Raw genomic sequence first — 228921 nt, 5'->3', positions numbered from 1 at the left:
GTTCAGGCCCTCGATGATGAGGATGTCCGGTTGCCGCACCACGTGGTACTGGCCCGGGATGATGTCGTAGGAGATGTGCGAGTACACCGGAGCGGCCACCTCTGCGGCGCCGGACTTGACCTCCGTGACGAACCGCAGCAGCTTGCGACGGTCGTAGCTCTCCGGAAAGCCCTTGCGGTGCATGATGTTCCGACGCATCAGCTCCCGGGAGGGGTACAGGAAGCCGTCGGTGGTCACCAGGTCCACCCGGGGATGGTGCTCCCACCGCGCCAACAGTGCCTGCAGCACGCGTGCCGTCGTCGACTTGCCGACCGCGACCGACCCGGCCACCCCGATCACGAACGGCACCTGCTGGTCCGGGTGCTTCTCGCCGAGGAACGTGGCGGTCGCGGCGAACAACCGCTGCCGCGCGGCGACCTGCAGGTGGATCAGACGGGCCAGCGGGAGGTACACCTCCGCCACCTCCGCCAGGTCGATCTGCTCGCCGAGGCCGCGCAGGCCGCGCAGTTCCTCCTCGGTCAGCACCAGCGGCGTCGACTTGCGCAGCGTCCGCCACTGCTTGCGATCGAACTCGACGTACGGACTCGGCTCGCTCAGACGCGCCACCGGCACACTCCCGACTCGACGACGGGCCCGGCGGCATACCCCGGGTATGGCTGGCGGCGAAGGATGTCCATATCGGCCGATTGTGCTCGCTGACACATCCGCTCGCCGCGCGGGGTCCGGTTTCCGGGTTCGCCGGCAGGCACGGGGCCGATCCGGGGGACTAGGGTGCCAGGGCATGGACCCGGACTCGTTGGTGCGCGAATATCTCCTGCTCGGCCTGGCATTCGACCGGCTCGAGGAGGGTTTCGTCGACGCCTTCACCGGCGACCCCGCCCTGCGTGGCCGGGTGGAGAACGCGCCGGCCCCCGATCCTCGTGATTTATCCCACACCGCGCGCACACTGCGGGCCGCGCTGCCCGTCTCCGGGCTCTCCGACGAGCGCACCCGCTTCCTCGACGTGCACCTGCGCGCCCTCGAATGCTCGGCCCGCAAGTTCGCCGGTGCGGACATCGCCTTCGTCGACGAGGTCGAGGCCTACTTCGACGTGCATATCGACATGGGCGACGAGGACGCGTACCGCGAGGCCCACCGCCGCATCGACGCGCTGCTGCCGGGCAGCGGCCCGCTCGCCGAGCGAGTGCAGGCCCACCGCAAGTCCGAGGTCGTCCCCGCCGAGCGCCTCGCCGAGTGTGTCGACGCCTTCTCGAGCGCCCTGCGCGACAGGGTCCGCGCGGTGTTCCCACTGCCCGAGACCGAAACCGTCGAATACGAGGTGGTCGGCGACAAACCGTGGTCCGGGTTCAACTACTACCTCGGCAACTACCGCTCCCGCGTCGCGATCAACTCCGACCTCGAACAGCACATGTCCCACCTGCCGCGGCTGATCGCGCACGAGTCCTACCCCGGCCACCACACCGAACACTGCCGCAAGGAGGCCGGACTCGTCGCCGGCGGGCACGACGAGCAGACCCTCTTCGTCGTCAACACCCCGCAGTGCCTCATGGCCGAGGGGCTCGCAGACCTCGCCCTCGAGACGATCGTCGGGCCCGGCTGGGGACAGTGGGCGCAGGACATCTACGCCGACCTGGGCCTGCGGTTCGACGGTGAACTCGCCGAGAAGCTGCACGAGGCGTCCGCCGGCCTGCTCGGCGTCCGCCAGGACGCCGCCCTGCTCCTGCACGACCGCGGCCGCACCGGCGACGACGTCGTCGCCTTCCTGCAGCGCTGGTCGCTGTCGAGCCCGGAGCGGGCCCGGCAGTCGCTGCGCTTCCTGTCGTCGCCGTTGTGGCGCGCCTACATCAGCACCTACGTCGAGGGTTACCGCCTGCTCGGTGGCTGGCTGGCGCAGGCCCCTGCGGGCGCGGAACGCATCGAACGGTTCCGTCGCCTGCTCGACGAACCGCTGGTGCCCAGCGCCCTGCGGTAACGAGCGGGCGTGACCTGGTCCATTGCCCGAGGGGACCGGGTTCCTCGACCGGGGGTGAGGTTCGTAGACTGGTAGGTGAATTCCTGCCGTCCCCAGCTTGGAGAATCCTCGATGACCGTTGTGCCCGGCACCGACGTCAACACCGCCTCGCTCTCAGACCTCGACCCCGAGCTGGCGCAGGCCATGGCCGGCGAGCTGTCGCGCCAGCGCGACACGCTCGAGATGATCGCGTCGGAGAACTTCGTGCCGCGCGCGGTGCTCCAGGCGCAGGGCAGCGTGCTCACCAACAAGTACGCCGAGGGCTACCCGGGGCGCCGCTACTACGGCGGCTGCGAGAACGTCGACATCGTCGAGGACCTCGCCCGCACCCGCGCCAAGGAACTGTTCGGTGCCGAGTTCGCGAACGTCCAGCCGCACTCGGGCGCGCAGGCCAACGCCGCCGTGCTGATGGCGCTGATGAACCCGGGCGAGAAGCTGCTGGGGCTCGACCTCGCCCACGGAGGGCACCTGACCCACGGCATGAAGCTGAACTTCTCCGGCAAGCTGTACGACGTCGCGTCCTACGGGGTCAGCAAGGACGACCACCGCGTCGACATGGACGAGGTCCGCTCCATCGCGGTGGCCGAGAAGCCGAAGGTCATCGTCGCCGGATGGTCCGCGTACCCGCGGCACGAGGACTTCGCCGCGTTCCGCTCCATCGCCGACGAGGTCGGCGCCTACCTGTGGGTCGACATGGCGCACTTCGCCGGGCTCGTCGCCGCGGGCCTGCACCCGTCGCCGGTGCCGTACGCCGACGTCGTGTCCACCACCGTCCACAAGACCCTCGGCGGCCCGCGCTCGGGTCTGATCCTCGCCAAGCAGGAGTGGGCCAAGAAGATCAACTCCGCGGTGTTCCCGGGCCAGCAGGGCGGCCCGCTCATGCACGTCATCGCCGCGAAGGCCGTCGCGCTGAAGATCGCCGCGAGCGAGGAGTTCAAGGACCGGCAGCGCCGCACCGTCTCCGGTGCGCAGATCCTCGCCGAGCGCCTGATGCAGTCCGATGTCACCGACAAGGGCATCACCGTGCTGACCGGCGGCACCGACGTGCACCTCGTCCTCGTCGATCTGCGCAACTCGCAGCTCGACGGCCAGCAGGGCGAGGACCTGCTGCACGAGATCGGCATCACCGTCAACCGCAACGCGGTTCCGTTCGACCCGCGTCCGCCGATGGTCACGTCCGGTCTGCGCATCGGCACCCCGGCACTGGCCACCCGCGGCTTCGGGGACGAGCAGTTCACCGAGGTCGCCGAGATCATCGCGGCCGCGTTGACGGGGTCGTCCGACACCGCGACGCTGCGCGGCCGGGTGAGCAAGCTTGCCGCCGACGCTCCGCTGTACCAGGGTCTCGAGGACTGGAACCTGGTCTAGGCGCGACGCCCGGCAATCTGTCCGGATCGTCTCGTTTACCCAATCTTCACCGACACGCCTCGTCGCTCATCGAGCGGACGGGGCGTGTCGGCGTTAGCGTCGGGGGTGTAGACGGCGCAGTTGCCGGCTACGCGGGAGGTCCTGATCGTGACTGTGACAGGCAGAGCGAGGGGCCGGCACCCGGCCCTCGTGTCCCTCGTGGACACCAGGTTCGACCGGCCCATCGAACGAAGTCTGTGTGGTGCTGCACAGATCTAGGAGCCTCACGTGACTGCAACACGCTCCGTCCCCGCCCGCCGCTCCGGCAGGACCCCGGCGAAGAAACCCGATGTACGCACCTTCGTACTGGACACCTCCGTGTTGCTCTCCGATCCGTGGGCGGTGACCCGCTTCGCTGAGCACGAAGTGGTGCTGCCCCTCGTCGTGATCGGCGAACTCGAAGGCAAACGGCACCATCACGAACTGGGTTGGTTCGCGAGGGAATCGTTGCGGCTGCTCGACGACCTGCGCCTGCAGTACGGCCGGCTCGATCAGCCCATCCCCATCGGGACCGCGGGAGGCACCCTGCACGTCGAGCTCAACCACACCGACCCGGAGGTGTTGCCGGCCGGATTCCGCACCGACACCAACGACTCCCGGATCCTCGCGTGCGCGTTGAACCTCGCCGGCGACGGCCGCGACGTGGTGCTGGTCAGCAAGGACATTCCGCTCCGGGTCAAGGCCGGTGCCGTCGGGCTGACCGCCGACGAGTACCACGCCCAGGACGTGGTGACGTCGGGCTGGACCGGCATGACCGAGCTCGAGGTGGACAGGGCGCTGATCGACGACCTGTTCGCCGAGGGGATCGTCGACCTCGACACCGCGAGGGATCTGCCGTGCCACACCGGGATCCGGCTGCTGGGCGGCTCGTCCAGCGCCCTGGGCCGGGTCACGCCGGACAAGCGGGTGCAGCTGGTGCGCGGAGATCGGGAGGCGTTCGGGTTGCACGGCCGTTCCGCGGAACAGCGGGTGGCGCTGGACCTGCTGCTCGACGAGTCCGTCGGCATCGTCTCGCTCGGCGGGAAAGCCGGGACGGGCAAGTCGGCGCTGGCGCTGACCGCGGGCCTCGAGGCCGTGCTGGAGCGTCGCACCCAGCGCAAGGTCGTGGTGTTCCGGCCGCTGTACGCCGTCGGCGGACAGGAACTGGGCTATCTGCCGGGCAGCGAGAGCGAGAAGATGGGGCCGTGGGCGCAGGCCGTGTTCGATACCCTCGACGGTCTCGCGAGCCCGGAGGTGATGGACGAGGTCATCAGCCGGGGCATGCTGGAAGTGCTTCCGCTGACCCATATCCGGGGCCGGTCGCTGCACGACTCGTTCGTCATCGTCGACGAGGCCCAGTCCCTCGAGCGCAACGTGCTGCTCACCGTGCTGTCCCGGCTCGGCGCCGGCTCGCGGGTGGTGCTCACCCACGACGTCGCCCAGCGCGACAACCTGCGGGTGGGCCGCTACGACGGCGTCGCGGCGGTGATCGAGAAGCTCAAGGGGCATCCGCTTTTCGCGCACGTCACCTTGACCCGCAGTGAGCGCTCGCCGATCGCGGCGCTGGTGACCGAGATGCTCGAGGAGTTCGCCCCGGGCGCCTGACGCCGTCGGCTGGTGGGCCGAATGTCACACCGGTGCGATGTGATCGACCCGATGTGACATTCGGCCACCGCCCCGCGCGAGCGGGTCAGTCCTGGGAGGGGCGCGGGCCGAGTTCGGCCTCGAGGACCTCCTGGACGACGCGCATCGCGGCCAGGCCGGCCGGGGCGCCGCAGTAGGCGCCCGCGTGGATGACCGCCTCGACGATCTCGGTGCGGGTCAGACCGTTTCGCAGGGCGCCGCGCACGTGCCCGCGCAGCTCGTTCTCCGCGCGCAGCGCGATCAGCATGCCCAGGTTGAGCAGGCTGCGGCTGCGACGGTCGAGTCCCGGCCGGGTCCACACCGAGCCCCACACGTGCTCGGTGACGAACTCCTGCATCTCCTCGGAGTCGGTGCCGCGGGCGCGGTCGAAGGCCCGCTCGACGAAGTCGGCGCCCATCACCTCGCTGCGGACCTGAACTCCGGCCTCGAACGCGGGCGTCCGGTCGGCGTCGGTCATCGTCGTGCTCCCTGCCTCGTCGCCGTCGAACGGTTCGGCGGCCGGGGAGATTCTACGACCGGCGCAGCACCGCCCGGAGCGCGCCGGCGCCCAGTGCGCCGACGATCGTGCCGACGTTGTAGTGGTCGTCCCACACCGCGATCTTCCCGTCGCGCAGTTCGAACGTGCCGCACACCCAGAACCGGGTGGAGACGGGGCCGAGGCGCAGGACGTCGGTGCGCTCGGTGAGCACCACGTTTCCGGTCGCGGCGATGTGATGGATGGTGACGTCGAAGCCCAGCGACGGCCGGCGCAGGCCCTCGAGGATGCGCCGCACGCGGGGCAGGCCCCGCACGGTCGGCAGCGACGTGTTGTGCCAGGCGATGTCCGGGTCGAGGAGGGCGACGGCGCGCTCGACGTCCTCGGCGACCATCGCGTCGAGGAACTCGCGGACGACGGCGACGGACTTCTCGTCCACGGAGGTGTGCGGCTCGGTCATGACGCTCCTGTTCGGGTGAAGGTTCCCAGGCCGTTCTCGTTCCAGTACTCGAACGTGACGCCGTCGGGGGTGAAGGTGGCCGTGGAGATCGTCCCGTCCGGGGCGTTCTCACCGCCGTCGATCGGGAAGGTGAACACGTCGCCGTCCCAATGGTCGAGCCGGTAGGTCTGCCCGGCGGGACCGATGGTGAGCACCAGTGTGCCGGCGCGATCGTCGATCCGCGCGGGACCGTAGTACTCGCTGGTGTAGACGCCGGTGTACTGCCCGAGGGGGCGGGCCGGGGCCGGATTCGTGGGAGCGGGGCGTCCGACGAGCGAGCCCTTCGGGTCGTCGAACGATGCGAACGCCTTCTCGTAGAGGGCGAACCAGTCCTCGCGGATCTCGCCGAACTGCACGAGATCGGCGAACTCGGCGGCGAGGGTCTCCGGCACGCCGATCGGGGCGGCATTGGTGAGCGCGACGATCGCGACGTCCGCCGACGGCAGGGCCGTGAACGCGGTCGCGGCACCCAGCGAGAACGCCCCGGAATGGCTCAGCGTCACCCGCCCGGCCGGGCTCGTGCCCACATTGAACCCGTACCCGTAGAACCCCGCCCGGCTGTCGACGGTGCCCGGCGGGCTCGACACGGCCTGCGGGGACACCGCCGGCAGCAGGGCGTCCGCGTCGACGATGCGCCGGCCCTGGTACTCACCGTCGCCGAGCAGCATGGTCAGCCACCGCGCGACGTCGGTGACCGAGGCGCTCACCCCGCCGGCCGGGGACTGGGCGTCGGGATCGCGGACGGCGCGCGCGACGTAGTCGCCGTCGACGAGCTGATGACCCACGGCCCGGTTGGGCCGGGCCTCGTAGTCCTCGAATCGTGAACTGGTGGAGGTCATTCCGAGGGGTTCGTACAGCACCCGTGCCGACAGGTCCGCCCAGTCGGCCCCGGACGCGTCGGCCACCGCCTGCGCCGCGGCCGTGAGCCCGAAGTTGGTGTACTCGTAGGAATCCCGGAACGGCCCGAGCGGCAGCAGGCGGAACCGGTCGAACACCTGCTCGCGGTCGAAACCGAGATCCTCGAGCTCGTCGCCGGCGTGGTCGGGAAGCCCGGAGCGATGGGCGTAGAGATCGCCGACGGTCACGCGGCTCGTCACGTACGGGTCCGCGAGGGCGAAGCCCGGCAGGCGTTCGATCACCGGGGTGTCCCAGCCGATCACGCCCTCGCCGACCTGGTGTGCGACGACGGTTGCGCCGAGCGGCTTCGACATCGACGCCAGCTGGAAGACGGTGTCGGCATCCACTGCGGCGTCGCGGCCGGCCTCGCGCACACCGAACCCCTTCGCGTACACGATCTCACCGCGGTGCACGACCGCGACGGCCATCCCGGGGATGGCGGTCCGATCCATCAGTTCGCGTGCGAGGTCGTCGAGGCGGGCGACGGCGTCGTCGACCTGCCCGTCCGGGATGTCGACGCCGGCAACCTGCGGGGGAGTGAGCGACCGGGACTCCGGCGAGGCCGGTGCCGAGGACGTCGGGGAATCGGTGTCGACCGAGACGCACCCGGCCGACAGGGTCGCCACGAGGGCGAGGGCGGCGCCGATCCGGCGACGACGGGGTGCGCGCATGTCACGGCCTTTCTCGTCCGTCGCATGGTAAGCCCTGCGTCCGTGGCGCGGAAGCGTTCTGTTCCGCGTCACGGGCGCCGGTGACGGCGACGGACGCCGGTCGCAGCCTCGTTCGCCGATCGTTGTCCGACTGTGACGAGGAGAGCGGGCCGGGACGGTCGAACCGCCGCACCGGGCGCGACCTGCGCCGATGCTGCGATCGCGGCGGGGCGCGGACGGGCACCGGCCGCGCGGTCCGGTCCGGCGCGAGGAAACCGCCGCACGGGACGGTACGGGATGGTTAGCGTCGAGGGGCCGGTGTTCGGATGCCAACGAGGAGTGATCCCATGAATCGAATCCCGCGTCGTTCTGCCACTGTCGCCGCGGCCGTCGCCGCTGCAGGGCTGGTATTGGCCGGCTGCAGCAGCGACGACGGCACCACCGCAGAGGATGTGGTCGGCAGCGCCACGAGTGCAGCGCAGTCCGCGGTCGAGGGGGCAACGTCCGCCGCCCGGTCCGCGGTCGAAGACGCCACCGGAACCGGAGGCCCCACGGAACCGGGCGCCTCCGTGGAGGAGACGACCACGCTGCCGGGTGCGGGCGGCGCCGAGTACACCATCAGCGGGCCGATTCTCGCGAAGTACAACGAGATCGGCGGGGCGAACAGCCCGCTCGGGGCGCCGACCGCGGATCAGCAGGACGTCGGCGACGGCTACATTGCGGAGTTCGAGGGCGGCATCATCGCCTGGAGTCCCGACACCGACTCGCACGTGGTGTGGGGCGAGATCCGCACCGCCTGGGAGGCCCAGGGCGGCGCGGAGGGTGAACTCGGCTTCCCGATCAGTGACGAGCGCCCGATCCCGAACGGCCTGGAGAGCGAGTTCGAGATGGGCACCATCACCTACGTCGCGGGTGCGACGCAGGTGATCCCGAAGTAACCCGTCCCGATGTAGCCCGCGCCGGCTACGGCTGGAACACGAGCCGGCCGACGGTGTGCCCGTCCCCGAGGCGGGCCACCCCGTCGGCGACGTCGTCGAGGGAGAGCCGCTCGCTGATCAGCGGCTTGATGGCGCCGTCGTCGGCGAGGCGGCACAGTTCCTCGTGGCACGCCTCGATCGCGGCACGGTTGTACTGCCGGTACAGGCCCCAGTGCAGGCCGATGATCGAGTAGTTCTTGATGAGCGCGTGGTTCAGCGCCGGTTGCGGGATGGTGCCCCCGGCGAACCCGATCACCAGGATGCGGCCCTCGAACGCGATGCACTTGGTGGAGCGGTTGTACGAGTCGCCGCCGACGGGGTCGTAGATCACGTCCGCGCCGCGGCCGGCGGTGACGTCCTTGACGACGTCGACGAAGTCCTCGCGGTGCCGGTCGACGACGACGTCGGCGCCGAGAGCCCGGCAGTAGTCGGCCTTCTCGGCGCCGCCGACGACACCGATCACGGTGGCCCCGGCGGCCTTGCCGAGTTGCACTGCGGCACTGCCGACCCCACCGGCGGCAGCGTGCACGAGCAGGGTCTCCCCGGCCCGCAACTGCGTACGGCGGTGCAGGGCGAACCACGACGTCTGGTACCCGATCGACAGCGCCGAGGCCTCGGCGTCGTCGAGGGACGCCGGAGCGCGGTAGGCGTCCTCCTCCGGAACCACGGCGAGCTCGGCGAATCCGCCGAAGGGGAACTCGGGATTGCCGATGATCCGGTCGCCGACGGCGAAGCGGGTGACGCCCTCGCCGGCCGCGACGACGGTCCCGGCGAGTTCGACGCCCGGTGTGAAGGGCAGTTCCGGCTTCAGCTGGTACTGCCCGCGGCACAGCAGCACGTCGGGGAAGTTGGCCGGCGCCGCGGCGACGCGCACGACGAGCCGTCCGGGCCCCGCCTCGGGGTCGGGGACGTCCATCAGCTGCAGCGCTTCCTTGGGCTCGCCCACTTCGTGAATTCGCCAGGCCTTCATAGGGTTACCTTTCGCTCGAGTTCGGTGTGCGGAGGTGCGCTCAGCGGGCGGCGACGCCGGCCTCGGCTGCGGCGGCGGTACCGAGCATCGCTCCACCGTCGACGACGAGGGTCTCGCCGGTGATCCAGCTCGCCGCGTCGGAGGCGAGGAAGGCCACCGCCGAGGCGATGTCGGCCGGTTCGCCGATCCTGCCGAGCGGCAGGGCCGCGTCGAGCCGGTCCTCGTGGTCCTTCCACAGGGCCTCGGCCAGGCGAGTGCGCACGACGCCCGGGGCGACGGCGTTGACCCGCACCCGCGGCGCCAGCTCGAGGGCGAGCTGGCGGGTGAGGTGGATCAGCGCCGCCTTCGAGGCGTTGTAGAGGCCGATGTTCGCTTCGGGTGCCATCCCGCCGACGGAGGCGGTGTTGACGACCGCGCCCCCGTGCTCGCCCATCCACTCCCGCACGGCCAGGGAGGTCCACAGCACCGGACCCCACAGGTTGACGTCGAAGGTCTTGGCGAACCGGGCGTGGTCCTGGGCGATCACCGGGCCGAACGCGGGGTTGGTGCCGGCGTTGTTGACGAGGATGTCCAGGCGCCCGAACCGCTCGACGGTGAGTTCGACGCACCGCCGGGCCGCGTCCTCGTCGACCGCGTGCGCGCCGACACCGAGTGCGGTGCCCCGCACCCCGGCCGCCGTGACCTGCGCGGCCGCGGCGTCGGCCGCGTCCTGCTTGCGGGAGGTGAGCACCACGTTCGCGCCGGCCGCCGCGAGGTCCCGGGCGACGGCCAGGCCGATACCGCGGGACGCCCCGGTGACGATCGCGGTGCGGCCGGTCAGATCGAGTCCGGTCATGGGTCAGCCCACCGTCACCTTGTGGCCGTTGACCGACGGGGCGCCGGCGGGAGCGGTGCGGTACTTGCGCAGCTCGGCGACGGCGATGGAGCGCTTGTGCACCTCGTCGGGGCCGTCGGCGAGGCGCAGCGTGCGCATGTGTGCGTACATCATCGCGAGCGGGAAGTCGTCGGTGACGCCGCCGCCGCCGTGCACCTGGATGGCACGGTCGATGATCTTCAGCGCCATCGTCGGGGCGGCGACCTTGATGGCCGCGATCTCCATGCGTGCCTGCTTGTTGCCGACGGTGTCCATCAGGTGCGCCGCCTTCAGGGTGAGCAGCCGGGTCATCTCGATCTCGATGCGGGCCTCGGCGATCCAGTCCTGGATGTTGGCGCGCTCGCTGAGGGGCTGACCGAACGTCACCCGGCTCGACGCGCGCCGGCACAGGAGCTCGAGGGCCCGCTCGGCCATGCCGATGGCGCGCATGCAGTGGTGGATGCGGCCGGGTCCGAGCCGGGCCTGGCTGATCGCGAAGCCCTCGCCCTCGCCCGCGAGGACGTCCTTGCTCGGCACCCGCACGTTCTCGAAGGTGATCTCGGCGTGGCCCTCGCGGTCGGCGTACCCGAAGACCGGCAGGTTGCGCACCACTGTCACGCCGGGGGCGTCGATCGGGACGACCATCATCGACTGCTGGCGGTGCGGGGCGGCGGTGGGATCGGTCTTGCCCATCACGATGAGTACCTTGCAGTTCTTGTGCATCGCGTTGGAGGCGAACCACTTACGCCCGTTGAGGACGTACTCGTCGCCGTCCCGGACCATGGACAGCTCGATGTTGGTGGCGTCGGAGCTGGCGACGGCGGGTTCGGTCATCGCGAACGCCGAGGCCATCGTGCCCTCGAGCAGCGGGCGCAGGTACTTCTCCTTGTGCTCGTCGGTCCCGAAGAGGGTGAGCACCTCCATGTTGCCGGTGTCGGGGGCGTTGCAGTTGCACGCCTCGGAGGCGATGTGGCTGCGGCCCATGATCTCGGCGAGGGGCGCGTACTCGAGGTTGGTCAGGCCCGGGCCCCAGTCGGGGTGGGGGTGGAAGAGGTTCCACAGGCCACGCCGGCGGGCCTCGGCCTTGAGCTCCTCGAGGATCGGGGGCTGGAAGTGCGGGTCCCCGGAGGCGCGCATCTGCTCCTCGTACACCGCCTCGGCGGGGTAGACGTGCTCGTCCATGAAGGCGAGCAGGGTGTCGCGGTACTGCACGGTGCGCTCGGACATTTCGTAGACCGACATGGTCACTCCTGGCGGAAGGGGGGCAGGGCTGGGATCGCCCGTCGTCGAAGGCGGTGCGTCGCGAAGAGGATGGTGACGGACGTCTCCCTCTCTGTATAGTTGAACGCGGTTTCAACTTCAAGTTTCGATTCGGCGCGAGTCGTTCCGGCCGCGCGGAGAGGAAGCATCCATGACCGACGACATCACCACCCTGCCCGTGCGTCCCACGGGCCTCGACGACCTCCAGGCCCTGGTGGGACGGGATATCGGGCCGACCGACTGGGTGCCGGTCACCCAGGAACTCGTGAACGCCTTCGCCGAGGTCACCGACGACCACCAGTGGATCCACGTCGACCCCGAGCGCGCCGCGACGAGTCCTCTGGGCACGACGATCGCGCACGGTCTGCTCGTGCTCTCGCTGGGGCCGGGACTGTCCTACAAGCTCATGAGCTTCGACGGGTTCGCCCACGGGCTCAACTACGGCTACGACAAGGTGCGCTTCGTCTCGCCGCTGCCGGTGGGCTCCCGCATCCGGATGCGCATGCAGGTTCTCGGGGCCGAGGCCGCCGGCGGCGGCATCCAGATCCGGACGCTGCAGACGTTCGAGCGCGAGGGGCAGGAGAAGCCGGTCGCGGTGGCCGAGTCGCTCGCCCGCGTCGTCGCCTGAGGGGTATACGGCAAAGATGCTGCCGGCCTCCACGAGTGATCGTGGAGGCCGGCAGCACCCGTTCCGGTTACCGTGCGTGGGCGATGCCCGGGACGGCCTTCGGGTCGCGGCGCACCGCCGCGGGGTTGGTCTCCTTCAGCACCCACGCCGAGAACAGCGTGAGGGCGCCCATCAGGGCCACGAACACCGAGACCCACGTCGTCGTGCCGGTGTTGGCGATCAGGGCGGTCATGATGAACGGCGTGCCACCGCTGACGGTGACGGCGGCGAGCTGGTAGGCGAGCGACGCGCCCGAGAGCCGGACGTTCGGTTCGAAGAGCTCGCCCAGGTACGCCGCCAGTGGGCCGTACGTCATGGACTGGAAGATCGAGCCGACCGTGACGGCCACCGCGAACAACACGAGATTCGCGGTGTTGACGAGCCAGAAGTAGGGGAAGGCCCACAGCACGAGCGCCGCGGCCCCGATCATGATCATCGGCCGGCGGCCGACGCGGTCGGAGATCCACCCCGACCACAGGATGAACCCGAGACCCACCAGCGAGCTGGCCAGCGACACGGCCAGGATCGAGTTGCGGTTCATGCCGAGTTCGGTGGTGCCGTAGCTCAGGACGCCGGCGATGCTGATGTAGAACAGCGAGTTCGTCGCGGCGAGCAGGCCGCAGCCCAGCAGGATCTTGCGCCAGTGGGTGCGGATCGCCTCGGCCAGCGGGGCCTGGACGACCTGCTGCTCGGGCCGGGTGGCTGCGACTTCGGCCTGCAGTTCCCGGAATTCGGGGGTGTCCTCCACCTTGGTCTGGATGTAGAGGACGACGGGGAACAGCGCCGCGCTGGCGAGGAACGGGATCCGCCAGCCCCAGTCGAGGAACACCTCGTTCGGCATCGCGGCCGTCGCCGTCAGGAAGGCGACGTTGCCCAGGATGACGCCGCACGGCACACCCATCTGCCCGAACGTGCCGGCGAAGCCGCGCCGCTTGGGATCCGCGGACTCGGTGAGCAGCAGGACGATTCCGCCCCACTGTCCGCCGCAGGCGATGCCCTGCAGGAAGCGCAGCGTCACCAGGAGGATGGGGGCGAGGACGCCGATGGAGGCGGCGGAGGGCAGGCAGCCGATGAGGAACGTCGCCAGGCCCATGAGCAGCAGGGAGACCACGACGACGGGTTTGCGGCCGTAGCGGTCACCGAAGTGGCCGGCTACGAGTCCGCCGATGGGACGGGCCACGAATCCGGCCCAGAAGGTGCTGAAGGACAACAGCGTTCCCATCAGGGGTGAGCTGTCGGGGAAGAACACGTGCGGGAAGACCAGCGCCGCGGCGGTGCCGTAGAGAAAGAAGTCGTACCACTCGATCGAGCTGCCGATGAGCCCGGCGGCGAGCAGCTTACGATGAGCGCGCGTGTGGTGCGACGTGCCGGCGGGCGCGATGCCGGTCGGACTCACGGATGACGATGTCACAGATCAATTCCTCCGGTCGGACGGGCCGAGAAACAGCACTCAAACATGAATTCGGGTTCAGGCTGTGGTGCTAGTCTGGGGCATCCGTCATGTGATGTCAATCACGAGCGGGCCTCCCCCCAAAATGTCACTCGACGAAGGGAAACCAGTCATGGCCAGTGTTCTCGACCCCGTCCTCGCCCATGCGGACGCGGCGCCGGAACGCATCGCCCTGCGCACGCAGGACGGGCAGCGAAGCTATCGCCGGCTTCGCGACGACGCGCTGCGCTACGGCGCACTGCTCCGCGGTCGCGGCGTCACCACCGGCGACCGGGTGCTCCTGCTCGCCCCGTCGGTACCCGAATTCGTCGTGGCCTACCTGGGCATCCAGGCGGTCGGCGCCGTGGTGGTTCCGGTGAACACCATGTCCACCGCGGCCGAGCTGAGCTATACGCTCGGGGACTCGCGGGCCGTGCTCGCGATCGCCTGGCACGGCGCCTCCGCCTCGGTGGCCGAGGCCGCGGAGGGTCTCGGCGTGCCGTGGCTGCCGCTGGAGCCGGGCGCCGCGGTCGAGGAGGACCCCATCGACCCCGTCGACCGTGCCGACGGCGACATCGCGGCGGTGCTGTACACGTCGGGCACCACCGGCCGCCCCAAGGGGGCCCAGCTCACCGTCTCGAATCTGCTGTCCGCGGGCCGTATTTCGTGCACATTGTCCGGATCGGGACCCGAGGACCGCGTGGGGACCGGATTGCCGCTGTTCCACATCTTCGGCCAGGCCTCGGTGATGATGTCGGCGTTCACCGCCGGATCCTCCCTGTCCCTGCTGTCCCCGTTCGACCCGGCGGCGATGCTCGATCTCGTGGTCCGGGATCGGCTGACGGTGGTGTGCGGGGTTCCGACCATGTGGAACGCGATGCTTCATGCCGAATCGCCCTACGGCCCGGCGGATTTCGAGGGGCTGCGGCTGGCGGTCTCGGGGGGAGCGTCGCTGCCGGGTGAGGTGGCCCGCGACTTCGGGCAGCGCTTCGGCTGCACCATCCGGGAGGGCTACGGCCTGACGGAAACCACGGCCATGGCGACCTTCTCATGGGGGGACGTCCCGGCGCGCATCGGGTACAGCGGAACCGCGGCCCCGGACATCGAGGTCGAGGTCTACGGGCCGGACGGTGCCCCGTGCGGGCCCGGCGAGGTGGGGGAGGTGTTCGTCCGCGGACCCGTCGTCATGACCGGCTACTGGCAGCGCCCGGCCGACACCGCGGCCGTGCTCGACGAGCAGGGCTGGTTCCGCACCGGCGACCTCGGAGAGTTCGACGAGCAGGGCCGGTTGCGCATCGTCGACCGGGTCAAGGACCTCGTCATCCGCGGCGGCTACAACGTGTACCCCAGCGAGGTGGAGGAGGTGCTCTACGAGCATCCCGACGTCGTCGAGGCCGCCGTCGTGGGCGTCCCGGACCGGCACTACGGCGAGGAGATCGCCGCGGTGGTCGTGCTGCGCGACGGCGGCCGCGCCGACGCCGAGGACGTCGTGCGATGGTGCCGGGAGCGGTTGTCCGCCTACAAGGCACCCCGCATCGTCCGCTTCGTCGACGCACTGCCGAAGGGGGCGTCCGGGAAGATCCTCAAGCGGGCCATCGACCGGGACGAGTTGTCCCGGTTCGTCGTACGCCGCTCCGAGTCGGCGGTGTGATCCGCGCCGTCCGCTGCCGGGTGCCACACCCGGCAGCGGACGGCACCCGACTCAGTACGTGTCGCGGCGTTCGAAGATCTCGCGCGGGTTGTCGATCAGCATCCGGTCGATGTCCGCCTCGCTCACCCCGGCCTCCCGCAGGGCGGGCAGCACGTCGTTGTGCAGGTGCATGTAGCTCCACCGCGGCGTCTCCACGGCGAGCATCTTCGGATCGAGCCAGTCGTTGAGGGTGGCGTAGTCCTGCGACAGCAGCATCCGGCCGGCATAGCCGCGCTCGACGAGGGTCGCGATGGTCTTCACCCGCTGCTCGAATCCGAGGTAGACGTCGACGCCGCAGCGGTCCATGCCGATGTACGACCCGGCGTCCATCAGCGACGTGAGGTAGCCGATGTCGTCGGAATCGCCGCTGTGGCCGACGATCACACGGGAGAGGTCGACACCCTCCTCGGTGAACAGGCGCTGCATCACCAGCCCCGACTCGGAGTGGGCGTGGGTGTGCACGGTGATCGGCACGCCGGTGCGGCGGTGGGCGACCGCCACGGCCCGGGCCGTGCGTTCGACGCCTGCGGTCAGGCCCGGGGCGTCGATGGCGCACTTGAGCATTCCGGCGCGCACTCCGGAATCGAGGATGCCCTCCTCGATGTCGCGGACGAAGAAGTCCACCAGGGGTTCCGGGCCACCGAACAGGGTGCCGGGGCCGCGGTAGTGGAAGTAGTGCGGCAGGTCCATGTAGGTGTAGAGACCGGTCGCCACGACGATGTTCATGTCGGTGGCCTCGGCGACCCGCCGGATCAGGTCGATGTTGCGGCCCGTGCCGACCACGGTGAGGTCGACGAACGTGTCGAAGCCGGCCGCGTGCACCTCCCGGACGCGGTCGATCGCCTCCGCGACCGCCGCGTCGAGGTCGACGCCGATGTCCCAGTTGCCGTGCAGTTCGGGGGAGAGGACGAACAGGTGCTCGTGCATCAACGTCCGGCCGAGGCTGCCGCTGTCGACGGTGCCGGTGACGGTGGGGACGGTGGTCATGGCGTCTCGCTTCCTGAAGACCTGAATTAGAATTCAGCTTCATATGAGACCACGATGAGACGCCTGTCACAAGACCCCACCCGGCGTCGGGCGCAGTCAGCCCTGCGGCTCGACCCGCGTCATCGCCAGCACGTCGAGCCGCCGATCCAGCTCCTCCTCGCTCAGGCCGTCGCCGATCAGGCCCCGGTCGATCACCGCCTGCCGGATCGTCTTCTTCTCCCGCAGCGCCTCCTTCGCGACCGCGGCGGCCTCCTCGTATCCGATCGCCGAGTTCAGCGGCGTCACGATCGACGGCGACGACTCCGCCAGGGTGCGCAGGTGCTCGGTGTTCGCCACGAGACCGTCGACGCACCGCTCGGCGAACAGGCGCGAGACGTTGGCCAGCAGGCGCAACGACTCGAGCAGGTTGCGAGCCATCATCGGGATGTACACGTTGAGCTCGAACGCGCCCGCGGCGCCGCCCCACGCCACGGCCGCGTCGTTGCCCACGACCTGCGCCGCCACCTGGGTCACCGCCTCCGGCAGCACGGGGTTCACCTTGCCCGGCATGATCGAGCTGCCCGGCTGCAGGTCCGGCAGCTGGATCTCGGCGAGACCCGTCAACGGACCCGACCCCATCCACCGGATGTCGTTCGCGATCTTCGTCAGCGAGACCGCGATGGTCCGCAGCGCCCCGGACGCCTCGACCAGACCGTCGCGCGCGGCCTGCGCTTCGAAACTGTTCTTCGCCGGCGTCAGCGCCTCCACCCCGGTCGCGCGCACCAGTTCGGCGACGACGCGGGGGCCGAACCCCTCGGGGGCATTCAGGCCCGTCCCGACGGCGGTGCCGCCGATGGCCAGCTCGCCGAGCCGCGGCAGCGTCGCCTGCACCCGCTCGATGCCGGCCTCGATCTGCCGGGCGTAGCCCCCGAACTCCTGCCCGAGCGTGACCGGCACGGCATCCATCAGATGGGTCCGGCCGGACTTGACGACCCGCTTCCACTCCTCCGCCTTCGCGGCGAGGGACGCCCGCAGCTGGTCGAGGGCCGGGATGAGATCCTTCACCGCCGCCTCGGTGGCGGCGACGTGCGTCGCGGTGGGGAAGGTGTCGTTCGACGACTGCGACATGTTGACGTGATCGTTGGGATGCACCGTCACCCCGCGCTGCGCGGCGAGGCTCGCGATGACCTCGTTGGCGTTCATGTTCGAGCTCGTGCCCGAACCGGTCTGGAACACGTCGATGGGGAACTGGTCGTCGTGCAGGCCCTCGGCGATCTCGGTAGCGGCGGCGACGATCGCGTCGGCCTTCTCCGCGTCGAGCAGGCCCAGGTCCTGGTTGACCCGGGCACACGCCGCCTTGAGCAGGCCCATCGCGCGGATCTGGGTGCGTTCGAGGCCGCGGCCGGAGATCGGGAAGTTCTCCACGGCCCGCTGGGTCTGAGCGCGCCACAGGGCGTCGGCCGGGACCCGGACCTCACCCATGGTGTCGTGTTCGATTCGGAACTGCTGCTCGGGATTTTCGGCCATGGCTTCACAGTAGGCGGCTCGCGCCGCAGGGGCGCCCCTTCGGACCGGCGGAGATCCGAAAGGACACCACGACCGCGAAGCGGGTCACGGCATGGGAGGAACGGCCCCCGCGACGCCGTGGAAATCGATCGACGTGAACTCGCTGAGCTTCTTCAGACGGTGGTACGCCTCGACCATCCGGACGGTGCCGGACTTGCTGCGCATCACGATCGACTGCGTCGTCGCGCCGCCGCCGTAGTAGCGGACACCCTTGACGAGTTCGCCGTCGGTGACGCCGGTCGCGCAGAAGAAGATGTTCTCGCCCTTGACCAGGTCCGTGGTGGTCAGCACGCGGCCCGGTTCGTGGCCCGCGTCGATCGCCTTCTGCCGCTCCGCGTCGTCCTTCGGCGCCAGCCGGCCCTGCAGCGCGCCACCCATGCAGCGCATCGCGGCCGCGGCGATGATGCCCTCCGGGGTGCCGCCGATGCCGAGCAGCATGTCGACACCCGAACCCGGGCGCGCCGCGGCGATCGCGCCGGCGACGTCACCGTCGGAGATCAGGCGGATGCGCGCGCCGGTCGCGCGCACATCGCTGATGAGCTGCGCGTGCCGGGGACGGTCGAGGATCGTGACGGTGATGTCGGAGATCTCCGAGTGCTTCGCCTTCGCGACCCGGCTGATGTTCTCGGCGACGGGCGCGGTGATGTCGATGACGTCCGCGGCCTCCGGGCCGACGGCGATCTTGTCCATGTAGAACACGGCGGACGGGTCGAACATGGCGCCGCGCTCGGCGACGGCGAGCACCGCGATGGAGCCGGGCGCACCCTTCGCCATCAGGGTGGTGCCGTCGATCGGGTCGACCGCCACGTCGCACAGCGGACCGTCGCCGTTGCCGACCTCCTCGCCGTTGTAGAGCATGGGCGCCTCGTCCTTCTCGCCCTCACCGATCACGACGACGCCGCGCATCGACACCGAGCTGACCATGTGACGCATGGCGTCGACGGCGGCGCCGTCGCCGCCTTCCTTGTCACCGCGGCCGACCCAGCGGCCCGCAGCCATCGCCGCGGCCTCGGTGACACGCACCAGCTCGAGGGCGAGATTGCGGTCCGGGGCCTGGCGGCGGGTCGGGGTGCTGGCCGTCATGGGCTACTGCCTCCTGATGCAGTCGGTCGGCGCGGACGCCGACGCGGGACGGCCGCCGAGGGGACAGCCGCCGGGTTCCGATGGTTTCGAGTGGTAATTCTCTCATCACCGCCCCGTCGGCGGGGCTCGGACCCGGCCACGTGCGGGTATCGGTGCGGACGGCTGTCAGACTGGAAGCGTGGCCTCCCAGAAACCCCGCATTCTCCACGACACGCGCGACATGGCGTGGTCGCTGATCCCGCTTCTGCTGATCATGGTCGCCGTGGCCGCGATCGCCAGCCAATGCTCCTTCAGCCCCGGCGGCCCCACGGCGGGACCCGTGCCCAGCTTCGACGTCGACGCCGGCCTGAAGTACGACGCCCGCGAGCTGGACTTCCCGATCCGGCAGCCGAAGGTGCCCGAGGACTGGCAGGCCAACTCCGGCAGCCGCAGCATCATCACCGGCGAGCAGGGTGGCGATTCGAGCACCGTCGGATTCATCACCCCTGACGGCCGGTACGTGCGGTTCACCCAGTCGAATGCGGGGGAGGACGAGCTGGTGCGGTTCGTCGCCGGGGAGCCGCGCACCGCGACCGGGGCGCAGAGCCTCGCCGGCCGCGACTGGGTGGTCTACGGCGGCGAGGGCGTCGAACCGCTGTGGGTGTCCGACTTCGGCGACGTCCGGATCCTCATCGGCGGCTCCGGCGACGAGGCCGAGTTCCGCGAGCTGGCGACCGCCGCGGGTGCGGCCGAACCGCTGCAGCCCTAGCAGCCGCTCCGCTCACTCCTCGTCGTCGGCGTGCGACAGCGCGGTCTCCACACGCTGCCGGGCACCGGCGAGATGCTCCTCGCAGCGCCGCGCGAGCGCCTCGCCCCGTTCCCACAGCGCCAGCGAATCGTCCAGGTCCAAGCCACCCTGTTCGAGCATCTTGACCACGTTGACCAGTTCGTCGCGCGCACGCTCGTAGCCGAACTCCGCCACGTCGTCGTTCGGGCCGCTCGCGGCCGTGGTCTTCGGGCCGCTCGCGGCCGTGGTCTTCGTCTCGCTCATCCGTTCCCCGTCACTTCTCTCGTCCGATGACGGCGGCGCGCAGCGCCCCGTCGGTGACCCGCACCCGCAGCTGGGTGCCGGGCGGTGCGTCGCCGGCCGACCGCAGCACCTCCGGATCCCCGTCGGGGACCACCCGCTGGACCACCGCGTAGCCGCGGGCGAGGGTGGCGGCGGGACCGAGGGTCGCGAGCCGCGCGCCGAGGTGCTCGATCCGGGCGGCCTCGGCGTCGATCGCGCGGGTCACGTCGCGACGGGCGCACTGCCGCAGCCGCTCGATCTCCTCGCTTCGCCGGTCGACGGTGCGCAGGGGGTCTGCGAGCACCGGCCGGCTGCGCAACTGCTCGATCACCTGCTCCTCCCGGCGCACCCAGTTCCGCAACGCCGCCGCCGACCGCCCTCGTAGCTCGTCCACCAGGTCCTGTTCGGCCACCGCGTCCGGCACGATCCGTTTGGCGGCGTCGGTGGGGGTCGCCGCCCGCAGGTCGGCGACGTGGTCGGACAGCGGGCTGTCCGGTTCGTGCCCGATGGCGCTGACCACCGGCGTCGTGCACCGGACGATCGCGCGGCACAGCGCCTCGTCCGAGAACGGCAGCAGGTCCTCCACGCTGCCGCCGCCGCGCGCGAGCACGATGACGTCGACGGACGGGTCGGCGTCGAGTTCCTCGAGCGCATCCAGGATCTGCGGGACCGCGGTGGGCCCCTGGACGGCGGTGTTGCGGATCTCGAAACGGACGGCCGGCCATCGGCGCTGCGCGACGCTGAGCACGTCCCGCTCGGCGGCGCTCGCGCGCCCGGTGATCAGACCGATCCGCTGCGGCAGGAACGGCAGGGGCCGCTTGAGCCGAGGGTCGAACAGTCCCTCGGCCGCGAGCAGCGCACGCAGCCGCTCGATGCGGGCGAGGAGTTCGCCGATACCGACGGCGCGGATCTCGGTGACCCGCAGGGCGAGGGTGCCGCGGCCGGTCCAGAACGACAGCTTGCCGAACATCACCACCCGGCTGCCCTCGGTGAGCGGAACGGGGGAGTTCTGCACCAGTTGCGGCGAGCACGTCACCGACAGCGACATGTCCGCCGACGGATCCCGCAACGTGAGGAACGCGGTGCGGGTGCCGGGACGCACGTTGAGCTGGGTGATCTGGCCCTCCACCCAGACCGAACCGAGCCGGTCGATCCAGCCGGCGACCTTCTGCGAGACGGTCCGGACCGGCCACGGATGCTCCGCGGAGTTGGACGGGGTGACCGTGGGCGCGGAGGTCACTTGGTGCTTGCGTTCGCGATCCGGTTGGACAGCATGGTCTCGAACGGGTCGCGTGCGCGCGTGGCGCTCTCGTACTCGAGTAGCGCCCGCAGGTCCTCGACCGACAGGGTGCGCATCCGGGCCCGCAGCTGTGCCAGGGTCAGCGACGGGTAGTCGAGCAGTTCGACGATCTCGGGCACCTCGGATCCTGCCGCGCTCCCGGCGGCCGTCTTCTTCGCCGCCTTCTTCGCGGATTTGCCTCCGGCCGCGTCGGCGCCGCCGACGGCGGTCTTGCCGGCGCTGATCTTCGCGGCGGTGGACTCGGCGGGCGACCCGGTCTCGGGGGCGCCGGAGCCGGCGGTCTCCGTCTCGGCGACGGGGGACTTGCCCGCCTTCGGGCCGGCGGCCACCGGCACCGCGGCCTCCGCGGCCGGCGGCATCGAGTAGAGCGCGAACCGCCCCGGCGCCGCGGCGGTCGACATCTCGGCAGTGCCCGCCGGCACCTCGGCGTCGTCGTCGAAGGTGGCCCACGACGGCTCCTCGGCGGGGGCCGCGCCGAGCAGCTCGAACAGCTGGTCGCCCTTGATGGCGAGCGACGTCATCGTCTGCTGGATCCGCATCGTTGTCTGAAGGATCTGGCTGACCGTGGTCATCGGCAGCGCGACCGCGGTGGACGGCAGCTTGAGGGTCTCTTCGTACGCGGTGACGGCCAGCCCGGCCGCCACCCGCGCCATGAACGGTGGACGGATCATGAGAAACAGACTGCCTCACGTGCCGCCCGATTGGTAGCCGACGAGGGCCGACCCCGCGAACGGCCCGTACCCTGGAGGCATGTCTGCGCCTGTTCCCCTCGAAGTCGGAATCACTCGGTCGGCCGGTTCACCTGCTGCCGGTAAGCGCGTCCTGCTCGCCGAGCCGCGCGGGTACTGCGCCGGCGTCGACCGGGCCGTCGAAACGGTGGAGAAGGCACTCGAGAAGCACGGTGCCCCGATCTATGTCCGCAAGGAGATCGTCCACAACCGTCACGTGGTCGAGACCCTCGCCGAGCGTGGCGTGGTCTTCGTCGACGAGACCGACCAGGTGCCGGCGGGCGCGGTGCTGGTGTTCTCGGCGCACGGTGTCTCGCCCGCGGTGCACGCCTCCGCCGCCGAACGCAACCTGCGCACCATCGATGCCACGTGCCCGCTGGTGACGAAGGTGCACCAGGAGGCCAAGCGCTTCGCCCGCGACGACTACGACATCCTGCTCATCGGTCACGAGGGTCACGAGGAGGTGGAAGGCACCGCCGGCGAGGCTCCCGACCACGTCCAGCTCGTCGACGGGCCCGACGCGGTCGACCACGTCACCGTGCGCGACGAGGCCAAGGTGATCTGGCTGTCGCAGACCACCCTCAGCGTCGACGAGACCATGGAGACGGTCCAGCGGCTGCGCACGAAGTTCCCCCTGCTGCAGGACCCCCCGAGCGACGACATCTGCTACGCCACCCAGAATCGGCAGGTGGCGGTCAAGGCGATGGCGCCCGAATGCGACCTCGTCATCGTCGTGGGCTCGCGCAACTCGTCGAACTCGGTGCGGCTCGTGGAGGTGGCGCTGGGTGCCGGTGCCCGGGCCGCGCATCTCGTCGACTACGCCCGCGAGGTCGACCCGGCCTGGCTCGAGGGCGTGCAGACCGTCGGGATCACCTCGGGCGCATCGGTGCCGGAGGTTCTGGTGCGCGGCGTGATCGACCTGCTCGCCGAGCACGGCTTCGCCGACGTGCAGTCGGTGACCACGGCCAACGAGACCCTGGTGTTCGCGCTGCCCCGGGAACTGCGCTCCGCGCGGCGCGCCTGATCGGGCAGGCTCAGTCCTCGTACCGGTCCCGGTAGCGCACCCGGGGCCGCCGGTATTCCGGGGTCTCCGGAACCGGGGACTGCCTGCGGGGCGGCGGGGGAACATCGCCCCGCTCGTAGGGCCGGTCGGTGCGGGTCCGGTGGTCGCCGCGCCGGTCGTATTCCCGGCGGGCCTCGGCGGTCCGCCGCGGTGCCGGTTCGCTGCGCCGCGGCCGGTCGGCGACGTCACGTGCCGCGGCCGGTTCGGTTGCGCCGCGACGGACCGCGTCCGGAGCCGGGGCCGGGGCGGTGGTGCGGCGCCGCACCACCGGGTTGTCGCGCGTGTCCGCCACCTGCCGCACGCTGGCCTTGGTGGAGGCGGGCGGCCGCGCGGCCGGGCGCCCGCGACGGCCCCGCGCCGGCTTCGCAGGCACGGCGGTGTCGCGGTCCTGCTGCGCGGCCCGCGACGGGGCCTTGGCCGCACGCGCTGCCGCGCGTGCGCTCCTCCTGCCCGCTCGGGCCGGAGCCGGCACCGGGGGCCGGCTCAGGAAGATCCGCAGGCCGCCGACGACCAGGACCGCCACCGTGGCGGTGAGCATCACGGGGAAGCGGTTCACCAGCGGATACGCGACGTTGAGCGCCAGATCCTTCAGGCCGCCGCCGCCGGATTCGACGAGGAACTCCTGCGCGATCGGGACGGCGACGAGGAGCAGCAGCGGCGGCTGCGCCATCGCCGTGAACAGCGCCCGGTGCTGCACGGCCGCCACCGCCGCGATGCATCCGAGCACGTAGAACGCGGAGAACGCCGAGCCGAGCTCGTTACCGCGTGCCGCATCGATGAGGAAGCCGAGCAGGGTCGAGCCCGCCGCGACGAGGATCGCGCCCCACCACGGGACGCCAGGCACAGTGGGCGCCACCGACCGCATGTCGAGCGGCACCGCCGAGCGAGCACGTTGCGTTGCAGACACATGTCGACACTAGACCCATCGGGTCAACTTGCTTCGTCGACAGGACCGCCGGACTCGGAGATGTCGGTCGGAGTCGTGCGGCGCGGCCACGCGTCGACCGGTCGCACCTCCGGATGCTCGCCGTCGAAGATCTCCAGTTCGCTCAGCTTCCGCGCCGTCACCGCCACCCGGGACTCCATCGACGCGACGGTCAGATTGAACGAGTCGACGGCCTTGCCCAGCTGGGATCCGAGCCGATCGAGGTGCCCCCCGACGACGCCGATCCGCTGGTACAGCTCCCGGCCGAGCTGGTGGATCGTCGCGGCCTCCTTCGACAGGGCCTCCTGCCGCCACGTGTGCGCGATGGTGCGCAGCAGCGCGACGAGGGTGGTGGGGGTGGCCAGGATCACGTTCCGGGCGAATGCGTACTCGAGCAGCTCCGAATCCGCGGCCAGCGCCGCATCGAGGAACGGGTCGCCGGGGACGAACAGCACCACGAACTCGGGCGTCGGATCGAACGACTCCCAGTAGGCCTTCGCCGAGAGCTGATCGATATGCGTGCGCACCTGGCGGGCGTGCCGCACCAGGTGCTGGTCCCGCCGGGCGACGTCCTCCTCCTGGGCGGCGTCGAGATAGGCGGCGAACGGCACCTTCGCATCCACGACGATCTGCTTGCCGCCGGCGAGATACACCAGCAGATCCGGGCGCACCCCGTCCTTGGCGACCTGGGTGTCGAAGTCGCAGTGCCGCACCATCCCGGCGAGCTCGACCACGCGTTCGAGCTGGATCTCGCCCCATCGTCCGCGCACCTGCGGGGCGCGCAGGGCCGTCACCAGCTGCTGCGTCTGCGTCGAGAGCAGCTGCGAGGCGCGGTGCATGCCCTCGACCTGCTCGGTCAGGCCGGCGTAGGCGTGCACCCGGTTCCGCTCGACGTGCTCCACCTGCCGCGCGAGGGCTCCCACCGCCTCCTGCAACGGCCCGACGAGACGTGAGACCTGCTCGCCGATCGCACCGGAATGCCGGCGGGCGGAATCCTCGCTCACGGCACCGAGCGCCTGCCGCAGTTGCGCTTCGTTCTCGCGCAGGGCCGCGAGCTGGGCCTCCGCCCGCGCGGCGCGGTCGCCGCTGCGCGCGGCGTGCAGCAACCAGCCGAGAACCGCGCCGAGTGCGAGGGCGGCGAGCAACGCGAGTGCCGTGAGTGCCGTCATGGTGCGCATGATGCCCGAGACGACCGACAGGCTCACCCGGACCGGGCGATGTCGTGTCGGTGCGCTGCTCTACGGTCTGACGGCATGCGGATCCTGCACACCTCGGACTGGCACATCGGCCGCACCTTCCACGGCGTGGACCTGTTGTCCGACCAGGCGCAGGCCCTCGCTGCCCTCGCCGACCTCGTCGCCGAGCGGCGCGTCGACGTGGTGGTGGTGGCCGGCGACGTCTACGACCGGTCCATCCCGAGCGCGGATGCCGTCGCGGTGTGCAACGCGGGACTCGAGGCGATCCGCCGGGCCGGCGCCGTCATCGTCGCGACGTCCGGCAACCACGACTCACCCGTCCGTCTCGGCGCCGCCGCGGCATTCGCCGCCGAGGGCGGGCTGCACCTGATCACCCGGGTCTCCCAGGTCGACCGGCCCGTCCTGCTCGACGACGCCCACGGCACCGTCGCCTTCTACGGCATCCCCTATCTGGAGCCGGAGATCACCCGCGCCGAACTGGGGGTGCCCGAGGCCCGCTCGCACGCGGAGATCCTCGGGGCGGCGATGGACCGGGTCCGCGCCGACGCGCGCGCCCGCGGCGTTCGCGCCGTGGTGCTCGCCCACGCCTTCGTCGTCGGCGCCGAGGCCGCCGGCTCCGAACGGTCGATCTCGGTCGGCGGCGTCGAAACCGTCCCGGCGTCGGCGTTCGACGGCGTCGACTACGTCGCGCTCGGTCACCTCCACTCCCCACAGACCGTCGCCGAGCACATCCGCTACTCGGGCTCGCCGCTGCCGTACTCGTTCGGCGAACGCACCCACCGCAAGGCCGTGTGGCTCGTCGATCTGGACGCCACCGGGCGGGCGGCCGTCGAGCGCGTCGACCTGCCGGTCGTGCGGGGCCTGAGCCGTCTCACCGGCGTCCTCGACGACCTGCTCACCGACGTCGCGCACACCGGGGCGGAAGACCACTACGTCTCGGCCGTCCTCACCGACGCCGTGCGCCCCCTCGACGCGATGCGTCGGCTGCAGTCCCGTTTCCCCCGTGCCGTCCACGTCGAGTGGGAACCGCCCGTCGCGGCATCGACCGTCACCTACCGGCAGAAGGTGCGCGGCCGAAGCGACCTCGACGTCACCCGCGGATTCCTGGCCGATGTGCGATCGGAGCCGTCCGAGCGGGAGCTGCGCTGGGTGCAGGAGGCGCTGCGCGACGTCGACCGTGCCGCGGGCGTCGGGACCGAGCAGACCGTCGCACCGGGGGAGGCGTCCGCGTGAGGCTGCACCAGCTGGAGATCACCGCGTTCGGGCCGTTCGCCGACACCGTGCGGGTGGACTTCGACGAGCTCGGCGCGGACGGGCTGTTCCTGCTGCACGGCCGCACCGGCGCCGGCAAGACCTCCATTCTCGACGCGGTGGCGTTCGCCCTGTACGGCACGGTGCCCGGGGCCCGCGCCGACGGACGCCGGCTGCTGTCGGACCACGCTCCCGCCGGCACCGCACCGCAGGTGAGTCTCGAGGCGACCATCGCGGGCCGGCGGCTGCGGATCGTGCGCAGCCCCGACTACGAGCGCCCGAAGCTGCGCGGGACCGGGACCGTCAAGCAGAATGCCAAGGCGAGCCTGACCTGGCTCGACGGCTCGGGCGAGCACCTCTCGCGGCTGCCCGACATCGGGGAGGCCGTCCGGCGCCTGCTCGGGATGAGTGCCGAGCAGTTCTTCCAGGTGGTGCTGCTGCCGCAGGGCGAGTTCGCGAAGTTCCTGCGCGCCGACAGCGAGGACCGCGGCAAGCTGCTCGAGCGGCTGTTCGACACCACCCGATTCGGCTCCGTCGAGCGCTGGTTCAAGGACCGCCGCAGCACCGCCGCCAAACGCCTCGAAGAACAGCAACGCGCCGTCGACCTGCTGCTCGCCAAGGTCAGCGCCGCGGCCGGCCTCGAGGCCGGCGCCGACGCCGAACCGGTCGTGTGGGCGCACCGGCTGCGCGACGACGCCGCCGAGAGCCGCGATCTTGCGCTCGCGGCGCTCGACGTCGCGCGCGCCGACGACACCCGCGACCGGGCGGTCCTCGCCGAGGCGACCGAGCTGCGACGGTGCCAGGAACGACGCGCCCGCGCGGTCGCCGAACTCGCCGACCTCGATGCCGCGGCCGGCGAGCTGCAGACCCTGTCCACGGAACTCGAGACGGCCCGGCGGGCGGCGCCGGTCGTCGACGTTGCCCGCGACGCGCACCGCGCCGCGGAGGCCGCCGCCGCCGCACACGCCGCCGCGGTGGCCGCGGCCGCCCCGCTCGCCGCCGACGGGGAGGGACAGGCCCTCGTCGCGGAGCTCGACGGTTCCCCCGCCGAAACCGACCGCGCTCTGATCCGCCCCCACGAACAGCGGTGGTCTGCAGAGGTGGTCCGCCTCGACGCCCTGCTCGAACAGGAGCAGCGCCTGACCCGGCTCGAGGCCGACCGCGTCGCCCTGCAGCAGCAGCGGCGCGACCTGGCCGTGCGCGCCGAGCGGATCGCCGCGGAACTGGAGGGACTTCCGGGCCGCCGCGACGCCGCGGAGGAGGCCGCGCGCCGGTCCGAGCGGGCCGCGGCCACCCTGCCCCGGCTCGAGGCCGAACTGGCGCGGGCCACCGACGCCCTCGCGGCCGCCACCGAACTCCAGGACCGGGCCCCCCGGCTGCGACGCCTCAAGGCCGAGGTCGTCGCCCTGCGCGACGCACACCACGACGCCCGCACCGCCCTGCTCGACGTGCGCGAGCGCCGCATCGCCGGGATGGCCGCCGAGCTGGCCACCGATCTGGTCGACGGGCGTCCGTGCGTGGTATGCGGAGCCACGGCGCACCCGAACCCGGCCCGGCCGGCCTCGGACACCGCGACCAAGGCGGACGAAGACGCCGCCCGGGAGGCCGAGCAGCGAGCCGCCGCGGAACTGACGCGGGCGCAGGCGGCGGTCGCGGAGGCGGCCAACACCGTCGCGGTGCTGCGGCAGCGCTGCGGTGACGCCGGTCTCGACACGCTCACCGAGATGCGGGCCGCGGCCGCCGCCACGCACGCCGCGACGGCGGCCACCGCCGCCGAACGCGAGCGCCATCGCGGCGAGATCGCCCGGCTGCGCGGGCTCGACGCGGACCTGCGCGAGCAGGCGCACGCGGTGGACGTCGAAGCCGCCCAGGCCGCGCACCGCGAGGAGAGCGCCGCGGCAGAGGCCGACGAGATCCGCACCCGCATCACCACGGCGGCCGGTGTCGAGGACTCCCTCGCCGCCCGCCGACGTCGGATCGCGGCGCTCGCCGGCGCCGCGGCGAACCTGCTCGACGCCCGGGTGCGGGCCGCGAACGCCGCGACGGTCGCGCGCGAGCGGGCCCAGGAGGCGGCGGCAGCCGCCGAACGGGCCGGGTTCGCGAGCATCGAGCAGGCACTCTCGGCGGTGCGCCCCGATTCGCGCCTCCGCGAGATCGAGCAGGCCCTGCGCGCGGCGGCGGACCGGCGTGCGGCCGCGCAGGCCGTGCTCGACGACCCGGAGACCGCCCGGGTCGGCGACGACCCGGTGGACCTGACGGAACCGGAGGCGGCGGTCACCCGGAGCGCGGCCGCGCTGGCCGCGGCGGTGTCCGCGGCCTCCGAGGCCGAGCGGCGCCACGCCGACATCGAGAAGTTCGCGGCGCGCCTCGAAGAGGAGTACGCCAAGCTGGTGCCGCTGCGGGACGAGCAGGCCGAACTCGCAGCGCTCGCCGACGTCGTCGCGGGCACCGGGCAGAACACGCGCAAGATGTCGCTGCGTTCGTACGTCCTCGCGGCTCGCCTCGAGGAGGTGGCCGAGTCGGCGTCGGTGCGGCTGCGGCGCATGTCCGGTGGCCGCTACGAGTTCGTGCACACCGATGCCGCCGGCACGCACGGCAAGCGCGGCGGCCTCGGCCTCGACATCCACGACGAGTACACCGGTGCGGTGCGGTCGACGAAGACCCTCTCGGGCGGCGAGTCGTTCCAGGCGTCGCTGGCGCTGGCCCTCGGGCTCGCGGACGTCGTCGCCGCCGAATCCGGGGGACTGGTGCTCGACACGATGTTCATCGACGAGGGGTTCGGCACGCTCGACGCCGACGCGCTCGACGCGGTGATGGGGGTGCTCGACGAGCTACGCGCCGGCGGCCGCGTCGTCGGCGTGGTCAGCCACGTCGACGAGATGCGTCAGCGCATCCCCAGCCGCCTGCACGTCGTGCGCGGCCGCACCGGATCCACGGTGGAGATCGCGAGCTGAGCCCCGCCGATCAGGCCGGGCCCGGCTCGGCTGCCGCCGGTCCCGGCGGCAGCGCCGGGGTCTCCTCCCCGGCAGTTTCGGGCTCCTCCGGCGCGGCGCTGCGTTCGTCGATCTGCTCGCCGACGTAGCGCAGCACCACCGCGGCGACGGCCGCGACGGGGACGGCGAGGAACGCGCCGATGATCCCGAACAGCGACGTCCCGGCGGTGACGGCGAGCAGCACCACCACCGCGTGCAGGTGCATGCTGCGTGACTGCAGCACGGGCTGCAGCACGTTCCCCTCGAGCTGCTGCACCGCGATGATGATGACGAGAACGATGATCGCGGTGGTCAGACCGTTCGCGACCAGCGCCACGAGGACGGCGAGCGCTCCGGCGACGAAGGCACCCACGATCGGGATGAACCCGCCGATGAACGTGAGGATCGCCAGCACGGGCGCGAGGGGCACCCCGAGGATGACCAACCCCAGGCCGATGAAGAACGCGTCGATGAAGCTGACGAGCGCCTGGGTGCGGATGAAACCGCCGAGGGTGTTCCACATCCGGATCAGCACCTCCTCGAGGTGCCGCCCGGCGCGACCGCCGCCGACGGCGTGCACCCACGGGATGAACCGCGGGCCGTCCTTGATGAAGAAGAACACCAGGACGAGTACCAGACCGATCGTCACCAGCAGGGAACCGGCCGTGCTGACACCGGTGAACACGCCGCTGGCGATGGTCGCGCCGCTCTCCTGGACCTTGTCGATCACCACCTGCGTGGCGTTCTCGAGCTGCTCGTCCTTCAGATTGACCGGGGGGCCCTGCACCCAGTCCAGCACCTTGTTGATGCCGTCGGTGGTCTTGTTCGCAAGCTCCGGCGCCTGCGCCACCACCGACGGGACGATGCCGGCGATGATGCCGCCGAGAATCGCGAAGAACAGGAACAGGGTCAGGCCCGCCGCGGCCGCCGGCGGCACGCCGCGCTTCATCATGCCGCGGGTGGGCGGCCACAGCATCGTGGCGATGACGATCGCCAGCGCCACGGGCAGGACGATCACCCACATCTTCTCGATGATCCAGCCGATGACCAGTGCGCCCGCCGCGATCACCACCAACGCCGCCGACCACTTCGCCAGCGTCAACCCGCCGGAGGCGATCAGCGTGGTGCGGTCCGGTTTCGGTGCCGGTGGCTTCCGCTCGGTGCTCTGCACATCGCTCAACGGACGGTCCTTCCGATGCTCTCGACGACGTGGATCGGGCTCGTCTGCAATCTACGGGAACCGCGCCCCGCGGGGCGGTTCACCGGCGCGAACACCCGGATCGTGGCAGGCTCTGATCATGAGGAAGCTCACCGCCGTGCTGGCCGCGGGTGCCGCGGCCGTCGTGCTCGTGTCCTGCAGTTCCGGTGACGACGCGTCGAACGAATCCGATGCGGCGCGCACGACGCTCGGCGGGGCGGCCTCGAGCCTCGCCTCCGCCGCGTCGAGCGTGGCCGAGCGGGCGCGCGGCGCCTTCGACGAGGCGAAGCTCGCGACGTTCGTCGCCGCGTTCCGCACGGGCTATCCCAACCTCGCCGCCGACCGCGACGACGCCTCCATCGAGGCGATCGTCATCGAGACGTGCCCACTGATCGACTCCGGCGCGAGCGATCAGGAGGTGATCGCGAAGGTCGGGGAGCTGGCACAGAACGGGGACACCGCTCCCACCGAGGAGCAGGCCGGCCGGATCTCGCAGCTCGTCCGCGTCGCCTGCTGACGCCCGCGGCCCGGGCTAGCATCGGGCCCATGTCCGCGACGCGATGGCAGTCCGAGCGCAGTGCCGGGGATTCCCGGGCCTACATCGAGCGGTTCGCCGAGCTCGCCCATGCGGGGACGGATCTGCACGGGGAGGCCCGGTTCGTCGACGTGCTCGTTCCGCGCGGCGCGCGGATCCTCGACGCCGGCTGCGGCACCGGCCGTGTCGGGCTCGAGCTGGCCCGGCGTGGCCACAGCGTGACCGCCGTCGACCTCGACCCGGTGCTCGTGGAGGAGGCCCGGGCGCACCCGGAGCTGACCGTGCATCTCGCCGACCTGGCACAGCTGGATCTGCCGGGCGAGCGGTTCGACGCGGTGGTCTCGGCCGGCAACGTGATGGTGTTCCTCGCGCCCGGTTCGGAGCGGACCGTGCTCGAGCGGATCGCCGCGCATCTGCGTCCCGGTGGGGTGTTCGTCGCCGGCTTCACCACCGGCGCGGCATACCGCCCGTCGCAGTTCGCCGCCGACCTCGCGGCCGCCGGCCTGAGCCTCGAGCACCGCTTCGCCACCTGGGACCTGCGGCCGTGGCACGACGACGCCGAGTGGCTGGTGGCCGTCGCACGCCGTGGGGATGGAAGGGGCGCGACCGCGACCACGTAGAATATCGATTCCGTGAGCCTAACCCTCGGAATCGTCGGTCTTCCCAACGTCGGAAAGTCGACGCTGTTCAACGCGCTGACCAAGAACGAAGTGCTTGCCGCGAACTACCCGTTCGCCACCATCGAGCCGAACGTCGGCGTCGTCGAACTGCCGGATCCGCGGCTGGAGCGGCTCGCCGAGATCTTCGGGTCGCAGCGGATCCTGCCCGCGACCGTGTCGTTCGTCGACATCGCCGGCATCGTCAAGGGCGCCTCCGAGGGTGCCGGGCTCGGTAACAAGTTCCTCGCCAACATCCGGGAGGCCGAGGCCATCTGCCAGGTCGTGCGGGTGTTCGCCGACGACGACGTCGTCCACGTCGACGGCCGCGTCGATCCGCTCGCGGACATCGAGATCATCGAGACGGAGCTGATCCTCGCCGACCTGCAGACCCTGGAGAAGGCCCTGCCGCGCCTCGAGAAGGAGGCGAAGAAGAACAAGGAACTCAAGCCGCAGTTCGACGAGGCCGTCAAGGCCCAGGGCGTGCTCAACGAGGGGAAGACCCTGTTCGCGGCGAAGGACTCGCTCGACTTCGGCCTGCTGCGCGAGCTGAACCTCATGACGACCAAGCCGTTCCTGTACGTGTTCAACGCGGACGAGGCGGTGCTCACCGACGAGGCGAAGCAGCAGGAGCTCCGCGCGGCTGTCGCCCCGGCCGACTGTGTGTTCCTCGACGCGAAGGTCGAATCCGAGCTGATCGAACTCGAGCCCGACGAGGCCCAGGAGCTCCTCGAGTCCATCGGCCAGACCGAGCCGGGCCTGCACTCGCTCGCCCGCGTCGGCTTCCACACTCTCGGTCTGCAGACCTACCTCACCGCCGGGCCGAAAGAGGCTCGTGCATGGACCATCCCGCAGGGTGCGACCGCACCGCAGGCCGCCGGCGTCATCCACTCCGACTTCGAGCGGGGCTTCATCAAGGCCGAGGTCGTCTCCTTCGAGGACCTCGACTCGGCCGGGTCGATGGCCGAGGCGAAGGCCCGGGGCAAGGTCCGCATGGAGGGCAAGGACTACGTGATGGCGGACGGCGACGTCGTGGAGTTCCGCTTCAACGTCTAGATGTAAGAGGCCACGACGTTGGCGGCACCGGCTCGGCGTTTGCTCACGAGCCGGTGTCGGTGACGATGCGGTGGATGTGCCCGATGCCGTGGCCGGCGCGAGGGCGATGCGCCGCGCCGACCGCTTCTTCTCGCCTCGCAACTGCTCGATCCGGGCGGCGACCTCGGCCGTCGCGTCCACCGGGTTGCCGAGCGCGACGTCACCCGGCCGCGCACGCGCGGCGCTCAGCGCCCCGGCACGGGTGCCTCGCTCAGCGTCCGGCGGGTGACGAACCTTCGCGGCGTCCCCGACAGCGGATCGCTGAACTCCAGTTCCCGCGCGAGCAATTGGAGTGGGAGGGAATGATCGTCCGGGGCCTCGGGCAGCAGGTCGGGATACCAACGGTCGCCCAGGATCCCGGCGCCGAGCGCTGCCAGATGCACCCGCAACTGGTGCATCCGTCCGGTGTGTGGACGCAGAACCGTGTGCAGCACAGCACGTCCGGAGGCGCTCACGCCGGTCCCACTCACATCGACCACCGTCTCGGCGTTGGGCTCACGGAAGTTGTCGACGACCACCCGTAACTCCCCGCGCCGCGCCTCGATGTGGTTGCGGTAGACGATGGGCAGGGCGCGCCCGGCAAGCGCCGGTGCGTCCGGGTCCCACCCGGGTGGTCGCGCCGACACCGCCTCGTAAACCTTCACGACCCGCCGCTTTTCGAACAGCGACTGGTATGCGCCGCGCGTCGCGGGACGGGCCGAGAACATCACCAGGCCGGCGGTCGCTCGGTCGAGTCGATGGATCGGCGTCAGGTCCGGGTTGTCGAGGCGGGTCCGCAACCGGACGAGCGCGGACTCGCGCAGGTATCGTCCGCCCGGAGTGGTCGGGAGGAAGTGCGGCTTGTCGATCACGACGAGGTCGTCGTCGACATGCAGGATCTCCTCGTGGAACGGCATCGGTTCCTCCACCGGCAGATCGCGGTAGTACCAGACGAACCGATGCGCGCCCAGCGCGGTGCCGCGACCGATCGCACTGCCGTCGGAGCCCACGATCTCGCCGGCGTCGAACCGCCGGTACAGGTCGTCGGCGTCCAGGTGGTCGAACCTCGCGACGACGTACGCGGCGATCGTTGCCCACGGACCGGACGTCGGGACGCGCAGGCGCGTCGGTCCGACCCCGTTCTTGACGGGGAGCGGTGAGGGCATCGGCACGCCCGTCATCATCCCACCGCCTGCCGTCTCGTCCCGCCGCGGGTCGCGACGAGACGTGGGGTGAGGCGGCAGATTCCTCGGTGTGCCGCCGACGTCCGAAACCGGATGCTTCCGGGAGGGTGCCCGGGGATCCTGTGGTTCGTGGTTGATCCCTTCCGGCACCGGGATTCGCAGCCGGTCGCGCGGTGCGTCGAATCATCCACGTACGCAATGGGACCGGGGAAGATTCCCGCCCGCGCGGGACTGCCCGGCTCACAAGTGACCGCCGGGCCCCGCGGCGCGGAACCCGGCGATCTCCTGGGGCGTGTGATCAGTGGAGCCCGACGACCTCCTGGGCGATGGCGGCCAGGCGGGTCTGGGCGGCCGACACGACGCCGTGCCGGTTCTTGTGGGCCTCCTCGTACGCGACGATCGCGCGCACGTCGGCCGGTTCGGTCAGTTCCTTGACGGCGGCGACCGCCTGGGAGACGTTGAGGCTGTCGTAGTCGGGGATCGGGAGTTCGTCGGCAGTGAGGATTCCGGTCGCGCTGCGGGCCGTGTGGATCGCCCGGGCGGTCCCGTCCGCACCTTCGCGGTGGGTGATCCGTTCGGCGGTCTCGAGCGCCGCGTCCCGGCTGGCCGTCAGGGTCTTCGTGGCGACGTCGCCGGCGTGGGCGCCGCGCGCCAGCAGCGCGCCGAGGGCGGGCCGCGTCGAGCGGGCGGCGTCGATCGCGCGGTCGATACCGCGCGCGGACCACGTCACGGGCAGGTTGACGATGCGGACCGCGGCGCCCGCGGCGGCCTGCATCGGGGTGCGCCGCAGCGCGGCGGGTCCGCCGAGCGCGTCCTCGGCCAGGACGGTGGTCAGCCACTCCACGGTCGCGCTGTGGGCGGTGATCAGCCGGTCGGCCAGGCCGACGACCGCGGGGGCCTGGGCCGCCGTGGCGAGGGCCTTGAGGTAGCGGGCGCGGTCGAGTAGCTGGTGCTCGAGCGCGAGGTCGCCCAGCAGTGCCTCGTCGAACGGCTGGGCCTGTTCGGCCATGGCCTTCACCGCGGCGGCGGCGCGGCCGACGAACGGGCCGATGACGTCGGGCAGTCCACCCAGCTCACGGATGGTGCGCTCGATGGCTTCGGCGCGGGCCCGGCCGTTGGCGGCGTTCTCGGTCAGTTCGCGGCGGACCGCGTCGGTGCGGGCCTGGGGAATGCGGGTCTCGGCGACCTGGATCTCGGTGTTGGTCAGGTCGAGCAGTGCTCGCAGCTGTGTGAGCAATGTAGCGGTGTCGGTCTTGGTCATCGTGCGTTCGCTCCTTCGGTCGATGTCATCGATGGGGCTCACCGACGTGACACGATTCGGCTACCCGGCTCCTACCGACGGGTAACACGGTGTGAGGGAGGACACATCCAGCGGGATGTGATCGGGTCCTGCTGGTCCGGCCCCGACGCCGGCGATCAGTCCGCGCGCGACATCACCGCCACCAGGAACTCGGACTCGTCGGTGAACGGGCGCAGATCCCAGGTCGAGAGCTTCAGGTCCACCACGAGACCGTTGGCCGCGGCGTCGGCGAGGAACTGCGGGAACTCGTAGCCCCGGTTGGCCCCGAACCCCACGACCGCCCGACCGGTGGGCGCGAGATGACGGGCGAAGCCCGCCAGTACCGCACCCCGGGTGGACGGCGCCAGGAACGTCATCACGTTGCCCGCGCAGACGATGAGGTCGAAATCGGCCGCGACCCCGCGGGCCGGCAGATCCAGCTCGGCGAGATCACCGACGAGCCAGGTCGGGCCGGGATGATCCTCCTCCGCGGCGGCGATCAGCACCGGATCGACATCGACGCCGACCACCACGTGACCGGCATCGTGCAGATAGCCACCGAGCCGGCCCGGTCCGCACCCCGCGTCGAGGACCCGTCCGCCGCGGCCGAGCATCGCGTCGACCAGGCGTGCCTCCCCGACGATGTCCTTGCCCTCCGCCGCCATCGACCGGAAACGCTCCACGTACCACGTGGAATGCGCGGGATCGGCAGCGGTGATCTCCTCCCACTGGCTGGGGGTGTGATCGCTGGGAGTACGTGCACTCATCGTCGGTTCCTCCTCGATTCGGCCGCGCGGCACGCCGCGGTCACCTGTGCGGCCCACCTTAGGCACCGGGGAGTCGGCCCGCCGATGCCCGTCCGCCCGATGCCCGGTCACCGACCGGTCTCGGGCAGGTTGACATTTCCGCGCCCGGGGGCAAATCTCCGGTGGTACGAATCCGACGACGACGGCCGTGGTGGGAGTCGTGCACCCTGCTCGCCCGACCTCCGGTGCAAAGGAGCGCGACGTGAGTTCCCGCGATGTGAATTCCCCTGCCCAGCCCGACCGTCCGGTTCCGGACGAGGGGCCCGGCCCCGGGAACCGCCCCGGCGCGGCGCGGCCGATCCGCCGGTATCGCAGGGGCCGGCTCATCGCCTGGAGAACGCCCTGATGAGCGCGCTGGTCTGGGCCGGCGTCGTCCCGTACTCGTACCTGCTGACCACCCGGGGTCGTCGCACCGGCCGGAAGCGTGCCAACCCGGTCACGGTCGTCGAGCATGCGGGCCGGCGTTGGCTGGTAGCGCCCTACGGTGTGGTGCCCTGGGTGCTCAACGCGCGCGCTTCCGGCCGCATCGGCCTGACCCGCAGGTTCCGCACCCGTCACTACACGATCCGGGAGGTGTCGGCGCGGGAGGCCGGACCCGTCCTGCAGAAGTACGTGGCCATCGCATCCGCGACCCGGGACTACTTCCAGGCCGACAAGAATGCCTCCCCGGAGGAATTCGCGGCCGAGGCCGACCGCCACCCGGTGTTCGAACTCGCCCCGTACGGTGCGTCCGAGGGCTGAACCGAACCTCCTCCGGCACCGAACCTCTCCGGAACCGAACCTCACCGGAACCGGGGCGCCCCCGGAGAGGCGGCCGGATCCGAGGCAGACCCTCCCGGGTCTGTTATTCATTTGTGACCGTTTGTTGCCGTTCGGTGATGTCGACAGGGGTGGGAATGTCACCGTAGGGAGGCATGCTCGAGCACGTCAGGCTCAGGAGCATCAGCAGCAACGGTCGGGCGACGACCGGGCGGTGCGCACGAGGTTGGGACGTGACCATGGCGACCAGACCGGCATCCCCCACCGTGTCCTCCGAGCGAACCGTGTCCTCCGAGCGGGCCGCCCCGCTCGTCGAGAGCCCCGGGGTCGGGTGGATTCTGTTGACGCTCTTCGGCCTCGGTGGGGGACTGGTGGCGGCGTCGATCGCCGGGTCGTTCCTGATCGGGATCTCGGTGGTGCTGCTCGTCGGCGGGCTGGCCGCGGTGCTGGTCGCCGTCGTGTGATCTCCGGTCCCGGCTGGGGAAGGTCGGGACCGGGCCCGTCGCCCGCACCGGCCTTTGCGCAGCGGGTCGCGCATGCGACGCTGGGGTCATGGTGTTCGTCCTCTCCGACCCCACCCGGCACGCGGATCCCGAGGCCGCGGGCCTGCAGGTGACGCCGTCCTACGCGCCGGTGCGCCGGCTGGACTCGGGCGCGCTCGCGGCGGTGGAGGTCCAGTTGCGCGGCCCCGCGGACGGGCCGCTCGCCACCGCGGAGGCCCTGCGGGTCGCGGCGCGGACCATGAGCGAGAAGCGGCACCTCGACCGGCTCAAGTGGTCGGTCGCGCAGTCGAGGCCGGTCCGGAACGTACCCGCGCTGGTGGCGATGGACCTCGAGTCGGTCGAGAGCCTCGACGTTCCCGATTCGGAGGGATTGCGGCGCGACGTCGTGGTGATCACGGAGGAGTCCCTGACGGCCAACCCGTCGCGGACGCTGCGCGCGGTGGCCGATGCCCGCCGCAGCGGCAAGGTCGTCGCGGTCGACGAGGTCGGGTCGCGTCCGCAGTCCCTGGCCCTGTTGCCGCTCGTCGAACCGGACGTGATCATCCTCGCGGCGCGGCTGCTGGCCCATCGTGCGGACACGGACACCGCCCGTACCGCGCACGCCGTGGCCGCCCAGGTCGAGCGGACGGGCGCGCTCGTGATCGCGGACGGCGTCGACTCGGAACTGTGCCGGCGACGGGCCCTGGGGCTCGGGGCCACGTACGGCCTCGGCGCGCTGTACCCCGCCGTCGACACCCCGGAACAACTCGACGAGGAGGGGATCGACCCCTTCCCGCCCGCACCCGTCCGCAGCGTCCGCCCGGAGGAGGCGCGCACCCCGTTCGCGATCGCCTCGGTGGGGCGCCGGCCCGTGCGCAGCCTCAAGCGCCTCCTGGTCGCGATGAGCACGAATCTCGAGAAGCAGGCCGGCGCCGCGGGCCCGGAGACCATCGTGCTCGGCACCTTCCAGTACGCCCGGCACTTCGGTGAGCGCACCCGCGCGCGGTGGCAGTACATGGCGGACCGGATCGCGTACGCCGGGGTGTACGGCGTGGGCCTCGGGCACTACGCGGAGGCGGGCATCCACCACGCGCCGCTCGACCCGGACGACCAGCTCGTCGAGGAGTGGAACGTCGTCGTCCTCGGCCCGCACTTCGCGTGCGTGCTGTCGGCCGTGGACCTGCATCGCGGCACCGCCGACCTCGACCGCGAGTTCGACTACGTCGTCTCGTACGACCGCGACACCGTGGTGCGCTGCGCCCGCTCGATCATGGACCGGTTCACGACGACGTAGGGCCGTCCGGCGCGGATGCCACCGGGCCGATCAGGACCCCCGGGTTCAGGATGCCCGCCGGGTCGAGAGCCGACTTGGCCGCCCGCAGGACCGCCGCGAACGGCTCGGGGCGTTGACGGTCGTACCAGGGCCGGTGATCCCGGCCGATCGCGTGGTGATGGGTGATCGTGCCGCCCGCAGCGAGGATCGCCTCCGACACGGCGGCCTTGATGTCGTCCCACTGGGCCACCGTGCTGCCCCACCGGCCCGCGGCGTAGATGCCGAAGTAGGGTGCGGGGCCGTCCGGGTACACGTGGCTGAATCGGCACGCGATCACCCCCGTCGCGCCCGCCCGGCGCATCGCGTCGTTCGCGGCGTCGTGCACCGCCGCCCGAAGAGAATCGAATGTGTCCCACGTGCAGGCGGTTTCGAAGGTCTCGACGATCATCGACCGCGCGGCGAGGGCGTCGCGCAGGTACGGCATGCGCAGGAACGACGACCGCCACCTGCCCGCGGCGTCCGTGTCCCTCTCGTCGCCGGCCGAGCCGGTGCGCCGCGGCGCCTCCGGCAGGGTGCCGCCGTGCCCGCGGCACAGTTCGACGGCGCGGTCCATCCAGGCGTCCACGGGATGATCGGCCGACTCGAAGGCGAGCAGGAGGACACCGCCCGCCGACGGCGTGGCCGCGTGGACGAACGCCTCGACGGGGTCCAGCAACCGGCAGTTGGTGGGCCGGAGACCGGACTGGGCGACGGCGCGGGTCGCCGCCACCGCCGCTCCGTAGTCGGTGAAGTGCACCGACGCGTCCGCTCGCCACCGGGGGCGCGGATGCAGCCGCATCCAGGCCTCGGTGACGACACCGAGGACCCCCTCCGAACCGAGGAACAGGCGATCCGGCGACGGTCCCGCTCCCGAGCCGGGCAGGCGACGCGACTCGCACGTGCCCGCCGGGGTGACGACCCGCATCGACTCCACCAGGTCGTCGATGTGGGTGTATCCGGTCGCGAAGTGGCCTCCCGAACGCGTGGCCAGCCAGCCTCCCAGCGTGGAGAACTCGAACGACTGCGGGAAGTGGCGCAGCGTCAGACCGGACGGGCGCAGTTCGTCTTCGAGCGCGGGACCCAGGGTGCCCGCCCCGATGCGGGCCGCCCGGCTCGTGCGGTCGATCTCCCGAACTCCTTCGAGGGCACCGAGATCCAGGCTCACCGCACCGGAGAAGTCGCCGTCGAGCCGCGGCTCGACACCGCCGACGACGGACGTGCCGCCGCCGAACGGAATCACGGCGACGTGCACCCGGGCACACCAGTCCAGGACGTCCACGATCTCGCCCTCGACGGTCGGCCGCACGACGAGGTCGGGCGGATGGCGCAGGTCGCCGAGCAGGTTCCGGACCACATCCCGGAACGCGCGCCCGTGGGTGTGGGCGGCCCGGTCGGTCGGGTCGGAGGAGCACAGCGCCGCAAGGGAATCCGGTGGAACGATCCGCGGGGGCGGCAGTCCGAGCGACGGCACGTCGGGCGGCGGGTGGTCCGTGAGGTCGGCGCCGGGCAGCAGGGCCGAGGCACGGTCGACCAGGTCCCGCAGCTCGGCGCCGCGCACCGCGTCCTCGACCGTGCCCCAGCCCCACCAGGAACGCGTGCCGGATCCCGTCACCGGACCCGCCTCGCGGTCCGCAGGGTCACGTGGTCTCGTCCGGCGTCGACAGCACGAGGTCGGCGGTGGTGGTGAAGCCGATGGGACCGTGCGGGACCCGGCCGGCCCGTTCCAGCACCAGATGCGCGGCGCGGCCGGCCAGGCGCAGCGTCGCGATCTGATTGCCGAAGAACGGTCCCGTCGCCTTGGTCCACTCGATCGGCACCGGCGGCACCTCCGACACGCGCCCGAGCGCGAAGCGCACGGTCCGTTCCATCGCCCGGCTCCAGGAGATGCGGAACACCGCCCGGACCGCGGCGGGCACGTAGTTGTGCAGCGGCGAGCAGGTCAGCTGGTACACGCGGGTCGGCATCGGATCCGGGAACCGCGCCTGCGCGACGTAGGCGTGGTGCACGTCGCCCGAGAGCACGCAGATCGTCGCGGGGGGACGGCCGGACGGTTCGGTGCAACGGCCCCGGCCGATGTCGGCGAAGAGCCGGGCGAGCCGGTCGAACGAGTCGCGGAACGCCGCCCAGTGCTCGAGATCCGCGCCGCGACGGACGGTCTCCGCCCAGCGGGCGACCCGATTCCCGCGCACCCCGGCGGCGAGCCGCTCGTCCCAGGATTCGAGGTCGTGCAGCGCCCGCGGCAGCAGCCACGGCAGCGACGTCCCGACGAGCAGGTGGTCGTAGTCGCCCTGGGTCTGCCGCTCGATCCAGGAGAACTCCGGGTCCGAGACCATCTCCCGCCGGCCGCCGGACAGGACCCGCCCGCACCGCGAGTCGATCACGAGCAGTCGCACCCTCCCGAGGTCGCGCCGGTAGGACCACTGGGCGCCCTTCGCGCCGTCGGCCTCCTCGTCCGCGGCCGACGCGAACTCGCGCAGCAGCGGCTCGGCGTCCCCGTCTGCCTTCCGGACGCGCTGGTACAGCGCGTTCTCCGCCAGTTGGACGGGGTCGAGGTTGCCGAGGTGCTGGTACACCCAGTACGACGCCAGCCCGCCGACGATGCGTTCCTCCCACCACGAGGTGGCCTCGACCTCGTCGCGCCAGGACTGCGAGGTGTTCCAGTCGTCGTGCACGTCGTGGTCGTCGAAGATCATCGACGTGGGGACGGTGGACAGCAGCCACCGCACGTGCGGATCGGACCACGACTCGGCGTAGAGCCAGGTGTACTCCTCGTAGTTGCGGACCTGCGGGCCGGGAGGCTCGTCGAGGTCGTGGCGTTCGCGGACCCGCTCGAGGGTCTGTTCGGACAGTTCGTCGGCGTAGACCTGGTCGCCGAGGAGCAGCAGCGCGTCGGGCCACCGGTCCGGGGTCCGGGTCATCATGCGCTGCGCGTATGCGTCGAGGGCGTCGGCGCCGAGCTTGTCGTCGTTCTCGGTGGCGGACGTGGTGGCGAACCGGCACGAACCGAAGGCCAGTTCGAGCGGCCCGTCGTCGCTGAGGGTGCGGACGACGGACGCGGGGAAGTCGGGGTGCGGCCAGACCGGATCGCCGTCGAGGCGGACCTCGTACGGAGTGGTCGAGCCGGGCTCGAGGTCCTCGATCACCACCAGTGCGTAGTGGTGGCCGGCCACGGTCCAGGTGCGCTCCCGGTGGCCGAGAATCTCGACGGTGCACGGGTCCGACGTCTCCACCCACACGGTGGCGTCGCTGCGACCGACGTGCCGAAGGACCGGGCCCAGGATGAGCTCTGCCATGGCGCCACCTACCTCGGGGTTCGGATCGGCGATACAGCCATGCGCACGAGCCTACTGGTCCGCGGGGTCTCCGCGGCCCGGCTCGGCCGATTCGTCGGCGGGGGTGGTGCCGGGCGCCGATGCGGAGGATCGTGAGGGGTGCCGGGCGACCGGCGGCCAGGTGCACCGCGAGGGGATCGGAGCGAAACCGTTGAGTACCGAGCACAGGCCCGAGGATCCGCTGGAGAACATCGACGAGGACGCGAAGCGCCGCGCGAAGGAACAGGCGGAGGAGATGCAGCGCCGGTACGAGCCGGGGGCTCGGCCGACGGTGACCCTGCCCGGGACCGGGGGGACGGTGTCGGGCACGGCGTTCGCCGACCTCGTCGACACGGGGTCCGACGAGGTCGACGAGGAGGGCGACACCGCCTCCGGTCGCTGAGCCCCGCACCGCGGGGAGGCGCTGAGCCCCGCACCGCGGGGAGGCGCTGAGCCCCGCACCGCGGGGAGGCGCTGAGCCCCGCACCGCGGGGAGGCGCTGAGCCCCGCACCGCGGGGAGGCGCTGAGCCCGGACGGCGGTCACATCCGGGCGAGCAGCGCGTCCAGCGCGTCGTAGCTCTGGCCGAGACCCTCGGCCATGCCGGAGTTCAGCATGCCGTCGCGTTCCTCGGGCGTGTGGAACTGCGAGACGGTGACCACGCGGGTGCGGCCGTCGCCGAGGTCCTCGAACGTCGCGGTGTCGATGGCGACGTATGCCGGCATCCCGTCCCATTCGAAGGACTGCACGATGCGGTCCTTGGGCGCGATCTCCCGGAATCGCCCTTCGAACCCGTGGGTTTCGCCGTCGCTGTGCTCGACGAACCGCCAGTGTCCACCCCGTTCGAACTCGTAGCGTTCGACGTCGAGCCGGTTGCCCCGGCCCCACCACTGGGCGAGCAGTTCGGGCTCGGTGTAGGCGGCCCACACGCGGTCGCGGTCGGCGTCGAAGACGCGCTCGACCCGGATCTCGCGCTCGCTGGGCGTCGTAACGGCAAGCGGAGCAGAGGGATTCGTGGTGGTCATGACGTTCCTTTCGTTCGGTCGAGGAACTCCGCGAGGCGGTCCATGCGGCCCTCGATCATCTGCTGGTGGTTGCGGATCCAGTCCGCCTCCCGCTCGAGCGGGTTGGTGCCGAGCCGGCAGTAGCGCACCCGGCCCTTCTTCTCGGTGGCGACGAGACCTGCCTCCTCGAGTAGCCGGACGTGTTTGGTGATCCCGGTCGGCGTCATCCGGTACCGGGCGGCCAGGTCGCTGATCGAGGCCGGTCCGGCGCGCAGGTCCTGGAGGATCCCGCGCCGGGTGGGGTCCGACAACGCCGCGAACGTGGCATCGAGACTCGAATACTGAACCATCAGGTTCAGTGTTGCATCGGGGCGGAGCCCTGTCAACGGTCCGGGCGGGCCGATAATGTGCAGCTCATGCCGAGGTCCTTCGCCTTCACCACCGAGCTGGACCACCACGTCCGGGACGTGCACGCGGCCCTGATCGACGAGCGGTACTGGCTCGACCGGGTGGCGGATCGGGCGAGCGCCACCGCGGTGGTCGAGGAACCGCACGGTCCGGGCACCCTGCGCGTGACCGTCACGGACCGGTCCGAACCCTCGGAGCTGCCGTCGATCGTGCGCGGGATGCTGCGCGGCCCGCTGGTCATCGAGCGCACGGACGAATGGGGTCCGCTGATGGGCGAGGCCGCCGAGGGGCGGCTGTCCGGAGGCGCCACCGGCCTGCCCGTCGCCCTCGAGGGACGCTCGCGGCTGCGGGTGAGCGAGACCGGCGGCACGTTCATCGACGTACAGGGGCAGGTCGTCGTCCGGGTTCCGCTCCTCGGGGGCCGGATCGAGTCGATGGTGCACGGGATGGTCCTGCAGATCGTCGAGAACGATCGGATCGCGATCGCGGCGTGGCTGTCGCGCTGACCTGCCGCGACCGCCCGCGCCGCGCCCGCTGCACCGCCGCGGCGGCGAGCCCTGTCGCCGCGGTGTGATAAGCCGGTGGAGGACCGGAACACACCGAGCGACGAGGGGACCTGCGTGCTGACGCTGCACCGCGCCGAGCGCGCCGACACCCTGGCGGCCGCCCTCGCCGACCTGCTCGCCGTGCCCCTCGCCGACCCGTTCGCCCGCGAGCTCGTCGCCGTCCCCGCCAAGGGGGTCGAGCGGTGGCTGACCCAGCGGCTGTCGACGGTGCTCGGGGGCACCTGCGGCGACGGCGTCGCCGCCAACATCGACCACCCGTCGCCGGCACGGTTGGTGGACGAGGCACTGGCCGCCGCCACCGGCCGGGCGGCGGAGGACGACCCGTGGCATCCCGACCGGATGCTGTGGACGCTGCTCGACGTCGTCGACGACTGCCTCGACGAATCGTGGTGCACCGTCCTCGCCCGGCATCTCGGCCGCGACGGCGTCGATCATCGCGCCGGCCGTCGCTACGCCACCGCCGCCCACCTGGCCGGCCTGTTCCGCAGCTACTCAACGCAGCGCCCGGAGATGCTCGTCGACTGGGCCGCCGGCCGCGACACGGACGGCACCGGCCACGGCCTCGCCGACCACCTCGGGTGGCAGGCACGGCTGTGGCGGCGGCTGCGCGAGCGCATCGGCGACGACAGTCCCGCCGAGCGGCTCACCGCCGCCTGCGCGCGGTTGCGCGCCGAGCCCGCGCTCGTGGACTGGCCGTCGCGGCTGTCGCTGTTCGGACCCACCCGGCTCACCGTCGCCCAGTGCGCCGTGCTGTCCGCGATCGCCGCGAACCGCGATGTGCACCTGTGGATTCCGCACCCCAGCCCGGCCATGTGGGAGGGGCAGGCGGCCGCGGAGCCGGTGCGCCGGCGCGCCGACGACCGCAGCGCCCTCGCGGTGCAGCACCCCCTCCTGGCGAGCCTGGCCCGTGACGTGCGCGAACTGCGCGCGCACCTGGCCGGCCCCGGAGTCGCCGACGTGCACCACGCCGGCCGGCCCGGCCCCGACACCCTCCTCGGCCGGCTGCAGGACGACCTCCGCGCCGACCGGCCCCCGGCCCGCTCCGCGGTTGCCGACGGCACGATCCGCATCCACGCCTGTCACGGCCCGGCCCGGCAGGTCGAGGTGCTGCGCGAGTGCCTGCTGCACCTGTTCGCGGACGATCCGGGTCTCGAACCGCGCGACGTGGTCGTCATGTGCCCGGACGTGGAGACCTACGCGCCGCTCGTGCAGGCCGCCTTCGGTCAGGGCGCCCTCGCCCAGCGCGACGCTTCCGGACACCCGGGGCACCGGTTGCGGGTGCGTCTGGCCGATCGGGGCCTGCGCCGCACCAACCCGGTGCTGGCGGTCGTGTCGACGCTCGTGGACCTCGCCGACGCGCGGGTGACCGCCAGCGAGGTCCTCGACCTCGCCGCCGCCGCGCCGGTGCGCCGGCGGTTCGGCCTCGTCGACGACGACCTCGAACGGCTGCAGGAGTGGACCGCCGCCGCCGGCGCCCGATGGGGCATCGGCAAGGGGCAGCGAAACGCCTTCGGGCTCGGGGACTTCCCGCAGAACACCTTCGGCACGGCACTGGACCGGATCCTGCTCGGTGCGGCCGCCGACGAGTCGCAGAGCGAGTGGCTCGGGCTCACCCTCCCGCTCGACGACGTCGAGAGCAACGACATCGACCTGACCGGACGGTTCGCCGAGTACATCGACCGGCTGACGGTGGCGCTGCACGGCCTGCGCGGTCCGCAACCGGCCGCGCAGTGGGCCGCCGCCCTCGCCCGCGCACTGGACCTGCTGACCGACGTCGAGCCCGCCGACGCCTGGCAGCTTGCCCAGGCGCACCGCGAACTCGCGGCCGCCGTCGAGCACGCCGGGCCGGCGCCGCTGCGGCTCGCCGACGTGCGGGCCATGCTGGCGGCCCGGCTCGCGGGGCGGCCGACGCGCGCGAACTTCCGCACCGGTGAACTGACCGTGTGCACGATGGTGCCGATGCGGTCGGTGCCGCACCGGGTCGTGGTCCTGCTCGGCCTCGACGACGAGGTCTTCCCCCGCACCGCGCACATCGACGGTGACGACGTGCTGGCTTTGAACCCCTGTCTGGGAGAGCGTGATCCGCGCAGCGAGGACCGGCAGTTGCTGCTCGACGCCGTCATGTCGGCGGGGGAGACGCTGCTGCTGTTCTACACCGGTGCGGACCCGGTCACCGGCGCCCGCCGGCCCCCGGCGATCCCGCTCAGCGAGCTGCGCGACGTGGTCGAGACGATGGTCGGACCCGAGTGCATGGCCGAGGTCGTCACCCGGCATCCGCTGCAGCCGTTCGATCCGCGCAACTTCCGGCCCGGCCACCCGCTGAGCTTCGACCGGGCCGCACTCGCCGGGGCGCGCGCCGCGCAGCATCCGGCGAGGCACCGGCCCGGGCTGCTGCACCGTCCGCTCGCGCCCGTCGCGCGCACCGACGTCGACCTCGCCGACCTCGTCGCGTTCGTCACCCACCCCACCCAGGCGTTCCTGCGGCAGCGGCTCGGGGTGCGGGTGCCCGACCGGGACGAGGACATCGCGGACGCCCTCGACATCGGGCTCGACCCGCTCGCCCGATGGGACCTCGGCGACCGCATGCTCGAGTCGCTGCTCGCCGGCACGGACCCCGCGGACTTCCGGGCCGCCGAATGGCGGCGCGGGACACTGCCGCCGTACCGGCTCGGCGAGCTCGCGCTCGACGACGTCGCCGGCACCGTGGACGCCCTGGTGGCGGTGTGCCGGCCGATCTACACGGGACCGGCCGACACCGTCGACGTGAACGTCGACCTCGGCGACGGCCGGCGGCTGACCGGCACGGTCGGCGGGGTCCACGGCACCGTCGTCGCCCGCAGCACCTTCTCCCGGCTGGCGCCGAAGCACCGCCTCACCGCCTGGGTGCACCTGCTCGCCGTCGCCGCGTCGGACCGGCCGGGGCAGTGGCAAGCGATCACCACCGGCCGCGGCCGGTTCCGCAGCACCCCGGCCTGGCGGTCCACGATCAACGCCCCCGCCGACGCGCTCGAGCAGCTCGCCCGGCTCGTGGACCTGCGCGACCGCGGGCTGCACGAGCCGCTGCCGACGGCCACCGCCGCCGCCGCGGAGTACGCCGAGCGGCGACACCGCGGCGACTCCGTCGAGATGGGCGTCGACGCCGCCGCCCAGGAGTTCGGCTCCACCTACGGCGAACGCACCGACCGGCACATCGCCTACCTGTACGGCTCCGGCGTTACGCTGCGGGACCTGACCGCCGTCGCCGCCCGCGACGACGAGCAGGCGTGGCACGGCGAGCCCACCCGGTTCGGCGCCCTCGCGCGGCGCCTGTGGGAGCCGTTGCTGTCCAACGAGATCCAGGGGCGTCCGTGACCCGAACCGTGTCGAAGTTCGACCTGCTCGGGGCGCTCCCGACGGGCACCACCGTGCTCGAGGCCAGCGCGGGAACCGGCAAGACCTACGCCATCGTCGGCCTGGCCACCCGGTTCGTCGCCGAGGGGGCGGCGGAGCTGTCGCAGCTGCTGCTGGTGACGTTCAGCCGCGCCGCGACGCAGGAACTGCGCGAACGCACCCGGGACCGGTTCGCCGGCGTCGCGCGGGCGCTGGCCGACCCGGAGGCCGCGCGGCACCACCCCGACGAGCTGATCCGGCACCTCGCCGGCGGCGACGTGGCCACGCACCGGCGCCGGCTGCTGCGGGCCCTGTCCGACTTCGACGCCGCCACCATCGCCACCACGCACGGGTTCTGCCAGCGCATGCTCGACGAGCTCGGTACCGCCGGCGAGCGGGACACCGACGCGGTGCTCGTCGAGGACGTCGACGACCTGACCATCGAGGTCATCGCGGACCTGTACCTGCGCCGGTACGGGCGGGCGGACAGGGCACCGATCTCGCATGCCGAGGCCGCGGAGGCCGCGCGCGCCGCGGTCTTCGACCCCCAGGCCGCCCTCGCCCCCGAGGGCGCCGACGGCACGCCCGCCGGGGAACGCGTCGAGTTCGCCCGGGCCGTGCGGGCCGAGGTCGACCGGCGCAAGCGCCTCGCGGGCCTGCGGGACTACGACGACCAGCTCGCGCTGCTGCACGCGGTGCTGACCGACCCGGAGCACGGCGAGGCCGCGTGCCGCCGCATCGGCTCCCGCTTCCGCGTCGTGCTCGTCGACGAGTTCCAGGACACCGACCCGCTGCAGTGGGAGATCCTGCGCAGCGCGTTCCACCGCCGCACGACCCTCGTCCTCGTCGGCGACCCGAAGCAGGCCATCTACGCGTTCCGCGGCGCCGAGGTGCTGAGCTACCTCGGCGCGATGGAGTTCGCCGACGGCCACCAGGAACTCGTCTGCAACTGGCGCAGCGACGGGAACCTGCTCGCCGCCCTCGACCATCTGTACGGCGGTGCGGCCCTGGGTGATCCGCGGATCGTCGCGCACCCGGTGGAGGCGGCGCAGCCGGCGTCCCGGATCGCCGGGGCAGCGCCGCTGCGGCTGCGGCACCTGCCGCGGACCGGGGCCGGCCCGTGCGGCGCCTCCGGTTTCCCGAAGGCCCAGGCGCTGCAGGAACGGGTGGCACGCGACGTCGCGGCCGACGTCGCGGCCCTGCTCGGTGGCGACGTCACCGTCGACCTCGGGGCCGGCCGCCGGCCCGTCGAACCCGGCGACGTCGCGGTCCTGGTGCGCACCAATGCGCAGGTCGCCCTCGTCCACGGGGCGCTCACCGGTGCCGGGATCCCGGCCGTGCTGGCCGGCGGGACGAGTGTCTTCGCGACCCCGGCCGCGCGGGAATGGCTGCGGGTGCTGCAGGCGCTCGAACAGCCGCACCGCCCCGACCGGGTGCGGTTGGCCGCTCTGACCTCGCTGATGGGCCGCACCGCCGAGGACGTCGATACCCGGGGCGACGAACTCGTCGCCGCGATCGGCACCCTGCTGCGCGAACTGGACGTCGTGTTCGAGCGGTCCGGCTTCGCCGCGCTCTTCGAGCGCCTCGCCGCGTTCTGCGACCTCGAACCGCGGCTGCTGGGATGGCCGGGCGGCGAGCGGGAACTGACCGATCTGCGGCACCTCGCGCAACTGCTCGACGAGACCGCGTCGGCCGAGGCGCTGGGTGTCACGGCGCTGACCCGCTGGCTGACGGAACGGATCGCCGAGGCGGGCACGGCCCGCGCCGACCGCAGCCGCCGCCTCGACAGCGACGCCGCCGCGGTGCAGGTGCTCACCGTCCACGCCAGCAAGGGCCTCGAATTCCCCGTCGTGTACGTGCCGTTCGCGTGGGAGTCGGGCGTCCGGTCGAAACCTGACCGGCTCCTGCTCCACGACGACGACGGCCGCCGCGTCCTCGACGTCGGCGGCGAGGGCAGCGCGGGCTACGGCGAGCGCCGCCGGCGCCACGACGAGGAGGTGGCCGGCGAGGAACTGCGCCTGCTCTACGTCGCGCTGACCCGCGCCCGCTGTCACCTGGTGCTGTGGTGGGCTCCGGGGTACAGCACCTCCGGTGCCCCGCTGCACCGCATGCTCTTCGGCCGCGTGCCGGGCACCTCCGAGATCGCCCACAAGGCGCGCGTGCCCGAGGACCCGATCGTGGCGCAGCAGCTGACCGGGTGGGCCGGCCGGGCCGCCGGCACGGCGTCCGTCGAGGCCGTCGGATCGGCGCCGATCCCCGCCGTCACGTGGGTGCGGCCGCACGAGACCGTCGTGGAACTCGAGGCCGCCCGCTTCGACCGCGAGCTCGACGACGCCTGGCGGCGCACCTCCTACACCGCCCTCACCGCCGCCGCCCACGAGGGGCCCGGCGCGGGCGCCGAGGCCGAACAGCCCGCGAAGACCGACGAACCCGAGGAACCCCCGCTGCTGCCGGCCGACGCGGCGGACGACGGCATCGCGTCCCCGATGAACCCGCTGCCCGGCGGGGCCGTGTTCGGCACCCTCGTGCACGCGGTGCTCGAGGTCGTCGACACCGCGGCCGCCGACCTCGGGGCGGAACTGCTGCGCTGTTGCCGCGACACCGTCGCCGAACAATTCTCCGACGTCGACCCCGAGGAGCTGGCCGAGGCCCTGCTGCCGGTCCTGCGCACCCCGCTCGCCGGGGGCGCGGGCACGCTCGCCGACATCGCTCCCGCCGACCGACTCGCCGAACTCGACTTCGAGCTGCCCCTCGCCGGGGGTGACGACCCCGTCGCCACCACCGTCACCCTCGACGGTGTCGCCCGGCTGCTGCGTGCCCACCTGCCCGCCGGCGACCCGTTCGCGTCCTACGCCGATCTCGTGGGCATCCTCGAGCCGACCCCGCTGCGCGGCTACCTCACCGGCAGCATCGATTCGGTCCTGCGGATCCACGGCACCGAGCCGCGATTCGTGATCGTCGACTACAAGACGAACCGGCTCGGGCCGGAGGAGCTCACCACCGCCCACTACACCCGGGACCGGATGGCCGAGGAGATGCTGCGCGCCCACTACCCGATGCAGGCGCTGCTGTATGCCGTTGCCCTGCACCGGTATCTGCGGTGGCGGCTGCCCGGGTACGACCCGGCCGTGCACCTCGGCGGCGTGCAGTACCTGTTCGTGCGCGGCATGGTCGGCCCGGACACCCCCGCGGGCTGCGGCGTGTTCGACTGGGCGCCGCCGCCCGCCCTCGTCGCCGAACTGTCCGACCTGCTGGCAGGCAAGGAGGTCCCGTGACGAACGCCCAGGTGGCCCAGCGTGGCAAGGGGGCCCTGCGGGTCTTCAACGAGGCCGGGGTGCTCGCGGCCGCCGACGTGCACGTCGCGCTGCGGCTGGCCCAGCTGTCCGGGGAGACCGCCGAGGACGTGCACCTCGCGACCGCGTTGGCCGTGCGCGCCGTGCGTGCCGGTTCGGTGTGCCTGGACCTGACCCGGTTGCGGGAGGTCACCGTCGACGAGGCCGCAGAGGTGGATCTCGCGGCGCTGCCGTGGCCGGACGACGACGCCGTCGTCGCCGGGTTGCGCCGCAGTCCGCTCGTCGTCGGCGGCGACCGCGGCCCGCTGCGCCCGCTGCGCCTGGTGGACACCGCCGACGGCCCGCTGCTGTACCTCGAGCGCTACTTCCGTCAGGAAGAGACAGTCCGGCAGATCCTCGACGCCCGCGGGCTCGGTCATCCCGTCGTCGACGAGCAGACGCTCGAGCGGGGGCTGCGGGAGCTGTTCCGGGACCAGCACGACCCCGGCCGCCCGGCCGCCGCACCGGATCGGCAGCGCATCGCCGCGGCGCTGGCCGCCACCGGGTGGACCACGGTCATCGCCGGCGGGCCGGGCACCGGCAAGACCCACACCGTCGCCCGGATCCTGGCGCTCCTGACCACGCTGCACGGCCCCGCCCTGCGCATCGGATTGGCCGCGCCCACCGGCAAGGCCGCGGCCCGGCTGCAGGAATCCGTCCGCGAGCAGGCCGAGCCGCTGGGCCTGCGCGCCGACCTGTCCGCGATGACCCTGCACCGCATGCTCGGCTGGCAGCGCGGCCGCACCCGGTATCGCTACCACGCCGGCAACCACCTGCCCTACGACGTCGTGGTCGTCGACGAGACGTCGATGGTGTCGCTGACCATGATGTGCCGGCTGCTCGAGGCCGTCCGCCCCGGCACCCGCCTGATCCTGGTGGGCGACCCCGACCAGCTGACCTCCGTCGACGCCGGCGCCGTCCTGGCCGACCTCGTCGCCCGTCCCGTCACCGCCGCGGGAAACCCCGTTCTCGGCCGCGTCGTCGGACCCGACCTCGACGCCGGCGACGACCCCGCCGAGGCGGCGCTCTCGCCGGGGGAACGGAACCGGCTGCGCGGCGGCGTGATCCGGCTCAGCCGCGGCCGGCGGTTCGGTGGCGACATCGCACACCTGGCCGTCGCCGTGCGGGAGGGCGACGCCGACGCGGTGATGCGGATTCTCGAGGGCGGTGGCACCGAGGTGTCCTTCCACGCGCCGAACGACCTGGAGGCCCTGCGGCACGACGTCGTCACCACCGCCGCGACCGTCACCGCCGCCGCCGTCGCGGGCGACGCCGGGACTGCGCTCGAGCAGTTCGAGACGCACCGCCTGCTGTGCGCGCACCGCGAGGGACCGTACGGGGTGCAGTGGTGGGCGCGGCGGGCGATGGAGTGGATCGCCACCGACACCGGCCGGCGGCTCGACGCCGAGCGCTGGTACCCGGGTCAGCCGCTGCTCGTCACCGCCAACGACCACGAGACCCGCATCTACAACGGCGACACCGGCGTCGTGGTCGTCGACGCCGCCGGCGAACCCGTCGCGGCATTCGCGCGCGGCAGGGAGCCGTTCCGGCTCCACCCGAGCCAGCTGTCGGCCGTGCAGACCGTGTACGCGATGACCATCCACCGCAGCCAGGGCAGCCAGTACGGCACGGTCTCGGTAATCCTGCCCCCACCCGAATCCTCGCTGCTGACCCGCGAATTGCTGTACACCGCGATCACCCGGGCGCGCGGTCACGTGCGCCTGATCGGCACCGAGGAAGCCGTCCGCGCCGGGGTCGAGCGGCGGGTGCTGCGAGCCAGCGGCCTGCGCCGGCAGCTGCCGGGCCCTCGGGCCGTCCGGTGATACCAAAGTGGTAGCATCGGACTCATGGCCATGACACTCCGGTTGACCGACGAGCAGGAGCGAGCACTTGCGCTGTTGGCGGAGGCCGACGGTGTGAGTAAGCACGAGGCGACGGTGCGTGCCATCACGGAGGCGGCGGCGCGGCGCGTGCGGGACACGCGGGTGCAGGCATTGTCCCGTGACGGCCGGGAGCGATACGCTGCGCTGCTCGACCGATTGGCTCAGTGAACGTCGAGTACCTGGAACTCGAGGATCTGCTCGCGCTTGCGGCGGATCTGGGAGTGCCGCACATTCGCGATCTCGGTCTCCTGGATTCGGCTGCGCACCGACCTCGCTCCTCGCTTTTCGGGCGTGATGCCTATCCGTCGATCCACGAGAAGGCCGCGGTGCTGCTCGAATCGATCGCGCGGAACCATCCTCTGGTCGACGGCAACGAGCGGCTCTCGTGGATGGCGGTGTTCGTCTTCTACGGCCTCAACGGGCTCGATCTCGACGCGCCGGACGACGACGCGTACGACCTGGTGATCGCCGTCTCTACCGGGACGATCGACTACCGGGCAGCAGCCGAGACACTCGCCGGCTGGACGTAGCGTAGGTCCCCGACGAGCCGTATGAACGGCCGTGCGCCGGAGCGCCGAATCGGGTCGGAACCCCAGCGGGGACGGGCGCGCGGTGCTCGACCAGGTGCCGGACGACGTGCCCGGCGTCCGCGCCGGCCCCGCCCACGAGCATCGAGCGGAACGACGACTGGAAGCACAGCCCGGTGAAGTACAGGCCGGGGATGTCGGTCACCACCCCGTGCTCCTCGAGCGGCCAGCCGTCCGGGCCGAGCACCGGCAGGTCGATCCAGTCGTAGACCTGGCGGAAACCGGTGCACCACAACACGTTCGTCACGTCGAGGACGCGCCCGCCGGCGAGGACCGGACGGCCGTCGACGACCCCGGTGACCCGTTCGGTGATCCGTTCGACGCCGAGCTCGGCGAGATCCTCCCGCTTGACCCGCAACAGCGGTGCGCCGTGCCGGCGTTCGTGTTCACGCACCTTCCGGCCGAGCGGGGTGCGGACGGAGAGCACGTGGCCCCACACGAACCACAGGACCGGGAAGAGCACCCGCATCCGGCGGCTCTCGATCCGCACCGGGAGCTGCCCGGTGTCGCGGCCGCACAGGATCGTCGGATGCGACGTCGCCACCTCGTAGGCGAGGTCGCCGCCGGAGTGGGAGGCGCCCACCACGAGCACCGGGCCGTCGATCAGCTGCGTCGGATTACGGTATTCGCTCGAGTGCAGCTGCACGATCCGCGGGTCCAGCTCCGCCGCGAATTCCGGGATGCTCGGGGTGCGGCCGAACGTGCCGGTCGCGACGACGACGTTGCCGGCCTCGATCCGCATCTCGCCGCAGTCGAGGAGGAAGCGGTCGCCGTCGCGTGAGAGCCGACGCACCCGGGTGCCGCCCGCGACGGGGAGATCGAACCGCGCGGCGTATGCCTCGAGATAGTTTGCGACGTCGTCCTTCGTCGGAAACCGGTGCGGATCGCCGGGGAACGGCATGCCGGGCAGGCCGTCGTATCCGGCGGGACTGTACAGGCGCAGCGAATCCCAGTGGCTGCGCCAGTTGTCGCCGATCCGCCGGTTCGCGTCGACGATCAGGAAAGAGCGGCCGCGCCGGGCGAGGTGGTAGCCGGCGGACAGACCCGCCTGGCCCGCGCCGATCACGACGGTGTCGATCAGTCGGGGTGCACTGTCGGTGGCCATGGGGAACTCCTGTCTCGAGGGGTCTGGACGGACGACGTTAGGCGCCGCCGGCATCGGCCGCGTCGGGCGAACTATGTAGCCGGCCGAGAACCCGGATGGGTCATTCTGTGCAGCTCAGAGCAGGTGGTGCTCGTACGCGTATGCCGTCGCGGCCGCCCGGGAGGACACGTCGAGCTTGGTGAAGATGTTGCTCAGGTGCCGTGCCACGGTCTTCTCGCTCAACACGAGTTCACGGGCCACGGCCCGGTTGGTCTTCCCGGTGGCGACGGCCCGCAGCACTTCGACCTCGCGCGGGGTCAGCCGGCCCCGCGCGGCCGGCCGCGTCGGCACTCGCGCGAGGTCCCGCAGGTCCGGCTCGGCGTGCAGGTCCCGGAACGTCGCCGCCGCGGCCTCGTACTCGAGCCGCGCCGACTCGGCATCGCCGAGCGCGTCACAGCAGCGGCCCTGCAGCACCCGCACCCGCGCGCACTCGTAGGGCGCCTCGAACCCGCGCCAGAGCCCGCACGAGCGGCGCAGCCGGTCGAGGGCGGCGCGCGGTGCGCCCTCGGCGAGCAGGACGGCCCCGGTGACCTGCTCGGCGATCGCACTCAACGCCGGAGCGTCCTGTTCGCGGGCCAGCGCCGCGAGTTCGTCGGCGCTGCGGCGCGCGGCCGCGACGTCGCCGACGGCGAGCGCGACCTCCACGTGGCCCGCCAGCAGCCGCGGACGATAGAGGGGAAGCGATTCGCCGAGCGCCCGCCGGATCCCGGCGAGCGCCGCGTCGGGGTCGCCCTGACGCAGACGCAACAGCGCCATGCCCGGTTGGATCTCGCGGCCCAGCCGGCCCGCGCGGCGGTAGGCGTCCTCGGCCTCGTCGAACTCGCCGCGCAGCCGGTGCAGTTCACCCTGTTCGTACAGGGCCATGCCGACGGCCGGTTGCCCCGGTGGGTCCGACAGCCGACGGAACGCGAGCCGGGCCAGGTCCATGGCCTCCGTCCAGGCGCCCTCCAGTTGCAGGATCTCCGCGCGGTGTACGAGGCACTGTCCACGGAACGGGACGAGGCCGGGCTGGGCGTCGCACCAGCGGCCGAGTGCCCGCGTCCATTCCCTGGCCCGCTGTAGCTGGAACGTGCCCTGGCAGGCCTCGATCACCGCGCAGTACACCAGGCCGGCCACGACCGGCGAGACCTCTTCGAGGGTCACGCCGACCATCACCTCGTCCAGCGTGCCGAGACCGCCGGTGACGTCGCCGAGCAGGATGCGGCACTGCCCGATGCCGAGGGTGCTCAGCGCGACGAGGTCGGCGTCGCCGCAGGACTGACCGATCGCCTGGGCGGCGGTGAACGCGGGCAGGGCGTCGGCCGGGCGGTTCGCATGCATGTCCTGCACCGCCGCCGGCAGCAGCAGGAAGCCGCGCGTCGCACAGTCCGGGCGTCCGGGATCGCTCAGGTGCTGGGCCCGGGCGAGCCAGCCGCCGGCGCGCGCCACCTCACCACGGTTCATCAGCAGGAAGCAGAGCCAGAAGGCGCTGCGTCCGGCCCCCTCGGGGTCGTCGGCGTCGAGATGGGCCGAGAACGCGCGTTCGTACAGCGTCGCGCAGTCGTCGTCCCGGCCGACCAGATACGCCGACCGTGCGAACAGGTCGAGGTCGTCGGCGGTGAGGGGCTCGTGCGCGTCGGCGGCGCGGAACGCGTCGAACGCCCGCGTCCAGTCCCGCGCGTGGAACGCTGCCCGCGCGTGGTCGAGCACCGTCGACGGGCCCATCCTCGCTCCCTGCGGCGACCGAACGTGCACCGAGTGGTTGCCTGCGATCCTACGCCCCCCGGCCTCCCGGTCCGGGGCGCTGCGGAGATCAGTCCGGCAGGCCGGGCCGGGTACGGACCGGTGCCAGACCGGAGACGAGGACGACGGCGGTGATCGTTCCGGCGGCCATGATCGCGGCGAGCACCACGATCTGGAAGCGCCCGGCCTCGAGCGGGGACACACCCCCGAAGATCGCGCCGACGAAGGCGCCCGGCAGCGTCACCAGCCCGGTGGTCTTGGTCTGGTCCGTCGACGGGATCAGCGCCGAGTGGACGGCCAGACGCGTGAGCTCGCGGGTGGACTGCCGCGGCGTCGCACCGAGCGCGAGCCAGCCCTCGACGGTGTCCCAGTTGTCCCCGGTCAGTTCCGTGAAGCGCCGCCCGGCGAGGGTCGCGATCGTCATCGCGTTGCCGACGACGATGCCGCCGATGGCCAGCACGTACCGCGGGGAGAACTCGATGGCGCCGGTGACGAAGACGATCGTGAGCGTCACGGCGATCCCGAGCGCCATCGCACCGGATACGAGGGCCACGTGTCCCGGGCTCCAGCCGATCCGGCGCGATGCGGTGAGAGCCGCCACGGTGAACATGACGAGCAGGGCGGCGCCCACCCAGATCGGATTCGTGATCACCCCGGACAGCACCACGCTGATCAGGGCCAGTTGCACGGCGCCCCGCAGCACCGCGATCGCCGGCGCGAACTGATGCGGGGTGCGGTAGCCCCACAGCACCGCGGTCGTCGTCCCGACGAGCAGTGCCACCCCGACGGCGGTGGGCACCAACTCCAGGGACCAGGTCACCTCCGGAGCGTATCCGCCGGTCGCGCCCCTGCAACATCACCTGTGTCTGCCGTCGGCAGACGAAGCGCCCCGGCGCGCGGAGCCGGCGCCAGGATGACGGTCATGATCACCACACCACCGCTGAACTACCGCGACCAACTCGCCGACCGGCTCTTCCAGCACCGCACGGTGCTGCTGACCGGGGAGGTGAACGACGACACGGCCGAACGGGTCTGCTCCGAACTCGTCCTGCTCGCCACGGCCGACACCGAACGCGACGTGGTCGTCTACATCAACTCGCCGGGCGGATCGGTCCTCGCCGGGCTCGCGATCTACGACACCATGAAGCTGATTCCGAACGACGTGGTCACCGTGGCTCTCGGGTTCGCCGCGAGCATGGGGCAGGTGCTGCTCGCCGCCGGCACGCACGGCAAGCGGATCGCCTTGGCGCACAGTCGCATCATGATGCATCAGCCGTCGGCGGGGATCGGCGGCACCGCGATCGACATCGCCATCCAGGCCGACAACTGGGAATACATGAAGCGCCAGTCCGAGGAGATCCTGGCGGCCGAGACCGGGCGCCCGGTGGAGCAGATCGCCGCCGACAGCGACCGGGACCGGTGGTTCACGCCCGAGCAGGCCCGCGAGTACGGCATCGTCGACGCAGTGGTCGACTCGTTCGGTCAGCTCGCCCCGTTCGCGGCCGGTCGCCGGATGGGGTTGTGATCATGTCCCAGTACACGATTCCGCACGTGATCGAGCGGACGCCGGCGGGGGAGCGGTCCTTCGACGTGTTCAGCAGGCTGCTGAACGAGCGAATCATCTTTCTGGGCACGGAGATCGACGACGGCGTCGCGAACGTCGTGATGGCCCAGCTGCTGCACCTCGAAGCCGAGTCGCCCGATCGGGAGATCGGCCTCTACATCAATTCGCCCGGTGGGTCGAGCACCGCGATGATGGCCGTGTACGACACGATGCGGTTCCTGCGGCCGCCCGTCGCCACGTACTGCATGGGTCAGGCCGCGTCCGCGGCGGCGGTGCTGCTCGCGGCCGGAGCACCGGGCCGGCGCTTCGTGCTCGCCCACTCGCGGGTGCTGCTGCACCAGCCGTCGACGCAGGGGCAGGGCACGATCTCGGACCTGTCGCTCCAGGCCGCAGAGGTGTTGCGGATCCGCGCGCAGACCGAGGAGATCCTTGCCGAGCACACCGGTCAGGACCCGGCGCGCCTGCGCAAGGACACCGATCGGGACCGCGTCTTCACCGCGCAGGAGGCCATCGACTACGGGCTCGCCGACGAGCTGATCGTCGACCGCGAGCCGTAGTGGCCGGGCCGCAGGGTGCACTCCCCCCTTCGGGTGGCCGAATGTGACATGCGTTCGCTCGGATCGAAGCGGTGTGACATTCGGCCACGTTGGGTGGGGGCGCTCAGCGGATCAGGTTCCCCAGGTCGACCGGGATCTGCGCGCCGGTGATGTACTTCGCCTCGTCCGAGCACACCCACGCGACGACGGCCGCGACGTCCTCGGGCTGCAGGATCTCGTACGGCAGGGAGTTCATGTAGATCGGGCCGAGAGTGGTCGCGTACTTCGCGATCAGCGGGTGCAGGTCGCTGACCTTCATGCCGGTCTCCACCCCGGCCGGGTGGACGGTGTTGACCCGGATCCGATGCTCGCCGAGTTCGTTCGCCATCGTCTTCGCCAGTCCGGTGATGCCGTGCTTCGTCGCGACGTAGTGGCCGGTGAACGGGGTGCCCTTGAGACCCGAGACGGAACTGGTGAAGACGACCGCGCCGCCCTCGCCCTGCTCGATCAGGTAGGGCACGGCGGCCTTCGCGGTGTGGAACACTCCGGTGAGGTTGACGTCCACCGTTTCGCGCCACTGCTCGAGGGTGATCTCCCACGACAGCGCGCCCGAGCAGATGCCGGCGTTGGCGACGACCACGTCGAGCCGGCCGAGCCGGTCCACGCCGTCGGCGAGTGCCCGCGAGAGCGCGTCGAAGTCCCGCACGTCCGCGGTCGTGGCGACGATGCGACGCCCGGTCGTCTCGACCAGCCGCACGGTCTCCGCGAGATCCTCCTCCGTGGCGCCCGGGTAGGCGGTCGAGGCGAAATCGATGCACGCGTCGATCGCGATGATGTCGGCGCCCTCCCGGGCGAACTGCACCGCCTCGGCGCGGCCCTGGCCGCGGGCTGCGCCGGTGACGAAGGCGACCTTGTTCTCGAAACGGCCGGCGGCATCCATGCTCGTCTCCTCGGCAGTGGGGGGATCGTCGGGTCGGACGCGGATTCTCCAGCCCCGAAGCGACGGGCGATACCACGGGTTCCGCTCAGCGGGACCGGGGCTCAGCTTGATTTTTAACCTGCCGGGGTGACACCGACCAATTCCTGGGCGTCAGTTCGGTGGCGTTTGCCCACGTGGTGATGGGGTGCGGATCGGGTGTTGCGTGAGCCGGGTGGTCGTCCGGGACCTGGTCGGGAGGGTTTCGGTGCACCGGCCGGGTTGGGCATGGTCCGGTGGATGCGCGGAAACCCGCGGCGGACCCGGGTGGGGGTCAGCCGTTGCGGCGGCCTGGGTCGCTCCCACGGGCGGCGCAGGTCCTCGGCCAAGGGTCGTGCGAGCCGGAGTTGAGTGTGCGCCACGATGACGAGCCAGGTCCACCGGTCGGCGGCCTCGGGGTTGCGGATCTTCGGCGCGCACCAGCCGAGGGTTTGCTTGAACAGCCGGAAGGTGTGTTCGAGGTCGAAGCGGCGCAGGAACATCTGCCAGCACCGGTCGATGTCGTCGGCGCCGCCCACGGCGGGGTTGGAACACCACAACCACACCGGCGCCGGGTGCCGGTCCCCGGGCAGATGCTCGACCTCGAGTCGGATCACGGTGCCCTCCACGATCGGCGGCGGTCCCGGGTGCTCGGCCCACGCTCCCCGGTGGGTGAGCCTGGGGTGCAGGCGATGCCACGCCGACGCGGTTGCGGTGCCGTATCGGTCGGTGGCCGTGCTCGTGGTGGCCGCTGTCGCGGGCCAGGTGGTCGGGTCGGCGAAGCGGAAGTCGGCCCCGTGCCGGGGTGGCCGTCCGGTGCGGCCCGGCGGTGGTGCCGGGAGGCACAGCACCCGGTCGCCGCGCATCCGGCCCAGCACGACCACCGGCAGGTCGCTGAGGGCGAACGCCAACCGGGGCAGATCGTAGCCGGCGTCGAAGACCAGCAGGATCTCCGGATCGCCGTCGCGGTGCTGCCCGGCCGCCCGCAGACGCTCGACCACGTTGCGTACTTGTGTTGCGGTGATGAGTGTTTCGTCGTCGTCGGGATGCAGGCGCACCGCGTCGAGAATCGCCGTCCACGAGGTGCGGCCCGGCTCGAGGGCGGCGACGACCGAGTACGGCCAGCCGGGGATCAGTTGCGCTTTCCACTTGCCGCGGCCGTACACGTGGCAGAACGCCCGGTGCGGACTGGTGGGGGCGTCCGGCCGCAGCCAGCAACTGACGTCGACCGCCAGGACGATCCTCCCGGCACGATCACGCGGGATCGACAACACGTCGAGTACGCTCCGCAATCGGTCGACATCGATTCGGCCGCAGTTTATTCCGTCGTACAAGCCGCCGTGGCCGCGCCGATGTTCGGCAGTCAGGGACAGCTCGACCAGGCTGCGGACCGCACCCGCCGAGCACAGCAGCGCATCGGTCAACTCGAACAGCACATCACCGCGAATCGGTAGGCAGTCGTAAAATCGGGTCCGGAACACGGCCAGCTCGACACGCGCATCGATGCGCGATTCTTCCCCGACGGCCTCCAGGTCGGGCACACTGATACTTACGGTCACTGCCTGCCTTCTCTCGAACGTTCTGTGAAGGGAACCTCGAGATCATCAGGCAGTGGCCGCTCCTTTCAGTCGCGACACACCGAACAGCAACGGTGCAGACGGCCACGCTGGATGGCCCAGGTTAAAAATCAAGCTCAGGCGGCGCACAGCTCCACGCGCGGGTCGCGCACCCGCTCGACCTGCGCGTTCACTCGCGCGGCGGTCAACCGCCGGATCCCGCGCGAGAGCAGGTGCTCGACGGGCAGGTGCAGCGCGCCGCACACCGAGCGCAGCACCTCCGACGACGGCTCCTTGCGGCCGCGTTCGATCTCGGACAGGTACTGCTTGGACATGCCGACCGCGGCCGCGACGTCGGCGAGGCTGCGGTCCTGATCCCGGCGTTCGTCGCGCAGGATCTCCCCGTAGACCTCGCGCAGCAGGCGCTCGGGCCGCGGCCCCCGGGCACGGTGCTGTCGGCGCCGGGCGTCGAGATCCGCGACGGCGGGCCGGTCCGCTGCTGACATGCCCCGAAGTCTCGCACGATGCCGGCGCCGGGGCCGGGGTATTCACCGACAGCGAAACGGGGGCCTCCGTCCGCGACGCGACGCGGCACGGCCGGCCGCGGTTCGGCAGCGCAGCCGATCGCCACCCCGCGGTTACCGCCTAGTAATAGAGCGCATGTTCTGTTATGGTCCCGCTGTGCCCCGCCCCCGCATCCATGACCTCGACGAGGTTCTCGACACCACCGAAAGTCTGGTGGTGGAGGGTGGCGCGAGTGCGGTGACGCTGCGTGCGGTCGCCGCGGCCACGGGGATGTCGAACGGCGCTCTGTATCACGCGTTCGGCTCACGAGGCGGGCTGGTCGGCCGGGCCTGGTTGCGCGCGGCCCACCGCTTCCTCGACCTGCAACACGCGGCGGTCGACGAGGTTCTCGGCTCCGCCTCGGCGCCGGGCTGGGCCGTCGGGGTCGACGCCGTCGTCGCAGCTGCCGATACCCCGGCGGCGTTCGCCGCCCGCTTCCCCGAGTCCTCGCGTCTTCTGCTCACCGTCCGGCGCGACGAGTTGCTCGGGTCCGACCTGCCGGAGGATGTCGCCGAAGAGTTGAGCCGGCTCGATTCGGTTCTGGTCGCGCTGCTCGTTCGCCTGACTCGGACATTGTGGGGCCGCGGCGACGCGCGTGCGGTCGCGGTCGTCGAGGACTGCGTCGTCGGTCTGCCCACAGGGCTGTTGCTCCGGCGTCGGCGTGTCCCCGACACCGCCTTGCGGCAACGCCTCGAGGCCGCGGTCCGTGCGGTTCTCGCCCTCGATCCTCCGCCGGCGCCGCCCCGGCGCGGCGGCCACACGAAAGGTTCTCGATGACTGCCACTCTGACCTACCGGGACAAGATCGCCGTCCTCGACCTCGGCGACGACGAGAACCGGTTCTCCCCGGACTGGCTCGACACCGTCGACCGCCTCCTCGACGAAGCGCAGCAGAACGCGCACGCGCTCGTCACCACGGCGACGGGGAAGTTCTACTCCAACGGCCTGGACCTGGAATGGTTGACGGCGCACGGTGATCGGGCGCAGTGGTACGTCGGCCGGGTGCAGGCGCTGTTCAGCCGCATCCTCACCTTCCCGTTGCCGACAGTCGCCGCGGTGGTCGGGCACGCGTTCGGGGCGGGCGCCATGCTCGGCATCGCGCACGACTACCGGGTGATGCGCGCCGACCGGGGCTACTACTGCTTCCCCGAGGTCGACATCCACATCCCGTTCACGCCGGGCATGGCCGCCCTGATCCAGGCCAAGCTGACCCCGCAGACTGCAGTCACCGCGATGACCACCGGGCACCGTTACGGCGGCCTCGAGGCCGAGGCTGCCGGCCTGGTCGACCGCACAGCCGGCGAGGGTACCGTCCTGGATGCCGCCGTCGAGCTCGTCACCCCGCTCGTGGTGAAAGACCCCGGCACCCTCGGTGTCATCAAGTCCACCATGTTCGCCACCGTGGTCGAGTCGCTCGCCCAGGGGCGGGCATGACCGGCCACGAGCGACATCCGGTATCGGGCGGAAGTGCGGGGCGCTAACCGGAATCCGTCGCCGGCAGCAGCGCCCGCACCGCGTCGATCGTGTCCGCCTCGGCAGCCGTCTTGTCGGGGCGGTAGCGCACCACCCGCGCGAATCGCAGCGCCACCCCGCCGGGGTAGCGCGGGCTGACCTGCACGCCGTCGAGTTCGATCTCCACGACCAGCTCCGGTCGCAGGTACACCGCGTGTGCGTCGCGGCTGCGTTCGTGACGCGGGAATTCCTCGGTCTGCCATTGCAGCAGCGCGTCGGTCAGCCCCTTGAACGTCTTGCCGACCATGATCGGTTCACCGCCGTCCGGGTCCCGCGCGCCCAGATGGAGATTGGACAGGTACCCGGTGCGGCGGCCGTAGCCCCACTCGGCGCCGAGCACCACCAGGTCGAGGGTGTGCTCCGGCTTGACCTTCTGCCAGGCGCGGCCACGCCGGCCCGCCGCGTAGGGCGCGGTGAGGTCCTTGACGACGACGCCCTCGTGTCCGGCGGCGAGCGCGGCCTCGAACTGGGCCTTGGCTGCGGCGTCGTCCGGCTGCAGCACGCCCGGGATCCGGTGCTCGGGGGCGACCCGCTGCAGGGCGTCGAGACGCTCGGCGAGCGGTGCGTCGAGCAGGTCGACGCCGTCGAGGTGCAGGCAGTCGAAGAAGTACGGGTGCAGCAACAGATCGTGGGCGGACTCGGCGCCGAAGCGGCTCATGGTCTCCTGGAACGGCCGGGGCCGGCCCGCGGGGTCGAGCGCCAGGGTCTCGCCGTCGAGCACCACCGACGTGCACGGCAGCGCGGCGACCAGATCGACGAGTTCCGGTACGCTGCCGGTGATTTCGCGCAAGGTGCGGGTGAACACCCGCACCGTCTCGTCGTGGCGGTGCACCTGGATGCGGGCGCCGTCGAGCTTGTATTCGACGCTGACGTCGCCGCCGAACCGGCTGTAGGCGTCGGCGAGGGACGGCGCGGGAGAGGCGAGCATCGGCCTGATCGGCCGGCCCACCTCGAGACGGAACGCGGTGAGCGCGTCGGCGCCGCCGGTGAGCGCGGCGGCCGCCGTCACGGACAGTTGCCCGGAGAGCATGAACGCCCGGCGCACCGTCTCGGCGGGCAGACCGGCCGTGGCGGCCACCGCGTCGGTCATCACGCCCTCGAGCGCGCCCTGCCGCAGATCCCCGGTGAGCAGCCGCACCAGGAACTCCTGCTCGGCGGTGGTGGCCGCGCCGAGCAGCGTGGCGAGCAGTTCGCGGCGCCGCCCCGTCGATCCGGTCCCGGCCAGACCGGCGAGCTCGGTGAAGGCCCGGTCGACGTCGGAGACGGTCAGCGACGGCGCGTCGGCCGGGTCGACGCGGGCCCCGGCGAGGGTGCGCCAGCCCACGCCGATGCGGCCCTGGCGGGGCTCGCCCGCCAACCACGACACCGCGGGCTCGACCTCCACGGGGTCGAGGACGGCGAGGAGGCTGCGCAGTTCTTCCACCTTGGTCCGTCGCGACCGGGTGGTGCCGACGGCCCGTGAGGTGGCGACGATCGTCGAGAAGAGCACGTCCCGACCGTACCGACCCCCGCCGGTTCCGGCGCAGGTTCACCGCCGGTTCCGGCGCAGGTTCACCGCCGGCCGGTCAGTCGCCGACGCGTTCGCCCGTCTCCGGATGGAACAGGTGCACCGAGCCCTCCCGCTTGCGCAGCCGGATCGTGTCCGCGAGCCGGGCCGGGGTGCGGGTGAGCGACCGCGCGACGAGGGTGGTGTCGCTGCGCGCGACGCGGGTGTACACGTACGACTCGCTGCCGAGTTCCTCGACGAGGTCGACGATGGCCTCGACGCCGTCGCCGTCCGTGATCTCCAGCTGTTCGGGCCGGATCCCGACGGTGACGGTCTCGAGGCCGGCGCGGTGCAGCGCGGCGATGCGGTCCCGTTCGACGTCGACGACGGTGCTGCCGATCTGCACGCCGCCGTCGACGATCCGCGCGTCGAGCAGGTTCATCGCGGGCGAGCCGATGAACCCGGCGACGAACGCGTTGGCGGGCCGGTCGTACAGCTCGGTGGGGGAGGAGAACTGCTGCAGCGTGCCGCCGCGCAGCACCGCCACCCGGTCGCCCATGGTCATCGCCTCGACCTGGTCGTGCGTGACGTACACCGTGGTGGTGCCGAGACGCCTTTGCAGCGCGGCGATCTGGGTGCGGGTCTGCACCCGCAGCTTGGCATCGAGGTTGGACAGCGGTTCGTCCATGCAGAACACCTGCGGTTCGCGGACGATCGCCCGGCCCATCGCGACGCGCTGCCGCTGGCCGCCGGAGAGCTTGGCGGGCTTGCGGTCCAGGTAGTCGGTGAGGTCGAGCAGCTTCGCCGCCTGCTCGACCTTGCGCCGCCGTTCGTCGGCGCTCACGCCGCGCATCTTCAGTGCGAAGCCCATGTTCTCGGCGACGGTCTTGTTCGGGTACAGGGCGTAGTTCTGGAAGACCATCGCGATGTCACGGTCCTTCGACGGCACGCCGACCATGTCGCGGCCGCCGATGCTGATCGACCCCTCGTCGATGTCCTCGAGTCCGGCGAGCATCCGCAGCGCGGTGCTCTTGCCGGAGCCGGACGGTCCGACCAGGACGACGAACTCCCCGTCCTGGATGTCCAGGTTCAGCGAGTCGACGGCGAGGGTGTCGGAGTTCTCGTAGATGCACGACGCGTTGCGGTAGGTGATCTCGGCCATGACGATTCCTTCGAAAGTGATCGGGAGAGTTACTTGATTGCGCCGAACGACAGGCCGCGCACGAGCTTGTTCTGGGCGACCCAGCCGGCGAGGACGACGGGCAGCGCCGCCATCGTCGCGGCCGCGGACAGGCGAGCCCAGTACAGGCCCTCGCCGGTGATGAAGCCGACGAGGAACACGGGAATCGTCTGCGCCTGCACCGCCGTGAGGTTGACGGCGAAGAAGAATTCGTTCCAGGAGAAGATGACGCAGATCAGGGCGGTGGCGGCGATGCCGGGCGAGACGAGCGGCAGGATCACCTCCCGCACCGACGTCCACAGGCCGGCGCCGTCCATGCTCGCGGCCTCGAGCAGCTCGCCCGGCACCTCGAGGAAGAACGAGCGCATCATCCACACCGCGATCGGCAGGTTCATCGCGGTGTAGAGGATGATCAAGGCCCAAATATTGTCGAGCAGACCGATGTTCGCGACGATCACGTACAGCGGGATGATCGCGGCGACGATCGGCAGCATCTTCGTGCTGATGAAGAAGAACAGGGCGTCCTTGGTCTTGCGCACCGGCCGCAGCGACAGGGCGAACGCGGCGGGCACGCCGAGCAGCAGGACGAGGATCGTCGACACGCCGGTGGCGAACGCCGAGTTGAGCAGGCTGACACCGACGCCGGTGTCGAACACCGCGCGGAACTGGTCGAGGGTGGGAGTGAAGAAGAACTTCGGTGGATCGGAGTAGGCGTCGGCCTCCTGCTTGAAGGCGGTGAGCACCATCCAGAACACCGGGAAGAAGAACCCCAGGGCGGCGATCCAGGCGACGACGCCCCATGGATTTGCCTTGCGGTGCTTGCGTTTCCGGGGGCGCGCCGGGACGGTCTCCGGTGCGGGGAGCTGCTGTGTGGTGGGGGCGGTGGTGCTCATCAGGCGGCCTCCTCCTTGCCCGTGAACGATGTGAAGATCAGCCGCAGCGCGACGGTGGCCACGACGATGGTGGCGACGACGACCACCACGCCCATGGCGGCGGCCTGGCCGATGTCGAAGCCGAGGAACGCCCGCTGATAGATGTAGAACGGCAGGTTGGAGCTGGCGGTGCCCGGTCCGCCCTGGGTCATCATGTAGATGGCGTCGAACGTGTTGACCAGGTGGATCGCGCCGAGCACGGCGCCGAGTTCGATGAACCGCCGCAGGTGCGGCAGCGTCAGCTCGCGGAACAGGGCGAAGGCGCCGGCCCCGTCGACCCGGCCGGCCTCGAGGGTGTCACGCGGCATGGACTGCAGCCCGGCCAGGATGAGCAGCATCATGAACGGGGTCCACTGCCACACCAGGTTGGCCATCACCGCGGCGAGCGGGTAGCGGCTGACCCAGTCGATCTGCCCGACGCCGAACGGGGAGAGCACGAAGTTGACGATGCCGAACACGGGATCGAACATCGCGGTCTTCCACATCAGCGCTCCCGCGACGGGGGTGACCAGGAACGGCGTGATGAGCAGGGTACGGACGATGCCGCGGCCGAGGAAGACCCGGTCGAGCAGCAGCGCGAGCAGCAGGCCCAGCACGACGGAGATCAGCACGGTGCCGACGATGAGGATCACGGTGTTGACGGCGACCTCGCGGAACTGGCTGTCGCGGAAGACGTCCGCGTAGTTCTGCAGGCCCACGAAGCTGCGCGAGCCCGGGCGCACCAGGTTCCACGACTGCGTGGAGTAGTAGAGGGTGAACACGAACGGGATCTGCGTGACCACGATCATGAAGATCAGGGCCGGCAGCAGGGGCCCCCGGCGGCGCCAGCCTTCCGCGCGGGAGACCGCGTCGCTCTTGGCTTCCCGCACCCGGCGGATGCGTTCCGAGTCGTCGGCGGTGGGTGCGCCGACTGCCACGGTTGTCATTGTTGATCCTCCCGATAGGTGGCACCGACGACGTCGGCGTATTCCTGGGCCTGCTCCAGCGCTTCGGTGACGGTCTTCTGACCGGCGATCGCGGCGCTGATCTGCTGGCTCACGCGGGTTCCGAGATCCTGGAACTCGGGGATGGCCAGGAACTGGACGCCGGTGTAGGGCACCGGCTCGACCGTCGGGGCGTCCGGGGTCGCGTTCTCGATGGACCGGAGGGTGAGCGGCCCGTAAGCGGCTGCGGCCTCACGGTATTCGGGGATCTCGTAGGTGGACAGCCGGCTGCCGGGCGGCACCCGCTCCCAGCCGAGGGTCTCGCCGACGGTGCGCAGGTACTCCTTGCTCGTCATCCACGAGACGAACCGCCACGCCGAGTCCGCGTTGTCGCTGTCGACGGGGATGCCGAGCGACCAGCTGTAGAGCCAGCCCGCGTCGTCCTTGACCCGGATCGGTGCCGGCGCGTACCCGATCTTTCCGACCACGTTGCTCGACGCGGGGTCCTCGAGGGTGGAGACCGCCGACGTGGAGTCGTACCACATCGCGACGCGGCCCTGGGCGAGCTGCGTGGCGCATTCGCTGAAACCGCTGGTGGCGGCGCCCGGCTGGCCGTGCTCGCGCACGAGGTCGACGTAGAACTGCACGGCCTCGACGACCTCGGGACTGGTGAGCTGCGCGTTCCAGTTCTCGTCGTACCACCGGCCGCCGAAGGTGTTGATCACCGTGTTCAGCGGGGCGAGCACCTCACCCCAGCCGGGCTTGCCGCGCAGGCAGATCCCGGCGGTGTCGGGGCTGTCGAGGCGGGCGGCGGCAGCGGCGACCTCGTCCCATGTGGGGGTGGGGGACAGGGCGATGCCGGCCTGCTCGAACAGGTCCTTGCGGTACATCAGGAACGAGGACTCGCCGTAGAACGGCACCGAGTACATGTCGCCGTCGTAGGACAGCGATTCGCGCAGGGAGGGAATGAAGTCGTCCTCGTCGTAGCCCTCCGTCTGCCGGGCGTAGTCGGAGAGGTTGGTCAGCCAACCGTTCTCCGCCCACTGCGGGGTCTCGTAGTTGCTGATCATCACCACGTCGAACTCGCCGCCGCCCATCGCGGTGGAGGCCGTGATCTTCGCGCGGGCCTGGTTCTCCGAGAGCGTGACGAACCGCAGGTCGATGTCCGGGTTCTCGGCCTCGAACTGCGCGGCGAGTTGCTGGGCGTCCTGCATCTGGGAGTTCGACACCATCGCGATGGTGACGGTCTGGTCGGAGGCGCCGAGCGAGCCGGCGCCGGCGCAGCCGGTGAGCGTGAGGCTGAGCGCCCCCGCCCCGGCCACCAGCATTCGGGTGGTCGTTCTGGATGTGTTCACCGATCGTCGCCTCTTCTTCGGTCTCTCCGGTGGGGTTATCGGTCGAGTAGCCAACGTGCGCACTCGATGTCGCACACGAGCATGGTGGCCAGGCCGCCGCGCAGCGCCCCGAGCGCGGCCTGGTGTTTGGCGGCCCCGCCGGTGACGAGGACCGTGCCGGGGCAGGCGCGGATGTCGTCGAGCGAGACCGACACGGCGCGACGGTCGAGGTCCCCGCCGACGGCCGTGCCGTCGGCGTGGAAGAACCGTCCCGCGATCTCCCCGACCGCGCCGAGGTCGGTGAGGGAGTCGAGCATGGCGGTGTCGAGGTAGCTGCCCTCGAACAGGGTGGTCGACGTGGACACCGCCCCCACGCCGAACATCATCATGTCGGCGCGGCGGCCGATGTCCAGGGTGCGGGAGATCATCGAGTCGGCACGCATGGACGCGACCGTCGCGGGGTCGGCGTACAGGGGAACGGGGAGGCGGACCATCTTGGCCTGCAGCTGTTCCGCGCATCGTCCGAGCACGTACTCGGCGCCGGTCTGGTAGTCGGACGCGGTGACGGCGCCGTCGAGCTGGACGATCGTCGCGCAGGTCGCCCCGCCCGGCGGCAGGGCCTGCGCGACGGCCACGGTCTCCGGGCCCCACGTGAATCCGAGGGTGTCCGTCGCGCGGATCCGCCGGCTGATCAGGGCGGCGGCGGCCCGTCCGACGCCCGCGAAGCTGGCGGCCTCGTCGAGCGGGCCGGCCGCGTCCACGCCGTCGCCGACGACGACGGCCTCGAGCAGGCCGAAGCGCTCCTCGAGGGCGCGTTCCTCGTCGGCGTGCAGGTCGTCGCGCAGGTTGGCCGGCACGTTCACCTCGATGCGCACCAGGCCCTGGGCCCGGGCCCGGGCGACGAGGCGTCCCGCGGTCGGCCGGGAGACGCCGAGGCGCGTCGCGACCTCCGCCTGGGTGAGGCCGTCCAGGTAGTACAGCGTCGCCGCGCGCAGCGCCAGGCGTAGCTCCTCCGGCGCGGCGGCGGCGGCCGCGGGCTGGTTCGTCACGTGGGGGACGGTCACGACATCTCCTGGTTCGGAGGAACACCGTGAGCAAATGCTCATGGGTGCGTTCATTTGCTCAGTACGCTAGCATCGGCAATGTGACCCACACAACACCCCCGTCGATCCCGGCCGGCATGCGCGCCGCCGTCCTCGTCGAACCCGGACGGATCGAGATGCGCGAACGGCCGGTCCCCGAACCCGCACCCGGCGACGTGCTCGTCCGGGTCACCTCCGTCGGCGTGTGCGGATCGGACACGCACTACTACCGGGAGGGCCGCATCGGCGAATTCGTCGTCGAGGCCCCGCTCGTCCTCGGCCACGAGGCCGCCGGCACGATCGCCGCGGTCGGCGCCGGCGTCCCCGCCGGCCGGGTCGGGCAGCGCGTGTCCATCGAGCCGCAGCGCCCCGACCCCACCACCGACGAAACCCGGCGCGGGCGCTACAACCTCTGCCCGCACATGCGGTTCTACGCCACCCCACCCGTCGACGGCGCCTTCTGCGACTACGTCACCATCGGGGCGGAATTCGCCCACCCCGTGCCCGACACCGTCTCCGACGACGCCGCCGCTCTCTGTGAACCGCTGTCCGTGGGCATCGCCGCCGTCCGCAAGGCGGGCGTCACCGCCGGATCCCGGGTCCTGGTCACCGGCGCGGGCCCCATCGGGATCGTCACCGCGCAGGTCGCCCGCGCGTTCGGCGCCACCGACATCGTCGTCACCGACCTCGACGCGGACCGGCGCGCGCTGGCCCGGAAGTTCGGGGCGACCGCCACGCTCGACCCGCGCACCGACGATGTCAGCGACCTGCACGTCGACGCCTACATCGACGCCTCCGGCGCCCCCGCCGCGGTCGCCGCCGCGATGCGGGCGGTCCGGCCCGCCGGCACCGTCGTCCTCGTCGGCTCCGGCGCCGAGACGATGAACCTGCCGGTCCAGCTGATCCAGAACCGCGAGCTGGTCCTCACCGGCGTCTTCCGTTACGCACACACCTGGCCGACGGCGATCGCCCTCGCCGCCACCGGCCGCGTCGACCTCGACGCGATGGTCACCGCCCGCTTCCCGCTCGAGAGGGCGGCCGAAGCACTCGAATCCGACCGGACACCCGGCAACATCAAGACCGTCGTGCGGGTGCACCCCGGCGACGACACGTAAGGAGCCCCGAAGTGGACCTGGGGGAGAACACCCTGAACGCCCTGCCCGTCCCTGGCCCGACCTACTCGCGCCGCGACATCGGCGTCGGCATCGTGCATTTCGGGGTCGGCGGATTCCATCGTGCCCATCAGGCGATGTACGTCGACCGGCTGCTCGAACGCGGCGCCCGCAACTGGGGCATCTGCGGCGTCGGCGTCATGCCCGGCGACCGCCGCATGCGCCACGCCCTCGCATCCCAGGACGGCCTCTACACCCTGATCCTGCGCCACCCGGACGGCAAATGGGAACCGCGGGTGATCGGTTCGATCGTCGACTACCGCTACGCCCCCGACGATCCCGAGGCGGTGATCGAACTGATCGCCGCACCCACCACCCGCGTCGTCTCGCTCACCGTCACCGAGGGCGGTTACAACATCCGCCACGACACCGGCGAATTCGACGTCGACGACCCCGCCGTCCGCCGCGACCTCGAGCACCCCGACGCGCCGGCCACCGTCTTCGGCCTGGTCACCGCCGCGCTCGCGCGCCGCCGGGAGCGCGGGCTGCCGTCGCCGACGATCATGTCGTGCGACAACATCGAGGGCAACGGCACCGTCGCCCGGCGGGCTTTCACGTCCTTCGCCGAACTCGTCGACCCCGATCTCGCCGGCTGGATGCGCGAGCACACCCGGTTCCCCAACTCGATGGTCGACCGCATCACCCCCGTCACGACCGACGACATCGCCCCGGAACTCGACGCCCGCTTCGGCGTCCGCGACCGCTGGCCCGTCGTCGCCGAACCGTTCACCTCGTGGGTGCTCGAGGACGACTTCTCCTGCGGCCGTCCGGCCTTCGACGAGGCCGGGGTGCAACTCGTCGACGACGTCGCGCCGTACGAGTTGATGAAGCTGCGCCTGCTCAACGCGAGCCACCAGGCGCTGGCCTACTTCGCCCACCTGTGCGGCTACCGCTACGTGCACGAGGCCGCCCAGGACCCTCTGTTCGCGGAGTTCCTGCTCGACTACATGGACACCGAGGCCACCCCCACCCTGCGGCCCGTGCCCGGCATCGACCTCGCGCAGTACAAGCGCACCCTGATCGAGCGCTTCGCCAATCCCGAGATCCGCGACACCGTCGCCCGGCTGTGCGCCGAATCCTCCGACCGCATCCCGAAGTGGCTGCTGCCGGTGGTGCGGGAGAACCTCGCCACGGGCGGATCGGTGCGCCTGGCCGCCGCCGTCGTGGCCGGCTGGGCCCGCTACGCCGAGGGCATCGACGAGGCCGGCGACCCCATCGAGGTCGTCGACCGGCTCGCCGACACCCTCGGGCCCCTCGCCCGCAGCCAGCGCGAGGAGCCGACCGCCTTCCTCGGGAACCGGTCCGTCTTCGGGGATCTCGCCGATCAGCCGCGGTTCGTCGAGGCCTACCTGTGGGCGCTCGGGTCCCTGCACCGCGTCGGGGCCCGCGCCACCCTGCAAGCCCTGCGCAGCAAGGTCGGATCGTGAACGGGCCCGTCCTCGTGATCGGCGAGGCGCTCGTCGACATCGTCCGCCGGGGCGCGGCCGAGCCCGTCGAACACGTCGGCGGCAGCCCGCTCAACGTCGCCGTCGGCCTCGGCCGGCTCGGCCGCGACGTCGAGTTCGTCACCCATATCGGCGACGACGACCGCGGCCGCCGTATCGTCGGCCACCTCGCGGCCTCGAAGGTGCGGCTCGCCGCCGGCAGCAGCACCGCGGCGCGCACCCCGACCGCGACCGCCGTGCTCGACGAGAACGGCTCCGCCACATACGAGTTCGACCTGGAATGGCAACTGCCCGATCCTCGTCCCACGCCCGGTGCCCGGCACGTGCACACCGGATCCATCGCGGCCCTGCTCGAACCCGGCTGCGAGGCCGTCGCCGCGCTGCTCGACCGGCACGTGCCCACCGCGACCGTCAGCTACGACCCGAACGTCCGGCCCGCGCTCGTCGGCGACGACCCGCGCACCCGCGACCGCATCACCCGGTTCGTCGCGGGCGCCGACGTCGTCAAGGCCAGCGACGAAGACCTGCGCTGGTTCGCCCCCGGCCGCGACCCCCGCGACGTCGCGCGGGAGTGGCTCGCGCTCGGGCCGGCACTCGTGGCGGTGACGCTCGGTGCGGGCGGTGCCGTCGCCGTCGCGCGGTCCGGCGCCGTCGAGGTCGCCGCGCACCCGGTCGAGGTCGTCGACACCGTCGGCGCCGGCGACGCGTTCATGGCCGGCCTGCTCGACGCCCTGTGGACCCAGGAGCTGCTCGGCGACCGCGAGGGCCTGCGCGGGATCGGACCGGACGCGCTGCGCACGGCCCTGGACGTCGCCGCGCTCACCGCGGCCCGCACCGTCGCGCGTGCCGGCGCGGACCTGCCCACCCGCGACGAGCGGGACGCCGACCCGAAGGAGCCGTGGTGACGCTCGTCGCCGGGATCGACTCGTCCACCCAGTCCTGCAAGGTGCTCGTCTGCGACGCGCACACCGGCCGCATCGTGCGGCAGGGCCGCGCCCCGCACCCCGGCGGCACCGAGGTCGACCCGCGTGCCTGGGCGGACGCCCTCGACCGCGCCGTCGCCGCCGCCGGCGGGCTCGCCGACGTCGCCGCGGTGTCGGTCGGCGGTCAGCAGCACGGGCTGGTGACCCTCGACGAGACCGGGACGGTGGTGCGCCCGGCGCTGCTGTGGAACGACACCCGCTCGGCCGCGGCCGCCGCCGACCTCGTCGCCGATCTCGGGGGCGGACAGAAGTGGGCCGACGCCGTCGGCGTCGTCCCGCTCGCCGCGATCACCGTCGCCAAGGCCCGCTGGCTCGCCGACCACGAGCCCGCCCGCGCCGACCGCACCGCGGCGCTGTGCCTGCCGCACGACTGGCTGACCTGGCGGCTGGCCGGAGGATCGGACATCGGTGCGCTGATCACCGACCGCAGCGACGCCAGCGGCACCGGCTATTACAGCGCCGCCGACGACGCCTATCGCACCGACCTGCTCGAACTGGCGTTGCGCGGCCGGCGGCCCCTGCTGCCCCGGGTGGCCGGACCGGCCGAACAGGTCGGGGAGACGAGCCGGGGCGCCGCGCTGGGACCCGGCGCCGGGGACAACGCCGCCGCCGCCCTCGCCCTCGGTGCGCGCGAGGGCGACGTGATCGTCTCCGTCGGCACGTCGGGCGTGGTCTCGGCGGTCTCGGTCACCCCCACCCGCGACCCCGACGGGCTGGTCGCCGGCTTCGCCGACGCCACCGGCCGCCACCTGCCGCTCGTGTGCACCCTCAACGCGGCGCGGGTCCTCGACGCCACCGCCGCGCTGCTCGGCGTCGACCACGACGAACTGTCACGGCTCGCGTTGTCGGCCCCGCCCGGCACCGGCGGGCTCGTGATGGTGCCGTACCTCGAGGGCGAGCGCACCCCCAACCGCCCCGGCGCGACCGGCGCGATCCACGGCCTGCGCCTGACGAATTCGACGCGGGAGCACCTGGCGCGCGCGGCCGTGGAGGGGCTGCTGTGCTCGCTCGCGGACGGCCTCGACCACATCACCGCGCAGGGCGTGCCGGTGCGACGGGTGCTGCTCGTCGGTGGCGGCGCCCGTTCCCGCGCGCTGCGCGAGGTCGCGCCCGGCGTGCTCGGGGTCCCGGTCGAGGTGCCCGAGCCGGGCGAGTACGTCGCCGTCGGCGCGGCCCGCCAGGCGGCGTGGGTGCTCGACGGCGGTGCGGAACCACCGCGGTGGCAGGGTGGTGCCGTGCAGCGTTACGAGGCCGACCCGATGCCGGCCGTGCGCGCCCGGTACGCGGAGGTCCGCGACCTGACCGAGGGCACGATCCGTTGCAGCTGACGCGGGTGGCCGGCTCAGGACAGGCCGAAGGCACTGGCCAGGAAGTCGATCAGCCAGGAGAAGATCTCGGCGGACCCGATCACGCTCGAGCCCTCGTCGGTGGTGTCGGCGAGGGCTGTGCCGGGCGCGAGCGCCGACAGGACTGTGGCGCCGAGAACTGCCGTGGTGATGCGAGCCGACGTCCGCATGAGCGTCTCCTTCCGACGGGTATCGAAACCAGTTCATGATCGCCCGGGCGTGCACCGGTTCGCGACCGCGATGAGTTCCGGTTCCGTCTCGGGTCGATATCTGTGACACCGACGGCAGCGACGCCGACGGCAGCGACACCGACGTCTGTGACACCGACGTCTGTGACACCGAGGGCAGTGCCGTCATCCACCCGAGCAAGGAGAAGACGATGCCGAAGATCACCCCGTTCCTGTGGTTCGACACCGAGGCCGAGGACGCGGCCAAGTTCTACACCAGCGTGTTCCCCGACTCCCGCATCCTGGGCACCACCTACTACCAGGACGCCGGCCCCAAGCCGGCCGGCACCGTCATGGCCGTCGACTTCGAACTCGACGGCCAGCGCTACGTCGCGTTCAACGGCGGCCCCGAGTTCTCGTTCTCCGAGGCGGTGTCGTTCCAGATCGACTGCGCCGACCAGGACGAGGTCGACCACTACTGGAACGCCCTCACCGAGGGCGGGGAGGAGAGCCAGTGCGGCTGGCTGAAGGACCGCTTCGGGCTGTCCTGGCAGGTGGTGCCGCGGCGGCTCTACGAGCTGCTCTCCGACACCGACCCCGAGGTGGGACGGCGCATCACCGAGGCGATGTTGCAGATGCGCAAGATCGAGATCGCGCCGCTCGAGGACGCCGCCCGCGGCTGAACCCGAGCGGCGGCCGAGCCCAGCTATCACCGCGGTGGCGGTGATAGCTTTCGGTCGATGACCACGCGCACCGAGCGGCTCGACGAGCTCCCGTTCACCCGCAAACACGGCAGGCTGCTGCTCGGCTCCGGTGTGGGCTGGGCGCTCGACGCCATGGACGTCGGGCTCATCTCGTTCGTGATGGCCGCCCTGGCGGTGCAGTGGGGCCTGAGCACGACCCAGCTGTCGTGGATCGGTTCGATCGGCTTCGTCGGGATGGCCGTCGGCGCCGCGCTCGGCGGCCTGCTCGCCGACCGGATCGGCCGGCGCCAGGTGTTCGCGGTGACACTGCTGGTGTACGGCCTGGCCACCGGTGCCGCCGCGCTCGCCGGCTCCGTCGCGGTGCTGATCGTGCTGCGGTTCGTCGTCGGTTTGGGTCTCGGGGCCGAACTTCCGGTGGCGTCGACCCTCGTCAGTGAATACGCGCCGCGCCGGCAGCGCGGCCGCATGGTGGTGGCGCTCGAGGCGTTCTGGGCGGCCGGGTGGATCCTCGCCGCCCTCATCGGCTACTTCGTGATCCCGCTCGGCGACGACGGCTGGCGCTGGGCGCTGGCCGTGGGGATCGTCCCCACCCTGTACGCGGTGGTCGTGCGGTTCGGCCTGCCCGAATCCGTCCGGTACCTCGAGAGCCGTGGCCGCTACGGCGAGGCCGAGACGGCCGTCCGGTCCTTCGAGACGTCCGCCGGCGTCGACGCGCCCCCGGACCAGGAGGAGACGTCGCGCCCGGTGCGCACCGACCCGGCGGCGGCCGAGTCGATCTGGTCGTCGCGGCTGCGGCGCCGGACCGTCGCCCTGTGGACGGTGTGGTTCGGCATCAACCTCTCGTACTACGGGGCCTTCATCTGGCTGCCCAGTCTGCTGGTCACGCAGGGCTTCGATTTAGTGAAGTCCTTCCAGTACACGCTGATCATCACGCTCGCGCAGTTGCCGGGATACGCGGTCGCCGCGTGGCTGATCGAGGTGTGGGGGCGGCGCGCCCCCCTGACGAGTTTCCTCGTCGGCTCGGCGGCGGCCGCCGGGCTGTTCGGACTCGCCGACACCCCCACCCGGATCGTCGCCGCCGGAATGGCGTTGTCGTTCTTCAACCTCGGCGCGTGGGGCGCGCTGTACGCGATCGGTCCGGAACTGTATCCGACGTCGGTGCGGGCCGCCGGGGCCGGTGCGGCGGCCGCGTTCGGGCGCATCGCATCGATCCTGGCGCCGCTGCTGGTGCCCGGGCTGCTCACGGCCGGCGGCAACCCGCTCGTCTTCGGGGTGTTCGCGGCGGCGTTCGCCGTCGCCGCCGTCGCCGCCTACACGCTGCCGGAGCGCAAGGGGCAGGTGCTCGAGGCCTGAGCCCTACGCCCGTGCGGGCGGCGCCTGGCTGCAGGCCGTCGCCACGGCGAAGGCCCCGAGGGCCGTGCCGGTGACGAGGCGCTGCGCCCGCACGGCCCGCGGGTGCGTTGCCACGCGGCGCGCGACGGCTGCCGCGCCGAGCACGATCAACCCGTTCACCGTCAGCGCCACCCCGATCTGGACCGCGCCGAGCACGAGTAATTGCCGCCACTCGGGACCGGCGGCGGGCGAGACGAACTGGGGCAGCAGCGCCGCATACATCAGGGCGATCTTCGGGTTGAGCACGTTCGTCGCGAGGCCCATGCCGAACAGTCGCGCCGCCGAGTGCTCGGTCGCAGGGGCCGGGGCGAAGAGTGCACCGCCGCCGGGACGCAGGATGCCCCATGCGAGATACGCGAGATAGCCCGCGCCGGCGAACCGCAGGAGATCGTAGGCGACGGGGACCGCGGCGAACAGGGCGGAGAGCCCGGCCGCAGTGGCGAGCAGGTAGCAGAGGAACCCGGCGCCGACACCCGCGAGGGACACCAGGCCGGCCCGGCGGCCCTGCGCCAGCGACCGGGAGGTCAGGTACATCATGTTCGGGCCGGGCGTGAGGACCATGCCCAGCGCGACCACGGCCACCCCGGCCGCAGCGGAGGCAGAAACCACGGGAACCCCTTCCGTTCGGGACAGGATCGAGAGTGCCGCGCGGAAACGTGCACGTCCATCACGGCTTTGTGCATGGTTCTGTGTAATGTTGCTACATGCTCGACGTCGACGGGCTCGTGGCCCTGCGTGCGCTGCGTGACCACGGCACGGTCACCGAGGCCGCGAGCGCCCTCGGATACACGCCCTCCGCCGTCAGCCAGCGCGTCAAACGGCTCGAGCGACGCCTCGGCGCGGCCCTCACGGCCCCGGCGGGCCGCCGGGTGGTGCTCACCCCCGCCGCCCAGCGCCTCCTCGACGACGCCGAACCCCTTCTCGGGCAGCTGGAATCGGCCTTCTTCCGGGTCTCGGGATCGTCGCGGATCGCCGGCGCGGTCACGGTGGCGGCATTCACGACGGCGATCCGGGCCGGTATCCCCGCGGCGCTGGCCTCGGCCACCATGGGCCGGCCGGATCTGTCCGTCAGGGTCGTCGAGGCCGACCCGGTCGACGCTGCCCTGAGGGTGGCCACCGGGCGGGCCGACGTCGCCGTGCTGCACCACTGGCGGTCGCTGCCGCGGGTGTTGCCCGACACCCTCGTCGCCGAACATGTGCTCGACGACGGCGCCGACGTGATCGTGCGCGCGGACCATCCGCCGGCCCTCGGCGAAACGCTCTCACCGCAACAGCTCTCGTCGTCGGACTGGGTGTCCACCGGCGAGGGGACGCTGTGCCACGAATGGCTGATGTCCATGTTCGCCGGGCACGGCCTGCGCCCCCGGATCACCTGCACGTCGAGTGACTTCGACATCCATCTGGACTTCGTGCGCGCCGGGCTCGCCGCCGCGCTGGTCCCGCGACTGGGCCGCAGGCCGCTGGGACCGGACCTGGTGGCGATACCCGCGCCCGGCGCCGTGCGGGTCGTCAGCGTCGTCCGGCGCGCCGGTCAGGTCGACGACCCGACCCTTGCGCACGTCGTGTCGCACCTGCGCATGTCGTTGAGCGCGTAACCATCGAGGCCCCGCGAGTGCGCACGTCTCGCGCCGATTTCCGAGGACGCGCGACGGGATGTGCGCACTCGGTGCGCGTGGAGTCATCCTTCTGTGCATTCCCAGCCATGTTCGCCCGCCATCCGGGGACCTAGTGTTCCAGATCACAAGCATCCGGCGGCGGGTGGTGCGCATTCGAGGCCCCCGCCGCGACCCGAAAGGACGGACCTGGACGTGGCGTCACTGCAGACGGTGCAGAGGATCGGACCGGTGCTGGACCTGTTCACGGTGCAGCAACCCGAGTGGGGAGTCTCCGAGGTCGCGGCGGCGATCGACGTTCCCCGATCGAGCGCGCACGCCCTGCTGTCGAGCCTGGTCGACACGGGGCTGCTCCAGTGCCGCGCACGCGGACGCTACCGGCTCGGTTGGCGCGTCGTGGAGCTGGGAGAGACGCTGCGCGGCACCGTCGACGTCCGGTCCTGTGCCGCCCCGGTCCTCGAGCGCCTGGTGGAGAAGTACGGCGAGACAACTCATCTCGCGGTCATGGATCGATGGAACGTCCTCTATGTGGACAAGATTCTCGGCAATCACAACATCACCGTGCAGGGTGCGCGGATCGGGACGCGCCTCGATGCGCATTCCACGGCGGTGGGCAAGGTGCTGCTCGCGCAACTCGAGGAGATCGAGGTGCGCCGGTATCTGGCCATGCGCCCGTTGCGGCGGCTGACACCGTCGACCACCACGAACCCCCAGGCACTTCTGGACGCCCTGGCCGGTGTGCGCTCGGCCGGCTTCGCTGCGGACCTCGGGGAGACGGTCTCGGAGGTGCACTGCGTCGCCGCCCCGGTGCGCGACGACCTGGGTTCCGTCGTGGCGGCCGTGAGCGTGAGCGTGCCCGCGACGCGCTTCGTCCAGCGGCGACCGCAGCTCGAGCGGGCCGTGGTCGGTGCCGCGCACGAGATCACCCGGGCGATCGCCGAAGCCCACGACTGCAGTCCCGTGCTCCTGCGGGACGACCCGGGTGCCGCCGGTTTGACGGCGGCGAGCCCACGCGCCTCCTGACCACGAATCCGACCGCACGAACGAGACAAGCGAAAAAGAGGAGCCATGGACACCGCCGCCCACAAGGCCGCAGACCGACTGCTCGAGGTGTATCGCACGGGGGAACCGATCGATCCGCTCACCCCGGACCATCCCGACGCGTCGATCGAACTCGCCTACCGGATCCAACAGCTGCAGGTCGAGCAGTGGACGCTGGCCGGTGATGTCGTCAAGGGCCACAAGGTGGGCTTGGCCTCCCGCGCGATCCAGCGGCAGATAGGCGTCGATCAACCCGATTTCGGGCACCTGACCGCGAGCATGTTCCACCTCGAGCACCAGCCGATCCCCGCCGGCCGCTTCCTGCAGCCGCGGATCGAGCCCGAGGTGGCGTTCGTGCTCGGCCGGCCGCTGGCCGGTCCGGGCGTCACCGCCGCCGAAGCCGCGCGGGCCGTGGACTTCGTGCTGCCCGCACTCGAGATCGTCGACTCGCGGATCCGGGACTGGAAGATCGGCATCTTCGACACCATCGCGGACAATGCCTCCTCCGGCGGCGTGATCCTGGGGAGCCGGCCGGTCTCCCTCGGCGACGTCGACCTGAGGCTGATCGGATGCACGCTCCACATAGGCGGTGAACTCACGGCGACGGGAGCAGGCGGAGCCGTGCTCGGGTCCCCGCTCAACGCACTGGTGTGGCTGGCCAACACGGTCGGCCCGCTCGGGGTCACCCTCGAACCGGGGCATGTGGTGCTTCCAGGCTCCATGACCAGGGCGTTCCCGGTGGCGGCGGGCGACTCCGTCGTGGCGAACATCAGCGGGCTCGGCAGCGTCACCGCCGTGCTCGGCGGAAAGGACGAGAAATGAGCGACCAGTTGTGGAGCGCGGCCCGCGTCGCCGACGTGCTGCTGCGTGCGGAGGACACCGCGACCCCGCAGACGTCGATCCTCGCGGAATGGGACGGACTGGACCTGGGGACCGCGTACGCCGCGCAGGACATCGCGTTGCGCATGCGGCTCGCCCGCGGCGAGCGGCTCACCGGCGTGAAGCTCGGGGTCACGTCGAAGGCGAAGCAACGGCAGGTGGGCGTGGACTCGCCGTCCACCGCGTGGCTCACGGACCGGATGATCCTGCCGATCGGCGAGCCTGTCCCGCGCGAGAAGATGATCCACGCCCGCGCGGAGCCGGAGATCGCGTTCGTCATGGGCCGCAGGCTCGAGGGACCCGGGGTCTCGGCCGCGACCGCGCTGGCCGCGGTGGAGCACGTGGTCGGCGCGATCGAGATCATCGACAGCCGGTTCTCCGGCTACCAGTTCTCGATGATGGACGCCGTCGCGGACAACAACTCGTCCGGACGGTACGTGACCGGTCCGGTCGGCCGTGCGCCGGAGGATCTCGATCTCGCCCTCGAGGCGTGCCTGCTCGAGGTCGACGGCGAGGTGGTGGACTCGGCGACGGGCGCCGCGGTGCACGGACATCCCGCGGAGGCGCTGGCCTTCGCCGCGAACACCCTGGCCGAGCGGGGACTCGCCATCGAGGCAGGGTGGGTGGTGCTCACCGGCGGCATGACCGACGCGGTGCCGGTGCAGCCGGGGGCGCGCATCGCCGCGCACTTCACCACCCTCGGCACCGTCACCGTGGCGGGAGGCTGACGATGCCGTTCATCGACGTGACGATCGCGGAGGGGCGCAGCCCGGACGAGCTCCGGAGGCTGATCCACGAACTGACCCAGGCGGCGCACCGGGCGCTGGACGCGCCGCTGCCCAACATCCGGGTGGTGCTGCGGGAGACGCCGAAGACACACTTCGCGGCGGGTGATGTGACGATCGCCGAGCGTGAGACACGGGCCTGAACGGTCCGGATATCCCGAACTGCGACAACGCCCGCCGACGACGCAGTCGAGCATCGTGATCGGGCCGGATCGGGGCGGGGCCGCGGGATACACAAGGGAGACACCATCCCCTGCATCCCCCGGAGAACCCGATGACGTCGAACCGACAGCGCGCCCTGACCCTGGTTGCCGAGCCCGAGCCCGGCTGCGAACGGGTGGCGGACCGGATGTACCACGACCTGCTGTCGCCACCGGAGGTGCGACAGGTGCGCGACCGCGTCCGGGACTTCGCCACCCGGGCTGTCGCGCCGATCGCCGGCCGGATCGCCGGCGGGGACGAGCGCCTCGACGGGTTCCCGCGGGACGCGTTCGAGGCCATGGCCTCGAACGGTCTGTTCCGCATTCCCTTCACCGCGGACGTCGGTGGCGACGGACTCACGCATCGCGCCACGGCCACCGCGGTGGCCGTCGAGGAACTGGCGTACTACTCCAACAGTGTCGCCGCCATCTACGACGTCCATTGCATCCTCGCCGGCACGGCACTGGACCAGGGCACCGAGGCGCAACGGCACCGATGGCTGCGTCCCGTCGTCGACGGGGAGATCGTGGGGTCGTTCGCGACGAGTGAGCCCGGTGCGTCGAGCGATCTCTCTCCCGAAGCGGTGCAGACCGTCGCGAGCCCGGACGGCGACGGCTGGGTACTCACCGGCCGCAAGCGGTGGATCACCAATTCGGTCGTCGCCGGCGTCGTCGTCGTGCTCGCCCGGACCGGCGACAGCCTCACCACCTTCATCGTTCCCACCAGCGCACCGGGCGTCACCGTCGGCACACCCGACCGCAAACTCGGCAACCGTGGGCAGATCACGGCCGACGTGATCCTCGACCGTGTTCGGCTCGGACCGGAAGCGGTGCTCGGGCGGGTCGGCGGCGGCCTGCGCGTCGCGCTCCGGACACTCACGTACGGCCGCATCGGAATCGGCGCCGCCGGCGTCGGCATGGCGCAGGCCGCCTTCGACCGCACCGTCGCGCATCTGAAGTCGCGGCACGCGTTCGGTGGTTCGCTGGCTTCCAAACAGCACTGGCAGTTCGTGATGGCCGACTACGCGGCGGATCTCGAGGCCGCCCGCAGCCTGTACCTGAAAGCGGCTCTTCGGCTCGACGCCGGGGAGCATTTTCCCGAGCCCGAAGCGGCGATGGCGAAGCTGCGCGGCACCGACCTGGCGGCGCGCATCGCCCGGGATGCCGTGCAGGCGTTCGGCGGACTCGGATTCGTGCAGTCCCTCGGAGCCGACGACACCGAAGGACCGGTCGAGGCGATATACCGGGACAGCAAGATCGGTGAGATCTACGAGGGCGCCAACGAGATCCAGCGATGGGTCCTCGCACGACAGATCTTCGGACGCGATCACACCGGATAACGGAACATTCTCCGCACATCATTCGGAGCGCGGGACGGTCGTCGATCTCCGGCGAGGAAACGGGACGAACGGTTCTCGCGGGACTGCGGACGCGCGGTGCACGCGGTCCGCCCGTCCCGGCGACTATCGTACGGCTCGACCGAGCCGGAAATGCGCGGGGCTGGAGCCGAACTGCCGACGGAAGGCACGGCTGAAGTGGGACACGTCCCGGAAGCCGACCAGGCCGCTGATCTCGGTGACCGTGAGGTCGGTTTCCGACAGCAGGGCACGCGCGCGTCCGAGGCGTACCTGGTACAGCCAGGTACGGGGGGTGGTTCCCGCCGTGCTGAACAACTTGTGGATGTACCGCACGGACATTCCGAGTTCCACGCCGACATCGGCGAGCGTGTGGTCGGGGTCTCGGAGATACCGGACCATGGTGCTCTGCACCTTGCGAAGGTCGTCCGCGTGGATCCGCTTCGTGGCGCTCAACGGGGGCGATTGTTCACCGATCGCGCTCACGAGCAGATCCAGCGCCGCGGCCGCAACGGTTGCCGAAGAGCCCTGCGACAAGGGGGTATCGGCGGTGGCGACCTCGACGAGGAACCGGGACACGAACCGTCCGATTCCGGACTGCCCGGAAATGCCCTGGCCTGTCACGCTGTTCATGAGCTCGACGGGAAGGCGGGAGGTCAGCTGCTCACGCGGCGTGCGCAGCACGATCTGCTCGAATTCGGTTGTGGCGTCGACGACGAACGGTGCCGACGAGTCGACGATGCCGAAGGCGCCGTCGGTGAGGGTCGCCGACCGGGTCCCCTGCGTCAGGATCGCGGAACCGCGCGTGATCAAGCACAGCAGGTAGTCGTCGTTCGGATCCGAGGTGATCATCGACGGTGTCCGCACCACCGCGTGCGGATCGGCATGCACCACACTGACGGTCATCTCCCCGAGCGGGCGCGCGACCAGATCCGCCGCGAAACGGTCGTGCGTCTGCGGCCAGTCGACGTCCATCTCGCAGTAGGTCGTCTCGAGCGTGTCCGTCCACCGGGCACGACCTTCGGTGGACTCCAGTTCGCGCGTGCTCAGCGCCAATCTCCGGCCGGACGCCGCGGTGCACGGGGAGTCATCCTTCGGTGCACTGTCGGTCATGTTCCCGCTCACCTCCGCCTTCTAGTGTTCCAGATCACAGGAACTCGGCGGGCGGACGATACCGCGGGACACCCCGTCTGCGCGACCCCGGCCGTCATCTCCGGATGAGCCCACGACAGGAGAGCGACATCATGACCACCACCCATACCTGGATCGACGAGATCACCATGGAGGAACTCGACCGCGACCCGAATCCGATCTACGAGCGGCTGCGCCGGGAGGCGCCGGTCGCCTACGTCCCGGCGATCGGGATGCACGTGGTGGCCACGAGGGAGCTGTGCCTGCAGATCACCCAGGACTCCGAGACGTGGTCCACGGTGATCGCCCCCTCGGGCGGGCGGACGTTCGGGACCGGAACCGTGCTCGACTCCAACGGCGAGCGGCACCGCAAGCTGCGCGAATGGATCGATCCGCAACTCCGGCCCGCCGCGGTCGACTCCTACGTGGAAGCGCTGGTCCGGCCGCAGGCGCGGAGCATCCTCGAACGGATCGAGGAACTCGGGGCCGTGGACATCCAGGAGGCCTATTTCGCTCCGGTCAGCGTCCGTGCGGTCGGTGACCTGATGGGTCTGCGGAACGTCCCCTCGGAGACGCTCGTGCGGTGGTTCCAGACGCTCGCGCTGTCGTACGGCAACGCCGAGGTCGACGAGAACGGCGAGTTCGCCCATGCCGAGCCCTTCGAGGCCGGAGACCGGATCAAGGAGGAGATCGTCGCCACCGTCGATCCGTTGCTCGACCACTGGACCCGCAATCCCGACCACACGTTGATCTCGCACTGGTTGCACGACGGAATGCCGGAGGGGCAGGTGCGGGAGCGGTCGGAAATCTACCCGAACATCTACGTCTTCCTGCTCGGTGCGCTGCAGGAGCCCGGTCACGTCATGACGACGACACTGGCGGGCCTGCTGCAGCATCCCGACCAGCTCGAGCGCGTCGTCGACGATCCGGATCTCCTCCCGCGGGCGGTCAACGAGGGCGCGCGCTGGGTAGCGCCGATCTGGAGCGCCGCCGTCAAGGTCGCGAACCGGGAGGTCACCGTCGGCGGCGTCGACCTGCCCGCGGGTACGCCGGTCATACTCGCGTACGGCTCGGCCAACCGCGACGAGACGGTGTGGGCGAACCCGGACGCCTACGACGTGGACCGGCCGGTCATGCCGCACCTCGCCTTCGGCGCCGGCAAGCACGCCTGTGCCGGCACCTACCTCGGGACCGCGATCGTCCGGATCGCCCTCGAGGAGTTGTTCGAGACGATCCCGAACATCGAACCCGACCCCGACCGCACCCCGAGCTTCTGGGGCTGGACCTTCCGCGGCCCGCAGGGCCTGCACGTCCGATGGGAGGTGTAGTCGTGAGCCACTCGGTGACCGTTTCCGGGCAGGACGGGGCCTTTCCCGGCGCGCCCGACCGTTCGGTACTCGAGTCCGCACTGCGGGCGAACCGCTGGTTGCCGCACGCGTGCTCGCAGGGCACCTGCGGGACCTGCAAGATCAGGGTGCTGTGCGGCGAGGTGGACCACGGCCGGCCCGACGAGACCATCCTGAGCGAGGCGGAGCGCGCGTCCGGGCTCACACTCGCCTGTCAGGCGACACCTCGCACCGATCTGACCGTCGCGCCGTTGAACGACGTGCCCCCGGACGGGCCGAGGCATCCCTTGCGCGACCACGCCGGCACCGTGCTCGAGCTGGCCGACATCGCACGGTGCACCCGCCGGCTCGTCGTGGAGCTGGACGAGCCGATGGAGTTCTCCGCCGGTCAGTACGCCGAGTTGATCGTGCCGGGTTCCGTTGTGGCGCGTCAGTACTCGATGGCCAATCCGCCCTCCGAGTCGCGCCGGCTCGAGTTCCACATCAAGCGGGTCGATGGAGGGCTCGCGACGGAGGGGTGGATCTTCGGCTCGCTTCGGCCGGGAGACCGGATCGGGCTGCGCGGGCCGCTGGGGCAGTTCGCCCTGGTTCGTCCCCAGGAAGAACCGGCCATTCTGGTCGGCGGCGGAACGGGGCTTGCCCCCTTGAAGTCGATTGTGCGCCATGCACTCTCCAACGATCTTGTCCCGAGCATCGACCTGTACCACGGAGGGCGCGGGCAGGCGGATCTGTACGACGTGGACTTCTTCCGGGCTCTCGAGGCCGCCGATCCCCGATTCCGCTACCACCCTGTACTCAGCGAGGAGCAGTGGGACGGCGCCACCGGCGTGGTCACCGACGCCGTGCTCGACGACTTCGCCAGTTGCAAGGGGCGCAGCGCATACCTGTGCGGGCCACCCGCCATGGTCACCGCGGCGGTCAAGGCGCTCAAACGGCGTCGCATGGCGCCCCGGTTGATCTTCAAGGAGGAGTTCGCCGTCGGCAGCGCGCCGCCGGTGATGTCGCCGGTGTGACCGGTTCCGCGGCCGGGTGTTCGGGTTCACCCCGAGCACCCGGCCGGTCGTCGTTCAGTGTCGGTGCCCCGGTTCGCGGCCGGCGCGTTCCTTCCGATACTGGCCGGGGCTCGCGCCGAAGGCGGCGCGGAACGTCCTGCTGAAGTGGGAGACGTCCCGGAAGCCCGCGCATTCGCTGACCTCGGCGACGGACATCTCGGTCGTCAGCAGGTACTTCCGCGCGCGCTCGAGCCGTGCCTGATACAGCCATGCGCGCGGAGTGGTGCCCGCTGCGCTGAAGAGCTTCTGGACGTTGCGCAACGACATCCCGGCGTCGGCGGCGACGTCCGGAAGCGTGAGCTCGGGATCGTGCAGCTTCTGTTCGATGACCCGCTGGACGCGGGTGAGATCTTCCGTGCGGTGCAATTGGGCGGCACCGGTCGCGACAGTGCCTTCGGTGAGGGCGGTGACCAGCATGTCGACGGCCGAGGAGGCGAACGACACGGCGGCCCCCCGCGAGATGGGGGCATTCATCGTCGCGATGTCGACGAAGAAGCGACCGACCAGTCCGCCCGGCCCGGTCTCGCCGCAGATCGTGCGGGCCGTGCCGTGTTCGACGATCCGCCCCGGCAGGCGCGAGGTGAGCAGCTCACGAGGAGACCGCACGACGATCTGCCGGAACGGTGCGGGGGAGTGGAAGACGAACGGGGTGGCGCAGTCGAGCAATGCGAACGACCCTCGCTCGACCGTCGTGGTCCGGCCCGACTGCTGCACCTCGACGTGGCCCTCGGTCACGATGCACACGAGATAGCCTGCACCGGAGTCGGAGTCGACCATCGCGGGCGAGCGGACCACCGTGTGGGCGTCGGCCCGGATCGTGCTGACGTGCAGATCGCCGAACGGCCGGCCGCCCCATTCCGCGTCGAAGTGACGTCGTGGGTTCGGCCACGCGACGTCCATCTCGCAGTACAGCTGCCCCAGCGTGCTCGCCCATCGGGTGTGCCCCTCGCTCGTGTCCAGCTCCTGCGTCCGCAGGGAAACGATGCCGGGGGCCGCTCCGTTGCGCGCAGAGTCACCCGTTTGTTCGCGCTCAGCCATGTTCCACCACACCTCCGCCTTCTAGTGTTACAGATCACAGGAACGTGGCGCCCGGAACGATATCCCAACCCCCGGCCCCGCGCGACCACCGAGGACGGTTACCGAAGCGCGCCAGCGTGATCGGTGCCGGGATCCTCCGAAGTCGGCGGATACGGCCGGGCCGGGTCGACGCCCGTCGTGCCGTTCCCCACCCGAGCCGATTCCTGCACCACACCCCCGAGACCAGGAGTGAAGACCATGACGACCACATCGATCCTGGGCGACGCCGTCGGAGCGCCCAACACCGTCCGGCCCATGACCGGCGACGAGTACATCGAGTCGCTCCGCGACGGTCGTGAGGTGTACTTCCGTGGCGAGCGGGTCGACGATGTCACCACACATCCGGCCTTCCGCAATTCGGTCCGGTCGGTGGCCCGGATGTACGACGCGATGCACAAGCCGGAAGCGAAGGGCATCCTGTCGGTGCCGACCGACACCGGTAACGGAGGATTCACCCATCCGTTCTTCAAGACGGCGCACAGTGCCGACGATCTGCTCCTCGCTCGTGATGCGATCGCCACCTGGCAGCGCGAGGTGTACGGCTGGCTGGGCCGCTCGCCCGACTACAAGGCGTCGTTCCTCGGCACCCTCGGAGCCAACGCGGAGTTCTACGGGGAGTACCAGGACAACGCGAAGCGGTGGTACAAGGAAGCACAGGAACGCGTGATCTACATGAACCACGCGATCGTGAACCCCCCGATCGACCGCGACAAGCCCGCCGACGAGACCGCCGACATCTGCGTGCACGTGGTGGAGGAAACCGACGCGGGCCTGATCGTGTCCGGCGCCAAGGTGGTGGCGACCGGGTCGGCGATCACCAACGCCAACTTCATCGCGCACTACGGCCTGCCGCTCCGCAAGAAGGAGTTCGGCCTGATCTTCACCGTCCCGATGGATTCGCCGGGCCTGAAGCTGTTCTGCCGTACGTCCTACGAGATGAACGCCGCCGTCATGGGTACGCCGTTCGACTACCCGCTCTCGAGCCGATTCGACGAGAACGACGCCATCATGGTGTTCGACCGGGTGCTGGTGCCGTGGGAGAACGTCTTCGCCTACGACACCGAGACGACCAACGGGTTCGTGATGAAGTCGGGCTTCATGTCTCGCTTCATGTTCCACGGTTGCGCCCGTCTCGCCGTGAAGCTGGACTTCATCGCCGGCTGTGTGATGAAGGCGGTGGAGATGACCGGCTCGGCCGGATTCCGCGGCGTGCAGATGCAGATCGGCGAGATCCTCAACTGGCGTGACATGTTCTGGGGACTGTCCGACGCGATGGCGAAGACGCCCGATCCGTGGGTCAACGGTGCCGTGCAACCGAACCTCAACTACGGTCTCGCCTACCGCACCTTCATGGGCGTCGGCTACCCGCGGATCAAGGAGATCATCCAGCAGACCCTCGGCAGCGGCCTGATCTACCTGAATTCGCATGCGAGCGACTGGGGTAACCCCGAGATCCGGCCGTACCTCGACCAGTACGTTCGCGGGTCGAACGGCATCGTGGCCATCGATCGTGTCAAGCTGCTCAAGCTGCTCTGGGATGCCGTCGGTACCGAGTTCGGCGGCCGGCACGAGCTGTACGAGCGCAACTACGGCGGCGACCACGAGGCCGTGCGCTTCCAGACGCTGTTCGCCTACCAGGCTCAGGGCCTGGACAACCAGCTCAAGGGCTTCGCCGAGCAGTGCATGTCCGAATACGACATCGACGGCTGGACGCGCCCGGATCTGATCAACAACGACGATCTGAAGATCGTCCGTAGCTGAACGGGGCGCAGCGATGAGGAGCACGGTCATGACCGACACCGCCCGGGGATCCGATCTCGACGTCACGCCTCTGCACATGCGTAAGGCCCTCGGCCGGTTCGCCAGCGGCGTCACCATCGTCACCACCGCCGAGTCCGAGGACGAGGCCTCGGTGCACGGAATGACCGCCAACGCGTTCACCTCCGTGTCGCTCGATCCGCCGCTCGTGCTCGTATCGATCGCCAACCGCGCCAAGATGAACGAGCGGATCCGCGAGGCGGGGCGGTACGGCGTTTCGATCCTCGCCGGGGACCAGGAACCGTTGTCCCTGCACTTCGCCGGCGCGGCGAACCAGCCGGATCTGGTTCGGTTCGTGTGGCGCAAGGGCGTGCCTCTCCTCGAAGGTGCACTGGTTCACCTCGCGTGCACCGTGGTCGATTCGCATCCCGCGGGTGACCACACCCTGCACGTGGGCCGGGTGGAGCGGCTCTGGTACGACGACGGGCACCCGCTGGTGTTCTACACCGGCACCTTCCGGTCGCTCGAGCTGCAGGGCAGGGACGAACCCTGGGGGTTCTGATCGAGCAGGGCGGGGTGGCCGCGGCGGGCGTCGCGGTCACCCCGCCTCTCGAACCCCCGAGCGAATGTGCCGTTGTGTCGGATAGATCGACGTAACGGCACATTCGCTCATGCCCCGCTGATCACCGCGCCGGCTGTGCGGCCGCCGCGCGCGCCGTGATCTCGCCGGCGCGCGTGGCAGCGGCCGGGTTGCCTGCGATGGACCAGTTCACCGGATCGACCTCGACGATCTGTCCGCGCACCAGATCCCGCTGCGCCCCAAGGATCTCGACGATCAGATCGGTGAATCGCGCCGCCAACTCCTGGCGCTGCTCGATCGGGCGTCCGGCGAGGACGATCGCGGTGAAGTAGGGGGCCGGGGTGCCGCCGTCGGCGATCACCGTCCCGGCCGTCGCGGCGTCGTCCGGGTCGTACCGGACGACGAACGCCCGCACTCGCTCGATCGGGGAGTCGAGGACCTCCGCGTAGCAGCGGCTCGCGTCGGCGAGCAGCCGACGTCGTTGCTCGGCAGTGTAGGCGCCGTCGACGAGATGGAAGTGTGCAACGGGCATGGCCGCTCCTTTGTGACGTTTTGGGGTACAGATCTAGTGGACGCCGTGACTATTGGACTCCGTGACTATTGGACTCCGTGCCGGGTCCCGCCGTCGACGGTGAGGACGCTTCCGTGCAGCACGGCGGCCTCGGGGGCGAGCAGCATCTCCAGAGTCCAGCCGATCTCGTCGAGGGTCGGTAGCCGGCCGAGCGTGGTCTTGGCGCGGTAGCGGTTCCAGATCTCGCCGGGGTCGCGGCCGGTCTCGGCGGCTTCGGTCTCGACGAACTTCCGCAGCCGTGGCGTGTCGACAGGCCCCGGCGCGATGGTGTGGGTGGTGACGCCCTTCGGGCCGTACAGCGCGCTGAGCTGGCGCATGAGGTTGAAGACCGCGGCGTTCACCGTCCCCGGCCCGGCGTCGAGCGGGCCGGGTTCGAGTCCGAGCGACCCGGCGATCGTCACGAAACGCGAACCCGGCACCAGGTGGTCGCGGACGGCGTGCAGCAGCCGCACCAGCCCGCCGACCTTGATGTTCGCGCCGACCGCGAAGTCTCCCGGCGCGATGGTGTCGGCCGAGCCGCGCACCGGAAGTCCGGCCGCGAACACGGCCATCCGCACCGGTGCGTCGACGTGGGCGGCGATCGCCTCGATCGCGCTGTCGTCGGCGATGTCGGCGACGCACGGGACGATCAGGTCGTCCGAGGCCGCCAGCTTGTCGAGGTCGTCGGCGTTGCGGGCGACGGCGATCACGCGAAGGCCGCGACGGGCCAGGCGACGGGTGAACTCGGTGCCCATCGCACCGGTCGCGCCGACGACGACACACACTGAGGACGAAGTCATACCTGTGCTCCCTCTTGCCGTTGTGGAACGCCCGGACGATCCGCGCAGTAGCGGGACGGGCGATTGGTCGTTCGGCCGCGATCGACGCGCCGAACAGAAATCCGCCCACGCAAGATGCCGTGGGCGGATTCCGGTCTGCGGAGCGAATCCGATTCTCCGGCCGTTTCAGCCGCGCAATCGGAGGGTGACCGCGCGGGGTTCGGTGAAGAATTCGCGCGAGTACTGGCCGCCTTCGCGGCCGAGGCCGCTGGCGCCTTCGCCGCCGAACGGCAGGCGCAGGTCGCGTTCGAAGAACGTGTTGATCCACACGGTGCCGGCCTTCCAGCGGGCGGCCATCCGGTGGGCCCGGTCCAGGTTCTGGGTGAACAGCATCCCGGCCAGGCCGTAGGGGGAGTCGTTGGCGATGCGCAGGGCCTCCTGTTCGGTGTCGAAGCCGAGGACGGTCTCGACCGGGCCGAAGATCTCCTCGCGTGCGGTGCGGGAGTCGTTGGTCAGCCCGGTGATCACGGTGGGCGGGTAGTAGAAGCCGCCGGCGCGGGCCTCGTCGGTGAGGCGGGCGCCGCCGGTGACGACCTTGCCGCCTTCCTCCTGGGCGAGTTCGACGTAGCCGTGCACCTTGTCGAGGTGGCGTTGCTCGATGAGCGGGCCCAGGAAGTTCGACGGGTCCTTCGGGTCGCCGACGGTGAGCGTGTTCGCCTGCTCGGTGAACCGGGCCAGGAACTCGTCCATGATGCTGTTGTGCACCAGCAGCCGGGACCCGGCCAGGCACACCTGTCCGTTGCCGCCGAAGATCGCGCGGATCGCCATCGGCACGGCGACGTCGAGGTCGGCGTCGGCGAAGACGATGTTCGCGGACTTGCCGCCCATCTCCGCCGAGACCGGGGTGTGGTTGACTGCCGCGGCCTGCAGGATCTTCACGCCCGTCGCGCTCGAGCCGGTGAAGGTGATCCGATCCACCCGCGGATCCGAGGTCAGCGGCCCGGCGACGGCCTCACCGCCGAACCCGTGCACGACGTTGAGCACGCCCTCGGGCAGTCCGGCCTCGAGGGCGAGTTCGGCGAAGCGGTGCGCGGTCAGCGGGGTCTGCGGCGCCGGCTTGAGCACCGCGGTGTTACCGAAGGCCAACGCGGGGGCGATCTTCCAGGTGGCCAGCATCAGGGGTGCGTTCCACGGGCTGATCGCCGAGACCACACCGGCCGGCGGGTAGAGCACGTAGGACAGCAGGTCCCCGTCGGGGTAGGCCTCGTTGGCGGCCATCGCGACGTAGTCGGCGAAGAACCGCAGATTGTGGGCCACGCGGGGGATTTCGGCGTGCAGCGACTGGTTGATGCTCTTGCCGCCGTCGCGGGTCTCGAGCAGGGCGAGTTCCTCGCGGTGGGCGTCGACCGTGTCGGCGACCGCGTGCAGGATCTTCGCGCGCTCCTTCGGGGACAGCAGCGGCCAGGGGCCGTCGTCGAAGGCGGTGCGGGCGGCGGTGATCGCCGCGGCACCGTCCTCGGCGGTGCCCGCGGGCACGACCCCGAGCAGCGCCCCGTCGTGGGGGTCGCGGGACTCGAAGGTGGCCCCGTCCGACGCCGGCTTCCATTCGCCGCCGATCAGGTGCCGGACCTGCGTCACCGACGGCGTGTTCTGGGTCTGTGTCATGGCAGTCTCCCCGGGTCAGACGCCGGCTCGGGCCGGCAGTTCGTAGGTGCGGCCGGCCAGTTCGGAGGCGACATCGACGATCATGTCCTCCTGCCCGCCGATGACGCCGCGGCGGCCGAGCTCGAGCAGGATCTCGCGGGTGGAGAGGCCGAACTTCTTCGCGGCCCGCTTGGTCGGGTGGAAGAACGTCGAGTACACCCCGGCGTAGCCGAGGATCAGGGCGGTCTCGTCGACGATCTGCGGTTCGGTCATCAGCGGGGCGACGACGTGCTCGGCGGTGTCGATCAGCGGGAACAGCTCGACCCCGGTGTCCCAGCCGGCCCGCTCGAACGCGGCGGCGAGCACCTCGGTCTGGGCGTTGCCGGCGCTGGCGCCGAGCCCGCGCAGCGACCCGTCGATGAACGTCGCCCCGTGCTCGGCCGCGGTGAGCGCGTTGGCGATGCCGACCCCGAGATTGTTGTGAGCGTGGAAACCGATGTCGGCGGAGATCGCCTGCCGCAGGGCCGCGACGCGGTCGCCGGCGTGCCGGGGCACCATCGCGCCGGCGGAGTCGACGACGTAGACGACGTCGGCGCCGTAGGAGTCGAGCTTGGCGGCCTGCTCGGCGAGCGGTTCGGGCTCGAGCTTGTGGCTCATCATCAGGAACGTCATCACGTTCAGGCCCTTGTCCTTGGCCCACTCGACGGGCTGCTGGGCGCAGTCGGCCTCGGTGCAGTGCACCGCGACGCGCACGGTCTTGATGCCGGCGTCGATCGCGCCCTGCAGTTCGGCGAGGGTGGCGATGCCCGGGACGTACAGCACCGCGATGTCCGCATCGTCGACGGCGTCGACGGCGGCACGCACGTACTCGGGGTCGGTGGCGGCGGCGAAGCCGTACTGGATCGAGGAGGCACCGAGGCCGATGCCGTGGGCCACCTCGATGGTGGGGATCCCGGCCCGGTCGAGGCCGCGGGCGATGTCGGCGACGTTGCCGGGGGTGAACCGGTGCGAGACCGACGACATGCCGTCGCGCAGGGTGGTGTCGACGAGGGTGACCTTGCGGCGCCCGCCGGGGGTGCCGGGGGTGTGGGTGGTGTCGGTGGTGCTCACTGGGCTGCTCCCTGGACGAGGCTGCGCTGCGCCATGACGTCGGCGACATGCACGGCGGCGGCGGTGATGATGTCGAGATTTCCGGCGTAGGTGGGCAGGAAGTCGCCGGCGCCGACGACCTCGAGCATGACCGTGACCAGGTCGCCGTCCACATCGACCAGACGCAACGTGTAGCCGGGGACGTACTGCTGCACCTTGGCGACCATCTCGACCACGGCGCGTTCGATCGCGTCCGGGTCGGGGTGGCGGACCTTGGCGTAGACGGTGTCGCGCATGTTCATCGGCGGCTCGGCCGGGTTGATCACCGAGATCGCCTTGGCGCGGTCCGCGCCGGCGACCTGCGCGAGTGCCCGGCCGGTCTTCTCGCTGAATTCGCTGAGGTTCTGGCGGGTGCCCGGGCCGGCGCTGTGCGAGGCGATCGCGGCGACGATCTCCCCGTAGTAGGCGTCCGCGGCCTGGTTGATCGCGTACAGGATCGGGATCGTGGCCTGACCGGCACAGCTGACCATGTTCACGTTCGGTGCGTCGAGGTGTTCGGTGAGATTGACCGCGGGCACGACGTACGGGCCCACCGAGGCGGGCGTCAGGTCGATCGCGGTGATGCCGGCCGCGGCGTACCGGGGTGCGGCCGCGGCGTGCACCCTCGCCGAGGTGGCCTCGAACACCACGTCCGGCAGCTCGGGCCGGGCCAGGAGCCACTCGAGCCCCTCCGCGGACGCCTCGAGGCCCTCCCGCCGGGCCCGCTCGAGTCCCTCGCTGGCCGGATCGATGCCGACCATGTACACCGGCTCGACATGCTCGGACCGCAACAGCTTGTACATCAGGTCCGTCCCGATGTTCCCGGATCCGACGATCGCGGCTTTCAAACGACTCATCTGTGGGCCTTCCCTCCAGTGTCGGGGTGATGCTGCCGACGCTAGGGGCGATCCCCTGGTAGACGGCGGGTGATCCGGCGGTACCGGACACGCCCGGCCGTGATCCGATCGGTGTTCGGCTATCCCGAACAGCGCTGACGGAAGCGCCGGCACCCCCGCAAGCTCGTGACATCCACCACAACCGGAGCAGCAAGCCCGGCCAGCGGAGATCAGGAGTAGCCATGACCGACCCCACTGCCCGTTTCGACATCGCGCACCTCGCCCGTGCCGAACTGTTCACCCCCAGGCCGCAGGAAACCCTCGACTTCTTCACGAAGTTTCTCGGCATGTACGTCACGCATCGGGAGGGGCAGTCCGTCTACCTGCGTGGGTACGAAGACCCGTACCAGTGGAGCCTGAAGGTCACCGAGGCGCCGGAAGCCGGCATGGGCCACGCCGCGCTGCGCGCCAGTTCGCCGGAGGCGCTCGAGCGCCGCGTGGCGTCGCTGAAGCAGGGCAACGTCGAGGGTACGTGGAGCGAGGACCAGTTCGGCTACGGCAAGACCTTCGAATTCCAGTCCCCGGACGGTCACAACCTGCAGCTGCTGTGGGAGGTGGAGAAGTACGTCGCCCCGCAGGAACTGCAGAGCAAGATCCTCTCGCGGCCGTCGAAGAAGCCGCTGTCGGGGATTCCGGTCAAGCGGATCGACCACCTCAACCTGATGGCCTCGGATGTCACCCCGCTCAAGGACTCGTTCGAGCGGCACCTCGGATTCCGCACCACCGAACGCGTCGTGGACGGCAACGTCGAGATCGGCGCCTGGATGAGCTCGAACCTGCTCGGCCACGAGGTCGCCTGCATGCGGGACATGACCGGCGGCCGCGGCAAGCTCCACCACCTCGCGTTCTACTACGGCACCGGCCAGCACCTTGCCGATGCGGTCGAGATGTTCCGCGACTACGACATCCAGATCGAGGCCGGCCCCGACAAGCACGGGATCACCCAGGGGCAGTTCCTCTACGTGTTCGAGCCGGGCGGCAACCGCATCGAACTGTTCGGCGAGGCCGGTTACCTGCACCTGGATCCGGACGCCGAGACCAAGACCTGGCAGATGTCCGATATCGACACCGGTCTCGCGGTCGGCGGCGCGAAGCTGCCGTGGGAGACGTACTTCACCTACGGCACCCCGAATCCGCTCGCACTCGATCAGCACATCGAGAAGTTCTCGCACTTCGGTCCGGGCGCTCCCGTCGACGACCCGGAGGTGAGTGCCGCGGAACGCGCGGTTCCGGACGAAATCGACCATTCCCGAGCGGTTTCGGGATCCCCGGTCTGAGCCCTGGCCTTCTGCGGGTGCGCACCTCCCGCGCCGGTCTCCGGCGTGCCGCGACGAGAGGTGCGCACTCGCGTGTCAGCCGGCGTCCGGGAACGTCACCTCGAGCGCCGCGAGCTGCCCGGGATCCGACACCACCTCGATCTCGACGATCGCGTCGTCTTCGATCGTGAAGGCGAACACCGTGCGCGGACGGCCGCCCGGCGCCCATGCGGCACCGGGCATTCCGTCGACGAGCACCGTCCGGGCGGCCTGGGCGCGGCCGTCGAAAACCTTTGCGACGCTGTGGGGTCCGTGAAGCTCGTGCGCGAGCGCCGGTGCGCCGTGAGCCGCGCCGGCACGGGCCGTCGCCACGGCGACGTCGTCCGCGCGAAGGACCACGTCCGGATCGAGCAGGGCCAGCAGGTCGTCGAACCGTCCCTCCCGCGACGCGGCGAGGAACGCGTCGACGAGGCGACGGCGGCGCATCAGGTCGGCCCGTGGGGCGGTCGCGCCCTGGATGCGCCGCCGCGCGCGGCTCGCGAGCTGGCGGGTGGCGGCGGGGGAGCGCTCCACGATCGGGGCGATCTCGTCGAACGGGACGGCGAACAGGTCGTGCAGCACGAACGCGAGGCGTTCGGCCGGGGCGAGGGTGTCGAGCACGACGAGCATGGCCACACCGACCGAATCGACCAGTAGTGCAGCGCTTTCCGGAACGTCGCGCGGGTCCGTCGACCCAGGTTCGGGACGGTCGGGCTGATCGAGGGGGACCTCCCGGCGCGAGCCCCGGGAGCGCAGCATGTCCAGGCACACCCGGCTCACCACCGTCGTCAGCCAGCCTCCCAGGTTGGCGACCTCGTCGGTGCCGGAGCGGTGCAGGCGCAGCCAGGCCTCCTGCACGGCGTCGTCGGCCTCGCTCGCCGAGCCGAGCATGCGGAAGGCCACCGCCCGGAGATGGTCCCGATGTGCCTCGAACTGTTCGGCGGGGAAGGCGCCGCCGGGGTGGGCCGAGAAGTTTCCGTCGCTCATGTCGTCACATTCTGTCGTCGGGATCCGTCATGGCTGTGACGAACGCACGACCCCGGATGTGACAAGGAGACGATCATGAAGGCTCGAATGACGAATCCCGCGCTCGTTCTGCCCGACGCGGTGACGGCGTTGCAGGCACTGGGGAACGCCGCCGACGGTGGCGGGCTGCCGGCGCGCACCACCCACCTCGTGCATCTGCGGGCGAGCCAGATCAACGGATGCAGCGTCTGTGTGGACATGCACCCGCGGCTGGCGAAGAAGGACGGGGAGACCGACAAGCGGCTGTTCGCGGTGGCGGCGTGGCGCGAGGCGCCGTACTTCACCGATGCCGAGCGGGCGGCCCTGGCGCTGACGGAGGCGGTGACCCGGCTCGCGGACCGGCCCGACCCGGTGCCCGACGACGTCTGGGACGAGGCCGACCGCCACTACGACGAGCCGCAACTGGCGGCGCTGATCCTGCAGATCTCGCTGATCAACGTGTGGAACCGGCTCAACGCGACGGTCAAGCAGGTGGCCGGCGCGCAGTGGTGACGACCGCGACGTTGCCCCCCGCCGTATTTTCTGGAATCATTCCAGATAATGCGTCGGAGGGTCGTCGCCCGCGTGGTGACGGCCCCGAACGAAAAGAACGAAAAGGAGTGCGCTCATGTTCGCCGCCGGCTCCGGTGCCGTCACGCTTCCGTCGATGGTCCTCGGAGGACTGCGGCCGCTCTACCGGCAGATGGCACGCGCCAACGTGCGCACCGTGGGCTTCGTGCACACCGTGGGCGCGAACCGGTTCGAGGTCCGGCTGACCGCGGCGGTGGGTGGACCGACGCTCGACATCCGTTCGCGGGACCGGACGATCGCGTTCACGGTGCCGCTCACGGCGCAGTTCCGGGCGCAGCCGGAACTCGATCCGGGCAGCTACCGGACGCTGTGCGCGATGCTGACGCCGGACGCCGCTCCGGCGGCCGGCACCGTCGTCCGCTTTCTGCAGGGCCTCGTCGCGCAGGCGCCCGCCGTGCTCTCCCGCACGGACACCCCCGCGGCCTGAGGGAGCCCGCCGCGACGGGGTTCGGCTGCCGAGACGGTGCCCGGGGGGCATGATCGGATCGGGACCGAACCGTGGTCCGGAGGAGGGTGACGATGGCGGAGGAAGGCGAGACCCGTCGATTCGGACTGCTCGGGTCCGCGATGGAGGAGTTGCTGGAGAGGACCCGCGCCGTGGCGGACGCGGTCGGGTCGATCGGGAGCGACGCCCTCGGCGCGATTCCCGAGCCCCTGTCCGCGCCCGCGAACCGGATGCTCGGCTCTCTTCGGCAGGTGATGGAGCTCGTGCCACCCGTCCTCACCGAGTTCGACGCACTCGTCGAGCAGCTGCACGCGCAGCGAAAATCGGTGCAGGCGCTGCAGGCACAACTGTCGGCGTTCGACCGTCAGTTGGAGGTGGTCGAAAAGTCGCTGGCGCCGTTGCAGGGTCTGGCCCATCAGTGGTCCCGTCTGCAGCAGTCGCTGCTCGACTACCCCGCCACCGGCGAACCGAAGAAGTCCGGCCCGTCGGAGGCCTGATCGACCGGATGCGTCGGCTCGTCCGGCGCCGCAGCATCCCGGTGCGTCCTTCGGGCTGCTGGGACAGCCCAAAGGACGCACCGGCGGCGCAGCCGCCTACAGGCCGGGGCGCTTGCCGATCGTCAGGGTGACCTCGCCGGTGCCGGCGAAGAAATCGTTGCCCTTGTCGTCCACGACGATGAACGCCGGGAAGTCCTCGACCTCGATCTTCCACACCGCTTCCATACCCAGTTCCGGGTATTCGAGAACCTCGACCTTCTTGATGCAGTCGAGTGCGAGGCGCGCGGCCGGCCCGCCGATGGAGCCGAGGTAGAAGCCGCCGTGGTTCTTGCAGGCGTCGGTGACCTGCTGCGAGCGGTTGCCCTTGGCGAGCATGACCATCGAGCCGCCCGCGGCCTGGAACTGCTCGACGTAGGAGTCCATCCGGCCGGCCGTGGTGGGGCCGAACGAACCGGAGGCCATGCCGTCCGGGGTCTTGGCCGGCCCGGCGTAGTACACCGGGTGGTCCTTCAGGTACTGCGGCATTCCCTCGCCGGCGTCGAGGCGTTCCTTGATCTTCGCGTGCGCGATGTCGCGGGCGACGACGAGCGGGCCCGTGAGGGACAGCCGGGTCTTGACGGGGTGCTTGGACAGTTCGGCGAGGATCTCCGGCATCGGCCGCGTCAGGTCGATCTTCACCGCGGCACCCTTGCCGGTGCCCGACACGCCCTCGGTCTCGGCGTCGAGCTGGGCGTCGGTGATCTCGGGCAGGAAGCGGCCCGGGTTGAACTCGAGCTGTTCGAGGAACACGCCCTCCGGGGTGATCTTCGCCTTCGCCTGCCGGTCGGCGGAGCAGGACACGGCCAGCGCCACCGGCAGCGACGCGCCGTGCCGGGGCAGGCGGATGACACGCACGTCGTGGCAGAAGTACTTGCCGCCGAACTGCGCGCCGATCCCGATCTTGCGGGTCAGCTCGAGCACCTGCTCCTCGAGCTCGAGATCGCGGAAGCCGCGGCCGGTGATCGCGCCCTCGTTCGGCAGCTCGTCCAGGTAGTGCGCCGAGGCGTACTTGGCGGTCTTGAGGGCGAACTCGGCGGAGGTGCCGCCGACGACGATCGCGAGATGGTACGGCGGGCACGCGGCGGTGCCGAGCGAGCGGATCTTGGCCTCGAGGAATCGCATCATCGAGTCCGGGTTCAGGATCGCCTTCGTCTCCTGGTACAGGTACGACTTGTTGGCCGATCCGCCGCCCTTGGCCATGAACAGGAACTTGTAGGCGTTCTCGTGGCCGGCCGCCGTGTCGGCGTAGAGCTCGATCTGCGCCGGCAGGTTCGAGCCGGTGTTCTTCTCCTCCCACATGGTGAGGGGAGCGTTCTGCGAGTACCGCAGATTGAGCCGGGTGTACGCGTCGTACACGCCGCGGGCGATGGCTTCCTCGTCGTTGCCGGGACTGAGGACGTGCTGGCCGCGCTTGCCCATGACGATCGCGGTGCCGGTGTCCTGGCACATCGGCAGCACCCCGGCGGCGGCGATGTTGGCGTTCTTCAGGAGATCGAGCGCGACGAACTTGTCGTTGTCCGACGCCTCCGGGTCGTCGAGGATGCTTGCGAGCTGCTTCAGGTGATCCGCGCGCAGGTAGTGCTGGATGTCGTGCAGCGCGGTCTCGGTGAGCAGGCGCAGCGCCTCGGGCTCGACCTGCAGGAAGGTGCGGCCGCCCGGTCCTTCGACGGTGGACACCCCCTCGGTGGTCAGCAGCCGGTACTCGGTGGGGTCTTCCCCGATCGGCAGCAGGTCCTCGTAGAGGAAGTCGGCCATTTCTTCTCCTGAACTGTCCTGGACAGCGGGGCTGATGTTCGCGACAAGGCTAGTCCGGGCGACACGGCGCCCCGACGCCGGGGCGTGTGACGCAATCCGCTCCCGCACCCGTCGTGACCTGCGTCACTACCGAATTCGGCCGTCGCTGTGGCGCCGGTCACGGCCCCGGCGGCACGCGATCCGTACACTGGTATGGATGGTTCGTACGGCACAGGAACGGGTACTCGGAGAGCATCGGGTACCCGGAGGGCACCGCTTCCGACAGACCCGAGAGCGGGAGTTCGAGAACACATTGAGTACCGAGACCGTGCCGACGACGGCACCTGCGCACCGCGGATCGCTTCGCGGCGCCCACGCCTGGCTCGACGTCGCCGTCGTGGTGGTCGTCCTCGTCGCCACCAACCTGATCGCGCACTTCACCACCGTGTGGGCCAGCATCGCGACGGTGCCCATCGCGGCCGTGGTGCTCGTCGCGCTGATGCGCCGCCGGGGCATGCGCTGGTCCGAACTCGGGCTCTCGCCGCGCCACTGGCGGTCCGGTTCGCTCTACGCGCTGGGCGCCGCGGGGATCGTGCTGGCCGTGATCGCCGTCGGCGTGGCGCTGCCCCCGACCCGGCAGTTCTTCCTGTCCGACCGCTACGCCACGATCTCCGGCGCGCTCCTCGCATCGATGATCGTCATCCCGCTGCAGACGGTCATCCCCGAGGAACTCGCGTTCCGCGGCGTGCTGCACGGCACGCTCGAACGTGTCTCGGGTGCGCGCGGCGTGTTCGCCGCCGGCTCGCTGCTGTTCGGCCTGTGGCACATCGCCTCGTCGCTCGGGCTCACGAACGGCAACCGCGGGCTCAGCGGCGTCCTCGGCGGCGGCCTGTGGGGACAGGTGCTGGGCATCGCCGGAGCGGTCGTGGCGACCGCGGCCGCCGGATTCGTCTTCACCTGGCTGCGCCGCCGCAGCGGGAGCCTGATCGCCCCGATCGCCCTGCACTGGTCGCTCAACGGCGCCGGTGCCCTGGCCGCGGCCCTGGTCTGGCACGCCACCCTGAACTGACCGCCGGCGAACCGCCGCCGCGGTACCGTGCGCTGATGGCACTCGCGGTCTGCCTGCTCTTCGACGCCGCCGCCCGGCGCGCCCTGCAACAGCTGTGGGCCCGGCTCGAAGATCTCGGTGTGCCGACGCTGCTCACCCATACCCACGGCCGGCACGTGCCGCACCTGTCGTACGCGGTGCTGCGCAGCTACGACGTCGACGACGTGACGGCCGCGCTCGAGGCGCTGCCCGACGGCGGGCCGCTGACCCTCTACTCCGACGGCCTGGGCGCCTTCCGGCGCGGACGGATCTGGCTCGCGCCCGCCCCCACCGCCGACCTCCTGCGGCGCCAGCAGCGTGTGGTCGACACCGTCACCGCCACCGGCGCGGACCTGCACAAGCACTACCGGCCGGGCGTATGGACCCCGCACCTGACCCTCAGCCCCCGCGCACGGCTGGACGACCTGCCGCGGGTGGCCGCGGCCGTCTACGACGTGCTGCCCCTCGCAACGGCCGTGTCCGGCGCGGCACTGATCGACACCACGACGGGGGAGCGCCGTCCGTTGCGGCGGGTCCCGTGACCGACGTCGCTCACTCCTCGGGGTTCTCCACCCACTTGCCGTAGGGCGGGGGGCCCTCGCCCATGATCTGCACTCCGAAGTGCGGGGCGTGCTTCCACACGTAGCCGTGCAGGGTGTGTTCCTCCGACGTCTGCGTGTTGACGAGGACGAGGTCTCCCGTCGCGCGCTCCTCGAGCGAGAACCCGCTCTCCGGGCCCTCGAGTACCCACCACTTCTTCCTGCTCATGATCGATGCCCTCCGGTGCGGGACGGGACAGGTCTCGGGCCGGACGTTACTCCCGAGCGGGCCTTCGCGGCACCGGTTCGCCGATCCGGGTCATCGGCTCCCCAGTAGACGGCGGGTGGTCTCGTCGGCGGGGTAGAACGCCTCGATCGCCAGTTCCGCGACGGTGACGTCCAGCGGCGTGCCGAACAGCGTCGTCGTGCTCAACAGCGACAGCTCGCCGTCGTCGGTGCGCAGCCGCAGCGGCACCACCAGGGCGTGGGCGCCGGCCGGGTCGAGCTCGGCGTCGTGGCCGTCGTCGCACGGGTAGGCGGCCAGTTCGGCGTGCAGCCGTCGCAGCACCGGGTCGCCCGTCGCGGCGAGCTGGTGCCGCAGGCGTGTCAGCAGGTGCGCCCGCCACTGGCCGTGGTTGGCGATGCGCGGCGCCATGCCCTCCGGGTGCAGCGTCACCCGCAGCACGTTCACCGGGGGCTCGAGCAGCCGAGGCGCGCAGCCGTCGAGCAGTCCCACCACGGCGTCGTTGGCGTCGACCATCGTCCAGTGCCGGTCCACCACCAGCGCCGGATACGGCCGGTGCGACGCCAGGATCCGCTCGATCGCGTCGGCCACCGCGGCCATCGGCACGTCCCCGAGTCGGTGCTCCGGATACGCGGGGGCCAGGCCGGCCGCGAGCAGCAGCGAATTGCGCTCCCGCAGCGGGATGTCGAGCTGATCGGCCAGGCGCAGCAGCATGGTGCGGGTCGGCCGCGACCGGCCGGTCTCGAGGAAGCTCACGTGCCGCGCCGAGACCTCCGCCCGGTTGGCGAGAGCGAGCTGGCTCAGGCCGCGACGCTCGCGCCAGTGCCGCAGCAGCACTCCGACGGGTTCCTCGTGCACGGTGGTCATGCCCGTCACCGTAGGCGCGGAGTGGGAAGGGCGGCCATTACCTGCCGGGTAATCGATTCGGGCACCGGAGCGCGGCAGGCTCGTCGGTGTGCGGCACACCGCCGCCACCGACCGACCGGGAGGACCCCATGACCGCCTACGCGATCGCCCATCTGCGCTCCGTCGACTTCGGCCCCGAGATCGTCCGCTACCTCGAGGAGATCGACGACACCTTCACGCCGTACGGGGGCAGGTTCGTCGTCCACGGCGCCGAACCCGAGGTTCACGAGGGACCGTGGCCCGGCCACGTCGTGGTCGTCGAGTTCCCCGACCTCGAGCAGGCCCGCGCCTGGTACCGGTCGCCGGCCTACCAGGCGATTCTGCCGCTGCGCACCGAGCACTCCGACAGTTCGGCGATTCTCGTCGACGGCGTGCCGCCGGGATACCGGGCGAGGGACTACCTCGCCAAGGTGGGACGCGGCTGATCCGTCCGCGGTTCAGCGCAGGATCCCGGCCGCGTGGGCCGGCGCCGCATACGCCTCGGCGAGGGTGTCCACCGTCTCGTGGGCGTTGAGCCCGCTCGGATTCGGCACCACCCACACCGGCACCCCGCCGAGCGTCTCCGTCTGCAGCCCCGCGACGGCCTTCCGGTGCCCGAACGCCGACCGGTACGCGGTGATGCCGGCGACGGCCACCACCCGCGGCCGGTGCAGCGCCACCACCTCGGCCAGCCGCACCGCCCCGGTCCGCAGTTCCTCGGCCGTGAGCTCGTCCGCGCGGGCCGTGGCGCGCGGCGCGAGATTGGTGATCCCGACGCCCCGCTCGATCAGGTGGGCCCTGTCGTCCTCGCTCATCCCCGAGGTGGGGTCGATGGGCCGGAGCAGGATGCCGGCCCGCAGCAGCGCCGGGTAGAAGCGGTTGCCGGGCCGCGCGAAGTGCGCACCCGTCGCCGCCGTCCACAGGCCCGGGTTGATGCCCACGAACAGCAGCCGGCAGTCCGGCCCGATCAAATCGGGCACCACCGCGTCACGGAAGCGTTCGAGTTCGGCGCGCGTGAATCCCACCCGCCCCACGGTAGCGAGCGGCGCCGCCGGCCCCGGCAGTGCCGGGCCCGGGGAGTGTGGCCGCCATCGCGCCCGCGCCCATCGGCTAGGGTGAAATGCGCGTCGTGGCGGGACCGGACAGCCGCGGCGAGCAGGGCCGAAACGATAGGGGAAGGTGTGCAGCGCCGGAACGTGATCGGTAACCCCGTCGGAGACTCGTCCGGCCGCGAGGTGGCGCTACCGCCGTACACGGATCTGCTGTGGCCCACCCTGCAGGCGCTGATCGGGCTCGGAGGCTCGGCCTCGATCGAGGAGCTCGAGAAGGCCGTCATCGCGCGCGAAGGTCTGTCCGAGGCCGCGCGGTCCGTACTGCACGGCGACGGGCCGGTCACCGAGATCGAGTACCGGGTCGGCTGGGCGCGCACCTACCTCAAGGGCATGGGGCTGCTCGCCAACACCCGTCGCGGCGTGTGGAGCGTCACCGACCGCGGCCGCGCGGTGCAGGAATCCGAGATCAAGCCCCTGCAGGTGGCATACACCGCGGAGAAGCGGCGCAAGCGGCTCGTGCGCAACGCGTCGTCGCGCGCGCAGGTGGTGACCCTCGCGGCCGCCCCCGAGGATCCCGAGCTGTGGCGCGAGCCCGTGCTCGCCGCCGTCGCCGAGCTCCCCGACGAGGGCTTCGAACGGCTCGCCGTCGCGGTGCTCCGCGCCGCCGGCTTCACCACCATCTCGGTGCCCCCGCACGGCGGTCACCTCGACACCGGCTCCGACAACGACGTCGACGTCGAAGGCACCGGCGTGCTGCGGGTGTCGCTACTCGGCTTCTCGGTGTTCTTCCGGTTCCTGCGCGGCCCCGAGCGGGCGGGCGCGGACGTCGTGCGCGAGTTCCGCGCCGCGATGGCCGGTCGCGGGGAGAAGGGTCTGCTCGTCACCACCGGGACGTTCGGCGACGACGCCCGCGCCGAGGCGCACCGGCTCGGCGCGCCGCCCATCGAACTCGTCGACGGCGACGGCCTGTGCGATCTGCTCAAGGAGCACGGTCTCGGGGTCCACACCACGGTGCGCACCGTCGAGGACGTCGCCCTCGTTCCCGCCTTCTTCGCCGAGCTCGGCGGCCGGTAGCCGCGCCGCGTCCCCGTCGCGCGGGCCCCGAATCCCGATGCGCCCGCGCGGGACCCGCGAGTGTGGTGCAATACCGGAAGCTCGACACCCTGTCCGCCGTGCACGCTCGTCCAAGCGAGGTTCGATGGCCATCTCACGTCGGGAACTGTTGCGGTACGCGGCCGTCGGCTCGTGCGCGGCCTGGGTGTCGGCCGTCGCCGCCCCCGGGGTGGCGCACGGCCGGGAGGTGCTCGGCACGATCGTCGACTACTCGGCGGCCGTGCCGTCGCCGTCGTCGATCCGTGCCGCCGGGCACATCGGTGCCATCCGGTACGTCTCGGACCGCCGGCCGGGCGCCGAATGGATGCTGGCCAAGCCGCTGACGGAGTCGGAGGCCGCCGCGCTCGTCGCCGGCGACCTCGAGGTCGTGTCGTGTTATCAGTTCGGCAAGGCCGACACGGCGGACTGGCTCGGCGGATACGACGCCGGGGTCCGGCACGCGACGCGCGGCCTCGAGCTGCATCGGGCGGCCGGGGGACCGGCGGACCGGCCGATCTACGCCTCGGTCGACGACAATCCGTCCGAGCAACAGTTCGCCGACCTGATCGCGCCGTACCTGCAGGGCTGGCACGACGTGCTCGGCGCCGGGAACACCGGCGTGTACGCCAACGGGCCGACCATCTCCTGGGTCCGCGAGGCCGGCCTGGGATCGTTCTACTGGCAACATGATTGGGGCACGGCCGAGGGCTACGTGCATCCCGCGGCGAACCTGCACCAGGTGGGTGGCGGGACGATCGACGGCATCGGCATCGACGTCAACAATGTATTCAGCGCCGACTACGGGCAGTGGTCGCTCACCGCCGGTTGAGCCCGCCGGGCCGCGCCCGGGGAACGGCGGCGGTCAGGGCCAGCGCGACGGCGGAGGCCGCGATCGACAGCAGGAAGGTGGCGCGGAACCCGTCGAGGGCGGGCACCGTGTAGGTGCCGACCGTCGTGGTCATCGCCGCGAGCACCACGCTCACCACCGCCGCGGACGTGGACGTCCCGATCGAACGCATCAGCGTGTTGAGACTGCTCGCGGCGGCGGTCTCGGACAGCGGCACCGCGCCCATGATGAGGGCCGGCATCGCCGCGTACGCCAGGCCGATGCCCGCCCCGATGATCATCCCCGCCACGACGATGTGCCAGATCTCGGTGTACGCGACGTAGACCAGCACGTAGCCGGCGCCCACCACCACGACCCCGCTCGCCAGGGTGACCCGTGGCCCGTGGCTGCCGGTGATCCGCGCGGAGACGGGGGACAGCGCCATCATGACGATCCCGCCCGGCGCGATGAGCACGCCGGCCGTCACCATGGACAGCCCGAATCCGTAGCCCGTCTCGGTGGGGGCCATCAGCAACTGCGGGAACGCGAGCATCTGTCCGTAGATCGCGAATCCGACGGCGACCGACGCGAGGTTGGTCAGCAGCACCGGGCGCCGCGCGGAGATCCGTAGATTCACCAGGGGTCGCGCCGTGCGCAGTTCGTAGTATCCCCACACGAGCGCCGCGCCGGCGGCGCCGGCGAACATGCCCAGGGTCAGGGGATTCGACCAGCCCCAGGTGCCGCCCTTGGTGACGGGCAGGAGCAACAGCGTCAGCGTGACCGAGAGGCCGATCGCGCCGACGACGTCGAACCGGCCGGGGTTGCGGTGGGGCGACTCCGGGATCACCTTCAGCACCATGGCGATGCCCAGCAGGCCGAAGCCGGCGGCGGCGGCGAACAACATGTGCCAGTCGGCGATCTGGGCGATGGCCGCGGCGACGGGGAATCCGACGGCGCCGCCCACCCCGAGGGTGGCGCTGATGGTCGCCATCGCCCCGGCGATCCGCCGGGGCGGCAGTTCGTCGCGCAGGATCGCGATGCCGAGCGGGATCGCGCCGGTCGCCGCGCCCTGCAGGGCGCGGCCGGCGATCATCGGGAGCAGCGACTCGGCGAGGGCGCAGACGAGGGAGCCGGCCACGACCGCACCGAGGCTGACCAGCAGCATGCGCCGCTTGCCGAACATGTCGCCCAGCCGGCCGCTGATGGGGGTGAGGACCGCCGCGGCGAGGAGCGTGGCGGTGACCGCCCATGAGGCGTTCTCCACGGACGTGCCGAGCAGGTGCGGCAGCTGGGGGAGCAGGGGGATGACGAGGGTCTGCATCAACGCGACGACGATCCCGCACAGGGAAAGCACCGCGACGAGACCACGGGGTGCGGGGCGTTCGGCTGTGACCGGAACGGGGGTCTCGACGGCCATGCGCCTCCTCGGGTCCGGGGGCCGCGCGATACGGGCGGGCATGGACGTGATCTACGAGATGTATCAGGTTCCCCACCGGGAGGGCAGCCGCGCGCCCGCCGATCGGGACACGGGCCCGGCCGGTCAGCTCTGGCAGTGCGCGGCGGGGTCGGGTTCGGCGGCGGTGACGACGAGCGTGGGATGCGGGTCGTCGGGGGCATCGTGGACACCGCGCCACGACAGCAGCGACCAGCGGGACAGTCCCGACAGCGCCGAGCCGAGGCTGGCGAACGACAGCGACGACAGGGCCGAACCGAACGAGCCCACCGAACCGACGGACAGCACCGACCCCACGCTGCCGATCGACAGGATCGAGTACGCCGAGCCGATGGACAGGATCGAGCCCTCGGAGCGGACGGACAGGATCGACCGGTGTGAACGGCGCGAGCGCAGGCACCGGGAAGCGGTGAGCCTGGACGGTGTTTCGGCCATGATTCGGTCTACCACGCGGTTCCCGGCTCGGGAAGCGCCCGGACGACGGAGGCCGCCGGGGGATGATCCCGGCGGCCTCGGCCAAGGTGCGGATGATCGGTCAGGCGACCGTGACGAGCCCGATCGTCGGCAGGAAGGTGCACGAACGCGGGGCCGCGCCCGCGGCTTGCGTGGTGATGCCGCCGGAGATCACGGCGGCCACGTTGCCGGAGCCGGTGTCGGCGATCGCGCTGAGCGTCGTCGGCCCGTCGGGATTGATCCTGGCCTCGTTGGTCAACGTCGCGGTGCCGCTGCGGCCGTTGGAGACGTTGATCCAGCTCACCGTCAGCGGCTGCGCCTGCTGGTCGGCGAACTTGGCGGTGCCCAGGGCGGTGAACACGAACCCGGCCTGGCCGGCCTTCGGGCCCGGCGGCGGGAGCGGCGCGGGGCCGGCCACGGCGAGCGCGGTGCCGATGGAGTCGCCGCCGTCGCGGATGCAGTCCTTGCCGATGCTCGGGTACAGGAACTGCGAGATCGCCACGGCGCCCGGCTCCGGAATGTCGGGTCCGCCGCCGCCGCTGCCGTCGAGGAAGGTGATCACGCGCTGGAGCAGGGCCTTGACCGAGTCCGGCAGCTGCGAGTTCGCGAGCAGTTCCTTCGCCTGGTCGAGGAGCTGATTCTTGCCGTCCGCGACGTCGGCCGGGCCGGCCGCCGCTCCGACGATGGCGGGGGCGAGGGAGGCGAGGGCCTCGACCTCTTCGGGGGCGGCTGCCTGGGTGCTGAGCATGCCCATGAGCGACTCGATCGACAGATCCGCCGGCACCTGGTAGCCGGCGAACTCGGCCGGCAGCTGGAGCACGTCGGGGATGCCCGGAACGACGGGTTGCGCGACCGCCTGCGACGGCACGGTGAGCGCCGCGGCGGCGGCGAGGGCGCAGGCGGTGAACATCCTGCGCGTTGCTCGGGTTCGAAGCACTTTTCCCCATCCTTGTCGTTGAAGCGGCTCCGGAGCGCGAGGCGCCGATGCCGCTGACGGCTCGGGGAGACACTTTATGTAGGCCCCCCGATCAGTACAAGCCGTGGCCGGTCTCACAGCCGCGCCCGTACTGGCGGGAGTCTAGCCATAACGTGTTCCGATCAGTGGTGTCCGCTCGAGACTACGTGTGACTGATGTGGTTTTTGTGAGAGTAGATGAAACTGTTACTGATGTGAGTATCGTGTTCGGCCCGCCGCCGCGGAACGGATAGTCTGCATCCGTCCCCGGCCCTTCCCCCCGGGGTGACGTGACGACGGGAGGCCGCACCGCAGTGTCCGATCCGGTTCGCCCGCATCGACTGTGGTGGTGCGCGGCCCTGCTGGCCGTCTCCGTCGGGGCCCGGCTGGCGTGGAACTTCCTCACGCCCAACGGCATGAATCTCGTGGATCTGCACGTGTACGTCGACGGTTCCGCGGCGCTGCTGCGCGGCGAACTGTACGACTTCACCTACACCCGGGACACTCCCGAGTTCTCCCTGCCCTTCACCTACCCGCCGTTCGCGGCACTGGTCTTCTTCCCGCTGCACTATCTGCCCTTCCCGGTGGTCGGGGTGGCGTGGCAGCTGCTGACCGTCGCCGCCCTGTTCGGCCTCCTGCGCATCTGCCTCGAGTTGCTGTTCGGTTCCGCGGCGCACGGCGCGCGCTGGACGGCGGTCGCGCTCGTGTGGACGGCGGCGGGCATCTGGACGGAGCCCATCCGCACGACCCTCGACTACGGACAGGTCAACGTGTTCCTGGCCTTCGGCGTGATGGTCGCGGTCCGCAGCAACCGCTGGTGGCTCTCGGGCGGACTGGTCGGATTGCTCGCCGGCATCAAGCTGACCCCGGCGATCGCCGGCATGTACTTCGTGGCGCGTCGCCGCTGGGCGGCGGCGTTCTTCTCCGCGGCGACCTTCGCCGCCACCGTCGCCGTCAGCTGGCTGGTCCTCGGCGACCAGGCGCGGACCTACTTCACCACGTTGTTCGGCGACGCCGACCGGATCGGGCCGGTGGGGTCGGTCTGGAACCAGTCGCTGCGCGGAGCGCTGAGCCGCATCGTGGGACACGACGTGGGCACCGGGCCGCTGTGGCTGGCGGCTGTCGCGGCCTCGGCGGTGCTCGCCGTCGCGGCCTGGCGTGCCCTCGGCCCGGACGACCGGCTCGGCACGATCGTCGTCGTCGAACTGTTCGGGCTGCTGGTGTCGCCGATCTCCTGGATGCACCACTGGGTGTGGGTGCTGCCGATGCTGCTGTGGCTGGTCTACGGGCCCCTCGCCGGCCGCCCCGGCACCCGTGTGCTCGCCGGGTTCTGGGCGGTGCTGACCGTCGTCGGGGTGCCGTGGCTCCTCGGCCTGGCGCAGGACTCGATGTGGGACATCTCCCGCCCCGCCCTGCTGGCCTGGGCGGGCGCGTGCAACGTGGTGGGGGTGCTGGCGGTGTACGCGTGGATCGTCTACACCGGGCGCCCGGCTGCGGCCCCGCCCGTCAGCCGCGGGCCAGCGCGTCGATCTTCCGGGCCAGCTCCACGTCCGACCCGGTGATCCCGCCGGCGGAATGGGTGGACAGCGAGTAGGTCACCTTCCGCCAGCGGATGTCGATGTCGGGGTGGTGGTTCGCCGCCTCGGCGGCCTCGGCCACCCTGTCCACCAGCGCGACGGCCGCGGGGAACGAGGAGGACTCGACGGTCCGCACGATCGCGTTCCCGTCCCGTCGCCACTCGGGCAGCTGGGCGAGGGCGGCATCGATGTCGGCGTCGGAGAGCAACTCGGCCATGCCCCATTCTGGGACGATGCCGCACATGAGTGCAACGACGGGCCGGGCGGACGAGGTAGTGGCCGGGGCGATCTTCCGCGACGGCCGGCTGTTGCTGGCCCAGCGCATCGGGCCGCCGGAGCTCGCGGGGCTGTGGGAGCTGCCGGGCGGCAAGGCCGAGCCGGGGGAGTCCGCCGAGGCGGCGCTGCGCCGGGAGCTGCGCGAGGAACTGGGCGTGGAGGTCGCCGGTGCGCAGCGGGTCGGGGTCGGGGTGCCGCTGGACGGCGGCCGGGTGCTGCGTGCCTACCGGGTGGAGCTGCTCTCCGGGGAACCGCGGCCGCTCGAACACGCGGCGCTGTGCTGGGTGGACGCCGACGAGCTGGAGCAGATCGACCTGGTGCCGAACGACCGGCTGTGGCTGCCGGAGCTGCGCGCGCACCTCGGGCGCTGACGGGGCGGCCGGTCAGGCGGCGCGGGCCTTCTTCAGGCGCTTCGCGAGTTCCTTCCCGCCGAGGCCCTCGTGCTCGAGCCTCTTCATCCGCATGATCACCACGGGGCAGCGCACACAGCGGGTCTTCTTGCGGCAGCACTTCTTCTTGGGCTCGAGCTGCGCGACCCTGCTCGCCTTCACCTTGCCCATCCGTGTCGCCGGCCTTTCGTCGGTGGGTCCCGGACCACAGCACTGGGCCCCTGGTCACATCAATTGGAAGGTTAGCATGCCCTAACAAAGGCGGAGGCGCCCGGCGAGCCGGTTTCGGCGGCCCGCAGCCGCCGGCGGGTTCGCCGAACAGTGCGCCGGGACGTGGCGAACGTCACGCTCCGGCCCGCGAACTGGTGAATCAGCCGTCGGCGGGCGCGAGGTACCACGTCCGGCCTGTACTGTATTGGAGGCCGCAGTGCCTGTGCGGGCCGTTCGCGGCCGCGAACGGGTGACTCGCATTCGCGACGCGGCCACCGCAAGAACGCCGTACGGGCGAGGTGCCGTCTGGGTCCAGTGCCGTGTGGCCGGACAACAGCCAGGAGAGCCATCGCGTGAGCACCGCCAGTTTCCGCAACGTCGCCATCGTCGCGCACGTCGACCACGGAAAGACCACCCTCGTCGACGCCATGCTGCGCCAGTCGGGCGCCTTCGCCGAGCGCGCGGAACTCGTCGACCGGGTCATGGACTCCGGTGACCTCGAGCGCGAGAAGGGCATCACCATTCTCGCGAAGAACACCGCCGTGCACCGGTACAACGGCGACGGCACCGTCACCGTCATCAACGTGATCGACACCCCCGGACACGCCGACTTCGGTGGCGAAGTCGAGCGCGGCCTGTCCATGGTCGACGGCGTCGTCCTGCTCGTCGACGCGTCCGAGGGCCCGCTGCCGCAGACCCGCTTCGTGCTGCGCAAGGCGCTCTCCGCGTCGCTGCCGGTGCTGCTGGTGGTCAACAAGACCGACCGCCCCGACGCCCGCATCGCCGAGGTCGTCGAGGAGACCCACGACCTGCTGCTCGACCTCGCCTCCGACCTCGACGACGAGGCCTCCGAGGCCGCCGAGCAGCTGCTGGACCTGCCGGTCCTGTACGCCTCCGGGCGCGAGGGCAAGGCGTCGACGGAACAGCCCGAGAACGGACAGGCGCCCTCCGCCGAGAACCTCGACGCGCTGTTCGACGTCCTCATGAAGTACATCCCCGCCCCCAAGGGTGATCCGGCCGCACCGCTGCAGGCCCACGTCACGAACCTCGACGCCTCCGAGTTCCTGGGCCGCCTGGCGCTGCTGCGCATCCACAACGGCGAGCTGCGCAAGGGCCAGACCGTCGCGTGGATGCACGCCGACGGCGTGAAGAACGTGAAGATCACCGAGCTGCTCCAGACCATCGGTGTCGAGCGCCGGCCCGGTGACGTCGCCGTCGCCGGCGACATCGTCGCCGTCGCCGGTATCCCGGACATCATGATCGGCGACACCCTTGCCGACGTGGACAACCCGGTCGCCCTGCCGCGCATCACGGTCGACGAGCCGGCCATCTCGGTGGTCATCGGCACCAACACGTCGCCGCTCGTCGGCCGCGTGCAGGGCCACAAGCTGACCGCGCGCATGGTCAAGTCCCGTCTCGACTCGGAGCTGGTCGGCAACGTGTCGCTGCGCGTGCTCGACATCGGCCGCCCCGACGCCTGGGAGGTGCAGGGCCGCGGCGAGCTGGCGCTGGCCATCCTCGTCGAGCAGATGCGCCGCGAGGGCTTCGAGCTCACCGTCGGCAAGCCGCAGGTGGTCACCCGGCAGGTCGACGGCAAGGTGCACGAGCCCTACGAGGAACTCACCATCGACAGCCCCGAGGAACACCTCGGCGCGATCACCCAGCTGCTCGCGGCCCGCAAGGGCAAGATGGTGCAGATGTCCAACCACGCCGCCGGATGGGTGCGCATGGAGTTCATCGTCCCGTCGCGCGGCCTCATCGGGTTCCGCACCGACTTCCTCACCGAGACCCGTGGCACGGGCATCGCCAACGCCGTTTTCCACGGCTACGCCCCGTGGGCCGGGGAGATCCGCGCACGGCACACCGGCTCGCTGGTCTCCGACCGCTCGGGCTCGGTCACGCCGTTCGCCATGATCCAGCTCGGCGACCGCGGCACCTTCTTCGTGGAGCCGGGCAGCGAAACCTACGAGGGCCATGTCGTGGGCATCAACCCGCGCGCCGAGGACCTCGACATCAACGTCACCCGCGAGAAGAAGCTCACCAACATGCGCTCCTCCACGGCCGACGTGATGGAGACCCTCGCGAAGCCGATCACCCTGAGCCTCGAGGAGGCCATGGAATTCTGCGCGTCCGACGAGTGCGTCGAGGTCACCCCGGAGATCCTCCGCGTCCGCAAGGTGCACCTGTCGGCCACCGACCGGGCCCGCGCCCGCTCGCGGGAGAAGGCTCGCAACAAGTAGTCGCGGCAGTGGTGGTCCCGGCGCGGCCGGGACCACCGCCGCATCCCGGAGGGAAGGGAGGCCGGATGCGCAGGATCGCCGGGATCACCGCGGTCGCCGCGGTGCTGGGGTTGACGGCGTGCACCGCCGATCCGCCGCCGCCGATCGAGCAGACCGAGCCCACCCGGACCCCCACCCCGGTTCCCCAGCTCAACACCGTCGTGGTGGCCGTCGACGACGTGGGCGCCGGGCTCAACCCGCACCTGCTCGCCGACCAGTCGCCCGTCGGCAACACCGTCGCCGGGATGGTGCTGCCGAGCGCGTTCCGGCCCGTGCCCGACCCCGCGCGGCCCGGCGCCTCCGCCTGGGTGCTCGACGAGTCCGTCCTCGCATCGGCCGAGGTCACCTCGCAGGCCCCGTTCACCATCACCTATCAGGTGCGCGACGAGGCGCAGTGGTCCGACAGCGCGCCCATCGCCGCCGAGGACTTCCGGTACCTGTGGCAGCAGATGATCACCCAGCCCGGTGTGGTCGATCCCGCCGGATACCGCCTCATCGAGGACGTCGGATCCTCCGGCGGCGGCAAGACCGTCACCGTCACGCTGCGCGAGCCCTACCCGGCGTGGCGGGAACTGTTCACCCACCTGCTGCCGGCTCACCTCGTCAAGGACACTCCGGGCGGTTTCACCACGAGCCTCGCCGAATCGATCCCGGTGTCCGGCGGGCAGTTCCATGTCAAGTCCGTCGACCGCGGCCGCGGCGAGATCCTGCTCGAACGCAACGATCGCTTCTGGGGCACGCCGGCCCGGCCCGACCGGATCCTGTTGCGCCGCGGCGGAACCGACGCGCAGCTCGCCGAGTCCATTCGCACCGGCGACGCGCAGGTCGCGCAGATGCACGGTGGGGGATCCGCGCTGCTCGCCCAGCTCGGCGCGATCCCGCAGGTGCGCACCGGCACCCAGCTGCAGCCCCGCGTCCTCGAGCTGACCCTCAACGGCCGCACGACCGAGTTCGCCGATCCGCGCGTGCGCCGGGCCGTCCTCGGGCTTCTCGACCCGGACCTGCTGGCCACCGTCGCGGCCGGCACGGAATCGGCCGTCGTCGCGGCCCGCGCGCAGGTGCTCGCCCCGTCCGATCCCGGCTATTCGCCGACGATGCCGCCGCGGCCCGGCCGCGAGGAGTCCCTCGCGCTCCTCGCCGGGGCCGGGTATGTACCGGCCGGCCCGGCGACGATCGACGCAACCGGCACCCCGGCGCCCGAGACCGCGACCACGGGTCTGCTCGCCCAGGGCGGCGTGCCGCTCACCCTCGTGCTGGGCGTGCCGGAGAACTCGCCGGTGGCCGACGCCGTCGCCCGCACCGCCGCGGACCAGCTGCGTGGGGCCGGCGTCGCCGCCACCGTGACGACGTTGCCGCCGGACGAGCTCTACGGCGACGCCCTCGTCGAGGGGACCGTGCATGCGGTGGTCGGCTGGACGCGCGCCGGAGGCGACCCCGCCACCGCTGCGCTGTCCCGATTCGGTTGCCCCCCAGTGCTTCCCGAGCAGGGCCCCGGCTCCGTCGAGCCGGCTCCCGCGCCCACCCCGACGCCGGAGCCCGCCCCCGGCGGTGACGCCGAGTCCGTTCCGGACGGTGACGCCGAGTCCGTTCCGGACGGTGACGCCGAGTCCGTTCCGGACGGTGACGCCGAGTCCGTTCCGGACCGTGACGCCGGGCCGGTTCCCGACGGTGACGCCGGGCCGGTTCCCGACGACGAGATCGAGGCCGCCGAGGCGCAACTCGCCGCACCGAGCAACGTGTCCGGGGTGTGCGACCCCACCCTCGACCCGGAACTCGCCGGGGCCCTGCGCGGCGCCGGCGACGTGCCCGCCGTCCTGGCCGGGGCGCAGCCGAAGCTGTGGGACCTCGCCGTCACCCTGCCGATCGTGCAGGACCGCACCGTGATCGCCGCGGGACCCGGCGTCGAGGGCGTGACGCTGGCCGGCTCGATCCCTGCCGGTTCCCTGTCCGACGCGCAGAACTGGTGGAGGACCACACCGTGACCGATCGGAACGCCCCCGCGCCGAAACGCCTGCTGCTGGTGCACGCCCATCCCGACGACGAATCCATCACCACGGGCGGCACCATCGCCCGCTACGCCGCCGAGGGCGCCGAGGTCACCGTCGTGACGTGCACCCTCGGGGAGGAGGGCGAGGTCGTCGGCGACGAATGGGCGCAGCTCACCGCCGACCGGGCCGATCAGCTCGGTGGCTATCGCATCCACGAGCTCGGCCGGGCGCTGGCCGCCCTCGGCGTGCCCGCGCCCCGCTTCCTCGGCGGCGCCGGGCATTGGCGCGACTCCGGGATGGCCGGCACCCCGTCGGCCGCGAACCCGCGGGCCTGGGTGAACGCCGACCGCGACGAGGCGGTGGCCGCACTCGTCGCGGTGATCCGGGAACTGCGCCCGCACGTGGTGGTCACCTACGACCCCGTGGGCGGTTACGGCCACCCCGACCACATCCGGGTGCATCACGTCGTGACCGCAGCGGTCGAGGCCGCGGGGACCGGCGCCTACCCGCACGCCGGCGCACCGTGGGATCCGGCGAAGCTGTACTGGACCGTCACCGAGGCGAGCGCCCTGCGCCGCGGCATCGCGGAGATGACCGGCCTGCCCGACGGGTGGCAGCGTCCCGGCCCCGACGACCTGCCGTGCGTGCCCGACGAACAGGTCACCACCGTGGTCGACGTCGCCGGCGTGCTCGACGCCAAGCGGGCGGCCCTGGCGGCGCACGCGACCCAGGTCGTCGTCGCGCCCGGCGGAGCACAGTTCGCCCTGTCCAACCTCGTCGCGCAGCCCGTGCTGGAGCAGGAGCACTACGTGCTCGTCCGGGGCGACCGCGGCGACGTCGACGGCTCCGGCCGGGAGCGTGACCTCTTCGCCGGGCTGAGTTAGTGTGACCACGAGCACCGGACAGGTGATCGTGGTCACACGAGAGGGTCCTGATGTACAACTGGTCCGTCCAGAACCAGATCGTCGCATTCGTCGATTCGCTGCGTCCCTACGCGGACCAGATCAACGCCGCCTACTACCAGGCGCTCTACGGATTCGCGGACCAGGCCAGCCACGTGCTGACGCTCATGGGCTACCCGCCGGTGCCGTGATCGGCCGGGACCCGGTGACCACCCACCCGCGCCGGTGGCGCACTATCGAACGATGACGGTCGATCCCGCCACCACAGCCACCGAAGCTCCCGCCCCGCCGGCGCCGAAGCCGCGGCCGGGCATCGTCGCGCTGCTGACCTTCGACGGCTTCCTCTGCGCGCTGCTGTCCGTGTTCTTCCTCGGCCTGTACATCGGCACGGTGCCGTTCCCGATCACGATCGTGCTGGCCGGCGCGGCGAACATGCTCCTGGTGATGGCGATGCGCGCCGAGACCGGGTCCGCCTCGCGCGCGGCGTGGCCGCTGCTGGCGTGGATCGTCGGCTTCGTGGTGTGCCTGGCCGGCGGTCCCGGCGGCGATCAGCTCCTCGTCGCCGACTGGCGGACCCTGCTGCTGCCGGTCGGTGCGCTCGCCCCCGCCGGGTTGCACCTGTTCGTCGCCCGCATGGCCGCGCTCACGAGCGCAGTCCGGCAGCCCGCGCCGCGTCCGTGAGCACGGCGGTGAGCATGGCCGGGGTGAGCCGGCCGGTGAACGTGTTCTGCTGGCTCACGTGATAGCAACCGAACACGTGCAGCGGCCTGCGGTCCGCAGCGTCGCCGCGCGGCCGCAGTTCCACCGCCGTGCCGTGCCCGAATCCGGGGCGGGGACGCGGCACGGCCCAGCCGGCGTCGTCGAGCACCGGGAGCAGCGCCCGCCATCCGAAGCCGCCGAGCACCACGACCGAGCGCAACGTCGGCGCCAGCAGCTGTAGCTCCGCGTCGAGCCAGGTGCGGCACGTGTCCCGCTCCTGCGGCGTCGGCCGGTTGGCCGGCGGCGCGCAGTGCACCGGCGACGTGACGCGGGTGCCGAACAGTTCGAGGCCGTCGCCGCGGTGCGTCGCGGTGGGCTGCGACGCCAGGCCCGCCGCGTGCAGCGCGGCGTACAGGAAGTCGCCCGAGCGGTCGCCGGTGAACATCCGGCCGGTCCGGTTGCCGCCGTGCGCGGCCGGGGCCAGGCCCACGATCAGCAGGGACGCATCCGCCGGTCCGAACCCGGGCACGGGACGCGCCCAGTACTCCTCGTCGCGGTATGCGGCACGCTTCTCGCGGCCCACCTGCTCCCGCCACGCGACCAGGCGCGGGCAGGCCCGGCACTCGATCAGGCGCGCGTCGAGCGCGGCCAGGTCCGGGGGCCGATCGATCGGGTTCATCGGCGCACCCATCCGTCGCCGGCCCCGGGAGTGACCGCCTCGACCAGCGCCCACGCCTGCTCCGCGGGGAGGTCCACCACCGCGTAGCGGCCCGTACCGGCCGGGGTCGCGGCGACGACCGTCGCCACCCCGGCGCGGCGCTGGAAGAACGTCTGCCGCACCGTCCAGCCGATGATGCCGTCCGCCTCGAGCGAGACGCGGCGCCGATCCAGCGACCCGCCGCGGGTGATCAGCCACGCCGTCGCGTCCTGCGGCCCCGCCCCCAGCACGGCATGCCCCAGGCTGCGGTAGCGATCCCACGCCAGCCCCACCGCCGCCACCGTGACGGCCGCGACCGCCGGACCCCATGCCGCCACCGGGACCGTGCGGCCGGTGACCGCGACCGCCGTCGCACCGGCGGCGACGGCCAGCGCCACGGGACTCAGCGCCCGGGTGAACCGTCGCCGCCGCGCCGCCGGCCCGTGCGGCCGCAGCGGGGCGTCGAGCTGCCGCGTGTCGCGCAGTACCGCTGCCGCGACCCGTCGCGCCTCGGCGGAGGGCGCGGGCGGCAGCAGCAGCGACGACTCGCCGTGCTCGGCGGCGACGCCGGTCATCACCGCGTCCAGGCGGGCCCCGCCGGCCAGGCGCAGCGCAAGCGGCTCGCGAAGGCTCACGCCGCGCAGGCGGCGCCGGTCCAGGGTGGTGTGCCGGTGCCGCAGCAGGCCGTGCCCGACCCGCAGCATCCGCCCGTCGTCGGTGACCGACAGGTCCGCGTACAGCAGCACGTACCGCACGCACGCCGCCAGGCTCGCCACCACGCCCAGGACGAGCAGGCCGAGCACGGCGGCGACGAACGGGCCGGCGGCCTCGATCGACGACAGCCCGCGCTCGACGGTGGCCGACTCGCCGAGCCGCTCGGCGATCCCGTACTGGAAGGCCAGTCCCACCACCGCCGCGACGGTGACCAGCCCCGTGGTCGAGAACGGGGCGTAGCGCACCCAGCCCGGCTGGAACCGGGCGATCGCGGTTTCGGCCGGGGCGGCCGCCCCGGCCGCCTCGTCCGGCGCCCCCGGGTGCGTGCTGAGCAGGGCGGCGCGCAGCGCCGGCACGGCACCGACCGCCAGGCCGTTCAGCTCGAACCGGTTGCGGTCGCGTCCGGCGCCGGTCCGCTGGCCGGTCCCGATCCGCACCACCGCCAGCCCGAGCAGCCGGTGCAGCAGGCGCTGTTCGACGTCCACGGACCGGATGCGGCTGCGCGGCACCGACAGCAACTGGCGCTGCAGCAGGCCCCGGCGCAGCTCCACGTGCACCGGTCCGATCCGGTAGGTCGTGGTGAACCAGCGCAGCATGCCGATCACCACCAGCAGCGCGGCCACCGCCAGGCCCCAGCCGTGATTGCCGCTGCTGCTGCCGAGCAGCACCGACGCCACCAGCACCGGCAGCAGCCGCAGTACCTCCTCGACGGGGTGGATCAGCAGCATCCGCGGATCCAGCCGCAACCACGGCTGCTCGGCCTCGGCGGCGAGGGCGGGGGCGTCCTCCCGCTCCGGCGGCACGGGTACGTCGCTCACGTGGCATCGGCCTGGCTGCTGCCGGCGATCGCGGTGAGCCGGGCGGCGGTGGCGTCGGCGACCCCGACGTCGAGAGCGGTGATCTCCACGGCGCCCGCGGACGAGGCGGTGGTGACGGTGACGGTGGCGAGGCCGAGCCATCGTTCGATCGGGCCGCGCTCCGTGTCGACCGTCTGGATCCGGGAGATCGGCGCGATCCGGCGTTCCTGGGTGAGCCACCCCGAGCGCGTGTACACGGCGGTGTCGGTGATCTCCCAGCGGTGCACCCGGTACCGCCACAGCGGCATCACGGCCACGTGCGCGACGGCGAGAACCGCGGTGGCGACGCCGGCGGCGACGTGCCAACCCGGGTGCCGGCCGGAGTCGACTATCGCCCACACCACCTGCGCGGCCACGACCGGCACCCACAGCAGTGCGGCGCTCACCGCCCACAGCAGCCGCGCCCTCGGGCTGGGGCGCCACGCCGGATCGGCCATCGTCACCGGCGGCGGGGCGGCCCTGCCGGCTGCCGGGGGCGGCGGGGGGTCGTCCCGGTTCACGCGGTTCTCCTCGTCGGTGGTGTCCAGTCGGTTCCAGGCTAAGCTGATCGGGCGAGCAAACCCGGCAATGCCGCGACCGGGTTCGGAGTCGACACGAGGAGGAGGACCGCCGTGACCGAATCATCGGAGACCACCGAATACACGGAACTGCCCGAGGCCGATCGGATCGAGCAGGAGATGCCGGCCGAGGACGAACCGGCCGACGACGAGGTGACCTCGGTGCCGCTCGAGGTGGAGCCCGCGGACGTTCTCGAGCAGAGCCGGGTCGTCCCGGGAGACGAGGACTATCCCCGCGAGTGAGTTCGCCGGGGACGTGCCCCCGAGGTGGCATGGGTACGGCGGGTGGCGCATGATCGGCGAATGACCGATTCGACCCACGACGGTGCCACGCCCGCGATGTTGCCCCTGCCCTCGGTCCGCGCCGGCGCGGCCGGGCCCGCGTCGTCCGCGGCGGATCCTGTGCGGGTTTCCCCGTCGGGCATGCGGCGGGCGTTGCGGCGCGCGCGGGACGGGGCGACGCTCAACGTCGACGAGGCCGCGATCCTGCTCGCCGCCCGGGGATCGGATCTCGAGGACCTGTGTGCCTCGGCCGCCCGGGTGCGCGACGCCGGTCTGCTCGCGGCGGGCCGGCCGGGCACGGTCACCTATTCCCGCAAGGTGTTCGTCCCCATCACCCGGCTGTGCCGGGACCGCTGCCACTACTGCACGTTCGTGACCGTGCCGGGCAAGCTGCGCGCCGCCGGGCAGGGGATGTATCTCGAGCCCGACGAGATCCTGGACATCGCCCGGCGTGGAGCCGAACTGGGTTGCAAGGAAGCGCTTTTCACGCTCGGTGACCGGCCCGAGGAGCGCTGGCCGGAGGCGCGGCAGTGGCTCGACGAGCGGGGCTACGACTCGACCCTCGACTACGTGCGCGCGATGGCGATCCGGGTTCTCGAGGAGACCGGGCTGCTGCCGCACCTGAACCCCGGGGTGATGAGCTGGGCCGAGATGTCCCGTCTCAAGCCGGTGGCCCCGTCGATGGGCATGATGCTCGAGACCACGTCGACCCGGTTGTTCACCGAGCAGGGGGAGTGCCACTACGGCAGCCCCGACAAGGACCCGGCGGTGCGGCTGCGGGTGCTCACCGACGCGGGCCGGCTGTCGGTGCCGTTCACGACCGGCATCCTCGTCGGCATCGGCGAGACGCTCACCGAGCGCGCCGAATCCATCGCGGCAATCCGCAAGCAGCACAAGGCGTTCGGACATATCCAGGAAGTGATCGTGCAGAACTTCCGGGCGAAGGACGACACCGCGATGCGCGACGTGGACGACGCCGGACTCGACGAGTTCCGGGCCGCGATCGCCGTGGCCCGGCTCGTGCTCGGCCCGTCCATGCGCATCCAGGCGCCGCCGAACCTCGTCGCCGCCGACGAGTGCCGCGCGCTGCTCGCCGCGGGCGTCGACGACTGGGGCGGGGTCTCACCGCTGACCCCGGACCACGTCAACCCGGAACGGCCGTGGCCGAACCTGGACGCGCTCGCACGGATCAGCGCCGACGCCGGGTTCACCCTCACCGAGCGGATCGCGGCCCAGCCGCAGTACGTGCTGGCCGGGCAGCCGTGGATCGACCCGCGGATCGCCGCCCACGTGCGCGCGCTGGCGGACCCGGCGACCGGTCTGGCCCGGGACGTGACCCCGCAGGGGCAGCCGTGGCAGGAGCCCGACCTCGATTGGGAGTCCAGCGGCCGCGTGGATCTGAACTCCGAGATCGACGTGACCGGGCGCAACACCGAGTACCGCTCCGACCTCGGCAGCGCGTTCGGCGACTGGGACACCGTGCGCGAGCAGGTCCTCGCACTCGGCGCGAATGCCCCGGTGCGGTTGGACGGGGACGTGCTCTCGGCGCTGCGCGCCGCGGAGAAGGACCCCGCCGGTTGTACCGACGCCCAGTACGTCGCCCTCGCGCACGCCGACGGGCCCGGCCTCGAGGCGGTCGTCGCCCTGGCCGACCAGCTGCGCCGGGACACGGTCGGCGACGACGTCACGTACGTGATCAACCGGAACATCAACTTCACCAACATCTGCTACACCGGCTGCCGGTTCTGCGCGTTCGCGCAGCGCAAGGGCGACGCCGACGCGTTCACCCTGTCCACCGCGGAGGTCGCGGACCGGGCGTGGGAGGCGCACGTCGCCGGTGCCACCGAGGTGTGCATGCAGGGCGGCATCGACCCGGAACTGCCCGTCACCGGCTACGCCGACCTGGTCCGCGCGGTCAAGGAGCGGGTGCCGTCGATGCACGTGCACGCCTTCTCCCCGATGGAGATCGCCAACGGCGTCTCCCGCAGCGGCGTGTCCGTCCGCGACTGGCTGACCGAGCTGCGTGAGGCCGGCCTCGACACGATCCCCGGCACCGCCGCGGAGATCCTCGACGACGAGGTCCGCTGGGTGCTCACCAAGGGCAAGCTGCCCACCGCGGAGTGGATCGAGGTGGTCACCACCGCACACGAGGTGGGGCTGCGGTCCAGCTCGACGATGATGTACGGCCACGTCGACCAGCCGCACCACTGGGTGGGGCACCTGAACGTGCTGCGTGGGATCCAGGACCGCACCGGCGGCTTCACGGAGTTCGTGCTGCTGCCGTTCGTGCACCAGTCGTCGCCGCTGTACCTGGCCGGCGCGTCGCGGCCCGGTCCGACGTTGCGCGACAACCGCGCCGCGCACGCGCTGGCGCGGATCATGCTGCACGGCCGGATCGACAACATCCAGACCAGCTGGGTCAAGCTGGGTGTCGCCGGCACGCAGGCGATGCTGCAGGGCGGCGCCAACGACCTCGGCGGCACCCTGATGGAGGAGACGATCTCCCGGATGGCGGGTTCCCAGCACGGCTCGGAGAAGACCGTGGCAGAACTCGTGGCGATCGCCGAGGGCATCGGTCGCCCGGCCCGTCAGCGGAGCACCGCCTACGCGCCGCTCGCTGTCGACGGGGGCGCCCTCAGCGGGGCCGGCCGGTGAGCCCCAGGCTGGGCGACGGGGTCGTCGCGGCGGCCCTGGATGCGACCGCCGCGGGCGTCGGGCCGCTGTTCGACCTGGCGTACCTCGACCCGTTCGGTCTCAAGGCCCGCACGTTCGTGCCCACGGTGCGGGAGCGGACCCCGGTCGAGCAGGTGCTCGACGCGGCCGCGGCCGTGCTCGACGCCGGTCGCGTGCCGGGCACGGCGGCGTGGGCGGCCGCGTCGGAACAGGAGCGGGTGAACTGGTGGGTCGGCGGGCTCGGCTCGGTCTCGACGCTGCCCGTCGCGTTCTCCGGCATGCTCGGGGTGGTGGGCCGGATGCTGCCGCTGCAGGACGCGCTCGGCTTCGTGAACCAGGCGATCGTGCTGCTCGCCGTCGCCCGGGAACGCGGAATCCACGACCGCGACCGCCAGGTGCGGATGCTCGCGGCCGTGCTGTGCCGCCGCGACCTCCTCGGCACGGACGAAACCGGGACACCGCTGTCGTGGGTGCGGCGTCCGGTGCGGTCGACGATCGACCTGGTCCGCGCGGTGAACGCGGAATTCGCGCGGCGTCCGCAGCCGTCGGGCGCGTGGCGCGCGCTCGGCGTGCTGCCGCTGGTGGGGGCACTGGCCGGATACGTCGGCGAGCGGTCCGCCCTGTCCCGGGCCGCCGCGGACGGGCAGCAGTGGCTGGGCGCCCAGCCGGGGCCCGTCTAGTCAGGGCACCCTAACTCGGAGGGGTGTCCCCGCGGCGGGGGATACTGGACGTCGACGGACGCGGAGCGCGCCCCGATTCGGCGTGACCGTGCAGGTGGGCGGGCGACCAGAGAGGCAGGGAGAACACCAGTGACGTACACGATTGCGGAACCGTGCGTGGACGTGTTGGACAAGGCGTGCATCGAGGAATGCCCGGTCGACTGCATCTACGAGGGCGGTCGCATGCTGTACATCCATCCGGACGAGTGCGTGGACTGCGGTGCCTGCGAGCCGGTGTGCCCCGTCGAGGCGATCTTCTACGAGGACGACGTGCCGGACGAGTGGAGCGCGTACGTCAAGGCCAACGTCGACTTCTTCGACGATCTCGGATCCCCGGGTGGCGCCGCGAAGCTCGGCAAGGTCGATTACGACCCGCCGTTCGTCAAGGCCCTGCCGCCCATGGGCGAGGAATAGTGATCGGCGGTACCGTGACGCGCACTCGTCGTTCGGTGGCCGCGAGCCTGCCGGACTTTCCGTGGGACTCGCTGACCGGCGCGAAGGAGAAGGCGGCCGCGCACCCCGGCGGCATCGTCAATCTCTCGGTCGGCACCCCCGTCGACCCCGTCGCCCCGGTCATCCGTGAGGCGCTGCTCGCCGTCGCGGAGGAATCCGGGTATCCGACCACCCACGGCACGGAAGCGCTGCGCGCCGCCGCGGTCGGGGCGCTGGCCCGACGCTACGGCGTCACCGGCATCGACGCGTCCGCGATCCTGCCGGCCATCGGCACCAAGGAGATGATCGCGTGGCTGCCGAGCCTCCTCGGCCTCGGCGGCAGCGACCTGGTGGTGATCCCCGAGCTCGCGTACCCGACGTACGAGGTGGGAGCGCTGCTCGCCGGCACGCGGATCATTCGTGCCGACGGCCTCAACCGCCTGGGACCCGAGGGCGCGGCGCTGGTGTTCGTGAACTCGCCGTCGAACCCGACGGGCAAGGTGCTCGGCCTCGAACACCTGCGCAAGGTAGTGGACTGGGCGCGCAGCCGGGACGCGATCGTCGTCTCCGACGAGTGCTACCTGGGCCTGACCTGGGAGGGTGAGGCACTGTCCATCCTGCACCCGAGCGTGTGCGACGGCGACCACACGAACCTGCTCGCGGTGCACTCGCTGTCGAAGACGTCGAACCTGGCCAGCTACCGCGCCGGCTTCGTCACCGGCGACGCCGAACTCATCGCGGACCTGCTCGAGGTGCGTAAGCACGCCGGCATGATGGTGCCGCTGCCGATCCAGTCGGCGATGACCGTCGCGCTGAACGACGACGAACACGAGAACGCGCAGCGCGAGCTGTACCGCAAGCGCCGCGAGGTGCTGCTCGCGGCCGTCCGCGGTGCCGGGTTCACGGTGGATCACTCCGAAGCCGGCCTGTACCTGTGGGCGAGCCGCGGCGAGGAGTGCCGCGCGACGGTGGACTGGTTCGCCGAACGCGGGATCCTCGTGGCCCCGGGCGAGTTCTACGGTCCCGGCGGCGTCCAGCACGTGCGGATCGCGCTGACGGCCTCGGACGAGAGGATCGCGGCCGCCGCGCAGCGGCTGATGTGATGTGCGCGCACCGGCTGATGTGATGTGCGCGCAGCGGCTGATGTGATGCGCGCGCAGCGGCTGATGTGATGTGCGCGCACCGGCTGACGTGATGCGCGCGCGGCGGCGCGCGGCGGAAGCGACGCTGCCCGAGCAGGATTGCCGTATGCGACGCCGTGTTCGGCGCTACCCTGGGCCCAGGGAGGCCCCATGGACGCCGTCACTGCAGTTCCTGCGCCGGCCAACGAGCCGGTCCACACCTACGCTCCCGGCAGCCCGGAGCGGGAGCGTCTGACCGCCAAGCTGAAGGAGCTGGCGGCCGAACCGGTGGACGTCTCGCACGTCATCGGCGGCGAGCACGTGCACGGTGAGGGCGATCGCTTCGACATCGTGCAGCCCCACAACCATCACGCGGTGCTCGGCACCCTGCGCAACGCCACCCCGGCTGAGGCGACGGCGGCCGTCGAGGCGGCGACGGCCGCGGCCCCCGCGTGGCGGGAGATGTCGTTCGACGCCCGCGCGGCCGTGCTGCTGCGGGCCGCCGACCTGCTGGCCGGGCCGTGGCGGGAGACGATCGCGGCCGCCACCATGCTGGGCCAGTCCAAGTCGGTGCAGCAGGCGGAGATCGACGCGCCGTGCGAACTGGTCGACTTCTGGCGATTCAACGTGCACTTCGCCCGGGCGCTGCTCGCCGACCAGCCGTATTCGTCGCCGGGTGTGTGGAACCGGATGGACTACCGGCCGCTCGAGGGGTTCGTGTACGCGATCACCCCGTTCAACTTCACGGCGATCGCCGGGAACCTGCCCACCGCTCCGGCGCTGCTGGGCAACACCGTGGTGTGGAAGCCCGCACCGACGCAGTCCCTGTCGGCGTACTGGACGATGCGCCTGCTCGAGGCGGCGGGGATGCCGCCGGGCGTGATCAATCTGATCACCGGGGACGGCCGGGTCGCGTCGGAGGTGCTCCTGCGCGATCCTCGGCTGGCCGGTATCCACTTCACCGGGTCGACCCGGACGTTCCAGCACCTGTGGCGGGAGGTCGGGGCCAACATCGACGGCTACCGCACGTATCCGCGGCTGGTGGGGGAGACCGGCGGCAAGGACTTCGTCCTCGCGCACCCGTCGGCCGATCCGGGCGTGCTGTCCACGGCCCTGATCCGGGGGGCCTTCGAATATCAGGGACAGAAGTGCTCGGCGGCGTCGCGGGCGTTTCTGCCCCGCTCCCTGTGGCGGCGCATGCGCACCGAGTTCCTCGACGAGGTCGAGAGCCTGACCTACGGCGACGTGACCGACCTGTCGAACTTCGGCGGCGCCCTGATCGACCGGACCGCCTACGAGAAGGTCGTCGGCGCCCTCGAGCGGGCCCGCGACCGCGAGTCGATCGAGATCGCCGTCGGCGGCGGGTACGACCAGTGGGTCGGCTGGTTCGTGCGGCCCACCGTCCTGCTCACCGACGATCCGGGTGACGAGTCGATGTGCACGGAGTACTTCGGTCCGGTGCTGAGTGTGCACGTCTACGACGACGCGGAGCCGGACGCGTGGCGGCGGGTGCTCGACCTCGTCGACCGCGGTGCCCCCTACGCGCTCACCGGCTCGGTGATCGCCGAGGACCGCGCGGCCGTCGAGGAGGCCACCGCCGCGCTGCGGTTCGCGGCCGGCAACTTCTACGTCAACGACAAACCCACGGGCGCGGTGGTGGGGCAGCAACCCTTCGGCGGCGGCCGGGCGTCCGGCACCGACGACAAGGCGGGCTCGCCGCTGAACCTGCTGCGCTGGGTGTCGGCGCGGACGATCAAGGAGACGTTCGTGCCACCGACGGACTACCGGTACCCGCACATGAAGGGCGGGTGAGGTCCGTGGTCGCCTCGGAACCGCTGCCGTCGCCGCCCGTGACGTCGCGGGCGCTGCCGCGGCTGGCGTCGAACCCGCTGCGGCCGGTGATCCTCGCGGCCGCGAAGTCGCCCCGCGTCCGGGCGCTGGTCACCACGGCGCCGCCGACACGCCGGCTCGTCGACCGGTTCGTCGCCGGGGACACCCGCCCCGACGCGCTGGCGGCCACGAAGGCCCTGCTCGGCACCGGACGGGCGGTGAGCATCGACCACCTCGGGGAGGACACCACCGATCTCGCGCAGGCCCGGGCGATCGTCGCCGAATACGAGGCGCTGATCGCCGACCTGGCTCCGCTGGTCGAGCGCGATGCCCCGATGCCGGCGGTGGAGGTGTCGGTCAAGCTCACCGCGCTCGGCCTGGCCCTCGGCGCCGAGGGCCCCGGCATCGCGCTCGGGCACGCCCGGCAGATCTGCGCGGCCACCGCCGCGGCGGGGGTGTGGGTCACCGTCGACGCCGAGGACCACACCACCACCGACGCCACCCTGTCGATCGTGCGGCGGCTGCGCGAGGACTTCCCCTGGGTCGGTGCCGTGCTGCAGGCCTACCTGCGCCGCACCGAGGCGGACTGCCGGGACCTGTCCGGCCCGGGCTCGCGGGTGCGGCTGTGCAAGGGCGCCTACCGCGAACCGGCGTCGGTGGCGTACCAGGATTCCGCCGAGGTGGACGCCTCGTACCTGCGGTGCCTGCGGGTGCTCATGGCCGGGCAGGGCTATCCGATGGTGGCCTCGCACGACCCGGCGATCGTGGCGGCCGCGGGCCCGCTCGCCGCCGAGTACGCCCGCGGCCCGGACGGATTCGAGCATCAGATGCTGTACGGGATCCGCGACCTCGAACAGCGCCGGCTCGCCGGCGCCGGCCTGCGCATGCGGGTGTACGTCCCCTACGGGGCCCAGTGGTACGGGTACCTGATGCGGCGGCTCGCGGAGCGGCCGTCGAACCTGCGGTTCTTCCTGCGCTCGGTGGTGTCACGGGATTGAACGTCCGGCGCCGGGGGAGCGGACCCGCCGTCGACGGAACCGGACGCCGGGTACGTCCGCAGGTACATTGACGCCCGTGAGCACCTCGGAGGCCGACCCCGGTTCGGTGCTCCTGCTCGCCCTCGTCGCGGCCCTCGCGGTGCTGCTCGCGCAGCGTCGGTGCGCGCCGCCGGGGCGGCTGGTGTGGTGGCCCCCGCCGGGGCGGCTGCTGTGGCCGCCGCCGGTGACCGCGCTCGTGCTGTGGCTCGTCGTCGCGGTCCCGTCGCTGCTGCGCCTGGCCGTGCCGTCGCTGCTCGGGACGTTCGGCCGCGACCCGCTGCGGATCCGCGCCGAGGACGAATGGTGGCGGGTCCTGACCTCGGTGCTCGTGCAGGACGGCGGCGTGTTCGTCACCCTGGTGAATCTGCTCCTCCTCGCCGTCGTCGCGACCGTCGCGGTGCGGGTGTGGGGCCCGGGCCGGGCGGTCGGGTTGTTCGCGGTGAGCCAGCTGCTGTTCGGGCTGTTCACCGCGTTCGTGTCGCCGTCGACCGGTGCCGGCAGCTCGGGCGCGTCGTTCGCGGTCGCGGGGTCGATCGCGGGCCTGTGGCTGGCGGTCGGCGCCCGCGGGGCCGTGCTCGCGGCCGCCGTCGGCATCGGCCTCGCCGGCGCGGTGCTGGTGGTGGCCGGTGACGGGCACGGCGTGGCCGTCCTCGTCGGTGTGCTGCTCGGCGCGGTGCTCGGGACGGTGGCGCCGCCGCGCCGCGCCGCCCTCGCGGCGGCTGTGCGATCCTGACCGACGTGTCTTCGCTGCTTCGTTCCCTCAACCCCCTGGCCGTCGCGCGCGGCGACGACCTGCCCGACGCGCTCCGCATCGACGGGCACACGCTCTCGCGCAGCGACATCCTCGGCGCGGCCGGTGCCCTGGCCCGCCGCATCGGCGGAGCCGAACGCCTCGCGGTGCTCGCCGCGCCGACAGCGACGACGGTGATCGCGGTGGTGGGCTGCCTGCTCGCCGGGGTCACCGTCGTCCCGGTGCCACCGGACTCCGGCCCCGCGGAACGGGAGCACATCCTGCGCGACTCCGGAGCTCAGGCGTGGCTCGGCGACGTCCCGGACGAACCCGGCCTGCCGGTGGTGCCGGTTCGGCTGCACGCCCGCGACTGGCACAGTCACCCGGAACCCGATCCGTCCCGCACGGCGTTCGTGCTCTACACCTCCGGCACCACCGGCGCGCCCAAGGGCGTGCTGCTGAGCCGCCGCGCGATCGCGGCCGGGATCGACGCGCTGGCCGAGGCGTGGGACTGGACCGAACGCGACACGCTGGTGCACGGGCTGCCCTTGTTCCACGTGCACGGCCTGATCCTCGGCGTGCTCGGTCCGCTGCGCGTCGGCAGCCGGCTGATCCACACCGGCAGGCCCACCCCGGAGGCGTACGCGCAGGCGCACGGCACCCTGTACTTCGGGGTGCCGACGGTGTGGTCCCGCGTCGTGGAGGACGAGGAATCCGCGAAGGCCCTGAGCGGTGCGCGGCTGCTCGTGTCCGGCAGCGCGCCGCTGCCCGTCCCGGTGTTCGAGCGCCTGCGCGAGCTGACCGGGCTGACCCCGATCGAGCGGTACGGGATGAGCGAGACGATGCTGACGCTCAGCACCCGGGTCGACGGGGAGCGCCGGCCCGGATGGGTGGGTACTCCGGTGCGCGGGGTCGAAACCCGGCTGCGCGACGAGCACGGCAACGACGTCCCCCACGACGGGGAGAGCATCGGCGGGCTGCAGGTGCGCGGGCCGATGCTGTTCGACGGCTACCTGAACCGTCCCGACGCGACGGCCGCGGCGTGGACCCCGGACGGGTGGTTCGTCACCGGCGACGTCGCGGCGATCGATCCGGGCGGGTTCCACCGCATCGTCGGTCGCGAGTCGACGGACCTGATCAAGTCCGGCGGCTTCCGGGTCGGGGCCGGCGAGATCGAGACCGTGCTGCTCGGCGATCCGTCCGTGCGGGAGGTCGCGGTGGTGGGCGTCCCCGACGACGACCTGGGCCAGCGCATCGTCGCCTTCGTGGTGCCCGCCCCGGACGGCCCGGCCGTCGACCCGGGCGCGCTGATCGAGCTCGTGGCCCGTCAGCTCTCCGTGCACAAGCGGCCGCGGGAGGTGCGGGTGGTGGACACCCTCCCGCGCAACGCGATGGGCAAGGTCCAGAAGAAGCAGCTGCTGACCTGAGTCTCGGCCCGTCGCCGCCGCCGGGTGTGAGCCAGGTCTCTGCGGGCCCTTGTCCGATTCGCCCGGGCCACGTACCTTCCTACGGCAGAGTAAGTTCGTCTCTTTCCGGAGTCATGGGGGGTTCCGCGGAATGTCGGTGTCCGAATACGGTTCGCGGTCCGGGGTGGCGTTCGTCGTCGACGGAAGGCCCGCCTCGGTCCCGCTGCGGGACCTGCGCGCCGTCGCCCGCAAGCTGGTCGCGCACTTCGCGGACAACGTCGCGCCGTGTTCGCTGCAACCGGGCGAAGCCCTGCGCGGCGACGTCACCGAGATCACCGTCCGGTGCCTGCGCCTGGCGATCCAGGTGCTCGACACGGGGGAGCTGCCGACCGACGCCGACCTGTCGGAGCTGCGCAGCAGCGCCGCCCAGTGGGCGCGCGCCGGGTTCCGTCTGGAATACATGCTGCGCATCTACCACGAGGGCATCCGGCTGGGCTGGGAACTCGTCACCGCCCGGGCCCGCGAGGGCGACGTCGAGTCGGTCGCCGCGGCGTCGCGGCTGTGGATGGCGCTGCTCGAACGCGTCACCGTCGCCGCGACCACCGGGTTCGTCGCCGAACTCGAGGCGATGCGCCGCAACCGCGACGTCGCGGCCCAGGAGCTCGTGACGGCCCTGCTCGGCGGGCAGGACGCCGCCGCCGTCGCGCGCCGGTCCGGGCTCGAGCTGGCCGAGCGGTACACGGTGCTGGGCGTGCGGCTGGGCCGGCACCCGGACGAGCGCAATCCGCACGTGCGGCCGGAGGTCGTCGCGCGGCGTACCCTGCGGCGGCTCGAGACCGAGCTGGACCGGGTGTGCGACGGCCGGCAGCTGACCATGCTCGGACCCGAGGGCGGCACCGTGCTGCTCGGCGACACCCCGGCCGAGCACATCCGCACCGCGCTCTACGAGCGGGTCGCGCGTGCCGCGGGGGTGCCGCTGACGGTCTCGCTCGTCGAGTCCGACGTCCCGGGCATCCCCGCCGCGGCGCACCAGGCGCACGAATTGCTCGAACTGGTCGGCCATCTGCGCCGGCCCGCCGGCGTATACCGGATGCAGGACCTCGCGTTCGAGTATCAGCTCACCCGGCCCGGGCCGGCCCGCGAGCACCTCGTGCGGGTGCTCGAACCGCTCGCCGACGCGCCCGAGCTGGTCGAGACCCTCGAGACCCACATCGCCCACGAACTGAGCCGCCAGCGCACCGCGCGGAGCCTGCACGTGCACGCCAACACCGTCGACTACCGGCTCAAGCGGGTCGCGCAGCTCACCGGGTTCGATCCCACCGTCCCCTCCGGGCTGCGCCACCTGCACGCCGCGCTCGTCGCGCGGCGCCTCCAGAGCGGAGCGGCAGCCGGCGGCTCACCTTCCGACGGCACGTGAGACCGGACCGTTACGATGTGGCGCAGATCATGACGACGGTGTGTGCGGCGCGGCCCGGCACCGGCAGGGGAGGACCACATGGCAGGAGGCCGCCACAGCGTGCGGACGGCACGTGACGGCCGATCGACCCGGGTTGTCGCAGTCGTCGGAGCGGTGGTGGTGGTAGTGCTCGCGGCGGCCGGAGTCGGCGTCGTCCGCGCCCTGACCGGAGGATGCGACACCGTCGAGCAGTACAGCCTCGCCGTCGCTCCGAGCATCGAACCGGCCGTGAGTTCCGTCCTCTCGGAAAACGCGGACACCCACTGCTACGAGTTCACGGTCGACACCGCCGAACCGGGGGACGTCGCCGGGCTGCTCGGCAAGGGGATCGACGCGCCCGACCTGTGGATTCCCGATGCCCGGTGGTGGGCGAGTCGTGCGGCACCGACCGCCGCCGGGCCGGTACAGATGATCGCCGGGGCGGTCGCGAGCACCCCCGCGGTGCTGGTCGGGCCCCCGGGGGCGGTTCCGGAGGTGTCCAGCTGGCGCGCCGCCCTCGCGATCCCGGATCTGGTGCTGGGCAACCCGCTGCGGACCGGTGTCGCCGCCGCCCCGATCCGGGCGGCCCTGGCCGAGACCCAGGACGACCCCGTCGCCGTCGGCACGGTGCGCACCGCCATGGTGCCCCTGGCCCAGAAGGAGAGCATCCGCACCGAGGAGGCGCCCAGCGGCGCCGACCTGCTGGCGACGATCGGCGCCGACGGCATCGGCGTCGCCACCGAGCAGCAGGTGCTGGCCTTCACGACGGCGAACGAGTCGGCCCTCGAGGCGCGGGTACCGGACAACGGCAGCATCCTGCTGGAATATCCGGTGGTGGTGACGTCGCCGGTGCCCGACCGGCACCATCGCGCGACGGACGCCGCACGGGTACTGATCGAGGTGCTGGGCACGGAGAAGGCCCTCGACGTGTTCCACGACCACGGGTTCCGCGGGCCCGACGGCGAGCCGTTGCCCGACGGCCGCGGCATCGGGGGCGTGCCGCTGCTGTCGCTGCGGGACGAGGCGATGGCGGAGGAGGCGCTCGGCGCCTGGTCGCTGATGGCGTTGCCGATCCGCACGCTCGTCGCGATCGACGTGTCCGGTTCGATGCGGTTTCCCGCCGGCGACGGCACCCGGATGGACCTGACGGTGCGGGCCGCCCTCGCGGGCAATGCGATGTTCCCCGACAGCGTCTCCGCCGGGCTGTGGGCGTTCTCGCAGGACCTCGGCGGTGACGGCCAGGACTATCTCGAGCTGGTGCCGATCCGGCGGTACGACACCGACGTGGACGGGCGCACCCAGCGTGAGGTGATGGCGGCCCAGGCGGAGAAGGTGCCCGGTCTGGTCGGGGGTGGCACCGGCCTGTACGACACGACTCTCGCGGCGTTCCGCGCCGTGCAGCAGAGTTACGACCCGCGCGCGGTCAACAGCGTCATCGTCCTCACCGACGGAGCGAACGAGGATCCGGACAGCATCACCGAGGCGCAGCTCCTCGAGATCCTCGCGCGGGAGCAGGACCCGGCACGGCCGGTGATCGTCGTGACGATCGGCATCACGGAGGACGCGGATGCGCAGACCCTCGCCGAGATCTCCCGCGTGACCGGCGGCTCGAGCTACGTCGCCCGCGACCCCGCGGACATCGCGAACGTCTTCGTCAACGCCCTCGCCGACCGCGGCGAGCGCTGAGGCCGCCGGCCACCCCCGGACCTACCGCGCCTCCGGCACTACCGCGCCGCGGTGCGGGACCGGCTCCGGCGCTGCCACAGCCGGGACACCGCGGCGATGAACAGGAACAGCACCGCCGTCGAGGCCAGCTGTATCCGCGCGGCGGAGTCGAACAGCATGAGCACGATGAACGCGCCGAGCATGGCCAGGGTCAGCCAGCTCAGGTAGGGGAACGCCCACATCCGGACGGTGAGGCGGCCCTCCTGTTCGAGCGTGGGCCGCAGCCGCAGGTGCGAGACGACGATGAAGATCCAGATCGCCAGCAGGGCGGAGCCGACCGCGTTGAGCAGGATGCCGAGGATGTCCTCCGGCAGCCACCAGTTCAGCAGGACCGAAACGAACCCGAGGAACACGGACAGCAGCACGGCGTTGCGGGGAACACCCGTGCGGGAGAGCTTCGCGAGGACGGTCGGGCCGTCGCCGCCCCGGGCGAGGGAGTACGCCATGCGTGAGGTGCCGTAGACGTTGGCGTTGAACGCCGACAGCAGGGCGATCACCACGACGAGTTCCATGAAGCCCGACACGTACGGCAGGCCGGCGATGTCGAGGACGCTCACGAACGGCGAGGTCTCCCCGCTCGCCGACGTCCACGGCAGCACCAGCACCATGATCGAGATCGAGCCCAGGTAGAACAGGCTGATGCGCCACACGACGGTGCGCACCGCGGTCGCGATGGACCGCTCGGGGTCGCGCGACTCGGCCGCGGCGATGGTGACGATCTCGATGCCGCCGAACGCGAAGGCGACGGCCAGCAGGCCGGCGGCGATACCGGCGAGCCCGTTGGGGGCGAAACCGTCGCCGTCGCCGAGCAGGTGTGTCAGTCCCACCGGCTCGGTGTCCGGCAGCAGACCGAACACCAGCAGCACGCCGATGACGAGGAACGCGATGATGACCGCGACCTTCAGCGCCGCGAACCAGAACTCGAACTCGCCGAAGTTGGCGACCTTCGCCAGGTTCACCACCGCGAAGAACGTGACGAACACCAGGGCCACCACCCATTGCGGCACGCCCGGCAGCCAGCTGCTCACGATCGCCGAGGCGCCGGTGATCTCGACGCCCAGCACCATGATGAGCATGAACCAGTAGAGCCAGCCCATCGTGAAGCCGGCCCATTCACCGATGCCGATGCGGGCGTAATGGGAGAAGGATCCGCTGGCCGGGAGGGCCGCTCCCATCTCCCCGAGCATGCGCATCACGAAGACGATCATGATGCCGGCCAGGACGTAGGAGACGATCACCGCGGGTCCGGCGGCGGCGATGCCGACGCCGGACCCGAGGAACAGGCCTGCGCCGATCGCGGAACCGAGTCCCATCATCGTCAGGTGCCGGACCTTGAGCCCGTGCTCGAGGTGGTCGGCTTCGGTGAGTGTGTGCTCGGTTTTCGACACGATCGGTTTCTCTGGGTCAGTCGTTGGCGTGCAGCGCCGCATTCAGTTCGACGCCGGTGCCCTTGGTGGGAACCACCTCGACGGCGCCGGTGACCGAGTTGCGGCGCAGCATCAGGTTGGAGCGGCCGTTGAGGTCCTTGGCCTTGACGACGGTGCCGTCGGGGCCGCTGACTTTGGTGCCGGCGGTGACGTACAGGCCGGCCTCGACGATGCAGTCGTCGCCGAGGGAGATGCCGACACCGGCATTGGCGCCGAGCAGGCAGCGCTTGCCGATGGCGATGACCTCCTTGCCGCCGCCGGACAGGGTGCCCATGATCGACGCGCCACCACCGATGTCGGAGCCGTCGTCGACGACGACGCCGGCGGAGATGCGGCCCTCGACCATCGAGTTGCCGAGCGTGCCCGCGTTGAAGTTCACGAAGCCCTCGTGCATGACGGTGGTGCCGGCGGCCAGGTGTGCGCCGAGGCGGACACGGTCGGCATCGGCGATGCGCACCCCGGACGGCACGACGTAGTCGACCATGCGGGGGAACTTGTCGACGCCGTACACGGTCACGGGGCCACGGATGCGCAGGCGCGAGCGCACCAGTTCGAAGTTGTCGACGGCGCACGGGCCGTAATTGGTCCACACGACGTTGGCGAGCAGACCGAACACGCCGTCGAGGTTGGCGCCGTGCGGCCGGACGAGGCGGTGCGACAGCAGGTGCAGCCGCAGGTAGGCGTCGTGCGCGTCGGCCGGCGGCTGGGACAGGTCGGCGATCGTCGTGCGGACCGCGACCTGGTTGACCTCGCGCGCCTCGTCGGCGCCGACGAGCAGCGCGAAGTCCGACGGGATGTCCGTGCCCTCGAGCCGGGACGTGCCCGTCTCGCTGTATTCGCCCAGCGTGGGGGCCGGGTACCAGGTGTCGAGAACGGTGCCGTCCGCCGCGATGTTGGCGATGCCTACTGCTGATGCTCCCTGTGCACTCACGGTCGTGAAGCGTACGCGAGGCGTCGTCGTTCGCACCGGCGGCCTGGGAAATCGCTCCACGTATTGTTCTTGCATGTCTGCACCGCGCCTGGACCTGCACGCCGATCCGATCGAGCTGACCGCTGCGCTGGTCGACATCCCCAGTGTCTCGCAGGACGAGGCGGTGATCGCCGACTCCGTCGAACAGGCGCTGCGCGAGCAGACCACCGGTTTCGAGATCGTCCGCAGCGGCAACGCGGTCCTCGCGCGGACCCGGCTCGGCCGGCCGAGCCGGGTGCTGCTGGCCGGGCATCTCGACACCGTGCCCATCGCGGACAACGTGCCGTCGCGGCGCGACGGGGAGTTGCTGTACGGCTGCGGCACGGCCGACATGAAGTCGGGCGACGCGGTGTTCCTGCACCTGGCCGCCACCATCGCGGACCCGGCGCACGATCTGACGCTGGTCTTCTACGACTGCGAGGAGATCGCCGCGGCCTACAACGGTCTCGGCCGCATCGAGCGGGACCTGCGGGACTGGCTGGACGCGGACGTGGCGATCCTCGGCGAGCCGACGGCCGGGCAGATCGAGGCGGGCTGCCAGGGCACCCTGCGGGTGCGGATCTCGGCGACCGGGATGCGCGCGCATTCGGCGCGGTCCTGGCTGGGTGACAATGCGATCCACCGGCTGGCCCCGGTGCTGGAGCGGCTCGCGGCCTACGAACCGCGATCGGTGGACATCGACGGCTGCGTCTACCGCGAGGGTCTGTCCGCGGTACGGATCGCCGGCGGCGTCGCCGGCAACGTGGTGCCCGACGCCGCGGACCTCGACGTCAACTTCCGGTTCGCGCCCGACCGCACCGTCGAGCAGGCTCTCGCGCACGTGCGGGAGGTGCTCGACGGTCTCGACGTCACCCTCGAGCTCACCGACAGCTCGCCCGGCGCGCTGCCCGGCCTGGCCCACCCCGCCGCCGCGGACCTCGTCGCCGCGGCCGGCGGCCGGTTCCGGGCCAAGTATGGATGGACGGACGTCGCGCGCTTCGCGGCGCTGGGGATCCCGGCGGTCAACTACGGTCCCGGCGATCCGAACCTCGCGCACAAGCGCGACGAGCACGTGCCCGTGAAGCAGATCACGGAGGTCGCCGGCACGCTGCGGAGGTATCTGGCCGCCTGATGCACGATGCGGGGCATCGGCCGGGGCGGCCCGGCGGCATCCCCTAATCTGGGCGCATGGCGCGCGACACCGACCCCGGATCCCGCGACCGTGCGAGTGCCGATGTGGTGCACCGCGGTCCCGTCCAGTTGCGCCGGGACCGGGCGACCGAGACCACGACGATGGACCAGCGACTGCTGGACCGGAGGGGCCCCTCCGACTGGGTGCACACCGATCCGTGGCGGGTGCTGCGCATCCAGAGCGAGTTCGTGGAGGGTTTCGGTGCGCTGGCGGAGGTGCCGCGCGCGGTGGCGGTCTTCGGCTCTGCCCGCACCCCCGTCGACCACCCCGAGTACGTCACCGGCCGTGCCCTCGGGGCCGCGTTGGCCGCGGCGGGCTATGCGGTTGTCACCGGCGGTGGGCCGGGGGCGATGGAGGCGGCCAACCGGGGCGCGAGCGAGTCGGGCGGGTTCTCCGTCGGACTGGGCATCGAGCTGCCGTTCGAGCAGGCGCTCAACGAATGGGTCGACCTCGGACTGAACTTCCGCTACTTCTTCGCCCGCAAGACGATGTTCGTGAAGTACTCCCAGGCCTTCGTCTGCCTGCCCGGCGGTTTCGGCACGCTCGACGAGCTGTTCGAGGCGCTCACGCTGGTCCAGACCCACAAGATCACCCGGTTCCCCATCGTGCTGCTGGGCACCCACTACTGGGCGGGGCTGCTCGAATGGATCCGGCACGCGATGGTCGGCGAGGGCCGGATCTCACCGAGCGACCTCGATCTGCTGTACCTGACCGACAGCGTGGAGGAGGCGGTGCAGATCGTCGTCGACGCCCATCGCGGGCAGGACGAGTCGGCGCTGTACGGAGGGGGCGGGGCGTGGTGAGCGGTTTCCATCCGTTCGAGGGCATCGGCGGCGAGCGCACCGTCGAGGCGCGGGCGGTGTGCGTGTACTGCGCCTCCGGGCCGGTCGACGAGTCCTACCTCGAGCTCGCGGCGGCGGTGGGGACCGCCATCGGACGGCGCGGCTGGCAGCTCGTCTCCGGCGGCGGCAACGTGTCGATGATGGGTGCGCTCGCCCAGGCGACGCGCGCCGCCGGCGGGCACACCGTCGGTGTGATCCCCAAGGCGCTGGTGCACCGCGAGGTCGCCGACGTCGACGCCGACGAGCTGATCGTCACGGACACGATGCGCCAGCGGAAGCAGGCGATGGAGGAGCGCGCCGACGCGTTCGTCACGCTGCCCGGCGGGATCGGCACCCTCGAGGAATTGTTCGAGACGTGGACGGCCGGCTATCTGGGCATGCACGCCAAGCCGGTGGTGCTGCTCGACCCGGTGGGGCACTACCGGGGGCTGCTCGACTGGCTCGAGGCGATGGTGCCGACCGGCTTCGTCAACCGCCACGCGCTCGACGGCCTGCAGGTCACCGGCGACATCGACGACGCCCTCGACCGCTGCGCCGGGTGAGGGGCTTCCGCTTCGCGCCGAGGTTGCTTACTCTGCAGTAAGTTCCTGTCCGCCAGTAACCGAGGATGCCATGACCGAGTCCGGCTCGACGATCTCCCTGGTGGGTCTCGCCACCCAGCTTCCGCGAATGCTGCCCGACGCACCGAGCCTGCTACGCGGCGCGCGGGGTCTCATCCGGCGGCCGGACGCGCGCGAGACGATCGGGTCGGTGTTCCAGCGCCTCGCGGAGCGGAACCCGGACCGGCCGTTCCTGCGATTCGAGGGCGACGCCCTCAGCTACGGCGACGCCAACGCCCAGGTCAACCGCTACGCCGCCGTGCTCACCGCGCAGGGTGTGCGCACCGGCGACGTCGTCGGCGTGCTGATGAAGAACCGTCCGGAGGCGTTGCTCGTCGCGCTCGCCACGGTCAAGCTCGGTGCCGCGGCCGGCATGCTCAATCACCATCAGCGCGGCGAGGTGCTCGCGCACAGCCTCGGCCTGCTCGACAGCCGGGTGCTCGTGGTCGGGGAGGAATGCGAGGAGGCCCTGGAGTCCCTCGACGGGGCGCCGCCGGCCGGAAAGGTGCTGCGCGTCGGCGAACTCGACGACCTCGCCGTCGCCGCCGACTCCGCGAACCCCGCCGTCACCGACCGCCTGCAGGCGAAGGAGACCGCCTTCTTCATCTTCACCTCGGGCACCACCGGCATGCCCAAGGCCAGCCGGATGACCCATTTCCGGTGGCTGAAGTCCATGTCGGGCCTGGGCAGCCTGGGCGTCCGGCTGCGCCGCGACGACACCCTGTACTGCTGCCTGCCGCTGTATCACAACAACGCCCTCACCGTGTCGCTGTCGTCGGTGCTCGCCGCCGGCGCCACCTTCGCGCTCGGCCGCAAGTTCTCCGCCACCGGATTCTGGGCCGACGCGAAGCGCAACGGCGCGACGGCGTTCGTCTACATCGGGGAGATCTGCCGCTACCTGCTCAACCAGCCACCGTCGCCGGACGACCGCGACAACGGCATCCGGTTGATGGTGGGCAACGGACTGCGGTCCGAGATCTGGACCGAGTTCACCCAGCGGTTCGGCATCGCCCGCGTCGCCGAGTTCTACGGCGCCAGCGAGTGCAACATCGCGTTCGTCAACGCGCTCAACCAGCCGCGCACCGCGGGTGTCTGCCCGCTTCCGTACGCAGTGGTCGACTACGACCACGAGACCGGCAAGGCGCTCCGCGGACCGGACGGCCGGCTGCGCCGGGTCGGCCGCGGCGAGGTGGGCCTGCTGCTGGCGAAGGTCACCGACCGTGCCCCGTTCGACGGCTACACCGATCCCGAGGCGAGCGAGTCCAAACTCGTGCGCGACGGCTTCGAGGACGGCGACACCTGGTTCGACACCGGCGACCTCGTCCGCAGCCAGGGCTTCATGCACGTCGCGTTCGTCGACCGCCTCGGCGACACCTTCCGGTGGAAGGGCGAGAACGTCGCCACCACCGAGGTCGAGGCGGCCGTGTCGGCGAACGAGTCGATCTCGCAGGCAGTGGTCTACGGGGTCGAGATCCCCGGCACCGACGGCCGGGCCGGCATGGCCGCGATCACGCTCCACGACGGGGCCGAGTTCGACGGCACCGCGCTCGCGGCGCAGCTGTACCGGGCGCTGCCGTCGTACGCGGTGCCGCTCTTCGTCCGTGTCGTCGGCGAACTCGAGCACACCTCGACGTTCAAGAGCCGCAAGGTGGACCTGCGCAAGCAGGGCTACGCCGACACCGGCGACGACCCCGTCTACGTGCTCACCGGGCCGGAGGAGGGCTACCGGCCCGCGTACGACGGCTACGTCGAGGCCGTCGCCGGGGGCGAGCTGCCGGCGGGCTGACTCCCGCTGGGCCGGTTCCTGCCCGGGCCCGCCCGCGGGTGCGTGCCAGGATGGAAATCATGACCGCCTCCGTCACCGTCTCGCCGACCCTCTGCGGCCGCCCGGTCGCCACCGACCGGGCCCTGGTGATGGCGATCGTCAATCGCACTCCGGACTCGTTCTACGACCGGGGCGCGACCTTCACCGACGACGCTGCGATGGCGGCCGTGGATCGGGCCGTGGCCGAGGGCGCGGACCTCGTCGACATCGGCGGCGTGAAGGCCGGCCCCGGCGAGGTGGTCGACGCGGCGGAGGAGACCCGGCGGGTGGTGCCGTTCGTCGCGGCGATCCGGGCCCGCCACCCCGGGCTGCTCATCAGCGTCGACACCTGGCGCAGCGACGTCGCGCGGCGCGCGGTGGCGGAGGGGGCGGATCTGATCAACGACACGTGGGCGGGTGCCGATCCGGAACTGGTGACCGTCGCGGCCGAACTCGGCGCGGGCATCGTCTGCTCGCACACCGGAGGTGCGGTCCCGCGCACCCGGCCGCACCGCGTGCGCTACACCGACGTCGTCGCCGAGGTGACGCGCGAGATCGTCGCCGCGGCCGAGCGGGCCGCGAAGGCCGGGGTGCCCGGCGACGCCATCCTCATCGATCCGACCCACGATTTCGGCAAGAACACCTTCCACGGCCTCGAGTTGTTGCGGCACGTGGACGTTCTCGTAAATACCGGGTGGCCCGTGCTCATGGCGCTGAGCAACAAGGACTTCATCGGGGAGACTCTGGGGGTGGAACTCGCCGACCGGTTGGAGGGCACATTGGCAGCGACAGCACTTGCGGCCGCGGCAGGCGCGCGGATGTTTCGGGTGCACGAGGTGGCGGCGACCCGTCGCGTGGTCGACATGGTGGCGGCCGTCGTCGGAACGCGCCCCCCGGCGCGCACCGTCAGGGGGCTGGCATGAGCACCGCGATGACCCGGCCGTGGGCCGAGGCGAACAGCTGGGACGAGCCCGGATGGAGCATCGCCGAACTCGAACGCGCGAAGCGGGGCCGAACCGTGTCGGTGGTGCTGCCCGCGCTCAACGAGGAGACGACCGTCGCGGGGGTGGTGGACACCATCCATCCGCTGCTCGGCGGGCTGGTCGACGAGCTGATCGTGCTGGACTCGGGGTCCACCGACCGCACGGCGGAGCGGGCCCGCAGCGCCGGCGCCCGCGTCCTCTCCCGGGAAGAGGCGGTGCCGGGCCTCGCCCCGGTGCCGGGCAAGGGGGAGGTGCTGTGGCGCTCCGTCGCGGCCACCACGGGTGATCTCATCGCGTTCGTGGATTCGGACCTGCTCGACCCCGATCCGGCGTTCGTCCCCAAGCTGCTCGGACCGCTGCTCACCGGCGACGGAATCCACCTGGTCAAGGGCTATTACCGCCGCCCGCTCCGGGTCAGCGGCGCCGAGGAGGCCAACGGCGGGGGGCGGGTCACGGAACTGGTGGCGCGGCCGCTGCTCGCGGCGCTGCGGCCGGAGCTGACGTGCGTGCTGCAGCCGCTGGGCGGCGAGTACGCCGGTACCCGGGAACTGCTGTCGGCGGTGCCGTTCGCGCCCGGCTACGGCGTCGAGATCGGGCTGCTGCTCGACACCTACGACCGGCTCGGGATCGGCGCGATCGCCCAGGTCAACCTCGGCGTGCGCAAGCACCGGAACCGGCCGCTCGGGGAGCTGGGGGTGATGAGCCGGCAGATCGTCGGCACCATGCTCGCTCGCTGTGGGATCCCCGACTCGGGGGCGGGCCTGACCCAGTTCCTGGTGGACGGCGACGCGTTCGTCCCCGTCACCACGGAGGTCAGCCTCGCGGACCGGCCCCCGGCCGCCACCGTGGCCTGACGCCCCGGGCGCCCTGTCGGTGGCCCGTGCCAAGATCGGTACATGCTGACGGTTCTGCTCTACCTGCTCGTCATGGTGGTCGTCGGCGCGGTGCTGTTCCTCGTGGCGAGCGCGGTGTTCGGCCGCGGGGAGACCCTGGCGCCGATCCCGCCGGGCACCACCGCCACGGCCCTGCCGGTCACCGACGTGACCGGCGCGGACGTCCGGGATCTGCGTTTCCAGCAGGTGCTGCGGGGCTACAAGACCGCCGAGGTGGACTGGGCGCTCGACCGGCTCTCGCACGAGATCGACGACCTGCGGGCCAGGCTCGCCGCGTACGAGGACGCCGAGCGGGGCACGCCCGGTGGCGACGCCGCGGTGGGGCAGGCCGACGCATCCGTTGCGGCAGAGGCCGCAGGGGACCGCTCGGACAGGGGGGAGTAGCGATGGACGAGGACCGGGTGCGCTGTCCGTGGGCGGTGGATCCGCCGGGGTCCACGCTGTACCGGGACTACCACGACGAGGAGTGGGGCCGCGAGCTGCACGGGCGCGACGAGCTGTTCGAGCGCCTTGCCCTCGAGGCGTTCCAGTCGGGGCTGTCGTGGCTGACGATCCTGCGCAAGCGGGAGGCGTTCCGGTCGGCGTTCGCGGGGTTCGACGTCGAGGTGGTCGCCCGCTACACGGACGACGACGTCGCTCGCCTGCTCGGCGACGCCGGCATCGTCCGGAACCGGCGCAAGGTCGAGGCGGTGGTCGCCAACGCCCGGGCGGTGCTCGACCTGGAGGGCACGGACCTCGACGCGCTGCTGTGGTCGTTCGCGCCGGCGCGGCGCGCCCGGCGGTTCCGCTCCGTGGCGGAGGTGCCGGCGGTGACACCGGAGTCGACGGCGATGGCCCGCGAACTGAAGCGGCGCGGCTTCGCGTTCGTCGGTCCTACCACGGCGTATGCGCTCATGCAGGCCACCGGCATGGTCGACGATCACCTCGCCGACTGCTGGGTCGAGACGGACGTTCGACCAGTTTCCGGCCACATTAGGGCATAGTCAGCTACCCGGCGGTCGGCCGGATAGGGAAGAATGATGTGGCGAGCCTCGTCGAATTCCGACGAGGCCCCCACGGTAACCCACGCGCGCAAGAGTCGAGCGCAGATTTGGAGGGAGCAGAGGATGGCGGCCATGAAGCCCCGGACCGGGGACGGTCCCCTCGAAGCAACCAAAGAGGGACGAGGAATCGTCATGAGGGTTCCACTCGAGGGTGGCGGACGTCTGGTCGTCGAACTCACGCCGGAGGAAGCTGCAGCGCTCGGCGAAGAGCTCAAGGGCGTCACCAGCTAGGTGTCGGCACCCGGCGACGATTCGCCGGGTTCTCCGGGCCCCGCGCTCCACGGTGCGCGGGGCCCGTTGCTGTTCGTACTCCGGTGCTCTTCGTTTCTCGGAAGGACTGCCCGTGCTCGACGCGGTGACCGATCTGCTCGCCTGCCCGCAGTGCGAGCGCGGACTCGATCTCGACGACGGCGTGCTGCTGTGCGAGGCCGGGCACAGCTTCGATGTCGCCCGCCAGGGGTATGTCAGCCTCCTCACCGGGGCCGCGACGCGGTTCACCGGCGACACCGCGGAGATGATCGCCGCGCGGGCGGACTTCCTCGAGGCGGGACACTACGATCCGCTGCGCGACGCCGTCGCCCGCGCCTGTGCCGAGCGTCCCGGCGGCGACGGCACCGCCCGCGTCCTCGAGGTGGGCGCCGGCACCGGGCGGTATCTCGCGGCGGTGCTCGACGCGCTGCCGGGCAGCCGCGGCGTCGGGCTCGACGTGTCCAAGCCCGCGGTCCGGCGCATCGCCCGCAGCCATCCCCGCGTCGGGGCCGTGCTCGCCGACGTGTGGCGGCAGTGGCCGATCCGCAGCGGCGTCCTCAGCCACGTGCTGTCCGTCTTCGCGCCGCGCAACGCCGCCGAGACGCACCGGGTCCTCGCGCCGGGCGGCGTGCTCGTCGTCGCGGCCCCCACCCCGTCGCACCTGCGCGAGCTGGTGGCCCTGCCCGGCATGCTCCAGGTGGACGAGCGCAAGACCGAGCGGCTCGGGGCGGCCCTGTCCGGCGCGTTCGAGCGGGTCGACCGCGCCGACGTGCAGTACACCCTGGAGCTCGACCGTCCGGCACTCGGACAGCTGGCCGGCATGGGGCCCTCGGGGCACCACCTGACCGCCGAGCGGCTGGCGGAGCTGGTCTCGGGGCTGCCGGAGCCGTTCCCGGTGACCGCCTCGGTGACCGTCACCGTGTGGGAACGGCGCGCGACGCACTGAGCCGGGACGCTCAGTGCCGCGCGGCGGCGACCTCCTGGTACACCGCGAGGGTCTGCCGCGCGATCTGCGCCCAGGAGAACTCCGCGATGGCCCGCACCCGTCCGGCCCGGCCCATCTCCGCAGCCAGGGCGGCGTCGCCGGCGACCTCGTTGATCGCCGCGGCCAGCGCCTGCTCGTACGCCCGCGGCTCGTAGGAGTTGTAGTGCACGAGCCGGCCGGTGACCCCGTCCTCGACGACCTCGGGGATGCCACCGACGTCCGACGCGACGACAGCGGTCTCGCAGGCCATCGCCTCGAGGTTCACGATACCCAGCGGCTCGTACACCGACGGGCACACGAAAACTGATGCCGCGGAAAGGATTTCACGGACCGATTCGGTGGGGAGCATCTCGCGGACCCAGAAGACGTTGCCGCGCCGGCGCTCGAGTTCGGCCACCGCCTGCTCGGTCTCGGCGGCGATCTCCGGGGTGTCCGGCGCGCCGGCGCACAGCACCAGCTGAATCCCGGGGTCCACATCGTGGGCGGCGGCGATGAGGTGCCCGACGCCCTTCTGGCGCGTGATGCGCCCGACGAACGCGACGATCGGCCGATCGGGGTCCACCCCGATCTTCTCCAGGGCGGACGGCTCGCCCGGCTCGGCCGGCCCCGGGTGCCACACCCCGGTGTCGATGCCGTTGCGCACCACGTGCACACGGGCCGGGTCGACGAACGGATATGCGTCCAGCACGTCGAGGCGCATCCCAGCGCTGACCGCGATGACCGCGTCCGCGTGCTCGACCGCGTTGCGTTCGGACCACGAGGAGACGCGGTAGCCGCCGCCCAGCTGCTCGGCCTTCCACGGCCGGCGCGGTTCGAGCGAATGTGCCGTCAGCACGTGCGGCACGTCGTACAGCTCGGCGGCGAGATGCCCCGCGAGGCCGGTGTACCAGGTGTGGGAGTGGACGACGCCGGCACCGCTCGCGGCGTGCGCCATCCGCAGCTCGGCGGACAGCGTCGTCAGCGCCGGGTTGGCGCCCGCCAGTTCGGGGTCGGGTCCGTGGACGAAGGCGCCCTCGCGGGGCGCCCCCATGCAGTGCACGTCGACTTCGCACAGCCGGCGCAACTGCGCAACCAATTCGGTGACGTGCACGCCGGCACCACCGTAGACCTCCGGCGGGTACTCCCGCGTCATCATTGCCACCCGCACCGGATCAAACTATCCGGCGCGTGACGTTCCGGCCACCGATGGGCCTCTTCGCTGGCGGCGGAGGGGGGTGGCGGATAGGTTGACTGTGTGAGGAGCCAGCCCCATGTGCTTGGAATCGTGCTCGCCGGCGGCGAGGGCAAACGCCTGTATCCGCTGACGGCGGACCGCGCGAAACCGGCGGTACCGTTCGGCGGTGCCTACCGACTGATCGACTTCGTGCTGAGCAACCTGGTCAACGCCGGGTTCCTGCGGATCTGCGTGCTGACCCAGTACAAGTCCCATTCGCTGGACCGGCACATCTCCCAGACCTGGCGCCTGTCGGGCTTCACCGGCGAGTACATCACCCCGGTGCCGGCGCAGCAGCGGCTCGGGCCGCGCTGGTACACCGGCAGCGCCGACGCCATCCTCCAGTCGCTCAACCTCGTCTACGACGAGGATCCGGAGTACATCGTGGTGTTCGGCGCCGACCACGTCTACCGGATGGACCCGGAGCAGATGGTGAGCCAGCACATCGAGTCCGGCGCGGGCGTGACCGTCGCCGGCATCCGGGTACCCCGCAGCGAGGCGTTCGCGTTCGGTTGCATCGACACCGACGAGCAGGGCCGCATCACCCAGTTCCTCGAGAAGCCCGCGCACCCGCCCGGCACCCCGGACGATCCCAACGTCACCTTCGCCTCGATGGGCAACTACGTCTTCACCACCAAGGTGCTGGTGGAGGCGCTGCGGGCGGACTCCGAGAACCCGGACTCGGACCACGACATGGGCGGCGACATCATCCCCGCCCTCGTCGCGCAGGGCGCCGCGCACGTCTACGACTTCAACGACAACGTCGTGCCGGGCGCCACCGAACGCGACCGTGGCTACTGGCGCGACGTCGGCACCCTCGACGCGTTCTACGACGCGCACATGGACCTGGTGTCGGTGCACCCGATCTTCAACCTCTACAACCGGCGCTGGCCGATCCGCGGCGCCTCCGAGATGTGGCCCCCGGCGAAATTCGTCCAGGGCGGTCTCGCGCAGGAGTCGATCGTCGGATCGGGCAGCATCCTGTCGGCCGCCACCGTCCGCAACTCGGTGCTCAGCTCCAACGTCATGATCGAGGACGGCGCCACCGTCGAGGGCAGTGTCCTGATGCCGGGCGTGCGCATCGGCAAGGGCGCGGTCGTGCGGCGCGCGATCCTCGACAAGAACGTCGTCGTCGGCGACGGCGAGATCATCGGCGTGGACCTCGAACGCGACCGGCAGCGCTTCGCCGTCAGCAGCGGCGGCGTCGTCGCCATCGGCAAGGGCGTGTGGATCTGATCGGGGCGTGCGCCGGGGCCTAGAGCTTGGCGGCGCAGAGCAGCCCGTCGCCCACCGGCAGCAGCACCGGTGCGAGACGCTCGTCGGTCACCACGGCCCGCGTCGCCTCTCGGACGGCGAGGACGGCGGAGTCACGCTCGCCCGGGTCCGCGACCCGGCCGCAGAGCAGCGCGTTGTGCAGCACGATGACCCCGCCCGGTCGCAACAGCCGCACGCCCTCGCGGACGTAGTGCGGATGATCGGCGGGGGTGGCGTCGACGAAGACCAGGTCGTAGGCAGAGTCGGCCAGCCGCGGCAGCACGTCCAGCGCGCGCCCGTTGATCAGCCGGGTGCGGGACGCCGTGACGCCGGCCTCCCGGAACGCGGTCTTGGCGGCACGCTGATGCTCGGGCTCGCTGTCGATGGTGGTGAGGACGCCGTCCTCGCGCAGGCCCCGCAGCAGCCAGAGTCCGCTGACGCCGGCGCCGGTGCCGACCTCGACGACCGTCCGTGCGTCGAGCATGCGGGTGAACATCGCCAGGGCCGCGCCCACTGCTGCCGGGATCGGATCTGCGCCGAGATCGAGGGCACGCTCACGCGCCAGGGCGAGGTTCTCGTCCTCGGTGACGTTCTCGACGTGGGCCAGGATCCGTTCGGCATTCGTGTGCACCCCAGTGAGGTTATCGTCGCCGGGGGCCGGTCGCAGGCAGGCGCGCACGGCGGGTGGATTCTCAGGCGATGCTCAGGTTGCTCATATCGGCACCACATCCCCGTGCGTGAGGGTGTAGATACCACATCAGACCGCACCGACAGCGCGATCGGGGTACCGGGAACAAGCCGGCGCCCTCGGGTGTTGGACGAAGACACCGACACCCACGATCAGCGGTCCCGAAGAGGAGGATCCAGCGATCCACATGGCCGATTCCCCCCAGCTACCCAGCCCCGACGCCGAGCCCACGGCCGACGTCGAGCTCACCGGCACGGCAGTGTTCGACGCCACCGGTGACCGTGCGGTGATGCCGTCGTGGGACGAGCTGGTGCGCGAGCACGGCGACCGGGTGTACCGGCTCGCCTATCGCTTGTCCGGAAACGCGCAGGACGCCGAGGACCTCACCCAGGACACGTTCATCCGGGTCTTCCGCTCGCTGCAGAACTACCAGCCGGGCACCTTCGAGGGCTGGTTGCACCGCATCACCACCAACCTGTTCCTCGACATGGTCCGGCGCCGCAACCGCATCCGTATGGAGGCGCTGCCCGAGGACTACGACCGCGTGCCCTCCGAGGGCCCCGACCCCGAGCAGATCTACCACGACGCCCGGCTCGGCGCCGACCTGCAGTCCGCCCTGGACTCGCTGGCGCCGGACTATCGTGCTGCTGTCGTCCTGTGTGACATCGAAGGCCTGTCCTACGAGGAGATCGGTGCCACACTGGGAGTCAAGCTCGGCACGGTGCGCAGCCGCATCCATCGCGGACGGCAGGCGCTGCGTGAGCACCTGCGCGAGCATGGGAAGGTCGAAGTCGGTCGAGTCGATGCGGGGTAGCCGCCAGGAGGATTTCATGACGAGGGCACACCCGACCCGCCGGTTCGGTTCCACGGAGCACCTGGCGAGTGAGGCTGTGGCAGCGTACGTGGACGGCGAACTGCGGATGAACGCGTATCTCCGGGCGGCCGAGCACCTGGCCGTGTGCCCGGAGTGCGCCACGGAGGTCGAGGCCCAGCAGCAGGCCCGGCGCGCGTTGCGCGACGCCGCCCGGATGGCGCCGCCCCCGATGCCGAGTTCCCTCCTGGGTGCCCTCGCCGACATCCCGCAGCACCACCAGGACCTGTCCGCGCCCGGCTTCGGGGGAGTGCTGGCGGCCGACCAGTCCTGGCCCGCCGGGCGGCGCTGGCCGATCCGTTGGCGCCGTTGACGGTGTTCGCGTCCTTCCGCGCCGTGATCGACCCGCGACGGTCGGTGGCGGTGCCGCCGGTGCCATCGGTGATACTGGGCACCGTGACTGACGGACACGGGGGAGACGGGCACGCGTGACAGCGGAATCAGTGGAGTCCGAGCGTCGGGTCGCCTCGACGTCGGACACGGACGGCGCTCCCGCGCCGGGCGTGTCGCACCGCGCCGACGCCCCGCGCCTGCAGCCCCGCCCGGTCTATCGCCCGGACGTCGACGCCGCCGCCAGCAGCGTCTTCGGCCGGCCGGCCGGTACGACGGGCTCGTTCGGCCGGTCCGCCGAGGAACGGGCCGCGGAGCCGCGGGTCGGCCACGGTGCGCCCGCCGATCCGGTGCTGGCCGAGGCATTCGGCCGACCCGTGGGCACCTCCGAGATCCTGCAGCGGCCCCCGGCCGACCCGGACGCCGAGACCGATGCGGACGGCCCCGAGCCCGACCCGTGGCGCGACCCCACGACGAACGTGCGCCTGGGCGCGCCTGCGCAGGCCCGCGATGAGCGCCCGTTGCCGCCCGCCCCCAAGCTCACGCTGCGGGAAGTTCTCTTCGGCGGTCGGATCGAGACCCGCGCCCTCGCGACGCTGGCGGCGGTCGCGCTGACCATCGGCATGATCGGCGGTCTCGTCGTCGCGCTGATCACGTCCGACACCGGCTCTCTCACCAGCCGCAGCGTGACGCTGGCCCAGGTGGAGCAGGGCGGCGACCTGCCGACCGGGCAGGTGGCCCGCGTGGCCGACGCGGTGCTGCCCGCCGTCGTCTCCATCCAGGTCACCGTCGGCGACGAGTCCGGCACCGGGTCCGGTGTCGTGATCGACGGTGCCGGATACATCGTCACCAACAACCACGTGATCTCGATGGCCGCGACCGGTCCGGACGCGAAGATCCAGGTCACCTTCAACGACGGCACCAAGGTGCCCGCACAGATCGTCGGGCGCGACATCAAGACCGACCTGGCAGTGCTCTCCGTCGACGTGGACAACCTCACGGTCGCCGAACTGGGCCGTTCCGGGGACGTGCAGGTCGGTGAGGACGTCATCGCCGTGGGTTCGCCGCTCGGGTTGAGCAAGACCGTCACCCGCGGCATCGTCAGCGCCCTCAACCGGCCGATGCGCCTGGGCGGTCAGGGCACCGACACCGACGCCGTGATCGACGCGGTGCAAACCGACGCCTCCATCAACCCCGGCAACTCCGGCGGCCCGCTCGTCGACGCCGAGGGCCGCGTCATCGGCATCAACTCGGCCATCAAGACCGAGACCGGCGGTTCCGTCGGTCTGGGGTTCGCCATTCCCATCGACGACGTCACCGCCGTCACCCAGGAACTGATCCGCACCGGCGCGATGCGTCATCCGGAGATCGGCGTCAACGCCCGCAGCGTCGTCAACGACGTCGCCAGCGGCGCCGAGGTGGCCAACGTGCAGGAGGGCAGCCCCGCGCAGCAGGCCGGGATCGTCGAGGGCGACGTGATCGTCAAGGTCGGGGACCGCGAGGTCACCAGCGCGGACGAGCTGGTCGTCGCGGTCCACGCCCAGAAGATCGGCGAGCCGGTGACGGTGCAGCTGGTCCGCTCGGGCCGTCTCGTGGACGTGCAGGTGACCCCGCAGTCCGACTGACCGTCGGCTCCCTGTTCGCTGGGAATTCGCTGTGACCTGGGTCCTCCGGGCTGCGAACGGCGCGGCACCACGTACCCTGGAGCGGTGTTCGGCAACATCGGTTGGGGCGAATTCATGGTCCTCCTCGTCGCGGCGCTCGTGGTCCTCGGCCCCGAGCGGCTGCCCGGCGCGGTGTCGTGGGTGACCAAGTCGCTGCGGCAGGTCCGCGACTACGCGTCCGGCGCGAAGGAGCAGCTGAAGGAGGAGCTGGGCCCCGAGTTCGACGACCTGCGTCAACCCCTGTCCGAACTCAACGAGCTGCGCGGCATGACGCCCAAGGCGGTCATCACCAAGCACCTGCTGGACGGCGACGACTCGCTGCTCACCGGCAACTTCGACAAGCCCGGCACCAAGCCGGTGAGCAAGCCCGTCCCGCCGCCGCTGGCGGCCGGGGAGAAGCCCCCCATCGACTCCGACGCGACGTAGGCCGCTGCGCGGCCGGTGTGTCCTTCGGGCGGCAGGAGCAACCTAAAGGGCACACCGGCGCCGCAGGCGCCTACAGGTGGCGGGTGGTGTCGATCCCCAGCGACATGCCGGCCAGGCCGCGGCGCCGCACGGCGAGCTTCTCGGCGATCTCGCGCAGCGCCGTACCCGCAGGCGACTCGGGGGCGCTGAGAACGATCGGGGTGCCGGCGTCGCCGGCCTCGCGCACCGCCGGATCGAGCGGGATCTGGCCCAGCAGCGGGACGGTCGCGCCGACGGCGCGGGTGAGCCGCTCGGAGACGGCCTGACCGCCGCCCGTGCCGAACACGTCCATCCGGGTACCGTCGGGCAGTTCGAGCCACGACATGTTCTCCACGACGCCGACGATGCGCTGGCGGGTCTGCAGCGCGATGGAGCCGGCCCGTTCGGCGACCTCCGCGGCGGCCTGCTGCGGCGTGGTGACGACGAGGATCTCGGCGCCCGGGATCAGCTGCGCGACTGAGATCGCCACGTCGCCGGTGCCGGGCGGCAGGTCGAGCAGCAGCACGTCCAGATCGCCCCAGAACACGTCGGCGAGGAACTGCTGCAGCGCACGGTGCAGCATCGGTCCGCGCCAGACCACGGGCGTGTTGCCCTGGGTGAACTGGGCGATGGAGATCATCTTCACGTCGTGCGCGACGGGCGGCATGATCATCCGCTCCACCTGGGTGGGCTTGGCGTCGGTGCCGAGCATCCGTGGGATGGAATGGCCGTAGATGTCGGCGTCGAGCACGCCGACGGACAGGCCCCGCGCGGCCATCGCGGCGGCGAGGTTGACCGTGACGGAGGACTTGCCGACCCCGCCCTTGCCGGAGGCCACCGCGTAGACGCGGGTGAGCGAGCCGGGCTGGGCGAACGGGATGACCGGCTCGGTGGAGTCGCCGCGCAGCGACTTGCGCAGCTCGGTGCGCTGCTCGTCGGTCATGACGTCGAGTTCGACGCGCACGGCGGAGACCCCGGCGACGTCGGCGACGGCCTTGGTGACGCGGTCGGTGATCTCGGTGCGCAGCGGACAGCCGGCGGTTGTCAGGTAGATGCCGACGTCGACGCTGCCGTCGCCGCCGATCTCGATGCTCTTGACCATGCCGAGCTCGGTGATGGGCTTGCGGATCTCGGGATCCTGAACCCGCGCCAGGGCGCTGCGAACGTCGGACTCGCTGACTGCCATGGCATCAATCGTAGGTGGCGCCCGATCAGTGGATGCGCGGCAGGTCCGCCGCGCTGGGGGTGACACCGGTCGAATAGGCGGCCGACCAGGCGAGCACGTTGGCAACGTATGCCATGGAGTTGTTGTAGCGATGGATGGCCTTGGTGGCCTGCGCGATGTCGTGCATGTTGTTTCCGCCGTCGCACAGGTACTTGGCGGTGGTGAGGGTGGAGTCGTACAGGTTCTGCGGGTCGGCGTCGCCGTCGCCGTCACCGTCGCCGGCGTAGAGCTTCCACGTGGACGGGATGAACTGCATGGGGCCGACCGCCCGGTCGTAGACGGCGTCGCCGTCCAGGGTGCCGCCGTCGGTGTCACGGATGACGGCCTGGCCGCGCAGGCTGCCGTCGAGGGGCAGGCCGATCACGGGTTCGAGGAGGTTGCCCTTGTCGTCGGCCTTGCCGCCCTTGGCGTGGCCGGACTCGACCTGGCCGATGCCGGCGAGCAGCGTCCAGTACATGTTGCAGCCGGGGTTCTCGGCGGCGAGGATCCGCTCGGCGTTCTGGTAGGCGGCGAAGTTGATGCCGGGGATCCCGAGGGGGCCGGGCTGCAGCGGCGCCGGGGCGGCGGGGGCGGGCTCCGGGGCGGGCGCGGGGGCCGCCGCGGGTTCCGCGGTAGGCTCCGGGGCGGTCATGAGGGCGGCTGCGGCGGCGACGTCGCGGGAGACCCCGTCGGCGACGTAGGTGGTCTCGGACGCGGCGGTCACGGGCTCGGCCACCGCTTCGGTGTCCTGGACGCCGAACAGGGTCTTCGGGCTCGCACCGGCGCTGGTGGCGGCGGCGACCACGCCGACCGGAACCAGTCCGGTGAGGGCGATGACCGAATTGCGGCGAAGCTTGGACTCCGAAGGCTTTCTGTGCCGGCCCACTCGATACCTCCTGGGCGCCTACCCCGAGACGCTTTCGTTACATGGCGGTATCGACCATACATGAAGTGATGCGTTTCCGTTACCCTACCGTGATGTAACGCGCTGAGCTGGGCATACGGTGGCAGGGAGGGGTTACGGGGAGATCGAGTCGTGACCGGATCAGGGCACGGGCGGCGCCGGGCACAGCGCCGGGACGAGACACGGCAGCGGCGGCAGCACCGGCGCGGGCGGCGGTGTCCCGACGACCGGCGCGGGGGCGGGGTCCGGCTCGACCGCGGGCGCCGGGACCGGCCCCGGTGGGGGCGCACCGGTGGTCCCGGCGACGGGAGCCGGGACGGTCTCGGCGACGTCGACGGTGTTCGGCAAGGCCGGAACGGCCGGCGTGGCCGACGGCATCGGGGGTGGCACGACGATCCCCGGCGAGACCGCGGCGCCCTTCTCGTAGGCGGCCGACCAGGCCTGCACGTTGGAGACGAACTCGGGCGACGGGTCGAACCGGGCCGCTGCCCGGGCGCGGGCGTCGGGCTCGGCGAGGCGAGCGTCGTCCGAGCACAGCCAGGTGCCGGCCGCCAGGGTGGCGTCGAAGACGTTCTGCGGGTCGGCGGCGCCATCCGCATTGCCGTCCGCCGAGAACTGCGACCACACCGCCGGGGGCAGCTGCATCGGCCCGAGCCTGCCGGTCCCGGGGGCCACACGCGCGGTGGTGAGGGTGCCGAGCACGTCGGTGCGTCCCGAATCGGCGTGCTGCGAGGTGATCCGTCCGATCGCCGCGAGCAGATGCCACGGCAGCGCGCACCCGGGCTCGCTGATCGCTAGCTGCATCTCGGCCGCCCGGTACGCGTAGAGCACCAGTTCGGGGATCGCCAGGGGGCCCTCACCGGCCATCACGGGTGACGGCTGTCCGGGAGCGACCGTGACCGCGGGCGGTAGGTCCGCGGCGGGATCGGGAGCCGTGCTCGCGGCTCCGCGCACGGGCCGCGTCGTCGCCGGATCCGCCGGCAGTACCCCGACCCCGGTGCTGCCGTCCGCCGCCGTCACGACGACCGGCTCCGTGTTCTCCGTCGCGGCCACCGTCGCCGGCGACGACGCGACCGCCGCGAACCCCGCGCCGAGCACCACCGGCACCGCGATCAGACCCTGCCAGCGCACGCCATCACCCCACAGACCTACTCGTCGCGGACCGTTACCCCACCGACACCATCGACCGGCTGTGATGAACGTTACAGCGAGTCACGTCTCAGCGGCGGGGAGGGCGCGGTTTACCGGCCGTCGTCGTTGCCGTGTCCTCCTCCCCCGGCTCGATCAGCAGTGCGCGCAGATCGTCGAGTTCGCGGCGCAGATAGTCGCGGGTGGCCACCTCGCCGACGGCCAGCCGCAGCGCCGCCAGCTCACGCGCGAGGAACTCGGTGTCCGCCTTGGTCTGGGCGGCGCGGGCCCGGTCCACCTCGAGGGAGACCCGGTCCCGGTTCTCCTGCCGGTTCTGGGCGAGCAGGATCAGCGGCGCGGCGTACGCGGCCTGCGTGGAGAACGCGAGGTTCAGCAGGATGAACGGGTACGGGTCCCACTGCAGCGCGACGGCGAAGACGTTGAGCAGGATCCACACGATCACCACGACGGTCTGGATGGCCAGATAGCGCCCGGTGCCGAGGAACCGGGCGATCGACTCGCTGACGCGCCCGACGGCCTCGACGTCGAAGTTGACCCGGAAGCGGCCGGTGCGGGGGGTGTCGAGGCGCTGCCGGGCCACGGCGGAACGGTCACTCATCGTCGGCCTCCTCCTCGCGCCAGTCCTCGGGCAGCAGGTGGTCGAGCACGTCGTCGACCGTCACGGCACCGAGCAGGTGCCCCTCGTCGTCCAGCACGGGCCCGCACACCAGGTTGTACGTCGCGAAGTACCGGGTGACCGCGGTGAGCGAGTCGTCCGGGTCCAGTCGCGGCAGGTCGTTGTCGACGATCCCGCCCACCAGGCCGGCCGGCGGCTCCCGGAGCAGCTGCTGCAGGTGCACGCAGCCCAGATACTTGCCCGTCGGGGTCGCGGTGGGCGGCCGCACCACGAACACCATCGACGCGAGCGCCGGCGTGAGGTCCGGGTCGCGGACCCGGGCCAGCGCCTCGGCCACCGTCGTCGCCGGGGTGAGCACCACCGGCTCGGGGGTCATCAGGCCGCCGGCGGTGTCGGGGGAGTGCTCGAGCAACCGCCGCACCGGCTCCGAATCCTCCGGATCCATCAGGCGGAGCAGCGACTCGGCCTCCGAGTCGGGCAGCTCACCGAGCAGATCCGCGGCGTCGTCGGGATCCATCGCCTCGAGCAGGTCCGCGGCGCGTTCCACCTCGAGGTGCATCAGCAGATCGGTCTGGTCGTCGGTGGGCAGCTCCTGCACGACGTCGGCGAGCCGCTCGTCGTCCAGCGCGACCGCCACCTCGTGCCGGCGCTTCTCCGGCAGCTCGCGGAGCGCGTTCGCGACGTCGGCGGCGCGCATGTCCTCGAACTGCAGCAGCAGCTGCGAGACGCCCTGGCCGGGCATCCCGAGGTTGGTGTAGGTCAGACCGTGCACGTGCTGCCAGTCCACGACGTGGATCGCGGACCTCCGGCCCAGCCGGCCGCGGTGCGCGCGCACGGCCACCCGCGAGACCAGCCAGTCCCGGGTGCGGGTCAGTTCGATGCCGAGGTCGACGACGACCACGTCCACGCCCGCGAGCTCGCCCAGCTCGGGATCGTCGACCCGGACCTTCGAATCGAGCACCTGCGCGAGCGCCAGCACCTCGGTCGGCCGCTGCGTGAACCGGCGCAGGCTCACGTTGCCGGTGTTCAGGGTGACGGCGCCCGGCTCGATCGCCGTCACCCGCAGCATCGGCACGAATATTCGCTTGCGCGTTGGCAGTTCGACGACCAGGCCGAGCACCCGGGGCTGCTGCCGGCCGATCCGGATGGTGAGCACGACGTCGCGCACCCGGCCGATCGACTCGCCGTCGGGCCCGAGGACCACCAGACCGGCGAGCCTCGCCGCGAATACCTTGCTCACTGCTGCCATGATGGTCAGGCTAGAACGTGCGGTCGTCGATTTCGGAACACGGAGGTCTGCCCAGCCCATGTCGTTCGACTTCAGGCCCCGAAGGTCCGTGCTCGCCGTTCCCGGCAGCAGCCGCAAGATGATCGACAAGGCCAAGGGCCTCGCCGCCGACGAGGTGTTCCTCGACCTCGAGGACGCCGTCTCCCCGCTGGCGAAGGAGCAGGCCCGCACGACGATCGTCGAGGCCCTCAACGAGGACGGATGGGGCGAGCAGCTGAAGGTGGTGCGGGTCAACGACTGGACGACCGACGCCACCTACCTCGACGTCGCCACCGTGGTGGGCGGCGCCGGCGCGCACCTCGACGCGATCCTGCTGCCGAAGGTCCCCGACGCGAGCCACGTGCAGGCGCTCGATCTGCTGCTGACCCAGGTGGAGAAGGCCCACGGCCTCGAGGTGGGCCGCATCGGCATCGAACCGCAGATCGAGGACGCACTCGGGTTGACCAACATCAACGCCATCGCCACGGCGAGCCCGCGCGTCCGGACCCTGGTGTTCGGCCCGGCCGACTTCATGGCGAGCATCAACATGCGCACCCTCGTCGTCGGTGAGCAGCCCGACGGCTACGACCGCGGCGACGCCTACCACCACATCCTCATGACCATCCTCATGGCGGCCCGGGCCCACGGCCTGCAGGCGATCGACGGGCCGTACCTGCAGATCCGCGACGTCGAGGCGTTCCGGCGCTCGGCGCAGCGGACCGCTGCCCTCGGCTTCGACGGCAAGTGGGTGCTGCACCCCAGCCAGATCGACGCCGCGAACGAGGTCTTCAGCCCGCGGCAGGAGGACTACGACAAGGCCGAGATGATCCTCGACGCCTACGAGTGGCACACCTCCGCGGCCGGCGGCGCGCGCGGCGCCGCGATGCTCGGGGACGAGATGATCGACGAGGCCAGCCGCAAGATGGCGCTGGTGATCTCCGCGAAGGGCCGGGCGGCCGGGATGACCCGCACCACGAAGTTCGAGCCGCCGCAGTAGGCGGCTGCGCCGCCGGTGCGTCCTTCGGGCGGCGGAAACAACCCAAAGGACGCACCGGCGCCGAAGGCGCACACGGGCAGAATGGACAGGTGCGCCGGATCGGGGCGCGCAGTCACGAGAAGGAGCCGAAGATGACCAACCCCCTCGGACAGCCGGGACGCGCCACGCCGGGCCTGCCGACTCCGCCGAGCGGCTGGCCGGTCGGTTCGTACACCACCTACGCCGAGGCGCAGCGGGCTGTCGACCACCTCTCGGACCAGTCCTTCCCGGTCGAGGACGTCACCATCGTGGGCGTCGACCTCATGCAGGTCGAGCGGGTCACCGGCCGGTTGACGTGGGCGAAGGTGATCGGGGGCGGCATCGCCTCCGGCGCCTGGCTCGGTCTGTTCTTCGGCCTGCTGCTCGGGATCTTCTCGACCGACTTCCTCGGCCCCCTGCTCGTCGGCATGGTCGGCGGCATCGTCTTCGGCCTGATCTCCACGACGATCCCGTACGCCGCGACGCGCGGCCAGCGTGACTTCTCGTCGACGATGCAGCTGGTGGCCGGCCGTTACGACGTGCTGTGCGCGCCGCGCAACGCCGAACGGGCCCGGGACCTGCTCGCCAAGCTCGCGTTGTAAACCGTTCGATCACAGTTCCGCTCCGGGCGGCAGTTGGGTCGCGCGCCGGCGCCCGGTGCGTTACGTTCGCACCAAGTGTGACGGAAGTCACCGTCGCGCTGGACGACGGGCGGAGGCTGCGGTGCGGAGACGGGCGGTGAGGGTCGGACTGGTGGGTGCCGCGGCGGTGCTCGCGCTGTCGTCGGTCGCGGCGTGCGGCAGCGAGTCGAGCGGGACGGTACTGAGTTTCTACACCGCCGCCGACGGTGCGGAGCAGTACGCCGCCGCGGCGGCGAACTGCACGGCCGCCGCCGGCGGCAGGTACACGATCGAGCAGCGCACCCTGCCGAAGGGCGCCGACGACCAGCGGCTGCAGCTCGCGCGGCGGCTCACCGGCGAGGACGACACGCTGGACCTGATGACCCTCGACGTGGTGTGGACGGCCGAGTTCGCCGAGGCGGGATGGGCGCTGCCGCTGCCGCCGGACGTCGCGGCCTCGGTGTCCGAGGGCACCCTCGCCGGGCCGCTGGCCTCGGCGACGTGGCAGGACACCCTGTACGCGGCTCCGCTGAACACGAACACCCAGTTGCTCTGGTACCGCAAGGACCTGATGCCCGGCGGCCGCCCGCCGCAGACGTGGGACGAGATGATCGACATCGCGAGCGGGCTCGCGGACGAGGGCCGGCCCAGCTGGATCGGGGTACAGGCCCGCCAGTACGAGGGCCTGATGGTGTGGTTCAACACCCTGCTCGCCAGCGCGGGCGGATCCGTCGTCGCCGAGGACGGCACCACCGTCACCGTGGCCGACGGTGACGCCGCCGTGACGGCCCTCGACATCATGAAGCGCGTGGCGACGGCGCCCGGTGCGGATCCGTCGCTGAACCAGTCCGACGAGGCCGCCGCCCGCCTGGGCATGGAGAGCGGCAAGGCCGCCTTCCAGGTGAACTGGCCGTTCGTCTACCCCGGCATCCTCGAGAACGCCGAGAAGGGCTTCCTGCCCTCCATCGACGACAACGGCAACGTGACCGCCGAGAACACCGGCAACACGGTGCTGACGGTGAACGGCGAGCAGAACTTCCTCCCCGCGCCGTACCCGGCGGTGATCGCCGGCACGCCCGCACGGGTCACCATCGGCGGGTTCAACATCGCTGTCGCGCGCACCAGCCGCAACCCCGACCTGGCGTTCGAGGCGATGCAGTGCCTGCGCAACGAGGAGAACCAGCGCAACAACGCCGTCGACGGCGGCGTTCCGCCCACTCTCGCCTCGCTCTACGACGACCCGGAGTTCCAGCAGGCGTATCCCGTGTGGCGGGAGGTGCGCGAGAGCCTCGAGAACGCGGCGGTGCGCCCGGTTTCGCCCGCCTACCAGAGCATTTCGACGCTCATCACCGCCACGCTCAACCCGGTCGACCGGATCGATCCGCCGCGCACGGTCGACGAACTCGCGGAACAGGTTCGCAAGGCGGTCAATTCGGAAGGGCTGATCCCGTGACCACCACGCCCGCAACCAGACCCGTCCCGCCGGCCGAGGGCGCCCGGACCGCACCGTCCCGGCGCGAGAAAGCCCTTCTCTCCGAAGGGAAGAAGGCCGAACGCCGGCTCGGGCTGTGGCTCGTCGCACCCGCGGCGCTGCTGATGCTCGCCGTCACGGCCTACCCGGTGGGGTACGCGGTCTGGCTGAGCCTGCAACGGTACGACCTGCGGTTCCCCGACGAACGCGAGTTCGTCGGACTGGCCAACTACGTCTCGGTCCTCACCGACGCGTTCTGGTGGCAGGCGTTCGCCGTGACCGCCGGGATCACCGTCGTGTCGGTGGCGATCGAGTTCGTCCTCGGCCTGACACTGGCGCTGATCATGCACCGCACCATCGTCGGCAAGGGCACCGTCCGCACCGTGGTGCTGATCCCGTACGGCATCGTCACCGTCGCCGCGGCCTACAGCTGGTACTACGCGTGGACGCCGGGCACCGGTTACCTCGCGAACCTCCTGCCCGAGGGCAGTGCCCCACTGACGCAGCAGCTTCCGTCGCTGGCGATCATCGTGCTCGCCGAGGTGTGGAAGACCACCCCGTTCATGGCGCTGCTGCTGCTCGCCGGGCTGGCCCTCGTTCCGGACGACCTGCTGCGCGCCGCCCAGGTCGACGGCGCCGGCGCATGGACGCGGCTGACCAGGATCATCGTGCCGCTGATGAAGCCGGCGATCCTGGTGGCCCTGCTGTTCCGCACCCTCGACGCCTTCCGCATCTTCGACAACATCTACGTCCTCACGCGCGGATCCAACGGCACGGGCTCGGTGTCGATCCTCGGATACGACAACCTGTTCAAGGCGTTCAACCTCGGGATCGGGTCGGCGATCAGCGTCCTGATCTTCCTGTGCGTGGCCATCATCGCGTTCGTGTTCATCAAGCTGTTCGGGGCGTCCGCACCGGGCTCCGATCCGGAAGGGAAACGGTGACATGACGACGACCGAGACCCCGCGCCGCAAGCTGAGCTGGTCGGTGGTGAACCTGCTCGTCCTGCTGTACGCGCTGATCCCCGTCGTGTGGATCGCCAGCCTGTCCTTCAAGCCGGCCGGCACCATCAAGGACGGCCGGTTCATTCCCCGGGAGTGGACACTCGACAACTACCGCGGGATCTTCCGCACCGACGCGTTCACCAGCGCACTGATCAATTCCATCGGTATCGGGCTGATCGCGACGGTGGTCGCGGTGGTCATCGGCACCATGGCGGCCTACGCCATCGCGCGGCTCGACTTCCCGGGCAAGAAGATCCTCGTCGGCGTGGCGCTGCTGATCGCGATGTTCCCGCAGATCTCCCTCGTCAGCCCGCTCTTCGACATCATCCGCAAACTCGGGCTGTTCGACACGTGGGCCGGCCTGATCATCCCGTACATCACCTTCTCCCTGCCCCTGGCGATCTACACGCTCTCGGCGTTCTTCAAGGAGATCCCGTGGGAGCTCGAGAAGGCCGCCAAGATGGACGGCGCCACACCCGGGCAGGCGTTCCGAAAGGTGGTGGCGCCGCTGGCGGCGCCGGGCATCGTCACCGCCGCGATCCTGGTGTTCATCTTCTGCTGGAACGACCTGTTGTTCGCGATCTCGCTGACCTCCACCGAGCGGTCCATCACCGCGCCCGCGGCGATCGCCAACTTCACCGGGGCCTCGCAGTTCGAGGAGCCCACCGGCTCGATCGCGGCGGCCGCGGTGGTCATCACCATCCCGATCATCGTGTTCGTGCTGATCTTCCAACGTCGCATCGTGGCCGGCCTGACGTCCGGCGCAGTGAAGGGATGACCCAGATGGCTGAAATCGTGCTGGACAAGGTGACCAAGCTCTACCCCGACGGGGCGAAGGCGGTCAGCGACGTGGACGTGACGATCGCCGACGGGGAGTTCATCATCCTGGTCGGTCCCTCGGGCTGCGGGAAGTCGACGACGCTGAACATGATCGCCGGGCTCGAGGACATCTCCTCCGGCGAGTTGCGCATCGGCGGCGAGCGGGTCAACGAGAAGGCGCCCAAGGACCGGGACATCGCGATGGTGTTCCAGTCGTACGCGTTGTACCCGCACATGACGGTGCGGGAGAACATCGCCTTCCCGCTCACCCTCGCCAAGATGCCCAAGGACGAGATCGAGCGGAAGGTCACCGAGGCCGCCAAGATCCTCGACCTGACGGACCATCTCGACCGCAAACCGTCGAATCTGTCCGGCGGGCAGCGTCAGCGGGTGGCGATGGGCCGCGCGATCGTGCGCAACCCCAAGGCGTTCCTCATGGACGAGCCGCTGTCCAACCTCGATGCCAAGCTGCGGGTGCAGATGCGCACCGAGATTGCCCGCCTCCAGAAACGGCTGGGCACCACCACGGTGTACGTCACCCACGATCAGACCGAGGCGATGACCCTCGGCGACCGGGTGGTCGTCCTCCGCGGCGGGCTGGTGCAGCAGATCGGCGCGCCCCAGGAGCTCTACGACCGGCCGAGAAACCTGTTCGTGGCCGGATTCATCGGCTCTCCGTCGATGAACTTTCTGGCCGGCCAGCTCGAGTCGAACGGCGTGCGCACCGTGATCGGCGACTTTACCCTGCCGGCCGAGCGGTGGGCGGCCGTGCAGAAGCACAATCCGGGACGTGACGTCGTCGTCGGCGTCCGGCCCGAACACTTCGAGGACGCCACGCTCCTGGACCCGGCCCAGCGTGAGCAGGGTACGACCTTCACCGTGGACGTCGACGTGCTCGAATCGATGGGGTCGGACAAGTACGCGTACTTCACCGTCGAGTCCCCGGACCTGCATTCGAGCGACCTCGACGACCTGGCGGCCGACGTCGGCGTCGCCGACCTCGCCGGCGGGTCGATGGTCGCGCGGCTGCCCGCCGAGTCCGGCGTCGCGAAGGGCCGGCCCGTCCAGCTGTGGTTCGATCCGGCGAAGATCGCCCTCTTCGACCAGGCGACGGGGGAGAACATCACCCTCTGACCGAGCGGTGCATAGTAGGCCGGTGGACCTCGACGACATCGCCGACGAGCTGTACGGGCTCGATCCGGGCGAGTTCACCGCGGCCCGCAGCGAGCACGTCGCCCGCGCCCGTGAGGCCGGAGACCGCGAGCTCGCGGCGGCCGTCGGCCGGTTGCGCAAGCCGACCGTGTCGGCCTGGCTGGTGAACATGCTCGTCCGCGAGAAGTCCGAGGAGGTCACGGCCCTGCTCGGGCTCGGCGACGCCCTGCGCTCCGCGCAGCGCCAGCTCTCCGGGTCCGAGCTGCGGCGGCTGTCCACGCAGCGACGGCGGGTGATCGGTGCGCTCGAGAAGACCGCGGCCCGCCTCGCCGCCGAGCATGGCCGGCGGGCGTCGGAGGCGGCCCTGCGCGAGGTCGGCCAGACCCTGCACGCCGCCCTCGCCGACGCCGATCTGGCCGAGCAGGTGCGCGGGGGCCGGCTCGAGGCGCCCCTGGACTACAGCGGCTTCGGCCCGGTGGGGCTGTCGGTCGTCCCGCCCCCGCCGGCACGGACGGACACCGAGGCGGACGAGGCCGAGCGCACCCGGCGCGCCGCCGCCCTGGAGACCGCCGTCGCCGAGGCGGAGGCGGCGCGGAACACCGCCGACGAGGCGCAGTCGGTGGCGGCGCGGGCACGCGCGGCGGTCGAGGAACTCGACGGGCACGTCGCGCGGTTGCGCGAGGAGCTGAGCCGGGTGGAGCAGCGGCGCGAGTTCGCGCGACGCACCGCCCGGTCGGCCGACGAGGACGCCGCGAAGGCCGAGGACGCGGCGCGGCAGGCGGAGGAGGCGGTGCGCGCGCTGCGGGAGCAGGACTGACGTCGCCCGATCAGCCCCGACGCGCCGCGGCGGCCTCGGCCTGATCGTCCGCGACGACGGGCGTGGCGGCGAGACCGGACACCGATCCCCATTCGGCAGCGAGGGCCGTCGCCTCCACCTCGTCCTCCTCGCGGTCGCTGAGCGGACGCGTCGCCGGTTGCCCGCCGACGAGAACGAGCACCGCGGCGGCGGCCGCGGCCGCGGCGCCCAGCGCGAACGCCGCGACGAACGCGCTCTCGCGGACGACGCCGCCGGTGCCGGCGACGGTCAGCGTGGCCAGCAATGTCGTCACCACCGCGCTGCTGAGCGAGCTGCCCGCCGTGCGGGCGATGGAATTGATGCTGTTCGCGACCCCGGTCTGATCGGGGCGCACCTCGGCGACGAGGAGCGCCGGCAGCGCCGCATAGGCGAGACTGACGAAGGTGGTGACGAGGATGCCGGAGACGATCAGCTGCCAGCTCCGGTCGTGCACGACCGCCACCAGGGCGAAGCCGGCGATCCCGAGAACGCACGCTCCGATCAGCACCCAGCGGGCGTCGAACCGGTGGATGAGCCGGCCCGCCAGTGCCGCGGCGACCACACCGACGAGCGCGCCCGGGAGCATGTACACCGCGGTCGCCTCGAGCACGGTGGCGCCGAACCCGTATCCGGCGACGGCGGGCGGGGTCTGCACGAAGTATGCGGTGGCGAGGAAGCTGACGAACATGGCCATGCCGACGAGGAACGCGGCGCCGTGCACCACGAACACCGGCCGGTGGGTGAGCATCCGCGGCGGCACGAGCGGCTCGTCGACGTGCCGTTCGAAGAGGAACCACCCGGTGAGCACGGCCAGGCCGAGGGCGGCGCTCGCGACGGTGGGCGGCGCCGCCCACCCCCACGTTCCGCCCTCGGACAGGGCGAGCAGCACCAGCGCCAGGCCGACGGCGAGCAGCGCCGCGCCGAGCCAGTCGATCCGGCCTCCCTCGGCCCGCCGCCGCTTCGGCACGACGAGGAAGGCGCTCAGCAACGCGACGACGTTGAACGCCGCCACCAGCCAGAACACCCGGCGGTAGTCGCCGCCCGAGACCATCAGGCCGGTGAGCACCATGCCGATCGCACCACCCACGCCGAGCGTGCCCGAGAACAGGCCCATCGCGCCGATCAGCCGCTGCGGCGGCAGTTCGGCGCGCAGCACGGCGATGCCGACGGGGAACAACGCGAACGACACGCCCTGCAGTACCCGGCCGAGAAGCAGAAGCGCGAACGAGTCCGTGGCGGCGCACAGCAGCGAGCCGACGAGCACTACGGCGAGGACAGTGAGCAGAACCGGGCGTTTGCCGCGCAGGTCGGCCAGCCGGCCCAGCAGCGGCGTGGTGACGGCGGCGGCGAGCAGGTTCGCGGTCAGCACCCAGCCGGCGGCGGTCGTGCTCACGCCCAGCTGGTCGCGGATGGTGCCGACGATCGGCACCACGGACGTCTGCATCACGGCGATCGTGGTGATGATGAAGCACAGCACGGGAACCAGCAGCCGCGCACCTCTCGGATCGGACATCGGCTCTCCTCGACGCTGCAACATGAAACTAAATTCAACTAAACATCTACCGGACGCTCGGTCTCGCCGTCCAGGCGCATGCGAAACCCGGGCCGCCGTCGGACCGCCGTGGCAGGGTGTCCCCGTGACGCCGCGCACCCTCACCGCCCGCGCGCTCGGCCGCGCCACCCTCGCCCGGCAGCACCTGCTGCGGCGCGGCGACCTGCCCGCGATCGAGCTGGTCGAGCATCTGCTGGGCTTGCAGGCCCAGGCGCCGAGCCCGCCCTACTTCGCGCTGTGGGCGCGGTTGCGGCGGTTCCGGCCGACGGCCCTGGCCGACCTCCTCGAATCACGCGACGTGGTGCGCATCGTGCTCATGCGCGGCACGGTGTTCGCCGTCTCGGCGGCCGACGCGGTGGCCCTGCGGGACTGGATCCAGCCGCTGCTGGACCGGGACCTGACCACCAACACCCAGTATGCGGCCGGTCTGGCGGGGCTGGATCTGCGCGAGCTCGCCGCCGTGGGCCGCGACCTGCTCCGCGACGGCCCGCGCAGCCTGCAGGAACTGCGCCCGCTGCTCGCCGAGCGGTTCCCCGGCCGCGACCCGGCCGCGCTCGCCTACGGGCTGCGGAATCTGCTTCCGCTGGTGCAGGTGCCGCCGCGGGGGCTGTGGGGGCGCTCCGGGCAGCCGAGACTCACGCCGCTCGACGAGTGGATCGGTCGCGGCCCGGCACGGGCGGACCCGGCCGTCGTCCTCCGGCGATACCTCGCCGCGTTCGGGCCGGCGAGCGTGCGCGACGCGCAGACCTGGTCGGGGCTGACACGGCTCGGTGAGGTCTTCGAGCGGTTGCGTCCGTCGCTCGAGGTGTTCCGTGACGAGAACGGTGTCGAGGTGTTCGACCTGCCCGACGCCCCGCGACCCGAACCGGCGACGCCGGCGCCGGTGCGGATCCTTGCGCCCTACGACAACGTGCTGCTCTCGCACGCCGACCGGACCCGGATCGTCCCCGACGAGCACCGTCGCCGGATCATGACGCAGAACGGCATCGTGCGCTCGACCTTCCTCGTCGACGGGACCGTCGCCGGGGCCGCGAACCTCATCGTCACGAGGAATTCGGCCGTGCTCGAGGTGACCCCCTGGCAGCGACTGACGGCCACCCGGCGCGCGGCGGTCGAGAAGGAAGGTCTGCGGCTGACGAGATTCGCTGCCGCGACCGCCGAAGTGCACGAGGTGCGGTTCGTCGAACAGTAGGCGCGCGGCGGCAGGCGTGGCCCGCCCGCGGACGGGGTATCCGGCGGGCGGACCGAACTACCCGCAGGAGCAGCAGATGAGCAATCAGACCGACACGTCCCTCGACCTCGCGGAGACCGCCCGCAGGCACGCCCGCGAATACACGGCGGGTGAGGACCTCCCGATGCGGGGGTACGCGACGGTCCTTGCCGGGTACAGCACGCTCGTCACCGTCGCCGTGATCGGCGCGCTGGTGACCGGCCGGCGGCTGCCCGACCGGTTGAGCGGCGAGGACCTGATCGTGCTCGCCCTGGGCACGCACAAGCTGTCGCGGACGGTCACGAAGGACGCGGTGACCAGCCCCCTGCGGGCGCCCTTCACCCGGTACACGGGACGGGGCGGTCCCGCCGAGGTGACGGAGGAGGTGCGCGGAACGAACACCCTGCGGCACAGCCTCGGGGAGCTGCTCACCTGCCCGTTCTGCTTCGACGTGTGGGTGGCGACCTTCTTCACGATCGGGATGGTCTTCGCGCCGCGCCCGACGCGGCTCGTCGCCGGGCTGTTCGCGGCCCTGGCCGGCGCGGATTTCCTGCAGTTCGCCTACGCGAAGGCGCAGCAGAGCGTCGGGTGAGCGCCGCGGCCCGTCGCCCCCTGTGCCGTCTCGGGCAGGACGGGCCGTGCAGGATCCACGCGCCGGTTCGGAATCCGCCCGTGCTGCGGCGTGGGCGGATTCCGAAGTCGCGGGCGGATGCACCGGGCGCATCCGCCCGGCCCGCCTGGGGGACGTCAGGCGATGTCGGGCTCCGGCTCGGGCTCCGAGTTCTCGGGACGCAGCAGGTCGTGCTCCTCGACCGCCTCGAGCGAGAGGGTGCGGTAGCCGTATCCGTCGAACAGCACGGTGATCCGGTCCGTCTCCGCGCTCATCACCTCGCCGGCGCCCCACTGCGCGTGCACGACCCGGGTGTGTAGCGGAATCGATTCGTGACGAACATGATTCGCCGGCTCGGGCCGGCTCTCGGGGATCCCCTCGCGGCAGCAGTCGCAGTGGCCGCACGGTTCGATCAGCGACTCGCCGAAGTACCCGAGCAGGAACTGCCTTCGGCAGCCGCGGGTTTCGGCGTAGCCGCGCATCATCTCCACGCGGGAGCGGTCCATCCGTTCGCCCACCGCTGCCACCTCCGCCGCGCGCCGGACGGCGATCTCCACCTCGACGGTGCGTGCGGTGAACCCTTTGCGTCCCGAGGAGACCACCCCGGCCCGTTCGAGCAGGTTGACCGCGTTGGTCAGGGTCCGGCCGCGGGTATCCAGTTCGGCGCGTAGGTCTTTCAGTCGCGTCGGGGCCTTCGCCCGCCGCAGCGCGGTGAACGCCCGGCCGAGCAGTTCCTCGTCCGGGCGGTGGGTCGTGAAGAACTTCGCGAGCGAGAGGTCCTCGGGCCGGTAGAACAGCAGCGCCTTCGCCTCGAGCCCGTCGCGCCCGGCCCGGCCGATCTGCTGGTAGTAGCTGTCCACGGAATCCGGCGCGGAGGCGTGCGCGACGAACCGCACGTCGGGCTTGTCGATGCCCATGCCGAACGCGGAGGTCGCCACCACCACCTCGTACTGGCCGTCGAGGAACCCGTGGTGTACCCGCTCGCGCGTGGCCGACGCCAGGCCGGCGTGGTACGCGGCCGCTCGCAGTCCCCGTTCGGCCAGTTCGGCCGCATAGAACTCGGCGTCCTTGCGCGTCGCGGTGTACAGCAGCCCGGGCGTCTCGAGTCCGGCGACCGTCTCGATCACCGCCCGGCGTTTCTCGGCGTCGGTCGTGTACCGCTCGACGGCCAGATCGATGTTGGGCCGATCGAATCCGCTGGCGATCACCACCGGGTCGCGCAGGCGCAGCTCCTCGACGATCTCCTGCCGCACCGGCGGCGACGCGGTGGCCGTAAGCGCCACCACCGGGGGCCGGCCGAGCCGGTCGAGCGCGTCGGCCAGGCGCAGGTAGTCGGGCCGGAAGTCGTGGCCCCACGCGGACACACAGTGCGCCTCGTCGACCACCACGAGGGAGACGTGCGCGTCGGCGAGACGGGCCACCACCTCGTCGTTGGCGAGCTGCTCCGGCGCCAGGAAGACGTACTCCACGGTGCGCTCCCGGATCGTCTCCCACGCGGCCGCGGTCGCCGAGGCCCGCTGCCGGGAATTGATCGCGACCGCGTCCGGCGCCGAGGTGGCGTCGAGACCTGCGATCTGATCGTTCTGCAGCGCGATGAGCGGGGAGATCACCAGAGTCGTGCCCTCGATCAGCAACGCCGGCACCTGGTAGATCGCCGACTTGCCCGATCCGGTGGCCATCACCGCGAGCACGTCCCGGCCCCGCACCAGCGGTTCCATCGCGTCGAGCTGGCCGGGACGCAGTTCCTCCCAGCCGAACACGCGGCGCGCGGCCGCCCGTAGCTCGGCCCGGATGTCACGCGGTCCGGTCGTGTCGGCTGCGTCCTGCACGGTCGCCGTCAAGCGTGTCCTCCTGTCGTGGGCCCGGTCCTCCCGACCAGGGTACGGAGCGCATGGAGTCCCCAACCCCAGCGCGGACCGGCGCCGGCACGCTTCTCGACCGGCCGAGGCACCCGGGCGTTCGGTGGGCGCCCTCGGTAGCTGACCGGGGATACCTCCGGCGCCCCGGGACCAAACCGGTGGGCGTGCGCTCACCGCGGGGCCCGCCGCCGCAGCCGCTCGATGATCTCCTCGTTCCACACGTGCCGCCGCACCAGCCGGTACCGTTCGCCGGCCAGCCACAGATACGCCTCGGCGTCGGTGCGGGTGCGCAGCATCCCCGCCGCCCGCACCATGTCGACCACCGGTACGAACTCCTCGTCGAACCACCGCTGCGCCACCACGTCGCGGGTGAGGAACTCGCCGCGCTCCTGCATGAGCCGGAAGCCCCACGCCTCGATGCACTCGGCCAGTTCCGCGTAGTCCCACGGGTCCCGGACGGTCACCGCATCACGCCGGCTGCCGGTGAGCGGCACCCGGCTGAGGAACATCCGGTAATGGTCCTTGCGCATCAGGTCCGAGTGCTGGGTCACGCCCTCCGGCGAGATCCGGGTGACGATCTCGGTCACGTAGGCGTCGATGGTCGCGTCACCGCGGGCGTAGGCGATGGAGACGCGGTGGTGCCCGTCCACCACGAAATGCATCGTCCCGATGCGGTACACCGTGATCGGCGGCACCGCCTCGCCCCGGCGGCGGGCCGTGGCCAGCTTCTCCCACCGCTGGCGCAGCCGCGCCGACGTGGGCCGGAACCGCCGGTCGAAGTCCTCGGTGCGGTCCACGCTGCCGACGATCGAGGCCACGTCGATGCTCTGCAGGCCCAGGCGCCGTTCCCCGACCCGGCCGAGGGCCCGCACCACGGCGTCGAACGGCAGCACGGCGTTGACGTCCTCGGGTTCGCGGCGCAGCCACGCGATCAGCCGCGCGTACTCGGCGCGCCGCCGCTGCCGGGAGAAGTCGTCGCCGGCGTCGGCGCCGGGGAAGCCGGTGTCTCGCACCATTACACGACGGTACCGGCGGACGGGGCCCCGGTCGGCCGGATCGGCGCAGGCCGCACCGGCGGCGCGGGACCCGCCTCGGGTCTACATTGCAGGGGTGATCGACGCCGTGCTGCCCGCCGTCCGTGCCCATCTCAGCGCCCGCCTCGGGGGCGGCGAGCCGGAGACGGCGTCCGTGACGTTCCTCGGCCTCGAACCCATCGAGGTGCTGCGCTTCCGCGTGGAACAGCCGGACCTGGTGCGGTTCGCGACCCTGGGGTGTTCGCGGCACCCGATGGGCGACCCCACCGCGACGGTCGCCGACCCGACCCGCGGGCCGCGCGCCGAGCTGATCCTCAGCGTGCGCGGCCTCAGCGGCAGTCTCCCGGGACTGGTCCGCACGCTCGCGACGCTCGCGGCCCTGCCCGCGGTGGAGGGCGTCGTCCTCACCGACGACGCCCTGCTCGACCTGGGGGAGCCGCTGTGGCAGGGCGCCACCTTCACCGCGGTGATGCTCGAGCCGAGCGACGTCCCCGACCTGGTGCTGCCCGAGCCCGCCGACCCGGTGCGGTTCTTCGAGGTGATACCGCTGACCGGCACCGAGGCCGCGTGGAAGCGGTTGCGCGGCGGCGCTGCGCTGCGCGAGGCGTGGTCGGAGGCCGGCATCGACGTGCGGGACCCGAACCGCGCCCCGGCCCGCATGTGAATCGCGCCGTCAGCGGGGCACGACGACCCCGATCGGGCCACCGGCGAGGCAGACGTCGAGCCCGGCCGACGCGGAGCGGGCCTGCAGCCCGGTGCCCGCGCCCGGGACCCGCGCGTACACCGTGCCCAGTCCCGCGGTGACCGGCACCCGCACCCGTGGCGCGGCGGGGAAGCCCACCTCGATCTCGCCGTCCGCGGAGGCACGGTAGTTCAGCTGCACCGTCCATTCCCCGCCCACCAGCGCGGTGTCGGCGGGGAGCACGGTCGTCGTCGACGCGGTGAGCAGATGCCCGCAGTCGGGCACCGGCCCGGGCAGCACGTGCCGCACCGGGACGAGACCCGCCGGCACCAGCCGTCCGCCGTCGTCGAGCACCTGCAGTTCGGGGGTGACGGCGCCGATCTCGGCGCGTCCCGGCAGCGGCGAGAACACGCGGCTGAGCAGATTGTGGGGGTGGGTGACCGGCAGGAGCACCCACACCGAGACGGGATGATCGAGGATCGGCACGTCCGGCCGCGCGGTGAGCGCGGACTTCGCGGCGGCCAGGTACGCGCCGGTGGGGTTGTCGGCCCAGGTGCGGGCGAACGTCGCCGTCGACCACAGGCTGCTCGCCGCGAAGGTGACCGCGCACCCGGCCGCGACGAGCCGTCGTGCCGGTTGTGCGGGGGGCGCGTCGCCGCGCGACGGAGCGCGCAGGATCAGCGCCGCGGCGATCGCGACGACGACGGCCGTGTCGGTGTGGTAGCGCAGGGTCTGCGCCAGTTCGTACGTCGTGTCCGGACCGAAGCGGGTGCTGATCATCGCGGCCGTCGAGGCCGCCACGTAGACGGCCGTCGCGGCCCACACCCAGCCCGTGCGCCGGTTCCGCCGCAGCGACCACACCAGGAAGGCGAGCACCGCCGCCCAGGCCGCCACGACCAGCCCGGCCGGCGGATCCGCCCACGGCGGGCCCGGATTCCAGCGGTCCCATCGCCACGGCCCGCCCAGCAGGGTCGGCAGCACCCCGAACGAGACGCCGTGGTGCGTCAGCCCGCGCACCATGTCGGCCGTGGGCGCCCCGAACCGGGACTCGACCAGCGACAGGTAGGCGGCTGCCCACCCGGCGAGGGCGAGCGCCGAGCCGAGCCACAGCGGCGCCCCGCGCACCGCCGCGGTGCGCACCGGCCGGCGGCGGCCGTCCAGCCGGTACATCAGGGCGACGGTCGCGAACGCCACCGCCGGCACCAGCACCGACTTCTCGAAGAACAGCAGCGCGACGACGGTGACCGCCGTCCCGCTCAGCGCGTAGCGGATCCGGCCGGTGCGCACCATCCGGATCGCGTCGCCGGCCACCCACGCCAGGGCCGCCTGCAGTGGCAGCGAATTCAGCCCCGCCGCCCACCACGCGAACGACGGCAGCGTCAGAGGGGTGAACAGGTAGAACAGCAGCGGGCCGAGCAGCGCCGGCCGCGGCCCCAGCAGCAACCACAGCACGCGCAGCACGGCCAGCGACGCCAGCGCCTGGCCGGCCACCAGCGTCGCCGCTGCGGGCCACCACTGCAGCGGCGCGAGGGCCGTGACGACGCCGGCCACCAGGAACCCACCCGGCATGAGATGGCCGTCGTGGTCGTAGCCGAGGAGTTCGAACGACAACAGCGGGTGCATGCCCGAGCGTCCGACCAGAATCAGGTCGTCCCAGTAGAACTCCCCGCGGAAGGCGAGCAGCGAGCGCACCGTCAGCTGCAGGGCGATCAGGACGAGTGCCGCCGCGAGCACCGCCGGGCCGGGTGTGCGCCCGTCGGGGGAGACCGGCGCGAGGCGCTCCCGGGCCGCGGTGATCAGAGCCATTTGTTGCGGCGGAACGTGACGAACAGGCCGACGGTGATCGCGACGATGGCCCCGATGACCACGAAGTATCCGTGCTCCCAGTGCAGTTCGGGCATGTTGTCGAAGTTCATCCCGTAGATCCCGGCGATCATCGTGGGTACGGCCGCGATCGCCACCCATGCCGAGATCCGGCGCATGTCGGTGTTCTGCTGCACCGTCACCTTCGCGATCGCGGCATCGACGAGAGTGCTCAGCGTCTCGTCGTAATCCGCGATGCGCTCGGCCACCTTGGTGTGATGGTCGGCCACGTCCCGGAAGTAGCGCCGGACCTCCTTGGGCACCGGATTGCCCGCGCCGCGGGTCAGCTGGCGCAGCGGCGTCGCGAGGGGGAGCACCGCCCGCCGCAACTCCACGATCTCCCGCTTGAGCAGATAGATCTGTTCCACCGCGATGCGGGTGTCGGGCGTGAACACCAGTTCCTCGAGGTCATCGATGTCCGGCTGCACGGCGTCGACCACGGCGAGGTACGTGTCCACGACGTGGTCGGCGACGGCGTGCAGCACCGACGACGGCCCCAGCGCCAGCCGCTCCGGGGCCGCCTCGAGCCGATGCCGCACGTCCGCCAGCGCCGAGTGGTCGCCGTGGCGGACGCTCACGACGAAGTCCCGGCCGCAGAAGAGCATGATCTCGCCGGTCTCGACGATCTCCTTGGTCGTGGTCACCGACTCGTGCTCGACGTAGTTCACGGTCCGCAGCACCAGGAACGTCACGTCGTCGTAGCGCTCGAGCTTGGGCCGCTGATGTGCGTGCACGGCGTCCTCGACCGTCAGCTCGTGCAGGCCGAACGTGCGGCCCACGCTCGTCATCTGCTGTTCGTCGGGCTCGTGCAGGCCGAGCCACACGAAGCCGGCGCCGCGGCGGCGCACCTCCGCGAGCGCCGCGCCGTGGGCGTAACGGCCCGGCAGCCGCATGCCGTCGACGTAGACGGCGCAGTCCACGACGGCCCGCTCGGCGGGGATCCGCAGGGCGGGCGCCGCGGCGCCGGTGCGTCGCGACGAGTGCGAGGGCAGGTTCGGCATCGGTTCCCTTCCGCGCGGCACGCTCCGGCCCGCACCGGGCGGGTCCGGGCCGTCACTGCGTCATGCTAACCCGCCCCGGGCCGGCCGCCGGGGCTGCGCGACGGCACCTGACACACTGGTGGGGTGCGTATCGACCTGCATGCCCACTCGCTCGCCTCCGACGGGACCGACACCCCGGCGGGGCTCGTCCGCGCCGCCGCCGAGGCCGGGCTCGACGTCGTCGCCCTGACCGACCACGACACCACCGCCGGCTGGGACGCTGCGGCCGACGCCCTGCCCGGGGGACTGCGGCTGATCCGCGGCATGGAGATGTCGTGCACCGGGCGCGGCGAGGACGGCCGGCCCGTGGCGGTGCACCTGCTCGCGTACCTGTTCGACCCGCGGGACGAGGCGTTCGCGGTCGAGCGGGAGCGCCTGCGGGCGGAGCGGGTGGCCCGCATCCGGGCGATGGCCGAGCGGATGGCCGACGACGGGCTGCCCGTCGACCCCGAACGGATCGTCACCGCCGCCGGCCCGGTGGCCGGCCGACCCCACCTGGCGCGTGCGCTGGTGGAGGCGGGTGTCGTCCCGAGCATCGACGCCGCCTTCGCAGACCTGCTCTCGTCGCGGGGCCGCTACTACGTCACCAAGGCGGACACGCCGCTGTCGGACGCCGTGCGCATGGTCGCCGCGGCCGGCGGCGTCACCGTCGTGGCGCATGCCCGTGCCCGCTCGCGCGGGCGGCTGCTTGCGCTCGACCACATCGAGGAGCTCGCCGAGCTGGGCCTCGGGGGCCTCGAGGCGGACCATCCGGACCACGATCCGGCCGACGCGAGGCTCATGCGGGACATGGCGGCGAAGCTCGACCTGTTCGTGACCGGGTCGTCCGACTACCACGGCGGCAACAAGAAAGTCTCCCTCGGCCGGTACACGACGGACCCCGAGGCGCTCGAGGCCCTGACGGCCCGTGCCACCGGGATCGAGGTGCTTGCGGGATGACCACCTGGGGCCGCCCTGCGCGACGTCACGACCGCGCCGACGGGTACGACGACTACTACGCCGACGACTCCGGCCGCGACCCCTACGGCACCCCCACGGCGGCGCCGTCCCGCCCGGGTCGCGGGGCGCCGCGGCGGGACGGGCTCGTCGTGCGGGGACTGCGGGCGCTGTCCGGCGTGGTGTGCGGCGCGGTGATCGTCCTGACGGTGGTGGTCTGGGCGGCGCAGTACCTGGGCGACAAGCGGGATTTCCCGGGACCGGGCTCGGCGTCGCTGTCCGCGCACGTCGTCGCGGTGGTCGTCGCGTCGGCCGCGCAGGTGTTCGCGGACCGCCGGCGCGGGCTCGCCGCCGCCGTGGGCGCCGGTGTGGTCTATCTCACGGGCGCGGTCCTGATGTTCACCCAGTGGTGGGGCTGACGTTTCGCGCGCCGTCCGTTACCGGTAGGTAACCGGCCGGCATCTCGGGCTTTTGCCTCGGAACGGCTCCGATCGCAGGGTCGACATTCCGGCTCGGCTGTCCAAACTCACAGGTGAGCGGGGAAAAACGTGAGACATTCGCAAGAAATACCGATTTGATTGTTGGGTTGTGAAGGTGGCAAACTTTTCCTCAATCCGGCGTCGGTGCCACCGCCCCGAAGCCGGACGAAGATGGCAGACCCTGTAGAGGGCTCGTCGCCAGGGCTCACCCGCCTCGGCGCCATCACGCTCCGGAAGTCGTACAGCGTTGTACAGCGGTAACCGTGATCGCGCCCGGAAGCTTCACCGAAATGTCCTTGGCGAAGCGCTGCGCCGGATGTCCGTCGCGCAGCTACTTCGCAGTAACCGGAACCCGAGTGGTTCCGGCTCGAGCAGGAGTGTCATCGTGTCAATCGTGTCTGATGCACCTACCCCCCGGAAGGTCGAATTGACCGACGAGGAAATCTTCAGCAGCCATATCGACGGCAAGCTGTCCGTCGAGCTCACCGCACCCCTGGAGACGCAGCGCGATCTGTCGATCGCCTACACGCCCGGCGTCGCGCAGGTTTCCCGCGCGATCGCGGCCGACGAGACCCTCGCCGACCGCTACACCTGGACCAACCGCCTCGTGGTGGTCGTCTCCGACGGTTCGGCGGTGCTCGGCCTCGGTGACATCGGCCCGCGCGCGTCGCTGCCGGTGATGGAGGGCAAGTCCGCCCTGTTCAAGAAGTTCGCGGGCCTGAACTCGATCCCGCTGGTGCTCGACACCAAGGATCCCGACGAGATCGTCGAGACGCTGATCCGGCTGCGCCCGAGCTTCGGCGCGGTCAACCTCGAGGACATCTCCGCCCCGCGCTGCTTCGAGATCGAACGACGCGTCATCGAGGCGCTGGACTGCCCGGTCATGCACGACGACCAGCACGGCACCGCCATCGTGGCACTCGCCGCGCTCAAGGGCGCCGCCAAGGTGCAGGGCCGCGAGCTGGCCGGCCTGCGCATCGTCATCTCCGGCGCCGGTGCCGCCGGCGTCGCCGTCGCGAACATCCTGCTCGCCGCCGGCGCGGCCGATGTGACCGTGCTGGACTCGAAGGGCATCGTCTCGGCCGAGCGCACCGACCTGAACGAGGTCAAGGTCGACCTGGCCGCGCGGACCAACCCGGCCGGCCGGCACGGCGGGCTGATCGAGGCCCTCGACGGCGCGGACGTGTTCATCGGCGTCTCGGCCGGCACGGTGCCGGAGGAGATCGTCGCTCGGATGGCCGACGGCGCGATCGTGTTCGCGCTGTCGAACCCGGATCCGGAGATCCACCCGGAGGTCGCCGCCAAGCACGCCGCGATCGTCGCGACCGGCCGCAGCGACTTCCCGAACCAGATCAACAACGTGCTGGCCTTCCCCGGTGTGTTCAAGGGCGCGCTCGACGCGGGCGCCCGGCGCATCACCGAGGGCATGAAGCTCGCCGCCGCCGAGGCCATCCTCTCGGTCGTCGGTGACGAGTTGGCCGTGGACAAGATCGTCCCGAGCCCTCTCGATCCGCGGGTGGCGCCCGCCGTCGCCGAGGCCGTCGCGGCCGCGGCGCGGGCCGAGGGCGTCACCGACTGACGCGATCGACCGCACGCCCCGGCCGGAGCCCGCACCCAGGTTCCGGACCGGGGCGTTCGGCTTTCCGGGGATGCGCGAGGATGGGCATCGTGTGGAGCGCGAGGAGCCGGGGACTGCGGGGCGAGGGATTCATTCGGGCGGTGGCCGGGCCGGTGGTCGCCGTCGCGGTGCTGACCGGGTGCGGGCCGTCGGTGGTCGACGAGTCGACGGACGTCGCCACCGTGGTCGTCGGCGCCGGAGACGACGCCGCGAGCGAACTGCTCGCCCGGATCTACGCGGGCGCCCTGGCCGGTAGCGGGACCCGGACCGAACTGCGCACCGGGCTCGGCGGCCGCGCCGACTACCTCGCGGCGCTGGACGCGGCCGAGGTGACCCTCGTGCCGGACTACACCGGACGGCTGTTGCGGTACTTCGCCCCGGCTGCGACGGACACGGACGCCGAGGACGTGTTCGAGGCGCTCGCCCGATCCCTGCCCGACGACATGGCGATCACGGACTACGCTGCCGCACAGGATCGTTCGGTGCTGTTCGTCTCCGACGCCACCGCCGCCCGGCTCGGTACCACCGAGTTGGCCGGGATCGTCGGCCGGTGCGGCGAGCTGACCGTGACGGTCACGGGCGGATTCGAGGAGAACGACGGACTGCGGGACATGGCCGAAAGAGGCTGCGTCCCAGGCCGTGTCGAAACCGACGACGCGCCGGGGCCCGCGGCCGCGGACGGCGGGGGCGTGGCCGCGCTGACGACCGCCTCGGCCGCCGCGCGCGACGCGACGGGCGTCGCGCTGCAGGATACGCCGGACCGCGCGCCCGGATCCGGTCCGGAGACCGGAACCGGCACGGAGCCACCGGTGTTCACCGCACAGAACGTCGTCCCGGTGTTCCGCAAGCACGTCCTCGAGGAACGTCAGCTCGAGGCCCTGAGTCTCGTCGCGGGGGAGCTGACCACCGCCGACCTGGCCGAGATGCTCGACCGGATCGGCGGCGGCGAGGACTCAGCCGTCGTCGCGCAGGCGTGGCTCACCGAGCACGTGTGAGCGCAGGAAGGCGCCGAGCTGTGCCACCGCGTCGGCGGCCTCGCCCACCAGCGCGGCCTGCAGATGGGCCACGTGCCACAGTTCGCGCTGCTCGGTGACCGTCACGTCCACCCCCGCCTCACGCAGCTTCCGGGCGAACTCGGTGACCTGCGGGTACAGCATCTCGCCGGTGCCGACGTGGATCAGCGTCGGCGGCAGGCCGGTCAGGTCTCCGCGCAGCGGCGCGTAGCCGGGGTCGGAGGCGTCGCGGTCGCCGAGATACGCCCGCGCCGACGCCGAGATCCAGGCGGCGTTGAGGACCGTGTCCCGGTCGAAGGGGAAGTCCCGCGAGGCGGGATCGACCCAGGGCGCGATCAGCCCCAGGGCGGCGGGTCGCACCCCGTGCCGGTCGATCAGCCGGCGCGCCGCCGCGACCGTCAGGCCGCCCCCGGCCGAGTCGCCGGCGATCGGGGCGGTCTGCGGGGTCACGCCGTGCTCGGTCACCAGCTCGAGGTACGCACCGACCGCGTCGTCCAGTGCGGCGGGGTAGGGGTGCTCCGGGGCCAGCCGGTAGTCGAGCACGTACACCGCCGAACCCGAGGCCGCGGCCAGGTGCGCGGCCAGGGACCGGTGCGTGGCGGGCGAGGCCACCGTGTACCCGCCCCCGTGCAGGTACAGGACCGCGGTGGGACGTTCGGTGGCGCCGACGGTGACGCGTTCGGCGGGCCGGCCCGCGAGCGTGACCTGCCGCACCACCGTGCCCTCGGGCAGGGTCTGGATCGGCGCGACGAGCTCGAGCAGCCGGCGCTGGACGGGGTACGGCAGCCGCGCGTTGAGGGCGAGCCGGTAGGCCGGCCGCACCGCGGCCCGCACGACGGGCAGGGGGAGCTGGGGCATGACCGCGACCCTAGCCCTTCGGCACGAAGCGGCCACTGACGAATGCGACGACACGCTGATAGGACGGGCCCACCACGCGCACCCAGGCGTCGAGGAACTTCGCGTCGGCGCCGATGAGTACCCGGGCCCTGCCCCTGCGCACGCCCTCGACGATGGTGCGGGCCGCGTCCTCCGGGCTGGTGCGGGCCAGCTTGCGGTCGAAGAACTGGGCGAAGGACTCCTGATCGTCGCCGGCCGGGACGGCGGCGTTGCGGGCGATCGCCGTCTTGATGCCGCCGGGGTGCACGCAGGTGACCTTGACGGGGTGCCGGGCGACCAGCATCTCCTGGCGCAGCGCCTCGGTGAAGCCGCGGACGGCGAACTTCGCGGAGTTGTAGGCGCTCTGACCGGGGATGGCCAGCAGCCCGAACAGGCTCGAGACGTTGACGATGTGGCCGTCCCCGGACGCGACGACGTGGGGCAGGAACGCCTTGGTGCCGTTCACCACGCCCCAGAAGTCGACGTCCATGATCCGCTCGATGTCCTTGAACTCCGAGCGTTCGAACTCGCCGTGGTAGGCGATGCCGGCGTTGTTGTAGATCTGGTTGACCTGGCCGAAGTGGACGGCGACGGCGTCGGCGTAGTCGAGCACCGCCTCGCGCTGCGTGACGTCGAGGTGATCGGCCTTGACCTCGGCGCCGAGGTCGCGGGCCCGGCGCACAGTCTCGTCCAGCCCGGCGGTGTCGACGTCGGACAGGGCCAGCCGGGCGCCGCGCCGGGCGAGCTCGAGCGCCAGGGCACGGCCGATGCCCGATCCGGCGCCGGTGATCACGGCGACCTTTCCTGCGAACTCGCTCACTGCGCTGCCACCTTCCGGGTGTCGGTCTCGTCGGAGTCACGGACGGTCGCCGGCGTCTGCGCCGGGACCGGGGGGAGGTCCGCCGCGGCGACGCTGCGGTAGGCGTCCAGGTCGAAATGCTTGGTGATGCGGCGGAATTCGAACGTGAAGCTCGGCCACAGGGTGGTGTTGTTGCCGTGCTTGTCGAGGTACCAGCTGGCGCAGCCGCCGTTGCTCCACACGCTGCGCTTCAGGGCGTCCTGCAGGTTGCGGTTGTATTCGCCCTGCACCTCCGGGCGCACCTCGACGGTGCCGATCCGGTGGCGGTCGATCGTCTCGATCGCGTCCACCAGGTAGTTCAGCTGGGATTCGATCATGTACACCATCGAGGTGTGGCCGAGTCCGGTGTTCGGTCCCACGAGGAAGAACATGTTGGGGAAACCGGCGACGGCGGCGCCCTTGTAGCCCTGCATGCCGGTGGCGTCGAAGACGTCCGCGAGGCTGCGGCCGTCCTTGCCGAAGATGCCGGCGAAGGTGGGCGAGTCGGTGACGTGGAAGCCGGTGGCGACGACGATGGCGTCGACCTGGCGGGTGGTGCCGTCGCGGGTGACGATGCCGTCCGCGGTGACCTCGGCGATGCCGTCGGTGACCAGGTCGACGTTCGGCCGGGCCAGCGCGGGGTAGTAGTTGTTCGAGATGAGCATCCGCTTGCAGCCGATCCGGAAGTTCGGGGTGACCTTGCGGCGCAGCTCGGGGTCGGTGATCTGGCGGCGGATGTGCGCGCGGGCGGCGAGCTCGAGCGGCTTCATGAAGACCGGTGCCTTGGCCAGGCCGACGACCTGCGTCTCGCGGGTGAGGTACTGCAGGGCGCGGGACAGGCGCTGGAACCCGGGTACGCGGCGGAACGCGAGCCGCTCGACGGGGGTGTATTCGCGGTCGGCGCGAGGCAGCACCCAGGGAGCGGTGCGCTGGTAGACGTCGAGGTGGGCGACCTTGCCGGCGATGGCGGGCACGATCTGGATTGCGGAGGCTCCGGTGCCGATCACGGCGACGCGCTTGCCGGTCAGGTCCGCGTCGTGGTTCCACCGGGCGGAGTGGAAGATCTCGCCCCGGAACCCTTCGATGCCCGCGATGTCGGGCAGCGACGGCTCGCACAGCGCCCCGACGGCGGAGACGACGATCCGGGCGTCGAACGCACCCTTGGTGGTCTGCACGTCCCAGCGGTGGGTGGCGGTGTTCCAGCGGACGGTCTGCACGTCGCACCCGAACACGGTGCGGCGGCGTACGCCGTACCTGTCGGCGACCGAGGCGATGTAGGCCTGGATCTCGGGCTGGGGGGAGAAGGACCGCGTCCAGCCGGGGTTGAGGGCGAACGAGTAGGAGTACAGGTTGGACGGGACGTCGCACGCGGCGCCCGGGTACGTGTTGTCGCGCCAGGTGCCGCCGACCTCCGATCCGCGCTCGAGGACCACGAAGTCCTTGCCGGCCCGGGTCAGTCGGACGGCGGCGCCGAGTCCGGCGAACCCGCTGCCGATGATCAGCGTGTCGACCTGACGCGGGTGCGCATCGGTGGCGATGGTGTCTGTAACCGGAAGACTCATGTAAATAAGCGTAGGGCCATATTGAGCGCCGGTCAATAGCCTGTTGACTGCGATTCAACAAGAGTGTTTGCATGGCATCTGTGAAGGGCAACAGCAGCAAGCGCACCAGGCGGAGTCCCGCCGAGCGGCGGGCCCAGCTCGTCGACCTCGGCGTGCAACTGCTCGCCGAACGGCCGCTCGAGCAGATCTCCGTCGAGGACATCGCCGACCAGGCGGGGGTGTCGCGCGGGCTGCTGTTCCACTACTTCGCGTCCAAGCACGACTTCCACGTCGAACTCGTCCGGCACACCAGCCGGGACATGCTCGAGCGCACCGCACCCGACGACAGCCTCGGACCGATGGAGATGCTGCGCGGCACGATCGTCGCGTACGTCGACTACGTCACCGACCACCGCGACACCTACCTGTCGATGCTGCGCGGCACCGCGAGCGGGGACCCGGACATGCGGCAGGTCTTCGAGGACACACGCACCGCCATGGTCGATCGCACCGTCGCGTACCTGCCCCGCATCGGCATCGACGCCGGGCCCGCCGTCGCCCTGGCCGTGCGCGGCTGGATTGCGTTCGTCGAGGACACGACGATCGCCTGGCTCCGGGACCCGCAGCTCACCCGCGAGGAGTTCGTCGACCTCGCCGTCGCCGCCCTGCCCGCGCTCGCCCTCGCCGCGGGCGCACCGAATGTCACAGCGGTTCGATCTGAGTGAACGCGTGTGACATTCGGTCACGTCCCGGGGGGGCCGGAAACGGCGCGAGCCGGGCCGGCCGCCCCGAAGGGCAGGCACGACCCGGCTCGCGTGAGAACCGCGGGGCTACCGCCGGTGACTACCGGCCGAACGCCTTCTCCAGGATCTCCTGCTGCTCGACCGCGTGAACCTTGCTCGAGCCGGAGGACGGAGCCGACATCGCGCGCCGCGACGCCCGCTTGATGCCCGACAGCTTCTCGGGCAGCATCTCCGGCAGCGCCAGACCCAGGAACGGCCACGCACCCTGGTTGGCCGGCTCCTCCTGCACCCAGAAGAACTCGTGCGCGTTCGGATACCGGTCGAGCGCCTCGGCGATGCGGCGACGCGGCACCGGGTACAGCTGCTCGATCCGCAGGATCGCGATGTCGTCCCGCTTCTCCTTGTCCTTCTTCGCCTTCAGCTCCCAGTAGAGCTTGCCGGAGGTCAGCAGGACGCGGGTGACCTTGTCGCGGTCGCCACCCTCGTTCTCGTACAGCGGCTCCTCGAACACCGAGCGGAACTTGCCGGTGGTGAAGTCCTCGAGGTCGCTGACCGCGGCCTTGTTGCGCAGCATCGACTTCGGCGTGAACACCACCAGCGGGCGGCGGATGCCGTCGAGGTGGTGGCGGCGCAACAGGTGGAAGTAGCTCGCCGGCGTCGACGGCATGGCCACCGTCATCGACCCCTCGGCGCACAGCTGCAGGAACCGCTCGATGCGGCCCGAGGTGTGGTCCGGGCCCTGGCCCTCGTGGCCGTGCGGCAGCAGCAGCACCACGTCGGAGAGCTGACCCCACTTGGCCTCGCCGGAGGAGATGAACTCGTCGATGATGGACTGGGCGCCGTTGACGAAGTCACCGAACTGCGCCTCCCACAGCACCAGCGCCTCCGGGTTGCCCACGGAGTAGCCGTACTCGAAGCCCAGGCCCGCGAACTCGGTCAGCGCCGAGTCGTACACCATGAACTTGCCGCCCTTGCCGCCCTCGGCCGCCACCTGCTGCAGCGGGGTGTACTCGGCACCGGACTTGCGGTCGATGAGCACCGCGTGGCGCTGGGTGAAGGTGCCGCGGCGCGAGTCCTGACCGGCCAGGCGCACCAGGGCACCCTGCTCGACGAGCGAACCGAACGCCAACAGCTCGGCGTACGCCCAGTCGATGTGGCCCTCGCGGGACATCTCCCGGCGCTTCTCGACGACCGGCTTGACGCGCGGATGCACGGAGAAGCCCTCGGGGACGTTCACGAACGCGTCGCCGATCCGCTCGAGCACCGACTTGTCGACCGCGGTGGTCAGCTTCGCCGGCGGCGTCTGGTCGAGCTCGACCGACTCCGACGGTTCCGGCTTGTACTTCTCGAGCTCGCGGACCTCGTTGAAGACCCGTTCGAGCTGGCCCTGGTAGTCGCGCAGCGCGTCCTCGGCCTCTTTGAGCGAGATGTCGCCACGACCGATGAGGGACTCGGTGTAGCTCTTACGGACGCTGCGCTTGGTGTCGATCACGTCGTACATCGCCGGCTGCGTCATCGACGGGTCGTCGCCCTCGTTGTGGCCGCGACGGCGGTAGCAGATCATGTCGATGACGACGTCCTTGTTGAACTTCTCCCGGAAGTCCACGGCCAGCCGGGCCACCCACACGCACGCCTCCGGGTCGTCCCCGTTGACGTGGAAGATCGGCGCGCCGATCATCTTCGCGACGTCGGTGCAGTACTCCGACGACCGCGAGTGCTCGGGGGCCGTGGTGAAGCCGACCTGGTTGTTGACGACGATGTGCACGGTGCCGCCGGTGCGGTAGCCGCGCAGCAGCGCGAGGTTGAGGGTCTCGGCCACGACGCCCTGGCCGGCGAACGCGGCGTCGCCGTGCAGCAGCAGCGGCATGACGGTGAAGCCGCCCTCGCCCTTGTCGAGGATGTCCTGCTTGGCGCGCACGAGGCCTTCGAGGACCGGGTTGACGGCCTCGAGGTGCGACGGGTTCGCCGTGAGCGACACCTTGATGTCGTTGTCGCCGAACATCTGGATGTAGTTGCCCTCGGCGCCGAGGTGGTACTTGACGTCGCCGGAGCCGTGGGCGGCGGCCGGGTTCAGGTTGCCCTCGAACTCGGTGAAGATCTTCGAGTACGGCTTGCCGACGATGTTGGCCAGCACGTTCAGGCGGCCGCGGTGCGGCATCGCGATGGCGACCTCGTCGAGCTCGTGCTCGGCGGCCTGGTCGATGATCGCGTCCATCATCGGGATGACCGACTCGGCGCCCTCGAGCGAGAACCGCTTCTGGCCGACGTACTTGGTCTGCAGGAAGGTCTCGAACGCCTCGGCGGCGTTGAGGCGGCTGAGGATGTACTTCTGCTGCGCCACGGTCGGCTTGACGTGGTGCGCCTCGACGCGCTCCTGCAGCCACTGCTGCTGCTCGGGATCGAGGATGTGGGTGTACTCCACGCCGACGTGGCGGCAGTAGGCGTCGCGCAGCACCGACAGCACGTCGCGCAGCTTCATGCGCTGCTGACCGTGGAAGCCGCCGACGTTGAACTCGCGGTCGAGGTCCCACAGGGTCAGATCGTGCGTGGTGACGTCGAGGTCCGGGTGCGACCGGAACTTGTCCTTGACGAACTGCAGCGGGTCCGTGTCGGCCATCAGGTGGCCGCGGCTGCGGTAGGCGGCGATCAGCTCGAGGACGCGGGTGCTCTTGTCGACCGCACCTTCCGGCACGTCCTTGCGCCAGCGGACCGGCTCGTAGGGGATGTGCAGCGTGTGGAAGATCTCGTCGTAGAAATCGTCGCTGATCAGCAGGTTGTGGACGGTCCGCAGGAAGTCGCCGGACTCCGCGCCCTGGATGATGCGGTGATCGTACGTCGAGGTCAGCGTCATCAGCTTGCCGACGCCGAGCTCGGCGATGCGCTCGTCCGAGGCGCCCTGGAACTCGGCGGGGTACTCCATCGCACCGGCACCGATGATGGTGCCCTGACCCGGCATGAGCCGCGGTACCGAGTGCACGGTGCCGATGCCGCCCGGGTTGGTCAGCGAGATGGTGACGCCGGAGAAGTCCTCGGCGGTGAGCTTGCCGTCGCGCGCACGACGGACGATGTCCTCGTACGCGGAGTAGAACTGCGCGAAGTTCATCGACTCGCAGTTCTTGATCGCGGCGACGACGAGCGAACGGTTGCCGTCCTTGCCGGCCAGGTCGATGGCCAGGCCGAGGTTGGTGTGCGCGGGGGTGACCGCGTTCGGCTTGCCGTCGATCTCGGCGAAGTGGCGGTTCATGTTCGGGAACGCCTTCACCGCCTGCACGATGGCGTAGCCGAGCAGGTGAGTGAACGACACCTTGCCGCCGCGGGTACGGGCGAGGTGGTTGTTGATGACGATCCGGTTGTCGACCATCAGCTTCGCAGGGATGGCGCGCACACTGGTGGCGGTCGGGATCGAGAGCGAGGCGTTCATGTTCTTCGCGACGGCAGCGGCAGCGCCACGGAGAACCTTGGACTCTTCCTGGGTGGCCGGCGCGGCGGGCTTCGCGGGGGCCGGCTTGGCCGGCGCGGCGGGCTTCGCGGGGGCCGGCTTGGCGGCGGCGGGCTTGGCCGGTTCCGGAGCGGGAGCCGCCTTGGGTGCCGGTGCGGGCTTCGCCGGGGCAGTAGCGGCCTTCGGCGGAGCCTGGGCCGGGGTGGCCTTCGAGGCGGGGGCGGATTCGGTGGAGGTCGGGGCGGAACTCTGCGCCGGACGCTGGGTCTGCGTGGCGCCGTTCGCGCCACCCGCGACCGCCGCCTCCGGGGAGTAGTCCGTCAGGAATTCGTGCCAGCTGGCGTCCACGGACGACGGATCGTCCTGGAACCGCTGGTACATCTCGTCAACCAACCACTGGTTCTGTCCGAACTGGGAAGTAGAGCTGCTGCTCACGGCAGTTGTTCGCCTCGTTTCTTTCTTCGGTACCCGATCGGAGTGCCTATGTATATGAGGCTAGCCCGCGGCTGTGACGAACAAAAAAGCTCTGCCACGGTCGAGACCTACCTCACAATCTCTGATTCGATGGGATCCCCATCGACGACGGTTCTCGACAGCCGATTATTCCCTGCCCGCATTTGGGCCGCATCACAGAGGGTCGTGTACACGCCTCCGGCGTGCCGCAGTGCGTCGTGCGATCCGGTCTCCACGATGCGCCCGCCGTCGACCACGACGACCAGGTCGGAGCGTGCCGCGGTGGCCAGCCGGTGGGCCACCACCACGGCGGTGCGGCTGCGGGTCACCGACTCGCCCGCCGCGAGCACCGCCCGTTCGGTGCCCGGGTCGAGCGTCGCGGTGGCCTCGTCGAGTAGCAGCAGGTCCGGATCGACGAGTTCGGCCCGGGCCAGCGCCACGAGCTGACGCTGCCCGGCGGACAGGCCCTGCCCGCGCTCGCCGACGGGATGCAGCATGCCGCCGGGCAGACCGGCGATCATGTCGAGGGCCCCCACCGCGCGTGCGGCGGCCTCGATGTCCGCGCGGTCCGCGTCGGGCCGCCCGTAGGCGATGTTGCTCGCGACGGTGCCGGTGAACAGGTGCGCCTCCTGCGGGACGACGCCGAGCCGGGCGCGGTACTCGGGCAGGCGATACCCGCGCAGGTCGACGTCGTCGACCCGCACCGAGCCGGACGTCGGATCGTAGAACCGGGCCAGCAGCTTGACGATCGTGGACTTGCCGGCTCCGGTGCGGCCGACGAGCGACACCGTGGAGCCGGCGGGGAAGTGCAGGTCCACGCCGGTGAGCGCGTCGGTGTCGGCCCCCGCGTAGCGGAACCCGACGTCGTCGAGGCGCACGTCGCCGCGCAGGTGTCCCGGGACGGGCACCGTGCCGGTGCCGCCCGTCTCGAGGGAACTCTCGGTGCGCAGCAGGTCGCCGATCCGGCGCAGCCCCACCCGGGCCTGCTGGTAGCCGTCGAACACCTGCGACAACTGCTGGATGGGACCGAACAGCAGGCCGAGGTAGAGCACGAACGCGACGAGCACGCCCGCGGTCGTCGCCCCGGAGGCCACCTCCCGGGCTCCGACGAACACCACCGCGGCCAGCGCGAGGTCGGACAGCAGCGCAATGAACGGGAAGTACAGCGAGATGGCCCGCTGGGAGCGCATCCGGCTGCGCCGGTACGCATCGGCGCGCTCGGCGAACCGGCGGGCCGCGAACTCCTCCCGGCGGTAGGCCTGGGCCGCCCGCAGCCCGGTGACGTTCTCCTGGAAGTCCGCGTTGACCAGGGAGATGCGTTCGCGGGAGACCGAGTAGGCCGTGGACGAGACCCGCCGGAACCACAGCGTCGCCGCGAGCAGCGGCGGCACCACCGCCAGCGCCACCAGCCCCAGGGTGAGGTCGGTGGCGAGCAGGGCGACCGAGATCCCGACCAGCGTCAGCACGCTCACCACCGCGGTGGACAACCCGGTCTGGATGAACGAGGAGAGCGCGTCGACGTCCGTGGTCATCCGGGTCATGATGCGGCCGGACAGCTCCCGCTCGTAGTAGTCCAGACCCAGCCGCTGCAGGTGCGCGTAGCTGCGCACCCGCAACCCGAACAGCACCCTTTCGCCGGCGCGGGCGGTGAGCACGGTGAGCACCGCGACCACCAGCCAGGCCAGGAGCGCCAGCGCGGCGCCCACGGCGGTGGCCGCCCACAGCCGCGCGGGTTCGCCCGGCGTGACGCCGCGGTCGACGGCGTAACGCACGATCGACGGGAACGCGATCGACGTCAGCGACTCGACCGCCAGGCACAGCACCACCGCCGCCAGCAGCCCCCGCACCGGCCGCAGCGTCCGGGAGAGGCGGAACTCGGGGTCGGGGCGCCGCAGCTGTGCCGTGTCCAGCCCGGGGTGCTCGGTGGCCGGGGGCAACGCCTCGACCGCCCGGCGCAGCGCCGGCGTGGGGGCGATCGACCCGAGGGCGCCGCTCATCGGACCGCCGCCGCGGCCACCCCCGCCCGGCCCCGCCTGCGGCGCGGCCGCCCGGACCGCGGCCGGATCGGAGTCGGGCGCCGCCTCCGGCCACAACGCTTCGACGCCGTACCCGTCGGCGCGGTCCGGCTTCGGCGTCTCGTCCTCGGCGCCACTGAGCAGGGCCCGGAACAGGGCATTGCGCGCCTCGAGTTCGTGGACGGTCCCGGAGTCGACGACGCGACCGCCGTCGAGCACCGCGACCCGGTCGGCGAGCGACAGCGTGGACCGCCGGTGCGCGAGGATCAGCGTGGTGCGCTTCGGGCGCGCCCGCAGCGCCGCGAAGATCGCGGCCTCCGTCTCCGTGTCCACCGCGGAGGTCGCATCGTCGAGGATCAGCACCCGGGGGTCGAGCAGCAGCGCCCGGGCGAGCGCGACGCGCTGCCGTTGCCCACCCGACAGCGTCAGACCGCGCTCCCCGACGACGGTGTCGTACCCGTCGGGGAGCGCCTCGACGAACTCGTCGGCGCACGCCGCCCGCGCGGCGGCGCGGATCTCCTCGGCGCTCGCCTCGGGCCGGCCCAGCGCGATGTTCGCCGCGATCGTGTCCGAGAACAGGAACGGTTCGTCGAACACCAGGCTCACCGCCTCGCGCAGGTGCTCGGCGCGCAGGGCGGCGACGTCGATCCTGTCGCCGTCGGCGGTGGTGACGTACACGGCGCCGGATTCGGGGGCGTAGAACCGGGGCAGCAGCAGCGACATCGCCGTCTTGCCGGAGCCGGCGGAGCCGACCACGGCGACGGTCTCGCCCGGCGCCAGTTCGAGGTCGAGACCGTCGAGCACGGGCCGGCCGGGCTCGAAACCGAACGTCACCGTGTCGAGGACCAGCCCCAGCGGCCCGTCCGGCAGCGGCACCGGATGCGGCGGGTCGGCGACGTCGGGCTCGGTGTCGATCACCTCGTACACCCGCTCGACCGCGGCGCGGGAGAGCTGCGCCATGATCACCACCGAGAACAGCGTGCGCGTCGTCGCGGTCATCGTCGCCAGGTAGGCGGCGAACGCGAGGAACGTGCCGACGGTGACGGTGCCCTGCAGGGCCAGCCAGCCGCCGAGCGCGATCACGGCGACGAGCCCGAGTTGCGGGATGGCACCCATCGGGGCGGCGAACGTGGCGTTGATCCGGGCGGCGCGCATGCGCTCGGCATAGAGGGCGCGGCCGTGCTGTTCGAGCTGGTCCACGGCGCGGGCCTCCTGCCCGAACCCCTTGACCACCCGCACCCCGGTGACGGTCTCCTCCACGTGCTGGGCCAGGTCGGCCGCGCGTTGCTGCGCCGACCACGTCGCCGCGAACAGTTTGGGCCGGACGACGGCGACCACCCCGGCGATCACCGGGACGGTGACGAGGGCGACGAGGGTCAGCAGCGGCGAGAGCACCGCCATGATCACCAGCGCCAGCGCGAACTGCAACAGCGCCCCGGCCGACATGGGGACCATCGCCAGCAGGCCCTGGACGAGTTGCAGGTCGGTGATCGACCGCGACACCACCTGCCCGGTGCGGATCTGGTCCTGGCCGCGCCCGTCGAGCCGCTGCAGCGAGGCGAGCAGCCCGAGCCGCAGGTCGTGCTGCACGTCCAGCGAGAGCCGGCCGGCGAGCATCCGCCGGCCGTACTGACACCCGAACCGCACCAGCGCGCCCACTGCGATCGCCGCCGCCGCCAGCCCGATCAGCTGCAGGTCGTGGCCGTCGGGGTGGGTGGCGCTGTCGAGCGCCAGCTTGGTCAGCAACGGGAACGTGATGTCGATCAGTGCGGCGACGACGGTGACGGTCAGCGCGCCGAGCGCGACGCGGCGATGCTGCCAGGCCTCCGCGCCCAGCCGACGGATCCAACCGGGGGAACGCGCGTCGTGTGCCATCGTCTTCCGACATTAGCGCCGGCCGGGGACACGGGAGGATTCTGCGGCGAGGGGGTGGTTGTTGCGCCCACCACTCGATCGATGCCGCAGCAACCTCCCCTTCGCCGCGAGAACCGCCGTCGGACTCAGACGATGTCGCGGGTCCGGGTGCGCCACCAGCCGAGGCCGCAGATCAGCGCGGTCCAGCCGAGCAGCCCCAGCGGCGCCGCCGGCCACGTCACGGCCGGGTCGACCTCCTCGGGCAGGTCGATGACGGTGAAGACCGTGTACCAGGTGAGCTGCCCGGGCAGCAGCCGGGCGAGTGCGCCCGCCCCGAGGCCGTCGAGGATCAGCGAGACGATCAGCTCCCCGAACGGGATCCAGGCGGTGATCGCCAGGACGCTGCCGGCCGTCGACCCGGTGAGCAGGCCGAGCCCGGCGCCCATGAGGGCCCACAGCATCGCGGCGAACAGGCCGGCGCCGAGGACCGCGGCGACACTGCCCGCACCCGAGCCGTCACCGGCGAGACCACCGCCGAACATCAGGATGGTCAGCATCGACACGGCCTCGACCACCACGCAGTACAGCAGCCCGAACGCGACCGCCGTCGTCAGCTTGGCGGCGATCACTCCGTCGCGGCCGCGGGTGGTCAGGAAACTGGTGACGATGGTGCGGTGCTGGAACTCGCTGCCCGTGTTGACCACCCCGAACAGCGCCGCGAACAGGAACACCAGCGCGAGCGCGACGCTCACCCCGATCGCGGCGGCGGCGGTCTCGGCGAAGCTCTCGCCGACGAGGCTCTCGAGCGTGCCGAGGATCGGCAGGGTCAGCGCACCGGAGAACAGGCCCACCACCACCGGGGTGATGCCGAGGATCCACCAGTAGCGCAGGCCCAGGACCTTGCGGAACTCGGCCGTCAGCAACGCGGTCATCGGGGTCCCTCCCAGCCGGTCGGCGAATGCTGTTGCCCGGGCGGAAACGGCCCGGGCGGCGGGAACTGTCCCGGGTAGGGCGGCTGCTGCGGGGGCGTCGGCCCCTGCATGCCCCACCCCGGCGCGGCCCCCACGTACTGCCCGGCCGTCATCGCCAGGAACACCTGTTCGAGGTCGGCGTGCTCGACGCTCGTCCCGAACACCGTCACGCCGTGTCCGGCGGCGAGCGCCGCGACGCGCTCGGGCTCCACCCCGACGATCGCGAGCCGGCCGTCCGGCTGCACCTGCGCGTCGGTGTGGCCCGCCGCGGCCAGCGCCGTCGCCAGGCGGGCCGGGTCGGAGGCGGCGACGAGGACCCGCGCGCGGTGCGCGTGCCGCAGGTCCGCCGTCGTGCCCTGGTGCACGAGCATGCCGCGGCTGATGATCACCAGACGGTCGGCCGTCTGCTCGACCTCCCGCAGGATGTGGCTCGAGATCAGCACGGTGCCCCCGGAACGCGCGTAGCCGAGCAGGAAGTCGCGCAGCCAGGCCATGCCTTCGGGGTCCAGGCCGTTCGCCGGTTCGTCGAGCACGAGGTAGCGCGGTTCGCCGAGCAGCGCGGTGGCCAGGGCCAGCCGCTGCCGCATGCCGAGGGAGAACTCGCCGATCCGCCGTCGGGCGGCCGCGCCGAGCCCGACCAGGTCGAGAACGTGCCGCACCCGGGCCGCCGGCACGCCGATCGCGGCGGCGTACACGTCGAGATGGGTTCCGGCGGTGTGCTTGGGATGGAAGCTCTGCGCGTCCAGCACCGCACCGACCACCCGCGCCGGCTGCGGCAGCGAGGTAAAGGGCATCCCGTCGACGAGCGCGGCACCGGCCGTCGGGCGCACCAGACCGAGCAGCATCCGCAGGGTCGTCGTCTTCCCGGAGCCGTTCGGTCCGAGGAATCCCGTGATCGATCCCGGCGGGACGGAGAACGACAGGTCCGACACCGCCGGCACGTTGCGAAAGGTCTTGCTCAGCCCCTGCACGGCGATGCCCGGCGGCGGCGCGGCCGCGTTCGCGTACCCGGCGCCGGCGACCGGCCCCGTCGGGAACGGCGCTGTCATCGATACCCTCCCTGGTGTGGGCCCCTGCTCGGACCCCGCGAGCCTACGTGCCCGGCGCGGCGGACCGGGAGAAGGACCGGTCGAGGAAGGGAAGCACCAGTTCGAGGAATTCGCTCGGGGCGTCGAGCTGCGGGCAGTGCCCGGCGTCCGGAATGATCGCGACCCGTCGCCGGGCCCCGGTGTTCACCCGGCCCGCGGCGCGCGCCGGGGTGATCAGATCCCGCTCGCCCCACACGAGCAGCGCCGGCACGGTCAGGGAGTTCACCATCTCGGGAATCGGCAGCCGGCCCAGTTCGGGGATCACGGCCCGGCCGACGGCCAGCATGGTCTCGATGCTGCGCCGCGTCGCGTAGTTCGCCGCGAACGCGGTGCGCGTGTCGCCGCCCAGCCGGTCCGGGCGGTGCAGCGCCGCGCGGGTGTACAGGGCGGCGACGGCGAACTGCACGAGCGCCGGCGGCACGGGCCGGGACAGCGCGCGCGACACCATGTCCAACGGCAGCCGCGCTCCGCCCAGCCAGCTGCGCGGTATGCCGGCCATCCCCGGCATGTCGGCGAGTACGACGCCGTCCACCCGGCGCGGATACGTCGACGCGAACGCCAGCGACGTCACCGCTCCCAGCGAATTGCCGATCAGCGCAACCGGATCCCGGCAGTCGGCGATCACGTCGGCGACGGTGTCGACGTAGTGGTCCAGTACCGGCGCCCGCCAGTGCCCGGCGCTCCGGCCGAACCCCGGCAGGTCGACGGTCAGGACCCGGTGGCGTTCGGCCAGGGCCGGGGCCACCTTGCACCAGGTGCCCCCGTGATCGGAGTATCCGTGCAGGAGGACCACGGTGCGCGGGCCGGATCCGCTCTCGCGCACGAACACCGTGCCCGCGGACATCTCACCAGCCGGTCAGGGGAGAGGACAGCGCCTGCCAGTTCGGATCGCCGTCCGGCCCGGTGGCCGGTCCGGCGAGCGGCGGACGCTTCGCCGGCCACTGCGCCGGCGGCGGGCCGAACGCATCGCGCGCGTTCGCGATGACCCGCTTGCCCAGCGCGCGGTTGCCCACGCCGCCGATCGCGGCACCGATCCCGGCCGGCACCAGCTTGCCGAACACGAGGGCGCTGCGCTTGGCGAGGTACTTGCGGACGAACGTCCGCGCGAGCGACTTGTTCACGGACCTCAGCTGGGCGCCGGGGATCTTGCCGGTGATCGCCGACGTCCACGTCTTCGCGGTCGTGCCCGTGGCCCGCTCGACGATCTCCATGCCTGCCTCACCCAGTGCCACGGCGAGCACGAGGGCGCGGCGCTGCTCGTGTTCGTGCGGTTCGATCCCGTGCACCGACGCCACCGCAAGCGTCAGCAGCGCGGCAGCCTCGAGGAAGAACGCGGTTTCGGCGCCGACCGCGGCGATCGATGCGAGCGTGCCGATGCCGGGAACGGTCGCGGCGGCGCCCGCCGCCGTGCCGCTGCCGGTGACTCCGTTGAGGAAGATCTTCTCCAGCCGCGCAATGATCTGCTCCGGAGTCTCGCCGGGATGGGCGCGCCGCGTCAGTTCGACGTAGCGCGCCACCGCGGGCGCCTGCAGCCTGCTGCCGTTGTCCAGGAGCGTGACGAGATACTTCTCCACGCGTCCCACCCTGTCGGTCATCGTTCCGTCCTCGATCCTCCCGGCCCTCCCGGGCCTGCATGCGCCGCCGTGAGTCCACGGCTGCTCACCCCGTGTACCCCATGGGCGTGTCCTCTATCCCTGTTTACCCTGGGACCGTGACCGGCATCTCGGACGGTGCCCGGCGGCGGCCCGCCCCGTCGCTGCGTCCCTACGTGCGCGGTTACGACGGGTACCGGCTGACGGGATTCGCACCCGGCACCCACCTCGGCCTGCCGTCCCCGGACCTGACCGTCGTGCTCACGATCGGCGCACCGCTCGAACTCGCGCGGGCCGCCGCACCGGGCCAGGGGCCCGGCCGGTTCGGTGCGCTCGCGAGCGGGCTGGCCACCACCGCCGTCACCATCGCCCACGACGGCAACCAGCACGGCATCCAGCTCGCACTCACCCCCGCGGGAGCCCGGGTGCTGCTGGGCGTGCCCGCCGGTGCGCTCGGCGCCTGGGTCGTCGACCTCGAGGAGGTGCTCGGCGCCGCCGCCCGCGAGCTCGGCGAACGGATCGCCGCCACCGGGGCGTGGGAGAGCCGGTTCCGGGTCCTCGACGAGGTGCTCGGCCGGCGCCTCGCCGGTGGGCGCGGCGAGATCGACCCCCGTCTGCGGCACGCGTGGCGCAGGCTGCAGGACCCGCGTTCGCCGGGTCCGCGGATCACCGATCTGGCCGACGAGATCGGCTGGAGCCGAAGGCATCTGACGTCGCGATTCACCGCCGAGTTCGGGGTCGGGCCCAAGGAGGCGACACGGGTGATCCGATTCGACCGGTCCCGTCGGCTGCTGCGCAGCCCCGGGCCGCACGTGCTCGCCGACGTGGCCGCCCGGTGCGGGTTCTACGACCAGGCCCACCTCGCGCGGGAATGGCGCGAGATCGCCGGGGTCCCGCCGTCGCGCTGGCTGCGCGACGAGCAGTTCCCAATCGTCCAAGACGGCGACCCGGCCGTCGACGAACACTGGCAGACATGACCACGACAGCACTCACCACAACCGTATGGCCCTGCCTCTCCTACACCGACGCCCGGGCGGCGATCCGCTTCCTCGTCGACGCGTTCGGCTTCACCGAGAACGCCGTCTACGGCGACGGCGACCGCGTCGACCACGCCGAGCTGAGATGGCCGCACGGCGGCGGCGTCATGCTCGGCTCGGCCGGTCGGGGCGGCCCGATCGAGACGCCCGCCGGCACCGGCTGCATCTACCTCGTCGCCCCCGATGCCACCGCCGTCGACACGCTGCACGAACGCGCCGTGGCCGCGGGCGCCACGATCGTCGTCGCCCTGCACGACACCGACTACGGCTCACACGACTTCACGTGCCGGGACCCGCAGGGGGTGTACTGGAGCTTCGGAACCTATCCGGGCGCGTGAATCACGCGCCGTGACCGGCCGGCACCGCCTCCTGCGCCCGCGGCGGGGGCGGTGGCGTGCCGTCACCGAACGGCTTGCCGCCCAGCTCTTCCCGGCCGTGCGGCGTCAGCCACCCCCTCAGGTCGGGGCCCTTCGGCACGATCTGCGTCGGATTGATGTCGGCGTGCACGATGTAGTAGTGCTCCTTGATCTGCACGAAGTCGATCGTGTCGCCGAAGCCCGGCGTCTGGAACAGGTCCCGGGCGTACCCCCACAGCGCCGGCATCGACGAGAGCAGACCCCGGTTGCACTTGAAGTGCCCGTGGTAGACGGCGTCGAAGCGGGCCAGCGTGGTGAACAGCCGGACATCCGCCTCGGTGATCGTCTCGCCCACCAGGTACCGGCGCGAACTCAGCCGTTCCTCGAGCCAGTCCAGCCGCGCGAACAGCCGGTCGAAGGCGCGGTCGTACGCGCGCTGCGACCCGGCGAACCCGCACCGGTACACGCCGTTGTTGACGTCCTGGTAGACGAGCTGGGCCACCTCGTCGATCTCGTCGCGCAACGGCTCCGGGTAGAGGTCGGGGGCGCCGTCGCGGTGCAGCGCCGTCCACTCCGTGGAGAAGTCCAGGGTCATCTGCGCGTAATCGTTGGTGACCACCCGGCCGGTGGGCACGTCCACGACGGCCGGGACCGTGATGCCCCGTGGGTACTCGGGGTCCCGGGCGAAGTACGCGTCCTGCAACCGCGGGATCTGCAGCACCGGATCCACCCCGCCCGGGTCGAGATCGAACGTCCAGCTGCGCTCGTCGTGCGTGGGCCCGCACAACCCCAGCGACAGCGCGTCCTCGAGCCCCAGCAGCCGGCGCACGATGAGCGTGCGATTCGCCCACGGGCAGGCGCGGGCGGCGATCAGCCGGTACCGGCCCGCCTCCACCGGATACCCGTCGCGCCCGTCGGCGGTGATGCGCGTGGTGATGTAGTGCGTGTCGCGGCTGTACTCGGCGCCGGGCGTGACATACCCGTCACTGTCGCCTCCGGAGTGCTTGTTCACAGGGCTCCCTTCGCTCGGTGCGGCCCGTTCAGACGCTAGCCGGTACGGCCACCGAGGTGTGGGTACCCAGTTCGGTGTATCCCAGCACCGCGGCCAGGCCACGGCCCGCGGTGTTGTCGCGCCGGGCCCGCCACTGCGGGATCAGCCCGGCGTCGAGCGCGTCGTGCGTCGCGAGCGTCGCGACCGTCGCCGCCAGACCGATCCGGCGGTGCTCCGGCACGGTCAGTGCCGTCACGTCCGCCAGGATCGACTGCACCTCCCGGTACACCGCCCCCGACAGCGGCCGGTGGTCGTCGTCGAGCAGCACGAACGACGAGGCCTCCCCGTTCACATTCTCGAGTCCCGCCTCGGTCGCGTCGTCGGGTGGGCAGCGCCGCAACAGCTCCGCGAGATCGTCGACCTCGTGGGAGATCAGCGGATCGCGCACCCGCGTCGCGTCGACCCAGTCGGCGCAGTAACTCAGCGCGTGGCTGCGCACCGCGCGGCCGCGGGTCAGGTCGAGCAACGCCGACGCGTCCAGCTCCGCGTCGGGCACCGCCGCGACGGCCTCGACCGCCCAGCTCGGACCCACCACCGCGGTGGCCTCACCGAGGCGCAGCACCCGGACCAGCGCGGACGCGTCGTCCACCCGCGTCACCCGTCCCGGCGCGGCGAGCGCTCCGTCGTCGAGCCCGAGTTCGCGGCACCAGGCCAGCCGCACGATGTCCAGGAGATGTCCGTCCACGGCGCTACCGTAGACGCCTACGAGCGGAGGACGTGCGGGTGGAGACCGAGACAAATCCGTGGCCGGCGCTGTGGGCGCTGTGCCTCGGGTTCTTCATGATCCTGGTGGACAGCACCATCGTGGCGGTCGCCAACCCGGCGATCATGCGGGCGCTGGACACCGACATCAACAACGTCGTGTGGGTCACCAGCGCGTACCTGCTGGCATACGCGGTGCCGCTGCTGGTCACCGGCCGCCTCGGCGACCGGTTCGGCCCGAAGCGCGTCTACCTGGCGGGCCTGGTGCTGTTCACCGCGGCGTCGCTGTGGTGCGGATTGTCCGGCACCGTTGCCGCTCTCGTGGTCGCCCGGGTCTTCCAGGGCCTCGGCGCGGCCCTGATGACCCCGCAGACGATGGCGATCATCACCCGCACCTTCCCGCCCGACCGGCGAGGCACCGCGATGGGCCTGTGGGGCGCGGTGGCGGGGGTCGCGACCCTCGTGGGCCCGCTGGCCGGCGGTGTCCTCGTCGACAACCTCGGCTGGGAATGGATCTTCTTCGTGAACGTGCCGGTCGGGATCGTCGGTTTCGTCCTCGCGGCGCGGCTGGTCCCGGCGCTGCCCACCCATCCGCACCGGTTCGACCTCCTCGGCGTGCTGCTCAGCGGCGCGGGCATGTTCTGTCTCGTGTTCGGTATCCAGGAGGGCAACTCCTACGACTGGTCCACTCCCGTGTGGGTGCTGATCGCCGCCGGGGTGGCGCTGCTGGCGGTGTTCGTGTGGTACCAGTCCCGGGGGCGCGGGGAGCCGCTCGTTCCGCTCGGCCTGTTCCGCGACCGCAACTTCTCGCTGGCCAACATCGGCATCGCCACGATGGGCTTCTCGGTCACCGCGATGGTGCTGCCGCTGATGTTCTACGCCCAGGGCGTGCGCGGCTGGACACCCACGGAGTCGGCGTTGCTGATGGCCCCGATGGCGGTCCTCACCGGCGTGCTCGCCCCGATGGTCGGGCGGCTCGTGGACCGAACCCATCCGCGCTACATCGCCGGCACCGGATTCGCGCTGCTCGCCGTGTCGCTGGCGTGGCTGGCCGCGGTGATGACGCCCGACTCGCCGGTGTGGCAGCTGCTGCTGCCGATCGCCCTCATGGGCGCCGCGATGGCCGGCATCTGGTCGCCGCTGGCCGCCACCGCGACGCACGGCCTGCCGCCGCATCAGGCGGGGGCCGGGTCGGGTGTCTACAACACCACCCGGCAGGTCGGTGCCGTCCTGGGCAGCGCCGCCGTGGGTGCGCTCATCACGTCCCGCCTCGCCGTGCACGGGTTGGCCGGCGGCGGTGCCGGCGAGGGCGGGACGACGGCCCTGCCCGAGCCGGTGCGCGCGCCGTTCGCCGCCGCCATGGCCGAGTCGACGCTGCTGCCTGCCGCGGTCCTGCTCGTCGGCTTCGCCGCGGCGCTGTTTTTCACGCGGCCTGTGCGCACCGAGCCGGCGCCGAGACCACCCCTCGAGCAGCGCCGCACGCTCGCCTAGTGTGGCGCGCATGACGCAGACCACACATCCCACCCGCCTCGAGCGCCACACCACCGCGGCCGGTGCCGAGGTCGCCGTGCTCACCGTCGCGCACGGCACGCTGAACCTGTTCGACCGGGCCCTGTTCGACGCCGTGATCGCCGACATCACCGCGCTCGTGGCCGCGCCGCCGCGCGCGGTACTGATCCGCGCGGAAGGCAAGGTCGTCTCCGGCGGGGTGGACGTCCACCTGTTCGACGGCCTCGACGCCGGGCAGGGCGCGCAGCTGTGGCAGGACCTGTTCGCGCAGATCATCCACCCGCTCGAGGCCCTGCCGTGCCCCGTGGTGTTCGCCGCGCACGGGCTCACCCTCACCGCGGCGTTCGAGATCTCCCTCGCCTGCGACATCGTCCTCGCGGCGCCGGGCGCGAAGTTCGGGTTGGTGGAAACCGTCGTCGGTCTGACCCCGTCGATGGGCGGGCCGCAGCGGCTGGCCGAGCGTGCCGGCTCCGGCCGCGCACGCGAACTGGTGATGACCGGCGACCTCTACGACGCCGAGACGCTGCGGTCGTGGGGCGTGGTCAACGCGGTCCACGAGGACGTGGATTCCGCCGCACGCGCCTTGGCGGACCGGCTCGCCGACGGCCCCACCCGCGCCCACGACGCCACCAAGCAGATCATCGGCGCGTGGCGGTCCGGTGGCGTCGCGCACGCCGACTCGGAGACCCCGGACGTCTCCGGCGCGCTGTTCGGCACCGACGACCTGAAGGGTGCCGTGCGCAGCTTCCTCACCGTCGGCCCGGGGAAGGCGTCGTACACCGGAAGGTGAGCCGATCCCGCCCCCAGTTGTGACCCGCGCCATATAGTGCAGGCACACGACGAGGCGGAGGTGACGATGTCGGTGGCGGTGGTCCGGGTTTCGTGCGCAGCGGGGTGGTTCCGTGACGAGCGTGTCAGTCGCCGACTGGACGGTGTCCTGCGGTACGAGGACCTCGAGCCGTGCCTGGCCGAGCTGCTCGACCGCAGCGCGCTGCGGCACTCCGCCCGCGTCGCCGCCGTCGACCGGGCCGGCAACGCCCTCACCTACGGGCAGATGTGGTCGTCGGCAGCACGGGTGGCGGGTGGACTGCTCGATCAGGGCGTGGGCCCGGCCGACCGGGTGGTCGTCCACTATCCGAACGGGTTCCGCTGGCTGTACGCGTTTCTCGGGGTGGTCCTCGCCGGTGGGGTGCCGGTGCTGCCGGATCCGACGTGCAGCGATCCGGAACTCGAGTGGATCGCCGATGACAGCGGCGCCGTCCTGACCCTCGACGGCGAGCTGCCCGACGGGGTGGCGTTCCTGGACGAGGGCGCCGCGCCGGACGAGCTCGCGGTGCTGTACTACGTGCGCAAACGCGGCGGGGGACTGCACGGGGTGGAGCTGACCAACGAGAACATCCTCTCCACGATCGAGGCCGTGGTGCACGCGATGGACCTGACCGCGGAGGGGGCGCGCACGGTGCTCACCGCACCGCTGTCCACGGCGGCGGGCAGCGCCGTGCAGCTGTTGCCCACCCTGGCGGCCGGCGGCACCGTCGTCGCCGCCGGGGCCCGGGGGGTGCGGGTGCCGTGGCGGCACCTGCGCGCGTCGTTCCCCGCGGCGAGGTGCGTACGCGGCTGGGGGGTGGCCGAAACCGGCGGCATCGGGCTGCTGCTGCCCACCGACCAGCGGGCCGCGCACCCGCGCAGCGTCGGAGTTCCGTTCGGCGGCATGGAGGTCGCGCTCCTCGGCCCGGCCGCCGATCAAGGCGTCGGCGAACTGCTGTGCCGCGGTCCCAGCGTCGCGCGCCGCTACTGGAACGACCCGGAATCGACCGCCGAGACCTTCGACGACGGCTGGTTCCACACCGGCGACCAGGTGCACATCGACGGGGACGGCTTCGTCACGCCCGTCGCCGTCCGGGTGTCGTGACACGGCGGTACGGCCGGTCCGCCGCCGCCGGGTTCGGTTGCGGTATAAGCGAATGGACCGCGGTACGCGCGGTCGGCTACCGAATCCTGTGAAAGGTGTGCGCGCATGTCCGACGAGGTCCTGCTCGAGCGTCGCGGTCGAATCCTGGTGATCACCATCAACCGGCCCGAGGCCCGCAATGCCGTCAACGCGGCCGTCAGCCACGCCCTCGCCGCCGCCGTCGACGAACTCGACGCCGATCCCGACCTGTCCGTGGGCGTGCTCACCGGTGCGGGTGGCAACTTCTGTGCCGGCATGGATCTCAAGGCGTTCGTCGCCGGGGAGAACGTCGCGGTGCCGGGCAAGGGCCTCGGCTTCACCGAGGCGCCGCCGCGCAAACCGATCATCGCCGCCGTCGAGGGCTTTGCGCTGGCCGGCGGCACCGAACTCGTCCTCGCCACGGATCTCGTGGTCGCCGCCGCGGACGCCAGGTTCGGCATCCCGGAGGTCAAGCGCGGACTCGTCGCCGCGGGCGGCGGCCTGCTGCGCCTGCCCACCCGGATCCCGTATCAGAAGGCGATGGAACTGGCCCTCACCGGCGACGCGTTCACCGCCGAGGAGGCCCACGGCTACGGCTTCGTCAACATTCTCACCGAGCCGGGCGGTGCGCTGGAGGGTGCCCTGGCCCTCGCCGAACGGATCACGGCCAACGGCCCGCTCGCCGTGGCGGCCACCAAGGAGGTCATCGCCAAGGCCGCCGACTGGCCGGCGGACGAGGCCTTCGACAGGCAACGCGAGATCGTCGGCCCGGTGTTCGTGTCCGAGGACGCCCGCGAGGGCGCGACGGCGTTCGCGGAGAAGCGTTCCCCGGTCTGGAAGGGCCGCTGACGACCCGCGTCCCTTCCGCGCGGCCGCGGAAGGGACGCGTCGACGAAGGAGGATCGTGCTCGCCGAACTGCACGTCCACATCGAGGGCACTCTCGAACCGGAGCTGATCTTCGCTCTGGCCGAGCGCAACCGGGTCGCGCTCCCGTACGCCGACCTCGCCGAACTGCGCAGCCGGTACGAGTTCACCGATCTGCAGTCCTTCCTCGACCTGTACTACGCGAACATGCAGGTGCTGCGGACGGCCGAGGACTTCGCCGATCTCGCGCGGGCGTACCTGCGCCGGGCGGCGCAGGCCGGCGTGACGCGGGCCGAGTTCTCCTTCGACCCGCAGGCGCACACGAGCCGCGGCGTGCCGCTGACGGAGGTGGTCGAGGGCCTCGCGGACGCCGTCGCGGCGGGCCGGCGAGAGTTCGGCGTCGATGCGGCGATGATCGCCTCCGTCGTGCGGGACCGGCCCGTGCACGAGGCCGAGGAGGTGTTCGGGGAGCTGCTGCGCCTGTCGGCTCCGATCATCGGGCTGGGTCTGGACTCTGCGGAGGTGGGCTATCCGCCGTCGCTGTTCGAGGACGTGTTCGCCCGCGCCCGCGCCGAGGGCCTGCACACGGTCGCCCATGCGGGAGAGGAGGGCCCGCCCGAATACGTGTGGCAGGCACTGGATCTGCTCGGGGCCGAACGCATCGACCACGGCATCCGATCCCTCGAGGACCCCCTCCTCGTAACGCGCCTCGTGGACGAGCAGATTCCGCTCACGGTCTGTCCACTGTCCAACGTCCGTTTGCGCGTGGTGGATTCGCTCGAGCGGCATCCGCTGCCGCGCATGCTCGAGGCGGGTCTGCTGGTGACCGTCAACTCCGACGATCCGGCGTACTTCGGCGGGTACGTCGACGACACGTTCGCGGCGCTGCGCGATCGGCTCGGGCTCACGTCCGATCAGCGGGAGACGTTGGCGCGCAATTCGATCGCGGCGTCCTTCGGCTAGCCCGCGGCCTACGGGCCGAGCACGCGGTCCAGGTACGGGTTGGCGAAGGTGCGCTGCGGGTCGACGCGGTCGCGGACGGCGAGGAAGTCGTCGAAGCGCGGATACGTCGTGCGCAGGTCGGCCGCGCTGCGGCCGTGCATCTTGCCCCAGTGTGGCCGTCCGTCCACGGCGCGGGCGATCGCCTCGACCGCATCGAAGTACGCCCGGTGCTCGCGCCGGTGGTACTGGTGCACGGCGAGGTACGCGCTGTCGCGGCCGTGTGCCGTCGACAGCCACACGTCGTCGGCGGCGGCGAAGCGTACCTCGACGGGAAAAGCGACACGGAAGTCGTTGCGGGAGAGCCACGCATCGATCTCGGTGAGCACGTCGGTCACCGAGCCGACGGGTACGGCGTACTCCATCTCCCGGAACCGGACCCGGCGCGGGGAGGCGAAGACGCGATAGCTGCGGTCGACGAACTCCCGCGGCGACAGCGTCCGGGCGGCGAACTCGTTGAGCCGCGGGATGGTCGCGGGGGCGCGGGTCGCGACGCGCTGGACGACCTCGAACATGCCGTTGGCGAGCACCTCGTCGTCGACGAAGCCCCGTACCCGGCCCACCGGGGCGCCGGGCGCGTCGGCGGGCAGCCGGGTGTTGCGCTTGGTGAGCACCCGGTCGGTGTGCGGGAACCAGTAGAACTCGAAGTGGTCGACGGCGAGCCGGTCGCGCTCGAGCACGGCGAGGGTGTCGTGCAGCGTGCCGGGCGCTTCCGCGGCGTGCAGCGCGAAGGCGGGCACGCACTCGAGTGTGATCGTGGCGAGGATGCCGACGGCGCCGAGGCCGAGCCGGGCGGCCTCGTAGAGTTCCGGGTGGTCGTCGGGGGAGCAGTGCACGACGGAACCGTCGGCGAGCACCACGGTGGCGGCGCGGGCGACGGTGGCGAGGCCCCCGAATCGCGCGCCGGTGCCGTGGGTGCCGGTGGACATCGCGCCGGCGAGCGACTGCACGTCGATGTCCCCGAGGTTGGGCACGGCCAGACCCTGATCCCACAGGAGCCGGTTGAGATCCCGCAGCCGGGTGCCGGCCCGCACGGTGACGAGCGCACCGGCGGAGGTGGGCCGGACGTCCTCGATGCCGGTGAACCGGTCGAGGGAGACGAGCACGCCGTCGGTGACGGCGGCGCCGCTGAACGAGTGTCCCGCCCCGACCGCCTTGACGCGCAGGCCCCGCTCGGATGCGCGTGCGACGACGGCGGCGATCTCGTCCAGGGATTCCGGAGTCTCGTACGCGCGCGGCGTCGCGGATTCGGTGCGCGCCCAGTTGCGCCAGGTGGCTGCGGGACGGTCGGTGGCCATGGGGCAATCATCGACTTGGACGACCGTCCAGGTCAATAGGGGCCGACGGATCCGGACCGGGTTCTACGATCGGAGGCATGCTGAACCGGTTGCCGGCGGACCAACGTCGAGCCCAACTCGTCGAATCCGCCCTCGCGCTGGCCGAGGGCGGCGGTCTCGGGGCCGTCACAGTGCGTGCCGTCGCCGAGCACGCCGGCGTATCGCTCGGGGTGGTGCACTACTGCTTCGAGAGCAAGGAAGCCCTCGTCGCCGCGATGGGGGAGACGCTGGTGCTCCAGCTCAGCCAGGCGTTGCGCACCGCCTTCACCCTCCCGCAGAACGGGCCGGACCCGCAGGGCCCGCGCGGGCTGCGGCAGCTGCTCTACGCCGGGATCACTGCGATGTGGCCGACGATCGAGGCGACGGCCGACCGTCAGCTGCTCACCTACGAGATCACCACCTATTCGCTGCGCCACCGCGCTGCCGGCGAGCCGCTCGGCGGCAACATCGCCACCGAGCAGTACCGCATCATGGACGTCGAGGCCCAGGCATTTCTCGAGGAGTGCGCCGCCCGCACCGGCACCGAGTGGGTCGAGCCGGTCTCGACCGTCGCGCGCCTGGCGCTGGCCATGCTCGACGGCCTGGTCCTGCGGTGGCTGGTGGATCGTGACAGCGACGCCATCGTCACCGAACTCGACGACATCGCCGCGATCGTCGCCGGCCGGGCCGTGGAAACGACCTGAACCTGGACACAGGTCCAAGTCGGTGCTTGACTGGCCGCGACGACCCGACCTGCCGTGGATTGGACCCCCGCCGTGACCCACCCCCTCGACCGGCTCCACGACGCGACGGCCGACCTGGACCCGCCGCTCGCGGCCGTCGACCTTCCCACACTCCGACGCAACGCCGCCGACCTCGTCCGTCGCGCCGGGGGCACGCCCGTGCGGGTGGCGAGCAAGTCCGTCCGGTGCCGCGCGGTCCTCGAGGAGGTGCTCGGCACCGGCCTCACCGCCGACGGCGGTTTCGGCGGGATCATGGCGTACTCGCTGCGCGAAGCGCTCTGGCTGGTCGAGCGCGGCGCCCGCGACGTGCTCCTCGGATACCCGACCGTCGACCGTGCCGCGCTCGCCGAACTCGCCGGCCGGCCGCACGCCCTCGACGCGGTCACCCTCATGGTCGACTCCGCCGCCCAGCTCGGCATCGTCCGCGACGCCCTCGGCACCGCCCGTGTGCGACCCCGCGTGTGCCTCGACGTGGATGCGTCGCTGCGGCTCGGGCCGGTGCACCTCGGCGTGCGGCGCTCGCCGCTGCGCACGCCCGACGAGGTGGGGCAGCTCGCCCGCTGCGCCACGACCGCCGGCTTCGCCGTCGTCGGAGTGATGTTCTACGAGGCGCAGATCGCCGGTCTGCCCGACACGTCGCTCGCGGTCCGCCTGATCAAGCGCCGGTCGGCCGCCGAGCTGGCCACCCGTCGCAGCGCCGTCGTCGGGGCCGTCCGCGCCGTCGTCGGCGACCTCGAGATCGTCAACAGCGGCGGCACGGGTTCGCTCGAGATCAGTTCCGCGGACCCGGTCGTCACCGAGGTCACCGCCGGCTCCGGCCTCTACGTGCCCACGTTGTTCGACCGATACCGGGCCTTCACACCGCGGCCCGCGCTGTACTTCGCGCTGCCCACGGTGCGCAGGCCCAGTCCCACCATCGCCACGCTCTTCGGTGGCGGTTACATCGCCTCCGGCCCGACGGGTCCGTCCCGGGTACCGCGGCCGGTGCGGCCCGCCGGACTGCGGCTGCTGCGCGCCGAGGGTGCCGGCGAGGTGCAGACCCCGGTCACCGGCCGCGCCGCCGCAGACCTGCCCGTCGGCGGCCGCGTGTGGCTGCGGCATGCCAAGGCGGGGGAGCTGTGCGAGCGGTTCGCGCACCTGCATCTCGTCGACGCCGGCGGCACCCGCACCACCGTCCCCACCTATCGCGGCGAGGGGCACTGCTGGTGAGCTACGCCGGTGCCGCGCTGTTGCACAACGCCTTCCAGTCCTGCTCCGTGCGATCGGCGTAGGCGGCGGACCACCGCGCCACCGCCTCGTCGAACACCGTCCCGCGGCCGAGGTACCCGGCGACGAACGCGCCGTCCGGGCTCTGGCTGTGGGCGCGGGCGAGCAGCGCTCCGCACAGCCGGCCGTACTGCTCCGATTGTGCGGGCCTGAGCCGTTCCCACTGCACCGATCCCTTCATGTCCCGGAACTGACGCACATAGAAGTCCCGGCGCACGCCGTCGGCGCCGGGGACGCCGGTGATCCAGCCGAGAAGCGGATCCGAGTGGGCCTGCAGGATCCGCTGTGCCCCCACGACGCGGGCGCCCTGGCCGTGCGCGATGAGGTCGGCCTCGACCCGGTGCGGGGTCTCCCGGATCCCGCCGTGCGTCTCCAACACCGACCGCCCGGCCTCCTTGACCTGGAGAAACAGCGGCTCGTCGGCCGGGCCGAGCAGCAGGACGAGGAAGCATCGGGTGCCCACGCTGCCCACCCCCACGATCCGCATCGCAAAATCCACGACGCGGTACTGGGAAAGCAGCAGCTGGGCATCCGCCCGCACCGTCGCACGGTAGGACGCGACGATCCGCTCGATGGCGTCGAGTGACCCGATGTCGAGGTGGCGGACGATCGGGGGCTGGTCGACGATGCGCGGAACGTCGTCGGCCGTGGTGACCGTCAGTTTCCTCAGGACCTGTTCCGACGTGCGGCTGCGAGCCTTCTGCACGACGGCTCGTATCGCCTCCGGATTCCGCGACGCCTGCTCGATCTCTTCCGCGTCGACCTGGAAGTAGAACCGCTCGGTGGCCGTCAGGCCGGACAGGAACCGGATGGTCTCGCGGTACGAGCGCACCGTCGCGAGGGTCGCGTCCCGGCACTGCTGCTCGGTGCAGCCGGTGTGACGGCCGGCCAGCCATACCGAGGCGGCCAGCCGCTTGACGTCCCATTCCCACGGCGCCGGATACGCCTCGTCGAAGTCGTTGAGATCGAACAGGACCCGTCGCTCCGGCGAGGCGTACAGGCCGAAATTCGCCAGATGGGCGTCGCCCGAGGCCACCACGTGCGGTCCCGTCACGGCCTCGGTGGACAGATCCGCCGCCATCGCGGCGGCGCTGCCGCGGTAGTAGGCGAACGGGGACTCCGTCATCCGCTCGTACCGGATCGGCACCAGTTCCGGCAGCCGGGTGCGGTTCTGCTGCTCGAAGATCGCCACGGGGTCGCGGTCGGGGCAACGGAATTCGCCGTGCGCACCGCGGGGCACGCGGGTGCGGGCGGCACGCCCCTCGGCTCGACTGCGCTCGGCGGCGGTAGTCGGTGTCATCCCGCGATTGTGCACCGGCGCACAATGACCGCATGCCCTTTTTCGACGGCAGCACCGGCCGTATCCACTACCGACACTGGCCCGTCGACGGCGCGGCGGCCGCCGTCGTCTTCGCCCACGGGATGCGTCAGCACACCGGCCACTACCACCGCTTCGCGGCGGGCCTGGCGACGCACGGCATCGCGTTGTGGGGCATCGATCTCGCCGGGCACGGTCTGTCCGAGGGCAGCCCCGGCGAACCGGGCGTCCTCGACGACCTGGCTGCGGACCTGCTGCGCGTCGCCGAGGTGGCGGAGCGTGCCGAGCCGGGGATGCCGCTGGTGGTGATGGGGCATTCGCTCGGCGCGGCGACCGCCCTCACGCTGCTGCGCACCGACGCCGGCTGCTTCCGTGGCGCCGTGCTGTGCGGGACGCCGCGCTCGGCGGCCGTGCCCGCGACGGCCGAGATCCTCGCGGGGGCTCGCATCCCGCTGCTCGCGGTGCACGGCGCCGACGACCGGCTGGCCCCGATCGACCCCGTGCGGGCCTGGGCCCGGACGATCCCGGCCCTGGACCTGCGCGAGTACCCCGACGCGGGCCACGACCTGCTGCACGAACCGGTGCACCGCACGGTGACGCGCGACGTCGCCGAGTTCGTCCGGACCGTGACCGAAGTGCCGGCCCCCCAACAACAGTGAGCGAATGTATCCCTCACTCGATCAGAGGAGATGAAGGATACATTCGCTCACCATGGGCGTGGCCCTACGAGTAGATGGCCTCGATCGCCGTGCCGTGCGCCTCGTGGATGACGTTGCGCTTGAGCTTGAGCGTCGGGGTCAGCTCGCCGGTCTCGATGGTGAAGTCCACTTCGAGGATCCGGTACTTCTTGATCTGCTCGGGGTTGGAGACCTTCCTGTTGCCCTCGGCCACCGCGGCGTCGATCTCCGCGATCAGGTCGGGGTTCTTCAACAGCTCGGACACCGGGGCGTCGGCCGGAATGCCGTGGCGCTCCTTCCAGCCGGGCAGGGCCTCGGGGTCGAGGGTGATCAGCGCGCCGATGAACGGCTTCGCGTCGCCGACGACGATGACCTGGCTGATCAGCGGGTGCGCCCGCAGAGCGTCCTCGAGCACGGCCGGGGCGACGTTCTTGCCGCCGGCGGTGACGATGAGCTCCTTCTTGCGGCCGGTGATGTGGACGAATCCGTCCTCGTCGATCTTGCCGATGTCACCGGTGTGGAACCAGCCGTCGACGATCGCTTCGGCGGTGGCCTTCTCGTTCTTCCAGTAGCCGCCGAACACCGCGGGGCCCTTGAGCAGCAGCTCGCCGTCCTCGGCGATCCGCGCGGCGTGCCCGTTGACCGGCCGGCCGACGCTGCCCACCCGCTGGTGCTCGGGGGTGTTGATGGTGACGCCACCGGTGGTCTCGGTCAGGCCGTAGCCCTCGAAGATCGGGATGCCGACGCCGCGGAAGAAGTGGCCCAGGCGCGCGCCGAGGGCGGCGCCGCCGGAAACCGCCTGCTCGCACTCGCCACCGAGGGCCGCGCGCAACTTGCTGTACACCAGCTTGTCGAACACCGCGTGCTTGATCTTCAGGCCCAGACCGGGCCTGCCCTTGTCCAGCGCCTCGCTGTACGCGATGGCGGTATCGGAGGCCTTCTCGAAGATCCGGCCCTTGCCGCCGTCGTACGCCTTCTGCTTGGCCGAGTTGTAGACCTTCTCGAACACGCGCGGCACCGACAGGATGAAGTTCGGCTTGAACTCGCCGAGCTGGTCGAGCAGCGTGGTCAGATCGGAGGTGTGCGCGACGGTGACGCCGTGCTCGAACGCGCCGAACGAGATCTCGCGGGCGAACACGTGCGCGAGCGGCAGGAACAGCAGGGTCCGCTTGCCGCTCACCATGGAGTTCGGCAGGGCGAGCTTGACGGCCGCCGCCTCGGCCCACAGGTTGCTGTGGGTCAGCTGCACACCCTTGGGGCGGCCGGTGGTGCCCGAGGTGTAGATCAGGGTGGCGGGGGACTCGGCACGCACCTGGTGGCGCCGCTCCTCGAGCTGCTCGTCGGTGATCGCGGCGCCGCGCGCGATCAGTTCGTCGACGGCGCCCTTCGCTCCCGCTGCGCCCTCGATCTGCAGGACCTCGCGCAGGGCCGGCGCGGCCTCGGCCACGGCGGCGACCGTCCGCGCGTGGTTGTCGTTCTCCACGACCAGCAGCGAGGTCCCCGAGTCCTCGAGGATCCACTGGGCCTGGTCGGCCGAGGAGGTCTCGTAGATCGCGACGGTGCAGCCCCCGGCGGCCCAGATCGCGTAGTCGATGAGGACCCATTCGTAGCGGGTGCTCGACAGGATCGCGACCCGGTCGCCGAGTTCGATCCCGGAGGCCATCAGGCCCTTGGCCACCCCGCGGACCTGTGCGGCGAACTCGGCGGCGGTGACGCTGACCCACCGGCCGTCGACCCTGCGCTCGAACGGCACCCAGGTCGGCGACTCCTTCTCGTGCCGGAAGACGGCGTCCGCCATCGATGCGTCCTCGGGAATCGAGAACGACTGTGGCACGGCAAACTCTCTCACGGTGACCCCTCCATCAATTTTTCACTGGTGGATGTGCATTGCATCACACGAGGACGGAAAACGCAGCAACGGGGGTGCCCGATTTGTAGCCTTTTCGCTCTGACCTGTGAAGATACCTGTTAATAACGGACACGGACAACCGTTGTCCGCGGGTGCGTGCTCAGGCGGGCTCGAGCAGCCGGGCGGCCTCGTCGTCGGAGAGCTGATGGAAGTCGTCGTATGCGGCGCCGACGCTGCCCAGGTCCGCGGGCGTGAACGGGCACACCACCTCGTCGGCCACCGCGCCCACGCGACGCGCCGCCTCCGGGGACGCCACGGGCACCGCCAGCACCACCCGTTCGGCACCGGACTCCCGAGCGGCCAGGCAGGCGACGGCAGCGGTCGCGCCGGTGGCCATGCCGTCGTCGACGAGGACCACCGTGCGTCCCGACAGCGACGTGCGCTCCTTGCCGCCGCGCAGCAGCCGGGCGCGACGGTCGAGTTCGGTGCGTTCACGGGCCTCGATCCGTGCGATCGAGTCCTCGGCCACCCGGCCGATCCGGATGACGTCCTCGTTGAGCACGCGGAAGCCGCCCTCGGCGATGGCGCCCATCGCGAGTTCCGGCTGCCACGGCACCCCGAGCTTGCGGACGACGAGCACGTCGAGCGGGGCGTCGAGGGCGCGAGCCACCTCGCGGGCGACGGGGATGCCGCCGCGTGGGAGGGCGAGGACCACGGGGTTCGCGTCGCGCAGGTGGGCGACCGAGCGGGCCAGCCGCCGCCCGGCCTCCGGACGGCCGGAATAACGCATAGGTCGAGTATGCGCCCGGCGGCGGGCGGCCCGGGCGGGTTTGCGTCCGGATCCGGGCCCGCTCAGGCGACGGTGTGCAGGGCTCAGGCGACGGTGTGCAGGGCTCGGGCGGGCCGCAGGGCGTCGAGGAGCGGCTGCCAGGTGGAGGCGTCGCCGCCGCGCCGCTGCCACTCGCCGGCGAGGGTGGTGTCGTCCGTACCGGCGAGGTCGTCGATGGTGTCGACGCCGTGCCGGTACAGGACCTCGGCGGCCAGTTCGACGGTGTCGGCGGCGATGGGGGCCTCGTCGGGGCTGTAGCGGCGACGGTAGTGGCCGACCTTGCCGGCCCACTGGGCGCTGCCGCCGGTCTCCTCGAAGGTGCGCAGGAGCGCGCGGATCCCGTCGCGGCCGGCGTCCGCGCCCTGGGCGGCCCTGTAGGCCCGGTAGCGATCGGTGACGATCCCGGGATCTACGCCTCGGGTGCGGTGCACTGCGTCGAGCAGGCGCAGGGCCAGGTTGTCGGCTGCGTCGGGCATCGGGGCCTCCCGGTGGTGACATGGCGCGGTGGAGCGGTTCCACAGGTGTATCGCTGATGACCGGGCGTGTGTTGCATCACAGAGTTCCTCGGCGTGTCTTCCTCCCCGTCACAGGGGAGGAAGACACGCTCCGGCGCTATCCGAGCTCGCCGTGCAGGTATGCGGCGTAGGCCGGCAGGTCGAGCTGCCCGTGCCCGGACAGTCCGATCACGATCACCTCGGGCCCGGTCACGGTCCGCGCGTACTCGGCGGCCGCCGCGAGGGCGTGGGCCGACTCGGGGGCGGGCACGATGCCCTCGCTGCGGGCGAACTCGACGGCCGCCGCGAAGGCGTCGGTCTGCGCGACGGCCGTGCCCTGCACGTATCCCAGTTCGACGGTGTGGCTGAGCAGCGGCGCCATGCCGTGGTAGCGCAGCCCGCCGGCGTGGATGGGGTCGGGGATGAAGTCCTGACCGAGGGTGTGCATCTTGAGCAGCGGGGTGAGGCCGACGATGTCGCCGTGGTCGTAGCGGTACTCGCCCTGCGTGATGGACGGGCACGCGGCCGGCTCGGCGGCCACCACCCGCGTCGTGGCGCGACCGTGCAGCACGTCGCGCAGGAACGGGAACGACAGGCCGGCCAGGTTGGAGCCGCCGCCGGCGCAGCCGAACACGACGTCGGCCTGCTCCTCGCCGGCGGCGCGCAGCTGGGCGACGGCTTCGAGACCGATCACGGTCTGGTGCAGCACGACGTGGTTGAGCACACTGCCGAGCGCGTACCGGGCGGCGGGGTCGCCGGCGGCGACCTCCACGGCCTCGGACACGGCGATCCCCAGCGAGCCGGGGGTGTCCGGCTGTTCGGCGCGCACCTTGCGGCCGGACGCGGTGAGTTCCGACGGGCTCGAGTGCACGGTGCCGCCGTACACCTCGATGAGGTGCCGGCGGTACGGCTTGGACTCGTACGAGGCGCGCACCTGCCACACCTCGAGATCGATGCCGAACTTGGCGCATGCGAACGACAGCGCGCTGCCCCACTGGCCGGCGCCGGTCTCGGTCGTCAGCTTCTTCACGCCGTCGAGGGAGTTGTAATACGCCTGCGCCAGAGCCGAATTCGTCTTGTGGCTGCCCACCGGGCTCACGCCCTCGTACTTGACGTAGATGCGGGCGGGGGTGCCGAGTGCGCGCTCGAAGGACCGGGCCCGCAGCAGCGGCGTGGTGCGGTAGGTCGCGTACGCCTCCCGGACGGGTTCGGGGATCGCGATGTCGGTCTCGGTGGACAGCTCCTGCTCGATCAGGCCGGCGGCGAACAGCGGTTCGAGGTCGGCGGCCGTGACCGGTTCCCTGGTGCCGGGATGCAGGTGCGGCGGCGGGGCGTCGGGCAGATCTCCCGCGATGTTGTACCAGTGGGTGGGAATGCTGACGAGCTCCGACACCGGAAGGTCCTTTCGTCTGTCGAGAGTGGAACCGGTTCAGTGTGCCCCCCGTCGCGCGTGGCCCGTCCGGCGGAGGGCTCGCGGTGTCGACAGAAATATGTAGACCGGTCTATTATTTTGCCGTGACCACCAAGGGAGCACGCACGAAGGCGCGCATGATCGACACCACGCTGGAGCTGATCCAGACCCGCGGCTACCACGGCACCGGCCTCGCCCGCATCACCGACGCCTCCGGTGCGCCCCGGGGCTCGGTGTACTTCCATTTCCCCGGCGGCAAGGACGAGCTCGTCGTGGCGGCGCTGGACCGGGTGGGTGCGGAGTTCACCGGCCTGCTCGAGGCGCTGCTGGCCGAGGGGCGGACCGCCGCCGAGATCGTCGCCGCGGTGTTCGACGACCTCGCCGCCCGGCTCGGGCGATCCGGGTTCGCGGCCGGCTGCGCCGTCGCCTCCGTCGCCGTCGACGCCGCCACCGACAACCCCGTTCTGCAGCAGAGCTGCGCCCGCGTCTACGAGTCGTGGCGGGTGGTCCTCGAGCGGGTGCTCGTCCGCGACGGGATGCCCGATGCCGCCCGGCTCGCCGGGGTGATCGTCAGCCTCGTCGAGGGCGCGACCACCGTCGCCCGTGCCCGGCACGACGTGACCCCTCTGGTGGACGCCCGTGCCGTCGCGCTCGACCTCCTCGGAGCCGCGCGATGAGCGCCGCGGTGGTCTTCGGCGCGACGGGGTTCATCGGCCGCGGCCTGCTGCGGGAACTGCTCACCGACCCGGACGGCGACGATCTCGTCGTCGCGGCGGTGCGGACCGCGGAGTCGGGGGCGCGGCTGCGCGACCGGCTCGTGTCCGGCGGGGTGCCGCTGGACCGGCTCTCGGTCCATGTGTTCGATCCGGGCTCCGCCGAGCTCGTCCTGGATCCCGTGGCGGCGGACGTGCGCGACGTCTACAACCTCGCCGCCGCGTTCGCCTTCGGGATGACGGCCCGGGCGGCGCGTGAGGTGAATGTGGTTCTGGCCGAGAAGATCACCCGATTCGCGGCCGCTGCCGGCGCGCGCCGGCTGGTGCACGTCAGCGGTTACCGCGTCGCGGCGTACCCGGCCGTGCCGGCGCCGTGGCCGCCCCGGCACCGGCGCCGGATCTACCGGAGGTTCGGCGCATACGAGGCGTCGAAGATCGAGGCCGATGCGGTGGTGCGTGCACTCGCCGCGGAGCTCGGGGTCCCCCTCACGGTGGTCAACCCCGGGACGGTGATCGGCGACTCCCGGACCGGGGAGGCCGATCAGTACCTGGGTCTCGCGGAGCTGGTCGTGCAGCTCGCCCGCGGGCAGCTGCGCGCCGTGCCCGGCTCGCGGCGCACCGTGCTGCCCGTCGTCACCATCGACCACCTCGCGCGCTTCCTGGCGCTGATGCCGCGGGACCCGGAGACGGCGGGGCGTGCCTACTGGGTCCTCGACGACGCCACGCCGCCGCTGCCCGAGCTGGTCGCGCTGGTCGCCGACGAACTCGGGGTGGCCGCGCCGCGCCTGCGGATACCCGTCGCGGCGCTGCGGGCTCTGCCGGCCCGCCTGACCAGCGCGGAGAAGGAGACCCTGAGTTTTCTCAGCGCCGACACCTATCCGACGGCGCCCGCCACCGCCCTCGGGCGCCGGCACGGGCTCGAGTACCCGCCGGTGCGGCCGGCGCTGCGGCTGTGGGCCCGCCACGTGGCGGCGACGGCACCGGATGCGGCGTCCGGATAGGGTGGTCGGGGACCCTTGTCCGGCGCTGTGGAAGGGTCATGGCCGTCCATCCGATAAACTGCAGGTCAAATGAGTGATACTGTGCAAGACCCCGAAGCCGACACCGCTACCCCCACGTTCGCCGATCTGGACATCGACGCCCGTGTGCTGCAAGCGCTTTCGGATGTGGGCTACGAGACCCCGTCGCCGATCCAGGCGGCCACCATCCCGCCGCTGCTGGAGGGGCGCGACGTCGTCGGTCTCGCGCAGACCGGCACCGGCAAGACCGCCGCGTTCGCGGTGCCGATCCTGTCGCGGATCGACACCGCGGTGAAGCGGCCCCAGGCACTGGTCCTGGCTCCCACCCGTGAGCTCGCCCTGCAGGTCGCGGAGGCTTTCGGTAAGTACTCGGCGCACATCCCGGGTCTGCACGTGCTGCCCATCTACGGTGGCCAGAGCTACGGCGTGCAGCTGTCCGGGCTGCGCCGTGGCGCGCACGTCATCGTGGGCACCCCCGGACGTGTGATCGATCACCTCGCCAAGGGCACCCTCGACATCTCCGAGCTCGAGTTCCTCGTGCTCGACGAGGCCGACGAGATGCTCACCATGGGCTTCCAGGAGGACGTCGAACGGATCCTCGCCGACACCCCGGAGACCAAGCAGGTCGCGCTGTTCTCGGCGACCATGCCGGGCGCGATCCGCCGGCTGTCCAAGCAGTACCTGCACGACCCGGTCGAGATCACGGTCAAGTCGAAGACGACGACGTCGGCGAACATCACCCAGCGCTGGGTGCTCGTGTCGCACCAGCGCAAGCTCGACGCCCTGACCCGGATCCTCGAGGTCGAGCAGTTCGAGGCGATGATCCTCTTCGTCCGTACGAAGCAGGCCACCGAGGACCTCGCGGAGCGGCTGCGAGCCCGCGGTTTCTCGGCCGCCGCGATCAACGGTGACATCGTGCAGGCCCAGCGCGAACGCACCATCGGCCAGCTCAAGAGCGGTGCGCTGGACATCCTCGTCGCGACGGACGTGGCGGCCCGCGGTCTGGACGTCGACCGCATCAGCCACGTCGTGAACTACGACATCCCGCACGACACCGAGTCCTACGTGCACCGCATCGGCCGCACCGGCCGCGCCGGGCGCAGCGGTGACGCCCTGCTGTTCGTCGCCCCCCGCGAGCGGCATCTGCTCAAGGCGATCGAGCGGGCCACCCGGCAGCCGCTCACCGAGATCCAGCTGCCGTCGGTGGAGGATGTCAACGCCCAGCGCGTCGAGAAGTTCAACGATTCGATCACCGAGGCGCTCACGTCGGATCACCTGTCGCTGTTCCGCACGTTCGTCGAGGACTACGAGCGCGAGCACGACGTGCCCCTCGCCGACATCGCGGCGGCGCTGGCCGTGCTCTCCCGCGACGGGGAGTCGTTCCTCATGGAGGCCGAACCCGAGCCCGTGGCGCCGCCGCGGCGGGAACGCGAGCCGCGGGAGCGGCCGCCGCGCCGGTTCGACGACGACGGTGCGTCACGCGTCGGGCGCGACGGGCAGGAAATGGCGACCTACCGCATCGCCGTGGGTAAGCGGCACCGGGTGGTGCCCGGCGCGATCGTCGGCGCCATCGCCAACGAGGGCGGCCTGCGCCGCAGCGACTTCGGGCACATCAGCATCCGCCCGGACCACAGCCTCGTCGAGCTGCCGAAGGACCTGTCGTCGGAGACGCTCGAGGCGTTGCGCGGCACCCGCATCTCCGGGGTGCTCATCCAGCTGCAGCCCGACAGCGGCGCACCGGCGGGTCGGCCGTCGACCTACCGTCAGCGCGACGACCGCGGCGAACGCCGTCAGGGTGAGCGCAAGGAGTACGGCGGCAAGAAGGTCTGGGGCGATCGCGGCGGCCGCAACAAGGACTTCGGTGGGCGCGGCGACCGGTTCGGCGACAAGCCGAACCGCGGATTCCGTGAACGCTCCGGCGAGCGCGGGCAGTCCGGTGGACACGGCTCGGGCGGCCACAGCGGCGGCTACCGCGGGCGCGACTGAGCACAGCGGCGGCTACCGCGGGCGCGACTGAGCACAGCGGCGGCCACCGCGGGCGCGACTGAGCACAGCGGCGGGGCTCACATCTTCCCGTACCGCGCGAGGACGAAGCAGTACGCGCCGTACGCGGCGATACCGAGGCCGGCCGCGACGAGCAGGATCTGACCGAACGGGGCGGTGCCCAGCGTCTTGAGGGCACCGTCCAGTCCCGTCGCCTTGGACGGATCGGTGGTGAACGTCGCGACGAGGACCAGGACGCCGGCGCCGGCGATCGCCAGGCCCTTCGCGACGTACCCGACGGCGCCGAGCGGCTCGGCGTACCGGGGCAACCGCGCCCGGTGCAGGTCGTCGAGGAACTTCTTCGCCGCGCCCTTGTAGACGTGGTAGGCGCCGATTCCGATGATCACCAGCCCGGCCGCGACGAGCAGGACCTTGCCGCCTCCGGACTGCATCAAGCGAGCACTGAGTCCGGCGTTCTGTTCACCGCTCGACTTGCCGGTGCCCCGCGCGAACTGGAACGCGGCCAGTGCCAGCGCCAGGTACGCCACGGCGACGCCGACGGTCTTGACCCGGTCCAGGGCGGACGGTTTCTCGACGTCCGAACGTTTGCCCACTGCGGCCTCGACCAGACGCCACAGTGCCAGCGCCGTGAGCGTCACGGCCAGGATCCACAGGACGATCCGGCCGCCGGGCTGGGCGGCGAGCTCGCCGAGGGCACCGGACTGATCGGCACTGGCCGGATCGCCGAACGCGACCTGGACGACGATGTAGGCGATCAGCAGGTGCACGACCCCGCTCGCGGCCTGTCCGACCCGCGCCACCTTCTCGAACATCGGGTGCTGGGCAGCGCCCGCAGCTCCCGTGCTGGTCTGTTGTCCGGTCACGCGACGGCCTCCAGGATCTCGCGGCGACGGCGCCGGGGCGCCCCGGCAGTGGTGCCTACGGCGAGCCTATCGCGCCGGCGGGGCGTCGTCCGGGTTCGCCGGCGCCGGCTACCGGACCCTGCCGGCCAGGACGTCGGCGGTGGCGCCGTCGACGGATTCGCGGATGATGTCGGCGTGGCCGGCGTGCCGGGCCCATTCCTCGATCTGATGCAGGACCAGGAACCGCACGGAGAGCGGCACGCCCTGGTCCAGCCATCGGGCGATGTCCGCCGGCAGGTCCACCACCCGGCCCAGGTCCGGGTCCGCCCGCAGCACGTCGGCGAAGCGGGCCGCGACTGTGTCGAGCCGGGCGAGCTGATCCGCGACGGTCTCGTCGTCGCGCACCGCCCACCCGGCTGTCCACGCCGCCACCGGGTCCGGCTCGCGGCTCTGCGTCCCGGCGATGCGGTCGGCGGCGGCGACCTCGCCGTCGATCACATGGTTCAACAGCGACGCCAGGCTCATCGCGGAGGCGCTGGGCACGCTGCGCGCCTGGTCCTCGGTCAGGCCGGACAGTGCGTTGCGGAACGCGGCGCGCTGATTGTCGAGAAGCAGGAGCAGCAGATCGGTCTCGTTCGTCGTCATGCGCCCAGTGTGGGAGCCATTGCGGACACCCGCGGTCCTGAATCGGCGAACTGGGTGCGGTACAACTCGCCGTAACGCCCGCCGGCGGCGAGCAGCTCGGAATGGGTGCCGCGCTCGACGATGCGTCCGGCCTCGACCACGAGAATCAGATCCGCCGCGCGGACCGTGGACAACCTGTGTGCGATCACCACGGAGGTCCGTCCGGCCAGCGCCTCCGTGAGCGCCTCCTGCACGGCAGCCTCCGACGTCGAGTCCAGGTGCGCGGTGGCCTCGTCGAGGATGACCACCCGCGGGTGGGCGAGCAGCAGCCGCGCAATGGTCAGCCGCTGGCGCTCACCGCCGGAGAGCCGGTACCCGCGCTCGCCGACGACGGTGTCCAGGCCGTCGGGCAGGGAGCGGATCAGGTCGGTGAGCCGGGCCCGGCCCAGCACCTCCCACAGCTCGTCCTCGGTTGCCTCCGGGCGGGCCAGGAGCAGATTCGCCCGCACGCTCTCGTGGAACAGGTGCCCGTCCTGGGTGACCATGCCGACGGTCCCGCGGATCGACGCGGTGGTGAGCCGGCGCACGTCGACCCCGCCGAGCAGCACGGATCCGGAGTCGGTGTCGTAGAGCCGCGGCACCAGTTGCGCGATCGTGGACTTGCCGGCGCCGGAGGAGCCCACCAGGGCCACCATCTGCCCGGGCTCGGCCCGGAAGCTCACGTCGTGCAGGACCGGTGCGCCGCCGCGGGTGTCGAGCGTGGCCACCTCCTCCAGCGACGCCAGCGAGACCTTGTCGGCGGCGGGGTATGCGAAATCCACGTGCCGGAACTCGACGGCGACCGGGCCGTCGGGGACGGGGCTGGCGTCGGGGGCCTCCTCGATCAGCGGCCGCAGGTCGAGCACCTCGAAGACCCGCTCGAAGCTCACCATCGCGCTCATCACGTCGACGCGGGCGCTCGCGAGTGCCGTCAGCGGCGAGTACAGGCGCGTCAGCAGCATCGCCATCGCCACGACGGCACCCGGCTCGAGCTGGCCGCGCAGCGCGTAGAAGCCGCCGAGGCCGTAGACGAGGGCCAGCGCGAGGGCGGACACGAGGGTCAGGGCTGTGACGAACACCGACTGCAGCATCGCCGTCTTCACCCCGATGTCGCGCACCCGGCGGGCGCGGACGGCGAACTCCGACGACTCCTGCGACGGCCGGCCGAACAGCTTCACCAGCGTCGCGCCGGGCGCGGAGAATCGCTCCGTCATCTGGGTGCTCATCACCGAATTATGGTTGGCCGCTTCACGATTCAGGCGCGCCAGCCGCACGCCCATGTGCCGGGCGGGCACCACGAAGATCGGCAGCAGCAACAGTGCGAGCAACGTGATCTGCCAGGAGATCCCGATCATCACCACGAGCGTGATCGCGAGGGTGACGAGGTTGCCGACCACGCCGGACAGGGTGTCACTGAACGCCCGTTGGGCGCCGATGACGTCGCTGTTGAGCCGGCTGACGAGGGCGCCGGTGCGGGTGCGGGTGAAGAACGCGATGGGCATGCGCTGCACGTGGTCGAACACGGTGGTGCGCAGGTCGAGGATGAGGTCCTCGCCGATGCTCGCGGACAGCCAGCGGTTCAGGATGCCGAGCCCGGCCTCGACGACGGCGATGGCGGCGATCAGCACCGCCAGCCACGTGATCACCGAGAGGTCGGCGCGGTCGACGATGGCGTCGATCACCCGGCCGGCGAGGACCGGGGTGGCCACGCCGAGTGCGGCGATCACCACGCTCAGCAGCAGGTACATGCCGATGTTGCGGCGGTGGGGGCGGGCGAACTCGGCGATCCGGCGCAGGCTGGCGCGCGAGAACGGACGCCGGTCGCTCTGCGCGTGCATCGCGTTGTACATCGCGTTCCACGCGGTCACTTCCATGCTCATGCGGGAGCCTCCTGAAGTCGGTCGCCCGACCGTAGAACCTCGAGTGGACTCGAGGTCAAGCGTAGGTGCGCGGACTGCTGCGGGCTCGCGAGGCCGGCACCGAGTCTGCCCGTTCGTGTAGAACCCGCCACCGGATTCTGCACGTGACCTCCGACAGGGCCCGTCGTCACGGCCGCGCACGTAGGGTCGGAGCATGGCACCGAAGATCGCAACGGCGGACCGCGTGGACCGCGACCGGCTGCTCGAATTCGTCCGCCCGCGCCACCGCGGCACCCTGGTCACCACCCGGTCCGACGGCCGGCTGCAGATGTCCCCGGTCACGTGCGGGCTGGACGACGCCGGCCGCATCGTGATCGCGACCTACCCGGAACGCGCCAAGGTCGTCAACATCCGCCGCCGCCCGGCCGTGTCGATCCTGATCCACTCCGACGACTGGAACGGGCCCTACGTCCAGGTCGACGGCACCGCCGAGGTGATCGACCTGCCGGACTCGGTCGAGCCCCTCGTCGAGTACTTCCGCGCCGTCGCCGGGGAGCACCCCGACTGGGACGAGTACCGGGAGGCGATGCGCACGCAGGGCAAGTCGCTGATCCGCATCACCGTCGAGGACTGGGGTCCGGTCGCGACGGGCGGTTTCCCGCCCGGCCGGGCCTGAGCCGCCCGATCAGCGAGCGACGTCGACGACCAGCCGCGTCGGGTTCGTCAGCGCGTACACGGCGAACGGCGTGTTCGGCTCCGCGACGCCGACGAACGACTGGGTCACGCCCTCGAAGACGCCGGAGCCGTTGACCTCGACGACCGAGCCGCCCGGCTGCGCGAGCACCGGGTTGGGGCCGGAGTACGGTTCGACCCCGCTGTCGAACGGATACGCGGACCCGTCGATGAGCACCTGCAGGATCGCGCCGCCGGCGACGGCCACGTCGTTGCCGCTGCCGTCCTGCACCGCCCGGTCGACGTATCCGACGCGCCACCCCGGGGTGCCGGTGCCGCCCATCTCGTACACGACCCGGTCGAAGTTCTCGTGCCGGCCGGTGCGGATGTCGGTGACGGTCAGCTTCGCGCCGGCCGAGGCGGGCGACGTCTTGTCCGATGCGTCGGTCGGCGCGGGTTCGGGGGTCGGCGACGAGTCGGCGGACCCCGACCCCGACGAGATCGTGGAGGTGGCGGTGCTCGCCGACGCGGACGGTGCCGGGCTGTCGGCGTCCGAGCAGCCCGCAAGTACCAGCGCGGCGGCGGTGACGGCGAAGGCGATCCGGGCGTGCTTCATGAGCAAGATGTTACGGCTGTGACGGCCCGGTCTCCGGGAGGCGTGCCTCACCCGAGCAGTTCGCGCAGGTAGGCGACATCCTCGGCGATCCCCTCCGCCGGGGTCTCGAGGACGATCGGCGCGTCCGCGGCCCGGCACACCGCCACCAGCAGGCCGGGGTCGATCGTGCCGGCGGCGATGTTGGCGTGCCGGTCCCGGCCGGAGCCGAAGCCGTCGCGGGAATTGTTCAGGTGCACCAGATCGATCCGGCCGGTCGCGGCCCGTACCCGCTCGACGACATCCACGAGGTCCTCGCCGCCCGCCCACGCGTGGCAGGTGTCGAGGCAGAAGCCCACGTCGTAGTCGCCGACGGCATCCCACAACCGCGCGATCGCATCCACGTGCCGGGCCATCGCGAACTCGCCCCCGGCGGTGTTCTCGATCAGGACGGGCACCGCGAACCCGCCCTTGTCCTCCTGTCGCTCGAACAGCTTGCGCCAGTTCTCCACGCCCGCGGCGACCTCCTCGCCGGACCGGACGTGGCCGCCGTGCACCACCAGGCCGAAGGCGCCGATCCGGGCGGCCGCCTCGGCGTGCTCGGCCACGGCCTTGCGCGACGGCATCCGCAGCCGGTTGTTCGTGCTGGCCACGTTGATCACGTAGGGGGAGTGCACCACCACCGCGACGTCGGAATCGCGGATCTGTTCCTCCCGGGGGTGCGGGCCCGGCTTCGTCCACTGCTGGGGATCGCCGAGGAACAGTTGCACCAGGTCTGCGCCGACGCGTTCGCCGCAGCCGATCGGATCGTCGTCCTGCCGGACGTGTGCTCCTATCCGCATGGTCTCGACGGTAGCGCCCGGCGGCGACGCAGGAGAACCTCACCGGGACGTCACCGGGCGCACCCTGAGAACCGTCCGGCGCGGAATCCGGGACGTCCCCGATGGTGCCCTGTCGGAAAAGTCAGGAAGATGGTGGGCATGCCAGCCCACACCGCCACTGCCGCGCGCGCAATCGACCTGAGAAAGATCTACGGAACCGGTGAGACCGCCGTCCACGCCCTCGACGGGGTGAACGCGGAGTTCGCGGCGGGGGAGTTCACCGCCATCATGGGTCCCTCGGGTTCGGGGAAGTCGACGCTGATGCACTGCCTCGCCGGCCTCGACACCGCCACGTCCGGTTCGGTGGTCCTCGGCGACACGGACCTGACCGACCTGTCGGACAAACAGATGACGCAGCTGCGGCGCGACCGCATCGGCTTCGTCTTCCAGGCGTTCAACCTGGTGCCCACGCTCACTGCACTCGAGAACATCACGCTGCCCGTCGACATCGCCGGCCGCAAGGTCGACCGCGAATGGCTGGACACCGTCGTGAACCGCCTGGGACTCGGCGACCGGCTCGACCACCGGCCCGGGGAGTTGTCCGGCGGTCAGCAGCAGCGCGTGGCGTGCGCCCGCGCGCTCGCCGGCCGGCCCGAGATCATCTTCGGCGACGAGCCCACCGGCAACCTCGATTCCCGTTCCTCGGGCGAGGTGATGTCGATCCTGCGGGCCGCGGTCGACGAGTTCGGGCAGACGGTCGTGATCGTCACCCACGATCCGCGTGCGGCCAGCTACGCGGATCGGGTGGTGTTCCTCGCGGACGGGCGCATCGTCGACGAGATGCGCGACCCGACCGCCGACTCGGTCCTCGACCGGATGAAGCAGTTCGACGCCGTCGCCGTTCCCACGGCGAAGTAGGGCGAGCCGATCATGAGTGCGAATCCCATCCGCAGGGTTGCCCTGCGCAATCTCGCCGCCCACAAGGTGCGGCTGCTGCTGACCGTCCTGTCCGTGGTGCTCGGCACCGCGTTCGTCACCGGCTCCTTCGTCTTCACCGACACCCTGCAGCGCACATTCGACAGCATCTTCGCCGACGCCGCCAAGGGCGTCGACGTCCGCGTCAGCAGCGAACAGCAGGGCGCGAGCGGCGTCCCCGACTCCGACGTCGCCGTCGTCGCCGCGGTCCCCGGCGTGCGGACCGTGGTGCCGGCGTTCGGTGGGCCGGTCATCGTCCTCGACTCCGAGGGCGCGGCCATCCAGACCGGCGGCGCCCCCAGCGAGGGCACCGCCTACCTGCCCCCCGACCAGCAGCTCGGCGACCCCAACGAGTTCGTCGCCGGACAGCCGCCCGCCGTCGACGGCGAGATCGCGCTCAACTCGAGCGCCGCCGAGCGTGCCGGACTGTCCGTCGGGGACCCGACGAAGATCCTCGCCGCCTCGGCCGGGATCGTCCCGGTCACGGTCAGCGGCATCTACGACGTCGAGACCGACACCGGCGGCTACGTCGGGGCGATGTTCACCGAGAACCAGGCCCGCACCCTGTTCACCGACGGCACGCACGTGCAGTACATCGACGTCGCCGGCGACGGTGTGCCCGCGGACGAGCTGCGGGACCGCATCGCCGCCGCCGTGCCCGGCCAGAAGGTCCAGACGGGCGCCGAGGTCAGCGAGGAGATCAAGACCGAGATCGAGGAGGCGCTGAGCTTCCTGAACTACTTCCTGCTCGCGTTCGGCGCGATCGCGCTGCTGGTGGGCACCTTCATCATCTACAACACCTTCTCGATGATCGTTGCGCAGCGACTGCGGGAGCTCGCGTTGCTGCGGGCGATCGGGGCGAGCCGCAGCCAGGTGGGCCGGTCGGTGAACCTCGAGGCACTGGTCGTCGGGATCGTGGGCAGTGCCCTCGGCATCGCCGGCGGCGTGGCCCTGGCCTACGGGCTGCGCTCCGCGCTCAACGCGTTCGACGTCGGCCTGCCCTCGGGCCCGCTGCAGCTCGCGCCGCGGACCGTGCTCGTGGCCCTGCTCATCGGCGTCGTCGTCACCGTGGTCAGCGCCTACGCGCCGGCCCGCCGCGCGAGCAAGGTCCCGCCGGTCGCGGCCATGCGGGAGGAGTCCACCGCGACCGTCGAGTCGCTGCGGCTGCGGACCGTCATCGGAGCCGTCGCCGCCGTGGCCGGTGCCGTCACCGTCGTCGTCGGCGCCCAGGGCACCGGCGGTGGCGCGGCCTCCACCGTCGGCGTCGGGGCCTTCGCCCTGATCATCGCGGTCCTGCTCGCGGCGCCCGCGCTGTCGCGGCCCTTCGTCGCGGGGCTCGGCGCGGTGTTCGCCCGCCCGTTCGGGGCCGTGGGCCGGCTCGCCCGCACCAACGCGGTGCGCAACCCCCGCCGTACCGCCGCCACCGCCTTCGCGCTCACGCTGGGTCTGATGCTGGTGTCGGTGATCGGGGTGTTCGGCGCGTCCGCCAAGGAGAGCGTCAACTCGCTCGTCGACACCGGCGTCAAGTCCGACTTCATGCTCACCGGACCGCAGATGATCGGGGTGCCCGTGGGGGCCGCCGCCGCGGCGGCGCGGGCCGAGGGCGTGGAGGAGACCATCGCGATGCACGGCGTCCCGGCGCGCATCGGCGACGAGGACACGTTCGGCGTCGCGCTGTCCGGCCCCCTCGGCGACGTGCTCGAGGTCGACGTCACCGAGGGCCGGGAGGACGTCGCCGGCACCGACCTGCTGGTGTCGCAGACCACGGCGGGCGAGAAGGGCTGGAAGGTCGGCGACGCGGTCACCCTCACCAGCCGCGACGGCGAGGACGTCGGCACGACGGTGAGCGGCATCTTCGCCGACAACCAGTTGCTCGGCTCGTGGGTCGTCTCCGAGGAGGTCTACCAGCAGTTCACCCCGCCTGCGTCGCGCTCGGACTTCGTGGTGTTCGTGAACACCGCGGCCGGCAGCGATCCGGAGACGATCCGCACGGCGCTCGAGGACGCCACCAAGCAGTTCGTCGTGGTCCAGGTGCTCGATCGGGAGCAGTTCAAGGGCCAGCAGGCCGCCCAGATCGACACGCTGCTCGCCGTGCTCTACGGGCTCCTGGCGCTGGCGGTGGTCATCGCGGTCCTGGGCATCGTCAACACCCTCGCCCTGTCGGTGGTGGAGCGGCGCCGGGAGATCGGCATGCTCCGCGCGGTCGGCATGCAGCGGGTCCAGGTCCGCCGCACGATCTACATCGAGTCGATGCTCATCGCGGTGTTCGGCGCGGTCGTCGGTCTGGTGCTGGGCCTGGCGTTCGGCTGGGGCTTCGTCCGGACGCTGGCCGACCAGGGCCTCGACAAGATCGCCGTCCCGTGGGGGCAGGTGATCGCCATGCTCGTCGGTTCCGGCGTGGTCGGTGTGCTCGCCGCCCTGTGGCCCGGCGTCCGTGCCGCACGCACGCCGCCGCTCGAGGCGATCTCCGACATCTGACGCGACGGGACCCCCGCCCGTCTCCCTCCGCCCCCGGTGCCCCGCGCGCCGGGGGCGGAACTCGTGCTGCCGCAGGCGCGACCCGGCCGCGGTGACCGGGACCCTCGTCTCCGGACGTGAGTTGTCCACAACCGGCCCGTTCTTCCACAGTTTCACGCCGGCGGCAGTGCGCCCCGCCGCGGCAGGCGCGCAGCGGATTACGCTGCTGCGCCGAGGGGGTGGATCGAATGGATCTTCGGCAGTTGCAGCGGTGGGACCCGGATGCGCTGGACGGTCTCGGCGCGGTGCTGGACCGGCATGCGGGGGAACTCGAGCGGATCGGCGCGCAGATCACCGCGTCGGGACGGTTCGACGGACAGTGGTCGGGGCTCGCGCACGCGGCCGCCGAGCAGCGGCTCGATGACGTCACCGGCGGGATCGTGCGACGGTCCGACGCGTATCGGGAGGTGAGCCGCTGCGCGGCGTGGTGCGCGCCGCGGCTGCGGGCACTGCGCGCGGAACTCGACGACGCGACCCGCTGGGCGCGGGACCGGGCGTTGACCGTGCGGGACGACGGAACCGTCGCGGGCGGACCGGGTACCGACCCGGAGCGGCACGAGGCACAGGCCCGCATCCGTGCGGTCCTCGACCGGGCCGAGACGCTGGATCGGCGGGCCGCAGCCGACCTCGGCCGGGTGCCGGACCAAAGCCCTTCGCGTCCGCTCGGTTTCGGGGGCGTGCGCGCTGCGCCCGCGTCCACCCCGGCGGTGCCGGCGCCCGGGACGGCGGCGGCCCAGGTGGCCGCGTGGTGGGCCGGACTCGACCACGGCGAGCGCACGAAGGTCGTCACCCTGGCACCCGAGCTGATCGGCAACCTCGACGGCGTGCCGGCCGCGGTCCGCGACCTGGCCAACCGCGCGCAACTGGCGGGGGAACGGCGCCGGCTCGAGGAGGTCGCCGCCCGATTGCAGGCCCAGCTCGACGCCGATCCGCTCGGCGGACTGGCGAGCAACGCCGACGCCGGACTCGCCCAGACCCGCAACAAGATCGCCGCGCTCGACGCCATCGAGACGACGCTGGCCCGCGAGGACCGGCGGCTGCTGAGCCTCGATCTGTCGGGCCGGGAAGCGATGGCCGCGGTGGCGGTCGGGGACGTCGACACCGCCGACCACGTCACCGTGTTCACCCCCGGCGCCGGCTCCACGGTGCAGGGCAACCTCGCCGGGTACGACACCCGGATGGCGGCGCTGCGGGAGGAGGCCATGCGCCACCTGCAGGAGGCCGGCCGTGCCGCCGAGTCGGTCGCCGCCGTGACGTGGCTGAACTACCAGGTGCCGCAATGGGGCTGGGGCCTCGCCCGCACCGAGCTGAGCCCGGTGTCGGACCTCGCGGCGGTTCGTGCCGCCCCGCGGCTCGCCGGCTTTCTCGACGGTCTGTACGCCGAGCGGGACCCGCACGTCACCGCCGTCGGTCACTCCTACGGTGCGCTCGCCACCGGCCTGGCGCTGCAGCAGGGTGTCGGGGTGGACGCCGCCGTGTTCCTCGGCGCCCCGGGAATCGGCACCGACGACGTCGCCGAACTCGGTGTGCCGCCGGGCGCGACGTACCTCGTGGAGGCCGACCGCGACCCGGTCGGTGACGTCGGCACGTTCGACGGCGATCCGAGTTTCCTCGACGGCGTGACCCACCTGTCGAGCGACGCCGGGGCGGACGCTTCCGGCCGGCCGCGGCTCGGCTCGACCGGGCACAGCGAGTACCTGAGCGACGGAACGATGAGCCTGTACAACGTCGCCGCGGTCGTCGGCGGCCTCCCGGATCGAGTGGTGCGATGAAGGTTCTGCGCGTCGGTGTGCCGGTGCTGGCCCTGTCGCTCGCGGGGTGCGCGGGCGGGCCGGTCCCCGTCGCCGTGCCCGAGCCGGTGGCGGCGGACCGCGCCGGTGCCGTCGAGTACTACACCCGGGTCCAGCGCGACGCGATGGCCGCCCTGTCGGACGCTTTCCCGGAGATGCAGTTCCGGCAATCGGACCCGGCCACGACGGCCTACTGCGAGATGCCCGACGGATCGGCGGGCACCACGGTGTTCCTCCCGATCCACCTCTCCGATCGGCCGGTGCCGCCGGGGCAACTGGAGCGGGCGGCGCGGGTGTTCGAGGAATCGTTGGCGGGCACCGGTTTCCGCGGTGCCCGGTCGCTGCCGGTCGAGACCGGGCTCCAGATCCGGATGTTCGCCGCGGACGGTTCCTCCATCTCGTTCGGCAGCTATCTCGCCGCGACGGTGGGGCTGACGGTGGGGTGCTACCCGGACCGGCCGTAGTGAACTCCCCGTGCCCGCCGGTGTGCGACGAGGGCAGAAAGGGCCGGGAGGCGAGGAGCGAGGGAGGTTCCTCATACGCACTTGAATATCCCTATTGCGCGGATATGGAGGGAAGTTTAGGGTATTTATGTGAGTGAACGTCTCTATTCGGTGGACGAGGTGGCCGAAAGCCTGGGTCTGCACGTGCGCACCATCCGCAACTACGTGCGCTCCGGGCGGCTCCCCGCGGTCCGCATCGGCAAGCAGTACCGCATCGCGCAGCAGGACCTCGAGGCCTTCACCGGCCGCCCGATGCCGCCGTCGTCGCGCGAGTCGGCCGGACGCCGGCGGCACACCGACGTGTCGAGCATCGTGGAGATCGACGCGGTCGGCGCCGAGACGGCCCACCGCCTGACCACTCTCGTGACGAGCGCGGCGGGCAACCGCCGTTCGGGCGACGAGCCGCTGCGGATCGAGACGGTGTACGACGAGAGGAGGGCGAGGATGAAGATCGTCATCCTCGGCGGGCTGGCCGACACCGCCCGGCTGTTCGACTACATCGACGGGGTGCTCGAGTCATGACCACGATCTACACGTCCGAGGCCGGCGCCCGCGAGGTCCGGCGGCGCTATCGTGATGCCCTGCGGGACTGGCCGATTCCGGCCGAGCATGTGCGGGTACCCACCCGCCAGGGGGAGACCTTCGTGCTCGTCTCCGGTCCGGACGACGCGCCGCCCGTGCTGCTGCTGCACGGCTCGGGAGCGAACGCGACGATGTGGCGCGACGACATCGGCTCCTGGGCGCGGCATTTCCGAACCTACGCCGTCGACCTCGTCGGTGAACCGGGGGAGAGCGCGCCGTCCCGGCCGCCCCTGGCCTCCGACGCGTACGCGCTGTGGCTCGATGACGTGCGCGAAGGTCTGGGGGTCACGAGCGCTGCGATCGTCGGCGTGTCCCTCGGCGGCTGGATGGCGGTGGACTACGCCACCCGGCGCCCGGAACGGGTGACGCGGCTGGTCCTGCTGTGCCCCGGTGGCCTGGGCCGGCAGCGGATGGGCTGGCTGGTCAAGGCGATGTTCCTGCGTCTTTTCGGGCGCCGGGGGGCACTCCGTTCGGCGGCCGTCGTCACCGGCCTGGACACTCCCGAGACGCGTCCGGTCCTCGACGAGGTGGTGCTGACGTTCGCCCACTTCAAGCCGCGTACGGAGCGGTTGCCCGTGTTCTCCGACGACGCGCTGCGGCGGCTGACCATGCCCGCGCTCGTGATCGTCGGTGGCCGCGACGTCCTGTTCGACTCCGAGGGCACCGCCGACCGCGTGTACCGGTGCCTCCCGCACGCGACCGTCGAGGTGCTACCCGAGGCCGGGCACGCGATCCTCGGCCGGACGGAATCCGTCCTCGAATTCCTGCGCGACTGACCCGTCGCGCGGCAACCCGCTTCGGTCGAGGCGAATCCGCCAGGAAGAAGCGTCATGTTCCCGAACCTGCCTCACGAGACGGGCCGACCCGCGGACCGCCGCAGGATCGACGGTCGAATCGCGACTACCAGGGAGTTCCGGCTGGGATAGTGGTGGTTGTGAGCGACCATGCCCGGTCCGGACGCGTGGCGGAGTTGACGATTGCGTTGTCGTTGGCGACGGATCTGGGCACGGGGCAACCGATGGAGCACGGGTTGCGTACGTGCTGGCTGTCACTGGCCGCGTCGGAGGCACTCGGGCTGGCTGCGCCGGCGCGGTCCTGCGTGTACTACGTTGCGCTGCTTCGGTTTCTGGGATGCACGTCGGATGCGTCGGAGACCGCGGTACTGGCCGGCGGCGACGACATCGCATTCGACGCGACGATGGCGCCGATGCTGATGGCCGAGCCCGGTGAAGGTGTGCGCTATTTCGTGCGCCATCTGGCGAACGATCTCCCGTTGCACCGCCGCCTGGGGCGGATTGTGCGGGCACTGAGCGACCCGGACATGAATCGGCGCAGCCTGTCGCAACATTGCGAGGCGGGCGCCCGCCTGGCAACCCGCCTCGGGATGGCCGAATCCGTCCGTCGGTCGCTCGCGCATGCGTACGAGCGCTGGGACGGCAAGGGCTATCCGGCCGGCCTGGCGGCCGACGAGGTGCCGGTGGCGGTGCGGATCGTGACGGTCGCCCGAGACGCCGAGCTGTGGGCGCGCCGGGCGGGCTGGGCGGCAGCCACCGACGTGCTGTTGCACCGCAGGGGCCGCGCGTACGACCCGGCCGTGGTCGACGCCGTGGTCGCCGACGGTGAACACTGGCTCGCCGGAATCGGTGACGACCCGTGCGCGGCGGTCCTCGATGCCGAGCCGGCACCGGCCCTGACGATCGAGTCGGGCAACCTCGACGTGGCTTTGACCGCGGTGGCCGATTTCGCCGATCTGAAGTCGCCGTACCTTCGAGGCCACTCCACCGGTGTCTCGCGGCTGGCCGTTGCCGCCGCCGAAGCTGCCGGCCTTGCCACTGCCGACGCGACGACGCTGGGCCGAGCCGGACTGGTCCACGACGTCGGACGTGTCGGTATCCCCAACGGGATCTGGGATCGCCGGGGTCCGCTCAGCGCCGAGCAGTGGGAACGGGTTCGGCTGCACCCCTACCTCGGCGAGCGGGTCCTGCACCGCTGCGCGCTGCTGGCCCCCCTCGCCGACCTGGCGGCGCGCCACCACGAGCGAGCCGACGGCTCCGGTTACCACCGCGGGGCCTCGGGAGACCAGCTCGGCCTTGGTGCCCGGCTGCTGGGCGCCGCCGATGCCTACCACGCGATGACCGAGAACCGGCCGCACCGGCCGGCGCTGACCCCGGCCGAGGCGGCGTCGCAGCTGCTCGACGAGGTCGACGCGGGCCGCTTCACCCGGGTCGAGGTCGACGCGGTGCTCGATGCTGCCGGTCAGGTGAGCCGCCCGCCGCGGGTCTCCCGTCCCGCGGGTCTCACCGAGCGCGAGGTCGACGTGCTGGCGCTCATCGCCCGCGGCCGCACCAACAAGGAAGTGGCGAGCGTCCTCGTCATCTCGCCCAAGACGGTGGGACACCACATCGAACACATCTACACCAAGGCCGGGGTCACCACGCGAGCGGGCGCGACGCTGTTCGCGATGGAGCACGGCCTCCTCTCACCCTGACCGGCGTCGGAAATGGGGCGAACGCCCGATGTGCGCCGGCGGCGACCGGTTCACACTCTCCGACAGGGACCGAAGACGAGGGAGGCAGCCGTGCCCACGATCGACATCAACGACGCCAGAATCTATTTCGAGCGCACGGGGTCAGGGCGGGGGATCCTGTTCGTGCACGGTATGTGCGGCGACGCCGAGGTCTGGGCAGACCAGGCACGGCGGTTGTCGGACCGCTACACGTGCGTGCGCTACGACCGC

Annotated in this window: 216 protein-coding genes (2 of these 216 only partly in view); 122 read left to right on the top strand and 94 right to left on the bottom strand. The window is 71.6% G+C overall.

All coding sequences use genetic code 11. The annotated features are described in order from the left end of the window. Positions 1-606: the 5' portion of a type I pantothenate kinase gene (gene coaA / locus JYA75_RS24145; RefSeq protein ID WP_006940397.1), read on the bottom strand. The gene continues 327 nt to the left of window position 1, outside the view; 606 of the gene's 933 nt are visible here — the first part of the coding sequence; the start codon lies at positions 604-606; the stop codon falls past the left edge of the window. Positions 607-781: 175 nt separating this feature from the next. Between coaA and JYA75_RS24140 the strand changes: the two genes are divergently transcribed. From JYA75_RS24140 to JYA75_RS24130, 3 genes are all read left to right on the top strand, one after another. After that, the gene (locus tag JYA75_RS24140) at positions 782-1972 is read left to right on the top strand and encodes a DUF885 domain-containing protein (RefSeq protein WP_203329467.1); all 1191 of its coding nucleotides are present in this window, start codon (positions 782-784) and stop codon (positions 1970-1972) included. 111 nt (positions 1973-2083) lie between these two features. Continuing rightward, positions 2084-3379 carry a serine hydroxymethyltransferase gene (gene glyA / locus JYA75_RS24135; protein ID WP_006940399.1) on the top strand — a complete coding sequence of 432 codons (1296 nt, stop codon included), beginning with the start codon at positions 2084-2086 and terminating at the stop codon, positions 3377-3379. A 345-nt stretch (positions 3380-3724) separates the two neighbouring features. Continuing rightward, positions 3725-5002 (top strand): PhoH family protein, encoded by a 1278-nt coding sequence (locus JYA75_RS24130; RefSeq protein ID WP_072634868.1) that lies wholly within the window; start codon positions 3725-3727, stop codon positions 5000-5002. Between the two features lie 85 nt (positions 5003-5087). Here the strand turns inward: JYA75_RS24130 and JYA75_RS24125 are convergent, their stop codons facing one another. From JYA75_RS24125 to JYA75_RS24115, 3 genes are read right to left on the bottom strand one after another with little or no spacing between them, the layout of a single operon-like run. After that, the gene (locus JYA75_RS24125; protein ID WP_006940401.1) at positions 5088-5498 is read right to left on the bottom strand and encodes a carboxymuconolactone decarboxylase family protein; all 411 of its coding nucleotides are present in this window, start codon (positions 5496-5498) and stop codon (positions 5088-5090) included. A gap of 52 nt (positions 5499-5550) precedes the next feature. Beyond that, positions 5551-5976, bottom strand: coding sequence for a limonene-1,2-epoxide hydrolase family protein (locus tag JYA75_RS24120; RefSeq protein WP_006940402.1), 426 nt, complete (start codon positions 5974-5976; stop codon positions 5551-5553). Next, entirely contained in the window at positions 5973-7583 is a 1611-nt protein-coding gene (locus tag JYA75_RS24115) for a serine hydrolase (RefSeq protein WP_043799707.1), read from the bottom strand. Before JYA75_RS24115 ends, JYA75_RS24120 begins: the two co-directional genes overlap by 4 nt. Positions 7584-7909: 326 nt before the next feature. On the opposite strand from JYA75_RS24115, the gene JYA75_RS24110 reads away from it, so the two are divergent. Beyond that, positions 7910-8500, top strand: coding sequence for an esterase (locus JYA75_RS24110; protein WP_029542213.1), 591 nt, complete (start codon positions 7910-7912; stop codon positions 8498-8500). A gap of 25 nt (positions 8501-8525) precedes the next feature. Here JYA75_RS24110 and JYA75_RS24105 read toward each other — a convergent pair whose 3' ends face one another. The 3 genes from JYA75_RS24105 to JYA75_RS24095 are packed head-to-tail and all read right to left on the bottom strand — an operon-like array spanning position 8526 to position 11604. Further along, positions 8526-9509 carry an NADPH:quinone oxidoreductase family protein gene (locus JYA75_RS24105; protein WP_029542215.1) on the bottom strand — a complete coding sequence of 328 codons (984 nt, stop codon included), beginning with the start codon at positions 9507-9509 and terminating at the stop codon, positions 8526-8528. A gap of 40 nt (positions 9510-9549) precedes the next feature. Continuing rightward, on the bottom strand, positions 9550-10344 hold the full coding sequence (locus JYA75_RS24100; protein ID WP_043799712.1) for an SDR family oxidoreductase: 795 nt from the start codon (positions 10342-10344) through the stop codon (positions 9550-9552). 3 nt (positions 10345-10347) lie between these two features. Beyond that, on the bottom strand, positions 10348-11604 hold the full coding sequence (locus JYA75_RS24095; protein ID WP_029542219.1) for an acyl-CoA dehydrogenase family protein: 1257 nt from the start codon (positions 11602-11604) through the stop codon (positions 10348-10350). Positions 11605-11773: 169 nt separating this feature from the next. Between JYA75_RS24095 and JYA75_RS24090 the strand changes: the two genes are divergently transcribed. After that, on the top strand, positions 11774-12250 hold the full coding sequence (locus tag JYA75_RS24090) for a MaoC family dehydratase (protein WP_029542221.1): 477 nt from the start codon (positions 11774-11776) through the stop codon (positions 12248-12250). Between the two features lie 67 nt (positions 12251-12317). Here the strand turns inward: JYA75_RS24090 and JYA75_RS24085 are convergent, their stop codons facing one another. Continuing rightward, positions 12318-13700 carry an MFS transporter gene (locus JYA75_RS24085; RefSeq protein WP_029542223.1) on the bottom strand — a complete coding sequence of 461 codons (1383 nt, stop codon included), beginning with the start codon at positions 13698-13700 and terminating at the stop codon, positions 12318-12320. Positions 13701-13851: 151 nt separating this feature from the next. On the opposite strand from JYA75_RS24085, the gene JYA75_RS24080 reads away from it, so the two are divergent. Then, positions 13852-15369 (top strand): AMP-binding protein, encoded by a 1518-nt coding sequence (locus tag JYA75_RS24080; protein WP_203329466.1) that lies wholly within the window; start codon positions 13852-13854, stop codon positions 15367-15369. 51 nt (positions 15370-15420) lie between these two features. Here JYA75_RS24080 and JYA75_RS24075 read toward each other — a convergent pair whose 3' ends face one another. From JYA75_RS24075 to glpX, 3 genes are all read right to left on the bottom strand, one after another. Further along, positions 15421-16395 carry a phosphotriesterase gene (locus JYA75_RS24075; protein ID WP_006932897.1) on the bottom strand — a complete coding sequence of 325 codons (975 nt, stop codon included), beginning with the start codon at positions 16393-16395 and terminating at the stop codon, positions 15421-15423. A 96-nt stretch (positions 16396-16491) separates the two neighbouring features. Next, on the bottom strand, positions 16492-17901 hold the full coding sequence (locus JYA75_RS24070; protein ID WP_029542230.1) for a class II fumarate hydratase: 1410 nt from the start codon (positions 17899-17901) through the stop codon (positions 16492-16494). A gap of 84 nt (positions 17902-17985) precedes the next feature. Then, complete coding sequence (gene glpX, locus JYA75_RS24065) at positions 17986-19023, bottom strand: class II fructose-bisphosphatase (RefSeq protein WP_006932905.1); 1038 nt, start codon at positions 19021-19023, stop codon at positions 17986-17988. Between the two features lie 178 nt (positions 19024-19201). Between glpX and JYA75_RS24060 the strand changes: the two genes are divergently transcribed. Continuing rightward, positions 19202-19771: a DUF4245 domain-containing protein gene (locus tag JYA75_RS24060; RefSeq protein ID WP_203329465.1), complete on the top strand. Its 570-nt coding sequence runs from the start codon at positions 19202-19204 to the stop codon at positions 19769-19771. 12 nt (positions 19772-19783) lie between these two features. Here JYA75_RS24060 and JYA75_RS24055 read toward each other — a convergent pair whose 3' ends face one another. The 3 genes from JYA75_RS24055 to JYA75_RS24045 are packed head-to-tail and all read right to left on the bottom strand — an operon-like array spanning position 19784 to position 22042. Then, entirely contained in the window at positions 19784-20053 is a 270-nt protein-coding gene (locus tag JYA75_RS24055) for an exodeoxyribonuclease VII small subunit (protein ID WP_203329464.1), read from the bottom strand. A 10-nt stretch (positions 20054-20063) separates the two neighbouring features. Continuing rightward, complete coding sequence (gene xseA / locus JYA75_RS24050) at positions 20064-21311, bottom strand: exodeoxyribonuclease VII large subunit (protein ID WP_161996903.1); 1248 nt, start codon at positions 21309-21311, stop codon at positions 20064-20066. After that, positions 21308-22042 carry a lipid droplet-associated protein gene (locus tag JYA75_RS24045; protein ID WP_203329463.1) on the bottom strand — a complete coding sequence of 245 codons (735 nt, stop codon included), beginning with the start codon at positions 22040-22042 and terminating at the stop codon, positions 21308-21310. Before JYA75_RS24045 ends, xseA begins: the two co-directional genes overlap by 4 nt. Positions 22043-22121: 79 nt before the next feature. Between JYA75_RS24045 and JYA75_RS24040 the strand changes: the two genes are divergently transcribed. Continuing rightward, entirely contained in the window at positions 22122-23123 is a 1002-nt protein-coding gene (locus tag JYA75_RS24040; RefSeq protein WP_006932912.1) for a 4-hydroxy-3-methylbut-2-enyl diphosphate reductase, read from the top strand. Positions 23124-23133: 10 nt separating this feature from the next. Here JYA75_RS24040 and JYA75_RS24035 read toward each other — a convergent pair whose 3' ends face one another. After that, positions 23134-24039: a DUF6542 domain-containing protein gene (locus tag JYA75_RS24035; RefSeq protein WP_203330218.1), complete on the bottom strand. Its 906-nt coding sequence runs from the start codon at positions 24037-24039 to the stop codon at positions 23134-23136. A 53-nt stretch (positions 24040-24092) separates the two neighbouring features. After that, positions 24093-25256, bottom strand: a complete 1164-nt coding sequence (locus JYA75_RS24030) for a DNA recombination protein RmuC (protein WP_029542241.1) — start codon at positions 25254-25256, stop codon at positions 24093-24095. A gap of 84 nt (positions 25257-25340) precedes the next feature. On the opposite strand from JYA75_RS24030, the gene JYA75_RS24025 reads away from it, so the two are divergent. Further along, complete coding sequence (locus tag JYA75_RS24025) at positions 25341-26516, top strand: exonuclease SbcCD subunit D (RefSeq protein WP_203329462.1); 1176 nt, start codon at positions 25341-25343, stop codon at positions 26514-26516. Continuing rightward, positions 26513-29488 (top strand): SMC family ATPase, encoded by a 2976-nt coding sequence (locus tag JYA75_RS24020; RefSeq protein WP_203329461.1) that lies wholly within the window; start codon positions 26513-26515, stop codon positions 29486-29488. The genes JYA75_RS24025 and JYA75_RS24020 overlap by 4 nt, the downstream gene beginning before the upstream one ends. A 10-nt stretch (positions 29489-29498) precedes the next feature. Here JYA75_RS24020 and JYA75_RS24015 read toward each other — a convergent pair whose 3' ends face one another. Beyond that, on the bottom strand, positions 29499-30677 hold the full coding sequence (locus JYA75_RS24015) for an AI-2E family transporter (protein WP_043799175.1): 1179 nt from the start codon (positions 30675-30677) through the stop codon (positions 29499-29501). A gap of 127 nt (positions 30678-30804) precedes the next feature. On the opposite strand from JYA75_RS24015, the gene JYA75_RS24010 reads away from it, so the two are divergent. From JYA75_RS24010 to ychF, 3 genes are read left to right on the top strand one after another with little or no spacing between them, the layout of a single operon-like run. Continuing rightward, complete coding sequence (locus JYA75_RS24010) at positions 30805-31221, top strand: hypothetical protein (protein WP_029542247.1); 417 nt, start codon at positions 30805-30807, stop codon at positions 31219-31221. Positions 31222-31250: 29 nt separating this feature from the next. Continuing rightward, positions 31251-31859 (top strand): class I SAM-dependent methyltransferase, encoded by a 609-nt coding sequence (locus JYA75_RS24005; protein ID WP_029542249.1) that lies wholly within the window; start codon positions 31251-31253, stop codon positions 31857-31859. A gap of 12 nt (positions 31860-31871) precedes the next feature. Next, positions 31872-32951, top strand: coding sequence for a redox-regulated ATPase YchF (gene ychF, locus JYA75_RS24000; protein WP_006934885.1), 1080 nt, complete (start codon positions 31872-31874; stop codon positions 32949-32951). A gap of 224 nt (positions 32952-33175) precedes the next feature. Here the strand turns inward: ychF and JYA75_RS23995 are convergent, their stop codons facing one another. The 3 genes from JYA75_RS23995 to JYA75_RS23985 form a co-directional block, all read right to left on the bottom strand. After that, the gene (locus JYA75_RS23995; RefSeq protein WP_065922848.1) at positions 33176-34153 is read right to left on the bottom strand and encodes a pseudouridine synthase; all 978 of its coding nucleotides are present in this window, start codon (positions 34151-34153) and stop codon (positions 33176-33178) included. A gap of 298 nt (positions 34154-34451) precedes the next feature. Beyond that, entirely contained in the window at positions 34452-35414 is a 963-nt protein-coding gene (locus JYA75_RS23990) for a ferritin-like domain-containing protein (RefSeq protein WP_203329460.1), read from the bottom strand. 155 nt (positions 35415-35569) lie between these two features. Beyond that, positions 35570-36199, bottom strand: a complete 630-nt coding sequence (locus JYA75_RS23985) for a class I SAM-dependent methyltransferase (RefSeq protein ID WP_203329459.1) — start codon at positions 36197-36199, stop codon at positions 35570-35572. 384 nt (positions 36200-36583) lie between these two features. Here JYA75_RS23985 and JYA75_RS23980 point away from each other — a divergent pair, with 384 nt between their 5' ends. From JYA75_RS23980 to JYA75_RS23970, 3 genes are all read left to right on the top strand, one after another. Continuing rightward, positions 36584-36979, top strand: a complete 396-nt coding sequence (locus JYA75_RS23980; RefSeq protein WP_203329458.1) for a nitroreductase family deazaflavin-dependent oxidoreductase — start codon at positions 36584-36586, stop codon at positions 36977-36979. Positions 36980-37236: 257 nt separating this feature from the next. After that, positions 37237-37461 (top strand): hypothetical protein, encoded by a 225-nt coding sequence (locus JYA75_RS23975; protein WP_203329457.1) that lies wholly within the window; start codon positions 37237-37239, stop codon positions 37459-37461. Between the two features lie 88 nt (positions 37462-37549). Next, entirely contained in the window at positions 37550-38773 is a 1224-nt protein-coding gene (locus JYA75_RS23970) for an EAL domain-containing protein (protein ID WP_203329456.1), read from the top strand. Here the strand turns inward: JYA75_RS23970 and JYA75_RS23965 are convergent. Beyond that, the gene (locus JYA75_RS23965; protein ID WP_203329455.1) at positions 38760-40403 is read right to left on the bottom strand and encodes an FAD-binding oxidoreductase; all 1644 of its coding nucleotides are present in this window, start codon (positions 40401-40403) and stop codon (positions 38760-38762) included. The two genes, JYA75_RS23970 and JYA75_RS23965, sit on opposite strands and share 14 nt — an antisense overlap. Positions 40404-40428: 25 nt before the next feature. Next, positions 40429-42084 (bottom strand): alkaline phosphatase D family protein, encoded by a 1656-nt coding sequence (locus JYA75_RS23960; RefSeq protein WP_203329454.1) that lies wholly within the window; start codon positions 42082-42084, stop codon positions 40429-40431. A 190-nt stretch (positions 42085-42274) separates the two neighbouring features. Here JYA75_RS23960 and JYA75_RS23955 point away from each other — a divergent pair, with 190 nt between their 5' ends. Further along, on the top strand, positions 42275-42505 hold the full coding sequence (locus tag JYA75_RS23955; protein WP_239010489.1) for a hypothetical protein: 231 nt from the start codon (positions 42275-42277) through the stop codon (positions 42503-42505). Positions 42506-42643: 138 nt separating this feature from the next. Here JYA75_RS23955 and JYA75_RS23950 read toward each other — a convergent pair whose 3' ends face one another. Together JYA75_RS23950 and JYA75_RS23945 are read right to left on the bottom strand one after the other, a co-directional pair. Further along, the gene (locus JYA75_RS23950; RefSeq protein WP_006948019.1) at positions 42644-43126 is read right to left on the bottom strand and encodes an SRPBCC family protein; all 483 of its coding nucleotides are present in this window, start codon (positions 43124-43126) and stop codon (positions 42644-42646) included. Next, on the bottom strand, positions 43123-43455 hold the full coding sequence (locus JYA75_RS23945) for a metalloregulator ArsR/SmtB family transcription factor (RefSeq protein ID WP_203329453.1): 333 nt from the start codon (positions 43453-43455) through the stop codon (positions 43123-43125). The genes JYA75_RS23950 and JYA75_RS23945 overlap by 4 nt, the downstream gene beginning before the upstream one ends. Before the next feature lie 66 nt (positions 43456-43521). On the opposite strand from JYA75_RS23945, the gene JYA75_RS23940 reads away from it, so the two are divergent. The 6 genes from JYA75_RS23940 (at position 43522) to JYA75_RS23915 (ending at position 53193) form a co-directional block, all read left to right on the top strand. Next, on the top strand, positions 43522-44019 hold the full coding sequence (locus JYA75_RS23940; protein ID WP_239010488.1) for a DUF2505 domain-containing protein: 498 nt from the start codon (positions 43522-43524) through the stop codon (positions 44017-44019). A 114-nt stretch (positions 44020-44133) separates the two neighbouring features. Further along, a complete protein-coding gene (recC, locus tag JYA75_RS23935; protein ID WP_203329451.1) occupies positions 44134-47430 on the top strand; it encodes an exodeoxyribonuclease V subunit gamma in 3297 nt (1098 codons plus the stop codon). Continuing rightward, positions 47427-50723 carry a UvrD-helicase domain-containing protein gene (locus JYA75_RS23930; RefSeq protein ID WP_029542274.1) on the top strand — a complete coding sequence of 1099 codons (3297 nt, stop codon included), beginning with the start codon at positions 47427-47429 and terminating at the stop codon, positions 50721-50723. The genes recC and JYA75_RS23930 overlap by 4 nt, the downstream gene beginning before the upstream one ends. Beyond that, positions 50720-52603: an exodeoxyribonuclease V subunit alpha gene (gene recD, locus JYA75_RS23925; protein ID WP_203329450.1), complete on the top strand. Its 1884-nt coding sequence runs from the start codon at positions 50720-50722 to the stop codon at positions 52601-52603. The genes JYA75_RS23930 and recD overlap by 4 nt, the downstream gene beginning before the upstream one ends. 24 nt (positions 52604-52627) lie before the next feature. After that, on the top strand, positions 52628-52831 hold the full coding sequence (locus JYA75_RS23920) for a hypothetical protein (protein ID WP_029542277.1): 204 nt from the start codon (positions 52628-52630) through the stop codon (positions 52829-52831). Next, the gene (locus JYA75_RS23915; RefSeq protein ID WP_203329449.1) at positions 52828-53193 is read left to right on the top strand and encodes a type II toxin-antitoxin system death-on-curing family toxin; all 366 of its coding nucleotides are present in this window, start codon (positions 52828-52830) and stop codon (positions 53191-53193) included. The genes JYA75_RS23920 and JYA75_RS23915 overlap by 4 nt, the downstream gene beginning before the upstream one ends. Here JYA75_RS23915 and JYA75_RS23910 read toward each other — a convergent pair. The 3 genes from JYA75_RS23910 to JYA75_RS23900 all read right to left on the bottom strand — a co-directional run bounded on the left by JYA75_RS23910 (position 53138) and on the right by JYA75_RS23900 (position 56936). Continuing rightward, the gene (locus tag JYA75_RS23910) at positions 53138-54355 is read right to left on the bottom strand and encodes an FAD-dependent oxidoreductase (protein WP_203329448.1); all 1218 of its coding nucleotides are present in this window, start codon (positions 54353-54355) and stop codon (positions 53138-53140) included. The two genes, JYA75_RS23915 and JYA75_RS23910, sit on opposite strands and share 56 nt — an antisense overlap. 114 nt (positions 54356-54469) lie before the next feature. Next, a complete protein-coding gene (locus tag JYA75_RS23905) occupies positions 54470-56098 on the bottom strand; it encodes a LuxR family transcriptional regulator (protein ID WP_029542281.1) in 1629 nt (542 codons plus the stop codon). 88 nt (positions 56099-56186) lie between these two features. Beyond that, the gene (locus JYA75_RS23900) at positions 56187-56936 is read right to left on the bottom strand and encodes an ABC transporter permease (protein WP_029542282.1); all 750 of its coding nucleotides are present in this window, start codon (positions 56934-56936) and stop codon (positions 56187-56189) included. A gap of 105 nt (positions 56937-57041) precedes the next feature. Between JYA75_RS23900 and JYA75_RS23895 the strand changes: the two genes are divergently transcribed. Both JYA75_RS23895 and JYA75_RS23890 read left to right on the top strand, forming a co-directional pair. Continuing rightward, the gene (locus JYA75_RS23895) at positions 57042-57641 is read left to right on the top strand and encodes an ATP-dependent Clp protease proteolytic subunit (RefSeq protein WP_196813355.1); all 600 of its coding nucleotides are present in this window, start codon (positions 57042-57044) and stop codon (positions 57639-57641) included. 2 nt (positions 57642-57643) lie between these two features. Further along, a complete protein-coding gene (locus JYA75_RS23890) occupies positions 57644-58237 on the top strand; it encodes an ATP-dependent Clp protease proteolytic subunit (RefSeq protein ID WP_029542284.1) in 594 nt (197 codons plus the stop codon). A gap of 103 nt (positions 58238-58340) precedes the next feature. Here the strand turns inward: JYA75_RS23890 and JYA75_RS23885 are convergent, their stop codons facing one another. The 3 genes from JYA75_RS23885 to JYA75_RS23875 form a co-directional block, all read right to left on the bottom strand. Continuing rightward, complete coding sequence (locus tag JYA75_RS23885) at positions 58341-59156, bottom strand: mycofactocin-coupled SDR family oxidoreductase (RefSeq protein WP_006948042.1); 816 nt, start codon at positions 59154-59156, stop codon at positions 58341-58343. A gap of 113 nt (positions 59157-59269) precedes the next feature. Beyond that, entirely contained in the window at positions 59270-60730 is a 1461-nt protein-coding gene (locus JYA75_RS23880; protein WP_185713697.1) for an NF041680 family putative transposase, read from the bottom strand. A gap of 134 nt (positions 60731-60864) precedes the next feature. Then, entirely contained in the window at positions 60865-61233 is a 369-nt protein-coding gene (locus JYA75_RS23875; protein ID WP_102799778.1) for a helix-turn-helix transcriptional regulator, read from the bottom strand. A 175-nt stretch (positions 61234-61408) separates the two neighbouring features. Between JYA75_RS23875 and JYA75_RS23870 the strand changes: the two genes are divergently transcribed. Further along, a complete protein-coding gene (locus JYA75_RS23870; protein WP_185713696.1) occupies positions 61409-62068 on the top strand; it encodes a TetR/AcrR family transcriptional regulator in 660 nt (219 codons plus the stop codon). Beyond that, on the top strand, positions 62065-62724 hold the full coding sequence (locus tag JYA75_RS23865) for an enoyl-CoA hydratase-related protein (RefSeq protein WP_185713695.1): 660 nt from the start codon (positions 62065-62067) through the stop codon (positions 62722-62724). The genes JYA75_RS23870 and JYA75_RS23865 overlap by 4 nt, the downstream gene beginning before the upstream one ends. A 43-nt stretch (positions 62725-62767) precedes the next feature. Here the strand turns inward: JYA75_RS23865 and JYA75_RS23860 are convergent, their stop codons facing one another. From JYA75_RS23860 to JYA75_RS23835, 6 genes are all read right to left on the bottom strand, one after another. Further along, a complete protein-coding gene (locus JYA75_RS23860; RefSeq protein WP_185713694.1) occupies positions 62768-64291 on the bottom strand; it encodes an ATP-dependent DNA ligase in 1524 nt (507 codons plus the stop codon). 76 nt (positions 64292-64367) lie between these two features. Continuing rightward, positions 64368-65450: a sn-glycerol-3-phosphate ABC transporter ATP-binding protein UgpC gene (ugpC, locus tag JYA75_RS23855; protein ID WP_029542290.1), complete on the bottom strand. Its 1083-nt coding sequence runs from the start codon at positions 65448-65450 to the stop codon at positions 64368-64370. A 29-nt stretch (positions 65451-65479) separates the two neighbouring features. Then, on the bottom strand, positions 65480-66361 hold the full coding sequence (locus tag JYA75_RS23850; RefSeq protein WP_006933843.1) for a carbohydrate ABC transporter permease: 882 nt from the start codon (positions 66359-66361) through the stop codon (positions 65480-65482). Further along, complete coding sequence (locus JYA75_RS23845) at positions 66361-67326, bottom strand: sugar ABC transporter permease (protein ID WP_006933844.1); 966 nt, start codon at positions 67324-67326, stop codon at positions 66361-66363. The genes JYA75_RS23850 and JYA75_RS23845 overlap by 1 nt, the downstream gene beginning before the upstream one ends. Beyond that, on the bottom strand, positions 67323-68651 hold the full coding sequence (locus tag JYA75_RS23840; RefSeq protein WP_006933846.1) for a sugar ABC transporter substrate-binding protein: 1329 nt from the start codon (positions 68649-68651) through the stop codon (positions 67323-67325). The genes JYA75_RS23845 and JYA75_RS23840 overlap by 4 nt, the downstream gene beginning before the upstream one ends. Positions 68652-68713: 62 nt before the next feature. Next, positions 68714-69721, bottom strand: coding sequence for a sugar-binding domain-containing protein (locus JYA75_RS23835; protein ID WP_185713693.1), 1008 nt, complete (start codon positions 69719-69721; stop codon positions 68714-68716). A 116-nt stretch (positions 69722-69837) separates the two neighbouring features. Between JYA75_RS23835 and JYA75_RS23830 the strand changes: the two genes are divergently transcribed. Genes JYA75_RS23830 through xylB form a run of 4 tightly spaced genes read left to right on the top strand, consistent with a single transcriptional unit; the run spans position 69838 to position 74667 of the window. Next, a complete protein-coding gene (locus tag JYA75_RS23830; RefSeq protein WP_043799216.1) occupies positions 69838-70854 on the top strand; it encodes an NAD(P)-dependent alcohol dehydrogenase in 1017 nt (338 codons plus the stop codon). A gap of 11 nt (positions 70855-70865) precedes the next feature. Next, positions 70866-72338, top strand: a complete 1473-nt coding sequence (locus JYA75_RS23825) for a mannitol dehydrogenase family protein (RefSeq protein ID WP_029542295.1) — start codon at positions 70866-70868, stop codon at positions 72336-72338. Next, on the top strand, positions 72335-73261 hold the full coding sequence (locus tag JYA75_RS23820) for a carbohydrate kinase (protein WP_043799219.1): 927 nt from the start codon (positions 72335-72337) through the stop codon (positions 73259-73261). The genes JYA75_RS23825 and JYA75_RS23820 overlap by 4 nt, the downstream gene beginning before the upstream one ends. After that, the gene (xylB, locus tag JYA75_RS23815) at positions 73258-74667 is read left to right on the top strand and encodes a xylulokinase (protein ID WP_185713692.1); all 1410 of its coding nucleotides are present in this window, start codon (positions 73258-73260) and stop codon (positions 74665-74667) included. The genes JYA75_RS23820 and xylB overlap by 4 nt, the downstream gene beginning before the upstream one ends. Before the next feature lie 14 nt (positions 74668-74681). Here the strand turns inward: xylB and JYA75_RS23810 are convergent, their stop codons facing one another. Further along, on the bottom strand, positions 74682-74855 hold the full coding sequence (locus JYA75_RS23810; protein WP_161996180.1) for a hypothetical protein: 174 nt from the start codon (positions 74853-74855) through the stop codon (positions 74682-74684). 209 nt (positions 74856-75064) lie between these two features. On the opposite strand from JYA75_RS23810, the gene JYA75_RS23805 reads away from it, so the two are divergent. Further along, complete coding sequence (locus JYA75_RS23805) at positions 75065-75535, top strand: VOC family protein (RefSeq protein WP_161996179.1); 471 nt, start codon at positions 75065-75067, stop codon at positions 75533-75535. 57 nt (positions 75536-75592) lie between these two features. Beyond that, entirely contained in the window at positions 75593-76909 is a 1317-nt protein-coding gene (locus tag JYA75_RS23800) for an MFS transporter (protein ID WP_185713691.1), read from the top strand. Between the two features lie 3 nt (positions 76910-76912). Here JYA75_RS23800 and JYA75_RS23795 read toward each other — a convergent pair whose 3' ends face one another. Beyond that, positions 76913-77557 carry a LysE family translocator gene (locus JYA75_RS23795; RefSeq protein WP_185713690.1) on the bottom strand — a complete coding sequence of 215 codons (645 nt, stop codon included), beginning with the start codon at positions 77555-77557 and terminating at the stop codon, positions 76913-76915. 95 nt (positions 77558-77652) lie between these two features. Here JYA75_RS23795 and JYA75_RS23790 point away from each other — a divergent pair, with 95 nt between their 5' ends. The 6 genes from JYA75_RS23790 to JYA75_RS23765 all read left to right on the top strand — a co-directional run bounded on the left by JYA75_RS23790 (position 77653) and on the right by JYA75_RS23765 (position 82806). Further along, the gene (locus tag JYA75_RS23790) at positions 77653-78543 is read left to right on the top strand and encodes a LysR family transcriptional regulator (protein ID WP_203329447.1); all 891 of its coding nucleotides are present in this window, start codon (positions 77653-77655) and stop codon (positions 78541-78543) included. Between the two features lie 213 nt (positions 78544-78756). Further along, positions 78757-79584, top strand: coding sequence for an IclR family transcriptional regulator (locus tag JYA75_RS23785; protein WP_029542304.1), 828 nt, complete (start codon positions 78757-78759; stop codon positions 79582-79584). Between the two features lie 45 nt (positions 79585-79629). After that, entirely contained in the window at positions 79630-80424 is a 795-nt protein-coding gene (locus tag JYA75_RS23780; protein WP_203329446.1) for a fumarylacetoacetate hydrolase family protein, read from the top strand. After that, a complete protein-coding gene (locus tag JYA75_RS23775) occupies positions 80421-81209 on the top strand; it encodes a fumarylacetoacetate hydrolase family protein (protein ID WP_006933875.1) in 789 nt (262 codons plus the stop codon). Before JYA75_RS23780 ends, JYA75_RS23775 begins: the two co-directional genes overlap by 4 nt. A 2-nt stretch (positions 81210-81211) precedes the next feature. Then, positions 81212-81409 (top strand): tautomerase family protein, encoded by a 198-nt coding sequence (locus tag JYA75_RS23770; RefSeq protein ID WP_006933877.1) that lies wholly within the window; start codon positions 81212-81214, stop codon positions 81407-81409. Between the two features lie 131 nt (positions 81410-81540). Then, a complete protein-coding gene (locus tag JYA75_RS23765; protein WP_006933879.1) occupies positions 81541-82806 on the top strand; it encodes an acyl-CoA dehydrogenase family protein in 1266 nt (421 codons plus the stop codon). Positions 82807-82929: 123 nt separating this feature from the next. Here JYA75_RS23765 and JYA75_RS23760 read toward each other — a convergent pair whose 3' ends face one another. Then, positions 82930-83934 (bottom strand): AraC family transcriptional regulator, encoded by a 1005-nt coding sequence (locus JYA75_RS23760; protein WP_044475768.1) that lies wholly within the window; start codon positions 83932-83934, stop codon positions 82930-82932. Between the two features lie 131 nt (positions 83935-84065). Between JYA75_RS23760 and JYA75_RS23755 the strand changes: the two genes are divergently transcribed. Both JYA75_RS23755 and JYA75_RS23750 read left to right on the top strand, forming a co-directional pair. Then, a complete protein-coding gene (locus tag JYA75_RS23755) occupies positions 84066-85280 on the top strand; it encodes a cytochrome P450 (protein WP_029542310.1) in 1215 nt (404 codons plus the stop codon). A gap of 2 nt (positions 85281-85282) precedes the next feature. Further along, positions 85283-86311 carry a 2Fe-2S iron-sulfur cluster-binding protein gene (locus JYA75_RS23750; protein WP_203329445.1) on the top strand — a complete coding sequence of 343 codons (1029 nt, stop codon included), beginning with the start codon at positions 85283-85285 and terminating at the stop codon, positions 86309-86311. A 54-nt stretch (positions 86312-86365) separates the two neighbouring features. Here JYA75_RS23750 and JYA75_RS23745 read toward each other — a convergent pair whose 3' ends face one another. After that, complete coding sequence (locus JYA75_RS23745; protein WP_203329444.1) at positions 86366-87388, bottom strand: AraC family transcriptional regulator; 1023 nt, start codon at positions 87386-87388, stop codon at positions 86366-86368. Between the two features lie 237 nt (positions 87389-87625). On the opposite strand from JYA75_RS23745, the gene JYA75_RS23740 reads away from it, so the two are divergent. After that, the gene (locus JYA75_RS23740; RefSeq protein ID WP_043799290.1) at positions 87626-89188 is read left to right on the top strand and encodes a 4-hydroxyphenylacetate 3-hydroxylase N-terminal domain-containing protein; all 1563 of its coding nucleotides are present in this window, start codon (positions 87626-87628) and stop codon (positions 89186-89188) included. 28 nt (positions 89189-89216) lie between these two features. After that, positions 89217-89747 carry an NADH-dependent flavin reductase gene (nphA, locus tag JYA75_RS23735; protein WP_006933892.1) on the top strand — a complete coding sequence of 177 codons (531 nt, stop codon included), beginning with the start codon at positions 89217-89219 and terminating at the stop codon, positions 89745-89747. A 121-nt stretch (positions 89748-89868) separates the two neighbouring features. On the opposite strand, the gene JYA75_RS23730 is transcribed toward nphA, so the two are convergent. The 5 genes from JYA75_RS23730 to JYA75_RS23710 all read right to left on the bottom strand — a co-directional run bounded on the left by JYA75_RS23730 (position 89869) and on the right by JYA75_RS23710 (position 94723). Then, positions 89869-90297 carry a tautomerase family protein gene (locus JYA75_RS23730; protein WP_006933894.1) on the bottom strand — a complete coding sequence of 143 codons (429 nt, stop codon included), beginning with the start codon at positions 90295-90297 and terminating at the stop codon, positions 89869-89871. A gap of 65 nt (positions 90298-90362) precedes the next feature. After that, a complete protein-coding gene (locus JYA75_RS23725) occupies positions 90363-91115 on the bottom strand; it encodes an SDR family oxidoreductase (RefSeq protein WP_006933896.1) in 753 nt (250 codons plus the stop codon). A 165-nt stretch (positions 91116-91280) separates the two neighbouring features. Continuing rightward, entirely contained in the window at positions 91281-92759 is a 1479-nt protein-coding gene (locus tag JYA75_RS23720; protein ID WP_006933898.1) for an aldehyde dehydrogenase, read from the bottom strand. A gap of 15 nt (positions 92760-92774) precedes the next feature. After that, positions 92775-93848 (bottom strand): 4-hydroxy-2-oxovalerate aldolase, encoded by a 1074-nt coding sequence (dmpG, locus tag JYA75_RS23715; protein WP_006933900.1) that lies wholly within the window; start codon positions 93846-93848, stop codon positions 92775-92777. Further along, on the bottom strand, positions 93845-94723 hold the full coding sequence (locus tag JYA75_RS23710; protein WP_203329443.1) for an acetaldehyde dehydrogenase (acetylating): 879 nt from the start codon (positions 94721-94723) through the stop codon (positions 93845-93847). Before JYA75_RS23710 ends, dmpG begins: the two co-directional genes overlap by 4 nt. A gap of 221 nt (positions 94724-94944) precedes the next feature. Between JYA75_RS23710 and JYA75_RS23705 the strand changes: the two genes are divergently transcribed. Further along, entirely contained in the window at positions 94945-96039 is a 1095-nt protein-coding gene (locus tag JYA75_RS23705) for a VOC family protein (RefSeq protein WP_006933903.1), read from the top strand. Positions 96040-96114: 75 nt separating this feature from the next. Here the strand turns inward: JYA75_RS23705 and JYA75_RS23700 are convergent, their stop codons facing one another. Continuing rightward, a complete protein-coding gene (locus tag JYA75_RS23700; protein ID WP_102799792.1) occupies positions 96115-97044 on the bottom strand; it encodes a sigma-70 family RNA polymerase sigma factor in 930 nt (309 codons plus the stop codon). Positions 97045-97119: 75 nt separating this feature from the next. Between JYA75_RS23700 and JYA75_RS23695 the strand changes: the two genes are divergently transcribed. From JYA75_RS23695 to JYA75_RS23685, 3 genes are all read left to right on the top strand, one after another. Continuing rightward, positions 97120-97575 (top strand): carboxymuconolactone decarboxylase family protein, encoded by a 456-nt coding sequence (locus JYA75_RS23695; RefSeq protein WP_043799232.1) that lies wholly within the window; start codon positions 97120-97122, stop codon positions 97573-97575. Positions 97576-97690: 115 nt separating this feature from the next. Further along, positions 97691-98080 (top strand): hypothetical protein, encoded by a 390-nt coding sequence (locus tag JYA75_RS23690; RefSeq protein WP_065922833.1) that lies wholly within the window; start codon positions 97691-97693, stop codon positions 98078-98080. 92 nt (positions 98081-98172) lie between these two features. Continuing rightward, a complete protein-coding gene (locus JYA75_RS23685) occupies positions 98173-98595 on the top strand; it encodes a hypothetical protein (RefSeq protein ID WP_029542318.1) in 423 nt (140 codons plus the stop codon). A 96-nt stretch (positions 98596-98691) separates the two neighbouring features. On the opposite strand, the gene JYA75_RS23680 is transcribed toward JYA75_RS23685, so the two are convergent. After that, entirely contained in the window at positions 98692-100389 is a 1698-nt protein-coding gene (locus JYA75_RS23680) for a fumarate hydratase (protein WP_029542320.1), read from the bottom strand. A 292-nt stretch (positions 100390-100681) separates the two neighbouring features. On the opposite strand from JYA75_RS23680, the gene JYA75_RS23675 reads away from it, so the two are divergent. Both JYA75_RS23675 and JYA75_RS23670 read left to right on the top strand, forming a co-directional pair. After that, positions 100682-101437: a CPBP family intramembrane glutamic endopeptidase gene (locus tag JYA75_RS23675; protein WP_029542322.1), complete on the top strand. Its 756-nt coding sequence runs from the start codon at positions 100682-100684 to the stop codon at positions 101435-101437. 35 nt (positions 101438-101472) lie between these two features. Then, positions 101473-101997 carry a 2'-5' RNA ligase family protein gene (locus JYA75_RS23670; protein WP_006933916.1) on the top strand — a complete coding sequence of 175 codons (525 nt, stop codon included), beginning with the start codon at positions 101473-101475 and terminating at the stop codon, positions 101995-101997. 10 nt (positions 101998-102007) lie between these two features. Here the strand turns inward: JYA75_RS23670 and JYA75_RS23665 are convergent, their stop codons facing one another. Both JYA75_RS23665 and JYA75_RS23660 read right to left on the bottom strand, forming a co-directional pair. Next, positions 102008-102223: a hypothetical protein gene (locus JYA75_RS23665; RefSeq protein WP_006933918.1), complete on the bottom strand. Its 216-nt coding sequence runs from the start codon at positions 102221-102223 to the stop codon at positions 102008-102010. 90 nt (positions 102224-102313) lie between these two features. Further along, on the bottom strand, positions 102314-103105 hold the full coding sequence (locus JYA75_RS23660) for a helix-turn-helix transcriptional regulator (protein WP_006933920.1): 792 nt from the start codon (positions 103103-103105) through the stop codon (positions 102314-102316). Between the two features lie 128 nt (positions 103106-103233). Here JYA75_RS23660 and JYA75_RS23655 point away from each other — a divergent pair, with 128 nt between their 5' ends. After that, entirely contained in the window at positions 103234-103569 is a 336-nt protein-coding gene (locus JYA75_RS23655; RefSeq protein WP_029542324.1) for a DUF1330 domain-containing protein, read from the top strand. Positions 103570-103581: 12 nt separating this feature from the next. On the opposite strand, the gene JYA75_RS23650 is transcribed toward JYA75_RS23655, so the two are convergent. Continuing rightward, the gene (locus JYA75_RS23650) at positions 103582-104148 is read right to left on the bottom strand and encodes a mismatch-specific DNA-glycosylase (RefSeq protein ID WP_203329442.1); all 567 of its coding nucleotides are present in this window, start codon (positions 104146-104148) and stop codon (positions 103582-103584) included. A 156-nt stretch (positions 104149-104304) separates the two neighbouring features. Between JYA75_RS23650 and JYA75_RS23645 the strand changes: the two genes are divergently transcribed. Together JYA75_RS23645 and JYA75_RS23640 are read left to right on the top strand one after the other, a co-directional pair. Beyond that, the gene (locus JYA75_RS23645; protein WP_006933925.1) at positions 104305-105249 is read left to right on the top strand and encodes a winged helix-turn-helix domain-containing protein; all 945 of its coding nucleotides are present in this window, start codon (positions 104305-104307) and stop codon (positions 105247-105249) included. Between the two features lie 124 nt (positions 105250-105373). Continuing rightward, positions 105374-106096, top strand: a complete 723-nt coding sequence (locus tag JYA75_RS23640) for a DUF1906 domain-containing protein (RefSeq protein ID WP_203329441.1) — start codon at positions 105374-105376, stop codon at positions 106094-106096. Here the strand turns inward: JYA75_RS23640 and JYA75_RS23635 are convergent. From JYA75_RS23635 to JYA75_RS23625, 3 genes are all read right to left on the bottom strand, one after another. Beyond that, positions 106083-107510, bottom strand: a complete 1428-nt coding sequence (locus tag JYA75_RS23635) for an MFS transporter (RefSeq protein ID WP_006933931.1) — start codon at positions 107508-107510, stop codon at positions 106083-106085. The two genes, JYA75_RS23640 and JYA75_RS23635, sit on opposite strands and share 14 nt — an antisense overlap. A 123-nt stretch (positions 107511-107633) precedes the next feature. Continuing rightward, positions 107634-107981, bottom strand: coding sequence for a hypothetical protein (locus JYA75_RS23630; protein ID WP_043799235.1), 348 nt, complete (start codon positions 107979-107981; stop codon positions 107634-107636). Positions 107982-108081: 100 nt separating this feature from the next. Continuing rightward, positions 108082-108909 carry a hypothetical protein gene (locus JYA75_RS23625; RefSeq protein ID WP_037200674.1) on the bottom strand — a complete coding sequence of 276 codons (828 nt, stop codon included), beginning with the start codon at positions 108907-108909 and terminating at the stop codon, positions 108082-108084. Positions 108910-109267: 358 nt separating this feature from the next. Between JYA75_RS23625 and JYA75_RS23620 the strand changes: the two genes are divergently transcribed. Beyond that, positions 109268-110515 carry a mannosyltransferase gene (locus JYA75_RS23620; protein ID WP_102799794.1) on the top strand — a complete coding sequence of 416 codons (1248 nt, stop codon included), beginning with the start codon at positions 109268-109270 and terminating at the stop codon, positions 110513-110515. On the opposite strand, the gene JYA75_RS23615 is transcribed toward JYA75_RS23620, so the two are convergent. Continuing rightward, positions 110460-110747, bottom strand: coding sequence for a 4a-hydroxytetrahydrobiopterin dehydratase (locus JYA75_RS23615; RefSeq protein ID WP_029542335.1), 288 nt, complete (start codon positions 110745-110747; stop codon positions 110460-110462). The two genes, JYA75_RS23620 and JYA75_RS23615, sit on opposite strands and share 56 nt — an antisense overlap. 25 nt (positions 110748-110772) lie before the next feature. Here JYA75_RS23615 and JYA75_RS23610 point away from each other — a divergent pair, with 25 nt between their 5' ends. Then, entirely contained in the window at positions 110773-111177 is a 405-nt protein-coding gene (locus JYA75_RS23610) for a (deoxy)nucleoside triphosphate pyrophosphohydrolase (protein ID WP_029542337.1), read from the top strand. A 12-nt stretch (positions 111178-111189) separates the two neighbouring features. On the opposite strand, the gene JYA75_RS23605 is transcribed toward JYA75_RS23610, so the two are convergent. Further along, the gene (locus JYA75_RS23605) at positions 111190-111357 is read right to left on the bottom strand and encodes a hypothetical protein (RefSeq protein WP_006933942.1); all 168 of its coding nucleotides are present in this window, start codon (positions 111355-111357) and stop codon (positions 111190-111192) included. Positions 111358-111758: 401 nt separating this feature from the next. On the opposite strand from JYA75_RS23605, the gene typA reads away from it, so the two are divergent. The 5 genes from typA (at position 111759) to JYA75_RS23580 (ending at position 117255) form a co-directional block, all read left to right on the top strand. Further along, on the top strand, positions 111759-113645 hold the full coding sequence (gene typA, locus JYA75_RS23600; protein WP_203329440.1) for a translational GTPase TypA: 1887 nt from the start codon (positions 111759-111761) through the stop codon (positions 113643-113645). Positions 113646-113710: 65 nt separating this feature from the next. Next, the gene (locus JYA75_RS23595; RefSeq protein WP_029542339.1) at positions 113711-115666 is read left to right on the top strand and encodes an ABC transporter family substrate-binding protein; all 1956 of its coding nucleotides are present in this window, start codon (positions 113711-113713) and stop codon (positions 115664-115666) included. Next, a complete protein-coding gene (gene mshB / locus JYA75_RS23590; RefSeq protein WP_006933950.1) occupies positions 115663-116556 on the top strand; it encodes an N-acetyl-1-D-myo-inositol-2-amino-2-deoxy-alpha-D-glucopyranoside deacetylase in 894 nt (297 codons plus the stop codon). The genes JYA75_RS23595 and mshB overlap by 4 nt, the downstream gene beginning before the upstream one ends. Positions 116557-116606: 50 nt before the next feature. Then, entirely contained in the window at positions 116607-116765 is a 159-nt protein-coding gene (locus JYA75_RS23585) for a hypothetical protein (protein WP_006933951.1), read from the top strand. Positions 116766-116817: 52 nt separating this feature from the next. Beyond that, positions 116818-117255, top strand: a complete 438-nt coding sequence (locus JYA75_RS23580; RefSeq protein WP_006933953.1) for a hypothetical protein — start codon at positions 116818-116820, stop codon at positions 117253-117255. Here the strand turns inward: JYA75_RS23580 and JYA75_RS23575 are convergent. From JYA75_RS23575 to JYA75_RS23565, 3 genes are read right to left on the bottom strand one after another with little or no spacing between them, the layout of a single operon-like run. After that, positions 117218-117952, bottom strand: a complete 735-nt coding sequence (locus JYA75_RS23575) for a uracil-DNA glycosylase (protein WP_006933956.1) — start codon at positions 117950-117952, stop codon at positions 117218-117220. The two genes, JYA75_RS23580 and JYA75_RS23575, sit on opposite strands and share 38 nt — an antisense overlap. Further along, positions 117949-119502: a PH domain-containing protein gene (locus JYA75_RS23570; protein WP_006933957.1), complete on the bottom strand. Its 1554-nt coding sequence runs from the start codon at positions 119500-119502 to the stop codon at positions 117949-117951. The genes JYA75_RS23575 and JYA75_RS23570 overlap by 4 nt, the downstream gene beginning before the upstream one ends. Then, on the bottom strand, positions 119499-119978 hold the full coding sequence (locus JYA75_RS23565; RefSeq protein ID WP_044475775.1) for a PH domain-containing protein: 480 nt from the start codon (positions 119976-119978) through the stop codon (positions 119499-119501). The genes JYA75_RS23570 and JYA75_RS23565 overlap by 4 nt, the downstream gene beginning before the upstream one ends. Positions 119979-120152: 174 nt before the next feature. Here JYA75_RS23565 and JYA75_RS23560 point away from each other — a divergent pair, with 174 nt between their 5' ends. The 11 genes from JYA75_RS23560 (at position 120153) to JYA75_RS23510 (ending at position 133449) form a co-directional block, all read left to right on the top strand. Beyond that, positions 120153-120341 carry a hypothetical protein gene (locus JYA75_RS23560; protein WP_006933961.1) on the top strand — a complete coding sequence of 63 codons (189 nt, stop codon included), beginning with the start codon at positions 120153-120155 and terminating at the stop codon, positions 120339-120341. 60 nt (positions 120342-120401) lie between these two features. After that, complete coding sequence (locus JYA75_RS23555) at positions 120402-123035, top strand: bifunctional FO biosynthesis protein CofGH (protein ID WP_029542348.1); 2634 nt, start codon at positions 120402-120404, stop codon at positions 123033-123035. Further along, positions 123032-123733 carry a hypothetical protein gene (locus tag JYA75_RS23550; RefSeq protein WP_168579370.1) on the top strand — a complete coding sequence of 234 codons (702 nt, stop codon included), beginning with the start codon at positions 123032-123034 and terminating at the stop codon, positions 123731-123733. Before JYA75_RS23555 ends, JYA75_RS23550 begins: the two co-directional genes overlap by 4 nt. A 129-nt stretch (positions 123734-123862) precedes the next feature. After that, entirely contained in the window at positions 123863-124186 is a 324-nt protein-coding gene (fdxA, locus tag JYA75_RS23545; protein ID WP_006933964.1) for a ferredoxin, read from the top strand. Positions 124187-124221: 35 nt separating this feature from the next. Beyond that, on the top strand, positions 124222-125307 hold the full coding sequence (gene dapC, locus JYA75_RS23540; RefSeq protein ID WP_168580543.1) for a succinyldiaminopimelate transaminase: 1086 nt from the start codon (positions 124222-124224) through the stop codon (positions 125305-125307). A 189-nt stretch (positions 125308-125496) separates the two neighbouring features. Further along, positions 125497-127137 (top strand): L-glutamate gamma-semialdehyde dehydrogenase, encoded by a 1641-nt coding sequence (gene pruA / locus JYA75_RS23535; protein WP_006933968.1) that lies wholly within the window; start codon positions 125497-125499, stop codon positions 127135-127137. Beyond that, positions 127134-128153 (top strand): proline dehydrogenase family protein, encoded by a 1020-nt coding sequence (locus JYA75_RS23530; protein WP_203329439.1) that lies wholly within the window; start codon positions 127134-127136, stop codon positions 128151-128153. Before pruA ends, JYA75_RS23530 begins: the two co-directional genes overlap by 4 nt. 76 nt (positions 128154-128229) lie before the next feature. Next, complete coding sequence (locus JYA75_RS23525; RefSeq protein ID WP_168579371.1) at positions 128230-128925, top strand: rhomboid family intramembrane serine protease; 696 nt, start codon at positions 128230-128232, stop codon at positions 128923-128925. A 5-nt stretch (positions 128926-128930) separates the two neighbouring features. Continuing rightward, positions 128931-130349 (top strand): acyl-CoA synthetase, encoded by a 1419-nt coding sequence (locus JYA75_RS23520; protein WP_168579372.1) that lies wholly within the window; start codon positions 128931-128933, stop codon positions 130347-130349. A gap of 130 nt (positions 130350-130479) precedes the next feature. Continuing rightward, positions 130480-131745 (top strand): helix-turn-helix domain-containing protein, encoded by a 1266-nt coding sequence (locus JYA75_RS23515; RefSeq protein ID WP_006933981.1) that lies wholly within the window; start codon positions 130480-130482, stop codon positions 131743-131745. 153 nt (positions 131746-131898) lie between these two features. Beyond that, the gene (locus tag JYA75_RS23510; protein WP_080688523.1) at positions 131899-133449 is read left to right on the top strand and encodes a substrate-binding domain-containing protein; all 1551 of its coding nucleotides are present in this window, start codon (positions 131899-131901) and stop codon (positions 133447-133449) included. 38 nt (positions 133450-133487) lie between these two features. Here the strand turns inward: JYA75_RS23510 and JYA75_RS23505 are convergent, their stop codons facing one another. Both JYA75_RS23505 and dapD read right to left on the bottom strand, forming a co-directional pair. Next, positions 133488-134876 (bottom strand): amino acid permease, encoded by a 1389-nt coding sequence (locus tag JYA75_RS23505; protein ID WP_203329438.1) that lies wholly within the window; start codon positions 134874-134876, stop codon positions 133488-133490. A gap of 16 nt (positions 134877-134892) precedes the next feature. Further along, a complete protein-coding gene (gene dapD, locus JYA75_RS23500) occupies positions 134893-135846 on the bottom strand; it encodes a 2,3,4,5-tetrahydropyridine-2,6-dicarboxylate N-succinyltransferase (RefSeq protein WP_029542360.1) in 954 nt (317 codons plus the stop codon). 73 nt (positions 135847-135919) lie between these two features. Between dapD and dapE the strand changes: the two genes are divergently transcribed. The 10 genes from dapE to JYA75_RS23450 all read left to right on the top strand — a co-directional run bounded on the left by dapE (position 135920) and on the right by JYA75_RS23450 (position 144415). Beyond that, positions 135920-136996, top strand: coding sequence for a succinyl-diaminopimelate desuccinylase (gene dapE, locus JYA75_RS23495; protein ID WP_006933989.1), 1077 nt, complete (start codon positions 135920-135922; stop codon positions 136994-136996). Positions 136997-137052: 56 nt separating this feature from the next. After that, positions 137053-137859, top strand: a complete 807-nt coding sequence (locus JYA75_RS23490) for a TIGR00730 family Rossman fold protein (protein ID WP_006933996.1) — start codon at positions 137053-137055, stop codon at positions 137857-137859. Then, entirely contained in the window at positions 137853-138440 is a 588-nt protein-coding gene (locus JYA75_RS23485; RefSeq protein WP_006933997.1) for a TIGR00730 family Rossman fold protein, read from the top strand. Before JYA75_RS23490 ends, JYA75_RS23485 begins: the two co-directional genes overlap by 7 nt. A gap of 70 nt (positions 138441-138510) precedes the next feature. Then, positions 138511-140283, top strand: coding sequence for a long-chain-acyl-CoA synthetase (locus JYA75_RS23480; RefSeq protein WP_006938811.1), 1773 nt, complete (start codon positions 138511-138513; stop codon positions 140281-140283). 59 nt (positions 140284-140342) lie between these two features. After that, positions 140343-141224 carry a dihydropteroate synthase gene (folP, locus tag JYA75_RS23475; protein ID WP_029542462.1) on the top strand — a complete coding sequence of 294 codons (882 nt, stop codon included), beginning with the start codon at positions 140343-140345 and terminating at the stop codon, positions 141222-141224. Beyond that, complete coding sequence (locus JYA75_RS23470) at positions 141221-142138, top strand: glucosyl-3-phosphoglycerate synthase (RefSeq protein ID WP_029542464.1); 918 nt, start codon at positions 141221-141223, stop codon at positions 142136-142138. Before folP ends, JYA75_RS23470 begins: the two co-directional genes overlap by 4 nt. Before the next feature lie 42 nt (positions 142139-142180). Then, positions 142181-142561 (top strand): DivIVA domain-containing protein, encoded by a 381-nt coding sequence (locus JYA75_RS23465; RefSeq protein WP_006938805.1) that lies wholly within the window; start codon positions 142181-142183, stop codon positions 142559-142561. A gap of 2 nt (positions 142562-142563) precedes the next feature. Next, the gene (locus JYA75_RS23460; protein WP_006938803.1) at positions 142564-143160 is read left to right on the top strand and encodes a DNA-3-methyladenine glycosylase I; all 597 of its coding nucleotides are present in this window, start codon (positions 142564-142566) and stop codon (positions 143158-143160) included. Positions 143161-143283: 123 nt separating this feature from the next. Beyond that, complete coding sequence (locus JYA75_RS23455; RefSeq protein ID WP_003936084.1) at positions 143284-143451, top strand: DUF3117 domain-containing protein; 168 nt, start codon at positions 143284-143286, stop codon at positions 143449-143451. Between the two features lie 112 nt (positions 143452-143563). After that, complete coding sequence (locus tag JYA75_RS23450) at positions 143564-144415, top strand: putative RNA methyltransferase (RefSeq protein WP_050034861.1); 852 nt, start codon at positions 143564-143566, stop codon at positions 144413-144415. Between the two features lie 10 nt (positions 144416-144425). Here JYA75_RS23450 and glgA read toward each other — a convergent pair whose 3' ends face one another. Continuing rightward, the gene (gene glgA, locus JYA75_RS23445) at positions 144426-145601 is read right to left on the bottom strand and encodes a glycogen synthase (protein ID WP_050034862.1); all 1176 of its coding nucleotides are present in this window, start codon (positions 145599-145601) and stop codon (positions 144426-144428) included. A gap of 87 nt (positions 145602-145688) precedes the next feature. On the opposite strand from glgA, the gene glgC reads away from it, so the two are divergent. Beyond that, on the top strand, positions 145689-146903 hold the full coding sequence (gene glgC / locus JYA75_RS23440; RefSeq protein ID WP_037200697.1) for a glucose-1-phosphate adenylyltransferase: 1215 nt from the start codon (positions 145689-145691) through the stop codon (positions 146901-146903). Between the two features lie 19 nt (positions 146904-146922). On the opposite strand, the gene JYA75_RS23435 is transcribed toward glgC, so the two are convergent. Next, a complete protein-coding gene (locus JYA75_RS23435; RefSeq protein ID WP_006938797.1) occupies positions 146923-147552 on the bottom strand; it encodes an O-methyltransferase in 630 nt (209 codons plus the stop codon). Between the two features lie 244 nt (positions 147553-147796). Here JYA75_RS23435 and sigE point away from each other — a divergent pair, with 244 nt between their 5' ends. The 4 genes from sigE (at position 147797) to tatB (ending at position 150900) form a co-directional block, all read left to right on the top strand. Then, the gene (gene sigE, locus JYA75_RS23430; protein WP_006938796.1) at positions 147797-148423 is read left to right on the top strand and encodes an RNA polymerase sigma factor SigE; all 627 of its coding nucleotides are present in this window, start codon (positions 147797-147799) and stop codon (positions 148421-148423) included. 16 nt (positions 148424-148439) lie between these two features. Further along, entirely contained in the window at positions 148440-148793 is a 354-nt protein-coding gene (locus JYA75_RS23425; RefSeq protein WP_185713676.1) for a zf-HC2 domain-containing protein, read from the top strand. Positions 148794-148983: 190 nt separating this feature from the next. After that, positions 148984-150435, top strand: coding sequence for a trypsin-like peptidase domain-containing protein (locus tag JYA75_RS23420; protein WP_185713927.1), 1452 nt, complete (start codon positions 148984-148986; stop codon positions 150433-150435). Between the two features lie 84 nt (positions 150436-150519). Then, on the top strand, positions 150520-150900 hold the full coding sequence (tatB, locus tag JYA75_RS23415; protein ID WP_006938788.1) for a Sec-independent protein translocase protein TatB: 381 nt from the start codon (positions 150520-150522) through the stop codon (positions 150898-150900). 70 nt (positions 150901-150970) lie between these two features. Here the strand turns inward: tatB and JYA75_RS23410 are convergent, their stop codons facing one another. From JYA75_RS23410 to JYA75_RS23390, 5 genes are all read right to left on the bottom strand, one after another. Then, positions 150971-152104, bottom strand: coding sequence for a P-loop NTPase (locus JYA75_RS23410; RefSeq protein WP_006938786.1), 1134 nt, complete (start codon positions 152102-152104; stop codon positions 150971-150973). Between the two features lie 25 nt (positions 152105-152129). Further along, entirely contained in the window at positions 152130-153008 is an 879-nt protein-coding gene (locus JYA75_RS23405; RefSeq protein ID WP_203329437.1) for a lytic murein transglycosylase, read from the bottom strand. Between the two features lie 159 nt (positions 153009-153167). Further along, entirely contained in the window at positions 153168-154157 is a 990-nt protein-coding gene (locus JYA75_RS23400; RefSeq protein ID WP_168579376.1) for a hypothetical protein, read from the bottom strand. A gap of 88 nt (positions 154158-154245) precedes the next feature. Next, the gene (locus JYA75_RS23395) at positions 154246-154773 is read right to left on the bottom strand and encodes a DUF1003 domain-containing protein (protein ID WP_029542474.1); all 528 of its coding nucleotides are present in this window, start codon (positions 154771-154773) and stop codon (positions 154246-154248) included. After that, positions 154766-156040, bottom strand: coding sequence for a CBS domain-containing protein (locus tag JYA75_RS23390; protein WP_029542476.1), 1275 nt, complete (start codon positions 156038-156040; stop codon positions 154766-154768). The genes JYA75_RS23395 and JYA75_RS23390 overlap by 8 nt, the downstream gene beginning before the upstream one ends. Positions 156041-156098: 58 nt before the next feature. Here JYA75_RS23390 and JYA75_RS23385 point away from each other — a divergent pair, with 58 nt between their 5' ends. From JYA75_RS23385 to JYA75_RS23355, 7 genes are all read left to right on the top strand, one after another. Then, the gene (locus JYA75_RS23385) at positions 156099-157055 is read left to right on the top strand and encodes a CoA ester lyase (protein ID WP_029542478.1); all 957 of its coding nucleotides are present in this window, start codon (positions 156099-156101) and stop codon (positions 157053-157055) included. Between the two features lie 131 nt (positions 157056-157186). After that, a complete protein-coding gene (locus JYA75_RS23380) occupies positions 157187-157675 on the top strand; it encodes a general stress protein (protein ID WP_003936099.1) in 489 nt (162 codons plus the stop codon). Positions 157676-157811: 136 nt separating this feature from the next. Further along, positions 157812-159146, top strand: coding sequence for an ABC transporter substrate-binding protein (locus JYA75_RS23375; protein ID WP_065922826.1), 1335 nt, complete (start codon positions 157812-157814; stop codon positions 159144-159146). Further along, positions 159143-160108 carry a sugar ABC transporter permease gene (locus JYA75_RS23370; protein ID WP_006938769.1) on the top strand — a complete coding sequence of 322 codons (966 nt, stop codon included), beginning with the start codon at positions 159143-159145 and terminating at the stop codon, positions 160106-160108. Before JYA75_RS23375 ends, JYA75_RS23370 begins: the two co-directional genes overlap by 4 nt. A gap of 1 nt (position 160109) precedes the next feature. Then, the gene (locus JYA75_RS23365) at positions 160110-160946 is read left to right on the top strand and encodes a carbohydrate ABC transporter permease (protein ID WP_006938767.1); all 837 of its coding nucleotides are present in this window, start codon (positions 160110-160112) and stop codon (positions 160944-160946) included. A gap of 5 nt (positions 160947-160951) precedes the next feature. After that, complete coding sequence (gene ugpC, locus JYA75_RS23360) at positions 160952-162121, top strand: sn-glycerol-3-phosphate ABC transporter ATP-binding protein UgpC (protein ID WP_006938765.1); 1170 nt, start codon at positions 160952-160954, stop codon at positions 162119-162121. A gap of 22 nt (positions 162122-162143) precedes the next feature. After that, the gene (locus JYA75_RS23355; protein ID WP_006938762.1) at positions 162144-162956 is read left to right on the top strand and encodes a hypothetical protein; all 813 of its coding nucleotides are present in this window, start codon (positions 162144-162146) and stop codon (positions 162954-162956) included. 10 nt (positions 162957-162966) lie between these two features. On the opposite strand, the gene JYA75_RS23350 is transcribed toward JYA75_RS23355, so the two are convergent. Continuing rightward, positions 162967-164487, bottom strand: a complete 1521-nt coding sequence (locus JYA75_RS23350) for an MFS transporter (RefSeq protein ID WP_102799362.1) — start codon at positions 164485-164487, stop codon at positions 162967-162969. 124 nt (positions 164488-164611) lie between these two features. On the opposite strand from JYA75_RS23350, the gene JYA75_RS23345 reads away from it, so the two are divergent. Both JYA75_RS23345 and JYA75_RS23340 read left to right on the top strand, forming a co-directional pair. Continuing rightward, positions 164612-165718: a winged helix DNA-binding domain-containing protein gene (locus tag JYA75_RS23345; RefSeq protein ID WP_029542486.1), complete on the top strand. Its 1107-nt coding sequence runs from the start codon at positions 164612-164614 to the stop codon at positions 165716-165718. Between the two features lie 76 nt (positions 165719-165794). Then, positions 165795-166328, top strand: a complete 534-nt coding sequence (locus tag JYA75_RS23340) for a DUF1360 domain-containing protein (protein ID WP_006938758.1) — start codon at positions 165795-165797, stop codon at positions 166326-166328. 155 nt (positions 166329-166483) lie between these two features. Here JYA75_RS23340 and JYA75_RS23335 read toward each other — a convergent pair whose 3' ends face one another. Both JYA75_RS23335 and JYA75_RS23330 read right to left on the bottom strand, forming a co-directional pair. Further along, on the bottom strand, positions 166484-168187 hold the full coding sequence (locus JYA75_RS23335) for a RecQ family ATP-dependent DNA helicase (protein ID WP_185713674.1): 1704 nt from the start codon (positions 168185-168187) through the stop codon (positions 166484-166486). 188 nt (positions 168188-168375) lie between these two features. Beyond that, a complete protein-coding gene (locus tag JYA75_RS23330) occupies positions 168376-169221 on the bottom strand; it encodes a ParB N-terminal domain-containing protein (RefSeq protein ID WP_006938754.1) in 846 nt (281 codons plus the stop codon). Between the two features lie 94 nt (positions 169222-169315). On the opposite strand from JYA75_RS23330, the gene JYA75_RS23325 reads away from it, so the two are divergent. Beyond that, positions 169316-169903, top strand: coding sequence for a suppressor of fused domain protein (locus tag JYA75_RS23325; protein WP_006938753.1), 588 nt, complete (start codon positions 169316-169318; stop codon positions 169901-169903). 9 nt (positions 169904-169912) lie between these two features. On the opposite strand, the gene JYA75_RS23320 is transcribed toward JYA75_RS23325, so the two are convergent. After that, entirely contained in the window at positions 169913-171727 is a 1815-nt protein-coding gene (locus JYA75_RS23320) for a hypothetical protein (RefSeq protein ID WP_203329436.1), read from the bottom strand. Further along, on the bottom strand, positions 171718-172785 hold the full coding sequence (gene corA / locus JYA75_RS23315) for a magnesium/cobalt transporter CorA (RefSeq protein WP_029542492.1): 1068 nt from the start codon (positions 172783-172785) through the stop codon (positions 171718-171720). Before corA ends, JYA75_RS23320 begins: the two co-directional genes overlap by 10 nt. Positions 172786-172908: 123 nt before the next feature. Between corA and JYA75_RS23310 the strand changes: the two genes are divergently transcribed. From JYA75_RS23310 to JYA75_RS23295, 4 genes are all read left to right on the top strand, one after another. After that, positions 172909-173763 carry a PHP domain-containing protein gene (locus JYA75_RS23310; RefSeq protein ID WP_006938750.1) on the top strand — a complete coding sequence of 285 codons (855 nt, stop codon included), beginning with the start codon at positions 172909-172911 and terminating at the stop codon, positions 173761-173763. Beyond that, positions 173760-174179: a hypothetical protein gene (locus JYA75_RS23305; protein ID WP_203329435.1), complete on the top strand. Its 420-nt coding sequence runs from the start codon at positions 173760-173762 to the stop codon at positions 174177-174179. Before JYA75_RS23310 ends, JYA75_RS23305 begins: the two co-directional genes overlap by 4 nt. A gap of 445 nt (positions 174180-174624) precedes the next feature. Then, positions 174625-175818, top strand: a complete 1194-nt coding sequence (locus tag JYA75_RS23300) for an NADP-dependent malic enzyme (protein ID WP_029542499.1) — start codon at positions 174625-174627, stop codon at positions 175816-175818. 80 nt (positions 175819-175898) lie between these two features. Beyond that, entirely contained in the window at positions 175899-176852 is a 954-nt protein-coding gene (locus JYA75_RS23295) for a glycine betaine ABC transporter substrate-binding protein (RefSeq protein WP_050034870.1), read from the top strand. On the opposite strand, the gene JYA75_RS23290 is transcribed toward JYA75_RS23295, so the two are convergent. The 3 genes from JYA75_RS23290 to JYA75_RS23280 are packed head-to-tail and all read right to left on the bottom strand — an operon-like array spanning position 176811 to position 180146. Further along, positions 176811-177728 (bottom strand): alpha/beta hydrolase, encoded by a 918-nt coding sequence (locus tag JYA75_RS23290; protein ID WP_185713671.1) that lies wholly within the window; start codon positions 177726-177728, stop codon positions 176811-176813. The two genes, JYA75_RS23295 and JYA75_RS23290, sit on opposite strands and share 42 nt — an antisense overlap. Positions 177729-177738: 10 nt before the next feature. Further along, entirely contained in the window at positions 177739-178566 is an 828-nt protein-coding gene (locus JYA75_RS23285) for an SDR family NAD(P)-dependent oxidoreductase (protein WP_006938739.1), read from the bottom strand. Then, positions 178563-180146 carry an NAD(P)/FAD-dependent oxidoreductase gene (locus JYA75_RS23280; RefSeq protein ID WP_161995677.1) on the bottom strand — a complete coding sequence of 528 codons (1584 nt, stop codon included), beginning with the start codon at positions 180144-180146 and terminating at the stop codon, positions 178563-178565. The genes JYA75_RS23285 and JYA75_RS23280 overlap by 4 nt, the downstream gene beginning before the upstream one ends. Positions 180147-180217: 71 nt before the next feature. Here JYA75_RS23280 and JYA75_RS23275 point away from each other — a divergent pair, with 71 nt between their 5' ends. Beyond that, complete coding sequence (locus JYA75_RS23275; RefSeq protein ID WP_203329434.1) at positions 180218-180850, top strand: TetR/AcrR family transcriptional regulator; 633 nt, start codon at positions 180218-180220, stop codon at positions 180848-180850. Positions 180851-180968: 118 nt separating this feature from the next. On the opposite strand, the gene JYA75_RS23270 is transcribed toward JYA75_RS23275, so the two are convergent. The 6 genes from JYA75_RS23270 to JYA75_RS23245 all read right to left on the bottom strand — a co-directional run bounded on the left by JYA75_RS23270 (position 180969) and on the right by JYA75_RS23245 (position 192283). Then, positions 180969-184742, bottom strand: a complete 3774-nt coding sequence (locus JYA75_RS23270) for a multifunctional oxoglutarate decarboxylase/oxoglutarate dehydrogenase thiamine pyrophosphate-binding subunit/dihydrolipoyllysine-residue succinyltransferase subunit (protein WP_168579383.1) — start codon at positions 184740-184742, stop codon at positions 180969-180971. 107 nt (positions 184743-184849) lie between these two features. Further along, positions 184850-188650 (bottom strand): ABC transporter ATP-binding protein, encoded by a 3801-nt coding sequence (locus tag JYA75_RS23265; protein ID WP_206003468.1) that lies wholly within the window; start codon positions 188648-188650, stop codon positions 184850-184852. Between the two features lie 125 nt (positions 188651-188775). Then, the gene (locus tag JYA75_RS23260; protein ID WP_006938729.1) at positions 188776-189561 is read right to left on the bottom strand and encodes an ABC transporter permease; all 786 of its coding nucleotides are present in this window, start codon (positions 189559-189561) and stop codon (positions 188776-188778) included. After that, positions 189558-190649 carry an ABC transporter ATP-binding protein gene (locus JYA75_RS23255; RefSeq protein WP_050034873.1) on the bottom strand — a complete coding sequence of 364 codons (1092 nt, stop codon included), beginning with the start codon at positions 190647-190649 and terminating at the stop codon, positions 189558-189560. The genes JYA75_RS23260 and JYA75_RS23255 overlap by 4 nt, the downstream gene beginning before the upstream one ends. Positions 190650-190692: 43 nt before the next feature. Then, positions 190693-191532: an alpha/beta hydrolase gene (locus JYA75_RS23250; protein ID WP_161995674.1), complete on the bottom strand. Its 840-nt coding sequence runs from the start codon at positions 191530-191532 to the stop codon at positions 190693-190695. Between the two features lies 1 nt (position 191533). Continuing rightward, positions 191534-192283 carry a hypothetical protein gene (locus tag JYA75_RS23245; protein WP_029542508.1) on the bottom strand — a complete coding sequence of 250 codons (750 nt, stop codon included), beginning with the start codon at positions 192281-192283 and terminating at the stop codon, positions 191534-191536. 116 nt (positions 192284-192399) lie between these two features. Between JYA75_RS23245 and JYA75_RS23240 the strand changes: the two genes are divergently transcribed. Next, the gene (locus tag JYA75_RS23240; RefSeq protein ID WP_203329433.1) at positions 192400-193257 is read left to right on the top strand and encodes an AraC family transcriptional regulator; all 858 of its coding nucleotides are present in this window, start codon (positions 192400-192402) and stop codon (positions 193255-193257) included. Then, a complete protein-coding gene (locus JYA75_RS23235) occupies positions 193254-193655 on the top strand; it encodes a VOC family protein (protein WP_050034875.1) in 402 nt (133 codons plus the stop codon). Before JYA75_RS23240 ends, JYA75_RS23235 begins: the two co-directional genes overlap by 4 nt. Position 193656: 1 nt before the next feature. Here the strand turns inward: JYA75_RS23235 and JYA75_RS23230 are convergent, their stop codons facing one another. Then, entirely contained in the window at positions 193657-194685 is a 1029-nt protein-coding gene (locus JYA75_RS23230; RefSeq protein WP_050034876.1) for a glutathione S-transferase C-terminal domain-containing protein, read from the bottom strand. Between the two features lie 28 nt (positions 194686-194713). Beyond that, entirely contained in the window at positions 194714-195409 is a 696-nt protein-coding gene (locus tag JYA75_RS23225; protein WP_072634754.1) for a GNAT family N-acetyltransferase, read from the bottom strand. A gap of 38 nt (positions 195410-195447) precedes the next feature. Here JYA75_RS23225 and JYA75_RS23220 point away from each other — a divergent pair, with 38 nt between their 5' ends. The 5 genes from JYA75_RS23220 to JYA75_RS23200 all read left to right on the top strand — a co-directional run bounded on the left by JYA75_RS23220 (position 195448) and on the right by JYA75_RS23200 (position 200693). After that, on the top strand, positions 195448-196917 hold the full coding sequence (locus JYA75_RS23220; RefSeq protein ID WP_168579385.1) for a DHA2 family efflux MFS transporter permease subunit: 1470 nt from the start codon (positions 195448-195450) through the stop codon (positions 196915-196917). Between the two features lie 10 nt (positions 196918-196927). After that, positions 196928-197725 (top strand): enoyl-CoA hydratase/isomerase family protein, encoded by a 798-nt coding sequence (locus tag JYA75_RS23215; RefSeq protein WP_006938708.1) that lies wholly within the window; start codon positions 196928-196930, stop codon positions 197723-197725. Between the two features lie 66 nt (positions 197726-197791). After that, positions 197792-198847: an AMP-binding protein gene (locus tag JYA75_RS23210; protein WP_029542511.1), complete on the top strand. Its 1056-nt coding sequence runs from the start codon at positions 197792-197794 to the stop codon at positions 198845-198847. Between the two features lie 105 nt (positions 198848-198952). Continuing rightward, positions 198953-199714: a crotonase/enoyl-CoA hydratase family protein gene (locus JYA75_RS23205; protein WP_203329432.1), complete on the top strand. Its 762-nt coding sequence runs from the start codon at positions 198953-198955 to the stop codon at positions 199712-199714. A 55-nt stretch (positions 199715-199769) separates the two neighbouring features. Continuing rightward, positions 199770-200693, top strand: coding sequence for an adenosine deaminase (locus JYA75_RS23200; protein WP_203329431.1), 924 nt, complete (start codon positions 199770-199772; stop codon positions 200691-200693). 8 nt (positions 200694-200701) lie between these two features. Here the strand turns inward: JYA75_RS23200 and JYA75_RS23195 are convergent, their stop codons facing one another. Next, the gene (locus tag JYA75_RS23195) at positions 200702-202027 is read right to left on the bottom strand and encodes a D-arabinono-1,4-lactone oxidase (protein ID WP_029542516.1); all 1326 of its coding nucleotides are present in this window, start codon (positions 202025-202027) and stop codon (positions 200702-200704) included. Positions 202028-202104: 77 nt separating this feature from the next. Between JYA75_RS23195 and JYA75_RS23190 the strand changes: the two genes are divergently transcribed. Next, positions 202105-202749 carry a TetR/AcrR family transcriptional regulator gene (locus tag JYA75_RS23190; protein WP_029542519.1) on the top strand — a complete coding sequence of 215 codons (645 nt, stop codon included), beginning with the start codon at positions 202105-202107 and terminating at the stop codon, positions 202747-202749. Between the two features lie 72 nt (positions 202750-202821). Beyond that, positions 202822-203997: an amino acid deaminase/aldolase gene (locus JYA75_RS23185; RefSeq protein WP_161995670.1), complete on the top strand. Its 1176-nt coding sequence runs from the start codon at positions 202822-202824 to the stop codon at positions 203995-203997. Position 203998: 1 nt separating this feature from the next. Here JYA75_RS23185 and JYA75_RS23180 read toward each other — a convergent pair whose 3' ends face one another. Further along, positions 203999-205354 carry a DUF2252 domain-containing protein gene (locus JYA75_RS23180; protein WP_161995669.1) on the bottom strand — a complete coding sequence of 452 codons (1356 nt, stop codon included), beginning with the start codon at positions 205352-205354 and terminating at the stop codon, positions 203999-204001. 32 nt (positions 205355-205386) lie between these two features. Between JYA75_RS23180 and JYA75_RS23175 the strand changes: the two genes are divergently transcribed. Then, a complete protein-coding gene (locus JYA75_RS23175; RefSeq protein WP_203329430.1) occupies positions 205387-206031 on the top strand; it encodes an alpha/beta fold hydrolase in 645 nt (214 codons plus the stop codon). Between the two features lie 64 nt (positions 206032-206095). On the opposite strand, the gene JYA75_RS23170 is transcribed toward JYA75_RS23175, so the two are convergent. The 4 genes from JYA75_RS23170 to JYA75_RS23155 all read right to left on the bottom strand — a co-directional run bounded on the left by JYA75_RS23170 (position 206096) and on the right by JYA75_RS23155 (position 210614). After that, a complete protein-coding gene (locus tag JYA75_RS23170; protein WP_168579389.1) occupies positions 206096-207898 on the bottom strand; it encodes a long-chain fatty acid--CoA ligase in 1803 nt (600 codons plus the stop codon). Positions 207899-208058: 160 nt separating this feature from the next. Then, positions 208059-208688, bottom strand: a complete 630-nt coding sequence (locus JYA75_RS23165) for a phosphoribosyltransferase family protein (RefSeq protein ID WP_006938688.1) — start codon at positions 208686-208688, stop codon at positions 208059-208061. An 83-nt stretch (positions 208689-208771) separates the two neighbouring features. Further along, complete coding sequence (locus JYA75_RS23160) at positions 208772-209203, bottom strand: hypothetical protein (RefSeq protein ID WP_006938685.1); 432 nt, start codon at positions 209201-209203, stop codon at positions 208772-208774. Positions 209204-209339: 136 nt separating this feature from the next. Next, positions 209340-210614 (bottom strand): TrpB-like pyridoxal phosphate-dependent enzyme, encoded by a 1275-nt coding sequence (locus tag JYA75_RS23155; protein ID WP_168579390.1) that lies wholly within the window; start codon positions 210612-210614, stop codon positions 209340-209342. 122 nt (positions 210615-210736) lie between these two features. On the opposite strand from JYA75_RS23155, the gene JYA75_RS23150 reads away from it, so the two are divergent. The 3 genes from JYA75_RS23150 (at position 210737) to JYA75_RS23140 (ending at position 214350) form a co-directional block, all read left to right on the top strand. Next, the gene (locus tag JYA75_RS23150; protein ID WP_168579391.1) at positions 210737-211309 is read left to right on the top strand and encodes a TetR/AcrR family transcriptional regulator; all 573 of its coding nucleotides are present in this window, start codon (positions 210737-210739) and stop codon (positions 211307-211309) included. Next, positions 211306-212346, top strand: coding sequence for an SDR family oxidoreductase (locus JYA75_RS23145; protein ID WP_203329429.1), 1041 nt, complete (start codon positions 211306-211308; stop codon positions 212344-212346). Before JYA75_RS23150 ends, JYA75_RS23145 begins: the two co-directional genes overlap by 4 nt. A 69-nt stretch (positions 212347-212415) precedes the next feature. Then, positions 212416-214350, top strand: a complete 1935-nt coding sequence (locus JYA75_RS23140; protein WP_203329428.1) for a DEAD/DEAH box helicase — start codon at positions 212416-212418, stop codon at positions 214348-214350. A gap of 77 nt (positions 214351-214427) precedes the next feature. On the opposite strand, the gene JYA75_RS23135 is transcribed toward JYA75_RS23140, so the two are convergent. The 3 genes from JYA75_RS23135 to JYA75_RS23125 form a co-directional block, all read right to left on the bottom strand. Then, complete coding sequence (locus JYA75_RS23135; protein ID WP_029542535.1) at positions 214428-215231, bottom strand: DUF1206 domain-containing protein; 804 nt, start codon at positions 215229-215231, stop codon at positions 214428-214430. 108 nt (positions 215232-215339) lie between these two features. Beyond that, positions 215340-215855, bottom strand: a complete 516-nt coding sequence (locus JYA75_RS23130) for a DUF664 domain-containing protein (protein WP_006938667.1) — start codon at positions 215853-215855, stop codon at positions 215340-215342. Continuing rightward, the gene (locus JYA75_RS23125) at positions 215852-217753 is read right to left on the bottom strand and encodes an ABC transporter ATP-binding protein (protein WP_185713666.1); all 1902 of its coding nucleotides are present in this window, start codon (positions 217751-217753) and stop codon (positions 215852-215854) included. The genes JYA75_RS23130 and JYA75_RS23125 overlap by 4 nt, the downstream gene beginning before the upstream one ends. Before the next feature lie 193 nt (positions 217754-217946). Here JYA75_RS23125 and JYA75_RS23120 point away from each other — a divergent pair, with 193 nt between their 5' ends. After that, complete coding sequence (locus tag JYA75_RS23120; RefSeq protein ID WP_006938665.1) at positions 217947-218408, top strand: PPOX class F420-dependent oxidoreductase; 462 nt, start codon at positions 217947-217949, stop codon at positions 218406-218408. Positions 218409-218417: 9 nt separating this feature from the next. Here JYA75_RS23120 and JYA75_RS23115 read toward each other — a convergent pair whose 3' ends face one another. Continuing rightward, positions 218418-219020, bottom strand: coding sequence for a hypothetical protein (locus JYA75_RS23115; RefSeq protein ID WP_006938664.1), 603 nt, complete (start codon positions 219018-219020; stop codon positions 218418-218420). 47 nt (positions 219021-219067) lie between these two features. After that, entirely contained in the window at positions 219068-219838 is a 771-nt protein-coding gene (locus JYA75_RS23110) for a deoxyribonuclease IV (RefSeq protein WP_006938663.1), read from the bottom strand. Positions 219839-219976: 138 nt separating this feature from the next. Between JYA75_RS23110 and JYA75_RS23105 the strand changes: the two genes are divergently transcribed. The 8 genes from JYA75_RS23105 to JYA75_RS23070 all read left to right on the top strand — a co-directional run. Further along, positions 219977-220735, top strand: a complete 759-nt coding sequence (locus tag JYA75_RS23105) for an ABC transporter ATP-binding protein (RefSeq protein WP_029542537.1) — start codon at positions 219977-219979, stop codon at positions 220733-220735. 12 nt (positions 220736-220747) lie between these two features. Next, positions 220748-223270 (top strand): FtsX-like permease family protein, encoded by a 2523-nt coding sequence (locus JYA75_RS23100; protein WP_006938647.1) that lies wholly within the window; start codon positions 220748-220750, stop codon positions 223268-223270. A gap of 227 nt (positions 223271-223497) precedes the next feature. After that, a complete protein-coding gene (locus tag JYA75_RS23095) occupies positions 223498-225081 on the top strand; it encodes an alpha/beta hydrolase (protein ID WP_203329427.1) in 1584 nt (527 codons plus the stop codon). Beyond that, the gene (locus tag JYA75_RS23090) at positions 225078-225563 is read left to right on the top strand and encodes an LppA family lipoprotein (RefSeq protein ID WP_006938643.1); all 486 of its coding nucleotides are present in this window, start codon (positions 225078-225080) and stop codon (positions 225561-225563) included. Before JYA75_RS23095 ends, JYA75_RS23090 begins: the two co-directional genes overlap by 4 nt. Before the next feature lie 129 nt (positions 225564-225692). Beyond that, a complete protein-coding gene (locus JYA75_RS23085; protein ID WP_006938641.1) occupies positions 225693-226124 on the top strand; it encodes a helix-turn-helix domain-containing protein in 432 nt (143 codons plus the stop codon). Next, a complete protein-coding gene (locus JYA75_RS23080; RefSeq protein ID WP_203329426.1) occupies positions 226121-226960 on the top strand; it encodes an alpha/beta fold hydrolase in 840 nt (279 codons plus the stop codon). The genes JYA75_RS23085 and JYA75_RS23080 overlap by 4 nt, the downstream gene beginning before the upstream one ends. 158 nt (positions 226961-227118) lie before the next feature. Beyond that, positions 227119-228672, top strand: a complete 1554-nt coding sequence (locus JYA75_RS29150; RefSeq protein ID WP_203329425.1) for an HD domain-containing phosphohydrolase — start codon at positions 227119-227121, stop codon at positions 228670-228672. 90 nt (positions 228673-228762) lie between these two features. Next, positions 228763-228921, top strand: partial view of an alpha/beta hydrolase gene (locus JYA75_RS23070; protein ID WP_203329424.1) — the 5' end (the start) only. The gene runs 663 nt beyond the window's last position; 159 of the gene's 822 nt are visible here — the first part of the coding sequence; its start codon is at positions 228763-228765; the stop codon falls past the right edge of the window.

The organism is Rhodococcus sp. PSBB066 (assembly GCF_017068255.1).
Lineage (GTDB): Bacteria > Actinomycetota > Actinomycetes > Mycobacteriales > Mycobacteriaceae > Rhodococcus > Rhodococcus aetherivorans.
This window is presented reverse-complemented; position numbering and strand designations above follow the sequence as displayed.

Bases quoted from the DNA above. Each gene is read 5' to 3' on its own strand.
- JYA75_RS24100 (WP_043799712.1), bottom strand. From the start codon at position 10,344: ATGACCGGACTCGATCTGACCGGCCGCACCGCGATCGTCACCGGGGCG.
- JYA75_RS23770 (WP_006933877.1), top strand. From the start codon at position 81,212: ATGCCGTTCATCGACGTGACGATCGCGGAGGGGCGCAGCCCGGACGAG.
- JYA75_RS23760 (WP_044475768.1), bottom strand. From the start codon at position 83,934: ATGACCGACAGTGCACCGAAGGATGACTCCCCGTGCACCGCGGCGTCC.
- JYA75_RS23205 (WP_203329432.1), top strand. From the start codon at position 198,953: ATGTCCGACGAGGTCCTGCTCGAGCGTCGCGGTCGAATCCTGGTGATC.
- JYA75_RS23140 (WP_203329428.1), top strand. From the start codon at position 212,416: ATGAGTGATACTGTGCAAGACCCCGAAGCCGACACCGCTACCCCCACG.
- JYA75_RS23125 (WP_185713666.1), bottom strand. From the start codon at position 217,753: ATGAGCATGGAAGTGACCGCGTGGAACGCGATGTACAACGCGATGCAC.
- JYA75_RS24055 (WP_203329464.1), bottom strand. From the start codon at position 20,053: ATGAGCGAGACGAAGACCACGGCCGCGAGCGGCCCGAAGACCACGGCC.
- JYA75_RS23680 (WP_029542320.1), bottom strand. From the start codon at position 100,389: ATGGCCGACTTCCTCTACGAGGACCTGCTGCCGATCGGGGAAGACCCC.
- JYA75_RS23350 (WP_102799362.1), bottom strand. From the start codon at position 164,487: ATGTCCGATCCGAGAGGTGCGCGGCTGCTGGTTCCCGTGCTGTGCTTC.
- JYA75_RS23395 (WP_029542474.1), bottom strand. From the start codon at position 154,773: ATGAGTGACCGTTCCGCCGTGGCCCGGCAGCGCCTCGACACCCCCCGC.
- JYA75_RS24040 (WP_006932912.1), top strand. From the start codon at position 22,122: ATGTCTGCGCCTGTTCCCCTCGAAGTCGGAATCACTCGGTCGGCCGGT.
- JYA75_RS24045 (WP_203329463.1), bottom strand. From the start codon at position 22,042: ATGATCCGTCCACCGTTCATGGCGCGGGTGGCGGCCGGGCTGGCCGTC.
- JYA75_RS23390 (WP_029542476.1), bottom strand. From the start codon at position 156,040: ATGGCAGCAGTGAGCAAGGTATTCGCGGCGAGGCTCGCCGGTCTGGTG.
- JYA75_RS23210 (WP_029542511.1), top strand. From the start codon at position 197,792: ATGTCGGTGGCGGTGGTCCGGGTTTCGTGCGCAGCGGGGTGGTTCCGT.
- JYA75_RS23665 (WP_006933918.1), bottom strand. From the start codon at position 102,223: ATGAGCAGGAAGAAGTGGTGGGTACTCGAGGGCCCGGAGAGCGGGTTC.
- JYA75_RS23705 (WP_006933903.1), top strand. From the start codon at position 94,945: ATGACCGACCCCACTGCCCGTTTCGACATCGCGCACCTCGCCCGTGCC.
- JYA75_RS23100 (WP_006938647.1), top strand. From the start codon at position 220,748: ATGAGTGCGAATCCCATCCGCAGGGTTGCCCTGCGCAATCTCGCCGCC.
- JYA75_RS23945 (WP_203329453.1), bottom strand. From the start codon at position 43,455: ATGGTTCAGTATTCGAGTCTCGATGCCACGTTCGCGGCGTTGTCGGAC.
- JYA75_RS23235 (WP_050034875.1), top strand. From the start codon at position 193,254: ATGACCACGACAGCACTCACCACAACCGTATGGCCCTGCCTCTCCTAC.
- JYA75_RS23980 (WP_203329458.1), top strand. From the start codon at position 36,584: ATGAGCGCGCTGGTCTGGGCCGGCGTCGTCCCGTACTCGTACCTGCTG.
- JYA75_RS24070 (WP_029542230.1), bottom strand. From the start codon at position 17,901: ATGGCCGAAAATCCCGAGCAGCAGTTCCGAATCGAACACGACACCATG.
- JYA75_RS23695 (WP_043799232.1), top strand. From the start codon at position 97,120: ATGAAGGCTCGAATGACGAATCCCGCGCTCGTTCTGCCCGACGCGGTG.
- JYA75_RS23790 (WP_203329447.1), top strand. From the start codon at position 77,653: ATGCTCGACGTCGACGGGCTCGTGGCCCTGCGTGCGCTGCGTGACCAC.
- JYA75_RS24025 (WP_203329462.1), top strand. From the start codon at position 25,341: ATGCGGATCCTGCACACCTCGGACTGGCACATCGGCCGCACCTTCCAC.
- JYA75_RS23110 (WP_006938663.1), bottom strand. From the start codon at position 219,838: ATGCGGATAGGAGCACACGTCCGGCAGGACGACGATCCGATCGGCTGC.
- JYA75_RS23410 (WP_006938786.1), bottom strand. From the start codon at position 152,104: ATGGCAGTCAGCGAGTCCGACGTTCGCAGCGCCCTGGCGCGGGTTCAG.
- ugpC (WP_029542290.1), bottom strand. From the start codon at position 65,450: ATGGCCGAGATCACCTACCGCAACGCGTCGTGCATCTACGAGAACTCC.
- JYA75_RS23940 (WP_239010488.1), top strand. From the start codon at position 43,522: ATGCCGAGGTCCTTCGCCTTCACCACCGAGCTGGACCACCACGTCCGG.
- JYA75_RS23115 (WP_006938664.1), bottom strand. From the start codon at position 219,020: ATGAAGCACGCCCGGATCGCCTTCGCCGTCACCGCCGCCGCGCTGGTA.
- JYA75_RS23640 (WP_203329441.1), top strand. From the start codon at position 105,374: ATGGCCATCTCACGTCGGGAACTGTTGCGGTACGCGGCCGTCGGCTCG.
- JYA75_RS23095 (WP_203329427.1), top strand. From the start codon at position 223,498: ATGGATCTTCGGCAGTTGCAGCGGTGGGACCCGGATGCGCTGGACGGT.
- corA (WP_029542492.1), bottom strand. From the start codon at position 172,785: ATGCCGAACCTGCCCTCGCACTCGTCGCGACGCACCGGCGCCGCGGCG.
- JYA75_RS23305 (WP_203329435.1), top strand. From the start codon at position 173,760: ATGACCACCTGGGGCCGCCCTGCGCGACGTCACGACCGCGCCGACGGG.
- JYA75_RS23865 (WP_185713695.1), top strand. From the start codon at position 62,065: ATGACTGCCACTCTGACCTACCGGGACAAGATCGCCGTCCTCGACCTC.
- JYA75_RS23105 (WP_029542537.1), top strand. From the start codon at position 219,977: ATGCCAGCCCACACCGCCACTGCCGCGCGCGCAATCGACCTGAGAAAG.
- JYA75_RS23580 (WP_006933953.1), top strand. From the start codon at position 116,818: ATGACGGTCGATCCCGCCACCACAGCCACCGAAGCTCCCGCCCCGCCG.
- JYA75_RS24115 (WP_043799707.1), bottom strand. From the start codon at position 7,583: ATGCGCGCACCCCGTCGTCGCCGGATCGGCGCCGCCCTCGCCCTCGTG.
- JYA75_RS23685 (WP_029542318.1), top strand. From the start codon at position 98,173: ATGGCGGAGGAAGGCGAGACCCGTCGATTCGGACTGCTCGGGTCCGCG.
- JYA75_RS23340 (WP_006938758.1), top strand. From the start codon at position 165,795: ATGAGCAATCAGACCGACACGTCCCTCGACCTCGCGGAGACCGCCCGC.
- JYA75_RS23800 (WP_185713691.1), top strand. From the start codon at position 75,593: ATGACCACGCGCACCGAGCGGCTCGACGAGCTCCCGTTCACCCGCAAA.
- JYA75_RS23320 (WP_203329436.1), bottom strand. From the start codon at position 171,727: ATGGCTCTGATCACCGCGGCCCGGGAGCGCCTCGCGCCGGTCTCCCCC.
- JYA75_RS24090 (WP_029542221.1), top strand. From the start codon at position 11,774: ATGACCGACGACATCACCACCCTGCCCGTGCGTCCCACGGGCCTCGAC.
- JYA75_RS23330 (WP_006938754.1), bottom strand. From the start codon at position 169,221: ATGGTGCGAGACACCGGCTTCCCCGGCGCCGACGCCGGCGACGACTTC.
- JYA75_RS23090 (WP_006938643.1), top strand. From the start codon at position 225,078: ATGAAGGTTCTGCGCGTCGGTGTGCCGGTGCTGGCCCTGTCGCTCGCG.
- JYA75_RS23960 (WP_203329454.1), bottom strand. From the start codon at position 42,084: ATGGCAGAGCTCATCCTGGGCCCGGTCCTTCGGCACGTCGGTCGCAGC.
- JYA75_RS23830 (WP_043799216.1), top strand. From the start codon at position 69,838: ATGCGCGCCGCCGTCCTCGTCGAACCCGGACGGATCGAGATGCGCGAA.
- JYA75_RS23175 (WP_203329430.1), top strand. From the start codon at position 205,387: ATGCCCTTTTTCGACGGCAGCACCGGCCGTATCCACTACCGACACTGG.
- JYA75_RS24075 (WP_006932897.1), bottom strand. From the start codon at position 16,395: ATGACCACCGTCCCCACCGTCACCGGCACCGTCGACAGCGGCAGCCTC.
- JYA75_RS23805 (WP_161996179.1), top strand. From the start codon at position 75,065: ATGCCGAAGATCACCCCGTTCCTGTGGTTCGACACCGAGGCCGAGGAC.
- JYA75_RS24095 (WP_029542219.1), bottom strand. From the start codon at position 11,604: ATGTCGGTCTACGAAATGTCCGAGCGCACCGTGCAGTACCGCGACACC.
- JYA75_RS23250 (WP_161995674.1), bottom strand. From the start codon at position 191,532: ATGTCCGCGGGCACGGTGTTCGTGCGCGAGAGCGGATCCGGCCCGCGC.
- JYA75_RS23885 (WP_006948042.1), bottom strand. From the start codon at position 59,156: ATGGATGCCGCCGGCCGTTTCGAGAACAAGGTCGCCTTCGTCACCGGC.
- JYA75_RS23975 (WP_203329457.1), top strand. From the start codon at position 37,237: ATGGCGACCAGACCGGCATCCCCCACCGTGTCCTCCGAGCGAACCGTG.
- JYA75_RS23890 (WP_029542284.1), top strand. From the start codon at position 57,644: ATGTCCCAGTACACGATTCCGCACGTGATCGAGCGGACGCCGGCGGGG.
- JYA75_RS23295 (WP_050034870.1), top strand. From the start codon at position 175,899: ATGGGCATCGTGTGGAGCGCGAGGAGCCGGGGACTGCGGGGCGAGGGA.
- JYA75_RS23575 (WP_006933956.1), bottom strand. From the start codon at position 117,952: ATGAACCCGATCGATCGGCCCCCGGACCTGGCCGCGCTCGACGCGCGC.
- JYA75_RS23490 (WP_006933996.1), top strand. From the start codon at position 137,053: ATGGCGCGCGACACCGACCCCGGATCCCGCGACCGTGCGAGTGCCGAT.
- JYA75_RS23635 (WP_006933931.1), bottom strand. From the start codon at position 107,510: ATGGCCGTCGAGACCCCCGTTCCGGTCACAGCCGAACGCCCCGCACCC.
- JYA75_RS23700 (WP_102799792.1), bottom strand. From the start codon at position 97,044: ATGAGCGACGGAAACTTCTCGGCCCACCCCGGCGGCGCCTTCCCCGCC.
- JYA75_RS23425 (WP_185713676.1), top strand. From the start codon at position 148,440: ATGACGAGGGCACACCCGACCCGCCGGTTCGGTTCCACGGAGCACCTG.
- JYA75_RS24125 (WP_006940401.1), bottom strand. From the start codon at position 5,498: ATGACCGACGCCGACCGGACGCCCGCGTTCGAGGCCGGAGTTCAGGTC.
- JYA75_RS23255 (WP_050034873.1), bottom strand. From the start codon at position 190,649: ATGACAGCGCCGTTCCCGACGGGGCCGGTCGCCGGCGCCGGGTACGCG.
- JYA75_RS23555 (WP_029542348.1), top strand. From the start codon at position 120,402: ATGACCGATTCGACCCACGACGGTGCCACGCCCGCGATGTTGCCCCTG.
- JYA75_RS23080 (WP_203329426.1), top strand. From the start codon at position 226,121: ATGACCACGATCTACACGTCCGAGGCCGGCGCCCGCGAGGTCCGGCGG.
- JYA75_RS24010 (WP_029542247.1), top strand. From the start codon at position 30,805: ATGAGGAAGCTCACCGCCGTGCTGGCCGCGGGTGCCGCGGCCGTCGTG.
- JYA75_RS23385 (WP_029542478.1), top strand. From the start codon at position 156,099: ATGTCGTTCGACTTCAGGCCCCGAAGGTCCGTGCTCGCCGTTCCCGGC.
- JYA75_RS23775 (WP_006933875.1), top strand. From the start codon at position 80,421: ATGAGCGACCAGTTGTGGAGCGCGGCCCGCGTCGCCGACGTGCTGCTG.
- JYA75_RS23480 (WP_006938811.1), top strand. From the start codon at position 138,511: ATGACCGAGTCCGGCTCGACGATCTCCCTGGTGGGTCTCGCCACCCAG.
- JYA75_RS23595 (WP_029542339.1), top strand. From the start codon at position 113,711: ATGCGCAGGATCGCCGGGATCACCGCGGTCGCCGCGGTGCTGGGGTTG.
- glpX (WP_006932905.1), bottom strand. From the start codon at position 19,023: ATGACGGCCAGCACCCCGACCCGCCGCCAGGCCCCGGACCGCAATCTC.
- JYA75_RS23190 (WP_029542519.1), top strand. From the start codon at position 202,105: ATGCTGAACCGGTTGCCGGCGGACCAACGTCGAGCCCAACTCGTCGAA.
- JYA75_RS23670 (WP_006933916.1), top strand. From the start codon at position 101,473: ATGGCACTCGCGGTCTGCCTGCTCTTCGACGCCGCCGCCCGGCGCGCC.
- JYA75_RS23265 (WP_206003468.1), bottom strand. From the start codon at position 188,650: ATGGCACACGACGCGCGTTCCCCCGGTTGGATCCGTCGGCTGGGCGCG.
- JYA75_RS23920 (WP_029542277.1), top strand. From the start codon at position 52,628: ATGGCCATGACACTCCGGTTGACCGACGAGCAGGAGCGAGCACTTGCG.
- JYA75_RS23465 (WP_006938805.1), top strand. From the start codon at position 142,181: ATGCTGACGGTTCTGCTCTACCTGCTCGTCATGGTGGTCGTCGGCGCG.
- glyA (WP_006940399.1), top strand. From the start codon at position 2,084: ATGACCGTTGTGCCCGGCACCGACGTCAACACCGCCTCGCTCTCAGAC.
- JYA75_RS23630 (WP_043799235.1), bottom strand. From the start codon at position 107,981: ATGGCCGAAACACCGTCCAGGCTCACCGCTTCCCGGTGCCTGCGCTCG.
- JYA75_RS23755 (WP_029542310.1), top strand. From the start codon at position 84,066: ATGACCACCACCCATACCTGGATCGACGAGATCACCATGGAGGAACTC.
- JYA75_RS23720 (WP_006933898.1), bottom strand. From the start codon at position 92,759: ATGACACAGACCCAGAACACGCCGTCGGTGACGCAGGTCCGGCACCTG.
- JYA75_RS23145 (WP_203329429.1), top strand. From the start codon at position 211,306: ATGAGCGCCGCGGTGGTCTTCGGCGCGACGGGGTTCATCGGCCGCGGC.
- JYA75_RS23165 (WP_006938688.1), bottom strand. From the start codon at position 208,688: ATGCGTTATTCCGGCCGTCCGGAGGCCGGGCGGCGGCTGGCCCGCTCG.
- JYA75_RS24120 (WP_006940402.1), bottom strand. From the start codon at position 5,976: ATGACCGAGCCGCACACCTCCGTGGACGAGAAGTCCGTCGCCGTCGTC.
- JYA75_RS24005 (WP_029542249.1), top strand. From the start codon at position 31,251: ATGTCCGCGACGCGATGGCAGTCCGAGCGCAGTGCCGGGGATTCCCGG.
- ugpC (WP_006938765.1), top strand. From the start codon at position 160,952: ATGGCTGAAATCGTGCTGGACAAGGTGACCAAGCTCTACCCCGACGGG.
- JYA75_RS23725 (WP_006933896.1), bottom strand. From the start codon at position 91,115: ATGACTTCGTCCTCAGTGTGTGTCGTCGTCGGCGCGACCGGTGCGATG.
- JYA75_RS23690 (WP_065922833.1), top strand. From the start codon at position 97,691: ATGTTCGCCGCCGGCTCCGGTGCCGTCACGCTTCCGTCGATGGTCCTC.
- JYA75_RS23565 (WP_044475775.1), bottom strand. From the start codon at position 119,978: ATGGCCGATCCGGCGTGGCGCCCCAGCCCGAGGGCGCGGCTGCTGTGG.
- pruA (WP_006933968.1), top strand. From the start codon at position 125,497: ATGGACGCCGTCACTGCAGTTCCTGCGCCGGCCAACGAGCCGGTCCAC.
- JYA75_RS23730 (WP_006933894.1), bottom strand. From the start codon at position 90,297: ATGCCCGTTGCACACTTCCATCTCGTCGACGGCGCCTACACTGCCGAG.
- JYA75_RS23625 (WP_037200674.1), bottom strand. From the start codon at position 108,909: ATGTTCACCGCCTGCGCCCTCGCCGCCGCCGCGGCGCTCACCGTGCCG.
- JYA75_RS23120 (WP_006938665.1), top strand. From the start codon at position 217,947: ATGGCACCGAAGATCGCAACGGCGGACCGCGTGGACCGCGACCGGCTG.
- sigE (WP_006938796.1), top strand. From the start codon at position 147,797: ATGGCCGATTCCCCCCAGCTACCCAGCCCCGACGCCGAGCCCACGGCC.
- JYA75_RS23905 (WP_029542281.1), bottom strand. From the start codon at position 56,098: ATGGGCCCGTCGACGGTGCTCGACCACGCGCGGGCAGCGTTCCACGCG.
- JYA75_RS24030 (WP_029542241.1), bottom strand. From the start codon at position 25,256: ATGACGGCACTCACGGCACTCGCGTTGCTCGCCGCCCTCGCACTCGGC.
- JYA75_RS23950 (WP_006948019.1), bottom strand. From the start codon at position 43,126: ATGACCACCACGAATCCCTCTGCTCCGCTTGCCGTTACGACGCCCAGC.
- JYA75_RS24105 (WP_029542215.1), bottom strand. From the start codon at position 9,509: ATGAAGGCCTGGCGAATTCACGAAGTGGGCGAGCCCAAGGAAGCGCTG.
- nphA (WP_006933892.1), top strand. From the start codon at position 89,217: ATGACCGACACCGCCCGGGGATCCGATCTCGACGTCACGCCTCTGCAC.
- JYA75_RS23460 (WP_006938803.1), top strand. From the start codon at position 142,564: ATGGACGAGGACCGGGTGCGCTGTCCGTGGGCGGTGGATCCGCCGGGG.
- JYA75_RS23710 (WP_203329443.1), bottom strand. From the start codon at position 94,723: ATGAGTCGTTTGAAAGCCGCGATCGTCGGATCCGGGAACATCGGGACG.
- JYA75_RS23290 (WP_185713671.1), bottom strand. From the start codon at position 177,728: ATGCCCCAGCTCCCCCTGCCCGTCGTGCGGGCCGCGGTGCGGCCGGCC.
- JYA75_RS23845 (WP_006933844.1), bottom strand. From the start codon at position 67,326: ATGACAACCGTGGCAGTCGGCGCACCCACCGCCGACGACTCGGAACGC.
- JYA75_RS23995 (WP_065922848.1), bottom strand. From the start codon at position 34,153: ATGATGACGGGCGTGCCGATGCCCTCACCGCTCCCCGTCAAGAACGGG.
- JYA75_RS23275 (WP_203329434.1), top strand. From the start codon at position 180,218: ATGGCATCTGTGAAGGGCAACAGCAGCAAGCGCACCAGGCGGAGTCCC.
- JYA75_RS23245 (WP_029542508.1), bottom strand. From the start codon at position 192,283: ATGACCGACAGGGTGGGACGCGTGGAGAAGTATCTCGTCACGCTCCTG.
- JYA75_RS23180 (WP_161995669.1), bottom strand. From the start codon at position 205,354: ATGACACCGACTACCGCCGCCGAGCGCAGTCGAGCCGAGGGGCGTGCC.
- JYA75_RS23215 (WP_006938708.1), top strand. From the start codon at position 196,928: ATGACGCAGACCACACATCCCACCCGCCTCGAGCGCCACACCACCGCG.
- JYA75_RS23380 (WP_003936099.1), top strand. From the start codon at position 157,187: ATGACCAACCCCCTCGGACAGCCGGGACGCGCCACGCCGGGCCTGCCG.
- JYA75_RS23840 (WP_006933846.1), bottom strand. From the start codon at position 68,651: ATGCTGGTGGCCGGGGCGGGGGCGCTCAGCCTCACGCTCACCGGCTGC.
- JYA75_RS24110 (WP_029542213.1), top strand. From the start codon at position 7,910: ATGAATCGAATCCCGCGTCGTTCTGCCACTGTCGCCGCGGCCGTCGCC.
- folP (WP_029542462.1), top strand. From the start codon at position 140,343: ATGACCGCCTCCGTCACCGTCTCGCCGACCCTCTGCGGCCGCCCGGTC.
- JYA75_RS23740 (WP_043799290.1), top strand. From the start codon at position 87,626: ATGACGACCACATCGATCCTGGGCGACGCCGTCGGAGCGCCCAACACC.
- JYA75_RS23655 (WP_029542324.1), top strand. From the start codon at position 103,234: ATGACCGCCTACGCGATCGCCCATCTGCGCTCCGTCGACTTCGGCCCC.
- JYA75_RS23280 (WP_161995677.1), bottom strand. From the start codon at position 180,146: ATGAGTCTTCCGGTTACAGACACCATCGCCACCGATGCGCACCCGCGT.
- JYA75_RS23585 (WP_006933951.1), top strand. From the start codon at position 116,607: ATGTACAACTGGTCCGTCCAGAACCAGATCGTCGCATTCGTCGATTCG.
- JYA75_RS23745 (WP_203329444.1), bottom strand. From the start codon at position 87,388: ATGGCTGAGCGCGAACAAACGGGTGACTCTGCGCGCAACGGAGCGGCC.
- JYA75_RS23810 (WP_161996180.1), bottom strand. From the start codon at position 74,855: ATGCGGACGTCGGCTCGCATCACCACGGCAGTTCTCGGCGCCACAGTC.
- dapE (WP_006933989.1), top strand. From the start codon at position 135,920: ATGTCTGCACCGCGCCTGGACCTGCACGCCGATCCGATCGAGCTGACC.
- JYA75_RS23455 (WP_003936084.1), top strand. From the start codon at position 143,284: ATGGCGGCCATGAAGCCCCGGACCGGGGACGGTCCCCTCGAAGCAACC.
- JYA75_RS23780 (WP_203329446.1), top strand. From the start codon at position 79,630: ATGGACACCGCCGCCCACAAGGCCGCAGACCGACTGCTCGAGGTGTAT.
- JYA75_RS23765 (WP_006933879.1), top strand. From the start codon at position 81,541: ATGACGTCGAACCGACAGCGCGCCCTGACCCTGGTTGCCGAGCCCGAG.
- JYA75_RS23130 (WP_006938667.1), bottom strand. From the start codon at position 215,855: ATGACGACGAACGAGACCGATCTGCTGCTCCTGCTTCTCGACAATCAG.
- JYA75_RS23610 (WP_029542337.1), top strand. From the start codon at position 110,773: ATGAGTGCAACGACGGGCCGGGCGGACGAGGTAGTGGCCGGGGCGATC.
- JYA75_RS23260 (WP_006938729.1), bottom strand. From the start codon at position 189,561: ATGACCGCGTTGCTGACGGCCGAGTTCCGCAAGGTCCTGGGCCTGCGC.
- JYA75_RS24140 (WP_203329467.1), top strand. From the start codon at position 782: ATGGACCCGGACTCGTTGGTGCGCGAATATCTCCTGCTCGGCCTGGCA.
- JYA75_RS23470 (WP_029542464.1), top strand. From the start codon at position 141,221: ATGAGCACCGCGATGACCCGGCCGTGGGCCGAGGCGAACAGCTGGGAC.
- JYA75_RS23850 (WP_006933843.1), bottom strand. From the start codon at position 66,361: ATGAGCACCACCGCCCCCACCACACAGCAGCTCCCCGCACCGGAGACC.
- JYA75_RS23515 (WP_006933981.1), top strand. From the start codon at position 130,480: ATGTCGGTGTCCGAATACGGTTCGCGGTCCGGGGTGGCGTTCGTCGTC.
- JYA75_RS23365 (WP_006938767.1), top strand. From the start codon at position 160,110: ATGACGACGACCGAGACCCCGCGCCGCAAGCTGAGCTGGTCGGTGGTG.
- JYA75_RS23660 (WP_006933920.1), bottom strand. From the start codon at position 103,105: ATGACCACCGTGCACGAGGAACCCGTCGGAGTGCTGCTGCGGCACTGG.
- JYA75_RS23195 (WP_029542516.1), bottom strand. From the start codon at position 202,027: ATGGCCACCGACCGTCCCGCAGCCACCTGGCGCAACTGGGCGCGCACC.
- JYA75_RS23985 (WP_203329459.1), bottom strand. From the start codon at position 36,199: ATGAGTGCACGTACTCCCAGCGATCACACCCCCAGCCAGTGGGAGGAG.
- JYA75_RS24080 (WP_203329466.1), top strand. From the start codon at position 13,852: ATGGCCAGTGTTCTCGACCCCGTCCTCGCCCATGCGGACGCGGCGCCG.
- JYA75_RS23910 (WP_203329448.1), bottom strand. From the start codon at position 54,355: ATGGCCACCGACAGTGCACCCCGACTGATCGACACCGTCGTGATCGGC.
- JYA75_RS23990 (WP_203329460.1), bottom strand. From the start codon at position 35,414: ATGACCAAGACCGACACCGCTACATTGCTCACACAGCTGCGAGCACTG.
- JYA75_RS23615 (WP_029542335.1), bottom strand. From the start codon at position 110,747: ATGGCCGAGTTGCTCTCCGACGCCGACATCGATGCCGCCCTCGCCCAG.
- JYA75_RS23875 (WP_102799778.1), bottom strand. From the start codon at position 61,233: ATGTCAGCAGCGGACCGGCCCGCCGTCGCGGATCTCGACGCCCGGCGC.
- JYA75_RS23970 (WP_203329456.1), top strand. From the start codon at position 37,550: ATGGTGTTCGTCCTCTCCGACCCCACCCGGCACGCGGATCCCGAGGCC.
- JYA75_RS23160 (WP_006938685.1), bottom strand. From the start codon at position 209,203: ATGCCCGACGCAGCCGACAACCTGGCCCTGCGCCTGCTCGACGCAGTG.